This is a genomic window from Streptomyces sp. NPDC097129 (assembly GCF_055668065.1).
This window is the reverse complement of record NZ_JBVOQE010000008.1, coordinates 1-223,353: the sequence shown is the minus strand read 5'-3', so window position 1 is coordinate 223,353 and position 223,353 is coordinate 1. Positions and strand designations below refer to the sequence as shown.

Below are 223,353 nucleotides of genomic sequence, written 5' to 3'. Positions count from 1 at the left end.
GCCGGTCCCGCCCGGAGCACCGCGCCGGCCCCACGTCCGGAGCACCGCGCCGGGCCCACGCCCGGAGCACCGCGCCGGCCCCACGTCCGGGGCCCACGCCCGGAGCACCGCGCCGGCCCCACGTCCGGGGCCCACGCCCGGCGCCCGCGTCCGGGGCTCACGTCCGCGGGCCGGCCCCGTGGACAAGCCCTAAGCTGGAAGCCGCCCCGCGGGCACAGGTCCAGGGAGGCTGTGATGGCCCAGGCAGCGGACGAGGGTGTGAGCCGGTGCGCCGGCTGTCTGCCGGTCGCCGACCACGGACTGATCGGTGATCTGCGCACCGTCGCGCTGGTCGGGACGAACGGCACCATCGACTGGTACTGCTGCCCGTCGTTCGACGCGCCGAGCGTCTTCGCCGCGATCCTGGACGCCGAGCGCGGCGGCTGTTTCGAGCTGGCGGCGAGCGGGGCGGCCCGTACCAAACAGTTCTACTTCCCCGACACCAACGTACTGATCACCCGCTTCTTCACCGAGGACGGCGTGGGTGAGGTGCAGGACTTCATGCCGCTCGGCGGCGGCCCGGCGGAACGGGCGCGGCACCGGCTGATCCGCAGAGTGCTGTGCGTACGCGGCACCGTCCCGTTCCGGGCCCGTATCGCCCCGCGCTTCGACTACGCCTCCCGCGCCCACACCCTGCGCCTGGTCGGCGACACCGCGGTGTTCACCACCGGCCAGCTGTCCCTGGGCCTGACCTCGACCGTCCCGCTGGAGCCCGACGGGCAGGACGTGCGGGCGGAGTTCAAGCTCGCCGAGGGCGAGTCGGCTGTGTTCGCGCTGGACGAGGTCGGCGGCGAGGTGGCGCCCCGCCGGTGCGCGAGCCGGGAGGCCGAGGAACAGTTCGCGGCCACCGTGGCGTACTGGCGCCGCTGGCTGTCCGCCTCCCGCTACCGGGGCCGCTGGCGGGAGATGGTGCACCGCTCGGCCCTCACCCTGAAGCTGCTCACCTACGCGCCGACCGGCGCGATCGTCGCCGCGCCGACCACCAGCCTGCCCGAGCAGCTCGGCGGCGAACGCAACTGGGACTACCGGTACCTGTGGGTGCGCGACGCCGCGTTCTGCGTGTACGCGCTGCTGCGCCTCGGCTTCAGCGAGGAGGCCGGGGCGTTCATGGACTTCGTCACCCGGCACATAAGCCCCGGCGACCACGGCGGGGCCGGGCCGCTGCAGATCATGTACGGCATCGACGGCCGCACCGATCTGACGGAACGCGAACTGCCCCATCTGTCGGGCCACTTCGGTTCGGCTCCGGTACGCGTCGGCAACGCCGCCGCCGACCAGCTCCAGCTCGACATCTACGGCGCGCTCGTCGACTCGATCTACCTCTACGACAAGTGGGCGAAGCCGATCTCCAGCGACCAGTGGGACGACGTGTGCGCGCTCGTCGACTGGGTGTGCGCGCACTGGGACCAGCCCGACGAGGGCATCTGGGAGACGCGGGGCGGCCGCAAGAACTTCCTGTACTCACGGCTGATGTGCTGGGTGGCGATCGAGCGGGCCATCCGCATGGCCAACCGGCGCGGGCTGCCCGCCGACCTCAACCGCTGGCGGGTGTGCCGGGACACGATCTACCGCCGGATCATGGACCACGGCTGGTCGGCGGCGCGCGAGGCGTTCGTCCAGTACGAGGACGGCGACGTGCTGGACGCGGCGGTGCTGATGATGCCGTTGAGCAAGTTCATCGCACCGACCGACCCCAAGTGGCTGTCCACCCTGGACGCCCTCACCCGGGACCTGGTCTCCGACTCCCTGGTCTACCGCTACGACCCGCTGAGCAGCCCCGACGGCGTGCGCGGCGACGAGGGAACCTTCTCGATCTGCTCCTTCTGGTACGTCGAGGCCCTGGTCCACGCCGGCCGGCTGGACGAGGCCCGCCTGGCCTTCGAGAAGATGCTGACCTACGCCAACCATCTGGGGCTGTACGCGGAGGAGATCGGCCACACGGGCGAGCAGCAGGGCAACTTCCCGCAGGCGTTCACGCATCTCGCCCTGATCAGCGCGGCGTTCAACCTGGACCGGGCACTCGGCTAGCGGAAGGGACCCACCACATGACCGACGGGAGCGTGTCGACGGCGGCGGAGTACTGGGAGCCCGTGTGGCGGTCGGGCCGCCGCTACCGCACCATCGACGACCGGGAGGCGGAGGTGCTGCGCCGGCAGGTCGGGCCGGGTGCGGGACGGCCCGCGCTGGACATCGGCTGCGGCCTGGGCGAGCTGGCGGCCCGCGTGCACCGGCTGGGCTACCGGGTCACCGCCGTCGACTGCGCGCCGACCGCGGTCGCCGGGGCCCGCCGGCGCCACCCCGAACTGGACGTGCGGGAGGTGGACTTCACCGCCGGCGACCCGGCCGGGCTGCTGCCCCACCCCGCCTACGCGCTGATCACCTGCCGGCTGGTCTTCCGCTGGATTCCCGACAAGGCGGCCTTCCTCTCCCGTGTCCGCGGCCTCCTCGCCCCGGGCGGCGTCTTCTGGGTCGGCGCGTCGCTCCACGACCCCTCACGCGGCGAGTCCCACCCGTGGGAGCTCACCCCCGCCGACGCCGAACTCCTGACCGCCGGCTGGTCCCGCGTCGACAGCGAGGACCTGGACGGCTACCACTGCCTCGCCCTGCACCCCTGAGCGGCGGTGCCGCATGCGCGCGCCATGCCGCGGGTAGGGTGCGTCGCACACGGGGACGTCCCCTCGGCCGGCCCGCCCGCGACAGGAAGGAACGCCATGAGCGCCCACCCGAGCAGCGACGGCGGACTGCCGCCCTCCTTCCTGGCCGCCGAGACGTCGTCCTTCGTCGACTTCCTCGCCGCGCAGGCGCCCGACCTGCTGCCCGGCAGCCGCGAACTGCCCTCCCCCGCCCCGGGGTTCGAGGCGCCGCACGGAACGACGATCGTCGCGGCGACCTACGCCGACGGTGTGCTCGTCGCGGGCGACCGGCGGGTGACGATGGGCAACGTCATCGCCCACCGCGAGTACGAGAAGGTGTTCCCGGCGGACGAGCACTCCGCCGTCGCCATCGCCGGTACGGTCGGCATCGCCGTGGAGCTGGTCCGGCTGTTCCAGCTGGAGCTGGAGCACCACGAGAAGATCGAGGGCACCGCGCTCTCCCTCGACGGCAAGGCCAACCGGCTGACCACGATGGTGCGCGGCAACCTCCAGATGGCCATGCAGGGCCTGGCCGTGGTGCCGCTCTTCGCGGGTTACGACCTGGACCGGGGCGTGGGCCGGATCTTCGGCTACGACGTCACCGGCGGCCGCACCGAGGAGCCGGGCTTCACCGCGACCGGCTCCGGCTCGGTGTACGCGCGGGGCGCGCTGAAGAAGCTGTACCGCGCGGGGCTGCCGGAGACGGAGATCGTCACGGCGGCCGTACAGGCGCTGTACGACGCCGCCGACGACGACTCGGCGACCGGCGGCCCGGATCTGACCCGGCGCCTGTTCCCGCTGGTCGCGCTGGTCACGCGGGAGGGCTTCAGGTGGCTGCCGCAAGAGGAGGTCGCCGCGATCGCGAGGGAGGTCGTCGAGCGCCGCGGCGAGAGCCCCGACGGCCCCCGGGCGCCCGTCCTCTGACGCGCGGCCGACCGGAGCGCGGAACGCGGCGGACCGGGCGGGCCCCGGCCCGTCCGTGTGCCCTGCGGGCGAGCGGGCACACGGGGGACATGGTCAACGGCGACACGGGTGACGACAGTCTGGAACGCGGACGGGGCGAGAGCGGTCACCGGGCGGTGCCGCACACCGGCGACGTCCGGATCGACGCGTGGGGTGCGAGCCGGGAGGACTGTCTGGCGGAGGCGGTCCTCGGGATGGTGGAGTGCTTCGCGGACGTGTCCCGGGTGCGGCCCACGGCGGTGGAGCGGCTGCGGGTGGCCGGGACGGGCGACGACGACCTGCTGGCGGCGCTGCTGGAGGAGGTCGTCTACCGGCTGGAGGTGTACGGCCGGGTGCCGGTGGACGTGGAGGCGGACGCGGAGGACGACGAGCTGGACGTGCGCCTCGCGGTGGCCGAGCTGGCGAACGTGGAGATCACCGGCAGGATGCCCACGGAGGAGTCCTGCCACGAGCTGCACCTGGGCCGGGGACCGTACGGCTGGTCCTGCTCCCTGACCATCCACCCGTGACGCACCGCTCTGGGGCCGCGCGGCGGCTCGGCGTGCCGTCAGCCGGTGGCGCGCCATCCGGTCCAGCGGGTGACGGTGACCACGACGACCGGGCCGTCGGGCGGGTGGGTGGCGTACTGCGGGTACTTGCGGCGCAGCAGGGTGATCGCCCCGGCGTGCTCCTCGCGTGCCGCGGGGTCGGCGGCGTCCGGTGGCACGCTGCGGGCGCCGCCGTCGGCGCGCACCCACCACAGGCGGTCCCAGTCCTCGTCGTAGGCATCGGCGAGCAGGCTCACCGCCGGGTGGACGGCGATGTTGCGCAGCCGCTGGAGCCGCTGGGTGGCCTTGGGTTTGCGGTCGACGGCCGTGACGATCCGGTCGCCGTCGGCGGCGAACACGACGGGCACCAGATGCGGGTGGCCGTCGGCGCCGACGGTGGCGAGGCGGGCGACGCGGGCGCCGGTGAACCGCCGGCGGGCCTCGTCGTCGTCCATCGCGGGCACGTCAGGTCTCCTGCTCCGTCCGCGCGGTGGGGACGACGGCGACGGGGCACTCGGCGTGGTGCAGCACCGCGTGGACCACGCTGCCCAGCCGCAACCCGAACCGGCCGGCGGGCGGATGCCGGGAGACGACGACCAGACCGGCTCGCGCGGAGGCGTCCACCAGGGCGGCCGCCGGGGTGCCCATGACGAGGTCGGTGTCGGCGCGGACCTGCGGGAACTCCGCGATCGGCCGGGCCGCGTGTTCCAGCACGCGCGTGTGGAGATGCTGTTCGTCGTCCACCTGGCTCTCCTGGGGCACCACCCGCCCCACCCGCGCGAGCGGCGTCCAGGCGTGCAGCACCCGCACCCCGACCCCGCGCAGCCGCGCCTCGTAGAGCGCGAACCGTACGGCGTCCGCGTCCCGTTCGTCGCGTACGCCGACGACCACGCTGCCGTGTGCGGCCCTGTCCGTGTGCCCGCGTGCGACGACGACCGGCCGGTCCGCGTGCGCGGCGGTGCGCAGGCTCACCGAGCCCAGCAGCAGTCCGCTGAAGCCGCCGCGGCCGCGGGTGCCGACGACGATCAGGTCGGCGTCCTGGGCCGCGTCGATGAGGGCCTCGGCGGGCTGGTCGTGGGCGAGGGCGGTGTCCAGGAGCAGCCCGGGGTGCCCGGCGGAGATCCGGGCCACGGCGTCGTCGAGGACGGAGGCGGCCGCGTCCAGGACGCGTGCGTCGGCGCCCTCGCCGGCCGGGCTGCCCGGGCCGACGGCGTGCAGCACGCGCAGGGCGGTGCCGCGCAGGCCTGCTTCGGTGGCGGCCCAGTCGGCGGCGAGCCAGGAGTCGGAGGTGTCGTCGACGCCCACGAGCACGGCACGGTGTGCCGGTTCGGTGGCCATGCTCATCCCTCCCGCAGCGCGTCGAGCACATCGGCGTCGCTGAGCTGCTCGAAGTCGTCGTACCACTGGCCGACGGCGCGGAAGTCGGCCGGCCGGTACGGGCACACCACCTCGTCGGCCTCGCGGGAGAGCAGTTCGGCGGACTCGGGGGCGGCGACGGGCACCGCCAGGACGACGCGTTCGGGTCGCTGGCGGCGGGCCCAGCGGACGGCGGCGCGCGCGGTCGCCCCGGTGGCGAGCCCGTCGTCGACGACGATCACGGTGCGTCCGGCGAGGTCCAGCGGCGGGCGGTCGCCGCGGTAGAGGCGTTCGCGGCGGCGCAGTTCGGCGCGCTCGCGCTCCACCGTGCCCGCCAGCGCCTCGTGGGTGAGGCCGAGCCGGCTCAGCGCCCACTCGTCGAACAGGGGCGGGTCGTCACCGGCGAGCGCTCCGACGCCCAGCTCCTGCTGGAAGGGCGCGCCGATCTTGCGGGCGACGAGCACGTCGAGCGGGGCGTCCAGGGCGCGGGCGACCTCGCGGGCCACCGGCACGCCGCCGCGGGGCAGCGCGAGGACCAAGGGGTGCGGGAGGGCGCCCTTGTCGTGCCGGATGCGCAGCTGCTCGGCCAGTTCCCGACCGGCCTGGGTGCGGTCACGAAACTCCATGCGCCTCGCGTCTCCTTCCGGCGCCGGCCGCCGTACGGCTCCCGCCCGGGTACCCGGCGCCCCGCCCGGGCACACGCCGAGCCGCCTGCCGGGCCGCCTGCCGGGCCGCCCGCCGGGCTAGCGTGCCGGGCGGCCCTGGCGCAGGAAGCGGCGCAGCCGGGTGAGCGGCCAGGTGTTGATCACGTCGTCCGCGGTGAGCCAGCCGCGCTGGGCCGTGCCGATGCCGTAGCGCATGTTGGCCAGGTGCAGGGTGGAGTGGGCGTCGCTGTTCACGGCGAACTTCACGCCGTGCCGCTTGGCCCGCAGGATGTCCTCGTCGCGCAGGTCCAGCCGGTCGGGGTGGGCGTTGATCTCCAGTGCGGTGCCGGTGCGGGCGCAGGCGGCGAACACCGCGTCGAGATCGGCGTCGATGCCGGGCCGCTTGCCGATGAGGCGGGTGGTGGGGTGGCCGATGATGTCGACGTGAGGGTTCTCGCAGGCCCGCACGAGCCGCCGGGTCATCGTGGCGCGGTCCTGGCCGAAGTGGGAGTGCACGGAGGCCACGCACAGGTCGAAACCGGCCAGGAACGGCGCCGGCCAGTCCACCTCCCCGTCGGGGCCGATGTTCAGCTCCGCGCCGTGCAGCAGCCGCATGCCCCGCCCCTTGCCGAGCGTGCCGTCCAGTGCGCGCACGCGTTCGCGCTGGGCGAGCATCCGCTCGTCGGTCATGCGCTGCATGGCCATGTCCGGCCCGTGGTCGGTGATCGCGTAGTAGGCGTAGCCGCGTTCGGCGGCCGCGGCGACCATGTCCTGCAGCGGGGCGAGCCCGTCGGTGAGATCGGTGTGGGTGTGCAGGTCTCCGCGCAGATCGGCCTCGGTGACCAGGTGGGGCAGTTCGCCGCGCAGGCCCGCCTCGATCTCGCCGCGGTCCTCGCGCAGGGTCGGCGGGATCCACGGCAGGCCGAGCCGGGCGTACACGTCCTCCTCGGTCTCGGAGACGATCTTCTCGCCGCTCTCGGCGTCGAACAGCCCGTATTCGGACAGCTTCAGCTTGTGGTGCACCGCGCGTTCACGGGTGCGGATGTTGTGGGCCTTGGAGCCGGTGAAGTACTGCAGGGCCGCGCCCCAGGAGTCGGGGGGTACGACGCGCAGGTCCACGGCGAGGCCTTTGCTGGTGCGCACCGAGGTCTTGGTGGTGCCGTGCGCGATGACCTCGCTGACGTACGGCAGCTCGGTGAACGCCGTCATCAGCGGGCCGGAGTCGTCGGCGGCGGCGAGGATGTCGAGGTCGCCGACGGTCTCCCTGACACGGCGCAGGGAGCCGGCGTAGGCGCAGCGGCGGCAGCCGGTCACGCCGGACAGGGCGGCGACCAGGTCGTCGGCGAGGTCGAGGGCGGCGTCGAGCAGGACGCGGTCGCCGGCGGAGCGCAGCAGTTCGATGCCGTGCAGGATGTTCTGCTCGGTCTTCGGGCCGAAGCCCTTCAGGTCGCGCAGCCGTTCGCCGTGGATCGCGTCGGTCAGCTCCTCGACGGAGGAGACGCCGAGCTCCTCGTACAGCACCAGGGCCTTCTTGGGGCCGAGGGTGGGGATGGCGGTCAGCCGCCGGACGCCGGCGGGGATGCGGGCGCGCAGTTCCTCGACGGCACGGACGGACCCGGAGCGCAGGTACTCGGTGATCTTCTCGGCGATCGACCTGCCGACGCCAGGGATCTCCTGGAGTCCCTTGACGTCGAGGCGGGCCACGTCCGCGTGGTGGCCGCCGATCGCGCGGGCAGCCTTCTCGTAGACACGTGCCCGGAACGCGTCTCCCCCGGTGATCGAGATCAGGTCCGCGTACTCCTGGAACAGCGCGGCCACCTCGTCGTTGGAACGAGCCACACCTCCAGGGTAGGTGCGGTACGCGGCGGCGGCAGGGGGTACCCGCGAGGGTGGCACACCCCTGTTCACCCCTCTTCCGGGCCCTTCGGGGCTCTTCGGGGAGATGACTCGCATGCTGTTGCTCGGACTCCTCCTCCTCGCGGCCACGGTGGCCTTCACCGTCCTCGCGATCGCCGGCAACCTGGGCGGCGGCCCCCACTACTCCGTGTCCGTGCTCGGCCACCACATCGCCACGCTGAACGGGCTGGCGCTGTTCTGCTCGGGCCTGGCGCTGGCGCTGATCTTCTCACTGGCGCTGGCGATGATGCGGGGCGGTGCGGGGCATCGACGCCGCCGGGAGCCGGGCGTCGTCGAGACCGACGACCGGACGACGCTGCACGACATGATGCGCAGGCCGCACCGGCACGCCTGATCCCCGGCGACGGCCCCCTCGACGAAGGGGGAGGCCCCGCCGCACGGCCCCCTCGAAGGGAGGCCCCGCCGCACGTCGACGGGGAAGTGCCGCGCGCCCGGGCAGGCCGGCCCCCCGGTGTCCGGCAGCCACTGAGCTGCCGGCCGGCCTGCGCCCGGGCTGGGCGGCGGCGCGGTTACCAGGTGACCGGCAGCCGCTCCGGGATGCGCTTCATGAACCCGGTGCGCCACACCAGTTGTCCCGCGGGCACGGCGAGGGCGAGTTCCGGCAGCCGCTCGGTGAGCACCTCCAGGGCGACCTCGGCGTGGCGGCGGCCGAGCCCGGTCGCCGGGCAGTAGTGCGAGCCGCCGCCGAAGGAGAGATGGTCGGCGGCGTTGGGACGCTCGGCGTCGAAGCGATGCGGGTCGGGGAAGCGCTCCTCGTCGAAGTTGGCTCCCTCGACGAGCACCAGCACCAGTTCGCCCGCGCGCACCCGCACGTCGCCCAGGGTGACGTCCTCCAGGGCGATGCGGGGCAGTGCGTCACCGATGGACAGGTTGACCCGCAGCAGCTCCTCCACGGCCCCACTGGTCACCTCGGGCCGCTCCCGCACCAAGTCCCACACCTCGGGGTGGGTGAGCAGATGGACGAGGGCCATGGTGAGGAAACCGGAGGTGGAGATCACGCCGGCGCCGAACAGGGTGACGCCGACGGTGGCGAGCATCTCGTCGCTGAGGTGGGCGTAGTCCGGGTCGTCCCGCAGGGCGGCCAGCTCCCCCATCAGCCCACCGGTCGCGGGGTCGTTCAGCAGACCGGTCATCCGGGCCATGTCCCGGTCCCAGTTGACCTTGGCGCCGGTGATCGGGCACGGGGAGTTCATGAAGGCGATGTCGAGGCTGCGCAGGAACGCGGGGGCCTCGCTCGTGGGGATGCCGAGGATGCGGCAATGCATCCCGGCGGAGTAGGGGTCGCAGAACGCGCCGCGCAGGTCGGCGGTCGGCCCCTCGGCGACGAGCACGTCGACGAGGCGGTGCGCCTCGTTGCGCATCCACTCCTCCAGCCCCTCGGCCTTCGGGTTGAGCGCCCTCATCACCGCCCGGCGCAGGCCCGCGCCGGTGATGTTGCCCATGTTGTTCACGACCTCGGGCGGGATCGTCAGGGCGTACTGGCGGGGCATGCCCGGGGCGGAGGTGTCCTTCAGGGAGAACCGGCCGTCGGTGAGGACCTGCCGGCACAGCCGGTACGACGACACCAGCCACGCCTCGTCACCGGCGATGGTCCGCACCCGGGTCACCGGAGCCGCCTCCCGCAGCGCGGCCACCTCGTCGGGCACCTGGGTGCCGTCCCAGGAGAAGGGGAAGTCGAGCAGGGGCGGGGTCTGGACGGTGCTGACGGTCATGCGGCGGCTCCTTCGACGACGGCGGGGGCGGGGACGGGGACGGAACCGGCCGGGTCGGCGTCGGCCGGGGTCACGATGGCGTGCCCCTGGTTGCGGGAGGCGCGCAGTCCGGCGCCGCGCGCGTACAGCAGCTCCGCCATCGGCAGCAGCTGGTGGTAGCAGTTGAGTGAGGACGGCACACCGAGGATGGCCGGGGTGTCGAGGAAGAGCGGGGCCTCCGCACAGACATACTCCAGGCAGACGGCGCGCTGCCGCTCGTTCGCCGGCTCTCCCCGTGAGGTGAGGAAGCGGCTGACGAGCGCGGTGCACACGGCGCGGAAGTCGTCGTCGGTGGAGAGCCGGTGGGTGAGGTGCTGGTGCAGGTCGCGGTAGGCGTCGTTGGCCTGGAAGGCCGACATCGGCTGCCAGCGCAGCCGCTTGCCGTCGGGGTCGGCCGCCGTCACCGCGTCCCGTACCTTGGCACGGACTCCCCTGAGGTTCTTGACGGCCTTGCGTCGGGCGTCGTCGGGGGTGTAGCCGGACGCCTCGTACATCTCGGCGACGTAGAGGTCGGTGTAGACGAAGTCGACGCGTTCGAATCGGTTCAGCCCCCAGCGGGCGAGATCGTGCAGCCGCCCGGCGGAGAAGTAGCTGTTGCCGGGGGACACACCGATGACGGCGTGTGCGCCCTCGTCGTGGATGACCCGGCAGTGCGAGGTGTAGGGCTGGACCTGGAAGACGTCGGCCATCAGCACGGATGCTGTGGTCAAGGAGTGATCCTCCGCCGCGTGCAAGTCCCGGCAGGGCCCTGTGCCCTGGGTGTGGCGACGCGGCGCCCACACACTATGTGCGTCGGCGTGAACACGGGGCGTCACAGATCACTTTGGCCGAAAACGCTTGTAGCAAGACCTCAAATGCCCAGTGAGTGCGTCGAGTTCAAGCCATCCGAGCAGGGATGACAGGGGCATCACCGTCCCGGCGACGGCGGAAACGCGCCCCTCGGGAAGTCCGGTCCGAGCCACGTCGGGGGCCGTTCAACGAAAGGTCATGCACCGTTCCCCTTGAGCCGGTGCACCGTTCACCCGCCGTTGGCGAGGTGTTCACCTTGCCGCCCGGGGGCGTCACCACGGCAGGCCCTCCAGACGCGCGGCGACCCGCTCGCGGTCCCAGGCGCCGTCGGCGATCACCACGCGGTAGCGGTAGCCGAAGCTCTCCCCCGGTGCGAGCGTGAACTCCTCGAAGAACGCCCAGGAGACCGCGACAGCCGGGACGGGCTCGCTGCGCACGAACCAGTGGGAGGCGTGGATCGCGGACGTCTCGTCGAGGTTCTCCGGGGCGTGCGCGAAGAGGAGCATGGAGTGAGCGTCCACCTCGTCGCGCTCGGAGGCGAAGGCCGGCCACGACCCCTGACGGCCCATCACCTCGACGGCGTCCTCCCGGTCCGGGGTGAAGACACGGCCGCCGGTGAAGTCGCGCGGTCCGCGCCAGGGTCGTCTGCTCCCGGTGCAGCGCGGGCGGCGTCCCGATGAGCACCAGGTCGGCGCGTACGGCGTCCAGCATGGCGCCGGTCGAGGTGTACCCGGCGACCCGCCCGCCCGCGAGCTCCCGGAAGGCGTCCAGCCGGCCTTGGGGCCACGTCGACGGCGGCGACCAGTTCGACCCGGTCGGCATGGGCCCGCAGCGCGGGCAGATGACCGCCGACGACGATGGCGCCGGCGCCGATCACGGCGACGCGGCGCCGGGAGGGGGCGGCGGGGCGGGGGCATGCGGCGCGTCCTCAAGGGCTCGGCGACCGGGTCCGGGCAGGGTCCGGGTCAGGGTCCGGGTCAGGGTCCGGGAGAGTGTCCGACACGCTTCGGAACGGCTCAGAAAGCGCTTACTCCCGAGGGGAGACCCTAGGCCCCCCGTCCGGGGACGACAACCCCGCAGCGGGAGATTCCCGCACGCGACACCCCCCGCGGGGCAGCTCCCTCTGCGCCGTCGGACCCACGCCGGGCGGGCCTGGGGACAAGCCGGCGGTCACCTCGGCCGCGCTGGGTGCGGCAGGACTCGGCAGGACGACGCCGACAGACGTGCCGCCCGCCCGGGCGGGCCGGCTCAGTCCTCCGCGACCAGTTCGGCGGGCGTCGCGATCACGTCGACCAGGGCGTCGCCACGCAGCGCGGTCAGCGCGAGGGGGCGGCCGATGGCGTCCTCCAGCATGCGGCGCTGCAGGGCCTGCGCGCTGTCCACCGGATCGCCGTCGGCGGTGAGCAGCAGGTCTCCGGCGCGCAGGCCGGCGCGGGCGGCCGGGGAGGCGGGGACGACCTCGGCGATGCGCAGTCCGGTGCGCCGTCCGGTCCGCTCGCGCAGCGGCGGGGGCAGCGGGGCCGGTGTGCCGGCGATGCCGAGGTAGGCGCGGCGCACCCGGCCCGCCGAGAGCAGGGCGGCGATGATCTGCCGGCTGGTGCCGTTGACCGGGATCGCGAGGCCGAGTCCGATGTCGGCGATGGCGGTGCTGATGCCGACGACCGCCCCGTCCGCGGTGGCCAGCGCGCCGCCGGAGCTGCCGGGGTGCAGGGCGGCGTCGGTCTGCACGACGTCGTCGACGACCCGGGTGGCGACGCCCGCGCTGGTCGGCAGTGACCGGCCGAGGCCGCTGACCACGCCCGCGGTGACGCTGCCGGCCAGCCCGAGCGGGTTGCCGACGGCGACGACGAGCTGCCCGACCCGCAACGTGTCCGCCTCGCCGAGCCGCACCGGCGGCGGGGTCGGCCCGTCGGCCCGGACCACGGCGAGGTCGGACAGCGGGTCGGCGCCGATGACGTGGAACGGCACGGTGGTGCCGTCGGCGAAGGAGGCCGTACCGGCGTCGGAGCGGCCCACGACGTGCGCGTTGGTCAGCAGGAACCCGTCGTCGGTGAAGACCACGGCGGAGCCGGTGCCCCGCACGAACCGGTCATGGGTCCACCGGTGCGCGACGGTCACCGCCGCCACCTTCGGCGTCAGCTCGGCGGCCACCGAGGTGACGATGCGTGAGTACGTGTCGAGCGCGGCCCGCTCCTCGCCGGAGCGGTCGGGCTCGAAGAGAGTCCCGGCCACGGGGCGCCCCTTCCGCTCGCCCGGCGTTGATTACATGATTACACCGGGCGGGCGGAAGGGGAACGGCTGCGGGCGGGCCCGGCGGGCCTACAGCGACCGCTCCAGCCGCTCCGCGACCAGCTTCACGAAACGGGCCGGGTCCTTCGGCTGCCCGCCCTCGGCCAGGACCGCCAGGCTGTGCAGCAGCTCGGTGGTCTCGGTGAGGGGGGTGCGGTCCTGCGGCTCCTGCTGGAAGGCCCGGTTGAGGCCCTGGACCAGCGGGTGTCCGGGGTTGAGTTCCAGGATCCGCTTGGCGCGGGGCACCTCCTGGCCCATCGCCCGGTACATGTTCTCCAGCGCCGGCGTCAGGTCGTCGGCGTCGGAGACCACACAGGCCGGGGAGACGGTGAGCCGGGAGGACAGACGGACGTCCTTGATGTCGTCCGCCAGCTGCTCCTTCATCCAGCCGAGCAGACCGGCGTAGCTCTCGGCCTGCTTCTCCTTCTCGCCGTCGGTCTGCTCCTCGTCCTGACCGTCGAGGTCGATCTCGCCCTTGGCGACCGAGCGCAGCCGCCTGCCCTCGAAGGCGCCCACGGCGTCGGCCCACACCTCGTCGACGGGGTCGGTGAGCAGCAGCACCTCGATGCCCTTGGCGCGGAAGGCCTCCATGTGCGGGGAGTTCTCCACGGCCTGCCGGGACTCGCCGGTGAGGTACCAGATGTCCTCCTGGCCGTCCTTCATCCGCTCCACGTAAGCCGCGAGTGTCGTCGGCTCCTCGGCGCTGTGCGTGGAGGCGAACGAGGCGACGGCGAGGATCGCGTCGCGGTTCTCGGCGTCGGTGACCAGACCCTCCTTCAGCACGGCGCCGAACTCCCGCCAGAAGGTGGCGTAGCGCTCGGTGTTCTTCTCGCGCATCTCCTTGACGGTGGCGAGGACCTTCTTCGTCAGCCGGTTGCGCATCGCGCGGATGTGCCGGTCCTGCTGGAGGATCTCGCGGGAGACGTTGAGGGAGAGGTCCTGCGCGTCGACGACGCCCTTGACGAAGCGCAGGTAGGGCGGCAGCAGCTCCTCGCAGTCGTCCATGATGAACACCCGCTTGACGTACAGCTGCAGGCCGCGCCGGTGGTTCTGGGTGAACAGGTCGTGCGGGGCGTGCGCCGGGACGAACAGCAGGGCCTGGTACTCGAAGGTGCCCTCGGCCTGGAGCCGGATCGTCTCCAGCGGGTCGCGCCAGTCGTGGCTGATGTGCTTGTACAGCTCGTGGTACTCGTCGTCGGACACCTCCTCGCGCGAACGCGCCCACAGCGCCTTCATCGAGTTCAGCGTCTCCGGCTCGGGCGCCTCGGCGCTCTCGCCCGGGGGCTGGACGAGCTTGACGGGCCAGGTGATGAAGTCCGAGTACCGCTTGACGATCTCCCGGATCTTCCATTCGGAGGTGTAGTCGTGCAGCTGGTTGTCGGGGTCGGCGGGCTTCAGGTGCAGCGTGACGGCGGTGCCCTGCGGGGCGTCGTCGACGCGTTCCAGGGTGTACGTGCCCTCGCCGCGGGACGACCAGCGGGTGCCCTGGCTCTCGCCGGCCCGCCGGGTGAGCAGGGTCATCTCGTCGGCCACCATGAAGCCGGAGTAGAAACCGACGCCGAACTGGCCGATGAGGCCCTCCGCGCCGCCCTCCTCCTCGGCTTCCTTCAGCTCCTTGAGGAACTGGGCGGTGCCGGAGTTGGCGATCGTGCCGATGAGCCGCCCGACCTCGTCGTAGGACATGCCGATGCCGTTGTCCCGCACGGTGAGTGTGCGGGCGTCCTTGTCGGCCTCGATCTCGATGTGCGGGTCGGACACGTCCGCGTCGAGCGTGTCGTCCCGCAGCTTGGCGAGGCGCAGCTTGTCCAGCGCGTCGGAGGCGTTGGAGACGAGCTCCCGCAGGAAGACGTCCTTGTTCGAGTAGACCGAGTGGATCATCAACTGGAGGAGCTGACGGGCCTCGACTTGGAACTCAAACGTTTCGGTCGCCATGGTTCGCGATTACCTCACTGATGGCTTTGGCTTCGGTCACCTTCGGTGGCCGTGACTGGTGCTGCTACTTTAAAACACCTGGTCAGGCCGGGAGGGTGACTTTGGGACGCGGGCGGCTCATCCGCCGCCGTCCCGGGGTGCGCGGGAGGCGGGCCGATCGTCTACTGAAGCCCACCCACGCGTCGCAGCCCGGCCCACCCGACGGAGGCACCCGCGTGCCCACCCGATGGACTCCCCGCAACCGGCCACTCCAGGACGGCACCGGACCTCCGGCGCCGGACGAAGGCGCGCCGCCGCGCCCCGTGCTGCTCAGCCGTGCCTATCTGCGGCTCCTGCTGCTGTCGGTGCTGCTCGGCGTGCCGATCTCCCTGGCCGCGTTCTTCTTCGTCGGCCTCCAGCACTGGCTGCAGCACGAGGTGTGGGAGGGGCTCCCCCGCGCCCTCGGCCACGGCCGCGCCCCCTGGTGGTGGCCGCTGCCGGCGCTCGCGCTCGCCGGGCTGATCCTGGCGCCGATCGTGACCCGGCTGCCCGGGCGCGGCGGCCATCTGCCCGTGCGGGGTCTGAGCGCTACGCCGACGCACCCCCGCGAACTGCCGGGCGTGGCGCTCGCCGCGCTGCTCACCCTCCCGCTCGGCGTGGTCCTCGGGCCCGAGGCGCCGCTCATGGCGGTCGGTTCCGCGCTCGCGCTGCTCGCCCTGCGCGCCGTACGGCCGGGTGCGGACGAGCGGGTGACGGCGGTGGTGGCCACCACGGGTTCCACGGCGGCCATCTCGACCATCCTCGGCGGGCCGCTGGCCGCCGCCGTGATGGTCGTCGAGGCCGCCGGGCCGGCCGCGCCGCAACTGGCGATCCTGCTGCTGCCCTGTCTGGCCGCGAGTGCGGCCGGCGCCCTGGTGTTCACCGGTTTCGGGCAGTGGACGGGCCTGTCCATCGGCGCGCTGTCGCTGCCCACGGTGCCGCCGGACGTCCGCCCGGACGCCGGCGACTTCCTGTGGGGTGTCCCGGCGGCGGTGCTCATGGCCGTGATCGTCGCCGGCGCGCGCGGGCTGGGCGAGCGCACCCGGCGGTGGACCACGGGGCGTGGCACGGCCTGGCGGACGGTGGCCTGTGCCGTGACCGGCGGAGCGGCCCTCTCGGCGTACGCCCTCCTCACGGGCCGTTCGCCCGCCGAGGCGGCGCTCTCCGGACAGGCCACCCTGGGTCACCTCGCCGCCCAGCCGCACGCCTGGCCCGTCGGCGCCCTGGTCGCCCTCGTCCTGTGCAAGGGCCTCGCCTACGGCCTCGCGCTGGGCAGCATGAGGGGCGGTCCGATCTTCCCCGCCGTGCTGCTCGGCGCCGCGACGGGCGTGGCCTGCTCGGGGCTGCCCGGCCTGGGTGTGACCCCCGCCCTGGCGCTGGGTGTCGCCGCCGCCTCGACCGCGGTCACCGGGCTGCCCCTGACCAGCTCCGTGCTGGCCGTGCTGCTGCTCGGCAAGGACGCCCACGACCAGATGCCGCTGATCGTCATCTGTGCCGTCGTCGCCTTCCTCACCAGCCGTTTCCTCGAGCGGCGCGGGGCCGGGCGGGCCGCGGGCGGCGACCGGTGAGCGGGGGGCCGCCCCGGTACAAGTCGCCGTCGCCGCGCCTGTGGCTCGGCGCGGGGGCCGGTGCGATCGCCATGCTGCTGGGCTACTTCCTGCTGCCGCTGCACCGTCTGGGCCCCGGGCGCGCCGCCCTCGCCCTGGTGCTGCTGATCGTCGCCCTGAGCGTGCTCGCCGTGCTGCTGCTCCGGCAGATCCACGCCGTGCACCTGGAGCGGCCCGGGGCGCATCCCGGTGTCATCATCCCGCTGCTGATGTGCTCGTCGGTCCTGGTCTTCTCCGCGTCCTACTTCGTCCTGGCGCACTACCCGGGCGAGTTCACCGGCCTGGCCACACGGGTCGACGCCCTGTACTTCACGCTGGTCACGCTGGCGACGGTCGGCTACGGGGACATCACCCCGACCGGGCAGGAGGCACGGGTGGTGACCATGCTGCAGATCCTGTACAACTTCGTGTTCCTCACGGCGGCGGCGACCGCTCTGACGCGCCGCATCCGCAGCGCGGTCGGCACCCGCGGCCGCCGGAACAGCTGAGCCCTCATGCGAACGGCCGGCCCCGCCGAAGCGGGACCGGCCGGGTCGTACCCCTGGTCAGGAGCGGACGGGCTCGGTGACGTCGATGCCGCGCGAGGCGACGATCCGGGCGCTGCCGTCGACCAGCCGGTAGCACAGGCCGACCACGGCGGCCTTGCCCGCCTCGACGCGCTCGGCGAGGTCGCGGGAGCGCTCCAGCAGCAGGTCCACGGTGCGCTTTATGTGCTCGTCCAGAGCCGCCTCCACGCTGGTGTCCCCGGCCGCACGGGCGGCGAACACGCTGGGCGTGACACGCTCGACGATGTCACGGACGTAACCGCCGGGCGTCTGGCCGTTCTCCAGGGCGGAGCAGGCCGCGCTGACGGCGCCGCACGAGTCGTGGCCGAGGACGACGACCAGCGGGGCGTCGAGGACGCTCACGCCGAACTCGATGGAGCCGAGCACCTCCGGACCCACCACGTGGCCCGCGGTGCGGACCACGAAGAGGTCACCGAGGCCGCGGTCGAAGATGATCTCGGCGGCCAGCCGGGAGTCCGAGCAGCCGAAGAGGACGGCGAACGGCTTCTGGGACGGCGCGATCTCGGCGCGGCGGGCGGCGTCCTGGTTGGGGTGCCGGGGAGCACCCGAGACGAATCGCTGGTTGCCGTCGAGGAGCAGATCGAACGCCTCGCGGGCGGAGAGGGTCGGCGCATCAGTCATGGCCACAGGTTACTGGGTGGTCGTGAGCCACGCCGGGTCAGGCCAGGTGGCCGAAAACGACGAGGTTCTGGGTGTAGTCCTTTGCGGATCGGTCGTAGCTGCCGGCGCAGGTGATCAGACGGACCTCCGGCTGCGGGGTGTCGGCGTAGACGCGGTCGCTCGGGAAGTCGTCCTTGTCGAAGGTCTCCGCGCTGTCGACGACGAAGGCCGCCCGGCGTCCGTCGGCCCGGTCGACATAGATGAGGTCGCCCTTCTGCAGTTCGTACAGCCGGGCGAAGACGGCCGCGGAGGTCTTGGTGTCGACGTGCCCGGCGATGACCGACGTGCCCGCCTCACCGGGTGAGGGCCCCTTGGCGTACCACCCGACGAGGTTGGTGTCGTCGGCCGGGGGCGGCTGGAGCCGGCCGGACGCGTCGATGACGAGGTCGGTGAAGGGCGCGTCGACCGCGATCGCGGGGATCAGCAGACGGGTCGGCCGGGCGCGCGGCAGATGGCGTCCGGCCTCGGCCGGGGCGGACGACGGCGTGGCGGCGACGGCCGGCGCGGCGTGCGGCCGGGGTCCGGCGCCGGGAGCGGAGTTGTCGTGGTGGCCGGCGAGACCGACGCCGACGACGAGCGCCACGGCGGCCCAGAAGAGGGTCGCGAGGGTGCGCGGTCCGCGTTTGGGCGGCTGCGGATCTGTCTCGGGGGAGGACGGGGGGTTTGCTGCCATCGGAACACCACCTCATTCGGGCACGGCAGCGGCGAGGACCGGGGGATCGAGCGGCGGGGCCGCCGCCGGCTGGATGCGCGTGCGGCGGCCCGTGGGGCTATGTCGGCTATGTCGTCGGGCATGGTCAGGCCACGCTTCCGGCGACCTTCTTACGGCGCAGTACGTACAGGCCGGTGCCGGCCACCGCGACCGCGGCGAGCCCGCCGGCCGTCACGCCCGACGTGGCGAGCGCGCCGCCACCGGTGTGCATGCCGCCGTGCGGCTTCTCGTGGTCACCGCCGCTCCAGGAACCGCTGTCCTGGCCGCCGCCGCCCCACGTGTCGTTGCCGGCGGTCTTGCCGCCCCAGTCGGAGCCGCCGCTGTCCTTCTTGTACGTCTCCGGGTCCTGCTTGGGGTCCCGGGGGCTGCTGCCCCAGTCGTCGTTGGAGGTCAGGGTCAGTGCTCCGCCACCCGTGTGCATTCCGCCCTGCGGCTTGCCGTGGCTGCTGTCCTTGTCGTGCTCCTTGCCGTAGGAATTGTCGTGCTCCTTGCTGTAGGAGGAGTCGTCGTGGTCCCAGCCACCGGACCCCTCTGCGTAGGCGGGTGCGGCGATGGCGAGAGCCGCGGTGGCCGTCGCGGTGGCGAGCAGGATGCGGGCAGAACGCATTCGACAGTCCTTCCGTCACGGCCGGGCAGCCGACGCCTTGTCAGCTGGAGAGACCCGGCCCTGGCGTGATCCACCGTCAGTCAAGACCGGCCCGGGCACCATTCAGGGCGCTCACACGGGTTACGACCCCACCCCTACGGCGGCATCCGGCCGCCTCCGGACGGCCCGTCCGCGCCGCTCCGGGCGCGTGGGCAGGGCGGGGGCCCGGGCGGGGCGGGTGTCAAGGAGGCTGCCGGGCAGGTGGCGGCGCGGGCGGCGCGGGACGGGAGCAGTACCGCCGGGTGTGCGCCCTGGCAGGCGGCTCGGCGGGGCACCTACAGTGTGACGCTCCTGGTCACCGGCTCCGGCCCCGGTCGCCGCCCGCATCCGCCCTCGCCATGGGGACGGGCGTGGCGCGAGGGGCACCGGCGATCGCCCCTGTGAACGGCACACCGTCCCGTAGCCCGCCCCCGGGCCGCGCCGCCGTGCGGCACGGCTCCCCCGGGCGCGTCGAATGCCGCTGGAGGCCACCGTGTCCCGACCCTGTGTCGCTCTGATCGCCGACCCCACGTCGCCCGAGGGCTGCCGGGAGTACCTCGCCCGGGCCGTCGAGCTGCTCACCGGCGCTCCCCCGCTGCGGCTGGACTCCCGGTACTTCGCGGCCGGCGGCGCCGGGCGGGCCGTACCGGAGGGCGGGCGGGTGCGGCTGCGGGTCGCGGACGAGGGCGTGGACGTGGTGCCGGACGTGGTCGTGCTGTACGAGATCCGGCCCGAGCGGCGGCATGAACTGGCCGCTTTCCAGCGGGTGTTGGGGCGGTCCGCGGTGGCGCCGCTGGCGGGCACCCCGGAGGGGTGGCGGGCGGCGACGCACAAGGACCGCACGATCGCGCATTTCGCGCGGGACGGGGTGGCCCACATGGAGACCGTGGTGCTGTCCCGGCCGTCGCGGCAGGAGGCCGCGGCCGCTTTCGGCAAGCTGGGGCGGGACGCGTGGGCCCGTCCGGTGGTCGGCACGGGCGGCAACGACACCTTTCACGTCACCGGCTCCGGGCAACTGGAGCGGGCGGCGGATTTCTACGCCGAGCGGGGCACGGACTGGCTGCTGTCGCGGGACGCGGGGAACTTCACGGCCGACGGGCGGCGCCACCAGTTCCGCGTCTTCGTGCTGCACGGCCGTGTCGTGCACGCCCGGGAGCATCTGCAGCGGGCGCTGGACACGCCGTGCAACACCTGTCAGGGCGCGACAGCGGTGCCGATCGCGCCGGCCGACCTGCCGCCGCGACTGGCCGAGCTGGCCGTCGCGGCGACCGCGTCGGTCGGGCTGCCGTTCGCCGGGGTGGACCTGGCCGTGGAGCAGGGCGGGGTCGTCTTCGAGGTCAACGTCCAGCCGGCCTTCGTCGACGGCGAACTGCCGACGGTGGCGGTGCCGTACGTGCGGGCGCATCTGGACGCCGCCCTCGCACAGCGTCCGGGCGGCCGCGCTCCGGCGGGGGCGGCGTCGGAGGGGTGAGGGAGCACGGCGGGGCGGACGGTGACGCGGGCGCCGGGCAGTGGACGGCGCGGGCGGCGGCGGCACCGGGGCGGTGGGCAGCGCGGGCAGCAGGCGGCACGGGCGGCGGGCGGCACCGCGGCGACGGGCTGGCGGGCTGGCGGGCTGGGGGCGGGTCATCCGATCGGCCTTCCGTCGGCGACTGGCTCGGGCGGGCTGGGCAAGTAGGCTGAGGTGAGCGCTGTGTGTGCGTCGCGAGCCGACGGAAGAGCACCCCGTGAACAGAGGTCTGCGCGTGCTCCACCAGGGAGTGAACTGGGTCAGGGATCACCATCTCCTGCGGCGCGGCAGGGAACTGGAGCTGATGCACCGGGCCATGGGGTTCGCCACCCTGGCCCTGGTGACTCTGGCCCCGCTGCTGATCGTGGTGGCCGCGGCGGATCCGCTGGCGCGCGGGGGCTTCTCGGCGTGGCTCGCCGACGGCATGGGGCTGTCCGGCCGCTCCGCGAAGATCCTCACCGACATCAGCAGCCCGCCGAGCCACGTGGTCAGCACCACCAGCGTGTGGGGCGGTATCGCGCTGGCCGTGTTCGGTGTGTCCTTCGCGGGCAGCGTGCAGAACGGCTACGAGCGGATCTGGCACCTGCCCCCGGGGCCGTGGCACAGGGTCTGGCGGCAGGCGGCCTGGCTCGCGGCGCTCACCGTGTACCTGTACCAGGAGGCGCAGACCCGTGCGGCCCTGACCGGGCCGGAGCGGATCGCCCTGTCGTCCGCGACGGGCATCGTGTTCTTCTGGTGGGGCCAGTACTTCCTGCTCGGGGGGCAGGTGCGCTGGCTGCACCTGCTGCCGGGTTCGGTCGCCACGATGGTGGGCCTGGTCGGCCTCCGGGGGTTCTCCTACCTCGTCTTCACGCCCCTGATCGTCGACAACACGATCAGTTACGGCACGGTCGGCATCGTCCTGGTCGTCGAGTCGTGGCTGATCGGGGTGGGCTTCGTCGTCTACGGCGGCTCGATGTTCGGCCACTGGCTGTACGCCCACCACCTGTGGGGCCACACCCGGGGCGGCGGCCCCCCGACCACACCGGCCGCGACCCGCCCCCCGGCCCCCCAGCCCCCGGGCCCGGACCCCGGCCCGCCGCGGCGGCGCTGAGACCAGCCACGCGACGACCCCGCCTCGAAGAGGTGATCGTGCCCCGGATCCGGGCCGCAGTGGACATTGGATAGAGTCGGCCCATGTCACACCCTGACAAGCTGCTGGTCGAGATCGCCGCGCACGTGGAGGCCGGGCACAGCAACCAGATGTCGCTGACCGTGGTCGTGGACGGAGCCGTGCTCACCGGGCGGCTCGCGCCGGAGACGGTCTGGCGCCAGCGGGTCGCCGAAGTGCTGCGGGACTCCGCTCGGCTCAGCCGGTTCGCCGGCATTTTCACCGCGGGGCACGAGGAGACGGACACCCCCGACCACTCGGGGTCCCCCACGCACCTGCATTTCCACCTGGCGCGGATCATCCAGGGCACCACCGGCATCCCCGAGAGCGGCGGCATGTACCGCGTCGCGATCGAGGAGGTGACCGCCTGGACCATCGGCGACGTCCGTTACTCCGACGGCTGATCCACCCCTTACGAAGTCGTGACGTGCCGGGCCGCAACCCACCGGCGCACCCGTCGCGGGCCTAGCCTGCGCCCATGCGTGTACTGGTCACCGGCAGCGCCGGCTTCATCGGGTCCCATGTCGTCGAGGCACTGACCGAGCGCGGACACGACGCGGTGGCGTTCGACGTGCGAACCGACCCCGCCGCGGACGTGCGCGACGCGACGGCGGTGGGGCGGGCGCTGTCGGGCGTCGACGCGGTGTGCCATCAGGCCGCGATGGTCGGTCTCGGCACCGGGTTCGCCGACGCCCCGGACTACGTCTCGCACAACGACCTGGGCACCGCCGTCCTGCTCGCGGCGATGGCCCGGGCGAAGGTGCGGCGCCTGGTGCTGGCCGGGTCGATGGTGGTCTACGGGGAGGGGCGGTACACCTGTTCCGCGCACGGGGCGGTCCGACCGGGGCCGCGAGCCGTGGCGGACCTGGCGGCGGGGCGGTTCGAGCCGCGGTGCCAGGGATGCGGCGGCGACCTGGAGCCCGGCCTGGTCGGCGAGGGCGCCCCGGTCGATCCGCGCAACGTCTACGCGACGACGAAGCTCGCCCAGGAACATCTGGCGGCCGCCTGGGCGCGCTCCACGGGCGGTGCGGCGGTGTCGCTGCGCTACCACAACGTCTACGGCCCGCGGATGCCTCGGGACACCCCGTACGCGGGGGTGGCCTCGTTCTTCCGCTCCTCGCTCGCGCGGGGCGAGGCGCCCCGGGTGTTCGAGGACGGGTGCCAGCGACGTGACTTCGTGCACGTGCGGGACGTGGCCGCGGCCAATGTGGCGGCTGTGGAGGCCGGTTCGGCCGAGGGCACGCTGACCGCGTACAACACCGGCAGCGGCGAGCCGCGCACCGTGGGCGAGCTGGCGCGTGCGCTCGCGGCGGCGCACGGCGGCCCGCAGCCCGTGGTGACGGGCGAGTACCGGCTGGGCGACGTCCGGCACATCACGGCGGACTCCTCGCGACTGCGGGCCGAGCTGGGCTGGCGGCCGAGGGTGGGGTTCGAGGAGGGTATGCGGGAGTTCGCGGCCGGGGCGTGAACCCCCGCCCGGGGCATACCCCTCCGGTCGGCGGCGAGCCGACCGGAGGGGTATGCCCCGGGCCGAGAGCGCGAGCCGTCAGGCCTCGGCGGCCGGCAGGACGACCTCGAAGCGGCAGCCGCCCACGACGTTGCGGACGGCGGCCCGGCCCTGGTGGGCCTCGACGATGCCGCGGACGATCGCCAGGCCCAGGCCGGCGCCGGCGGGCGGGGTGCGCGCGTCGGAGCCGCGCCAGCCGGTGTCGAACACCCTCGGCAGGTCCTCCTCGGGGATGCCGCCGCAGCCGTCGGTCACCGACAGCACCACGCCGTGCGGGGCGCGTTCGGCGGCTACCGCGACCGTGCCGTCGGCCGGGGTGCGGCGGATGGCGTTGATCAGCAGGTTGCCCAGCACGCGGCTCATCTCCTTGCCGTCCACCTCCACCGGCACCGGTTCGACACGGTCGCCGACGAGCCGTACGCCGTGCTCGCGGGCCAGCGGGCCCGCCCCGGCGAGGGCGTCGCCGACCAGGTCGTACAGGGAGATCCGGGAGCGGGTCAGGGCGAGGGTGCCGGCGTGGATGCGGGACAGCTCGAACAGGTCGCCCACCATGTCGTTGAGGCGTTCCACCTCGGTGCGCATCTGCCGCAGATAGCGGTCGGGGTCGGCGGCCACCCCGTCCTCCAGCGCCTCCGCCATGGCCCGCAGGCCGGCCAGCGGGGTGCGCAGATCGTGCGAGATCCACGCGACGAGTTCGCGGCGGGAGGACTCCAGGGCGCGTTCGCGTTCCCGGGACTCGGCGAGCCGGGCGCTGGTGGCCGCCAGCTCCCGGCTCAGCTCGTCCAGTTCGGCCGTCGTCGGGCCGTCGGGCGCGGCGAAGGAGCCGGCGTCGCCGAAGGAGCGGGCGGCCAGGGCGAGTTCCCTGCTGCGGGCCACCACCCAGCGCCCGAGCAGCGACGCGGTCACCAGGGAGACGACGGCCGCCATCGCGACGACGGTGGTGACGACGCTCAGGTCGTGCGCGGACAGGAACATCGCCTGCGCCACCGCCAGGGTGCCGGCCAGCATCGCGCCCACGGCCACCGCCGCGACCACGGTCAGCGAGGCGGTCAGGGAACGCCGACGGATCAGCCGCAGGACGCCTGCGCCCACCAGACCGGTGGCGGCGGCGCCGCAGAAGGCGTACAGAGCGATCAGCGCGGTGTCGGACACGTCAGCCCTCCTCGCCACCGGCGGGGTCGAACCGGTAGCCGACCCCCCACACGGTCTGGATCAGACGCGGCCGGGCCGGATCGCCCTCGACCTTGGCGCGCAGCCGCCGCACATGGACGGTGACGGTGGACAGGTCGCCGAAGTCCCAGCCCCACACCTCACGCATGAGGTCCTCACGGCTGCAGGCGCGGCCGGGGTGCTGCAGGAAGAAGGCGAGCAGGTCGAACTCGCGCAGCGTCAGAGCGAGTTCGACTCCTCCGCGGGTGGCGCGGCGGGCGGCCGGGTCGACGGTGAGTCCGGCCGCGGCGAGCGGCGCCGCCGCCGGTCCCGGCCGGGTGCGGCGCAGCACCGACTGCACCCGCAGCACCAGTTCCCGGGGGCTGAAGGGCTTGGTGACGTAGTCGTCGGCGCCGACCTCCAGCCCGAGGACGCGGTCGTCCTCGTCGCCGCGGGCAGTGAGCATGATCACCGGGACGGGTCCGCGTTCCCGTATCCGGCGGCACACCTCCAGGCCGTCCATACCGGGCAGCATCAGGTCGAGGACGACCAGGTCGGGGCGGTTGCGGGCGGCCTGCTCCAGCGCGCTGGGGCCGTCCGCCGCGCGGTCCACCACGCAGCCGGCGCGGACCAGGTAGCCGGCGACGACCTCGGCGACGGTGGGGTCGTCGTCGACGACCAGGACCCGGCCGGAGGGTGCCGCGGGGCCGTCGGCCGCGGGCTGCGCGAAGGGGTGCGACTGCTGCATGGGTCCAGCCTCGCACCGCGGCCGTGCCGGTGCGGCTCACGGAGGGTCAGACCGGTCCGATGTCCGTGTTTCGTAAGGAGCCACAGCCCGGAATGACCGTTTTGCGTCCGTAGGGTGAGTGCCGTGACGACCTCTTCCGCCCGCTGCGGCGTCGACGTGATCCTGCCCTGCCTCGACGAGGCCGAGGCGCTCCCCTGGGTACTGGCCCGCATCCCGCCCGGCTGGCGGGCCCTCGTCGTGGACAACGGCTCCAGCGACGGCTCCGCGGAGCTGGCCCGCGACCTCGGCGCCACGGTCGTGCACGAGCCGCGGCGCGGGTTCGGCGCCGCCTGCCACGCGGGGCTGACCGCGGCGAGCGCCGGCATCGTCTGCTTCTGCGACTGCGACGGCTCGCTCGACCCGTCCCTGCTGGTGCCGTTCGTCGACGAGATCGGCTCCGGCGCGTCGGATCTGGTCCTCGGGCGGCGCCGGCCGCGGGGCCGCGGCGCCTGGCCGGCGCACGCCCGCGCCGGCAACCTCGCCCTGGCCCGGCTGGTGCGCCGCCGCACCGGACTGCGGCTGCGCGACCTCGGCCCGCTGCGGGCCGCCCGCCGCGAGCCGCTGCTCGCCCTCGGCCTGACGGACCGGCGCAGCGGTTATCCCCTGCAGATGGTCGTCCGGGCCGCCGACGCCGGCTGGCGTATCACCGAGCACGACGTGCCGTATCTGCCGCGCACCGGAGCCTCCAAGGTGACCGGCACCTGGCGCGGCACCTGGCAGGCGGTACGGGACATGAGCCGGACCCTGGCCGAGCCGGCCGCGGACGGGGGGACACGGTGACCACGCTGGTCGTCATCGCCAAGGAACCCCGCCCCGGCCGCGTCAAAACACGCCTCACCCCGCCGTTCACGCCACGGCAGGCGGCCGCGCTCGCCGAGGCCGCGCTCGCGGACACCCTGACCGCGGTCGCGGCGACGCCCGCGGCCCGGCGTCTGCTCGTCCTGGACGGCAGCCCGGGACCGTGGCTGCCGCCCGGCTTCGACGTCGTGGCGCAGTGCCGCGGCGGGCTGGACGAGCGGCTCGCCGGCGCCTTCGCCGGCTGCGACGGCCCGGCGCTGCTCATCGGCATGGACACCCCGCAGGTCACACCTCGCCTGCTCGACGTGGACTTCACCGACTGCGACGCGTGGTTCGGCCCCGCCGAGGACGGCGGCTTCTGGGCTCTCGGCCTGGCCGCGCCCGACCCCCGGTTGGTGCGGGGCGTGCCCATGTCGACCCGGGTGACGGGGGCCGTGCAACGGCAGCGGCTGCTCGCGGCGGGGCTGCGCGTGCGCGACCTGCCCCGGCTTCGTGACGTGGACACGGCCGACGACGCGGCGGCGGTCGCCGCGCAGTCCCCCCACGGCGGATTCGCCGCGCAACTGTCCCGGCTCCGCACGGCCTCGGCCCGGTGAGCGCCACGCACGAGGCTCCGCCGCCGGCAGCCCGGTACCGGAGCGCCGCGCGTGGGGGGCCCGCGTGGGCCGGGGACGAGCCGTACGTCGGGGCGCTGCGCGCCGGGCGCGGGCCGCTGTTCCTGCGGCGGGCCGACGGGTGGCTGCTGCCGCTGGAGGTGGAGCGCTGGTGCGCCGACGCCGACGCGGTGGACCTGGACGCACTGGACCGCTGCGAGGGCACCGTCCTCGACGTCGGCTGCGGTCCGGGCCGACTGGTCGCGGCGCTCGCGGCGCGGGGGCGGCCGGTGCTGGGCCTCGACGTCAGCGAGGCAGCCGTCGCACACACCCGCCGACGGCTTCGCCCAGCACCCACCGCCGGGGCGACCACACCACCACCGGGCGATCCCTGCGCACCCCCCGGGACCTGCGCGTCCCCGCACCCCGGGGTCGGCGCACCGCCGCACGGCGGGGACTGGGCGGTGACGTCATCGAAGGCCTCTGTCCTGTGCCGGTCCGTGTTCGCGTCGCTGCCCGGCGAGGGCCGCTGGGGTACCGCGCTGCTGCTGGACGGCAACATCGGCATCGGCGGTGATCCCTCCGCCCTGCTCGACCGGCTGGCCCGGGTGCTCGCGCCCGGTGGCCTGGCGCTCGTCGAGACGGCGCCGGCCGACGTCGACGAACGGGTCACGGTCCGCCTCACCGGCCTGGGCGGTGCGGCCGGCAGCCCGTTCCCGTGGGCGCGCATCGGCACGCCCGCGCTGGTGCGTCGCGCCCGGCACGCGGGCTGGCGTACCGGGGATCAGTGGACGGCGGGCGGCCGGTGCTTCGTCGCCCTGCGCAGCCGCCACACCAGCAGCACCGCGGAACCGCCGAACAGGGCTGCGCTGATCAGCAGCCAGCGGGCCAGGAAGCCGTCCGCCGACAGCCCGGCGACGCTCCGGTAGGAGCCGGCCACCTGGCCGCTGATCAGGGGGAACCACACGAGGAGCAGGAGGCCGGACAGCGCGGCCGGCACGCGCACATAAGGTGCCCACGCGCGGCCTCCGAACGCGCCGCACGCCCGCAGCAGGGCACGGTCCAGGGCGGCGTACAGCGGCAGCAGCACCAGGTCGTGCAGCAGCGCCGCGCCGGCGAACCACAGCGCGACGCCGAACCAGTCGCCCGCCAGCAGCCGCACTCCGGCATACCCGGCGAGGGCGAACGAGCAGGCCAGAAGCAGCAGTTGGAGCGGGCTGCCGAGGGTGATCCGGTGTCGCATCACAGGGCTCCGAAGGTCAGCCGGGCCACCCACTTGGTGTTCAGCACACCGGGTGCCGCAGGGACGATCACCCGGGCCGGAAAGCCGTGGTCCAGGGTGAGGGGCTCGCCGTTGACGGACAAAGCGAGCAGACTGCGGCCGTCGGCGACCTGGTCGGCGCTGAGCGCGGACCGCCGGAAGGCGCCGTGCCGCTGGAGCGACTCCGCGAGGACGTCGACCGGGTCGTCGTGGCCGACGAGCGCGGCGAGGTCGCGCAGCCGTACCCCGCGCCACCACTGGTCCGAGGTCGACCAGCCCTCCACGCACGCGATCGGCAGCGCGGCGCTGGTCTGGGGCAGCCGCAGCAGCTCGGCGCGGCTGAGGCGGACGGTGCCGGTGCGGCCGGTGACGGCCAGCCGCCACGCCTCGTCGCCGGTCTCCGCGGCGTGGATGCCGGCGTACGCGGCGGTCTTGTTGATCTGGAAGCCGTTCGGTCCGTCGCCCGGCTCCGCCCATCCGTGCGGGGTGAGCAGCGCGGTGCGCCGCAGCGGCCCGTCGAAGCTGCGGCCGGCGCTGGTGGCGAACAGCAGCAGTGAACCGCCGCCGACCAGCCACAGCGCCCCGCGGCGGGACACGCTCGGTGCATCCGGCCGCGGGGAGACGAGGTCCGCGCCCAGCGCGTCCGGGGGCGGGGGCTGCGCCCGCCGGCGTACGTTCCGTACGGCGGCCGGCACCCGCAGCACGGCGTGCACCACGAACGCGGCGAAGAAGACCCAGGCCCCGTAGAAGTGCAGCGGGTAGAAGGAGCCGGGGAAGAGGTAGTCGAGCTGGACGTTGAGCACGCCGGTGGTGAACTCGAACAGCGCTCCCCCGACGAGCAGGAGCAGCGAGATCCGCTCCAGGGCGTGTACGAGCGAGCGGGCCGGCGGCAGCGCGAACAGCTTGGGCACCACCGACCACAGTTTGGCCAGCAGCACCGGGATGAGGGTGATGCCGAGCGTGACGTGCACGCCCTGGGTGAGCCGGTACAGCCAGACCGGGCCGGTCGGCCAGGAGAAGAGGTAGAAGCCCAGGACGCCCTTGCCGGGGGTCTTGTCGTTCACCGGGGACAGCCCCGGGTTGTAGGCGGCGTAGGACACCAGTCCGGTCACGAACAGCACGGTGATGCCGACGAGCAGCACCAGTCCGAGCACCGAGGTGAACCACGGCCCGCGCAGCGGGCTGCGCCAGAAACCGGGCGAGGTGGGAAGCCGTAGGTCGCGCATGTGCCGACCGTAGGCCGCGATCGGCGCCACGGCGGCGCTGCGAACCATGACGAAACGCTGACGTCGTGCCGTCGGGGCATCTTCCGGAGGTCCGTTCGCCCTAGCGTGCCGGTGTGAACCGAGCCCTCCGCCGTGACCTGTACGCCGTCGCCGCCGCCGCCCTGCTCGTGGCGGCGGCGGTGTTCATCGGCCGCCACATCCGGGACTTCCCGCACCGGCTGTTCGTCGACTGGCCGCCGCTCGTGGGGACCTGGGGCCCGCACACCGGCCCCGGCACCCCGGCCACCCTGGTGGTGGCGGCCCTGGTCGTGGGCTACGGCCCGGTGGCGGCGGCCCGGCTGCCCTGGCGGGCGCTGCTCGCCGCGGCCTGGGGTTCGGCGCTGGCCTGGATCTGGTCGCTGGCCCTGGTCGACGGCTGGCGCCGCGGTGTCGTCGGCCGGCTCACCACGCGCCACGAGTACCTCCAGGTCGTCGGCCGTTTCCACGACATCCCGGCCGCCCTGCGGGACTTCACCCACCACATCCTGCTGCACTCCCCCGGCAACTGGCCCGCCCATGTGGCCGGTCATCCGCCGGCCGCGACGCTCACCTTCGTGCTGCTGGACCGGGCCGGTCTGCGCGGCGGCGGCTGGGCCGGGGCCTGGTGCATCACGGTCGGCGCGACGGCGTGCGTGGCGGTGCTGGTGGCGGTGCGCCTGCTGGCCGGGGAGGAGCCGGCCCGGCGTGCGGCGCCGTTCCTGGTCCTCGCCCCGGCAGCCGTGTGGATGGGGACGTCTCCCGACGCGTACTTCGCCGCCGTCGCCGCCTGGTCGGTGGCCCTGCTCGCGGTCGCGGTGACCCGGCGGTCCCCGGCGGCGGCGTTCGGGTCGGGGCTGCTGTTCGGGCTGACCTGCTACTTGTCGTACGGGCTCACGCTGATGGCGCTGGTCGGGGCGGCGGTGGTGCTGCTCACGCGGCCGCCGGCCCGCGTGCTGCTGCGCGGTTCCGGCTTCCTGCTCGCCGGTTCCGCGGTCGTGCCGGTGCTGTTCACGCTCGCCGGGTTCGACTGGTGGGAGGCGTACCGGCTGCTGGTCCAGCGCTACTACCAGGGCGCGGGGGGCGTGCGCCCGTACGGCTACTGGGTGTGGGCGAACCTGGCCTGCACCGTCCTGGTGGTCGGGGTGGCGACCGTGGCGGGGCTGCGGCGGGCGGGCGCGGTTCTGGCCGGCGAACGCGGGGCGCTGGTCGCCAAGCGCGGGGCGCTGCGTACCGCCCCGGCCGGCGCCGGCCCCTCTCCGCAGCTGCGCCTGACGGTGCTCGTGTACGCCGCCCTGCTCGCCCTCCTCGTCGCCGACCTGTCCGGCATGAGCAAGGCGGAGACGGAGCGCATCTGGCTGCCGTTCGCGGTGTGGCTGTTGCCGGCGGGCGCGCTCCTGCCCCGGCCGCGGGCCTGGCTCGCCGCGCAGGCGCTGCTCGCCCTCCTGCTCAACCACCTCCTGTGGACGGGCTGGTGACAGCCGGGCGGACGCGTCACCCACGCCACGTTCCCCCCGGTCGCACCGACGCCGCGGGGCCGCCGGATCCCTACGTCAGCGGTGGTTGACCGGTGTCGCCTCCGCGAGTGATCGTCCGGTGCGCTGCCGGAACAACGCGACCCCGCGCGATGATCATGGTGCGGTGACCTACACCTCCCCACTCCCCCGCCGTCGCGGCCTGCTGTTCACCGCCGCGCTCGGCGTGCTGAGTCTGCTGCCCGTGCCGCCCGCGCACGCCGCCGCGTCCGCGCCCCGGCCGGCCACGCCCTCCGAGCGGAGCACCGACGCCTACCTTTCCGTCGTACGCGACGACCCGCGGCTGCTGCGCCGCTTCTTCGAGGCCATGCCCAAGGGCGGCGAGCTGCACAACCACCTCTCCGGTGCGGTGACGACCGAGTACCTGATCGAGCTGGCCGCCGAGGACGGGCTGTGCGTCGACACGGCGACGATGACCGCGGTCGCCCCGCCGTGCGGGGCCGGCACCCGGCCGGCCGCCGACGCGCGCACCGACCGCGCCTTCCACGACGCGCTGGTGCGGGAGTGGTCCATGCAGGACTTCCCGCCCGACGGCAACGGCCACGACCACTTCTTCGACACCTTCGGCAAGTTCGGCGAGGTGACCTGGCGGCATCGCGGCAAACTGCTGTCCGAGGTCGCCGACGACGTCGTACGCGACAACCAGTTCTATCTGGAGACCATGGTCTCGCCGGCCTCCGACGGCGCGAAGAAGCTCGCGAACGAGGTCGGGTGGGACGCCGATCTGGCCCGGCTGCACGGCAGGCTGACGGCCGGCGGGAAGCTCGACGCGCTGGTGACCGAGGCCCGCAAGGAGGCCGACGCCTCCGACGCCGAGTTCCGTGCGACGTCGCACTGCGGCACGCGGCAGGCCCGGCCGGGATGCGGGCTTCAGGTCCGGTGGATCTCGCAGGCGTCGCGCGGCAGCGCCCCGGAGCGGGTGTTCACGCAGCTGGCCCTCGGCATGCGGCTGGCCGAGCGCGACCCGCGGTTCGTCGCGGTCAACCTTGTGCAGCCGGAGGACTGGGACAGCTCGCTGCGCGACTACAGCCTGCAGATGCGGATGGTGCGGTACCTGCGGGGCGTCTACCCCAAGGCGCATGTCACCCTGCACGCCGGGGAGTTGTGGCCCGGTCTCGTCAAGCCGGCCGATCTGAAGTCCCACATCGCCGAGGCGGTGAACGTCGCGGGGGCCGAGCGGATCGGGCACGGGGTGGACCTGGTCCACGAGGACGACTGGCAGCGGACGGCGCGGACCATGGCGGACCGTGAGATCGCCGTCGAGGTGCCGTTCAGCAGCAACGCGCAGATCCTCGGGGTGCGGGGCGACGACCATCCGTTCGCCACGTACCGTGCCTTCGGCGTGCCGGTGGTGCTGGCCACCGATGATCCCGGGGTGAGCCGGATCGACGTCACGCACGAGTACCAGTACGCCGCGCAGACGTACGGGCTGTCGTATCCGGAGCTGAAGGATCTCGCCCGTGCCTCGCTGGAGTACGCGTTCCTGCCCGGAGAGAGTCTGTGGCGGGGCAATCCGACGCGGGACGGGTATGTGCCGGTCGCGGCCTGCCGCGGGGCGGAGCCCGGGCGGGAGATGCCCGGGAGCGCGTGCCGGCGGCTTCTCGCATCGAGCCCGAAGGCTGCCGTCGAGTGGCGGCAGGAAGGTGCGTTTCGGGAGTTTGAGCGGGCTGCGGCTCTGATGCGGTGACGCTCCGCTGGGGCCGTCGTGTGGGTGCGGGTGCGTTGTGGCTTCTTGCGCCGTTCCCCGCGCCCCCTGGTGCCTGCGGCGGCCCCTGCGGGTGCGTTGGGGTTGCTCGCGGTGCGGGTGCGGGTGCGTTGTTGCTCGCGGTGCGTGTGCGTTGTGGTTGCTCGCGGTGCGTGTGCGGGTGCGTGTGGTTGCTCGCGCCGTTCCCCGCGCCCCTTGGTGCCTGCGGCGGCCCCTGCGGGTTCGTTGTGGTGGGGGTCGCGCCTGGTGTCCGGTGTGCGTCGGGGCCGCGGCGGGGGGTGTCCGTCCTCGGTCCGGCGGTGCTGTTTCTCAGGGGGTGCCGTCTCCTGACGCCGGCCGCTGCGGGCGGACACCCCCCGCCGCGTCCCCTTCCCGCCGTGCGCGGCTGCGGGCCGTGCTCGCCCGGACCAGCAGGCGGGGTTCCACCAGCGCCGGTTCCGTGCGGGCGTCGGGGTCCTCGATGTGGCGTAGGAGGTGGGTCACCGCCAGGGCGCCCATCTGCGGGAACGGCTGCGCCACCGTGGTGAGGGAGGGCGAGCAGTACTCGGCGAGTTCGATGTCGTCGACGCCGACCACGGAGATGTCCTCGGGCACGCGGCGGCCCAGTTCGTGCAGGGCCCGGATCACGCCGAACGCCATCTCGTCGCTGGCGACGAACACGGCCGTGGCGTCGGGGATGCGGCCGAGGATCAGTCCGTTGCGGTAGCCGGACCCGGGTGACCAGTCGCCCTCCAGCGGGGGCGGGACCGGGCGGCCGGCCTCCTCCAGGGTCGCGCGCCAGCCGTCGCGGCGGGCTGCCGCTTCCAGCCACTCCTCGGGGCCCGCGATGTGCCAGACCGTGTCGTGGCCGAGGTCCAGCAGGTGACGGGTCGCGAGGCGCGCGGCCAGGGCCTGGTCGACGGCGACCACCTCGGTGGCGGCGGTGCGGGAGCCGTCGATGGTGATGGTGGGGACGGAGCGGGTGAGCTGTTCGATCCGCGGGCTGGTGTGGGTGAGCGGCACGGACAGGACCACGCCCTCGACGTCCTGGTCGGCCAGGCGGGACAGGGCGTCCTCGATGGCCGCGGTGTCGAGGGAGGCCGTCGTCGCGGTGCTGACCGTGTAGCCGGCCTCGCGGGCCGCGTTCTCGATGCCGGAGGTGACGGCGGCGCGCGAGTAGAACGTGGTCTGCAGCGTGACCACGCCGATCGTGCGGCTGCGTCCGGAGGACAGGGCGCGGGCGGCGTTGTTGCGGCGGTAGCCGAGCTGTTCGACGGCGGCGAGGACCTTGGTGCGGGTCTTCTCCTGCACGTTCGGGTGCCCGGAGAGCACGCGGGAGACGGTCTGTGCCGAGACCCCCGCGAGCCGTGCCACGTCCGCCATCGCGGGTGGTCTGTCCACGTCGGCAGTCCGATGCGCCATGTGCCCCTTCCCCGGGTCGGTGGGCTTGATGATATCGCCCACATGGCGCTGGGGGGCGGGGGCGCCGGGAGGGGTGGTCAGCGGTGTTAGCATCGATAACATCCTCTGTCATAGTGGCGGCCGTCGCCACGTTTGGGGAGAGGTATGAAGCGGTCCGTTGTGGGTCAAGAGGCCTCGCCCCCTGGGGGGATATCGATAACAAAGAGCGGTGACGGCGCTCCCCTGTTGCGGTACGCCGACGGCGGGCTGTCGCGCGGTGGGCGTCCGCATCGCGTGCTCGCGGGGTCGCTGCACTACTTCCGGGTCCATCCCGGGCAGTGGGCCGACCGGCTGGACCGGCTCGCCGCGCTCGGGCTGAACACCGTGGACACGTATGTGCCGTGGAACTTCCACGAGCGCACGCCGGGTGACGTGCGCTTCGACGGCCCGCGCGATGTGGGCCGCTTTCTGCGGCTGGCGCAGGAGCGGGGGCTGGACGCGATCGTGCGCCCCGGGCCGTACATCTGCGCCGAGTGGGACAACGGCGGGCTGCCCGCCTGGCTGACCGGCATGCCCGGCGTACGGCTGCGGACCTCCCAGGCGTCGTTCGTGGATGCGGTGGGGCGCTGGTTCGATCAGGTCGTGCCGCGTATCGCGGAGTTGCAGGCGAGTCGTGGCGGGCCCGTGGTCGCGGTGCAGATCGAGAACGAGTACGGCAGTTACGGCGATGACGCGGCCTATCTGCGCTGGGTGCGCGACGCCCTGGTCGAGCGGGGGATCACCGAGCTGCTCTACACCGCCGACGGGCCGACCGCGCTGATGCAGGACGGGGGCAGTGTGCCCGGGGAGCTGGCGGCGGCGACGTTCGGCTCGCGGCCCGAGCAGGCGGCGGCGCTGCTGCGGGCGCGCCGGCCGGGCGAGCCGTTCCTGTGCGCGGAGTTCTGGAACGGCTGGTTCGACCACTGGGGCGAGAAGCACCATGTGCGCTCGGCCCGCAGCGCCGCCGAGGACGTCGGCGGCATCCTCGACGCGGGCGGCTCGGTCAGCCTGTACATGGCGCACGGCGGCACCAACTTCGGTCTGTGGGCGGGCGCCAACCACGACGGCGAGCGGCTCCAGCCGACCGTCACCAGCTACGACTCGGACGCGCCGATCGCCGAACACGGGGCGCTCACCGAGAAGTTCTTCGCGCTGCGGGAGCGGCTGGCCGCCATGCGCGGCACTGCCTTGCCCGCGGTGCCCCCCGATCCGCCGGTGCTCCAGCCCCGCTCGCTTTCCGTGACCCACGGCGCCGCGCTGCTGGACGCGTTGCGTGCGACGGGTGAGCCGGTGCGGGGGCCGGGACCGCTCAGCTTCGAGGAGCTCGGTCAGTCGGCCGGTCTTGTGCTCTACGAGGCCGAACCACTGCTGCCCGAGGGCCGCCACGAGGTGACGGTGACCGGACTGCACGACCGGGCCCAGGTGTTCGTCGACGGCGCACCCGTGGCCGTACTCGAGACGGAGACCGCCTCGTTCATGGTGGACGGGGCCGGGAAGAGGGTCCGGCTGGCGCTGCTCGTGGAAAACCAGGGGCGGATCAACTACGGGCCGCTGCTCGGCCAGGGCAAGGGCATCCTCGGCGGGGTGCGCGTGGAGCGCCGGCTGGTGCACGGCTGGACCATGTACCGGCTGCCGCTGGACGAGTGGACGGCGCGGGACCTGGCGGCTGCCACGGTGGCGGCGCCGGCCGACGGCCGGGCCGGACTCGCCACCGCGACCCTCACCGTCGGCGTGCCCGCCGACGCCTTCCTGCGCCTGCCCGGCTTCGGCAAGGGTTTCGTATGGGTCAACGGCACGCTCCTCGGGCGCTATTGGGACATCGGTCCGCAGAGCACCTACTACGTTCCCGGGCCGATGCTGCGGGCCGGCGAGAACACCCTGACGGTCCTGGAGCTCGAGCATCTCGGTGAGCATCTCGCCCTGGAGGACCGGCCGGACCTCGGCCCCGCCGAGGAGTACATCGAGACCTTCGACTGAACAGCCGCTGTTTCCGCGTCCCCCGGAGGACCCCATGCCCCCGGGCAGCCGCCGGTGCGCTGCTGACCGAAGCCGCGGCCCGGCGCCGTGTCGTCGCCACGTTCCCGCACTTCCGAGACGTCGGACGCCGCCTCACCTTCTGCTTCCAGTAGGCGCTCGCCCGGGCAGGGAGCCGTTCGCTTCCCGCCCGGGTCCGGCCGGCTCAGGGGGCGATCGGCAGACGGCGCTTGTGCTCGGTGATCCGGTAGCGGTGGACGATGGCCGCGAAGGCTTCCTCGCCGACCGGCTTGCCCTCCAGGAAGTCGTCGATGTCGTCGTAGGTGACGCCGAGCGCGTCCTCGTCGGGCCGGCCCGGGTTCAGGGTCTCCAGATCCGCGGTCGGCGTCTTCCACACCAGCTCGGCGGGTGCGCCGAGGGCGTCCGCCAGTGCCCGCACGCGCCGCTTGGTGAGGCCGGTGAGCGGCACGACGTCGGCCGCGCCGTCGCCGTACTTGGTGAAGAAGCCGGAGACCGCCTCGGCGGCGTGGTCGGTGCCGACGACCAGGCCGTCGTGCGCGCCGGCCACCGCGTACTGGGCGATCATGCGCTGCCGGGCCTTGACGTTGCCGTGCACGAAGTCCTGGTGGTGGTCGTCGCGGAACACCGTGTCACCGGCCAGCAGCGCCGCCAGGGCCGCGTCGCTCGCGGGCCGGATGTCGACGGTCAGCACACGGTCGGGCCGGATGAACTCCAGCGCCCGCTGCGCGTCGTGCTCGTCGGCCTGCACGCCGTAAGGCAGCCGCATCGCGAAGAACGTCGCGTCGTGCCCGGCCGCCCGGGCCCGCTCCACGGCGAGCTGGCACAGCCGGCCCGCGGTGGAGGAGTCCACGCCGCCGCTGATGCCCAGCACCAGGGCGCGCAGGCCGGTGGAGGTCAGCCGGTCGGCGAGGAACGCCACCCGGCGCTCGATCTCCCGCTGTGCGTCGAAGTCGGCGCTCACCTCCAGCTCACGGGCGATCTCCTGCTGCACGGCCATGGACGCCGGGTCGGTCACGGTTGCTCCTTCGGTACGGGTCTGCGGATTCTTCAGGGACGGGTACCCGGCAACGGCGCGGTACCCGTGACGGACATGACAAGGGAGTACAGGGCGGTGTCGGCGGCGATGAACAAGCGGTTGCGCTTGGCGCCGCCGAAGCGGATGTTGGCGACGACGTCCGGGACCAGGATGCGGCCGAGGAGGGTGCCGTCGGGGTCGTAGCAGTGCACGCCGCCGTCCATGGCGGCGGCCCACAGCCGGCCGGCGTCGTCGAAGCGGATGTTGTCGAAGGTTCCGGTCCCGCATTCCGCGAAGACCTCGCCCTCGCCGAGGGTGCCGTCCTCGCGGACGTCGAAGACGCGGATGTGGTTGGCGCGGCTGTCGGACACGTACAGCCGCCGCTCGTCGCACGAGAAGACGAGCCCGTTGGGGCCGCCGAAGCCGTCGGCGACCAGCCGGACCTCCCCGGTGCCGGGGTCCACGCGGTACACGTTGCAGGCGCCGATCTCGCTGTCGGCGCGGTGGCCCTCGTAGTCGGTGGTGATCCCGAAGTCGGGGTCGGAGAACCAGATCGACCCGTCGGACTTCACGACGGCGTCGTTCGGGCTGTTGAGCCGCTTGCCCCCGAACCGCTCGGCGAGCACGGTGAGGGAACCGTCGTGTTCGGTGCGGGTGACACGGCGATTGCCCTGCTCGCAGGTGATCAGGCGGCCCTCGCGGTCCAGGGTGTTGCCGTTGGGGTGGCCGGCGGGCGTGCGGAAGACGCCGACCGCGCCGGTGGTCTCGTCCCAGCGCAGCAGGCGGTCGTTGGGGATGTCGCTCCACAGCACATACCGGCCGGCGGGCACGTAGAGCGGGCCCTCGGCCCAGCGGCAGCCGTCGTAGAGCTTCTCCAGCCGTGAGTCGCCCGCGTGGCACCGACCCGTGCGGAACCGCTCGTCGAGGATCTCGTACAGCTGCGGTCGCTCATCGGGCATGCCGTCACCTCCACCGTGCTTGCGCATACCGCTCCGACCATACGTCACGGCGAGCACCCGGCACGGACCTGGGCCGGGGCCCTTCCTGGCTGGTCAGACCGGCGGGGCGGGCGGGAGCAGGTGGCCTCTGGTGCGCCTGCGGACCATGTGCGGGCCGTGGGGACGCCCCGCCCCGCCACCCCTTGCCCCGCCCGGCGCGGGCTTCTAGCCTGACTTTGTGCCGCAAATAAACAAAACCCGTCCGCACAACGCCGTGCCGGGTCACCAGCTCCCTCTCACCCGACTCCGTATCGCCCTCACCGCCTTCTTCGCCCTCGACGGCTTCGTCTTCGCCGGCTGGGTCGTGCGCATCCCCGCCATCAAGCACCAGACCGGCGCCTCCGCGAGCGGTCTGGGCCTCGCACTCCTCGGCGTCTCCGCCGGCGCCGTGATCACGATGACGCTGACCGGCCGGCTGTGCCGCCGCTACGGCAGCCACCGCGTGACGCTCGTCTGCGCCGTCCTGCTCTCCCTCAGCGTGGCCCTGCCCCCGCTCACCCACTCGGCGCCGACGCTGGGAGCGGTCCTCCTGGTCTTCGGCGCGGCGTACGGCGGCATCAACGTCGCCTTCAACAGTGCGGCGGTCGACCTGATCGCGGTACTGCGACGGCCGGTCATGCCGAGCTTCCACGCGGCCTTCAGCCTGGGCGGCATGGTCGGCGCGGGGCTCGGCGGCCTGCTGGCGGGACGGTTCACCCCGACGCAGCACCTGCTCGGCCTCACGGTCGTCGGGCTGGTCATGACGGGCGTCGCGGGCCGGCCACTGCTGCGGTACGGCGGCCTGGTGCCGCAGGCCGCGGCGGACGGGGAGGCCGACGCGGGGCACGGCGAGGCGCCCGGTCGGCGGCGCACCGGTCGGCGCACCCGGGGGCTGGTCGTCGTCTTCGGGCTGATCGCGCTGTGCACCGCCTACGGCGAGGGCGCCATGGCCGACTGGGGAGCTCTCCACCTGGAGCAGGACCTCGGCGCCTCGGCCGGGGTGGCCGCGGCCGGCTACTCCTGCTTCGCGCTGGCGATGACACTCGGCCGGCTGAGCGGGACGACCCTGCTGGAACGGCTCGGCCGCACCCGCACCATCGTCGCGGGCGGCGCCACCGCGGCCGCCGGGATGTTCCTCGGCTCGCTCGCGCCGTCCACCTGGGCCGCCCTGCTGGGCTTCGCCGTGACCGGGCTCGGTCTCGCCAACCTCTTCCCGGTCGCGGTCGAACGGGCGGGCACGCTCGCGGGTCCCAGCGGTGTCGCCGTCGCCTCCACCCTCGGCTACGGCGGCATGCTCCTCGGGCCGCCGGCGATCGGTTTCATGGCCGACTGGTTCTCCCTGCCCACGGCCCTGACGAGCGTGGCGGTCCTGGCAGCGGTCGCGGCGGCGGTCGGCTTCGCGACGCGAGGGCCGGCGGTCCACTGACCCGGGCGGGTGTCGGAGGCGGCCCGTCGAGGGGCGCGCGGGCCCGCGGGGTGTGAGGGGCTGTCGAGTGTCCCCCGGCTCCCTCTCAGGGGCGCGGGGAACTGCGCGACCAGCCCCCCACGACCCGCACCCGGCAACGCACCCCACGTCCCGACGGCACCATGCCAGCGACCGACGCCTGCAACCCCCTCAGGGGCGCGGGGAACTGCGCGACCAGCCACCCACGACCCGTACCCGCACCCGTACCCGCACCCGCACCCGCACCCGGCGACATACACCAAGACACGGGGTCCCCGGGGCCGCCGGAGTCGCCGGGCCCGGCCCCGCGCCGCCTGGGCCTAGCCGCCCACCAACGCCGCCACCAGCCGTTCCATCGGCGCCCGTGGGTCCGGGGCGCCCGGCCAGCTGGTCATCAGCAGGTGGTGCGCGGTGCCGACGACGGCGAGGGCCGCCGTCTCCGGGTCGACGGTGTCCGGCACCCGGCCGAGCCGCCGCTCCGCCTCCAGGTAGCCGGTGATGCACTGCTGGATCGCGCTGAAGCCGGGCGCCCCGCCCTCCAGAGCCTGGCGGATGCGCAGCGCCGCGGCGGGGCGCGTCATGGCCAGCCCGGAGATGGCCGGGCCGCCGGAGTCGAAGAGGGCCAGGGCGACGGCGCTGAGGTTTCCCACCACGGTGTCATGGCCGACGCGTCCGGACAGCGCCCGCGCCCGCGCCGCCGTACGCGCGAACCGGTCGAGGCACAGCTCGGCCACGAACTCGTCCAGCCCCGCGAAGTGCGCGTGCAGCAGACCCTTGGCGCAGCCGGCCTCGGTGGTGACGGCCCGGCTGGTGAGCGCGCCCGGCCCGTCCCTCTCCACGACGCGCTCCGCCGCCGCGAACAGCCGCTCGCGCACGTCCGGCGTCGCCACTCCACGCGGTGACATGAACCCCTCTTCCTTCGCGCCGCCGCGCCCTCCCGCGGCGCAACCGCTCGGATCGTAACCGGCATTGCCAGTCTGGGCGTATGCCCATACTGTTTGGGCATACGCCCATTCTCCGTCCTCGAGCGCAGGAGGCACCGTGCCGCACATCGTCAACACCGAGCAGGCGCAGGCGTGGAACGGCCCGGAGGGCGCCCACTGGGCCCACCACCAGGACCGCTGGAACGCCGTGAACCAGGGCTTCAACGAGCCACTCCTCGACGCCGCCGGCATCTCCGCCGACCACCGGGTCCTCGACCTCGGCTGCGGCTCCGGGCAGAGCACACGACTCGCGGCGCTGCGAGTGACGCGCGGGCATGCGACGGGTCTCGACCTGTCCGGCCCGATGCTGGCCGCCGCGCGGGACCGCGCCCAGCGGGAGGGCGTCACCAACGTCTCCTTCGTCCAGGGCGACGCACAGGTCCACCCCTTCGAGGCGGGGAGCCACGACGCGGCGATCAGCCGCTACGGGGTGATGTTCTTCGCCGACCCGGCAGCCGCCTTCGGCAACGTCGGCCGGGCGCTGCGCCCCGGCGGACGGCTGGCGTTCGTCTGCCCGGCCGACGCCCCGCTCAACGACTGGGTGGCGGCGATCGCGTCACTGCGCGGCCTGCTGCCCGTCGGGGACTTCGGGGCGCCGGGGCTGCCCGGGATGTTCTCCCTGGCCGCACCGGACCGCATCCGCGCCGTCCTCAGCGCCGCCGGCTTCCTCGCTGTGGAGGTCCGGCAGGTGCAGGCCTACGGAACGTGGGGGACCGGCGCCGAGGACGCGGCGGAGTTCCTGCTGGGCACGGGCCCCGGCCGCCACCTGCTGGAGCAGGCCGACGCGACCGCCAGGGCCCGCGCCCACAGTGCGCTGACCGCCCATCTGCGCCAACACGAGACTGCGGACGGCACGGTGCGCCTGCGCAGCACGTGCTGGCTGGTCACGGCGGACCGCCCGGCCGCCTGAGCGGCGCCGCAGCACAGGGCCGGACCGACGATCAGGAGCTCGAGGATCAGTAGCTCATCGTGCGGGAGAGCACGAGCGGTCGTACGGATTCGGGTGCAACCCAACCCGGCCCATAGGTGTCTCAAGGAGTAGACAACCCATTTCCGGCTTCAGCGGCTGTAGAGGCACAGTGTTCTCGACGCCGCCGACACACATCATGGAGGTGTCGTGTCATGCCACTCTCTCTCCCCCTCCCCCGCAAGCTGGCCGCCGCCGGGCTCGCGGCCGCGGTCGTCGCGAGCGGTGCGGCCGCCGTTGCCATGGCCGCGCAGCCGGCCAGCGCCGCGGCGCCCACGTGCGCCGCGAGCAACCTGTACCTCTCCACCGGACGCCAGGACCACGGCGCCGGTCAGCTGTACTGGCCCATACGGTTCACCAACACCGGCACCGGCTCCTGCACCCTGCGCGGCTACCCCGGCGTGAGCGTGCTGGACGTCGCCCACCGGCAGATCGGACCGGCCGCGACCCGTACCGGGCAGTCGTTCACGACGGTGACGCTGCGTCCGGCGCAGACGGTCAGCGCCGTGCTGCACACGACCAACGGCCCGATCGGCGGCGCCTGCCGGCCCACCGGCTCGTATCTGCGGGTCTACCCGCCCGGCTCGCACCAGGCTCTCCTGGTCCCCGCGTCGCTCCGCGTCTGCTCGAACGTCTTCACGGTCACGCCCGCATCGCACTGACCGCGATCCACCATCCATCACCCATCACCCACCGCACTCCCTACTCAGACCCCGCAATCCGCAATCCGCAGGACAATGGCTCCATGGCGTCCGAGTCGACCGGCCCCGTGGACGAGGCCCTGCACACCGCCCCGGCAGCCCCGCTGCGCGGCCTGGTGGGCTGGTACTCGGGCTACCGTCAGCGCGGCGTCCCGCACGGCCGGCACCTCGGGCTGCCGTCGCCGTGGCTGACCCTGATCCTCACCCTCGACGAGCCGCTCAGCATCGCCGCGCATCCCGATCCGCGGTCGCCCGGAGGTGACTACGCGACGCTGCTGGGCGGACTGCACCTGGCGCCGGCGCACATCGCCGTGCCCGGCCGCCAGTCCGGCATTCAGGTGGCCCTCAGTCCCCTCGGCGCCCGGCTGCTGCTGGGGCTGCCGGCCGGTGAGCTGGCCGGTGCGGACGTGCACGCCGACGACGTGCTGGGCGCCGAAGTGACCGAGGTGCACGAGCGGCTGCGCTCGGCGGCCGACTGGCCGGCCCGCTTCGCCGTCGTCGACGACTGGCTGCTGCGCCGCCTGGCCCGGCACAGCGGGCAGGCGCCCGTGGTCGCGCCCGAGGTCGTCCGGGCGTGGCGGCGGCTGCTCGCGGACGGCGGCCGGGTGCGGATCGACGCGCTCGCCGCCGAGGTCGGCTGGAGCGACCGGCATCTGCGCACCCGTTTCCGCCAGGAGATCGGTCTCACGCCGAAGGCCGCGGCCCGGGTCGCCCGCTTCGACCGGGCCCGGCGCCGGCTCGCCGCCCGCCCGCACCGGCCCGACCTCGCCGGCCTGGCCGCCGACCTCGGGTACGCGGACCAGTCGCACCTGGACCGCGAGTTCACCGCCCTGGCGTCCTGCGCCCCGAGCGTGTGGCTCGCCCGGGAGTTCCGAAACATCCAAGCCGGGTACGGCCCGCCCGGCTGATCCTGAAGGTGCCGGCACCACGAGACGCACCGAAGGGAACCACCGCCATGAGCACGAACCCGCAGACCACGACCGCCCCGGCCGGTACCGCGCCGAGCCCGCCCGCGCCCCAGGTCTGGCCGACCCTGCGCGCCCGGGACGCGCGCGCCCTCATCCGTTTCCTGGTGGACGCCTTCGGTTTCCGGGAGACCGTCGTCCACGACAGTGACGACGGCGGCCTGGTGCAGCACGCGGAGCTGGCCTGGCCGGAGGGCGGCGGCGTGATGCTGGGCTCACTGCGCCCGGACGCGAAGCAGGACGCGTGGCACTTCCAGCCGGGCTCCTTCGGCGCGTACGTCGTCACGGCCGACCCGGACGCGGTGTACGCGCGTGCCGAGGCGGCCGGCGCCGAGATCGTCTCCGAGCTGCACGTCACCGACTACGGTTCCCGCGACTTCGCCGCCCGCGACCCCGAGGGCAACCTGTGGAACTTCGGCACTTATCCCGGCGAGCCGCGCTGACGCCGCCTCACCGCCTCCGGCCGGGCGTGCGGACGCACCACGGCGCACGGTCCACCACTCGGGCGGGCATGCCTCCGAGCCCGCCCTATCCGGCACACTCCCTGTCATGGAGACAGCCGAGTTCGTGGACATCCTGCGCCGCGAGGGCGCCCTGCTGGCCGCGGCCGCAGAGGAGGCGGGGCCGCAGGCGAAGGTGCCGGCCTGCCCCGGCTGGCAGGTGCGGGACCTGCTGCGGCACACGGGTGCCGTGCACCGCTGGGCGGCCCGGTTCGTCGCCGAGGGCATCACCGAGCCGCGGCCCATCGACGCCGAGCCGGAGCTGGACGGCGCGGAGCTGCTGCGCTGGTACCGGGACAGCCACCGCCACCTGGTCGACACCCTCGCGTCGGCCCCGGCGGACGCGCCGGCCTGGACCTTCCTGCCCACCCCGCTCACCTCCCCGCCGGCCTTCTGGGCCCGCCGGCAGGCGCACGAGACGGCGATCCACCGCTACGACGCCGAGTCCGCGCGCGGGGGCACGCCCACCCCGATCGGCGCCCGCTTCGCGGCGGACGGCATCGACGAGCTGCTGCGCGGCTTCCACGCCCGGCGCAAGAGCCGGGTGCGCACCGAGGAGCCGCGGGTCCTGCGCGTGCGCGCGACGGACACGGACGACGCGGTGTGGACCGTACGGCTGTCGCAGGAGCCGCCCGTCGCCGTGCCCGGGGCATCCGGCGAGGCGGAGACCGAACTGGCCGGTCCGGCCGAGCAGTTGTACCTGGCGCTGTGGAACCGTGTCCCGGTGCCGTCCGTGACGGGCGACCCCGCGCTGGCGGCCCTGTGGGAGGAGACGTCGGCGATCACCTGATCGCGGGGCCGCCGGCCGTCCGGGAACGTGCGAGCCCGGCGGTCAGTCGCCGGCGAGCATCCTCGTCAGCACCGCGCGCTGCACCGGCCGTACCTCGTCGTGCAGCGTGCGGCCCTTGTCGGTGAGGGCGACACGTACGCCCCGCCGGTCCTCCGCGCACAGCGCGCGGTCCACCAGGCCGTCCTTCTCCAGCCGCGCGACGAGCCGGGACAGCGCGCTCTGGCTGAGGTGGACACGGTCGGCGATCTCCTGGACGCGCCAGGCGCGGGAGCCGTCCGCCGTCGCGCCCTCTGCGAGGACGTCGAGCACCTCGAAGTCGCTGGCGCACAGGCCGTGCCCGCCGAGCGCACGGTCCAGTTCGCACTGGGTGCGGGCGTGCAGCGCGAGGATCTCCCGCCACTGTTCCACGAGCGCCTGTTCGGCCTTCTTCGCCGCCATGACCGCACCGTAACAGAGAAGAGATTTCATTGCACCGTAATTAAATGCGCTTGCATTGAATGCATGCGCATGGAAGAGTCCCGGTCATGACCTCTCCGCTCATCCCCTCCGCGTCCCCGTCTTCGACGGTGCGCTGGACGCCCCGGCTGTGGGGCACCCTGCTGGTGCTCTGCGCCGCGATGTTCCTCGACGCGCTCGACGTGTCGATGGTCGGTGTGGCCCTGCCCTCCATCGGCGCCGACCTGCATCTGTCCACCTCCACCCTGCAGTGGATCGTCAGCGGCTACATCCTCGGCTACGGCGGTCTGCTCCTGCTCGGCGGACGCACCGCCGACCTGCTGGGCCGGCGTCAGGTGTTCCTGGTCGCGCTCGGCGTGTTCGCGCTCGCCTCACTGCTGGGCGGTCTGGTCGACTCCGGTCCGCTGCTGATCGCGAGCCGCTTCATCAAGGGCCTGAGCGCCGCCTTCACCGCGCCGGCCGGCCTGTCGATCATCACGACGACGTTCCCCGAGGGCCCGCTGCGCAACCGCGCCCTGTCCATCTACACCACCTGCGCGGCCACCGGCTTCTCCATGGGCCTGGTCCTGTCCGGGCTGCTCACCGAGGCCAGCTGGCGCCTGACCATGCTGCTGCCCGCACCCATCGCCCTGATCGCGCTGGTCGCCGGCCTGAAGCTGCTGCCGCGCAGCGCCCGCGAGGAGAACCACCAGGGCTACGACATCCCCGGCGCCGTCCTCGGCACCGCCTCGATGCTGCTGCTGGTCTTCACCGTCGTCCAGGCCCCCGAGGCCGGCTGGGCGTCGGCGCGCACCCTGCTGTCGTTCCTCGCGGTGGTGGTGCTGCTGACCGCGTTCGTGGTGGTCGAGCGGCGCTCGGCCGGACCGCTGGTGCGGCTCGGGGTGCTGCGCTCCGGCAACCAGGTGCGCGCCCAGCTCGGCGCGGTGGCCTTCTTCGGCTCCTACGTCGGCTTCCAGTTCCTGACCACGCTGTACATGCAGTCCCTGCTGGGCTGGTCCGCGCTGCACACCGCGCTGGCCTTCCTGCCGGCCGGCGCGCTGGTGGCGGTGTCCTCCACCAAGGTGGGTTCGATCGTCGACCGGTTCGGCACCCGGCGGCTCATCCCGGCGGGCTTCGCGCTGATGGTCGTCGGCTACGGCCTGTTCCTGAACGTCGACCTGGACCCGGTGTACGCGGTGGCGATCCTGCCGTCGATGCTGCTCATCGGGGCCGCGTGCGCCCTGGTCTTCCCCTCGCTCAACATCCAGGCCACCAACGGGGTCGAGGACCACGAGCAGGGCATGGTCTCCGGTCTGCTGAACACGTCGGTGCAGGTGGGCGGCGCGATCTTCCTCGCCGTGGTGACGGCCGTGGTCACCGCGCACACCCCGGCCCACGCCACCGGGCAGGCCATCCTGGACAGCTACCGGCCCGGGTTCATGGTGGCGACGGGCGTCGCCCTCGTCGGACTCCTGATCAGCCTGACCGGCCTGGGGAAGCGCCGCCCGCAGCACTCGGTCGTGGTCGCCCGGTCCACCGTGGCGGAGGCGAAGACGGACCGCGTCCCGGTCCGCGACTAGGGAGAACATCTCGGAACCCGGATGCCCGGTGGGTTGCTTGCCCGCCGGGCGCCCGGCTGTTTGACTCGCCGTATGGAGCACTACGGGGGACGGCGTACCAAGGCCGAGCAGGACGCGGCGACGGTGGAGATCGGGTACGCGCTGTGCAGCGCGGCGTTCGCGGCGGCCGTCGTGTTCGGGGCGGTCGCCGGCCCGGCGCTGCTGTTCGACCTGCCGAGGACGGCCGAAGTGCTGCTGGTCCGGGCCGGGGAGATCACCGCACCCGTACTGTTCTTCGCCCGCGTCGTCAGCGTGCTGCTGCGGTTCCGGCAGCCGTAGGGCCGGGCTCAGCCCAGCCAGCCCGGCCGGACCAGCCCCGACTCGTAGGCCTGCACGACCAGTTGGGCCCTGTCGCGGGCGCCCAGCTTCACCATGGTGCGGCTGACGTGGGTCTTCGCGGTGAGCGGGCTGACCACCAGGCGCCGGGCGATCTCGTCGTTGGACAGGCCGAGGCCGACCAGGGCGAGCACCTCCCGCTCCCGCTCGGTGAGCCGGGACAGCGTCTTCGCGGTCGCGGGTTCCTTGGACCGGGCGGCGAACTCGGCGATCAGCCGCCGCGTCACCCCCGGCGACAGCAGCGCGTCGCCGGCGACCACCGCCCGTACCGCGCGCAGGAGTTCGGCCGGTTCGGTGTCCTTGACCAGGAAGCCGGAAGCGCCCGCGCGCAGCGCCTCGAAGACGTACTCGTCGAGCTCGAAGGTGGTCAGCATGACCACTCTCACCTCCACCAGCCGCTCGTCGTCCGTGATGCGGCGGGTGGCGGCGAGACCGTCCAGCAGCGGCATGCGGATGTCCATCAGGACCACGTCGGGCCGCAGTTCGGCGACCGCGCGCACCGCCTGCTCCCCGTCGGCGGCCTCCCCGGCCACCTCGATGTCCGGCTGGGCGTCGAGCAGCGCCCGGAAGCCCGCGCGGACCAGCGACTGGTCGTCGGCGAGCAGTACGCGGATCACCGGTCCTCCTTGACGTTCAGGGGCAGTTCGGCCAGCACCCGCCAGCCGCCGTCGGGGCGCGGCCCCGCGTCGATCGTGCCACCCAGCGCGGCGGCCCGCTCCCGCATGCCGGCCAGCCCGTTGCCGCCGCCGCCCGCGTCCGCGCCGGACGCCGGTCCGTCGTCGTCGATCCGCAGCCGCAGCGCGCGCCCGTCGTGGTCGAGCCGCACGCGCGCGTGCCGCGACCGGGAGTGCCGTACGACGTTGGTGAGGGCCTCCTGGACGATGCGGAACGCGGCGAGGTCGGCGCCCGGGGCGAGCGGCGGGGCGGCGCCGGCGACGTCGACGGTGAGGCCGGCGCTCGCGGCCTGTTCCACCAGTTCCGGCAGCCGGTCCAGGCCCGGCGCGGGCGCCCGCGGCGCGGCTCCGGGGGTGCGCAGGGTGCCGAGGACCTGGCGCACCTCGCCGAGGGCCTCCTTGCTCTGCGCCTTGATGGTGGTGAGGGCCTGACGGGCCTGTTCGGGGTCGGAGTCCAGCAGGGCCAGACCGACACCGGCCTGCACGTTGATCACGGAGATGCTGTGGGCGAGGACGTCGTGCAGTTCGCGGGCGATGCGCAGCCGCTCCTCGTCGGCGCGCCGCTTCGCGGCCTGCGCCCGCTCGGCGCGCTCGCGCGCCCACTGCTCGCGCCGGGCGCGGGCGAGTTCGGCGACGGCGGCGATCGCCACCACCCAGGCGGCGACGACGAGTTCCTGGCCCCAGGGGGCGGCCGCGTCCCCGGAGGGCGGCAGCCACCGGTAGAGCCAGTGCGCGATGACCACATGACCGGCCCACAGCATCCCGACGGCCGACCATGCGGCCCACCGGCGCCCGGCCAGGATCGCGTTGAAGCAGGCCACGGCGACGGTGAGGAACACCGGGCCGTACGGATACCCGGCGCCCAGGTAGACCATGGTGGCGGCGGACGTGCCGAAGACGACCGCCACCGGGTACCGCTTGCGCCACAGCAGCAGCCCCGCCGCGACGACGAGCAGCACGCGGGCGAACGTGTCGAGCGGGGCCCGTCCGCCGTGCTGCTGGTGCGCGGCGAAGTGCGAGCCGGCCAGCACGACGGCGGTGACGATCAGGGTGGACGGCCAGGGCCAGTGAGTGCGGTGGTCCGCGTCGTCCCGCCGGCCCGCCCACGGCGGCCCGTGCCGCCACCACTGCGGCGGGCCGCCGCGCACGCGCTCTCGCTCCATGCCGTCACGCTAGACGCCTCGCGCGCCCGCGGGCGTCAGCCGGGCGAGGTGATCACACGTACTCCCCGGGAAGTACGCCGCCGGCACAGCGGACGGGGTGCGGTGCGGCCATCCTGGAAGCAGGCTCCCGGCGCGGTGAGGTGGTGCCACGATGACGATCGACGTGACGGTGCGGCGCACGATGCCGCTGCCGCCCGAGCAGGTGGCCGCCTATGCGATGGACTGGCGCAACGACAGCCGCTGGACCCAGGGCATCCGCCGGGCCGAGCTCACCAGGCCGGCCGGGGTGGGCGGCTTCGGCGCGGGTGCCGAGGTGACCCGCACGGCGTACTTCTTGCGGCGGCGCATCGACTACGCGCTGCGCGTCGCCGCGTACGAGCCGCCACGGACGCTGGACATGGTCTCCGTGGCCGGGCCCATGCCGATGCACGTCACGTACTCCTTCGCGCCCGACCCGCGCGGCACGCTGGCCGCCATCCGGGTCCGCGGCGGTCCCGGCGGCCTGCTCCGGCTCGCCGCACCCCTGCTGGCCCGGCAGGTCCGCTCCTCCCTCGCCAAGGACCTGCGCGACCTCGAACGCCGGGTGACCGACGAACACCGTCTGACCGGCGCGGACGGAGGCGCCTGATGGCGTACGACGAAGAACTGGCCGAGCGGGTCCGGGGGCTGCTGGGCGGTGAGCCGGAACTCGCCGAGAAACGCATGTTCGGCGGACTGGCCTTCCTGCTGAGCGGCAACATGGCCGTGGCGGTGACCGGCGACGACCTGCTGGTACGGGTCGGCCCGGACGCCACCGACGCCGCACTGGCCCGGCCGGGGGCACGGCTCTTCGACATGTCCGGCCGGCCGATGCGGGGCTGGGTGGTGGTGGCCGGCCCGTCCGTGGCCGGGGACGACGCGCTCGCGCGGTGGGTCGGCGAGGGGCGGGCCTTCGCGGCGGGCCTGCCGCCCAAGTGAGGGCTCACCGGCCAGGTGCCGGGGAGGTGCGCCCGGCCTGCCGCGCCGCCATCCCCTCCCGCATCGCCCGGGCCGTCGCCGTCGGGTCGTAGGTCTCGGGGACGCCCGGGACGAAGATGATGTCGCCCTCGATGTGCCGGGAGCGCAAGGGGGCGATCTCCCGGTAGGCGGGCGAGTCCCACCAGGCGCGGGCCTCCGCCATGCCGGGGAAGCCGATCACCACGACGTGGCCCGGCCAGCTGCCCTCCTTCACCTCGTGCTGCGCGGCATGCACCAGGAAACGCCCCCCGTACGGCGCGAACGTGGCGCCGATGCGCTCGATGTACTCGGCGATCTCCGGGCGCGGCGCGGCCTCCTGCAGATGGCCGATCACGTAGGCGGTCATGACGTCCTCCGGTCTCCTCGGGCTGCCGACACGCACGATCGTGGCAGGGGGCCGCCCCGGGGTCGATGACCTCTCAGGTAAGCGGCAGGCCCACTCCCTCCGCCAGCCGGAGCGATGCCTGCCGGAAGAACTCCTCACGCTCCTCCACGACCCGGTTGAACTGGCCGAACAGCTCGAAGTTCACCAGTCCGAACAGCTGCGCCCAGGCCGCGACCAGGGCAGCCACCGTCTCGGGGGGAAGGTCGGGGGCGAGGTCGGCGGCCATGCGGGCGGCCTCGCCGCGCAGCGCGGCCGGCAGGGGCGGCTCGGTCAGGCCGCCCGCGCGGTGGGCGTCACCGGTGATCGCGAAGAACAGGCGGCCGACCCGCGCGGCCGGCGGCACGGTCGTCATCGGCGCGCTGTAGCCGGGCACGGGCGAGCCGTAGATCAAGGCGTACTCGTGCGGGTGCGCCAGCGCCCAGTGGCGTACGGCCTCGCAGACCGCCGTCCAGCGGCGGCCGGGCGGGGCGTCGGCGACCGACGCGGCGGCGGACTCGGCCGCCTCGCCGAGGGAGTCGTAGGCGTCGATGATGAGCGCGGTCAGCAGGTCGTCGCGGCTGGGGAAGTAGCGGTAGAGGGCGGAGGAGACCATACCGAGGGCGCGGGCGACCGCCCGCAGCGAGAGATTGGCGGCCCCTCCCTCGGCCAGCTGTCTGCGCGCCTCGTCCTTGATGGCGGCGGTGATCTCGATCCTGGCCCGGGCCCGGGCGCCGCGTGCGATGTCGCTGCTCATACCGACCAGTCTGCCACGGAGAGAGAGCGGTGCCCATAATTGTGAGCACCGCTCTTGCTTTGGATCGCCGATCGCGCAAGACTGATGCCGAGCGAGAGCACCGCTCACGGATTTGGTTCCTGGAGGCTGTCATGTCCGCACACGTCCGCAAGCCCGGCTGGTTCACCGTCAACGTCCTCAACCGCGCGGTCGCCTGGCTGACCGGCCGAGGGCTCAGCGTGTGGGGTTCACGGGTGCTCGCCGTCCGCGGCCGCAAGAGCGGCGAGTGGCGCACCACCCCGGTCAATCTGCTCACGGTGGACGGCGCCCACTACCTCGTCGCCCCGCGCGGGCATGTGCAGTGGACGCGCAACATGCGCACGGCGGGCGGCGGTGAGCTGCGACTCGGCAAGCAGGTCGACGAGTTCACCGCGGCGGAGGTCGCCGACGACGACAAGGCGCCGATCCTGCGCGCCTACCTCAAGCGCTGGAAGGCCGAGGTCGGCGTCTTCTTCAACGGGGTCGGCCCGGACTCCCCCGAGTCCGAGCTGCGCCGGATCGCCCCCGACCACCCCGTCTTCCGCGTCACGCTCACGAGCTGACCCGACCGGCCGCCGGGCCGCCCGCGAACCCGGCGGCCGCCGGGGCCCTCCGGGCCGCCCGGGCCATCAGGGCCCGGCGTCGCCCCAGCGGAGACATCGCCGCCACTCCCGTGGCTGCCGTGGACTCCCGGGCCCCTGAGCCCCGGCGTCATCGGCGGGTCGGCCGGCCCCCGGCCCTCGGCCGCCCGGCCCGGCATCAGCCCAGCGGCGACACCGCCGCCACTTCCGTGGCTGCCGTGGACTCCTGGGCTCCTGGGCCCCGGCGTCATCGACAGGTCGACCGGCCCCCGGCCCTCGGCCGCCCGGCCCGGCATCAGCCCAGCGGCGACACCGCCGCCACTTCCGTGGCTCCCGTGGCTGCCGTGGGCCCCCTGGCCCCGGCGTCATCGGCAGGCCTTACCGTCCCCCGGCTGCCCGGCCCGGCAACTGCGGCGGTTCCGGCGGCTCCGGCGGCTCCGGCAGCTCCGGCAGCTCCGGCAGCTCCGGCAGCTCCGGCAGCTCCGGCAGCTCCGGCAGCAGCCGACCACTCCTCGGTCACCCAAGGTCGCGTCGACTCAGCCCTGAGACACCCTCCGCCCGCCGAACCCGACCTCGGAGCAACCCTGACCTCCCCGGGCCCGGCCCCAAGCCACACGCATCCGGCGGCAGCCGACCCGCTCCCGGCCTCCCGGCCACCCAAGGTCGCGTCGACCCAACGCTGAGACACCCTCCGCCGGCCGAACCCGACCTCGGAGCAAGCCATGACCTCCCCGGGCCCCGGCCCCAAGCCACACGCATCCGGCGGCAGCCGACCCGCTCCCGGCCTCCCGGCCACCCAGGGCCACGTCACCTCAGCGCTGACGCCACCCTGCCTTGGCGCTCTCACGCGTCACCGCCAGAGCCGACACCACGCCCGCCCCGCGGTCCCACCGCGCTCGGCCCCGCGCCCCGCGGAACCCCTCAAGAGTCCGCGGACTCCGCGGGTTCCGCGGAATCGGCGGGCTCCGCGGAGTCCGTCTCCGCCGAGGCCGTCTGCCGGCGGTCCAGGGCGTTCAGGGTGCGTTGGGCGATCGGGCGGGTGCGGACCATCTCGCCGAGGGTCGTGGAGCCGCGGGTGATGTCCGCGAACGCCCGCCAGGCCGGGCGCAGGCCGGTCAGGGCGGCGTGGAAGAGGCCGGGGCGCCGCTCGAAGGCGGCCAGCAGCCGCTTGCCGACGGCCATCTCGACGCCGAGTCCGGCCTTGACGGCGAACGCGTAGTTCAGGGCCTGGCGCCGGGTGTCCACCGCGTCGTGCGCCTCGGCGATCCGTACCGCCCACTCCCCCGCCAGCCGGCCCGAGCGGAGCGCGAAGGAGATGCCCTCGCGGGTCCACGGCTCCAGCAGCCCGGCCGCGTCCCCGCACACCAGCACCCGCCCGCGCGAGAGCGGCGAGTCGTCGGCGCGGCAGCGGGTCAGATGCCCGGAGGAGATGCCCGGCTCGAAACCGGCGAGGCCGAGCCGGCCGATGAAGTCCTCCAGATAGCGCTTGGTCGCGGCGCCCTCGCCGCGCGCCGAGATCACACCGACCGTCAGCGTGTCCCCCTTCGGGAACACCCAGCCGTAACTGCCGGGCAGCGGGCCCCAGTCGATCAGCACCCGCCCCTTCCAGTCCTCGGCGACGGTCTCCGGCACGGGGATCTCCGCCTCCAGGCCGAGGTCGACCTGGTCGACCTTGACCCCCACGTGCGCCCCTATCCGGCTGGCGCTGCCGTCGGCGCCGACCACCGCGCGGGCGAGGAGCGTCTCGCCACTCTGGAGTACGACGGCGACCGTGCGCCGGTCCGGGACGGCCGCGCCGTGCTGCTCGACCCGCTGCACGGTGACGCCGGTGCGCAGCTCGGCGCCCGCCTTTAGCGCGTGCTCGACGAGCTGCTGGTCGAACTCGGGCCGGTTGATCAGCCCGAACAGCATCTGCCGGGAACGCCGGGTGCGCGTGAAACGGCCGTCCAGGGAGAACGTCACCGCGTGCACGCGGTCCTTCAGTGGCAGCTCGAACCCAGGCGGGAGCGCGTCGCGCGAGGGGCCGATGATGCCGCCGCCACAGGTCTTGTAGCGCGGCAGCTCCGCCTTCTCCAGCAGGAGCACGCGCCGCCCCGCGACCGCGGCCGCGTAGGCGGCCGAGGCCCCCGCGGGTCCCGCGCCCACCACGACGACGTCCCACACCTGCCGCCCGTCGTCCGCCGAAGAGTTCTCGCTGCTCACGATGGTTTACCGCTCCCGATCACGCCGCTGCCGCTGCTGCCACAGGCATCCTACGGCGGAGATCGTCACGGCCCGCTGTGGGAGGATCGGCAGCACTCACCTGTAGAACGTCGCACCCACGAGGAGCGTGCCCATGTCGTCGCATCCGGTCGCCGGGACCGTCGCCGCGCTGATGCCCCGGGCCAAGGCGGAACTCGCCGAGCTGGTGGCCTTCAAGTCCGTGGCGGACTTCGCGCAGTTCCCGAAGAGCGAGAGCGAGCAAGCCGCCCGCTGGGTCGCGGACGCGCTCGGCGCCGAGGGCTTCACGGACGTGGCGCTGCTGGACACCCCGGACGGCACACAGTCGGTGTACGGCTACCTGCCCGGCCCCGAGGGCGCGAAGACAGTACTGCTGTACGCCCACTACGACGTGCAGCCCCCGCTGGACGAGGCCGGCTGGGCCACCCCGCCCTTCGAGCTGACCGAGCGCGACGGCCGCTGGTACGGCCGCGGCACCGCCGACTGCAAGGGCGGCGTGATCATGCACCTGCTGGCGCTGCGCGCCCTGAAGGCGAACGGCGGCATACCCGTCCACGTCAAGGTCATCGCCGAGGGCTCGGAGGAGCAGGGCACGGGCGGCCTGGAGCGTTACGCCGAACAGCACCCGGAGCTGCTGCGGGCGGACACGATCGTCATCGGCGACGCCGGCAACTTCCGCGTCGGCCTGCCGACGGTGACCACCACCCTGCGCGGCATGACCCTGGTCCGCGTGCAGGTCGACACGCTGGCGGGCAATCTGCACTCCGGCCAGTTCGGCGGCGCCGCCCCGGACGCGCTGGCCGCGCTGATCCGCGTCCTGGACTCGCTGCGCGCCGAGGACGGCTCCACCACGGTCGACGGGCTGTCCGGCGACGCCGCCTGGGAGGGCCTCCAGTACGACGAGGAGCAGTTCCGCAAGGACGCCAAGGTGCTCGACGGCGTGGAGCTGATCGGGTCGGGCACGGTCGCCGACCGCATCTGGGCCCGCCCGGCCGTCACCGTGCTCGGCATCGACTGCCCGCCGGTGGTCGGCGCCACGCCGTCCGTGCAGGCGAGCGCCCGCGCCCTGGTCAGCCTGCGGGTGCCGCCGGGCGTGGACGCCGCCGAGGCGACCAAGCTGCTCCAGGCGCACGTGGAATCACACACCCCGTGGGGCGCCCGGGTCGCGGTCGAGCAGGTCGGCCAAGGCCAGGCCTTCCGCGCCGACGCCGCCAGCCCCGCCTACCAGGCGATGGCCGACGCGATGGCGGTGGCCTACCCGGGTCAGGAGATGAGCTACGCCGGTCAGGGCGGCTCCATCCCGCTGTGCAACACCCTCGCCGCGCTCTACCCGCAGGCGGAGATCCTGCTGATCGGCCTGAGCGAGCCCGAGGCGCAGATCCACGCCGTCAACGAGAGCGTGTCACCCGAGGAACTGGAGCGGCTGTCCGTCGCCGAGGCGCTGTTCCTGCGCAACTACGCGGCCGGCTGACCGGAGGAGCCCACAGCGGAGGGCCCCGAGCGGGGCCCTCACGTCCACCCCGGGGACGTCACCGAGTTCGTCCCCCGGTCTCCCTCCTGCCGAGCTTCCGGGCCGACGGTCCTGCCTCGGCGGGAGGGCGACGGCGACCTGCCACACCGGGGCCCCGGTATGGCGCCGCATCCGTCCGCCCGCCCGCCTGGTGCTGTCACCGGGGACACGACCCGGCCGGCTCACCCGACAGGGCGGCCCGCCTCCAGGTAGAGCGCGGCGCCACGTTCGCGGGCGCGCAGAGCCCAGCGCAGACGCTCGTAGCGCACCGGCGGGAGCAGCCCGGCGGCCTCCTCCTCGGTGACGAAGCGCCATCCGCGCAGCTCGGGCCCCGGAAGCAGCACCTGGCGGGCCGCGGCGGCGTCGAGCCGGCCGCCGTCGAAGAGCAGGCGCAGACCGCCGTAGCCGGGGGGCGCGGGCCGTTCCCAGTCGACGACGAGGAGCCGGGGCGCCTCGTCGAGCCGTATCCCGGTCTCCTCCGCGACCTCGCGCATGCCCGCGCGGGCCGGTGCCTCGCCGGGCTCGACGACACCGCCGGGGAACTCCCAGCCGGCCTTGTAGGTGGGGTCGACCAGCAGCACCCGGTCGTGTTCGTCGAAGAGGAGCACACCGGCGGCGACGGTCTCGGCGGTGGGTTCGGGTGTCTGCACGATGTCGCAGACGGGCGCGGTACCGCTGCCGACCGCTTCGGCGATCCGGACGGCGGTCTCGTACGGGGTGAGGGCGCCGGTGTCGACGAGGTGCGCGTCGGCGGTGAGCCAGGAGCCGAGGGCCGCACGGTAGGGCTCGATGTGGTCGTAGGCCCACTGCCGGACGCGTATCTCGCCGTCCGGGAGGTCCGGCGGCACCGGGCGGTGGGCTATCCGCTCACGCAGGATCGTTTCAGCCGGGGCGAGGAGAATGTGCCGGACCTCGATCCGGCGGGCGGCGAGGCCGCCGAAGATCTCGTCCCGGTACTCCTGGCGCAGCAGGGTCATGGGGACCACGAGGGTGCCGCCCAGTTCGGCGAGCATCGCGGCGGCGGTGTCGATGACCAGGCGGCGCCAGATCGGCAGGTCCTGGAAGTCGCCGGCCTCGGCGAGACGTTTGGGTGGCAGCAGGTGCTGGAGTGCTCCGCCGATGAACTCGGGGTCGAAGAGCGTGCTGTTCGGGATCACGTCGATCAGTTCGCGCGCGGTGGTGGACTTCCCCGCTCCGAACGCACCGTTGATCCAGACGACGGTCACGGTTCCCCCTCTTCTGTTGGCCCCCTGTGGCTTGCCCGCTCCACCCTGCCACGGAAACCAGCGCCAGTTGAGGGCGCACGAAACGACGGTGCCGCCCCTCGCGCATCCAGCACGCGGGAAGGGCGGCACCAGCGGCGGTCGCCTGCTTCTCGTCGGTCGAGTCCGCCAGCTCGTCGCTCGAGTCCGCAGGGCTCGTCAGTCGAGTGCGGGGAGCGAGCCGTCGTCGACCTGGAAGCTGTCCTGGGCGACGGTGTGGTCCAGGGTGCTGAGGGTGTCGCCGACGTTGAGGTTCGTCAGGTCCTCGGTGTCCAGACCGTGCGAGGGGGTGATCGCCGCGACGACGAAGCCGGTGGCGAGGGAGGCGATGGCGAGCATGCTGCGCTTCTTCATGCCCGGCTCAACTGTGCGAACGGGCGGAGGTCACGCCCCAGCTGATTTCACCTCACCTTCACGAGTGCCTTACCGTGTTCCGGTTCCACGCTTACCGTTTTCACACCGTGCCTCACCGGCGCCGTCTGCTTCCTTCGGGGGGAACCATGCGCACCCGCGTCCTCAGTGCCGTCCTGCTGTGCTGCGCCACCGGCGGGCTGCTCGGCTGTCAGCCGAACGACACCGCCAAGCCGGCCGCGCCGAGCTCCACGGCCTCGTCGTTCCCGAGCGCGCCGGCGGTCACGCACACGCCGGACGACAAGCCGTCCACCTCCGAGCGCAAGCAGGTGCCGGCGTTCGCCGGCATGGGGCTCCAGTCCGCCCAGGACACCGCCCAGGCGCAGGGCTTCTACGCGCTCACCTCGCACGACGCGCTGGGCCGCGACCGGATGCAGGTGCTCGACCGCAACTGGAAGGTGTGCAGTCAGAACATCGCCGCCGGCACGACGGTGTCGACGGACACCACCCTCGACTTCGGCGCGGTGAAACTCGAGGAGACCTGCCCGGCCAAGGAGGAGACGGCCCCCTCGGCGGCGGCCGGCAAGATGCCGGACTTCACGGGCAAGTCGGTGAAGGCGGCCCGGGACGCCCTCGACTCGGGCACGTCGATCACCGTCAAGGACGCCTCCTCGCAGGACCGTTGGGTGCTCGTGGAGAGCAACTGGCAGGTGTGCACCCAGTCCCCCGCCCCCGGAAGCGCCCTGAACGGCCGCCCGGTCGCCTTCACCGCGGTGAAGTTCGGCGAGAGCTGCCCCTGACGGCTCGAGCCCGCACCTCACATCACGACCCGCCATCTTCCAACAGAGTCCGACACGTTCTAACGTGAGCGCCCACCGATGACGAGCACATGACGTCATGTCCCCTCTTGCTGGTCGGAGGCACGTCACCATGCGTCACACCCGCACACCGCGTCACAGAATCGTCGGAGCCCTCGCCGCGGGGCTCCTGTGTACGGCCGGACTCACTGTCCCGGCCGTCGCCGTGTCCGGCGCACCCGCCGCGCCGGACACGCCCACACTGGCCGACGGGCTCGCGCTCACCCCGCCGATGGGCTTCAACAACTGGAACTCCACCCACTGCCGGGCCGAGTTCGACGAGGCGATGGTCAAGGGCATCGCCGACCTCTTCGTCGCCAAGGGCCTCAAGGCCGCCGGGTACCAGTACGTCAACCTCGACGACTGCTGGGCGCTCCCGCAGCGGGACGCCGACGGCAAACTGGTGCCCGACCCGGCCCGCTTCCCTGGCGGCATCAAGGCGGTCGCCGACTACGTCCACGCCAAGGGCCTCAAGCTCGGCATCTACACCAGCGCCGGCACCAAGACCTGCAGCGACATCGGCTTCCCCGGCGGCCTGGGGCACGAGTACAGCGACGCCCGGCAGTTCGCCGACTGGGGCGTCGACTACCTCAAGTACGACAACTGCAACAACCAGGGCGTCGACGCCAGGCAGCGCTATACCACCATGCGCGACGCGCTCAAGGCCACCGGGCGGCCCATCGTCTTCAGCATCTGCGAATGGGGCCAGAACAAGCCCTGGGAGTGGGCCGCCGACGTCGGGCACCTGTGGCGCACCACTGGCGACATCTCCGACAGCTGGGGTTCGATGCTGGCGATCGCCAAGCAGAACCTGCCGCTCGCCCCGTACGCCGGTCCCGGCCATTGGAACGACCCCGACATGCTGGAGGTCGGCAACGGCGGCATGACCGACACCGAGTACCGCTCGCACTTCTCCCTGTGGTCGGTCATGGCCGCCCCGCTGCTCATCGGCACCGACCTGCGCAAGGCCTCCGACGCGACGTACGAGATCCTCGCCAACAAGGAGGTCATCGCCGTCGATCAGGACCCGCTCGGCAAACAGGGCACTGTGCTCTCCTCGGCCGGCGGGCGCTGGGTGATCGCCAAGCAGATGCGGGACGGCAGCCGGGCCGTCGCCCTGTTCAACGAGTCGTCCACCGCGCAGCGCATCGCCACCACCGCGCAGGCCGTGGGGCTGCCGGCCGCAGACGGCTACACCCTGCGCGACCTGTGGCGGCACACGACGTACAACACCGCCGGGACCATCGCGGCCACGGTCCCCGCGCACGGCACGGTACTGGTCCGTGTCGCGGCCGACGGCGGCTGGGCCGCGCAGCCACCGGCGGTGGAGAGCGGCCTGGACGGCGGCGCGTACGTCGAGGCGGGCAAGCCGGTCACGGTGACGTCCACCGCCACCGACCTCGGCCGCACCCCGGCCCGTGATATCTCGGTCGCCCTGACCGGCCCCGCCGGCTGGACCGTGCGGGCCGCCTCGCCCACAACGGCGGCCTCGCTGCCGACGGGACGCTCCCTGCGCACCGGCTGGACGGTCACCGCTCCCTCGGGGACGCCGACCGGGGCGTACGGCCTGACCCTGACCACGGGCTACCGCTCGCCGACCGGTGTGCGGGCCGCGAACACACTGACCGTGACGGCGTCCGTGGTGGTGCCGCCGCCTGCCGGGGCGTCCCTGCTCGGCGACCTTCCGTGGCTGTCGGCCGACAGCGGCTGGGGGCCCGTGGAGCGCAACACCAGCAACGGCGAGAGCGCGGCCGGCGACGGGCATCCGATCACCATCGGCGGCGTCGTGTACGGCAAGGGGCTCGGCGTGCACGCGCCCAGCACCGTCGCCTACTACACGGGGCGCTCCTGCGAGACGGTCAGCGCGTCCGTCGGCGTCGACGACGAGAAGGGCGCGAAGGGCACGGTCGCCTTCGAGGTGCGTGCGGACGGCAGGACGGTCGCCTCGACCGGGGTGCTGAGCAACGCCATGCCCGCGCAGTCCCTCACCGCGGACGTCTCCGGCGCCCAGGTGGTGGAGCTGGTGGTCACCGACGGCGGGGACGGCGTCGACTCCGACCACGCCGACTGGGCGGACGCCCGGCTGACCTGCTGACCGCATGCCCCGAGATGCCCGCCCCGAGCCGGCCGGCCGGGGTGGGCGGCCGGCAGCCGGACGTCCTGCCGGTCCGCGGCGGCGGATGCGCTCAGACCCCCGCCGCCGCGGCCCCCGCCACTTCCGTGAGCGCGGCGGCTGCCGCTCCCACCAGGCCCGCGTCGGTGCCCATCTGGGCCGGGGCCACCGTCAGCCGCCGTACGAAGGACAGGGTGGCGTAGTCGGCGAGCGAGCGGCGCAGGGGGGCGAAGAGGACCTCGCCGGCCTTGCCGACGCCCCCGCCGATCACCGCGATGTCGATCTCGACGAGGGTGGCGGTGGCGGCGATACCGGCGGCCAGCGCCTGCGCGGCCCGCTCGAAGGAGGCGACGGCCACCGGGTTCCCGGCGCGCGCGGCCGCGGCCACCGCGGCGGCGGACGTGTCGCCGTCGGGGCCGGGCCGCCAGCCGTCGTCCAGGGCGCGGCGGGCGATGTTCGGGCCGCTGGCGATGCGCTCGACGCAGCCGCGTGAGCCGCACGGACACAGGTCGCCGTCCAGGTCCACGCTGATGTGGCCGATGTGACCGGCGTTGCCGGTGGGGCCGGGATGCAGCCGGCCGTTGAGGACCAGGCCGCCGCCCACCCCGGTGGACACCACCATGCACAGGGCGTTGGCGTGCCCGCGGGCCGCGCCCTGCCAGTGCTCGGCGGCCGTGATCGCCACGCCGTCGCCGATCAGTTCCACGGGAAGGCCGCCGGTCACCGCCCGGGCCCGCTCCACCAGGGGAAAGTCCCGCCAGCCGGGGATGTTCACCGGGCTGACCGTGCCCGCCGAGGCGTCCACCGGGCCGGCGCTGCCGATGCCGAGTGCCCGCGCGCGCCCCCACAGCGGCGACGCCGTCAGCCGGCCGAGCACCTCCTCGACGGCCCGCATCACGGTGTCGGCGTCCTCCCGGGCGGGTGTCGGGTGCTGGGCCCTCGCCAGGATCGTGCCGCGGTCGTCGACCAGCGCGCCGGCGATCTTGGTGCCGCCTATGTCGAGCGCGGCCACGAGGTCGGTGGTCATCAGTGTCGGATCTCCCGTTCGGCGGTGGGAATCGAGCGAAGTCGGAAAACTGCGGAAGACTACCGGCGGTGGGGGCGCGGGCCGGAGGGTGCGGTGGACAGTCTCTCCCGCCCGTGACAACGTTGTCCAGGCTCTATGCTCGACGCCACATCCTCATACAAGCCCACCGACCGCCGCATCCGCCCGGCGGTTGGATGGGGCCGACGGACCCGTCGCCCCCCGTGGACCACAGGACAGGACAGCGCACCGTGCCCGAGACCGCCCGCAGCACCGCCCGCCTCACCGACCGCCTGCCCGGCAGCCGGTACGGCAACCGTCCCACCATGAAGGACGTCGCGGCCCGCGCCGGAGTCGGCCTGAAGACCGTCTCCCGGGTCGTCAACGGCGAGCCCGGCGTGACCCCGGACACCGAGCGGCGTGTGCAGGAGGCCATCGAGGCGCTGGGCTTCCGCCGCAACGACAGCGCGCGCGTGCTGCGCAAGGGCCGTACCGCGAGCATCGGGCTGGTCCTGGAGGACCTCGCCGACCCGTTCTACGGCCCGCTCAGCCGCGCGGTGGAGGAGGTGGCCCGCGCGCACGGCGCGCTGCTGATCAACGGCTCCAGCGCCGAGGACCCGGAGCGCGAGCAGGAGCTGGCCCTGGCGCTGTGCGCGCGGCGGGTGGACGGCCTGGTGGTGATCCCCGCCGGGGACGACCACCGCTATCTGGAGCCGGAGATCCGGGCCGGGGTGGCGACCGTGTTCGTGGACCGCCCGGCGGGCCGGATCGACGCCGACTGCGTGCTGTCGGACAACTACGGCGGCGCCCGCGACGGCGTGGCCCACCTGATCGCGCACGGGCACCGCAGGATCGGCTTCATCGGCGACATGCCCCGCATCCACACCGCCGCCGAACGGCTGCGCGGCTACCGGGCCGCGATGGAGGACGCGGGCATACCCGTGGCGGACTCCTGGATGTCGCTCGGCGCGACCAACCCGGAGCGGGTGCGCCGGGCCGCCGAGGAGATGCTCTCGGGGGCCGAGCCGGTCACCGCGATCTTCACCGGCAACAACCGGGTCTCGGTGACCGTGATCCGCGTCCTCGCCGCCCAGGACCGCCCCGTCGCCCTCGTCGGCTTCGACGACGTGGAACTGGCCGACCTGCTCCAGCCGGGGCTCACGGTGGTCGCCCAGGACGCGGCGGCCCTCGGCCGGACCGCCGCCGAGCGGCTGTTCCGCCAGCTGGACGGCGACCTCGTAGCCCCCGAACGCGTCGAGCTGCCGACCCGGCTGATCACCCGCGGCTCGGGCGAGCTGCTTCCGGCAGACCGGGCGCTCTGACACGGCGGGCCCCCGCGCCGTCGCCCGGCATGCCCCGGAGCCGACCGCCTAGTCTGGATACCGATGGTGGACCTCACCCTGGCGGCGCTCGGCCTGGCCGAGGTGCCGCGCGAGAACCCGCTGCTGTACCCCGGGGCGTGGCCGCGCGATTCGGGGTTGCTCGACGGGGACCGGCTGCTGCCGCTGGACCGGCTGGTGTACGACGACCGCGCCCCGGTCCTGTCCGTCGGCTCCAACGCCTGCCCCGGCCAGCTGCGGCACAAGATGGACGAGTTCGGGATCTCCTCGCCGGTGCCGATGGTGCGGGCCCGGGTGACCGGTGTCGACATCGGGGTCTCCGCGCACGTCAGCCGCGTGGGCTATGTGTCGGCCTCGCCGGTCCGCTCCCCTTCCTGCGTACGGGACCTGTTCGTCGTCTGGTTCGACGCCGAGCAGCTCACCGTCATCGACGCGAGCGAAGGCGTGCCACTGCCGGACGGCAACTTCCGCCGGTCGTGGCTGCCCGCGCCGGACGTACGCGTCGAACTCGCGGACGGCCGGCTGCTGCCGGGCGTGTACTCCTACGTCAACCGCCACGGTGTCCTGCACAACGGCAACCGGGCACCCCGCCGCCACCCCGGGCAGCGCGCCCTGCTGACCGAGCTGCTCGCCTCCCAGCGGTGGCGGGAGCTGTTCGGGGTGACTCCGGAGGAGTTCTGCGCCCGGGCCGGAGCCGACGCGGGACTGTGCGCGCGGGGGACGCGGTTGCTGGCCGAGGCCCAGCTGGTCATCGCCTCCGGCCTGGAGCAGTACGCCGACGGTCATCCGACCGCGGGCTCGTCGCTGTTCCCGCCGCTCGGGTAGCCGCGGACGGCGGGAAGGGGACGGGGTGGGGGGTGTCCGCCCGCAGCGGCCGGCACCGGGCAACGGCGCCCCTCGTCGGAAACGGGCGGCCGGACCGAGGACGGACACCCCCCACCCCGGCCCCGACCCACAACGCACCGAAGGCGCTACGCACGCCACGACGCAACCGCAACGGGCCGCCGCAGGCACCAAAGGGGCGCGGGGAACTGCGCGACCAGCCACAACGAACCCGCAGACAACAACGCACCCGGCGCCGCAGGCACCCCGCAGGCACCCCGCAACCTACTGCGCGGACGCCGTCAGATCCCCCCGCCGCGGCGCCGCGAAGCCCTCCAGGTCGGCCCGCGTCAGCCCGGTCGCCCGCGCGACCTCGGCGACGTCGAGGGCGCCGCAGTCCAGCCCCCGCAGCAGATACCCGCTGAGCGCCTTCGCCGTGGCCGGTTCGTCCATGACGTCACCGTCGACGTGGCCGGCGTAGCGGGCGAGGCGGGCGGCGGCCTGCTCGAAGCCCTCGCGGTAGAAGGCGAAAACGGCGGCGTAGCGGGTGGGGATGTGGCCGGGGTGCATGTCCCAGCCCTGGTAGTAGGCGCGGGAGAGGGCGCGGCGGGTCAGGCCGTAGTGCAGCCGCCAGGCGTCGTGGACCTTCTCGGTCGGGCCGACCGGCAGGACGTTGGTGGAGCCGTCCGAGACGCGTACGCCGGTGCCGGCGGCCGCGACCTGCATGATCGCCTTGGCGTGGTCGGCGGCCGGGTGGTCGCTGGCCTGGTAGGCGGCGGAGACGCCGAGGCAGGCGCTGTAGTCGAAGGTGCCGTAGTGCAGTCCGGTGGCGCGGCCCTCGGCGGCCTGGATCATGCGGGCGACGGTGGCGGTGCCGTCGGTGGCGAGGATGGACTGGCTGGTCTCGATCTGGATCTCGAAGCCGATGCGGCCGGGCTCGAGGCCGCGGGCCTTCTCGAACGCCTCCAGGAGGCGGACCATCGCGGTGACCTGCTCGGGGTAGGTCACCTTCGGCAGGGTGAGCACCAGGCCGTCCGGCAGCCCGCCGTGCTCCAGCAGGCCGGTGAGGAAGATGTCCAGGGTGCGGATGCCCCGGTCGCGGACGGCGGCCTCCATGCACTTCATCCGGATGCCCATGTACGGGGCGGCCGTGCCGTCGGCGTAGGCCTCGGCGATGAGACGGGCGGCGCGGGCGGCGTCCTCGTCCTCGTCCTGGCCGTGGTAGCCGTCCTCGAAGTCGACGCGCAGGTCCTCGATGGGCTCGCGCTCCAGCTTGGCGCGTACGCGCGTGTGGACGGGCTCGGCGAGGTCGTCGGCGAGGCCGAGGACGCGGGCGAAGGAGGCGGCGTCCGGGGCGTGCTCGTCGAGCGCGGCGAGGGCCTTCTCGCCCCAGGAGCGGATGGTGTCGGCGGCGAAGACGTCACCGGGGACGTAGACGGTGTGCACGGGCTGACGGGTGCCGGGGTCGCCCGGGTAGCGGCGCTCCAGTTCGGCGTCGACCGGCGCGAGGGAGGCGCTGATCTCCTCGCTGACGGCGCCCGCGAGGCTCGTCGCCACCTTCTCCTGCTGGCCCTGACCCATCCCGCACCCTCCTGTTTTCCGCTCTATGGAATCAATAATCCGTAGAGTGAAGTTATCCGTGGATCTTCCTCGCGGTCAACACCCTGTCCACAGCATGAGCCGTGGGCCGCGACACGGCGAGGCCCCCGCGACCACGCAGGTCACGGGGGCCTCGGCGAGCCGGGCGGGGATCAGCCCTTGCGGGTCTTGACCTCGTCGGTCAGCTGCGGGACGACGTCGAAGAGGTCGCCGACGATGCCGTAGTCGACCAGCTCGAAGATCGGGGCCTCGGGGTCCTTGTTGATGGCCACGATGGTCTTCGAGGTCTGCATGCCGGCGCGGTGCTGGATCGCGCCGGAGATGCCGCAGGCCACGTACAGCTGCGGGGAGACGGACTTGCCGGTCTGGCCGACCTGGTTGGTGTGCGGGTACCAGCCCGCGTCCACGGCGGCACGCGAGGCGCCGACGGCCGCACCGAGCTGGTCGGCGAGACCCTCGATGAGGGAGAAGTTCTCCGCGCCGTTCACACCGCGGCCACCGGAGACCACGATCGCGGCCTCGGTCAGCTCCGGGCGGCCCGTCGACTCACGGGCGGTGCGGCCGGTGACCTTGGTGCCGGTCGCCTTGTCGGAGAACGTCACGGACAGGGCCTCGACGCTGCCTGCGGCCGGGGCGGCCTCCACGGCGGCCGAGTTCGGCTTGACCGTGATGACCGGGGTGCCTTCGACGACACGGGACTTGGTGGTGAAGGACGCGGCGAACACCGACTGCGTGGCCACCGGGCCCTCGTCGCCGGCCTCCAGGTCGACGGCGTCGGTGATGATGCCGGAGCCGATGCGCAGCGCCAGACGCGCGGCGACCTCCTTGCCCTCCGCGGAGGACGGCACCAGGACGGCGGCCGGGGAGACGGCCTCGACGGCGGCCTGCAGGGCGTCCACCTTCGGCACGACCAGGTACTCGGCGTACTCGGAGGCGTCGTGGGTGAGGACCTTCACCGCGCCGTGCTCGGCGAGCGCGGCGGCGGTGTCGGCGGCGCCGTTGCCCAGCGCGACGGCGACCGGCTCGCCGATACGGCGGGCCAGGGTCAGCAGCTCCAGGGTGGGCTTGCGGACGGCGCCGTCCACGTGGTCGACGTAGACGAGAACTTCAGCCATGGGAATGCATCTCCTGCGGGGATTGCGAAGTCTGAGGGGCGGTCAGGGAGGCGACTCCCTGCTCCAGGGACGAAACGGGTCCCTTAGATGAACTTCTGGCTCGCGAGGTACTCAGCGAGCTGCTTGCCGCCCTCGCCCTCGTCCTTGACGATCGTGCCCGCGGTGCGCGCGGGGCGCTCGTTCGCGGCCTCGACCTTGGTGAACGCGCCCTCCAGGCCGACCTCTTCGGCCTCGATGTCGAGGTCGGACAGGTCCCAGGACTCCACCGGCTTCTTCTTGGCCGCCATGATGCCCTTGAAGGACGGGTAACGGGCCTCGCCCGACTGGTCGGTGACCGACACGACGGCCGGCAGGGAGGCCTCGAGGTTCTCGGAGGCGGCGTCGCCGTCGCGGCGGCCCTTGACCGTGCCGTCCTCGACCGAGACCTCGGACAGCAGGGTGACCTGCGGGACGCCCAGACGCTCGGCGACCAGCGCCGGGACGACGCCCATGGTGCCGTCGGTGGAGGCCATGCCGGAGATCACCAGGTCGTAGCCGGCCTTCTCGATCGCCTTGGCCAGCACCAGGGAGGTGCCGATGGCGTCCGTGCCGTGCAGGTCGTCGTCCTCGACGTGGACGGCCTTGTCGGCGCCCATGGACAGCGCCTTGCGCAGCGCGTCCTTGGCGTCCTCGGGGCCGATGGTGAGGACGGTGACCTCGACGTCGTCGTCGGAGTTCTCGGCGATCTGCAGCGCCTGCTCGACGGCGTACTCGTCCAGCTCGGAGAGCAGACCGTCCACATCGTCCCGGTCGACGGTCAGGTCATCGGCGAAGTGCCGGTCGCCAGTGGCGTCGGGCACGTACTTCACAGTGACAACGATCCTCAAGCTCACGCCGGCTCTCCTACTGCCTCGTCATTTCTCGGCTGCCTACTTGCAGGCAGCATAGGCGCCCCAAGCGGCCGATTCCGGTACGGGGCGGTCCCCGCTCCGACCGAAATATTACTCGTCAGTACATCCAGTTCCTGCCCGCTAAGCAAGCGCTTTGAACTGTGACCTTTGCAACGCAGCGTAACCGGAACCCGACCGCTTCGCAGGGGAGCCGGAAGGTGACTAATCGCGCAGAGCAGTGAAGCGCCCCTGGTGGTAAAGGAGCGGCCGGCCGGCCCCGTCGGGGTCGCCGAGGACCACCTCGGCGAGCACGATGCGGTGGTCGCCCGCGGGCACCCGGGCGACCACCCGGCACACCAGCCAGGCCAGGACGTCATCCAGCACGGGGACGCCCTGCGGACCCTCCCGCCAGACGGTGGGGGCGCCGAAGCGGTCGGCGCCGCTGCGGGCGAAGGTGGCGGCCAGATCCTGCTGGTGCTCGCCGAGGACGTGCACGCCGACGTGGCCGGCCTCCGCGATCGCCGGCCAGCTGGAGGCGCCGGTGCCGATCCCGAAGGACAGCAGCGGGGGGTCGGCGGAGACGGAGGTGAGGGAGGTGGCGGTGAAACCGACCGGCCCCGACGCGCCGCGTGCGGTGATCACGGCGACCCCCGCCGCGTGCCGCCGGAAGACGGAACGGAGGAGGTCGGGAGAGGCGAGCCGGGGAGTGCGCAGGTCGGGCGAGGCCGTCATGGAGTTGTCCTTCAGGGCTGAGGGGCGAGCGGGCGCGGGGCGGCTAGTGGCCCGGACAGCGCTGGCTCGCGGTGCGGACGAGGTCGACGTGCGCCCGTCCATGGAGAAGGAGTTCCGAAGGCATGAGGTCAGGCTGACGATAGGTGGCGAGCACAGTCAAGTACGTCCCGTGGAGTGCGAGGCAGCTCACCGTGACCGCCGGCGGCGCACCCGGGGCCGCCGCGGCCGGCGTCACACCGCCTCACCGAGGGCCGCGATGACGTCGGCCTTGCGGGGCTGGCCGGTGGCCCGGCGCACGACACGGCCGTCGGCGTCGAGGACCAGCACCGTCGGGGTCTTCAGGATGTCGAGGGCGCGCACCAGTTCAAGGCGGGCCTCGGCGTCGATCTCCAGGTGCGTGACCCCCGGGACCAGGCCGGCGACCTCGCCGAGGACGCGCCGGGTGGCCCGGCAGGGGGCGCAGAAGGCGCTGGAGAACTGCACCAGGGTGGCCCGCTCCCCCAGCTCGCCGCCGAGTTCCGCCGCCGTGAGCCGCTTGTCCTGATCGCGCACCCGCACCCGCACTCTCCCGCCCCGCCGTCGCTGCACCAGCCCGTAGGCGCTCGCCAGCGCGAGCACCACGACGCACACCACCAGTCCGGTCATCCTCCGCACCAGCGTTCACCGGACTGCAAAGATTCCCCGTTCCCGGAAGTCCACCGGTTGCGGAATCCTAGGCTCCATGGACATCGACGTGAGGGGGCCGCGGTTCGGGGCGGCCGTGACGGCCGTGGTGCTGGCCGTCGTGCTGATCACCGGCAACCCCTGGCTGCTGGCCTGGCAGACGCTGGCGTTCGCGCTGGGCGCGGCGGGCGGGGTGGCGCGCTCGCCGTACGGCTGGGCGTTCCGGACGGCGGTGCGGCCGCGGCTCGGGCCGCCGAAGGCGTTCGAGGCGCCTGAGCCGCCGCGGTTCGCGCAGGCGGTGGGGCTGGTGTTCGCCGGTGTGGGCCTGGCCGGCTACACGCTGGGACCGCAGTGGCTGGGGATGGCCGCGACCTCGGCGGCTCTGGCGGCGGCCTTCCTGAACGCGGTGTTCGCATACTGCCTGGGGTGCGAGATGTACCTGCTGGTGCGGCGTGCGGCGGTTCGCGCAGAGTAAAGGCAGCATAAAGACGCAGGTGGATCATGGGATGGACGTGACGAGGATCTCGCGGCGGACGGGCACCAGGACTGGCTCCCCGCCCGTTGTTTGGGGCACGATCTGCGACAAGCAGTGAACCTACGGCTGCGTAACTTGGCTTCCGCCGGGAATCTCCTTCTCTGGCAGTCCCTGGCAGCGGATGAAGAAGGAAGGGTCCCTCCCGCCCATGGCAGAACTCGTCTACCGCCCCGTCATCGGTCTCGCCCAAACCCTGTTCAAGGCGTGGGACCTCAAGATCGACTGTCGGGGGTCGGAGAACATTCCGCGTACGGGCGGCGCGGTGCTGGTGAGCAACCACATCAGCTACCTCGACTTCATCTTCAACGGCCTCGCCGCGCTGCCCCAGAAGCGGCTGGTGCGGTTCATGGCTAAGGAGTCGGTGTTCCGGCACCGGATCTCCGGGCCGCTGATGCGCGGGATGAAGCACATCCCGGTGGACCGCGAGCAGGGCGAGACCGCCTACACGCACGCGCTGGACGCGCTGCGCTCCGGCGAGGTGATCGGGGTGTTCCCGGAGGCCACCATCTCGCCGTCGTTCACCCTGAAGAGCTTCAAGTCGGGCGCCGCCCGGCTCGCCCAGGAGGCCGGTGTCCCGCTGATCCCGATGGCGGTGTGGGGCACTCAGCGGCTGTGGACCAAGGGCCACCCGCGCAACTTCAAGCGCAGCCACATCCCCGTCACCATCCGGGTGGGCGAGGCCGTCGAGGCGCCGCGCGACCAGTACGCGGGCGCGATCACCCGCCGGCTGCGCGAGCGCGTCCAGGAGCTGCTGGAGGCCGCCCAGCGCGCCTACCCGGTCCGTCCGAAGGACGCCGGCGACACCTGGTGGATGCCGGCCCACCTGGGCGGTACGGCGCCGACGCCGGAGCAGGTCCGGGCGGCGGAGGCGCACTGACCGCCCGTCCGCGAGCCGTCGCTCACAGAGCGGCCGGATAGATCCGCCACAGCGACGGGACGTCCGGCGCGGCCCGCAGCGCCTCGACGATCGCCGGGTGCGGGGCGGCGTACAGCTCCGGGTAGTCCCTCTCGCCCGCCCCGGGGTCGGGTACGAAGGCCAGTTGCTCCCCGTCCAGGCGGAACCGCGCGTCCACGCCGGGCGGAATGTTGCCGCGCGGGTCCTGGCGGTGCCAGGCGCCGTTGAAGCGGACCGCGACCAGGCCGTGCACCACCTCGAACTTCTGGTAGCACAGCGCCGTCGGGATGTCCTCGGCGCGCAGCAGCGCGGCCAGGGCGTGGGACTTGGCACAGCAGATGCCGGTGCGCCGCCCGATCACGTCGGAGGCCCGCCAGGTCAGGCGCGGGTCCCCGCTGTCCTGCGAGTGCGGGATCTCGTCGCGCACGAACTCATAGGCGGCGCGCGCATAGTCATACGAGTCTGTGGCTCCGTCGGCCAGTCTCGCAGCCGTCTGCCGTACCACCGGGTGGTGGTGATCGATGACCTCGTCGGCCGCCAAGTAGGCGGAAAGGTCGGGCGTGTTCTGGATCAGCTCCATGGCCGCAGAGCATAGGAAAGCGATCACCCGATCGTCAATGATTTTTCGGGTGACCGCATACCTATGCAATGCAGTGGGCTACCGCGCCATCTCTTCCTTCAGTGCGGCAAGGAACGCGTCCACGTCGTCCTCCGTGGTGTCGAAGGAGCACATCCAGCGCACCACGCCGTCGGCCTCGTCCCAGAAGTAGAAGCGGAAGCGCTTCTGCAGCCGCTCGCTCACGTCGTGCGGCAGCCGGGCGAAGACGCCGTTGGCCTGGACGGGGTAGAGGATCTCCACACCGTGCACGGACCGCACACCCTCGGCCAGGCGCTGGGCCATCTCGTTGGCGTGCCGGGCGTTGCGCAGCCACAGGTCCTTGGCGAACAGCGCCTCCAGCTGCACCGACACGAAACGCATCTTGGAGGCCAGCTGCATCGACATCTTCCGCAGGTGCTTCATCTGCCGCACCGCGTCCTGGTTGAGGACGACGACCGCCTCGCCGAACAGCGCGCCGTTCTTCGTCCCGCCCAGGGAGAGGATGTCCACGCCGACCGCGTCGGTGAAGGTGCGCAGGGGCACGTCCAGCGAGGCCGCCGCGTTCGATATGCGGGAGCCGTCCAGGTGCACGCGCATGCCGTGGGCGTGGGCGTGCTCGCAGATCGCGCGGATCTCGCCGGGCGTGTAGAGGGTGCCCAGCTCGGTGGACTGGGTGATCGAGACGACCTGCGGCATCGCGCGGTGCTCGTCCTCGAAGCCCCACGCCTGCCGGTCGATCAGCTCGGGCGTGAGCTTGCCGTCCGGCGTCGGCACGGTGAGCAGCTTCAGGCCGCCCATCCGCTCCGGCGCGCCGCCCTCGTCGACGTGGATGTGCGCGCTCTCCGCACAGATCACCGCACCCCAGCGGTCGGTGACCGCCTGGAGCGCGACGACGTTGGCGCCGGTGCCGTTGAACACCGGGAACGCCTCGGCGGTGGCGCCGAAGTGGCTGCGCACGATCCGCTGGAGGTTGCCGGTGTAGTCGTCCTCGCCGTACGCCACCTGGTGCCCGCCGTTGGCCAGGGCCAGGGCGGCGAGCACCTCGGGGTGGGCGCCTGCGTAGTTGTCACTGGCGAAACCGCGGACCCCGGGGTCGTGATGGCGACGCGCGTCGGTCTTGGGTGGGTTCACGGCTTCTCGGTCAGCCACAGACGGTTTCCGTTCACTTCCGCGGCGGGCTTGTCCCAGACGCCCACGATGGCCTCGGCGAGGTCCTTGACGTCCGTGAAGCCCGCGAACTTCGCATTGGGGCGGTCGGCGCGCATCGCGTCGTGCACCAACGCCTTCACCACCAGGATCGCAGCCGCCGAGGTGGGCCCGTCGGCGCCCTCTGCGATCCCTGCCTTGCGGAAGTAGTCGGCCATGGCCAGCGTCCACGCCTCGGACGCGGCCTTGGCGGCGGCGTACGCGGCGTTGCCGGCGGTGGGCTTGGTGGCGCCGGAGGCGCTGATCAGGACGTACCGGCCGCGGTCGCTGCGCTGCAGCGCCTCGGAGAAGGCCAGGGAGGTGTGCTGGACCGTGCGGATGAGCAGCAGCTCCAGGAAGTCCCAGTCGTCCAGGCTGGTCTTGATGAAGGTCTCGCTGCCGCGCCAGCCGCCGACCAGGTGCACCAGGCCGTCGACGCGGCCGAACTCCGACTCGGTGCGCTTGGCCCAGTCCCGGGTGGCCTCCAGGTTCAGCAGATCGACCGTCTCGCCGGTGACGGTCGCGCCGCCCTGGGCGTAGCGGGCCGCGTCCACGGCCTCGGACAGCCGCTCCGGGTCGTTGTCGGCGCCGACGACCGTCGCACCGGCCTCGGCGAGCCGCAGCAGCGCCGCCCGGCCCGCCGGTCCGCCCGCGCCGGCGACCGCGATCACCGCACCGCTGAGAGCCCCGTTCGCCATCTTCTTCGCCTCCGTAGCAGTGTTCTGGACGCGGTCGCTCACGCGGCGATCCGCTCGGTGCCGTCCGCCGTGATGCCCTTGGTCGAGGCAATCACGTTCTTGAGTTTCTTGGACAGCGCCTCATAGAACATGCTCAGCGGAAACTCGTCCGGAAGCACATCGTCGACGAGCTTGCGCGGCGGCTGGGTCAGGTCCAGGGCGTCGGGGCCCTTGGCCCACGTGGAGCCGGGGTGCGGGGCGAGGTAGGTGGCGACCAGCTCGTAGCCGGCGAACCAGTGCACCAGCTTCGGGCGGTCGATGCCGTCGCGGTACAACTTCTCTATCTCGGCGCACAGCTGGTTGGTGACCTGCGGGGCGCGCTCCCAGTCGATGGAGAGCTTGTTGTCCGTCCACCGCACGACGTCGTGCTTGTGCAGGTAGGCGAAGAGCAGCTGGCCGCCGAGGCCGTCGTAGTTGCGGTTGCGGTCGCCGGTGACCGGGAAGCGGAACATCCGGTCGAAGAGCACGGCGTACTGCACGTCACGGGCCTGCGGGACGCCGTCCGCCTGGAGCTTCACGGCCTCCTTGAAGGCGGTGAGGTCGCAGCGCAGCTCCTCCAGGCCGTACATCCAGAACGGCTGTCGCTGCTTGATCATGAACGGGTCGAAGGGCAGGTCGCCGTGGCTGTGGGTGCGGTCGTGGACCATGTCCCACAGCACGAAGGCGTCCTCGCAGCGCTTCTGGTCGTGGACCATCGCGGCGATGTCCTCGGGCAGCTCGAGACCGAGGAGGTCTACGGCGGCCTCGGTCACCCGGCGGAAGCGGGCGGCCTCGCGGTCGCAGAAGATGCCGCCCCAGGAGAATCGTTCCGGCGCCTGGCGTACGGCGATGGTCTCCGGGAAGAGCACCGCGGAGTTGGTGTCGTAACCGGAGGTGAAGTCCTCGAAGGTGATGCCGCAGAACAGCGGGTTGTCGTAGCGGGTGCGCTCCAGCTCGGCCAGCCAGTCGGGCCACACCATGCGCAGCACGACCGCCTCGAGGTTGCGGTCGGGGTTGCCGTTCTGCGTGTACATCGGGAAGACGACCAGGTGCTGCAGGCCGTCCCGGCGGTCGGCGGCGGGCTGGAAGGCCAGCAGCGCGTCCAGGAAGTCCGGCACCTCGAAGCCGCCCTCGGCCCACCGCTGGAGGTCCTTGACCAGTGCCTCGTGGTAGGCGGCGTCGTGCGGCAGCAGCGGGGACAGCTCGCGCACGGCCTCGATGACCTCGTGGACCGCGCCCTCGGCCTCGGCGCGCTGAGGGGCGCCCTCGGACGCGAGGTCGATGGAGCCGTCCTGGGACTGCCAGCGCCGGATGCGCTCCACGGCATCCTTGAGCCGGGGCCAGGCCGGGTGCTCCACCACCCTGCTCGCCGGAGGAATCTTCTCCTCCGTACCCGCCTGCACAAGAATTTCCGTCATGTCCCATCCTCCACTGGAAGACCTCGCGTTAGAAGACCGTATACATACACGGTTCCTCTCAGCAAGGGGAAGCTCGGGAAATTATCCTGCGCGACCCCCATGTTCACCGAAGTTTTTCCCGTCCCGTCGCGGAGGAGGGGTTTCTCCCCTTGCTGCGGGGTACGGATGGCTCCGTCGGCGACGGAAGTGAGCGGACCTTGAACTTCATCACCATTGGACACCGCGGCGTTATGGGCGTCGAGCCGGAGAACACGCTGCGCTCCTTCACGGCCGCGGAGCGTGCCGGTCTCGACGCGATCGAGCTCGACCTGCATCTGAGCAAGGACGGCGCGCTCGTCGTCATGCACGACGAGCGGGTGGACCGGACGACCGACGGCAGCGGGCCGATCGCCGACAAGACGCTGGAGGAGCTGCGCATCCTGGACGCCGGTCTCGGCGAGCGGGTGCCGGTCTTCGAGGAGGTCCTGGACGCGGTGAAGGCGCCGGTTCAGGCCGAGATCAAGGACGTGCGCGCGGCACGGGTGCTGGCGGAGGTGCTGCGGGCGCGGGACCTGGTGGAACGGGTCGAGGTGATCTCGTTCCACGACGACGCGATCACGGAGGTGGCCCGGCTGGTCCCCGGCGTGCGGACCGCGCTCGTCGCCGAGCACTACGGCCCGGAGGTCGTCGAGCGGGCGGTCGCGGCCGGCGCGGCGACGCTCTGCCTCGACATCCAGCGCCTCACCCTGGAAGTCGTCGAGCGGGCCCGCACGGCGGGCCTCAGGGTCTTCAGCTGGGTGGTGAACACACCGCAGCACCTGCGGCTGGCCCGCGCCCTGGAACTGGACGGCGTCACCACCGACCAGCCAGAAATCAAACGAGCCGGCCGCTTCACGGCGTAGCCCGAGGCGAGGGGGGCGGCCGGGGGCGGGAGCGACCGGGGGGCGGGGCGGCGGAGCCCGCCCGACCGGGGCCCGGTGGCGACCAGGGGGCGGCGGAGCCCGCCCGACCGGGGCCGGTGGCGACCAGGGGGCGGCGGAGCCCGCCCGACCGAGAAGCTGGACGGCGGGGCCCGCCCGACCGGGAGGCTGGACGGCGGGGCACGCTGGAGGCCGCGGCTGCGCCGGTGGAGGCCGGGGCGCCTAGCCCGCCCGGGACCGCGGCGACATAGCCCGCCCGGGGACGGGGCGACATAGCCGGTGGGCACCGGGCCGGCTCAACCACTGTGCAGGGGTGAGGTGAGCGGGCTGCCGGTCAGGCGAGGTCGCTGGGCAGGGGGTTGCCGAGTGGTCGGGCCTCAGGGCTGACTCGGCCGCTGGATGCCGGGGCCGTCCAGCACCCGGTGCTGGCCAGGCGAGCCGCTCGATGCCGGGCGGCCGAGCAGCGCTGGTGCCGGCGGACGAGCCCGCCGACACGGCCTCCGCTGAGCCCGCCGAGCGCCAAGGCGGCACAGCCGACGCGCACCGGATCGGATCCGTCAGCGGAGACCGGGGTGATCGAACGACCGCCACCGGCCGGACCAGCCCGCGGGCACAGCCTCGACCGCCGGAGGCCCAGGGCCAGCCGCCGGCCGCCGGGCCGGCCGGGCCGGCCGAGCCGGCCGCGCCCGCCGAGTACCGGGGCGGCACAGCCACGGGGCGCAGGGCACGGCCGCTGTCGGTCCGGCGAGCCCGGTGGGCGGGGACGGGCGAGCGGTTGGGGCCCGCGGTGGTCGGGCGAGGGGGCTCGTCAGGTGAGCGGCTTCACGAGGAGTTCGAACTGGAGGTCGTCGCGCTGCGGGACGCCGAAGCGCTCGTCGCCGTACGGGAAGGGCGTCATCCGGCCGGTGCGGTGGTAGCCGCGGCGCTCGTACCAGGCGATCAGGTCGTGACGTACGGAGATGACGGTCATGTGCATCTCGGTCGCCCCCCAGGTCGCGACGGCCTGGCGCTCCGCCTCGGCGATGACGGCCTTGCCGAGGCCCCCGCCCTGGCGGGTCGGCCGGACCGCGAACATGCCGAAGTAGGCGTGGGTCCCGCGGTGTTCGAGCTGGCAGCAGGCGACGATCACGCCGTCCTGTTCCACGATGAGCAGCCGGCTGTCGGGCGACTTGACGACCTCCCGCACGCCCTCGGGGTCGGTGCGCTGCCCTTCGAGGATGTCCGCCTCCGTGGTCCACCCGGCCCGGCTGGCGTCTCCGCGGTAGGCCGACTCGATCAGCTCGACCAGGGCGTCGACGTCGGCGTCGGCGGCGTCGCGGAACGTCAGGGCGGTGGTGGGGGGCTCCATGGAACGCTTCTCCCTCTGTCTCGGGGCCGGGGCGGGGCCGTCCCGGACGGTGGGCCGCACGGGCGGGTCGGCCGGGTCGAGGGTAACCCTGCCACTAGGCTCCGGATGTATGGTGCACGTTCTCAGCAGCCGGACACTCCTGCGCCCCACGGACCCCGAACGCTCCCGCGTCTTCTACGGCGAACAGCTCGGCCTCGCCGTCTACCGCGAGTTCGGCACGGGCCCGGAGCGCGGCACCGTCTACTTCCTCGGCGGCGGGTTCCTCGAAGTCTCGGGCCGCTCCGACGCCCCGCCCTCCCCCGCCGTACGCCTGTGGCTCCAGGTCGCCGACGCGGAGGCCGCGCACGAGGAGCTGCGGGGCAACGGCGTACCGATCGTGCGGCCCCCTCTGCGCGAGCCGTGGGGGCTGATCGAGATGTGGGTCGAGGACCCCGACGGCGTCCCGATCGTGCTGGTCGAGATCCCGGCGGACCATCCGCTGCGCTACCGGCCGGGGATCTGAGCCCCCGGGCGCGGAGGCCGCCCGGCGGTAGCGCTCGATGCGGCAGGTCGCCCTCCCCGTGGGATCAGCAGGTCACCGGCCACCGTGGAACCTGGAGCGCGCTTGCGATCAAGCGACCGGTGGCCGCCGCACCCGGGCCGGGCTAGCGTGCTGCGGGGGGCTCATGCTGGGAAGGAACGCCATGAAGCTCGACCGACCGGTGACCGGCGGGCCCTGCTGGACGGAGCTCGGAACCCCTGACATCGAGGCGGCGAAGCGCTTCTACGCGGCCGTCTTCGACTGGCGGCCCGAGACCGATCCGCGCTCCGAGGCCGGCGGCTACACGGTCGCGCACCTCGGCGACGCGGCCGTGGCCGCCCTGACGCCGCTGTACCAGGAGTCGCAGCCGGTGGCCTGGAACGTGTCGTTCGCGGTGGAGGACGCCGACGCGGCGGCACGGCTGGTCCGGGCGGCCGGCGGCACGGTGCTCCTCGGGCCGATGGACGTGCTCGACGTCGGCCGTTTCACCGTGGCCACCGATCCGACGGGCGCGCTCTTCCAGCTGTGGCAGGCGCGCGCCTTCCCCGGCGCCGGGCTGTTCAACGCGCCGGGGTCGCTCGGCTGGGTGGAGCTGATGACCCGTGAGCCGAAGCAGGCCGAGGCCTTCTACACGACCGTGTTCGGCTGGACGGTCAACGCCTCGGAGCGCTACACCCAGTGGGGCATCGCCGGGGACGACTTCGGCGGCATGACGGTGATGGACGACAAGTTCCCGCCCGAGGTGCCGCCGCACTGGCTGCCCTACTTCGCGGTGACGGACGTCGACATCACGGCGGCCGACGCGGCCGGGGCGGGCGGCACCGTCCTGATGGAACCCACCTCCGTTCCCGACGGCCCGCGCATCGCGGTGCTGCGCGATCCCCAGGGGGCCATGTTCGGGGTGTATCTGACCGGCCAGGAGGGCTGACCCACAGTCACCTCACGGTCCTTTCGCCGTTTCTTCCCCACCGCACGCCCTCTGTTCAAGGGGGCGTGCGGTGCGCTATACCTGCTGCGCTTGATTGATTCTGCTCGATGCGGCCCGGCATCAAGCAGTTTCCGTCATCTGACCGTCGATGCCGGGTAGCGCAGGATGCGAAGGGACCGATATGACCGCTCCATCCAGCAGATCCCGCTCGCGCAGCCGAAGGCGCGGCGCCGCCGGCCTGGCCGCGGCGGCCCTGTGCGCGGCGCTCGCCGTCGCGGGCGCGCCCGCCCCGCCCGCGCGGGCCGCCGTCCCGGCCGCGGACGCAGCCGCGGAGGCGGCCCCAGCGGCAGCGGCTTCCACCGTCATCGGAGACGTCACCGGCTTCTCGGCATCGGGGGCCGTGTACACGTTCACCGCGGGCGCGGCCAAGGCCCGCGTGAGTTTCGTGTCGGGTGACACCTTCCGTATCGAGGCCGCGCCCGACGGCACGTTCACCGATCCGGTCGGATCCGACATCGTGCTGCCGCAGGGGGCCGCGCCGGCCACGCGGTGGTCCGATCGCGGGGACCGCTACGAACTCTCCACCGACCAGGTCACGTTGCGCGTGTACAAGGAGCCCCTGCGGTTCGCCCTCTACCGCGCCGACGGCACCCGCCTGTGGGAGGAGGCCCGCGGCCTCAGCTGGGACGGCACCTCCACCACGCAGACGCTGGCGCGCGGCGCCGGCGAGCAGTTCTACGGCGCCGGCGAGCAGAACGGCAGCGGGAACACCTCGCAGCGCGGCAAGACCCTGAAGGTCGGCGTCGACTACAACTGGAACGAGGGCGGACACCCCAACTCGGTGCCGTTCTACCTGTCGTCGGCGGGCTACGGCGTCTACCGCAACACCTACGCGCCGGGGACCTACGCCTTCACCGACCCCGTGACCACCACCGAGCAGGAGAAACGGTTCGACGCCTACTACGTCGCCGGGGCGAGCGCCAAGGACGTCATCGGCAAGTACACCCAGCTCACCGGGCGCCCCATGCTCCCGCCGATCTACGGCCTGGAGATAGGCGACTCCGACTGCTACCTGCACAACGCCAACCGCGGTGAGCGGCACACCCTGGACGCGCTCAAGGTCGCCGACGACTACGTCAAGAACGACATGCCGCTGGGCTGGATGCTGGTCAACGACGGCTACGGCTGCGGGTACGAGAACCTCGCCGAGACGGCGAAGGGGCTCGGCGACCGCGAGATGCAGATGGGGCTGTGGACCGAGGACGGGCTGGACAAGCTCGCCGACCAGGTCAAGGCGGGCCAGCGGGTCGCCAAACTGGACGTGGCCTGGGTCGGCGACGGCTACAAGTTCGCGCTGGACGGATGCAAGGCCGCCTATCGCGGGATCGAGGACAACAGCGACGCCCGCGGGTTCACCTGGGCGCCGGAGAGCTGGTCCGGCGCGCAGCGGTGCGGGGTGCAGTGGAGCGGTGACCAGTCCGGCAGCTGGGACTACATCCGCTGGCAGATCCCCACGTACGCGGGCGCCACGATGTCCGGGCTCGCGTACACCACGGGTGACGTGGACGGGATCTTCGGGGGCAGCGCGAAGACGTATGCGCGCGATCTGCAGTGGAAGGCGTTCCTGCCGGCCGTGATGACGATGGACGGGTGGGCGTCGTCGGACAAGCAGCCGTTCCGCTACGGGGAGCCGTACACGAGCATCAACCGGAAGTACCTGAAGCTGAAGGAGTCGCTGCTGCCGTACATGTACACCTACGCGGCGCAGGCGAACCGGACCGGGGTCGGGGCGGTGCGGCCGCTGGCCCTGGAGTACCCGGACGATCCGGTGGCCGCGTCGGACGCGGCGAAGTACGAGTTCCTCAGCGGTGAGGACTTCCTCGTCGCGCCCGTGTACCGGGACGAGAGCGTGCGGGACGGGATCTATCTGCCGAAGGGCACGTGGGTCGACTACTGGTCGGGGCGGGTGTACCAGGGGCCGACGACGGTGAACGGGTATCAGGCGCCGCTGGACACGCTGCCGTTGTTCGTGAAGGCGGGGGCCGCGGTGCCGATGTGGCCCGGGATCCGCTCGTACCGGGACCGGACGGCGTCGTCGCCGCTGGCCTGGGACGTGTATCCGCAGGGCCGGTCCTCGTTCACGCTGTACGAGGACGACGGGGTGACCCGGCAGCACCGGGCGGGGCGGTACGCCGAGCAGAAGGTGGTCGTGACCGCTCCCGGCAGCGGCGGCGGTGCGGTGCGCATCGACGTCGGCGCGAGCGCGGGCTCGTTCGCGGGCAAGCAGAGCGCGCGGCCGTACCGGTTCACCGTGCACACCGGGTCCGCGCCGGCGCAGGTGCGGCTGGACGGGCGTGCGCTGCCCCGGCAGACGTCCGAGGCCGCGTTCGAGGCGGCCGCTGAGGGCTGGTGGTACGACGCCGGGGACCGCGCCGGGGTCGTGCAGGTGAAGACCCGGGCGCTCAGCACGGCGCGGGCGTTCCGGGTGGACCTGGACGCGGCGAGCGCGGTGGGCGGGCGCGTGCCCGGTGCCGTGGGCACGCTGGACGTGTCGGCCGACGCGGAGATGAGCGCGGGGGTGCCCGGGAAGGTCACGGTGGACTTCACCGCCGGGCGGGCGGGCGCGGAGGACACCGCGGTGTCGCTTGCCGCGCCGGAGGGCTGGACCGTGTCGCCCGCGCGGGTGCCGGGCAGCCTCGACGCCGGTGAGCGGGCGCGCGCCGAGTTCACGGTGACGCCGCCGGCCAGCGCCGCGGTGGGTGAGGCGGTGCTCGGCGCCACCGCGCGGTACCGGGCCGCCGGGGAGCAGAGGGTGACCGTGCAGCGGGCCGCGGTGCGCACCATGCCGAAACCGCCGGCCGGGGACGCGTGGGCGAGCGATCTGCCCTGGCTGAACGCCTCCAACGGCTGGGGGCCGGCCGAACGCGACCGGAGCAACGGCGAGTCCGGGGCGGCCGACGGACACGCGCTCACCCTGAACGGCACCGCCTACGCCAAGGGCATCGGCGCCCATGCCAACTCCGACATCGAGTTCTGGCTGGGCGGGGCGTGCTCGGCGTTCACGGCGACCGTGGGGATCGACGACGAGATCAACGGGTACGGCGGGGTGTCGTTCTCGGTCGTCGCCGACGGCAGGACGCTGTGGTCGTCGCCGACGGTGTCCGGGAAGTCCGATCCGGTGGACGTGAACGTGCCGGTGGGCGGGGCGCGGCATGTGCATCTGGTCGTGACGGATACGGATGGGTCCAAGTCCGGGGATCATGGGGACTGGGCGGGGGCGGCGTTTCACTGCGCGTGAGGCGTCAGCGGGGGGCGGTTGTTCGTGTGCGGGTGAGTGGGGGTTGCTCGCGCCCACGCGGCGGAGCCGCATATCGACACCGCCCCGCGCCCCTTGGATGCCTGCGGCGGCCCGTTGCGGTCGCGTTGTGGCGTGCGTCGCGCCTGCGGCCGGCTTTTGAGTCGGGGACGGGGTGGGGGGTGCGGCAACGTCGTGGCGGGCATATCGGTTCGCTCAGCTGTCGGGAGCAGGCCGGGTCACGTTCGGAGGGACTCCAGGCGGCCCTCCAGGCGGCCCAGCAGGTTGCTCAGGAGGGACGCCAGTTCGTTCTGGTCGGGGTCGTCGAGGGCGGACAGCACCGCCGTCTCGTACGCCAGTTGCTCCGGCAGGATCGCGTCGACCAGGTCGCGGCCGGCGGCTGTGAGGCTGACATGGGAGACGCGGCGGTCGCGGGTGTCGGCGCGGCGGTCGACCAGGCCGCGCTCGGTGAGCTGCTTCAGCCGCTTGGTGACGGCCGCGCCGGAGGAGAACGTCTCGCGGGCCACTTCGCCCGGCGTCAGCTCGTGTCCGGTGCGGCGCAGCGCGCCGAGCAGGTCGAACTCGGCGCGGCTCAGGCCCGCCCGGCGCAGCGGCGCGTCCTCCGCCTGCTGGAGGAGCGCGGCGCAGCGGTTGACCCGGCCGATGATCTCCATCGGGCCGGTGTCGAGGTCGGGGTGGACCGCCCGCCACTGCCGGACGACGGTGGCTACGGTGTCGCCCCTGTCGCCGGCTGCGCCCTGTGCCTCGGTCGCCGTCATGGCCGTACGTCCTCCGCTTCGGTGCGTTTGTTCTGGTCCACGGTCAGGCCCTGGGCTCGTACCGTCGCCGCGAGCGTACGGTGTCCCGCCTGTTCGGTGAGCACCACCCGGTCGTGCGGCAGGGCGCGCTGCCACCACTCGCCGGACGCGGCCTCGGCAGTGGCGCGCAGGTCGACCAGCGCGCCGGCGAGCGCGCGGCGGGCTGCTTCCAGGGCGGCGGGCGAGGTCTGGGGTTCGGTGAGGAGGCGGGCTGCGCGTTCGCGGGCCCGCTCGGCGGTGGTCAGGGCGTGTTCCAGCCGGGCGCCGGAGCGGCGGTTGGTGACGGCCACGGCCGCCACGAAACCGACCAGGGCGCCGACCAGCGTGTCGACCGTGCGCTCGGTGATCAGTTCGGTGGAGTCCTGGAAGCGGGCGAACTCGGTGATCAGCAGTGCCATGGGGGTCACGCAGAGGGTGCCGAGCCAGTAGTTGCGGCCCATCAGCGCCTCCGCGCCGAAGTTGAAGGCCAGGCAGATCAGGACGAGCGCCGCCGGGTGAAGGTGGGCCAGCGGGACCACCGCCGCGAAGACGAGGACGCCGATGACGTTGCCGACCACGCGCTGCACGGCCCGGCTCCAGGTGAGCGTGAGATTGGCCTGGTAGAGGCTGGCCGCGGTGACCAGGGCCCAGTAGGGGCGGCCGACGCCGAGCGCGAGAGAGGCGTAACCGGCCAGGGCGCAGCCGACGAAGGTGCGCACGGCGAGGGGGGTGACGTGGTGGTGGCGGGGGGTGGGGGTGGTGCGCTCCGCTTCCACGCCGAGGAGTTCCTCCGCCTCGCCCGGCAGGTCGTCCACGCGCGGCAGGGGGCCGTTGCCGCGCAGGTCGCGGGCCCAGGCACGCAGGCGTACGGGGTCGCTGTCGGCGGGTGCGGCCAGGGCAACCTCGGCGCGGACGAGGAGGCGTTCCAGGCCGCGCCGGGTGCGGTCGGAGCGCAGGCCCGCGGTGAGCAGGGTCTGCCAGGCGGTCTGGACGGCGGCGGCCGCGGCGCCGCGGGTGTGGGCGTCCCGGGTGGTGGCGTGGGCGGCAGCCGCGGTCAGGGCCTGCGCGGTGGCGCGCCGCTCCGGGCCGTGCGGGCGTACCAGGCCAGGCGCCATGCCGACCAGCCACGCCCAGGCGCCCGCCGCGAGGGCCAGCCCGAGGTGCCCGGGGATCTGGGCGAGCGTCTGGGGGACGAAGAGGGACGCGGAGCTGATGAAGGTGAGGACCACGTTGCCGGGCGGGCCGACGCGGGTGGCGTCGCACACGGCCTTCTGTACGGCGGCCAGCAGTGCGCCGACGGTCACCAGGACGAGCGCGCCGGTGGTCAGCGACGCCGCGACCAGGGCGACGGCGAGGCCGCCGGTCATGCCGAGGACCACCCAGGCCAGCGTCCGGGCCCGGGCGGCGTAGGGACGGTTGTGGGCGTACAGGGCGCACAGGGATCCGGCCATCGTGTACATCGCCAGGTCGAGACGGCCGAGCGCCAGCAGGATCAGGTTCGGCGCCGCCACCGAGACGACGCCGCTCAGGGCGGGCTTGAACCAGATCGGGGAGGGACGGCCGAGCCTGAGGGCTCCGGCGAGGGGGAGAGGACGGAAGTGCATGACATTGAGTTTAACAGGTGTTTTACTCGTGAAATATTTGCCTGCGCGCTCCCTGCGCGCCCCTCGTACCTCTCTGCGCTTGCGTGCGCTCCGGGTGGTCCGGGCATCGCTCCTTCTGGACCGACGGTCGAGCGGGGAGGCGCGCGTGCACGGACCGGCTTCGTCCGGCTTGCTCCTGGTCGCGCTGTGCGCGGCGGCCGGCGCCTACTGCCTGCTGCGCATGCGCGGCGGGACACGGGAGCAGCGCCGGGTCGCGGGCAGTGAGGCGCTGATGGGTTTCGGGATGGCCGCGATGGCGGTCCCGGCGGCGGTGTTCACGCCGCCGGCCTGGGCCTGGCCGGGCTACGCGGTGGTGTTCGGGCTCGCGGCGGTGCGTGCCCTGTGGGCGGCGCGCCGCAGCGCCCACCATCTGCACCATCTGGTGGGGGCGGCGGCCATGGTCTACATGTCCCTGGTGATGGCGGCCGCGCCGGCCCACCATCACACGGGCGGTGGTCTGCCGCTGGTGACGGGGGCGCTGCTGCTCTACTTCGCCGGGTATGTGCTGCTGTCCGGGGCGCGGCTGGTGCCGGTCGCCGCGATGGCCGGCGCTCCGCCCGTGGCGGGCTGGGGCGAACGGCCGGAGGTGACGCGGGCGTGCCGGCTGTCGATGGGCATCGCGATGGTGGCGATGCTGCTGACGTTGTGACGCGTGGGGTGTGTCACTTTGCCCGCACCGCGTGTACCGCCGAGTAGCCCCGGCCTCATAGGCTGCTGCCCATGGTGGTGCCCGCGATGTTGCTGCTGCTCGGCGCCCTGACCGCGGTCGTCGCGCCGCGGCTGCTGGCCAGGGCCGACTGGCCGGACCGTGAACCGGTGGTCGCCCTGTGGGTGTGGCAGTGCGTCGTGGCGGGCGTACTGCTGTGCTGCGCGCTGTCGATGACGCTCAGCGCGGCGGTGGCCTGGCAGGCGGTACGCGGCCATGTGTTCGCCTCGGCGCCGCGGGCCGTGGTGCAGGCTTACGAGCTGGGGGTCGGCGTTCCCTGGGCGGCGACCACCGCCGTCGCGCTGGCGCTGGGCGGGGTGTGGAGCGCGGCGATGCTGGTCCGCGAGGTGGCCCGGGCACGGACACGGCACCGGCTGCGCCGCACCGACCTCCTCGTCCACGCCCCGCGGTTGCCCGGTGAGGCAGGGCAGCGCGGGCGGCTGGTCATCCTGGAGAAGGAGCGCCCGGACGCCTGGTGGCTGCCCGGCGCACCGCCCCGGCTGGTGGTCACCACCGCCGCACTGCGCCGGCTCAAGGGGCGCCAGCTGGACGCGGTCCTCGCGCACGAGCAGGGGCACGCGCGCGCCCGGCACGACTGGCTGCTGCACTGCTCCTCCGCGCTGGCCGGCGGCTTCCCGCAGGTCCCGGTGTTCGCCGCGTTCCGCGACCAGATGCACCGGCTGGTCGAGCTGGCCGCCGACGACACCGCCTCGCGCCGCTTCGGCCGGCTCACCACCGCGCTCGCACTCGTCGAACTCAACGAGGACCGTGGCGTGTTCGGCCCCTGCCCCGGCGGGCACGGGCAGGTGTCGCAGCGCGTGGCCCGGCTGCTCACCGCGCCGGCCCGGCTCACCGCGGCCCGCCGGCTGCGGCTGACGGCCGCGGCCGCGCTGGTGCCGGTGATCCCGCTGCTGGTGGCGTTCGGCCCGGGGCTGCGGGCGATGGGCTGACGCGGGACCGGAGTTGGCCTCGCGGACCGCGTGTCGGCGAGGATCGCGCCATGCACCTTCCGCCCGTCGACGCGCCGCCCCGCTCCCCCGCCCACCGCTTCGCGCTGCGCTGCGCCCTCGTGCTCACGCTGTGCGCGGGACTGCTGACCGCGCTGGTCGCGATCAGATGGCGGCCGCTGACCGGCGCCGACGGCGACATCGCCCGGACCACCCACCGCTGGGCGGTCGGCGGCCCGGGCGTGACGCACGCCTTCCGGGTGCTGACCGACTGGGTGTGGGACCCCACGACGATGCGCCTCCTGTGCGCGGCGGTCGCCGGGTGGCTGCTGTGGCGGCGTGCCGCGTGGTGGACGGCCGTCTGGCTGGTGACGGTGACGGCGCTGGCCGCGGTGGTGCAGCAGGTACTCAAGGCCGCGGTCGACCGGCCCCGCCCGGTGTGGCCCGATCCGGTCGACTCCGCGCACTACGCGGCCTTTCCGTCCGGCCACGCCATGACCGCCACGGTGGTGTGCGGCCTGCTGGTGTGGCTGGTACACGTGTACGGCGCCGGGCCGGCTCTGCGGCGTACGGCATGCGGCGTCGCCGTGATCTCCGTCGCCGGGGCCGGCGTGACCCGGGTGTGGCTCGGCGTGCACTGGGCCTCGGATGTGCTCGGCGGCTGGCTGCTGGGCGCGGCCGTGGTGGCGGGCGCGGTGGCGGCGCATCTGCGGTGGCGGCCGTGAACCGGCGGGTGGGCGGTCACTAGGATCGCCGGCATGACCGCCGTTCTCTTCGACCTCTCCGGCACGCTGTTCCGGATCGAGTCCGTCGACTCGTGGGTGCGCACCGTGCTCGCGCAGGCGGGCGTCACGCTCCCCGAGAGTGAACTGGCCGCCACGGTGCGGGCCTTGGAGGCGGCGGGCGCACTGCCCGGCGGTCCGGAGCCGCAGCGGATCCCCGGCCCTCTCGCCGAGCTGTGGGAGACCCGCGACGAGAGCGGCGCCGGGCACCGGGCCGCCTACACCGGTCTCGCCCGCCAGGTCCCGCTGCCCGACCCGGCCCTGTACGACGCGCTGTACGAGCGGCATCGCACGCCGGGCGCCTGGACGCCGTACCCGGACGCGGCCGAGGTGCTGGGCGCGCTGCGGGAGCGGGGGGTGCGGATCGGCGTGGTGAGCAACATCGGCTGGGACCTGCGGCCCGTCTTCCGCGCGCACGGCCTGGATCCATTTGTCGATACTTATGCGCTGTCGTACGAGCACGGCGTCCGTAAGCCGGACCCGCGGCTGTTCGAGGTCGCCTGTGCCGCGCTGGACGCCGAGCCGGACGAGGTGCTCATGGTCGGCGACTGCCGGCGCGCGGACGGCGGCGCGGCGGCCCTGGGCTGCCGGGTGCACTTCGTGGACCATCTGCCGGCCCATGAACGCCCCGGCGCACTGCGACCCGTCCTGGCCCTGGTGAGCTGAACGCCGCAGCTCACGGGCCGGGCGGTCACTCCAGATAGCCCTCGACCTGCGAGGACGAACGGGCCGCGGCCTCGTCCGGGTTCTCCCCGAACTCCGTCTTCGCGCGCCGCTGCCGCAGCAGGTCCCAGCACCGGTCCAGCTCGTGCTCCAGTTCGGTGAGGCGCTGCCGCTCGGTGACGCCGTCGATCCGGCCGGACGCCAGGTCCTCGCGCAGCCGGTGCTCGTGCTCGACCATCTCCGTGATCCTGCCCAGGATCTTCTGGTCCTGTTCCATCCGCCCACGCCTCCTCGGCCGGCTCTCTCCGCTTCACTCCAGGGAGCCCAGATCTCTCCGCTTCACTCTAGGGAGCCCGAAGCACGCCTGCGACCGAGTCGCCTCACGCGACCCACCCGACGGCGACCCACCCGATTGCCTGAGGCGACCATCCGGGGAAGAGGCGGTCCGCTCTGGACGATCCCCCGCGTCGCCCAGAGCGGACGGCAACGCCGACCGGGGCCCGCACCGGGGCTGGTCGACACGCGTTGAGTATAGTTGGCTGGCAGCCAGTCAACGCAGGAGTTACAGCATGTCCCCGCGCAGCGCCTCGGTCAATGAGGAATTGCGGCGGCGCTCCCGGGAGCGGCTGCTGCAGGCGGCACTCGAGCTGGTCAGGGAGCGCGGCTACGAGGCGACGACGCTCGGCGACATCGCCGACCGCGCGGGCTCGGCCCGCGGACTGGTGTCGTACTACTTCCCCGGCAAGCGCCGGCTGGTGCAGTCCGCCGTGCACCGGCTGATGCACCGCACGCTGGAGGAGGCCCTGGAGCGCGAGCCGCGCACGGACGACGGCCGTGAGCGCATGGCGCGGGCGATCGACGCGATCCTCGGGCTGGCCCGGGACGAACCGGTGCTGATGCGCCAGCACATGGCGGGCCTGCTGCAGGCGGAGGGCTTCGTGCGGTGCCCGGAGCAGCAGCGGCTCGCGGAGCTGCTGCGCGCCACCGTGGACGGGTACGGCTCCCACGACGTCGACCGCGACTACCCGATGCTGCGCTCGGTGCTCATGGGCGCCGTGTACGCGATGGTGCTGCCGAACGTGGCCATGCCGATCTCGGCCATGCGCGCCGAGCTGTTCCAGCGCTACGGGCTGGACCAGGACGCGGGGAACCCGCCGGACGCCGAGGCGACCGGCGGGTGCTGCGAGCAGGATCTGTCCCGCTTCTTCGCGACCGGCGCGCGGCCGGAGGGTCAGCCGAAGTAGTCCGGCTGGGTCTGGACGTTGAGCTCCCGCAGGTGGACCCGGCGGGCCTGGTCGGTGCGGCGGTCGGTGAGCTTCAGGACGTCGAAGCCCTTGGCGATGTCGTTGGAGTAGATGTAGCCGTTGTAGTAGTACGCCGACCACGCACCGCCGACGGTGAGCGTGTCGGTGGTCAGCGGGCCGCGCTCGAAGTAGGCGATCTCCTTCGGGTGCGCGGAGTCGGTGAACTCCCAGACGGAGACGCCGCCCTGGTACCAGGCCTGGACCATGATGTCGCGTCCCTTGACCGGGATCAGCGAGCCGTTGTGGGCCACGCAGTTCTCGGTGTCGGCCTGGTGGCGCGGGATCTTGTAGTAGCCGCGGAAGACGAGCTTTCGCTTCTCGCCCTTGCCGGTGATGTCGTAGATGCCGTCGGCGCCACGGTTCGGACCGGTGGCCGCGTTGCAGGTGGCCGCGCCGCCGCCGCCGAGCTCGTCGGTGAAGACGACCTTGTTCGCCTTCTGGTTGAAGGTCGCCGAGTGCCAGAAGGCGAAGTTGACGTTGTCCTGGACCCGGTCGATGACCTTCGGGTGCTCGGGGTCCTTGACGGAGAACAGGATGCCGTCACCCATGCAGGCGCCGGCCGCGAGGTCCTCGGAGGGCAGGACGGTGAGGTCGTGGCAGCCGGTGGTCTTGGAGACGCCGGGGTTGGTGGGGGCGCCGGGGTTGCCGCCGCCGTCCGGGCCGTCGCCGGGGAAGAGCACCGGGAAGTTCACCACGGCCGCCTTCTCGGGGGCGTCGCGCGGCACCTTGATGACCGAGATCCCGTCGTGCGGCGGCTGACAGTCCGGGTAACTCGCGCTCGGCGAGTAGGAGGAGACGTAGACGTAGACGTTGTCCCGCTTCGGCACCAGCGTGTGGGTGTGCGAGCCGCAGGCGGTCTCGACGGCGGCGACATAGCGGGGGTTGCGCTTGTCGCTGATGTCGAAGACCTTCATGCCCTCCCAGGAGGACTTCTCGGTCGCCGGCTGGGTGGTGCTGTGGCAACTGCTGTCGCTGCGCGAGGAGTCGGTGGACAGGAAGAGAAGGTTGCCGGAGACGGAGATGTCGTTCTGCGAGCCCGGGCAGAGCACCTGGGCAACGGTCTTCGGTGACGCGGGGTTGCCGATGTCGAAGATGCGGAAGCCGTCGTAGTTGCCCGCGAAGGCGTACCGGCCCTGGAAGGCGAGGTCCGAATTGGTGCCGGGCAGCGCGTCCTTGGGGATGTTGGCGAGGTGCTGGACGTTGGCGGAGTGGACGATCTGGTCCTGGCCGGGTATCTCCCCGGCCGCGATCGCCTCGGCCGCCTGCGCCCGGGCGCTGCTGGAGAGTTCCCTCGGTGCGGCCGGGTGGTCGCCCGGGTCGGGGGTGGCGCCGGCCGGCGCGGCAGTGATCAGCGCGGCCAGCAGTCCGGCCGCGGCTGCCACAACACCCAGGCGTCTGCGTCGTGTTCGGGGATCGTGCAGGGTCACTGTGTCCTCCCTCGGTACCGTTCCGGGTCGGAACGGTTCACGCTTCCCCGCAGTATCGTCTTCATCATGCCCAGATCAACAGATGGCAATGGGATCGTCATGAAGAACCCGGGAGGTCGCCTTGCTCCTGCGCCGTGGATCGCGTCCGGTGCTCGCCACGGTCTCGCTGACCGCCCTCGCCCTGCTCACCCTCGGGGGCTGTGACTCCGGTACGGACGCCGGGTCGCCCGCGCCGAGCGGACGGCCCTCGGTGCTGGTGCCGGGCAAGCCGGGCGAGGCGAACCACACGCTCTCAGCCGAGGAGGCGGCACGGCAGCGGGCGGACGACGACACGCCCAACGCGGCGGACGTGTCGTACGCGCGGATGATGATCGCCCATCACGAACAGGCGCTGCGGATGACCGAACTGGCCGCGGATCACGGCCGGTCGGAGGACGTCAAGCGCCTCGCGGCCCGGATCTCGGCCGCTCAGGGCCCGGAGATCGCGACCATGCGGGCCTGGCTGAAGGAGTACGGCAAGGACGAGTCCGGTGGCGGACATGTACACGGCGGCATGCCCGGCATGGCGACCGAGGCGCAGCTGAAACAGCTGGGGGCGGCGCGCGGCTCGGCGTTCGACGCGCTCTTCCTCACCCTGATGATCACCCATCACCAGGGAGCGATCACGATGGCGACGGACGTCAAGGCGCAGGGGAACAACATCCGCATCGAGGAGATGGCCGACGACGTGGTGGCGCAGCAGACGAGCGAGATCACGCGGATGCGGCAGATGCGGTGACGGAAGCGCCGGATGGGGTGTCGGGGGCGCCGCGCCGAATGGGCTGCCGGGCGGGCCGGACGGGGTGATGGGAGGCCGGATGCGGTGACGGGAGGCCGCCGGATGTGGCGACAGGGTGCGCAGGATGCGGTGAGGGGAGACCGCCGGATGTGGCGACAGGGTGCGCAGGATGCGGTGAGGGGAGACCGCTGGAGTGGTGACAGGGTGCGCCGGGCGCGGTGACGGCTAGTCCGCCTTGCGGCGGGCGTGGCGTGGCGTGAGGAATCCGGCGTCGCGGGCCTGGGCGATCAGGCGCAGGGACTTGCGGCGGCTGTGGCCGGTCGCGCACATCACCGCGAGGACCGGGTCGACGCCCTCCTCCTGCGCCGCCCGGTACTCCTGGGCGATCTGCCATCGCCCCTCGATGCCGCGCGGCCAGGCGGGGCGGCCCCGGCGTCCTCCGGGCGGCTCGTCCTCGCCGGCCTCCCCGCGCTCCTCGTCGACGTCGGCGTCCACCCCGCAGGCCTCGAACAGCGGGCTCTCGATCCAGTCCGCGAGCACCGACAGGTCGTCCAGGGACAGCGCGGGCTCCGCCCTGACGTCCTCGATGGACACGCACCCCTCACACACCACGGCGAGCGCCTCGACGCCGGCGCCGTCGGGGAACGCGAGGCGGACGTGGAACCACCTCGTCGCGCCGGCGTCCTCCTGCACTTCCCATGCGGGCGACACGGTGACCGCGCCGTCCGCCTCCGATCGATCGGAAAGATTAAGAAAGGATGCTTCAAGCACACACGCAACGTAACCTCATGATCACATTCCATACGAACGGACACGCATCCGTCCGCCCGGACAGCACCCTGTCAGCGCAGCCCACCCTGCGACGACGGGCCCGGGAAGCCCTCCCTCTGACAGAGGAGTTCCGCCGTGCTCCGTGTCGCCGTCGTCGGTTCCGGCCCGAGCGGGGTCTACACCGCGCAGAGCCTTCTGCAGCTCCACCCCGAGGTGCGCGTCGACGTGCTGGACCGCCTGCCGTGCCCGTTCGGCCTGGTCCGCTACGGCGTCGCCCCCGACCACGAGAAGATCAAGACGCTGCAGCACACCCTCCGCGCGGTCCTGGAGGAGCCCCGGGTCCGCTTTCTGGGCGGGGTCCGGATCGGCGGACCGGGCGGCGTGCCGGGAGCGCGGCTGCGGGAGCTGTACCACGCGGTGGTGTACTGCGTGGGCGCCGCCGCCGACCGGCGCCTGGGCATCCCCGGCGAGGACCTGCCGGGCAGCTGGTCGGCGACGCAGTTCGTGGCCTGGTACAGCGCCCACCCGGACGCCGCCGCCGACGGATGTCTCGGCGGCGCGCGGTCGGCCGTGGTCATCGGCGCGGGGAACGTGGCGGTGGACGTCACCCGGATGCTCGCGCGCGGCCGGGCGGAGCTGAGTCCGACCGACGTACCGCAGGCGGCGCTGACCGCGCTGGCCGCCAGCCGGGTCACCCGGATCCACATGGCGGCCCGGCGCGGCCCGTCCCAGGCCCGCTTCACCACCAAGGAGCTGCGCGAGCTGGGCGCGCTCCCGGACACCGATGTGAGCGTGGACCCGGCGGAGCTGGCCCTGGACCCGGGGTACGCCGATCCCTCGCTGCTGCCGGCGGCGCAGCGTCGCAATGTGGAGGTGCTGGGTGAGTGGGCGGGGCGTGCGGACACCGGCGCCCGGCGCCGGATCGCGCTGCGGTTCTTCCTGCGGCCGGTCGAACTGCTCGCCGACGGGGGCCGGGTGGGCGCGGTGCGCTTCGAGCGGACGGTGCCGGACGGGCGCGGCGGGGTGACGGGAACCGGCCGGTTCGAGGAGGTCCAGGCGCAGCTGGTGCTGCGGTCGGTGGGCTACCGGGGGGTGCCGCTGGAGGGGCTGCCGTTCGACGCGGAGCACGGCACGGTGCCGAATATGGCCGGGCGCGTGCTGCGCGAGGGGGCCGTCGTACCGGGCGTGTACGTGGCGGGCTGGATCAAGCGGGGCCCGACGGGTGTCATCGGCACCAACCGTCCGTGCGCCGGGGAGACGGCGGCCTCGCTGCTGGCGGACGCTCCCGCGCTCGTGGCCGCCGAGCTGCCCGGCGATCCGCTGGACGCGCTGCGGGCGGCGCGGGCCGAGCCGGTCGAGTGGGCGGGCTGGCTGGAGATCGAGCGGGCGGAGGCGCGGCTCGGAGCGTCGCTCGGGCGCTCGGTGGTCAAGCTGCCCGACTGGCGCTCCCTCATGGCCGCGGCACGCACCGCGACCCGGTGAGGGGCGTCGCGTCACGGGCGAGCGGGCGGGGTCAGTCGAGCGGGACGGCTTGAGCCGGCGAGGGCGGCGTGAGCCAGGGCGGGCGGGGTCCGTCGAAGACCGGTCGGGTTGAGCGGGAGGCCGACGGGGTCAGGCGAGCCGGGTGACCTCACGGGCGGCGGCGTCCAGGAGGGCGTCGAGCAGGCCGGGGAAGAGGCCTTCCAGGTCGTCGCGGCGCAGGCCGTTCAACTTGGCGGTGCCCTGGTAGGCCTGGCGGATCACCCCGGCCTCGCGCAGCACCCGGAAGTGGTGCGTGGTGGTCGACTTGGTGACCGGCAGATCGAACTGCGAGCAGGACAACTCTTCGGTCGCGACGGCCAGTTCGCGCACGATGCTCAGTCGCATGGGGTCGGACAGAGCGTGCAGCACAGCCTCCAGCCGGATCTCCTCCCGCGCCGGGTGCGGGAGCTCACGGCCGCTGACGGCGGGGGTGGCGGGGGCGGGGGTCACGGCGGGCTCCAGTTCGTCGGATGCCCCTCATTGTACGAAGGCTTTCGTAGTTTGACATCCACCGTACTACGACGGCTATCGTACGAGTCGACCACCGGTCCCGTGACGAATGGAGTCCGCCGTGAGTGCGCTCTTCGAGCCCTACACCCTGCGCGAAGTGACCATCCCCAACCGGGTGTGGATGCCGCCGATGTGCCAGTACTCGGCCGCGCCCGAGGGGCCCGAGGCCGGGATGCCGCACGACTGGCACTTCGCGCACTACGCGGCCCGCGCGGCCGGCGGCACGGGCCTGATCATCGTCGAGGCCACGGCCGTCTCGCCCGAGGGCCGGATCTCGCCGTACGACCTCGGCCTCTGGAACGACACCCAGGTCGAAGCGTTCCGCCGCATCACCGGCTTCCTCGTCGGCCAGGGCACGGTGCCGGGGATCCAGCTCGGGCACGGCGGCCGCAAGGCCTCCACCGACCGGCCCTGGAAGGGCGGGGCGCCGGTCGGGCCCGACGCGCACGGCTGGCAGCCGGTCGGGCCGAGCGCCCTCGCCTTCGACGAGCGGCACCCGGTGCCCACCGAGCTGACGGCCGAGCAGATCAGGGAGATCGTCGGCCAGTTCGCGGACGCCGCCCGGCGCGCCCTGGCCGCGGGCTTCGAGATCGTCGAGATCCACGGCGCCCACGGCTACCTGATCAGCGAGTTCCTCTCCCCGCACTCCAACCGCCGCACCGACGCCTACGGCGGGTCCTTCGAGAACCGCACGCGTTTCCCGCTCGAGGTCGTCGACGCCGTACGCGAGGTGTGGCCGGACGACAAGCCGCTGTTCTTCCGTATCTCGGCGACCGACTGGCTGGAGGAGGGCGGCTGGACCGCCGACGACACCGTGCGCTTCGCGCGGGAGCTGCACGCCCACGGTGTCGACCTGCTCGACGTCTCCACCGGCGGCAACGCCTCCGGTGTGCGCATCCCGGCCGAGCCCGGCTACCAGGTGCCGTTCGCGGCGCGGGTCAAGGCGGAGACACCGCTGCCGGTGGCCGCCGTCGGCCTGATCACCGAGCCGGAGCAGGCGGCGAAGATCCTGGCCAACGGCGAGGCGGACGCGGTCCTCCTCGGCCGCGAACTGCTCCGCAACCCGTCCTGGGCCCGGCACGCGGCGCGCCGCCTGGGCGGCGAGGTCCACGTACCGGACCAGTACCACCGGTCGGTCTGAGCGGGGGACGAGGGACCTGGCCGGTCGTCCCGCCTGGCAGAGTGAGCGGGGGCGGTGGGGGGCGCCGGTCGTCCCGCCGGGCAGAGTGAGCGAGGGCGCGAGGCCGGCCGGCCGTTCCGCCGGGCGGAGGGAGCGGGGGCAAGAGGCCTGGCCGGCCGTCCCGCCGGGCGGAATGAGCGGGGGCGGTGGGGGCGGCGGGTAGCACCGATCCGGGCGGCCTTGGACGGTCGGCCGAGAGGGGCGGCCTGCCGTGCCTGCGGCCGGGCGGGGGCCCACCGCAGCGGCGCTTCGGTGCATGCGGCGCGGGCACGCGGGCGTCCCGGCGGCGGCTTCCGATCCCTACGGCGCGACGTGGAGCCGACACCCCGTCCGTGCGGCCGGAACGACGCCAGCGGCTCGCGTTCGACGGCTCCCTACGGCGCGGGGCCATAGCCGCGTGGTCGACCTGCGTCAGGCGCGGCGGCGCCCCGCGCGCGGTCGGCCTGAGCCAGATATCAAGGCACTCCGTCCGCGCCAGGGCGTCCCCGTCCGCTCGCACGGGACGGTCGCGCACCGGCGACCTGGGGCAGACGGCGGCGCCGCGTACGCGGTCAGCCCGAGCCAGGCGCCCCGGCACTCCATCCGCACGACGGCGTCCCTCCACACGCGCGGCACGGTCGCGCCCCAGCGACCAGGCGCAGACGGCGACGCCCCGCACGCGGTCAACCCGAGCCAGGCGCCCCGGCACTCCATCCGCACGACGGCGTCCCCGGCCGGTCGCGTGGTCGGGCGCGCATCGGTGTGGTGGGCCGCACGGGTGCGTCCGCGCGGTCGGCCGGCCCGCGGGCGCCGTGGCGGTCAGCGGGCGGCCGATGTCGTCGCTCCGATGGCCCCGGCCCTCACCGTGTCAGCTTCAGGACCGTCTGTTCCAGGCGCGGCAGTGCTCGCTGGCCGGCGAGGGCCAGGGCGATCGCCATGGCCACGCCGGCCCAGGCCAGCGGGCCGAGCGGGGTGCAGCCGAAGACCTGGCTGGCGCCCGGTGTCTGGACCAGCAGGACCAGCGCCGCAGCCGATCCGAGGACGGTGGCGCGCACGAGCGGGCTGCCCCGGCGGTCGGCCAGCGTCTGCGCGAGTTGCGTGCCGACCACCGCGCACAGCGCCATCGTCGTGGAGCGGCGGGTCGTACCCGGGGTGAACCGGCCGAACAGCCAGGCGACCACCGCGCCCAGGCACGTCGTCAGGGCGCGGTGCCGGATCTGCTCGATCAGCGGCTCGCCCAGCATCGACGAGCCCAGCGGCCCGCTCGCCTCGTCGGTCGGGTCCTTCTCCGGGGTCACCGCGACGGCCATCGCCGGGAACAGGTCCGTGAACAGGTTCACCAGCAGCATCTGCCGCGTGGACAGCGGCGCCCGGCCTCCGAGCAGGGTGCCGACGATGCCGAAGCCGACCTCGCCCGCGTTGCCGCCGATCAGGATGGCGATGGCGTCGGCGACGCTGTGCCACAGGGCGCGGCCCTCGCCGACCGCCTCGACGAGGACACCGAGGTCGTCGTCGGTCAGCACCAGGTCGGCGGCGTTGCGGGCGGCCGCCGAGCCGCGTGCGTTGATGCCGACCCCGATGTCGGCGGCGCGGATCGCGGCGGCGTCGTTGGCGCCGTCGCCGACCATCGCGACCACCCGGCCCGCGTCCCGCAGCGCCTCGACGACCTGGAGTTTCTGCTCCGGCGCGACCCGGGCCACGACACCGCAGTCACCCAGCATGCGGGCGCGTTCGGCCCGGTCGGCGGCGGCCAGTTCGTCGCCGGTGACCACACCGGTGTCCTCCGGCCAGCCCAGCTCGACGGCGATCGCCCGGGCGGTCTGCGGGTGGTCGCCGGTCAGCATGACGGGTCGTACCCCCGCCTCGCGCAGCCCGTGCACGAGCGCGTTGGAGGTGTCGCGGGCCACGTCCGCGAGCGCGACCAGACCGGTGAACTCCAGCTCGCGCAACGGCATTTCGAGGGCGTCCGCGCCGGACTCCGCGTCGTTCAGGCGGCGTTCGGCGACGGCCAGCACGCGCAGTCCGTCGGCGGCCAGCGCGTGCGCGGTGTCGGACGCCTCACCGGCCCGGTCACCGCAGGCGGGCAGGACGTTCTCCGGGGCGCCCTTGACCACCAGGACGCGTCCGCCGTCCGCGGCATGCCCCACGGCGGCGGCGTACCCGCGGGCGGCCTCGAACGGCAGCGCTTCCTCCTGCGTCCACTCCGGATCGTCCGCGGCGGCCTCCAGTACGGCCTCGTCGGTGGCGTGCACCGGGCGGTCGGAACCGCCGTTCATCTGCGGGCAGGCGCGCGCCGCCTGCACCAGGGTGCGGCTGCCGGGGGCCTCGTCGCGCTTGCGGACCGTGCCGTCGGCGTCGGTGACCCGCACCAGGCGCAGCCGGTTCTCGGTGAGGGTGCCCGTCTTGTCGAAGCAGATCGTGTCCATCCGGCCGAGGGCCTCCAGCGTGCGCGGCGCCCGCACCAGCACCCCGCGCCGGCTGAGCCGGCGGGCCGCCGCGAGCTGCGCCACCGTCGCCACCAGCGGCAGCCCCTCGGGTACGGCGGCCACGGCGACCGCCACTCCCCCACTGACCGCCTCACGGATCGGCGTGCCGCGCAGCAGCGAAATACCGGTCACGGCGGCGCCACCGGCCAGGGTCAGCGGCAGGGCCTTGCGGGTGAGTTCCTGCAGCCGGGCCTGCACGCCCGCCGAGGGCGGCTTCCGGGCGGCCAGGTGGACCGCGCGGGACGCCTCCGTGCGTTCACCGGTCTCGACGACGACCGCGCGGGCGTTTCCGGCCACCACGGTCGTTCCCTCGAAGACCATGCAGCGCCGCTCGGCCACCGCGGCGGCCGGGCAGGCGTCGGTGGCCTTGTCCACCGGCAGCGACTCGCCGGTCAGCGCGGACTCGTCGACCTCCAGCCCGTCCGCCCACAGCAGCCGGGCGTCGGCCGGGACGACGTCGTCCGCCTTGAGGTCGATGACGTCGCCGGGGTGCAGCTTGGCGGCGTCGACCGTGCGCGATGCGTGCCACTCGTCCGACGTGAGGCGGGCCTTGCGCTTGTGCTCGGCGAGCAGCCCGGACAGCGCCCGCTCGGCGCGCAGCCGCTGGATGCCGCCGACCAGCGCGTTCAGGTCGAGCGCGCCAACCACCAGCAGCGCGTCCGCCGCCGAGCCGAGGATCGCCTCGGCGGCCGAGCCGACGGTCAGGACCGGCGTGAGCGGGTCCTGGAGCTCGCCCCGTACCGCCCGGGCCAGCTGGAAGGTCCAGCGCACCGGCGCGAGTGCGGGAACCTTCCCGGCGCGCTTGGCCACCTGGCGCACCCGGCCCGACGTCTGCTCCCGCAGGGACGGCCGTTCCTCACCGCGCCTCGCCAGCCGCTCCCGTACGGCGTCGGTCTCCAGGGCGTGCCAGGCGACGCGTTCGCGGGGGCGCGGGGCGCGGGCGACCGACACGCCGAGTGCCGCCCGGGCACCGCTCAGCAGCGCGGCGGCCGCGCTCACGTCCACCGGGGCGTGCCGCAGTCCGGGGATCATCGGGGAGCGCCGGCCACGGCGGGCCTCGCCGACCGCCACCAGCAGGCCGGACAGGGCGGCACCGGAGCGGGCCAGCGTCTGTGACCTGTGGCCCACGTCCCGCGCCACCGGCACCGCCCGCAGCAGCCGCCACACGTCGGGCAGGCCGCCCGGGGCCACCAGGTCCGCGCCCCAGACCACGGCGGCGTCACCGTCGGCGAGCGCCACGGCGACGTCACCGGCGAGCAGCCCGGTCAGCACGTCGTGGTCCTCGGCCGCGGCCGCTCGGGCGACGGTGAGCACCGCGCCGCGTTCCCGCAGCCGTTCCACGGCCTCCCCCAGCGGCCGGTCGGCGGGCACCAGATGGTCGGCGAGTCCGGTGAAGTCCGCGAGCGCGGGGTCGTCGACCATCACCACGCGCAGTCCGGCGGCGCGCGCGGCGTCCAGCACGGCCTCGGCCCACGGGTCGGGCCCCGCGCCGGGGGTGCGCAGCGCGCTCGGGTGCAGCAGCACCGACTGGACCGTCTCCAGCTGCCGCAGCCGCTCGCTGTCCCGGACGAGGACACCGGTGCGGGCGAGGGCCAGGCCCAGGAAGGCGTTGAAGGCGGCGGGGCCGTAGCGAGCCGCCTTGGGCGAGCCGGCGAGGACCGCCTCGGCCGCCTCGTTCACATCGTGTTTGACGAGCAGCGCCGCGACGGCGCCCAGCACGCTGCCGGCGCCCGCGTGTGCCGCGTACTCCTGGGCCGGGGTGCCGCGCAGCGGCGGGCGCGGACGGGCACTCGCGTGCACGCCGGGGCGCTCCGGCGCGCACAGCTGGTCGTGGCCCGCGTCGAACGCCGCCGAGCGCGCCACCGTCTCCGCCAGCTGACAGGCGCGCAGCGTGCCGTCCAGCACGAGTCCGGTCGGCGTCTGCCCGGCGCCGTGGGCGGCCGCGTTGGCGGCGGCCAGCAGCAGGTCCATGCGGGAGCGGCCGAAGCGGCGACGCAGCCAGGAGCGGACGCGCGGGTTCTCGCGCAGCAGGGTCACGCCTGCCGTCACGAGGCGTGGCGAGGGCGGAAGGCGCAGAGCGTACGCGGTCAGCGCGGCCCCGGTTCCGGCCACGTCGGTCAGCAGCGCCAGCGTGGCGGTGCGCACACCGGCCGGGTCACCCGGGTGCGGGAACTCCTCGATGTCCACGTCGGAGGGATCCGCCGTGCTCAGGCCGTGGCGTTCGGCCAGGGCGGTGGCGTGGTCGACGACCCGGTCGGTCAGGGCGTCCTCGGTCGCCGACACCACCAGCCGGGCCAGTCCGCCGTCCCAGTACGCGAAGGCGACGTCGGGCCGTTCGGCCAGGATGCGCGCCACCCGCCGCGCCGCCTCCTCCAGCCCGCCCGCCCGCCGTACGTGTTCCTCCCCGGCCGGTCGCAGCGCGAGATGCGCCCGTCGGCCGGACCGCCAGTGGCTGCCCGCGCCCGGCAGCGCGCCGCGGGTGACACGGCCGACCCTGACCGCCGTGTCCGCGCCGCGCACCCCGGCCCGGGCCGCGCCGGCGGCCGCGCCCGCGGCCAGGCCGACGGCACCGGCGGCCAGGTCGGCGGCGGGCGCGAGACCGCGCGCCAGCAGCCCGGGCCCGGCCGGCAGGACGGCGGCGGCCGCCGCGGGAAGCTTCAGCAAGCCCAACGCCATGGAATCCTCACTCTTCGCCGTGTCGCTCTTCGCCGTGTCGCGGCCGGATGTCCGGGGTGGACGCTCCCGCCCTGGTCCTCGTCGGGGACGCGGTGGTCCGCCGCGTCCGGGTGCCGGAGTGGTACATGCCCGACGCCCGGGACGCGCTGAGCGCCGCGCTCTTCGCCACCTGCTTGGCGGCGCTCTTCGCCACGGCGGCGTCATGCCGCGAGGCGGAGACGCGAGCGCGGTCGGAGGCGTCGGCCGCCGCGTGGGCGGGGGTGTCGGCGGCTGGGTATGCGGGGATGTCGGTAGTCGCGTACGCGGGGCTGTCCGTAGTCGCGTGCGCGCGGCTGTCGGCGGCCGGGTGCGTCGGGCTGTCGGCCGGGGCGTGGCCGGCCATGGTGCCCGGGGCCTGCTCCGCTGCCCCGGCGCCCTCCCCCGCCCCGGACCGTGGCTGGGTCAGCCAGGCCACCGCCGCGCCGGTGACGGCGACGGGCCACTCCACCACGCCCGCGACGCCGAGCACCCCGGCGCCGGTGTACACCGCCAGTCGCCGGCCGCGCGGGGACACGGCCCCGATTCTGTTCAGCGCCCCGCCGGCCGCCCGGCCGACGAGCCCCGCGCCGGGCAACCGCCGCAGCGCCGAGGCGGCGGTGCGCAGCGGCTGCGGGAGCGTCGCCGTGGGCGACTGCTGCGTTGCCATGGCTGTCCTCACCTCGCGTGACATCGCTCTCTCCAGCAGCCGGGTTCCCGCAAAGCGCCTCGTCATCACGCGGTTGCGCCGACGAGTCGGGGCGGTGCGTCCGGGGGCGGCCCAGGCCCGCGCGCCGGACGGCCCGGAGGGGCCGAGACGCCCTCACGAGGGGTTGACCAGAAAGCGCTTTCCCTCTACGGTCCGTTCAGATGTGTGACCGGCCAGCACCCCCAGAAGGGACGTTCGCGTCTCCTCGTGGGGCCGCGGCCTCGTCGTAGGGCCGCGGGCCCGGTCAGCCGGTGCGGTCGCCGGCCACCGAGGCGGCCAGCTCCTCCTGGTACGCGGCGTAGGCGGTGCGCAGGGCAGGGCCGGGCCAGTCGGTGGGGAGCAGTTCGGACGGCAGTACCGGGTCGGCGAGCAGGTGCCGTACGAGCGCGGCGAAGGCGGTGAGCCGGTCGGCCGGGCGCGCGACCGCGTCCGTGTGGGCGAGCAGGGCCCGTGCGGTGGCGGACCAGGTGTCCAACGGCCAGAGGTCCGCGGCCAGTTGATGTGCGGGACGGTCGGGGCGGGTGGTCCAGGTCTGGGCGATCTCGGTGAGGCCGGCGGGCAGTGGGCGGTCGAGGTTGGCGGGGCGCAGCCAGACGCCCTCGCGCAGTTCGGCCAGGCGCGACGCGGCCAGTCGCGCGCGCAGGTCGGCGCGTTCGGCGGGGCCACGACCGGTCGCCGTGATCACGACCATCTCCCAGTCGCCGTGCCACGCGCGCGTGCGGGGCCGGACCGCCTCGTCCTGGCGGCGCTGGCGTTCCAGCAGGCGGTCGCCGATGCGGTAGCCGGTGCCGGTGCGCCGCAGATCGCCGGCGGCCGTCATCCGGCTGAGCGCGGCCCGCAGCGTGGACCCGCCGACGCCGAAGGGTTCGACCGCGCGGGTCAGCTCCCTGACCGGCAGCTCCGGCGGATGCGCGCCGAGGAGCAGGCTGAGGACGACCGAACGGGCGGACAGCGGACGCAGGGCGAGACCGCCGCCGGGCGGATCTTCCGAGACGTGCGTGCTGCGCATGGAGACGTACTGTAATCGCGTCGGCAATGTTGCACTATTGCTGCGACCGCAGCACACGTGCAACATGAGGGTATGACTTCGATCCCGGGCACCGCGTGGCCGCAGCCGTACCGCACGCACGACGTCACCAACCAGCCGCCGCCGCTCGCGCCGTACGACGCCTCGGACGACGTGGCGCTGCTGGAGGGTCTGCGCCGGGAGGGCGCCGGCTGGGCCGAGGCGGACATCCGGCGGCTCGGCGAGCGGGCGGGCGGCGCGCAGGCGCAGGAGTGGGGCGAGCTGGCCAACCGGCACGAGCCCGAACTGCGCACCCATGACCGCTACGGCGACCGGATCGACGAGGTCGAGTTCCATCCCTCGTGGCACGAGCTGATGCGGGTCGCGGTGCAGGAGGGCCTGGCCGGCGCGCCCTGGGCGGACGACCGGCCCGGCGCGCACGTCGCCCGGAGCGCGGGCGGACTGGTGTGGGGGCACAGCGAGGCCGGACACGGCTGCCCCACGTCGATGACGTACGCCGCCGTGCCCGCGCTGCGCCGCGAGCCGGAGCTCGCCAAGGTGTACGAGCCGCTGCTGACCAGCCGGGTGTACGACCCCGGGCTGCGGGTGCCGGCCGAGAAGCGCGGGCTGCTCGCGGGCATGGGGATGACGGAGAAGCAGGGCGGCTCCGACGTCCGGACGAACACGACGACGGCCACGCCGACCGCCGAGCCGGGCGTGTACGCGCTGCGTGGGCACAAGTGGTTCACGTCGGCGCCGATGTGCGACGTGTTCCTGGTCCTGGCCCAGGCTCCGGAGGGTCTGTCGTGCTTCCTGGTCCCCCGGATCCTGCCCGACGGCAGCCGCAACGCCTTCCGTGTGCAGCGGCTGAAGGACAAGCTCGGGAACCGGTCCAACGCTTCCTCGGAACCGGAGTTCGACGGGACCGTGGCCTGGCTGGTCGGCCCGGAGGGCCAGGGGGTGAAGACGATCATCGAGATGGTCAACTGCACCCGGCTCGACTGTGTGATGGCCTCCGCGACGCTGATGCGCAAGACGCTGGTGGAGGCCGGGCACCACGTCCGGCACCGCAGCGCCTTCGGGGCCCGGCTGCTGGACCAGCCGCTCATGCGCAACGTGCTGGCCGATCTCGCGCTGGAGTCCGAGGCCGCGACGACGCTCACGCTGCGGCTGGCCGGGGCGGCGGACCGGGCGGTGCGCGGCGACGAGGGCGAGCGGGCGTTCCGCCGTATCGCCACGGCCGTCGGCAAGTACTGGGTGACCAAGCGAGGCCCGGCCTTCACTGCGGAGGCGCTGGAGTGCCTCGGCGGCAACGGCTACGTCGAGGACTCGGGCATGCCCCGGCACTACCGCGAGGCCCCGCTGCTGTCGATCTGGGAGGGGTCCGGGAACGTCAACGCGCTCGACGTGCTGCGCGCGCTGGTGCGTGAACCGGCGACGGCCGAGGCGCTGTTCGCCGAGTTCGCCCTGGCGCGGGGCGCGGACGCGCGGCTGGACACGGCCGTGACGCGGCTGCGGGACGGCCTGCGGGACGCCTCACCGGTCGGCGCCCGCCGGCTGGTGGAGCGGATGGCGCTCGCCCTGCAGGCGTCCCTCCTGCTCCGCCACGCCCCGTCCGCCGTCGCCGACGCCTTCTGCGCCACGCGCCTGGGCGGCGACTGGGGGCACGCCTTCGGAACACTGCCGGACACGGCGGACCTCGACGGCATCCTGCAGAGGGGGCTGCCAGGAGGGGCGTGAGGGGGGCCGGGGGGGTTCCCTCGCAGCACTCGGCCCCGCCGAGCCGAAGCTCGGCGGGGCCGAGAAGAGCCTGCCCCCGAATCGACCGGCGTCAATGGAGGGTTCTCCGGGGGCCGCCCGTCACCGTGCGCGCTGTGCCGCTATCCGGCTATCGCGTTCTCCGCGGTTTGCGTATCGCGATCGCGATGGCCGTGCCGACGATGATGCCGGGGACCACCAGGAAGCCGAGTGAGAGTTTCGGCATCGCGAGGTGAGCCAGATAGATGCTGCTCACGCTGGCGATGGCAGCAATGATGGACCCGACACGGTCGGGTTTACGATCTGCTGAGCGCATTTGTGCCACCGTTTTCAGCCCCATCGGTAACTGCCCATTCCGGCTACGCAGCCGAAGCCGCCGGTGACCCCGGCCAGGCCCCAGTCGATCGGCCCGGACCAGAAGCCATACGTGATGACCGGCCCGGCTCCGGCTCCGCCCCACCACGCGCACTGTCTGACGTAGTGATTGCGCGACACGCGGCCGCCCCAGCTCCGGAAAGCGTAATAGGTGACACGCACCCAGCGGTGACGTCTCCCCCAGTTACTGATCCGTCGGTGCACCTGCCGAAAGTAGCGGTGCCAGTGCCACCACTTGCCGTCGAGGTCGTAGCGGTTGAGCGGGTCGCCGTTGCAGTAGTCGTAGGCGTTGGCGCTGCCGCCGGGCACCGGGTCGATGGACAGGAAGCGTCCGGTGGCGGGGTTGTACAGGCGCACGCCCATGAGGGTGAGGCCCGTGGGTGTCTCGCTGGAGCGCTGCTTCCCGCCGAGCCAGCCGTAACGGGCGGCGGGCTGACCGGTGCGCGGGTTGCCGTACTCGTCGTAGTCGAGGACGGTCGGCGCGACGCTGCTGTCGGCGGGCAGTTGCAGGGCGAGGTCGCCGTGCAGGTTCGCCAGCTCCAGGACCGTGTCACCGGTCTTGCTGGTGGTGGCGGCGAGGTTGCCGTCGAGGCCGTCGACACTGCGGGTCAGTGCCCCGGTGGCGATGTCCTCGACGGTCCAGCGGGGGTTGTCGCTGTCGGAGTCGTAGTGGTTGAGCTTGGAAGAGGTCTGCGTCCAGCTGCCGGAGGCGTTGCTCTCGGTGGTGAAACCGCGACGGCGCAGGGCCGAGTCCAGGGTCCAGGTCTGGCGCTGGTTGCCGGCGGTCTGCTGCTGGACGAGGTCGTTGGCGAAGTAGCTGATGGTGTTGCCGGGCAGGGCGGTGGTGCGGCCGAAGGCGTCGTAGCTGTAGCCGCTGTTCACCAGCCGGTCGGCGGTGTCGTAGGTGTTCGACGTGGTGGTGGCCCCGCTGGTGGTGCAGTCCAGACCGACACCCGCGGCGGCGGTGGCCAGGGACTTGCGGTTGCTGTTCTGGTCGAAGGCGTAGGTGCGGGTGGTGCAGACCGCGTCGGGGGTGGTGTCCCGGACCTGGGTCAGGCGTCCGGCCTTGTCGTAGGCGAAGGCCTGGGAGGCGGTGACCCCGGAGGTGCCGGCGTGGGTGGCCCACTGCCCTTGGGCGGTCTCGGTGATGCTGTCGGAGAGCAGGACCGTGCCGTCGCTGTCGCGGGTGTAGGTGCGGCTGGTGGCGGTACCGTCCGGGTCCTGGTCCTCGGCCATGGTGTAACCGCCGGGCAGGGTCTGCTGGTTCAGATTGCCGTCGGCGTCGTAACGGGCGGTGAAGGTGCCGGCGACCGAGTCGGTCATCGACGTGGTCAGCCCGCGCGGGTCGACGGTGGTGTCGTAGGTGTACGTGGTGGTCGACGGGACGCTGTCCGTGACCTTGAGGGGCCGGTCCAGGGCGTCGTACTGGGTGCTGGTGACCCCGCCGTCCGCGTCCGTGTAGGACATCAGGCGGCCGAGCTGGTCGTACGCCTTGCTGATGGTGCCGCCGGCGGTGGAGGTCTGCTGGACGGCCTGACCGGTGGCGCTGTCGTAGGTGGTGGTCACCGCGGGGACCGCCGTGCCGAGGCCTCCGGTGACGGTGACGGTCGTCGGCCGGCCCGCGGTGTCGTAGGCGGTGGTGGTGGTGCGGGTGGTGCTGCCCGAGGTTTCCGTGACGGTGGTGGGGTTGCCCCACCGGTCGTACTGGGTGGTCTTGGTGGGCAGCGTGGTCGGGTTGGAGCCACCGCCGGCGATGGCCGCGGCCGGGCCGGTCTGGCAGACCGCGTCCGCCCACTCCGGACGCCCGCCACAGGTGCCGGTTCCGTCACCGGTGTAGTACGTGGTGACCGTGGTGCCGGCGTCCGTTCCGCTGGAGGCGGGCAGGCTCTTCTTGATCACACGGCCCTGGTCGTCGTACCCGGTGGTCGTGGTGATCGCCAGGCCGCCCGGGTCCTGGGTGGTGGAGGTGGGCAGCCCCTTGGCCCAGTCGTAGGCGGTGGCGGTCACCCGCGCGTCGGCCGTCAGGTCCGGCCACGAACGCGGCTGTGCGCCGACGGTCTCCTTGGTGACCTGGTTCTTGACGGTGGCGGTGCCGTCGGTCGGCCGGCCGGTGTCGTACTCCTTCAATGTGTGCCGGCGGCCCGTGATCTGGCTGCCGGCCGCGGCCACGGTGGTGGTGCCGCTGGTGAGGTCGGCGGCCAGGGTGATCTGGTGCAGGGGGCCGTAGGTGTCGGTCTCCCGCTGGCCGTCGGCGCTGTAGACCGAGGTGCTGGAGAGCAGCTGGGCGCGCTCCGCGGAGGACAGGGCGTTGATGCCCAGGTCGGTGAGCTCGTTCTGCTGTGCCTGGGTGGTGCCCAGGGCCAGCTCGCGGTTGCCCGCGGTCAGGGTGCGGACCGTGTTGCCGAACTGGTCGTACTCGGTCACCGAGATGTGGTGTCCGGGGTTGGCGGTGTCGACCTCGCGCCCGGAGGCGTTCAGGTAGTGGATGGTGGCGCGGCTGTAGTCTCCGGCCGCCAGGGTGGTCCCGTCGTGGGAGACCGGTGTCTGGTCGGCGGGGAAGACGGCGGTGGAGTCGGTGGGCAGATCGCTCTGTCCCCAGCCGGCGACCGCGCTCGCGCTCAGATCCTCGGGTGCGCTGCTGCCGCTGACCGGCACACCGTAGACGACGCTGGTGGTGGCGGTGCCGTTGGTCTGGTTCGCGCTGCCCGGGGTGAGCGTGGGACGGGACGCCTGCAGCAGCATGCCGTCACCGGCCGCCGGGTTGGAACCGGCCTTGCCGTAGGCGAAGGTCCACGGCAGCTGACCGGCCGACGTCAGTGTGGCGACGCGTCCGGCGCTGTCGTAGGTGTAGGCGGTCTTCAGCGCGGGGCTGATCCGCGGGTCCCATTCCTCGCGCAGCCGTCCGGCGTCGTCGTAGGCGTACTGGGCCACGGCGACGGCGGTGGCGGTGGAGGCGCCGGGGGCGGTGGACCACAGCTTGATCTGGGAGACCTGCCCGGCGAAGTCGCCGAGGGCAGTGGAGGTGGCGGTCGTGGTCGTCGGGTAGACGAACTCCAGTACCCGGCAGCCCTTGGTCGACGGGTCGGACTCGCACGCGGCCAGAGTGGTGGCTGTGGTCGCGGCGATGACCCGCTTCGGGCGGGCCAGGGTCTTCCCGCCGACGGTGACGGCCTCGGAGACCACCTTGGTGGTGGAGTTGGCCAGGCCGTCGGCCAGCGAGCTGGTCACCGTCCACGTCGTCGCAGCCGAGCTGACCTTGGAGAAGGTGGTCACCGTGCCGTCGGTGTCGGACAGGGTGAAGTCGCCGGAGGAGAAGGAGCCCTTGAGGGTCAGGTCCTCCGAGCCGGTCTCGGGCACCCAGCCGGTGCCGGCGGCGTTGGCGGTGAACTTGATCGTGTCCCCGTCCGCCGTGACCACGTTCAGCGAGGTGGCGGAGGTCTTCACGATCTGCGTGTAGTCGGAGGCGACCGTCTCGGCGGTGGTGCCGGACAGCCACTCCTTGCCGAAGATCGGCGCCTGTCCCTCCTGCGCCGCCCCGGCCTGCGGGGTACGGGAGGAGGCGGTGCGGGTCACCGACATGCCGTAGAAGGAGGCGTCGTTGCCGGAGAGGGTGTAGTCGCCGGTGAGCAGGTTCACCGAACCCGGCCCGACCTCCTGCGACGCGGCACCGTCGGCGGCGCGGTCCACGATCACGCTGATCGGGTCCGACGAGGTGGCCGCGTTGTTCGGGCCGGTGAAGTCGGCCCGCACCTGCACGCTGCCGTCCGGATCGACGGTCGAGGTGGCGTTCCAGGTGAGCTTCGGGCTCTTGCCGCTGCTCAGGGCCAGCGGCCACGAGGTGAGCGGCTGTCCGGCGTTGGTGACGTCACCGACCGGGATCGGCGTCCACGTGTCGGCGTCGCCGCGCCGCCAGGAGAAGGTGACCTTGTCGTACTTGGCGCCGTCGGCTTCGGCGGCCAGCGGGACGCGGGCCGCGGTGCGGGTGCCGTCGTCGGGGGCGGTGACACCGCCGGGGCCCACGTGGAAGGTGTAGGAGAGCGCCTCGGACTTGTTCTCCGCCTTGTCCGTCGCCCGCACCTGGAGGACGTTGGTGCCCGCCTTGGCGGGGGTGACGGAGAAGGTGACCGGGGTGGTGGTGCCGCCGGTGGCGACCTTGGTCCAGGTGACGCCGTCCAGCGACCACTCGATGCCGTTCTGGTCGCCGGCGGGAGGCGTGACGGTGAAGTTGCCCGGCTGGCCGGCGCCCTTGACCCAGGCGTTGCTCGGGTAGTCCGTCGACGTCACTGACGTCGGCGCGGACGGGGCGGAGGTGTCGACGGTGAAGACCGCGTAGTTGGACCAGCCGAGGTTGTAGCTGGTGCCGTCATAGGGGGTGGTGCGGAACTTGTACGTCTTGCCGTTGGCCAGCAGGCCCGCGGGCACCGTCACCGAGGCCGGCTGCCCGGCCGGGACGAACGCCGAGGTCAGGTTCGAGCCGACCTGGGTACCGGTGGTGTTGTCGGCGATCTGGAAGAAACCCTGGACCTTGTCGTTGTTGGGGTCCGCGAAGGTGTCCCGCAGCGTCGGCGTGAGGGTGTTGACGTACCAGGTGCCGCTGGTGTCCTTGAAGAACGGCGGGCCGGCCTGCTGGTCGGTGCCCGTGCGCGGCCGGTAGTTGTAGGTGACGACCAGCTTGGGCGGGTTGGACGCCGCGTTCGCGGAGTTGACCCGCTTCCACGGCAGGCTCGTGGTCTCGTCGGATGCGCGCAGACCCATGTTCGACGTGGCGTTCTTCGCGGACGCCCAGGTCTGGGCCAGGTTCGTCACATCCGCGGTGATCCAGCCGTCCGGCTGCGTCGAGCAGCCCGGGTTGCCGGTGGTCGCCGTGGACGTGGCGAACTTCTGGTTCCAGGCGGGCTGGGCGGTCCAGCGCGAGGAGGTGGTGGGCTTGGCGGTGTCCCACACCTCCCACGGGTAGGCCTTGCAGTCGGTGTTGCCCGAGTGGAAGTTCCACAGCGACAGCGTCGCCTTGGACACCAGCGCGTCAGCGAACGGCGCCGTGTTCCAGGTGACGAACGAGCGGGCCGTGCGCGGCGTCCCGTCGGCGTTCTTCGTCCCCGGGTTGCCCAGGTCCAGCTCGGTGTCGGCCGACCAGTCGACCGTCTCGCCCTGCTGCACATAGGTGTCGAAGACGTTGGACAGCGCGGCCGTGGACGGGTCGACGGTGACCGGGAAGGTCGTCTTCGGATCGGCCAGGAAACCGGCGTCGGGAGTGAAGACCAGGTCGATGTTCGAACCGTGCTGGACGAGCTTCAGGCCGACCTTCGCACGGCGGGTGTGCTCACCGGAAACCGGGTCCACGGACGCGTCCCACATCACCGGAGCGGGCATCACGGCACGCTTCTTGCCCGTCTTGGCGTCGGTGAAGACGACGCTGCCGTCGGCCTGCTGCTGCGCTTTGAGGCCCTTGGCCTTGAGCGGCATGGTGTAGGCGTAGCCGCCGGCAGCGGGGCGCTGCTTGATCGTGACGTACTGCTCGAAGCCGGTACGCGTGGCCTCCACGACGACGTCCGCACCGGGCACGGCGTCAGGGTAGGTGGCCTTCGGACCGTCCAGGACCGGGGCGGGCAGACCACCCTTCCACTGCAGCGCCACCTGCTCCTGGCCCTGGCCGAGCGTGACCAGGGTGCGCGCGGCGGCCTTGCCCGCCTCCTTCAGCGACGCGGGCCGGCTGCCGCCCTTGCCGCCCAGGACCAGACCCTCCGGGTGAGCCTGCGGCACGACCGAGCCGTCCGCGCGAGCCGCCAGGTCCAGGTCGACGTCGACCCACTTCCCGCCCCGCTTGAACCGCACGGGACCCGCGGCCACTTCCGTGGTCAGCGACCCGTTGGGGTTCACCCACGTCGTGGACGTCTCCGTGCGCTCCGACAGCGCCTCGACCCGCTTGCCCGACAGCCGGGCCGCCACCCGGGCCGACGGCAGGTCGGCCGCCTGGGTCGCCCACTTCTTGCCGGCCTTGGCAGCCGCGGCCGGGGTCTCGGTCCGGGACGCGGCAAGAGCCGTCTCCGCGCCATCGAGGAGCGAGATGGATACCGCAAGGGCGAGAGAGGCGGCTATGGGCGCGGCCGCTCTCCGAAAAAGCCCCCGTCGCCACTTGCGCGACGGGGGGATGTGCTGATGCACACTCAACCTCCGTGTAGGGGCCCCCTGATAGGCCGAGGGGGAGCATAGGTGTGGGCATGACACGGAAGGGAGTCGCAAAAGATCAGTGAGCAGCCAAACAGACCGCTTTCACACCGTTGATACTCGACCCCTTGATCCAACTTTTACTGCGCGCCGGGAGTTCCTTGATCTCCGTGAATGACTGACCGGTCGGGCCGTCGAGCCCGCAGGTCATGCGGCCCTGCGGGTCGGTTCACACCGTCACCGGACCGGGCGCGGCGCTGTCCGCCGCGGGCGGTCCGGCCCGGGGCGGTCGGGCGGCACGGGCGGTCGGATGGCCCGGGCGGTCGGGTGGCCGGGCGGCTGGGTGGCCCGGGCGGTCGGGTGAGCGGGGACGGGGCGCCCCTCGGCGCGCTCGCGGGCCACCCGGGGCCGGCCTGCGTCTGCCGCAAACGCCGCCCTGACCTGCACCGACGCCGTCCGGAGAGGCCGCTGTCAGTGGTGGGGTGCAGACTGGCCGATGTCTGGGACAAAGACGTCGCGGAGGTGTTCGGCATGACCGAGGTACTACTGGCCGTGGGCACCCGCAAGGGCCTGTTCATCGGGCGCGGGCGGGACGGCGGCTGGGAATTCGACGAGAGCCCTTACTTCAACGCACAGGCGGTGTACTCGGTCGCCATCGACACCCGCGGCTCCACACCGCGCCTGCTCGCCGGCGGCGACAGCGCGCACTGGGGGCCGTCGGTGTTCCACTCCGACGACCTGGGCCGCACCTGGACAGAGCCGGCCGCACCGGCGGTGAAGTTCCCCAAGGACACGGGCGCTTCCCTGGAGCGCGTGTGGCAACTGCACCCGGCGACGGCCGAGGACGACGTGGTGTACGCCGGCACCGAACCGGCCGCGCTGTACCGCTCGGAGGACCGCGGGGAGACCTTCGAACTGGTCCGCCCGCTGTGGGAGCACCCCACCCGGTCGAAGTGGGTGCCGGGCGGCGGCGGGGAGGGCCTGCACACGGTGCTCACCGACCGGCGTGACCCGCGGGCGGTGACAGTGGCCGTGTCGACGGCCGGCGTCTTCCGCACCACCGACGGCGGCGCCAGCTGGGCCCCGTCCAACTCCGGTGTCTCCGCGGTGTTCCTGCCGGACCCGAACCCCGAGTTCGGCCAGTGCGTGCACAAGGTCGCCCGGGACGCGGGGAACCCGGACCGGCTGTATCTGCAGAACCACTGGGGTGTGTACCGCAGCGACGACGTGGGCGCCCACTGGACGGACATCGGTGAAGGGCTGCCGTCGACGTTCGGTTTCGCCGTGGCCGCCCATCCGCACCGCGCTGACACCGCCTACGTGTTCCCGATCACCGCCGACTCCGACCGGGTGCCGGCCGACCGTCGCTGCCGGGTCTACCGGACGGCCGACGCGGGCAAGAGCTGGGAGCCGCTCACGGCCGGGCTGCCGCAGGAGAACCACTACGGCACGGTGCTGCGGGACGCGCTTTTCACCGACGACGCCGACCCGGCGGGCGTCTACTTCGGCAACCGCAACGGCGAGGTGTTCGCCTCGGCCGACGACGGCGACAGCTGGCAGCAGCTGGCGTCGCATCTGCCGGACGTGCTGTGCGTGCGGGCGGCCGTGATCGGATGAGCGCTCGGGGGGGGAACGGGGGATCGGAGGAACGGGTGAGCAGGGGAACAGGGGAACAAGGGGAACAAGGGGACTGGGGGGGGAACACAGTGAACTCGATGTGGCAAGCGGGAGTTGGCCACCGGTTGATCGTCACCTCGTGTACGGCAGTAGGGTGACGCCCGTGGCACCACGACCGTTGCATGAAATCGTCGAAGCAGGCTGGGCGAAGGCCCTGGAACCCGTGGCGGGGCGCATCGCCGCGATGGGTGACTTCCTCCGCGCGGAGATCGCCGCGGGACGCACCTACCTGCCGGCGGGGGCGAACGTCCTACGGGCCTTCCAGCAGCCGTTCGACGAGGTCCGCGTCCTGATCGTCGGGCAGGACCCCTATCCGACCCCGGGGCATGCGGTGGGGCTGTCGTTCTCGGTCGCGCCGGACGTGCGGCCGCTGCCCGGCAGCCTGATCAACATCTACCGCGAGCTGCAGGCCGACCTGGGTCTGCCGGCGCCGTCCAACGGCGATCTGACGCCGTGGACACAGCAGGGGGTGCTGCTGCTGAACAGGGCGCTGACCACGGCCCCGCGCAAGCCCGCCGCGCACCGCGGCAAGGGCTGGGAGGAGGTCACCGAGCAGGCGATCCGGGCGCTGGCGTCCCGGGGCAAACCGCTGGTGTCCATCCTGTGGGGCCGGGACGCGCGCAACCTGCGTCCGCTGCTCGGTGACCTGCCGAGCCTGGAGTCGGCGCACCCCTCCCCCATGTCCGCGGACCGCGGCTTCTTCGGCTCCCGCCCGTTCAGCCGGGCCAACGACCTGCTGATCCGCCAGGGCGGCCAGCCGGTGGACTGGCGCCTGCCATGACCACCGCCGACGCGGCGCCCGGCGCCTCCGGCACGGCGGTGCCAGGGGGCCCCGGCGGGAACCGGCAGCGCGCCGGGATCGCGGCGGGACCGGAGGAGTTCTCGGAGGGGGCCCCACGGCCGGCCGGGGCCGCAGACCCCACGGGCCGTGCCTCGCAGCCCACCCGAACCGCAGCCGCGCCGCAGCCGACCGGAACTGCCAGGCCCACGGGACACGACCCGCAGTCGGCCGGGGCCGCCAGGCCCACGGAACACGGCCCACAGTCGGCCGGGGCCGCCAGGCCCACGGAACACGGCCCACAGCCAACCCGAACAGCCGGGCCCACGGGACACGGCCCGCAGCCGACCGGGACCGCCGGGCCCACGGAACACGCCCCACACCCGACCGGGACCGCCAAGCCCGCGAAACGCGCGGCACACCCAACCGGAACAGCCGGGCCCACGGAACACGGCCCACGGCCGGCCGGGACCGCCAAGCCCACGGAACACGCCCCACAGCCGACCCGAACAGCCAGGTCCACGGAACACACCCCGCAGTCGGCCGGGGTCGAGGAGCCCCTCGGCGGGAGCGGTCCGCGTCGTGCCGCCGACGTGGCGGTGCCGCAGGGCGCGCCCGGTGCCGGGGTGCACGACGGCGTTGCGGGGCCCGATCCCGTCGTCCTCGCCGTCGACTCCGGTGGCTCCGGGCTGCGTGTGGCCGTCGGTACGGTGGCGCGCGGGGTGCTGGGGCAGCGGGCCTCGCGGGAGCCGGTGCGCACCGGTGACCGGGGGATCGACGCCGGCCATCTGCTGGCGCAAGTGCTGCCGCTGACCCGGGCGTTGCTCGTCGAGACCGGGCTGACGGCGCCGGTCGCGGTGGCCGTCGGCGCTGCGGGGCTCGCCACCCTCGGTGACGCATTGCGCGCCGAACTGCCCGGCGCGCTGCGGCGGGAGCTGGGAGTGCGGTGGTTGGCGCTGGCCGCGGACGCCGTCACGGCGTACACCGGCGCACTGGGCCAGCGCCCCGGCGCGGTGATCGCGGCCGGTACCGGGCTGATCGCCGTGGGCACGGACCTGACGGGCTGGCGGCGGGCCGACGGCTGGGGCCATCTGCTCGGCGACTGTGGTTCGGGCGCGTGGATCGGGCGGGCCGGCCTGGAAGCCGCACTGCGCGCCCACGACGGCCGGCCCGGCGGGTCGGCGGCGCTGCTGGCCTGCGCCGAGAAGACGTTCGGCCCCGTCACGGGGTTGCCCGGCGTGCTGTACCCGCGCCCCGACCGTCCGGCCGTCCTCGCCTCGTTCGCCCCGCAGGTGGCGGCGTGCGCAGCCGACGGCGAGCCGGTGGCCGTCGCCGTCCTGCGCGAGGCGGCCCGGCACATCGCCGACTCCGCGGCCGCTGTGTGCCCCCCTTCGGGGGAACCGTGCGTCGCCCTCACCGGTGGCCTGTTCAAGACCGGCGAGCCGCTGCTCGTCCCCCTGGAGGAGGAACTGGCCGCACGGCTGCCGCACGCGCGCCGGGTGCCCGCCGAGGGCGATCCCCTGCACGGCGGGGTCCGCATCGCCACCGCCCTCGCCACACGGTGCCTGCCCTTGCCCGTCGACGGCACGATGCTGCACGTGGTGGACACGGCGGGGAGATGACCCGGCCATCCGCCCCCGACAATGCACTGACACCGGACAAGTCGCCCGGAACAGACACCGATCGCTTCTAAACCGTACGTAACTCATCAGACAAAACCGGACGGATACCGCTCACCTGCACCCTCCCCGAACAGGGGAACCCAGGAAGCCAGTAACATGCGGCGCCATGAGCTCCCCCACTGGGCCCGCGTCCGGCCTGCCTGTACGAATGCCGCGCCCCCGCCAGCCCGGGCGGCACCGCCGACCCGAGCCCCTGGCGGCTCCCGAGGGCGCGCCCGCGCTCGTCCTCGCGGTGCCGGGCACGACCGGCGCCGCCACGCGCAGCCTCGCCGAGGAGGTCGTGAGCATCGCCCGCTCCGAGCTGCCCGGCCTGGACGCGCGGATCGGGTACGTGGACGGCGACGACGCGGAGTTCCCGACGCTGCAGTCGGTGCTCGTGTACGCCGCGGAGGAGCGCACCGCCCGCTACGAGCAGGCGCTCGCAGCGGGGCTCGAGGTCAAGGAGCCCGAGGGCCCCGTCGCGGTCGTCGTGCCGCTGCTGGCCGGCCCGGACAACGCGCTGCTGCGCCGCATCCGGCAGGCCCTGATGGACAGCCGGGTCGCCGCCGAGCTGACCGACGTGCTCGGCCCGCACCCGCTGCTCGCCGAGGCGCTGCACGTGCGCCTGTCGGAGGCCGGTCTGGCCCGCGCCGACCGTGCCCGGCTGTTCACCGTGGCGACGGCCGCGGACGGCATCATCCTCGCGGCCGTGGGCGGCGAGGAGGCCGTGCAGGCGGCCGGGATCACGGGCATGCTGCTCGCCGCGCGCCTCGCCGTGCCGGTGATGGCGGCCGCGCTCGACCAGGAGGACTCGATCGCGAACGTCGCCGAGCAGCTGCGGTCCTCCGGGTCCCAGCAGCTGGCCCTCGCGCCGTACCTGATCGGCCCGGAGATCGACGCGTCGCTGGTCGAGGACGCGGCCAAGGAGGCGGGCTGCCCGGCGGCCGAGGCGCTCGGCGCCTATCCGGCGATCGGCAAGCTCGCCCTGGCCAAGTACACGACGGCGCTGGGCATCGCCCCGCAGCCCCAGGGCGCGCCGGTCCTCTGACGCGTACGGCGCCACCACCCGGAGACACCCGGATCGAAGCGAAGGGCCCGTTCCCCACAAGGGAGCGGGCCCTTCGGCGTGCGGTGTCCGACGGCGGTTCCGGACGGTCAGGCGAGGACCACGCAGGACGCCGCCGGGACCGCGATCGAGCCGCCGCGCCGGGGCAGGCCGGTGACCGGATCCACCGGGAACCAGGTCACGTCACCGGAGCGCTCGTTGGCGACGTACAGGACGCCGTCGGCCTCGGTGAGCGCGCGCGGCCAGTGGCCGCCGCAGGGCACCGTGGCGGCGAGCCGCAGCGCCCCGCCGCCGGCCTCCACCGCGAAGACGGACAGCACGTCCTCGCCACGGGTCGCGATCCACAGGAAGCGGCCGTCGGGCGAGGCGACGATCCCGGACGGGTAGGCGTCGCCGGCCGGGGCGAACGGCAGCACGGGCGTCTCGGCCAGCGGGGTGAGGGAGCCGCCCTCGGCGTTCCAGCGGCAGACGGTGACCGTGGGTGTCAGTTCGTTGGCGACGTAGGCGTATCCGCCGGACGGGTGGAATGCCAGGTGGCGCGGGCCGGAGCCGGGCCGCAGCGCGACCTCCCGGTGCAGTGAGGGGCTGCCGTCCACGAGGGTGCAGATCCGCACCGAGTCCGTGCCGAGGTCGACGCTGACCGCCCAGCGGCCGCTCGGGTCGGGCTGCACCTGGTGGGCGTGCGGGCCCTGCTGGCGCTTGCTGTGCGGTCCGGAGCCGGTGTGCCGCAGCACACCGGAGGCGCGGGGCGCGAGGGTGCCGTCGGCGCGCACGGGGACGGCGGTGACGCTGCCGGAGCCGTAGTCGGCGGTCAGGACGTGGCCGTCGTACAGGCTGAGAAACGTGGGGCCGCCGCCGACCGGGACGCGGGGGCCGGCCTGCTCGGGTTTGCCGCCGTCCACCCGGAACGCGGCGACCCCGCCCTCGGAGGTCTCGCTGACCGCGTAGAGCGTGCGGCCGTCGGGCGACAGGGCCAGGTAGGAGGGGTCGGGCAGGCCGTCGACGCTGCTCAGGACCGTGAGGGCGCCGCCGTCGGCCGCGACGGCCGCCGTGAGGATGCCGGGGCCGACGGCCGCCGTGAACGACCCGATGAACGCCCGCCGCGCGCTGTCCGCCACCGCTGTCCCCTCTCGTCACCCAGTGCCGGGTGCGACGCTAGCAGCCGACCGGCCGGTCTAGACCAAGGCAGCTCAGGTGCGGCGGACGAAAAGCAGCGGGGTGTACAGGAGTGGGAAGACCACCGCACGCATCCGATGTGACGGCCCCAGGGCCGCCGCGAGTGGCCGTGGGCCGGGGCGGCACCGCTGCGGAGCCCGGTTGCCGGGTCGGCCGCGGCGGGCTTCGGTTCAGCGCTGGAGCGGCCCCGCGGCCCGGGCGACCGCGCTCACGCGCCCACCAGCGGTGAGCCCGACGGGGCCCGCAACGGGGTGGCCAGTTCGGCGAGGGCGCGCTCCAGGCCGTGGAGGTGGGCGAGGGCGGCCGGTCCGGTGGCCGGGGGGTGGGCGGAGACGGCCAGTTCGCGGGCCTCGCCCTCGGTCAGCGCCTCCACCGCGGCCTGCACCCGCCAGCACGCGGCGGCCAGCCGGGCGTCGTGGGAGGCCTCGGGGTCGGCGGCCACGGCGACCAGTCCGCGGATCTCGCGGGCGCAGTCGTCGAGCAGGGCGAGCACGGCGCCGGCCCGCCGCTTGCGGCCGCGCATCGGGTTCAGCGGGTGCACCAGCGGCGCGACGGACAGCCGGACCCGGCCCAGCAGCTGCTCCAGCTCGGCCACCCGCGGCGCCGGGTCGGCGTCGGGCGTGCCGGCGAGTCGCGCCGCGGCCTCGGCGGTGCAGGTGTGGACACAGCGCAGGGCACGCTGGATCCAGGCGTCGGTGACGGCGTGCGTGGTCACCGGCAGCACGAACAGCACCGCGAGTACGGCGCCGAGCGCCCCCACGGCGGTCTCCGTCAGCCGCAGCGCCAGCAGCCCGGGGGTGAGGACGCCGAGGAGGCCGTAGAGCAGCTCGGCGAGCAGCGTCACGCAGAGCATCATCCAGGTGTAGGAGACGGCCGCCGTGTAGAAGATGCCGAAGACGCAGGCGGCGACGAGGACGGCCGTGAGGACGGGCGCCCCGTGCACGGGGACGGCGACGAGCAGGCCGAGTCCGATGCCGATGACGGTGCCCAGCACGCGGCGGAAGCCGCGCACCAGGGTCTCGCCGCGCGAGGTGGTGTTGACGAAGACCCACCAGGTGGCGCCGACGGCCCAGTACCAGCGTTGTCCGCTGACCAGCTGGCCGACGACCAGGGCGAAGCCGGAACCGGCGAACGCCTGGACGGCCTGCCGGGTGCTCACCCGGGCCAGTACCCCGCCGCCCGGCGGGGCGGGCACCGCGGCCGGGGGCAGACGGCGCTCGTAGCACCACAGCCCGAAGCGCACCGCCGCCGCGGACGCCACGGAGAGCAGCAGCGACGCGTACAGCTCGGGCAGCTGTCCCGGCCCGGCGTGCAGGAACTGCGCGATGAAGAACATCATGAACGCGAACACGCCGAGGCTGTGGCCGCGCGGCCCCCACCGGCGCGCGTACACGCCGGCGCCGACCACGGCGAGGAACGTGACGTCGCGCAGGACGGGCAGGTCGTGCAGTACGGCGGCCGCCGTGAGCACCGGCAGTCCGGCGACCGGCAGCAGGGCGGTGGTGACCGCCTGCCGGCGCACGGTGGGGTCGGCGACCGTGAACAGGGCGAGCAGAGCGGCGAGCCCGCCGGTGACGGCGCCGGGGAGGGAGTGTCCGGCCACTCCGCACACGACGACGGCCAACGTGACGCCGAGCACGGCCCGGGTCGCGAAGCGCAGCCGCGTCCGCCCCGGGTCCGGAGCCATGAACACCCTCTTCAGCACTGTCTACCGCCCCCTTGGCACACTCGCACGAAAAAGGCGCCGCGGAGGTCCGCAGCGCCATCGACCTCACTATGAGAGCATCAATTCCGCCGCTGGCTCAAGTCTCCTCATCCAAGCTGGGCCAATGGCTCAGGAAACTCGGCGGCCTTTCGGCCGTTTCCGGGCCAACGGACCAGCTCCCGCGGACGGCTCGGCCGCCGCCCCGCTGAGCCATTGGTACAGTCGGCGGTGATCAATGCGCGACCTGGAAGACCGGTGGGACCATGACCGTGGACGAGCTCGACACCCGCATCCTGCGGCTGCTGCTCGAGCAGCCCCGCACCAGCGTGCGCGAGTACGCCCGCATCCTCGGTGTGGCCCGTGGCACGCTCCAGGCCCGGCTGGACCGGCTGGAACGGGACGGCGTGATCACCGGCACTGGACCGGCCCTCTCCCCCGCCGCGCTGGGTCACCCGGTGCTGGCGTTCGTGCACATCGAGGTCACGCAGGGGCATCTCGACGACGTGGGTGACGCCCTGGCGGCCGTACCGGAGATCGTCGAGGCGTTCTCGATCACCGGCGGCGGGGACATGCTCACCCGGGTGGTGGCGCGCGACAACGCGCACCTGGAGGACGTGATCCAGAAGGTGATCAGTCTGCCCGGCGTGGTCCGCACCCGCACCGAGGTGGCGCTGCGCGAACGCGTCCCGCACCGCCTGCTGCCCCTGGTGGAGTCGATCGGGCGCCAGACGGCGCAGTGAGAACGCCGGACGACCCAGCTGCACAGTGGTGACGTAGGTCGGCGCCTGGTACGGCGTCGGGTGTCCGTCGGCGTCTGGTGAACCAGCAGGTGTGCCTTCGCAGTTGCGGAAAAGGCGGCGGCGCAACTCGTCAGTACCGTTGACGCCTCCCTCCCCCACCTCTACCGTCTGGTCGACCTTCCGTACGACGTTCGTGATGTCGAACACTCGCACACTCGGAGGAGCACATGGCCCCGCCCCTCACCCGACGGACCCTGCTGCGCACCGCCGTACTCGCCGCGACCGCGTCCGGGCTGACGGAGGTGACGACCGGCGGGGCGGACGCGGCGCCGTTGGCCGCCCCCGGCGCCCGGGCGCTGCACCCCTTCGCGCTCGACGAGGTCGCCCTCGGGCCCGGACTCTTCGCCGGCAAACGGGAGTTGATGCTGCAACACGCCCGCGGCTACGACGTGAACCGGCTGCTGCAGGTCTTCCGCGCCAACGCCGGACTGTCCACGCGCGGCGCGGTCGCCCCCGGCGGGTGGGAGGGCCTGGACGGGGAGGCGAACGGCAATCTGCGCGGGCACTACACCGGGCACTTCCTGACCATGCTGGCGCAGGCCTGCGCGAGCACGGGCGAGCCGCTGTTCGCGGACCGGATCCGCACCATGATCGGCGCGTTGAGCGAGGTGCGTGAGGCGCTGCGGCACGACCCCGCGGTGCTGAGCGTGGAGGGCCGGTTCGGGCCCGCCGCGGAGAACGTCCGCGGGTCCTGCCAGTACATCGAGCTGCCGCAGCGGCTCCTCGGCGGCGCCGGCGAACTCACCCTCGCCGCCTGGGTGAAGCCCACCCACGACGCCGCCTGGGCCCGCGTCCTCGACTGCGGCGACGACACCACCCGCTATCTGTACCTGGCCGCCCGCACCGCCGAGGGGGTGCCCCGGTTCGCGATCACCACCAGCGGACCGGGCGGCGAGCAGGGGCTCACCGGCACGGCGGCGCTCCCGCTGAACCGGTGGAGCCATGTGGCGGTCACCCTCGGCGGCGGCACGGGCACGCTCTATGTGGACGGGACCGCGGTGGCCCGGAACACGGCCATGACCCTCACGCCCGCCGCCCTCGGCGCGCTCGCCCATCACTGGCTCGGGCGTTCCGCCTTCGCCGCCGACCCCGTCTTCGCCGGTGCGTTCGGCGGCCTCGACGTGTGGTCACGGGCGCTCGGCGCGGACGAGATCGCCGCCTTCCAGCACCGCCGCGGCTCCGGTGACCTCGCCTCGTACGCCTTCGACGAGCAGACGGGCGGGACCTTCGCCGACGCCTCCGGGCGCGGACTCACCGCCACCCTGCGCCGCACCTGGGGCGGGCCCAGCCACCCCGGGTTCCTCGCGGCGTACCCCGAGACCCAGTTCATCCTGCTGGAGTCGATGACCCGCAGCGACTACACGAGGGTGTGGGCGCCCTACTACACCGCGCACAAGATCCTGCGCGGGCTGCTCGACGCGCACCTCGCCACCGGCGACGCCCGCGCGCTCGACCTCGCCGCCGGGATGGGCGACTGGATGCACAGCCGCCTGTCGAAGCTGCCCGCCGCCACGCTCCAGCGCATGTGGGGGATCTTCTCCAGCGGCGAGTTCGGCGGCGTCGTGGAGGCGGTCTGCGATCTGCACGCCCTCACCGGCCGCCCCGAACACCTCGCGCTGGCCCGGCTGTTCGACCTGGACCGGCTCATCGACGCGTGCGCGGCGGACACCGACGTCCTCGACGGACTGCACGCCAACCAGCACATCCCGATCTTCACCGGGTATCTCAAGCTGTACGAGGCGACGGGTGAGGAGCGCTATCTGAAGGCCGCGCGCACCTTCTGGCGCATGGTCGTACCGCACCGCATGTACGCGATCGGCGGCACCAGCACGGGCGAGTTCTTCAGGGCCCGGGACGTCATCGCGGGCACGCTCGCCGCCACCACCGCCGAGACGTGCTGCGCGTACAACATGCTGAAACTGAGCCGGGCGCTGTTCCTGCACGAGCAGGACCCGGACCATATGGACTACTACGAGCGCGCCCTGTACAACCAGGTGCTCGGCTCCAAGCAGGACCGGCCCGACGCCGAGAAGCCGCTCGTCACCTACTTCATCGGGCTGACACCCGGCCATGTCCGCGACTACACCCCGAAGCAGGGCACCACCTGCTGCGAGGGCACGGGCATGGAGAGCGCCACCAAGTACCAGGACTCGGTGTACTTCGCGCAGGACGACGACAGCGCCCTCTACGTGAACCTCTACAGCCCGTCCACGCTGACCTGGGCGGCGCGCGGCGTGACCGTCACGCAGGTCACCGGCTTCCCGGTCGAGCAGGGCAGCACGCTGACCGTGCGCGGCCGCACCGCCGCCTTCGCGCTGCGGCTGCGGGTGCCGGGGTGGGCGACGGCCGGCTTCCGGGTGACGGTCAACGGCCGCCCGGTGAACGGCACTCCGATGCCGGGCAGCTACTTCACGGTGGCGCGGACCTGGCGGGACGGGGACGTGGTCCGGGTGGCGATGCCGTTCCGGCTGCGGGTGGAGCGGGCCCTCGACGACCCGGCCCTGCAAGCGCTGTTCTACGGCCCGGTCAACCTCGTCGGACGCGACCCGGCCACCTCCTACCTGGAGCTCGGGCTGTACGGCAACGCGGCGCTGTCCGGCGACCTGCTGCCGACGTTCACGCCCGTGCCCGGGAAGCCGCTGCACTTCACGCTGGGCGACACGGAGTTCGCGCCCTTCCACGAGGGCACCGAGGACCCGACGCACGTCTACATCCGGCGGGTCGAGCCCCGGGTGGTGTTCGGCGGAACCGACTCGGGCGTGGCCAACCCCGCGCGGGCGGACGGCGGCACGCTGCTCGACGAGGTGTGGGCCGGGGCGCCCTTCGCCGGGAAGGGCGCGCTGGTGGCTCGGGTGCGGTCCGTGGTGGACGCCTGGGTCGCCGACGGGCTGCTCGGGCGGGCCGACGGCGAGGCGGTGGTGCGCACGGCGCGGTCGGCGTCGTACGCACGCTGAGCGGGGCGTGTTCCTAGGAGCGGCGGCGGGGCTTGCCTGCGCTGCCGCGCCGGCCGGCGGTCCTGGCGCCGCCGCTGCGGGAGCCGCCGCTTCGCGCACCCCCGCTCTTGGCGCCGCCGGCGGTGGCTTTGCGGTCACCGCCCCCGGCGGCCTTCCGTCGCTCGCCCTTGGCCGCCGGCTGAGAGGGCTGCTGCGCGGCCTGCTGGGTGCGGCCGCGGCCCCGGGTGCTGTTGACCGTGCGGCCGCGCACGATGCCGATGAACTCCTCGACCAGGTCGGTCGTGGCCTCCTCCGGCCAGGACAGGACGACGCTCGACTGCGGCGCGTCGGTGACCGGACGGTAGGTGAGGTCCCGGCGGTGGTGCAGCCGGGCCAGCGACTGCGGCACGAGCAGCACCCCGATCCCGGCCGCCACCAGCTCGATCGCGTCCTCGGTGGTCTCCGGGCGCTGGAAGGCGGGCTCCCCGGGCGGCGCCTCCTCCCAGCCGAGGACGTCGTCGAGGGGGTGCAGTACGACCTCGTCGGCGAGATCACCGAGGGTGACCTCGTCGGCGGCGGTCACCACGTGGTCCTTGGGGACCACGACGACCGTCGTCTCGGTGTAGAGGGGGATCGCGCTGAGGAACGTCCGGTCCACCGGCAGCCGCAGCAGGCCGATGTCGGCGCCCTGCTCGCGCAGCACATCCGAGGCTTCGGCGGCCGGGACCTGCGACAGGACGAGGGGGACGTCGGGCAGGCGCTCGTTCCAGACCCGCGCCCACTTCGCGGGCGTCACCCCCGGGACGTAGGCGAGCCGGAACGATGGGGAGTCTTCGGAGCCTGTCACGCCCGCAAGGCTACCGGCTGTGGTCGGAGCTCTCCGCCCGGGCGGATAGTCTGGACTGCATGAAGTCGCAGCAGAACACCCAGACGATGAAGCCGGCCACGGCGGCGAAGAAGCTGGGTGTGTACCTCCCCGCCACCCCCCAGGAGTTCCAGGAGGGTGTCGTCTCACGCGCCGAGTTCGACGAGCTCCAGGCCAACCCGCCGGAGTGGCTGCGCGAGCTGCGACGCAACGGCCCGCACCCGCGTCCCGTGGTCGCGGCGAGGCTCGGCGTGTCCAACGCCGGTCTCGTGCGCGCGGGGATCACCGGCGCCCTCACCACCGAGCAGATCGAGGAGCTCCGGCAGGAGATGCCCGAGTGGCTGGTGAAGGAGCGCGCCACCCAGGCCGAGGTGCGCAAGGAGGCGGCCCGGCTGAAGGAGCGCGACGCGGAGCGGGCGCAGCAGGGGAAGTGAGCCCCGGGGCGGCAGCCCCACAACCCGGTGCGGCGGCTCGCGGAACTCTGCGATCATGCCGCGACGCGTGACACCCTCGACGTCGGCCCCGTGACACCGGAAGGTGTCACGGGGCCTTGTCGGTCCGGCGGCGTTGCGGGTGCCCCCGGCCTCAGCCGATCACCACGAGCAGGTCGCCGCCCTCCACCTGCTGCACCCGGTTGATCGCCAGCCGGGACACGGTGCCCGCCTTGGCGGCGGTGATCGAGGCCTCCATCTTCATCGCCTCGATGGTGGCGACCGTGGCGCCCGCCTCCACCTGATCGCCCTCGGCGACGGAGAGGGTGACGACGCCCGCGAAGGGCGCCGCGACATGCCCGGCGTTGGCGCGGTCGGCCTTCTCGGTGACCGGGATGTCGGCGGACGCGGCGACGTCGCGGACCTGGATCGGCCGCAGCTGGCCGTTGAGCGTGGACATCACCGTGCGCAGGCCCCGCTCGTCGGCCTCGCCGATCGCCTCCAGACCGATGAGCAGCCGCACACCGGGCTCCAGGTCGACGGCGTACTCCTTGCCCGGGCGCAGGCCGTAGAAGAAGGCCTTGCTGTCGAGGATGCTGGTGTCGCCGTAGGAGTGGCGGTGTGTTTCGAACTCGCGGGTCGGAGCGGGGAAGAGGAGCCGGTTCAGGGTGGCACGGCGGTCCTTGGCCAGGCCCTCGCGGTCCTCGGCGGACAGCTGCGGCGCCGGCTTGGCCTCGGCACGGCCCTTGAGGGCCTTGGTGCGGAAGGGCTCCGGCCAGCCGCCGGGCGGGGTGCCCAGCTCGCCGCGCAGGAAGCCGATCACCGAGTCCGGGATGTCGAAGCGGTCCGGGGACTCCTCGAACTCCTTGGGGTTCACGCCGGCGCCGACCAGGTGCAGGGCGAGGTCGCCGACCACCTTGGAGGACGGGGTGACCTTGACCAGGCGGCCCAGGATGCGGTCGGCGGCCGCGTACATCGCCTCGATGTCCTCGAACCGGTCGCCGAGGCCGAGCGCGACGGCCTGGGTGCGCAGGTTGGACAGCTGGCCGCCGGGGATCTCGTGGTCGTAGACGCGCCCGGTCGGGGAAGCGAGGCCCGCCTCGAAGGGGGCGTAGATCTTGCGGACGCTCTCCCAGTACGGCTCCAGGTCGCCGACCGCCTTCAGGTCGAGGCCGGTGGGCCGCTCGGAGTGGTCGGTGGCGGCGACGATCGCCGACAGCGACGGCTGCGAGGTGGTGCCCGCCATGGAGGCCACCGCCCCGTCGACGGCGTCCGCGCCGGCCTGGATCGCGGCGAGGTAGGTGGCGAGCTGGCCGCCGGCGGTGTCGTGCGTGTGCAGGTGGACCGGCAGGTCGAACTCGCGGCGCAGCGCGGAGACGAGCTGCGCGGCGGCCGGGGCGCGCAGCAGGCCCGCCATGTCCTTGACGGCCAGGATGTGGGCGCCGGCGTCGACGATCTGCTCGGCGAGGCGCAGGTAGTAGTCGAGGGTGTAGAGGCGCTCGCCGGGGTCGCTGAGGTCGCCGGTGTAGCACAGGGCGACCTCGGCGATCGCGGTGCCGGTCTCGCGGACGGCCTGGATGGCGGGGCGCATCTGGCCGACGTCGTTGAGGGCGTCGAAGATGCGGAAGATGTCGATGCCGGTGGCCGCGGCCTCCTGCACGAACGCGTCGGTGACCTCGGTCGGGTACGGGGTGTAGCCGACGGTGTTGCGGCCGCGCAGCAGCATCTGCAGACAGAGGTTGGGCACGGCCTCGCGCAGGGCGGCCAGCCGCTCCCACGGGTCCTCGGCGAGGAAGCGCAGCGCGACGTCGTAGGTGGCGCCGCCCCAGCACTCCAGGGACAGCAGCTCGGGCAGGGTGCGGGCGACGACCGGGGCGACGGCGAGGAGGTCCTTGGTGCGCACCCGGGTGGCGAGCAGGGACTGGTGGGCGTCGCGGAAGGTGGTGTCGGTGACGCCGAGGGCCGGGGAGGCGCGCAGCCAGCGGGCGAAGCCCTCCGGGCCCAGCTCGGTGAGCTTCTGCTTGGAGCCGGCGGGCGGCTCCGCCGCGGGCAGCGCGGGCAGCTTGGTCACCGGGTCGATCAGCTCGGGCCGTTCGCCGTGCGGCTTGTTGACGGTGACGTCGGCGAGGAAGGTGAGCAGCTTGGTGCCGCGGTCGGCGGAGTGGCGGGAGGTGAGCAGGTGCGGGCGCTGCTCGATGAACGACGTGGTGACGTTGCCGTTCTGGAAGTCCGGGTCGTCGAGGACGGCCTGCAGGAAGGGGATGTTGGTGGCCACACCGCGGATGCGGAACTCGGCGACCGCGCGCCGGGCCCGGTTGACGGCGGTGGTGAAGTCGCGGCCCCGGCAGGTCAGCTTGACCAGCATGGAGTCGAAGTGGGCGCTGATGTCCGTGCCGGCGTGGGTGGTGCCGCCGTCGAGACGGATGCCGGAGCCGCCGGGCGAGCGGTAGGCGCTGATCCGGCCGGTGTCGGGGCGGAAGCCGTTGGCGGGGTCCTCGGTGGTGATGCGGCACTGCAGGGCGGCCCCGCGCAGGGTGACCGTGTCCTGGGACAGGCCGAGGTCGGCGAGGGTCTCGCCGGCGGCGATGCGCAGCTGGGACTGGACGAGGTCGACGTCGGTGACCTCCTCGGTGACCGTGTGCTCGACCTGGATGCGCGGGTTCATCTCGATGAAGACGTGCCTGCCCTGGCGGTCGAGGAGGAATTCCACGGTGCCGGCGTTGCGGTAGCCGATGTGCCGGGCGAACGTCACGGCGTCGGCGCAGATCCGCTCGCGCAGCTCAGGGTCGAGGTTGGGCGCGGGCGCCAGCTCGATGACCTTCTGGTGGCGGCGCTGCACCGAGCAGTCGCGTTCGAAGAGGTGGATGACGTTGCCGGCGCCGTCGGCGAGGATCTGCACCTCGATGTGGCGGGGCTCGACTACGGCCTGCTCCAGGAAGACCGTCGGGTCGCCGAACGCGGACGCGGCCTCCCGGGAGGCGGCCTCGATGGACTCGCGGAGGTGGGCGGGGTCCTCGACGCGGCGCATGCCGCGCCCGCCGCCGCCGGCGACGGCCTTGACGAAGACGGGGAAGCCGATGTCCTCGGCGGCGCGGACGAGTTCGTCGATGTCGTTGGAGGGCTGCGAGGAGCCCAGGACGGGCACGCCGGCCTCGCGGGCGGCGGCCACGGCGCGCGCCTTGTTGCCGGTCAGTTCGAGGATCTGGGCGCTCGGGCCGACGAAGGTGATGCTCGCTTCCTCGCAGGCGCGCGCCAGCTCGGGGTTCTCGGACAGGAAGCCGTAGCCGGGGTAGACGGCGTCGGCGCCGGCCAGCCGGGCGGCGCGGATGATCTCGTCGACGGAGAGATAGGCCCGCACCGGATGCCCGGGTTCACCGATCTCGTAGGCCTCGTCGGCCTTGAGCCGGTGCAGCGAGTTGCGGTCCTCGTGCGGGAAGACGGCCACGGTGCGCGCGCCGAGTTCGTATCCGGCCCGGAAGGCGCGAATCGCGATCTCGCCACGGTTGGCGACCAGTACCTTGCGGAGCATCCCCGATCCCTTCGGCCTGCGGGTGAGTCACACCATGGTCGCGGCAACCGCCCCGGCTGGCCATGAGACGCGGGTCACTCACCCCGGCGGCAGGCCCGTCTGGCCCTGCAGTCGTTCCAGGTCGGCGGGGCGGACCTGGATCGCGATGAGGGCGATCAGCGCGGCGAGCACGGCGAAGATCGCGGCGACGACGAACGCGGCCGACGCGCCGGAGGTGAGGATCTCGTCGGACCAGGGCTTGGGCAGCAGTCCGGTGCGCTGGAAGCGCAGCCGTTCCAGGGGGGTGGCCTGGGACAGGAAGCGCGGGATCTGTTTGTGCGCCTCGTCGGTGCTGGCCGTGCCGAACAGGGTGACCAGGATGGACAGGCCGAGGGAGCCGCCGACCTGCTGGGTGGCGTTGAGCAGCCCGGAGGCCGCGCCGGTCTCCCGGGGGGACACGTTGGACAGGGCCATCAGGGTCAGCGACACGAATTCCATGCCCATGCCCAGGCTGAAGACGAGCATCGGGCCGAGGATGCTGCCCGCGTACGTGGAGTGCACGTCGGTCAGCGTCAGCCAGGCGAGGCCCGCCGCCGCGAGGATCGCCCCGGTCACCATGAACGGCTTCGGCCCGAACCGGGGCAGGAATCGTGAGGCGAGTCCCGCGCCGACCGCGATGACCGCGCTGACCGGCAGGAACGCGAGTCCGGCCTGCAGCGGGCTGAAGTTCAGCACGTCCTGCACGAACAGCGTGAGGAAGAAGAACATCCCGAAGATCGCCGCGGCCAGGCACAGCATGATGCCGTAGGTGCCCGCCCGGTTGCGGTCGGCGAACATGTGCAGCGGGGTGATCGGTTGCCTGGACCGCCGTTCGATCAGCACGAACCCCACGAGGACGACGACCGCGGCGGCGAACGAGGCCAGCGTGAAGGGGTCCCGCCAGCCCTCCTGGGCAGCCCGGATGAAGCCGTACACCAGCAGGACCATGCCGGCGGTGGAGGTCAGCGCGCCGGCGACGTCGAAGTGCCCGGGGTGGCGTTCGGACTCCCGGATGAAGCGGGGGGTGGCGAGGATGATGAGCACGCCGATGGGCACGTTGACGAACAGCACCCAGCGCCAGTTCAGCCACTCCACGAGGATGCCGCCCATGAGCAGGCCGATGGCGCCGCCGCCCGCGGAGACCGCGGCGAACACGCCGAAGGCCCGGTTGCGGTCCGGTCCCTCCTTGAAGGTGGTGCTGACCAGGGACAGCGCGGTCGGGGAGGCGATGGCCCCGCCGACGCCCTGCAGGGCGCGGGCGGCGAGCAACTCGCCGGGGTTCTGGGCGAGGCCGCCGAGGAGGGAGGCGACCGCGAACAGGCCGACGCCGAACATGAAGACGCGCCGTCTGCCGAGGATGTCGCCGGTGCGGCCGCCGAGCAGCAGCAGACCGCCGAAGGTGAGGGTGTAGGCGTTGACCACCCAGGCCAGGCTGGTGGTGGAGAAGTTCAGCGCGCTCTGGATGTGCGGCAGGGCGATGTTCACGATGGTGATGTCGAGGACCACCATCAGCTGGCAGGAGGCGATGACCAGCAGGGCCATCGCGTTGCCGCCGCCGCCCCGCCGGTCGGTGGCGGGCTGCGTCGCGGAGATCGGTTGCGGGCTGGTGCTCATAGTTGCCCCAGGGTGCCGGGTCCGTGGTCGACGCTACGCCCGGGTCAGCGGGGCCACCACTCGACCGGGCGTGCCACGTCAGCCGGTGACAGCGGCCGTACGCAGGGTGCCGGATCCCGGACCGGGCACCGGCACGGTGAGCACATGGGTCTGCCATGCGGGCAGGTCGATGTGGAGGCCGGCGTCGGCCAGTTCGTCGCCGTCGCGGTCGTAGGACCGGCCGGTGAGCAGGTCCGTCAGGCGGTGACCGGTGCCGCGCAGGTCGTCCCAGGGGAGGCGGACGCGGCCCTGTGCGGGGTGGTCGGAGTGGTTGACGACGACGAGGTGGCGGGCGTTCGGGGCGGTCCAGCTCCAGGGGAGCAGGGCGCGGTGGTTGTCGTTGTCCGGCCGGCCGGTGGTCTCCAGCAGGCGCCAGTCGCCGCGGCGTACCGCGGCCGCGGCCGCAAGGAGCCGGTCGTAGAAGGCGCGCAGGTCGTCGTCGGGTGGTTCGGCGGGGCGGCGGGTGAGGAACACGGGAAGCCGCGTGCGGCGGCCCTCGAACTGGCCCTCGTGCCACAGGGTCGCGCCGGGCAGGGTGGCGACGGTGACGGCCGCCGCGCGGGCGCGGGCGCCGGGCAGGGCCGCGGCGGCGCGGGGTTCGTCGTGGTTCTCCAGGAAGCGGACGAGGCCGCGCTGGTAGCCGAGCCCGGCGCGCAGATGGGCGCGGACGGCGTCGGCGTCCTCGTGGACGAGGCGGTCGTAGAGCCGTTTGTCGTAGGCGTGGTCGAAGCCCTGCTGCTGGAGGAGGTACTCCATGTCCCAGTAGGCCTCGGCTACGAAGAGCATCCGCGGGTGGCGGGCGCGTACCCGTGGGATCACGTACGGCCAGAAGTCCTCGGCCGGCACGGGGCCCGCGCGCTCGCCCCAGGTGCGGGCGAACACCTCGTTGGTCATGAGCATCGCCATGTCGCAGCGCACGCCGTCCGCCTGGTCTCCGATCGCGATCAGCGTCTCGACGGCGGCGTCCCGCAGCCCGGCGCTGAACGCGTTGAGCTGGACGACGTCGGGCCAGGGCGGGAAGTAGGGGTCACGGCCACGGGCGTAGACGCGTCCGGCGGCCCGGACGTAGGCGTCGGGCGCGTGGGCGAGGTCGTCGGCGGTGCCCTGGATCAGGCAGCCGGGGCGGGTGGCGGTCCAGGGGTGGTCGGGGGCGACGTGGTTGGGGACGTGGTCGAGGAGCAGCTTCAGGCCCCGCGCGGCGAGCTGGGCGCGGGCCTCGGCCAGTGCGCCGGGGCCGCCGAGTCGGGCGTCGGCGGTGTAGTCGCGTACGCAGTAGGGGGAGCCGGCGATGTCCGCCTCGGTGAGGCCGGGCAGGGCCGCGCGGAAGGAGGCGCGCAGGCCGGGGTCGCGCAGGGCGAGGGCGAGACCGGCCGGGCTGCGCAGCCACACGCCCATCAGCCACACCGTGTCGACGCCGGGCCGGGCGAGGGCGTCCCAGTCCTCGCCGGGCACATCGCCGAGGGTGACGGGGCGGCCGTACCGCTCGCTCAACTCGTCCAGCCACACCAGGGTGTTGATCTCGTACACGACCGTCATGCGAGCGGCTCCTCGGGCTTGAGCGAGTCCCGGCCGCCAGGGTGCCACGCGTCGGCGCCGATGGGTACGGCGATGGGTACGGCCCCCAGTGCCGCCGGGGCGCCTGGCGCCAAGCCGGCCTCGGCGAACCGCCGGTGTCCGGGTCCGGCGCTTCGATGGTCGTCGCGCCGCACTTCCCCAGCCTCGGGCATGCCGGCCGGCCCCGCCATCACGGCGGAGCCGGCCGGTCACCCTCCGAAAAAAAGGGGGGCGGCGCCGGACGTCAGACGTCGTTCGGCGTGCGGTGGCCCTTGACCGCGGCGCGGCTGGTGGCGAGGTGGTTCAGGACCAGGGACTCGACGCGGGTGACGTCGCGGTCGGCGATGGCCTGATAGAGGGTCTCGTGTTCCTCGGCGATGCCGAGGAGGTCGTCGTGCTGGCCGAGCAGCCAGCGCACCCGGCTGCGCATGACGCGTTCCAGCTCGCTCAGCAGCTCGTTGGCGGCCAGCCAGATCACCGTCTGGTGGAAGTCGGCCGCGGCCCGGCGCGCGCTGACGGCGTCGCCGGCCCGGGCCGCCGCCAGTTCGCGGTCGAGGTCGGTGCGCAGCCGCTGCAGCCCCTCGCGGGTGTGGCGCTGCGCGGCGAGCCGGAAGGCCAGGGTCTCCAGGACGCCGCGCACCTCGTCGAGGTCGGCCAGGTCGGACGGGGTGAACTCGCGGACCACCGCCCAGCTGCGCGGCCGCGGGGTGACCAGGCCCTCGGCGACGAGCGTCTTGAGGGCGTCGCGGATGGGCAGCCGGCTCACGCCCAGGGACTCGGCGAGCTCCCGCTCGACCAGCCGGCTGCCCGGCTTCCGCACCCCGTCGAGGATCTCGTCCCGCAGCTGCCCGGTCACGCGCTCCGACTCGGGCGTGAACCCCTCTGACCCCGTCATGGTCGTCCTTCTCTCGTCACGTCCCCGGCGGCCCGCCGGCGCTGTGCGGGTGCCAGTGGGCCGGGGGACCAAGCCACAGTGACCTTAGCCGGTGGCGAGGAAGGGGCGAGCGGAGGAAGGGTCGAGCGGGGGTCAGCAGGCCTTCGGCGGCCAGTTGGCGATGAGCTTGGGGCGCGGGCGGGCGTAGGTGCGCACCTTCGACGTCCTCAGGCCCAGGCGGACCAGTGACTCGGCGACGGTGACGGCCGCCGCCACGCCGTCCACGACGGGGACCCCGGCGCGTTCCACGACGCGCTCGGCGAGGCCCGCCATACCGCCGCAGCCGAGGCAGATCACCTCCGCCCGATCGTGCTCGACGGCGTGCACGGCCTGCTCGGCGATGGCGTCCACGGCCACCTTCTCGTCCTCCTCCAGGTCCAGCACGGCGAGCCCGCTGGCCCGCACGGAGGCGCAGCGCGCGTTCAGCCCGGCCGCGTGGAGACGCTCCTCGATGAGCGGGACCGTGCGGTCGAGGGTGGTGACCACGGAGTAGCTGCGGCCGAGGAACTGGGCGGTGCTCGCGGCCGCCTCCGTGATGTCGACGACCGGCACGTCGAGCAGCTCCTGCAGCCCCTCGCGGCCGTGCTCGCCGTATCCGGCCTGGATGACGGCGTCGTAGTGGCCCTCGTAGGCGCGCACGGTCTCCATCACGGCGATGGCGGCGAGGTAGCTCTCGTAGTTGCCCTCGACCGACTCCGCGCCGAACGCCGGGGTCAGCGGGACGATCTCGGTGCCGGGCGAGGCCGCGGCGGCCGCCGTCCGGCCGATGGCGTCGGTGATGGACTGCGTGGTGTTGACGTTGACGACGAGGATGCGCATGGGTCGGCTTTCTGCGTGGCGTGGCTGACTCGGCCCGGGCCGGCTCACTCGGCGGCGACGGCGATGGCCTCGCCGTCGACGTCCCGGGCGGCCGCGGACCGGTCCGCGATGACGGCGTACAGGGCGGCGGCGAGGAGTGCGCCGATGAACCACGAGAACCCGGCCGCGGAGTGGAAGAAGGGCACCAGGGCCACGGTGACGGCGATGGCCGCGCTGGGCAGGAAGGCGGCGACGGCGCGCGGGTTGTAGCCGCGCCGGTAGTGGTAGTCGCCGCCGGCGTCCTCGGTGTACAGGTGGGGCACGTTGACCCGGGAGCGACGCAGCAGCCAGTAGTCGGCCATGACGACGCCGAACAGCGGGCCGAGGAGCGCGCCGAGGCCGCCGAGGAAGTAGTTGACGACGACGGGGCTGTTGTAGAGGTTCCAGGGGGTGATGATCAGGCCGAGGACCGCGCTGACCAGGCCGGCCTTGCGGAAGTCGAGGCTGCGCGGGAAGAGGCTGACCAGGGCGTAGATCGGGGCGACGAAGTTGGCCAGCAGGTTGACGGCCACGGTCAGGGCGATCAGCGCGAGGGAGGCGACGGCCAGCAGGGCCATGTTCGGGATGGTCCGCACGATGTCCGTCGGGCTGGTGATGATGTGCCCGTCGAGCTTGAACTGGGCGCCGCTGAGGACCGAGACGATCACGGCGAAGAAGAGCATGTTCACCGGGATGCCGATGACGTTGCCGCGCACGATGGCCCCGCGGGTGCGGGCGGAGCGGGTGAAGTCGCAGAAGTTCAGGACGAACGTGCCGTAGATGACGACCCACAGCGCGGCGGCCTGGAAGACCTGGAGCCACATCGCGCCGCCGGTGAGCGGGTCGCCGTCGGACAGGGAGATCGATCCGCCGGCGCGGAAGAACATCCAGGCGGCGAGGGCGCACATGGTGATCAGGGTGGTGGGGGCCGCGAACGCCATGTAGCGGCGGATCATCTGCATGCCGTAGCTGACGATGAGGACCTGCAGGCCCCACAGCGCCAGGAAGGTGATCCAGCCGAGGGTGGACTGGCCGAGCAGGGAGTCGTCGTCGAGCCGGCCGAGGCCGGGGAACATCGCGACGAGCAGGGTGCTCAGCACGGAGGAGGCGAGATAGGTCTGGATGCCGAACCAGGCGATGGCGACCAGACCGCGCACACCGGCCGGGATCTTCGCGCCGTGGATGCCGAAGGCGATGCGGCTCATGACCGGGAAGGGCACGCCGGTCTTGTGTCCCATGAAGCCGGACAGGGTGAGCAGCAGGAACAGCAGCAGGGAGGCGAGCGCGAAGGCGGCCAGGATGCCCCACACGTTCAGGCCGAGCGCGAACAGCCCGATGGCGAAGGCGTAGTTGCCGAGGCTGTGCACGTCGTTGGCCCACAGGGTGAAGACGTTGTAGGCGCCCCAGCGGCGCCCTTCCTTCTTCGTGGGGGCGAGATCGTACGTGTAGAGACCAGGGCTGGGAGTGCTGCTGGTCTCCACGGACGACCGGTTGTCCAGCGCGGTCATACGGGACTCCGGGAGGGGGAGGGCGGGAACTGTCAGAGGTTTCCACAAAGTGGAAGTTAACTTCCGCGCCAATGAACGTAGTTTTCGCCGAAGACCACCGTCAAGAGGTGGGGCGGAACTTGACGAACTGGTTCTTACCGGATGAAAAAGGGCAGCGCGAAGGGGCCTGCACGGGAGGGCTCGTGCAGGTCGATTCGCGCTGCCGCGGAAGGTGACTCACGCTGCGGCTGACGTAGTTGACGTGGCGTCAGGTCAGGCGGCCGGCTCGGGCCACCACCCGGCCGCCGTGCACCACGGCCTCCCTGGGCGGCAGATCGACCAGGACCTGTGGCCCCCAGTTCCTCGTCGAGGCGGACCCGGTGCCGCGTCGGTGGCGGGGTCAGACGGGTCGGCCCGCGTGGACGACCCGTGTGGGACGGGTGAGGAGCGTCAGGTCGGCCAGCGGGTCACCGGCCAGCAGGACGGCGTCGCCCGCGAAGCCGGGGGCCAGCCGGCCGACGGCGCCCTCCAGCCCGAGCAGCCGGGCCGCGTTCGTCGTCGCCGTGCGGATCGCGTCCAGCGGCGTGAGGCCCGCGCTGTGCATCAGGACGACCTCGCCGCCGACGGGGTCGACCACGCCGCCGGAGGAGTCGGTGCCGGCGGCCAGCGGTACGCCGAGCGCGTGCGCGGTCCGCACCGCCTCCTTCAGCACCGGCAGGAACGTGCGGCCCCGCTCGTCGAGCACCGGGTTCGGGTCGCCCACCATGCCGGCGATGGCGGTGAGGGTGGGCGTGAAGTACGTCCCGCGGCGCGCCATGTCGTACAGCGTGCGTTCGGCGACGAACACCCCGTGCTCCAGTGAGCGGATGCCGGCGCGCACCGCGTCGTCGCAGCCCTTGGCGCTGTAGCTGTGGCACAGCACTCCCCTGCCGCCGCGCCGTGCGGCCGCGACGACCTCGGCGAGCTGCTCGTAGGAGTAGACCTGGGTGAGCGGGTCCTGTTCCGCCAGCCCGGCGCGCTCATTGACGCGGGTCTTGATCACGTCGGCGCCGCGGGCGAGGTTGACCTCGACGACGCGCCGCAGCGCCTCGGCGGAGCGCACGCCGTCCGAGAGCGCGGTCAGGGGCGCCAGTTCGGGGTCGGCGAGCACCGACTCGCCGAGGTCGGGAGTGACGAAGACGCCCGCGGCGGTGAGCCGCGGCGCCCGGGTGGGCAGCCGGCGGGCGAGTTCGCGGACGGCGATGTCCTGGAAGAAGGTGGCGGAGCCACTGCGGGCGCTGGTGGCGCCGTGCGTCAGCGCGGCGCGCGCCTCGGTCACGGTCTGGAGGTGGATATGGGCGTCGACCAGGCCCGGCAGCACCCAGTGGCCGTGCGCGTCGAGCCGTGGCAGCCCGGCGGGGACCGACGTCTTGCCGCGCCGCCCGGCCCACCGCACCCTGCCGCCGCGGATCACGACGACGGCGTCCTCGGTGACTTCGCCGGTGGCCGGGTCCAGCAGCGTGCCGCCCTCGATCACCAGGTCACCGGCGGTGCCCGGCTCCGGCCGGTCCGCCGGGCGGGCAGCCGCCTCGGGTGCCGCGCCGGCGAGGACGGTGGCCGTCCCGGCGAGTGCCGCGGCACCCGCGAGCACACCGCGTCGGGTGAGCCGGCTGGGGGGCGGGGGGACGGACTCCAGACACATGAGACGCTCCTGAGACCTGGGCGGGCGTTCAACAGGTCTCCGTTTTGTATACCAAAATTCGACTGCACCACAAGGGTTCTTGTCCGACAGGACAGGTGCAGCCGAGATTTGGTATCCAATTTTCTACGCCGCGACCAGGACCTCCGTTCAGCGCGCGGGACGTGTCAGCGTGGCGGTGAACTTGTAGCGCGAGCCGCGGTAGACCGAGCGGACCCACTCCACCGGCCTGCCCTCCGCGTCACGGGAGTGACGGGACAGCAGCAGCATCGGCAGGCCGACGTCCGTGGCGAGCAGCCCGGCCTCGCGCGGGGTGGCGAGCGAGGTCTCGATCGTCTCGTCGGCCTCCGCGAGCCGCACGCCGTACTGCTCGGCGAGGGCCGTGTAGAGGGAGGTGTACTTCGCCAGGTTGCGGCGCAGTCCGGGGAAGCGGCGGTCCGGCAGATGGGTCGCCTCGATCGCCATCGGCTCATCGCTCGCGAGCCGTAGCCGCTCCACCCGCAGAACGCGTTCGCCGGCCGTCACATCGAGCAGTCCGGCCAGCGTGGCGTCGGCGCTGACGTAACCGATGTCCAGCACCCGGGAGGCGGGGCGCATGCCCTGGGCCTCCATGTCCTCGGTGTAGGAGGTCAGGTCGAGCGTGCGGTACACCTTGGGGCGCGCGACGAACGTGCCCTTGCCCTGGACGCGGTCCAGCCTGCCCTCGCCGACCAGCTCCTGCAGCGCCTTGCGGACGGTGGTGCGGGAGGTGCGGAAGTCCAGGGCGAGCAGCCGTTCCGCCGGCAACGGCGCGCCGGGCTGCCGCGCCTCGGTCATCTCCAGCAGCCTTTTTTTGATCCGGTAGTACTTCGGCACCCGCGCGGTGCGGTCCGGCCCTCGCCGCTCCCCCTGGGCACTGCTGACGTCGGTGCTCATGACCCGCCTTCCCGGCTCCGGTGCCCGATACGGCCGACGGCAGCGGGCCGCTCGGCGGTTCTCCGTTATAGCGACGTATCGACACTTGGTCTAGTCCAAGCCGGGTTGCGGCGGTGCGGTGCGGCGGCCGGTGACGTTCCGGTCACGACGGACATCGCCTCCCTGAACACCCCTTGACAGCCCCATAGGTCTAGGCCAAGCTCGCGGTGCTGGTCTACACCATTGGGGCCAGGTTCCCCAGCCCGCCGTGCAGGAGTGCCGGTTTCCGCAGGTCACCGCCGAGGGCGTGGGTGAGAGGTATTCCTTAGGAGGGGTGGCGTGAAGCTCAAGCTGGTTGCCGCGATCGGTATCGCGGGCATGATGATGTCCATCGCGGCGTGCGGGGGCGACAGCGGCGACAACGGCAAGGACGCCGGGCAGGACAGCTCCAAGGGCCAGACCCTGGTCGTGTGGACGATGGACGGCTCGGCCCCGGCCCAGTGGACCAAGGACGTGCAGGCGGCCTTCGAGGCGAAGACCGGCGCCAAGGTCAAGTTCGAGACCCAGAAGTGGGACGGGATCCAGCAGAAGATCACCACCGCGCTGTCGGAGTCCACCCCGCCGGACGTCATCGAGGTCGGCAACACCCAGACCCCGGCCTACGCCGCCACCGGTGGTCTCGCCGAACTCGGCGACGTGAAGCAGGCGATCGGCGCCGACTGGACCCCGGCCGTCTCCGCCTCCTCCGTCTACGAGGGCAAGCAGTACGCCGCCCCCTGGTACTTCGCCAACCGCATCGTCATCTACAACAAGAAGATCTGGGCCCAGGCCGGCATCAAGGACACGCCCAAGACGCGGGACGAGTTCTTCAAGGACCTGGAGACCATCGGCAAGAAGACCGACGCCGAGCCGATCTACATGCCCGGCCAGAACTGGTACTTCCTCGACGGCCTGATCATCGGTCAGGGCGCCGACCTGGTGAAGAAGGACGGCGACAAGTACGTCTCCAACCTCGGCGACCCGAAGGTCGGTGCGGCCATGGAGATCTACAAGAAGTACGCCTCCTACTCCAAGGCCCCCAAGGACAAGGACGAGGCCACCCCGCAGCAGGCCGAGGTGTTCGCCAAGGGCAAGACCGGCGCGTTCATCGGCATGGGCTGGGAGGCGGGGACCGCGGTCACGGCCAACAAGGCCATCGAGAAGGACCTCGGCTACTTCACCATCCCGGGCGCCACCGCCGGGAAGCCCGAGAGCGTCTTCCTCGGCGGGTCCAACCTCGCCGTCGCCGCCGGCAGCAAGAAGCAGACGCTGGCCAAGGAGTTCCTGAAGCTCGCCCTGTCGGACAAGTTCGAGGGCGAGCTGACCAAGCTCAACGGCATCGTGCCGAACAAGCAGTCCCTGCAGAGCAACCTGCAGGGCAACGCCGTCGCCGAGGCCGCCGCGCCGGCCGCGGCCGTCGGCGGCACCACGCCGCTGATCCCGGAGTGGGCTGCGGTGGAGAACACCCCGAACCCGATCAAGAGCTACATGACGGCGGTCCTCAACGGCAAGGCCCCTGCGGACGCGGCCAAGGACGTGGAGTCCGAGATCAACAAGCGCCTGTCCCAGAAGAACTGACGGGCGGTCGAGGGGGCGGGGGCGGACGCCCCGCCCCCGTACCCACTTGTGTTGTTCGTACGGCCACGGAAGAGACGGCAAGTCATGCCAGTGCAGACCGAAGGCACGGACACGGCCGGGGGGCCCGGCGTCCGTAAGGCCCAGGCTCCCTCGCCCCCGCGTGACGGGACAGGCACCACCGGGCCCGCACGCGGCCGGCGGAACGCCGCCCCCTACCTGCTCCTGCTGCCCGCGCTGCTCGCCACCCTGATCCTGCTCGGCGTGCCCCTGGTGAAGAACGGCATGCTGTCGTTCCAGAACCTCAACCCGCGCCAGCTGATCCTCCACCTGACCGAGTGGAACGGCTTCGACAACTACCGTGACGTCCTGACCGGTTCGGACTTCTGGCGGGTCGTCAAGCGCTCGGTGCTCTTCACGCTCGCCAATGTCGTGCTGATCATGCTGCTGGGCACCCTGACCGGCCTTCTGCTGGCCCGGCTCGGCAAGAAGATGCGGCTGCTGCTCCTGCTCGGCCTGGTCCTCGCCTGGGCGATGCCCGTCATCGCCGCCACCACCGTCTACCAGTGGCTGTTCGCCCAGCGCTTCGGCGTCGTCAACTGGGTGCTGGACAAGCTCGGCTGGCACTCGATGGCCGACTACAACTGGCTCGGCACACAGTTCTCGACGTTCTCCGTGATCACACTGCTGATCGTGTGGCAGTCCATCCCGTTCGTGGCGATCAACCTCTACGCCGCCACGACCACCATCCCGCGCGAGCTGTACGAGGCGGCCTCCCTGGACGGCGCCGGCAGCTGGAAGAGCTTCACCTCGGTGACGTTCCCCTTCCTGCGGCCCTTCCTGTACTCGACCACGTTCCTCGAGGTCATCTGGGTCTTCAAGGCGTTCCCGCAGGTCTTCGCGATGAACGAGGGCGGCCCGGACCGGCTGACGGAGACCCTGCCGGTGTACGCGTTCGTCGAGGGCGTCGGCAACCAGCACTTCGGCATGGGCGCCGCCATCTCTTTCCTCACCGTGCTGGTCCTGCTCGCCCTCACCTCGTACTACCTGCGCATGGTGCTCAAGCAAGAGGAGGGCGACCTGTGAAGCGCTCGATCTTCGGCCGCATCTGGCCCAACGCGACCGCCGTCATCCTCTTCGTGGGTTTCGCGTTCCCCGTCTACTGGATGTTCGCCACGGCCCTGAAACCGACCGGCGACATCATCGCCGAGGACCCGGTGTGGTTCCCGACGGACATCACGTTCGCGCACTTCGGCAAGGCCGTGCACGCGGACCACTTCTGGACGCTGGTGCGCAACTCCGTCACCGTCACGGTGCTCGCGGTGGTGCTGTCGCTGGTCATCGCCCTGTTCGCGTCCTTCGCCCTCGCGCGGATGCGGTTCAAGGGGCGCGGCGTGTTCGTCGTGACCTTCATGCTGGCGCAGATGGCGCCCTGGGAAGTCATGATCATCGCCAACTACATGCTGGTGCGGGACAGCGACATGCTCGACAGCCTGGTGCCGCTGACCGTCTTCTACATGATGATGGTGCTGCCGTTCACGATCCTGACGCTGCGCGGCTATGTGGCCGCCGTGCCGAGGGAGCTGGAGGAGTCCGCGATGGTCGACGGCTGCACCCGCGCCCAGGCCTTCGTCAAGGTGATCTTCCCGCTGCTCGCGCCCGGCCTGATGGCCACCTCGCTGTTCGGCTTCATCACCGCCTGGAACGAGTTCCCGCTGGTCCTGATCCTCAACAAGAGCATCGAGAAGCAGACGCTCCCGCTGTGGATCTCCCAGTTCCGTACCGCCTTCGGTGACGACTGGGGCGCCACGATGGCCGCCTCCACGCTGTTCGCCCTCCCGATCCTGGTCCTCTTCGTCTTCCTGCAGCGCAAGGCCGTCAGCGGCCTCACCGACGGCGCCGTGAAGGGATAACGCCCGATGACGACATTCACCAGCACCGCGTCCGGCAGCGGCTCCGCCGCGGGCGACACCGTCACCCGCGACGCGCTCGCCGTGCTGCAGCCCGGCTTCGCCGGCACGAGCGCGCCGGACTGGGTGCGCCGCCGGCTCGGCGAAGGCCTGGTCTCCGTAGGCCTGTTCGGCCGCAACGTCACCACCGCCGCGCAGGTCGCCGAGCTGACCACGCAGCTGCGGGCCGAGCGCGACGACGTGCTGGTCGCGATCGACGAGGAGAGCGGCGACGTCACGCGCCTGGAGGTGCACACCGGCTCCTCGTTCCCCGGCAACAACGCCCTCGGCGCGGTCGACGACACCGAGCTGACCCGGGGCGTGGCCCGCGAGCTGGGCCGCCGGCTCGCCGCGTGCGGCGTCACCTTCAACTGGGCGCCGTCCGCCGACGTCAACGCCAACCCCGACAACCCGGTGATCGGCGTGCGTTCCTTCGGCGCCGATCCCGACCTGGTGGCCCGGCACACGGCCGCGTACGTCGAGGGCCTGCAGTCGGCGGGCATCGCCGCCTGCACCAAGCACTTCCCCGGCCACGGCGACACCGGCGTCGACTCACACCTCGCCCTGCCGCGCATCGACGTCGACGCGGCCACCCTGCACGCACGGGAACTGGCGCCCTTCCGCGCGGCGATCGCGGCCGGCACGCGCGCCGTGATGAGCGCCCACATCCTGGTTCCGGCCCTCGACCCGGAGCACCCGGCCACCCTGTCCCGCCCCATCCTGACCGATCTGCTGCGCGGCGAACTCGGCTACCAGGGCCTGATCGTCACGGACGGCATGGAGATGCGCGCCATCTCCGGCACGTACGGCATCGAGCGGGGTACCGTCCTCGCCCTCGCGGCGGGCGCGGACGCGATCTGCGTCGGCGGCGGGCTGTGCGACGAGGACATCGTGCTGCGGCTGCGGGACGCGCTCGTGGCCGCCGTACGCTCCGGGGAACTGCCCGAGGAACGGCTGGCCGACGCGGCCGCCCGGGTGCGGGAGCTGGCCCGGTGGACCACGGAGGCGGCCCGCGAGGCGCACCCCGGGACGGAATCCGACGCGGAGATCGGCCTCACGGCGGCCCGCCGCGCGATCACCGTGACGCGGGGCACGGCCGACGCGGGTCCGGTGTCCGAGCCGGTGTACGTGGCCACGTTCAGCCCGGCGCCCAACATCGCCGTCGGCGACGAGACGCCGTGGGGCGTCGGCGCCGAGCTGGCGCGTCTGCTGCCCGGCACCGCGACGGGTGTGTTCACCGGTGACGGCGCGGGCGAGGCGGCGCTCGCCGCGGCGCGGGGCCGGCGGCTGGTCGCCGTGGTGCGCGACGAGCACCGGCACGCGTGGATGGGGTCGGCCCTGGACGCCCTGCTCGCCGAGCGTCCCGACACGATCGTGGTGGAGATGGGCGTCGCCCAGGCCACCGCGCGCGGCGCCCTGCACCTCGCCACCCACGGCGCCGCCCGGGTGTGCGCGATCGCGGCGGCGGAACGCATCACCGGGGTCTGACCGTCCGCGCCTGGATTACCGGCCGGCGCCGTCCGCCCGTGGAAGCACCGGCCGGGGGCCGCGACGGGCCGCCTCTGGAGCACCGGCCGGCGGCCTGCGACGGGCCGCCCGCACAGCAAGGCCGTACGGCGGCGGGGCGCTCAGGCCGCCGCCGTACGGCCGTCCCGTGCGCTCTCGCGATGGATCGGCGTGCCGGTCCCGGTCAGCGGAACGCCCGTGCCGCCGCGGCGCTCGGCGACGATCTCCGCCGCGATGGACAGCGCGGTCTCCTCGGGCGTACGGGCGCCGAGGTCGAGGCCGATCGGGGAGCGCAGCCGGGCCAGTTCCCGCTCGCTCAGCCCGGCCTCGCGCAGCCGCTTCTCGCGGTCGTCGTGGGTGCGGCGCGAGCCCATCGCCCCGACGAAGGCGACCGGCATCCGCAGCGCGACGGTCAGCAGCGGTACGTCGAAACGGGCGTCGTGGGTGAGCACGCACAGCACCGTGCGCGCATCGGTGCGGGTGGACTGCAGATAGCGGTGCGGCCAGTCGACGACGATGTCGTCGGCGTCGGGGAAACGGGCCGCGGTGGCGAAGACGGGGCGGGCGTCGCACACGGTGACGTGGTAGCCGAGGAACTTCCCGACCCGGACCAGGGCGGCGGCGAAGTCGACCGCGCCGAAGACGATCATCCGGGGCGGCGGCACGGTCGACTCGACGAGCAGGGTGAGTCCGCCCGGGCAGTGCGTGCCGTCCTCGGCGAGCTCGACGGTGCCGGTCCGGCCGGCCTCCAGCAGGGCGCTGGCCTGTGCGGCCGCCGTACGGTCCAGTTCCGGGTGGCCGCCGAGGGTGCCGTCGGCCGTGCCGTCGGCGCGGACCAGCAGGGCGCGGCCGAGCAGCGCCGCCGGACCGCGGGCGACCCGGGCCAGGGCGACCGGCTCGCCACGGCCGGCGGCGGCGAGCACCGGCCCCAGCACCGTTTCGTGCGCCTGCTGCGCCCGGACCGGGGTGACCAGGATGTCGATGACCCCGCCGCAGGTCAGCCCGACCGCGAAGGCGTCCTCGTCGCTGTAGCCGAAGCGCTCGACGACGCTGACTCCGTCCGCGAGCGCCTGCACGCACAGCTCGTACACCGCGCCCTCGACGCAGCCGCCGGACACCGAACCGATCACGGTGCCGTCGCCGTCGACCGCGAGCGCGGCGCCGGGGCCGCGTGGGGCGCTGCCGCCGACGGCGACGACCGTGGCGACGGCGAAGTCGCGGCCCTCCTCGGCCCAGCGGTGCAGTTCGGCGGCGATGTCAAGCACGCGGGCGCTCTCCCCGCAGGACGCGGTCGGGCCGGATCGGCAGATGGCGTTGGCGCACCCCGGTGGCGTGCCAGACCGCGTTGGCGACCGCCGCCGCGGCTCCGACGATGCCGATCTCGCCGACGCCCCGGATGCCGATCGGGTCGTCCGGGTCGACGTCCTCGATCCAGTCGGCCTCCACGAGGGGGATGTCGGCGTGGGTGGCGACGTGGTAGCCGGCGAGGTCCGCGCCGACGACCCCGCCGGAGGCACGGTCGCGGGCGGCCTCCTCGTGCAGGGCCATGGACAGGCCCCAGATCATGCCGCCGACGAGCTGGTTGCGCGCGGTGAGCGGGTTGACGATCCGGCCCGCGGAGAAGATCCCGAGCATGCGCCGCACGCGCACCTCGCCGGTGGTGACGTCCACGGCGACCTCCGCGAACTGGGCGCCGAAGGAGTGCCGTTCGCGTGGCGGCAGGGCGCCGACGGCTTCGGTGGTGTCGGAGCGCACGGTGATGCCCTCCGGCGGGACGCCGGTGCCGAGGGCGAGCCGTTCGCGCAGTTCGGCGGCAGCGGCGGTGACCGCCCACGACCAGGAGCGGGTGCCCATGGACCCGCCGGCGATCCAGGCCTGCCCGAAGTCGCTGTCGGCGATGAGCACCCGGACGCGCTCCGGCGCCACCTGGAGCGCGTCGGCGGCGACCAGGGTCAGCGCGGTCCGGGCGCCGGTGCCGATGTCGGCGGCGTTGACCCGTACGGTGAAGGTGCCGTCGGCCTCGGCGGTCACGGCGGCCGTGGAGGGGGCGGACCCGGCCGGGAAGGAGGCCGCCGCCGTGCCCGTGCCGAGCAGCCAGAGTCCCTCGCGGCGCAGCCCGGGACGCGGGTCGCGGCCCGCCCAGCCGAACCGGCGGGCGCCCTCCCGGAAGCAGTCGGCCAGATGGCGGCTCGCGAACGGCAGCCCGGACACCGGCCCGGCCTCGGGTTCGTTGCGCAACCGCAACTCGATGGGGTCCAGGCCCAGTTGCTCGGCGAGTTCGTCGAACGCCGACTCCAGCGCGAACGAGCCCGGCGCCTCGCCGGGTGCGCGCATCCAGGTCGGGGTCGGCACGTCGAGCCGTACCACCCGGTTGGCCGTGTGGTGGGCGTCGGCGTCGTACATCACCCGGGACGGCGTGGCGCCCGGCTCGACGAACTCGTGCACCGTCGAGGTGAGGCTGAGGCAGGTGTGTTCCAGGGCGCGCAGCCGCCCGCCGGCGTCGGCGCCGAGCCGGAGCCGCTGCCGGGTGGGGCTGCGGTAGCCGGCCAGCGAGAACATCTGACGCCTGGTCAGGACGACGCGCACGGGCCGGTGCAGCACGGTGGCGGCGAGCGCGGCGGCCACCTGGTGGGCGCGCGGCCCCTTGCTGCCGAAGCCGCCGCCGACATGCTCGGAACGGACGTGCACGGAGGCCGGGTCGAGGGAGAACAGGTGCGCGAGCTCCCGCGCGACCCACATGGTGCTCTGGTTGGAGTCGACGATCTCCAGCCGGCCATCGTCCCAGCGCGCGGTGGCCGCGTGCGGCTCCATCATGGCGTGGTGTTCCTCGGGCGTGGTGTACTCGGCGTCCACGACCGTGGCGGAGGCGGCGAGTTCGGCCGGCAGGTCGCCCTTCTCGGCGGGCTCCTGCCGTTCCGCGGTGTAGGCGGTGTCCTCGCCCGTGTTCGCGAAGTCGACGTCGTGCGGCTGCTGTTCGTAGTGGACGACGAGCGCCTCGGCACCTTCCCTGGCCTGCTCGGAGGTCTCGGCGACGACGAGCGCGACCGGCCAGCCGAGGTGCGGCACCCGGTCGTGCTGGAACAGGGCGACGGTCCGGTCCGGCGCGCCGAGCAGACCGGGGTAGTCGGTCTCCAGGCGGGGGGCGTTGCCGTGGTGCAGGACGGTGAGCACGCCGGGCATCGCGAGGACGGGGTCGGTGTCGACGCCGGTGATGCGGCCGCGTGCGACGGCCGACGTGACCAGCCAGCCGTGGGCGAGGCCGGCGAAGGGGATCTCGCCGGCGTAGCGGGCGGCGCCGGTGACCTTGGCGCGGCCTTCGACGCGGGTGCGGGCGGTGCCGACGGACCGCGGGGTGGTGGCGGGGGTGGTCGTGGTCATCGGGTGGTCTCCTCGGCGAGTTCGGTGAGCACGGCCACGACGAGGTTGCGCATGAGGGTCACCTTGTATCCGTTGTCGGGCAGCGGGACGGCCGCGGCCAGTTCGGCGTCGGCGGCCGCGGCGAAGGCGTCCGGCCCGGCCGGTGCGCCGGCCAGCGCGTTTTCGGCGGCGCGGGCCCGCCAGGGCCGGGAGGCGACGGCCCCGAGGGCGAGCCGTACGTCGTGCACGACACCGTCGCGGACGTCGAGCGCGGCGGCGATCGAGCCGATCGCGAAGGCGTACGAGGCCCGTTCGCGCACCTTGCGGTAGCGGGAGCGGGCGGCGACCGGCGCGGGCGGCAGGGTGACTCCGGTGATCAGCGCGCCGGGCGGCAGCGCGGTCTCGCGGTGCGGGGTGTCGCCGACGGGCAGGTAGAAGTCGGCGAGCGGCGCCTCGCCCGGACCGTCGGCGCTCTCGTAGGACACCACGGCGTCGAACGCGGTCAGGGCCACGGCCATGTCCGAGGGGTGGACGGCGACGCAGTGCTCGGAGGCGCCGAGGACGGCGTGGTTGCGGTGCTCGCCGGTGCGGGCGGGGCAGCCACTGCCGGGGAGGCGCTTGTTGCAGGGCTGGGTGACGTCGGTGAAATAGGCGCAGCGGGTGCGCTGGAGCAGGTTCCCGCCGACCGTCGCCATGTTGCGCAGCTGTCCGGAGGCGCCGGCCAGCACGGCCTGGGCGAGTGCCGGGTAGCGGCGGCGTACGTCGGGGTGGGCGGCGAGGTCGCTGTTGGTGACCGTGGCGCCGATGCGCAGGCCGCCGTCGGGCGTCGACTCCACGCGGTCCAGGGGGAGTTCGCGGAGGTCGACGAGGCGGGCGGGCCGTTCGACGCCGGCCTTCATCAGGTCGACGAGGTTGGTGCCGCCTCCGAGGTAGCGGGCGTCCGGGTCGTCGCCGAGCAGGGCGACGGCGCCGGCGACGTCCGCGGCGCGCTGGTAGCCGAACTCCTTCATGCGGCCGCCTCCTCGTCGCCGGCCGGATGCTGCCCGGCGGCGCGGGTGATCGCGTCGACGATCGAGACGTAGGCGGCGCAGCGGCACAGGTTGCCGCTCATCCGCTCGCGGATCTCCTCGGGCGTGAGCGGTGGCGGTCCCGCCTCGGGCCGTATGTCGTCGGTGGCGGCGCTGGGCCAGCCGCGGGCGTGTTCGTCGATCATCGCGACGGCGGAGCAGATCTGGCCGGGGGTGCAGTAGCCGCACTGGTAGCCGTCGAGGTCGAGGAAGGCCTGCTGGACCGGGTGCAGTTGCTCGCCGTCGGCCAGCCCCTCGATCGTGGTGATCTCCCGGCCCTCGGCCGCCACCGCGAGCTGCAGGCAGGCCACGGTGCGCCGCCCGTCGACGAGGACGGTGCAGGCGCCGCACTGCCCCTGGTCGCAGCCCTTCTTCGTGCCGGTGAGATCGAGACGCTCGCGCAGGGCGTCGAGCAGGGTGGTGCGGTGGTCGACGGTCAGCGTGTGCTTCTCGCCGTTGATGTGCAGCGTGACGGCGGTGTGAGTGGGCGACGGCGCTGTGGCCATGGGTCAGCCTTCTTTCACGAAGAGCAGGCGGAGGCTTGTCCGGGGAGGGGGGCGGAGTCCTTCCCGGAGAGCGTTTTCCGTCGGAACGGAAGGGGTCGTGTTCCGTCGGGGCGGAAGGTCGTTTCCGTCGGAACGGAAGGTGTGTTCCGTCGGAGTGGAAGGTCGTGGCGAGCGGAGAACGGCGGCGAGGGGGCGATCGACGGGAGCGGGCTGAGGAGACGTCGGTGCAGGCAGGCGCTATGGTGACGGTGGCGCTAACCGGACAGCTGTCCACTAGACCATCCGAACCTAACGGACAGCTGTCCGCTTAGCAAGGCCGGGTGCGCGCCACGCACCCGCGAGGAGGACCAGTGCAGCCGAAGAAGGAGGCGCCCGGCGCGCCCCGTCGCTCCGACGCCCAGCGCAACCGCGAGCGCATCCTGGAGGTCGCCCTGGCCGAGCTCACCCGCGACGCCGACGCCCCGCTGAGCCGGATCGCCAAGAAGGCGGGCGTCGGGCAGGGCACCTTCTACCGCAACTTCCCGAGCCGCGAGGCGCTCGTGCTGGAGGTCTACCGGCACGAGATGCGGCAGGTCGCCGACAGCGCGGACGAGCTGCTGCGCGACCACGACCCGGAGCGGGCCCTGCGCGCCTGGATGGACCACCTGGCCCGGTTCGCGATGACCAAGGCGGGCCTGTCCGACGCGCTGCGCCAGGCCACCAGCACACCGGGCGGCCCGCAGAAGCCGTCGCCCACCCCCCTGGCCGAGGCCGCCGAGCGTCTGCTCGGGGCCAACGAGAGGGCCGGCACCATCCGGCCCGGCGTGAGCGCGGACGACTTCCTGCTCGCCATCGCCGGCCTGTGGCAGGTCGGTCCGCAGGAGGACGGCCACGCACGCGCCACCCGCCTGCTCGACCTGGTCATGGACGGGCTGCGCTCCGGGGCCCCCGGACGCCTGTGCTAGGCTGATCGTGTTGCAGTTTTGGTACCCATGACTTTGTGCGCGCCTGACGGTTTGTAACCTTCAGGCGCGTTGTGTTTACCGGGGGTTTTCCGGGTCCGGATTTCTCCGGATGGGGTCCTTTCGGCGACCGGGCGCTCCGCACGGGGCGGGCCGCCCGTCACTACCCCATATAAAGGAGAAAAACATGGCCAGCGGCGTCGTGAAGTGGTTCAACTCGGAAAAGGGCTTCGGCTTCATTCAGCAGGACGGCGGCGGTCCGGACGTGTTCGCGCACTACTCGAACATCGCCACCCAGGGCTTCCGTGAGCTCCAGGAGGGCCAGCACGTGACCTTCGACGTCACGCAGGGCCAGAAGGGCCCGCAGGCCGAGAACATCGTTCCGTCTGCCTGACGCCCACGCTCTGAAGGGCCCGCACCCCGTGGGGTGCGGGCCCTTCGGCATGCCGGCGCGAAACCTGGTGCGCACACCTTGACCCAGGCCAGTTACCAACCAGTACGCTCACGCCGCCACCCCCTCACACCGGTACCCCTCTCCCCCTACCCCCCGTCCTCTTCGTGCACGGCTACAGCGGGGACGGCAGCAACTGGAACACCATGGCCGGCCGCTTCCGCACCGACGGCTGGCCGTCCTCCTACCTCGACCAGTGGACCTACGACCGGCGCCAGTCGAACACGACGACCGCGCAACAGCTCTCCGCCGAGGTCGACCGCCTGCTCGCGGCCACCGGCGCCACCAAGGTGGACATCGTCAGCCACTCCATGGGCGGACTGTCCTCGCGCTCCTACCTGAAGAATTTCGGCGGGACGGCCAAGGTGGACGCATGGGTGTCCCTGGGCGGACCCAACCACGGGACCGACACCGCGAACAGCTGCTTCGACCCGTCCTGCACCGAGATGCGCAGCGGCTCGGACTTCCTCACCGCCCTGAACTCCGGCGACGAGACCCCGGGCTCGCCCCGGTACGCGACCTGGTGGTCGCCCTGCGACGCGGTGATCAACCCTGACAGCTCCGTCGCCCTCACCGGAGCGGCCAACACCAAGACGGCCTGCCTGAGCCACACGGGCCTCCTCTCGGACGCGACCGTCTACGCCCAGACCCGGGACCTGATCAACTCCTGACGGCGAGAGGGACACGGCGGGCAGGAAGACGGCGGGCAGGAGGACGGCGATCCGCCCGACGCCCACGCCGTTACGGGCCCGCACTCGCCTGGGGTGCGGGCCCGTCGGCGTGCGCGCCGCCTCTCGCTCACAGGGGCCGCGCGAGATGCGGGCGCAGCAGCGCCTGCCAGCCCCGCCGGGCCTGCTCCCACTCGCCGGAACAGGTCTCGGCCCGCTCCTCGCTCAGCCGCTCACCGTCCACCAGGTCGCGGTGCGGGCCCGGGTGGGCGCCGTAGACGTAGCAGACGTAGGCGGCGGCCCGCTGTCCGTCCAGGCTGTGCGCGTCGAGCAGGTCCTCGGACGTCGGCGGCGCTTCCTCGGCGCTGAGCCGGTAGTCGGCGGCGGCCGTGAGAAGCGTGGCCTCCCCCGGCCCGCCCTGCCCGATCAGCAGGACCGCGGCGAACTGGTCGGCCACGTCCTCCTCCCGCCCGGTGATCGGCAGCGCCAGCACATCGATCAGGGCGTGCGCGCTCTCGTGGTAGAGCGTCTCCTCCAGTACGGCGGTCACGGCGGCGTCCGCGTCGCCCGTCCCCGCGCGGGCGAACCGGTCGCGCACGTCGCGGACCTGTTCGACGCACACGTCGATCCGCCGCGCGTCCGGGTCGTAGGCGGGATCGGCGTCGCCGCAGGCACGGGCGACCAGCGGCACGGTCACCGGCATCCGCACGCGTGCGTCGAGCCGGCTCGCCACCGCCTCCAGCACCCGGCCCGAGCGCAGGAGCGCCAGGTCCTGCGCATGCGCCCGGTCGACGGCCGCGTAACGGACCTCGAAGCCGCCGTGCCCGCGCGCGGAAACGCCGGCCGAGGGCCGGGCTCCGCCGGGGTCACCGGCGGTACACCCGGCCAGCAGCGAGGCCGAGAGCGTCCAGCAGGCGGCCGTACGGCGGCTCATCGCGTCCCTCTTCCCTGTCTCCTGGCCGTCTTTCGGCTCTCGGGAAGAGGGAGGGGCGATGCGGGCGGTTCCGCACGCACCCCGGGTGCAGGGAAGAAGCGCGGCGTCACCGGAAGGGAGCGCGGATTCAGCCGAGGAAACTCAGCCGCACCTGCCGATGCGGGTTGTCCTTGTTGGTGTCCACCAGGCACACGGACTGCCAAGTGCCCAGTTCCAGGCGGCCGGCGATGACGGGGAGCGTGGCGTGGGGCGGGACGAGGGCCGGCAGGACGTGGTCGCGGCCGTGGCCGGGGCTGCCGTGGCGGTGCTGCCAGCGGTCGTCGGCGGGCAGGAGCGTGTGCAGCGCGGCGAGGAGGTCGTCGTCGCTGCCGGCGCCCGTCTCGATCACGGCGATCCCGGCCGTCGCGTGCGGCACGAAGACGTTGAGCAGGCCGTCGCGACCGGCGGCGGCCTCGCGCAGGAAGGCCTCGCAGTCGCCGGTGAGGTCCACGACGGCCTCCCGGGAGCCGGAGGACACGTTCAGCACTCGGGTGGTGAAGGCATCGGACATGGGGCCATCCTCACCCATCGGTCCGCTTTCATGCCGAATGAACCGCCCGCGTGCTGAAACCACCGTCCAGCCGGCGAGACGCCCGTTGACCTGGGCCGTGCCCGCTGGCTACGTTCGTCCGCATGTTGCGTACAGCCCTGCTCACCACGCGCGGTCACATCGACCTGCTGCGGGTGGCCTCCGCCGCGTGTCACCGCGGCTGCTGACGCCTTCTCACTTCCTCACCCACGCCTGACGCTCCGCTGAAGCGGTTCGCCTGGTCGGGCGCGCCTGCGCATCCCTCCCGCCGGTCTCACCGGTCTGCGGTCCCACCGGTTTCCGGCCTCCCCGGGTTCCGGTCCCACCGGTTTCACGGCTCTTCTCCCCTGGAGCACCCATGAGCATCAGCCATGCCCCACCCAGCTCTTCACCGACGGATATTTCCGGTATATCCGTCACCAAGGCCCCGCCCGACCTCGTACCGCTCGTCCCCGCCTCATCCCGCCGCACCCGCGTCCCGCGATGGCTGCGACGCACCGCCGGACCGCTCCTGCTGCTGGCGCTCTGGCAACTCCTCAGCGTCACCGGCGCGTTGCCGCCGGACGTGCTGGCCTCGCCGGGGCGCATCGCGCAGGTCGGCCGGGAAGTGATCGCCGACGGTTCACTGCCCTCGGCGATGGCCACGTCCCTGCAGCGCGTCGCCGCCGGGCTGCTGCTGGGCGCGGTGGTCGGCACCGGACTCGCCCTGCTGTCCGGGTTGTTCCGGATCGGCGAGGACCTGGTGGACGCGCCGGTGCAGATGCTGCGGACGGTGCCGTTCGTCGGCCTGATCCCGCTGTTCATCATCTGGTTCGGCATCGGCGAGGCCCCGAAGATCGCCATCATCACGCTCGGCGTGACCTTCCCGCTCTACCTCAACGTGTACGCCGGAATCCGGGGCGTGGACGCCCAGTTGATCGAGGCGGGCGAGTCCCTCGGCCTGTCGCGGTGGGGGCTCGTGCGGCATGTGGTGCTGCCGGGCGCGCTGCCCGGGGCCATGACCGGCCTGCGCTACTCCCTCGGCATCGCCTGGCTCGCCCTGGTCTTCGCCGAGCAGGTCAACGCGGACTCCGGCATCGGGTTCCTGATGGTGCAGGCGCGTGACTTCCTGCGCACCGACGTGATCGTGGTCTGCCTCATCGTCTACGCCTTCCTCGGCCTGCTCGCCGACTTCGTCGTCCGTACCCTCGAAAGGCTGCTGCTGCAATGGCGACCGACGTTCACGGGCCGCTGACCGCGCGCTCGGCGGTCCGCGTCGAGGGGCTCACCCGCTCCTTCGACGGCCGCAAGGTCATCGACGACCTCCATCTCGACGTGGCGCCGGGCGAGTTCGTCGCCCTGCTCGGGCGCAGCGGCTGCGGCAAGTCGACCCTGCTGCGCATCCTGGCCGGCCTCGACCGCGACATCGAGGGCACGGTACTGGTGCCGCGCCGCAGGGCGGTTGCCTTCCAGGCGCCCCGGCTGATGCCGTGGAAGAAGGTGTGGCGCAACATCCTGCTCGGGCTGCCCGGCAAGCCCGAACGAGCCGCCGCACACCGTGCGTTGGAGGAGGTGGGGCTCGGTCACCGCTCCGACGCCTGGCCCAAGACCCTCTCCGGCGGCGAGGCTCAGCGCGCCTCGCTCGCCCGCGCCCTGGTGCGCGAGCCCGATCTGCTTCTGCTGGACGAGCCGTTCGGCGCGCTCGACGCGCTCACCCGGATCAAGGCTCAGCGCCTGGTCGGCGAGTTGTGGCAGCGGCGCGGCTGCGCGGTGCTGCTCGTCACGCACGACGTCGAGGAGGCCGTCCTGCTCGCCGACCGCGTCCTTGTCATGGACGACGGTGTCATCGCGCACGAGCACCGCGTCGACCTGGACCGCCCGCGTGACATCGCCGACCCGCGTTTCGCCGGGCTGCGCGCCGCGCTCCTGGAGCGCCTCGGCGTCGACACCGCCGCCGAAGCCGCCTGAACCACCGCCCGCCCTTTTTCGAAGAACGGAACCCTGATGCGACGACGTCTCGCCCCCGCCGCGCTGCTCCTCCCCCTCGCGCTCCTGCTCTCCGCCTGCGGCGGCACCTCCGCCGCGCAGACGGGTGGCGGCGGCACCGACGGCAAGGGCTCCCTGACCCTGAACGTCGGTAACCAGAAGGGCGGTTCCGAGTCCGTCCTGCGCGCGGCCGGCGAACTCAAGGACCTCGACTACAAGATCAAGTGGTCCACCTTCACCTCCGGCCCGCCGCTGCTGGAGGCCGTCAACGCCCGCGCCGTCGACATCGGCGGCGTCGGCAACACCCCGCCGGTCTTCGCCGCCGGCGCCGGCTCGAAGATCACGGTGGTGGCGGCCTGGCACGGCACGTCCAAGGGCGACACCATCCTCGTACCGAACGACTCGAAGCTCAGCAGTCCGCGGCAGCTCAAGGGGCACTCGGTCGCCGTGGCGCAGGGGTCGTCCGCGCACTACCAGCTGGTCGCCTCGCTGAAGAAGGCCGGGCTCACGCTGGGCGACGTGCACGTCAAGTACCTCCAGCCCGCCGACGCGCTGGCCGCGTTCACCTCCGGCAAGGTCGACGCGTGGGCGGTGTGGGACCCGTACTCCTCGCAGGTGCTGCAGGGCAGGCAGGGGCGCGTGCTGACCACCGGGGACGGCATCACCAACGGGCTGACCTTCCAGGTGGCCGCGCCCGGCGCGCTGAAGGACGCGAAGAAGTCCGCCGCGATCAAGGACTATCTCGAGCGGCTGCGGCGCGCCCAGAACTGGGTGTACGCGCGTCCCGGGGCGTGGGCCAAGGTGTGGGCGAAGGACACTGGGCTGCCCTACGAGGTGGCGCTGGCCGCCGTGAAGCGCACCAACGGCACCCGGGTCGCGGTCGCCGTCGACCAGCCGCTGATCGCCTCCGAGCAGCAGATCGTGGACACCTTCGCCGCCCTGAAGCTGATCCCGCGCACGGTGGACTTCGGCGACTTCACCGACACCCGGTTCAACGGCACCCTGCCGGCGTCGACGTCGGCGCCCCGCCCCTCGAAGGAGTCCTGACATGACGGTCCGACTGCACTGGTTCCTGCCCACGGGCGGGGACGGCCGGACCCTGGTGGACCGGCACGCCTACGGCCCGAACCCGACCGGCGGGATCAGCGGGGTGCGCGCGCCCGACCTGGACTACCTCGCGCAGATCGCCAAGGCGGCCGAAGGCCTCGGCTTCGAGGCGGTGCTGACCCCGACCGGCACCTGGTGCGAGGACGCCTGGCTGACCACCGTGGCGCTCGCCCAGCACACCGAGCGGCTGAAGTTCCTGGTGGCGTTCCGGCCGGGGCTGCTGTCGCCGACGCTGGCCGCGCAGATGGCGTCGACCTACCAGCGCCTGACGGGCGGGCGGCTGCTGCTCAACGTGGTCACCGGCGGCGACTCGGCCGAGCAGCGGCGCTTCGGCGACCGGCTCGACCACGACCGGCGCTACGCGCGCACCGACGAGTTCCTGTCCGTGGTGCGCGGGGTGTGGGACGGCGCGCCGTTCGACTTCCACGGCGAGCACTACCGGGTCGACGGCGCGCTGACCGCGCGGGCGCCGGACCCGGTGCCGCAGCTCTTCTTCGGCGGGTCCTCACCGGCTGCCGGACCGGTCGCGGCCCGGCACGCGGACGTGTACCTGACATGGGGCGAGCCACCGGCCCAGGTGAAGGCGAAGATCGACTGGATCCGCGATCTCGCCGAGCGGGAGGGCCGCACCGTCCGCTTCGGCGTCCGGCTGCACACCATCTCCCGGGACTCGGCCGCCGAGGCGTGGGCGACGGCGAACCGGCTGCTCGACGACCTCGACGCGGACACGATCGCGGCCGCGCAGACGGCGCTCGGGCGCAGCGAGTCGGTCGGGCAGCAGCGGATGCTGGCTCTGCACGGCGGCTCGCGGGACGAGCTGGAGATCCACCCCAACCTGTGGGCGGGCGTCGGACTGGTCCGCGGCGGTGCGGGGACCGCGCTGGTCGGCAGCCATGCCGAGGTCGCGGACCTGATCGAGGAGTACCACGCGCTGGGCGTGGAGCACTTCGTGCTCTCCGGCTATCCGCATCTGGAGGAGGCGTACTGGTTCGGGGAGGGAGTGATTCCCGAACTGGCGGCGCGGGGCCTGCTGGCGGCCGGCCCGGCGGCTGACGCCCGGGTGCCGCCGGCCCTCGCGAGCGGACGGTAGCGCGCACCGGGCGCCCAGGAGATCAACGCACCCGGTGCGGGGAAGATCCACGACCACGCGGACGTTAGTGGAATCGTGAACGAAGTGCGCGAGGTCGAGGTCGTCGTCGTGGGCGCCGGACAGGCGGGTCTGTCCAGCGCCTACCACCTGCGCCGCACCGGCTACGTGCCGGAGCGGGACTTCGTGGTGCTGGACCACTCCCCCGCCCCGGGCGGCGCCTGGCAGTTCCGGTGGCCGTCGCTGACGTACGGCAAGGTGCACGGGATGCACGCGCTGCCGGGGATGGAACTGACCGGTGCGGACCCGGCGCGCCCGTCCTCGCAGGTGATCGCCGAGTACTTCACGGCGTACGAGCACGCCTTCGACCTGCGGGTGCGGCGTCCGGTGGAGGTCACGGCCGTGCGGGAGGGGACCGCCGGGCGGCTGCTCGTCGAGACGTCCGGCGGCGAGTGGGCGACGCGCGCGCTGATCAACGCCACCGGCACCTGGGACCGGCCGTTCTGGCCGCGCTACCCCGGTCAGGAGACCTTCCGCGGCCGGCAGCTGCACACCGCGCACTACCCGGGGCCCCAGTGGTTCGCGGGGCGACGGGTCGTCGTGGTGGGCGGCGGCGCCTCCGGCACCCAGCACCTGCTGGAGCTGGCCCCCTACGCGGCGTCCACCACCTGGGTCACCCGGCGGCCGCCGGTCTTCCGTGAGGGCCCCTTCGACCAGGAAGCGGGCCGTGCGGCGGTCGCGCTGGTGGAGGAACGGGTGCGGCAAGGGCTGCCGCCGCGCAGCGTCGTGTCCGTCACGGGCCTGCCGCTGAACGACGCGATACGGCAGGGCCTCGCGGACGGCGTCCTGGACCGGCAGCCGATGTTCGACCGCATCGCCCCGGAAGGGGTCGAGTGGGAGGACGGACGGCGGGTGGAGGCGGACGTCATCCTGTGGGCGACCGGGTTCCGGCCGGCGATCGACCACCTGAGGCCGCTGCGGCTGCGTGAGCCGGGCGGTGGGATCCGCGTCGAGGGCACGCGTGCCGTCGCCGATCCGCGGGTCCACCTCGTCGGGTACGGCCCGTCGGCCAGCACGATCGGCGCGAACCGGGCCGGCCGCGCGGCCGTACGGGACATCCGGCGGCTGCTCACGCAGCGGGACGCGGAGCGGGTGGCGGCCTGAGGTTCCGGTCGTTCAGTGACCGCTCGGCCGCTGACCGCGGTTGAACTCGGCGACGTTGCGCTGGTGTTCGGCGTAGTCGGCGGTGAAACGGGTGTCGCCTGGCTTGACCGTGACGAAGTACAGCCAGTCGCCCGCCGGCGGGTTGATCGCCGCCTGCATCGCGTCCGCGCCGGGGTTGTCGATCGGTGTGGGCGGCAGTCCCATGCGCTGGTAGGAGTTGTAGGGGCTGTCCAGGCGCGTGTCGGCGGTCGTCGTACGCAGGGTGGAGCGGCCCAGCGCGTAGTTGAGGGTGGAGTCCATCTGCAACGGCATGCCCCGCTCCAGCCGGTTGAAGACGACCCTGGCCACCTTGCCCATGTCCTCCTTGGTGGCGGCCTCGGCCTGCACGATGCTGGCGATGGTGACGGCCTGGTAGGCGTTCATCGCGTTGCGCTGGGCGCCGGCGGCGACGGGGGCGCCGTTGAACTTGCGGTTCGCGGTGTCGACCATCGTCGCGAGCACCTGCTCCGGCGTCGTCGTCCCCTTGCCGCCCAGCGGGTACGTCGCCGGGTAGAGGTAGCCCTCAGGGTTCCCCCCGGCGTCGCTCGGCAGCTTCAGATGGGCCTTGGCGAGGGACTTCCTGGTGCTTCCCGGCGGCAGGGCCAGCGCCTTGTCGACGGCGTCGTAGACCTGGGCGGCGCGCCAGCCCTCGGGGACGACCAGGGTCGGGGTGCGGCCCCCCGGCCCGCCGCCCAGGATCAGCAGCGGTACCGCCACGACCGTGCCGGCGAGGACGGCTCCGGCCGCGATGAGGACGAGACGACCGCGGCGGGTCAGCCGGACCGCGCCGCCGGTGCCTGCCCTGCTCGTCCCGGCCGTGCCCTCTGTGCTGCCGGCGGTCCTCGTGCTCGTCGTGCGCCCGGTGCTCCTCGTCCTGCGTCGTGGGGTGTTCATCTGCATGCGGGCACGGTAACCCGCATACCGCCGCAAATCCGGCAAACCCTCCCGGCGGTCTTCCCCAGCGTCAGCTCGTCGGCTCCAGCCGGGCGTCCCGGCGGACCAGGGCCGCGTACCGCCCGTCCAGCGCCAGCAGTTCGTCGTGACTGCCGCGCTCGGCGACGCGGCCGCGGTCCAGGACCACGATCTGGTCGGCGCCGCGAATCGTGGAGAGCCGGTGGGCGATGGTGAGCGTGGTGCGGTCGGCGGACAGGGCGTCGATCGCCTGCTGCACGGCGGCCTCGGTGCGGGTGTCCAGGGCGCTGGTGGCCTCGTCGAGGATGAGCACCGGAGGGTCGCGCAGGATGGTGCGGGCGATGGCCAGGCGCTGCTTCTCGCCGCCGGAGAAGCGGTGGCCGCGCTCGCCGACGACCGTGTCGTAACCGTCGGGCAGGGACATGATGTGGTCGTGGATCTGCGCGGCGCGCGCGGCGGCGTGCAGTTCGTCGTCGGTGGCGTCCGGCTTGGCGAAGCGCAGGTTGTCGGCGACCGAGGCGTGGAAGAGGTACGTCTCCTGGGAGACGACGCCGACCGCGCGGGCGAGGGTGTCGAAGTCGAGGTCGCGCACGTCCACGCCGTCGACGGTCACGCGGCCGCCCGTCACGTCGTACAGCCGGGGCACCAGGTAGCCGAGGGTCGACTTGCCGGCGCCGGTCGGTCCGACGACGGCGAGGCTGCCGCCGGCCGGGACGGTGAGGTCGACGCCGTCGAGGACGGGCCGCATCGCCTCGCCCTTGCCGTCGTAGCGGAAGGTGACGTCCTCGAAGCGGACCTCGCCCTTGATCTGGTCGAGGTGGACAGGGTTGTCGCGTTCGGTGATGTCGATGGGCAGGTCCAGGTACTCGAAGATGCGCTGGAAGAGCGCGAGGGAGGTCTGGATCTGCACACCCGTCGACAGCAGGCTGACGGTGGGCCGGAACAGCCCCTGCTGCAGGGAGACGAAGGCGACGATCGTGCCGATGGAGACCTCGGCGCCGCCCGTCCGGAGGGCGAGACCGGCGGTCCAGTAGATGACGGCGGGCATCGCGGCCATGACGATCGTGATGACGGCCATCCGCCAGCGGCCGGCCATGTTGGAGCGCACCTCCAGCCCGACCAGAGCCTCGGACTCCTCGGCGAAGGACGCGGTCAGCGAGTCGGAGCGGCCCATGGTGCGGCCGAGCAGGATGCCGCTGACGGAGAGGGACTCGGTGACGGTGGCGGCCATGGCGGCCATCTGTTTCTGGCGCTGCGTGGTGATCTTGCGGCGTTCCCGGCCGACGCGGCGGCTGATCCACACGAACACCGGCAGCAGGAGCAGGGAGACGACGGTGAGCCGCCAGTCCAGGGCGACCATCGCGACGACGGTGGCGACGACGCTGGTGAAGTTGGAGACCAGGGAGGTGGCCGTGGAGGTGACGGTGGCCTGCATGCCGCCGATGTCGTTGGCGATGCGGGACTGCACCTCGCCGGTGCGGGTGCGGGTGAAGAAGGCGAGCGACATGCGCTGCAGGCGGCCGTAGACGGCGGTGCGCAGGTCGTGCATGACGCGCTGGCCGACGGTGGTGGAGATCAGGGTCTGCAGTACGCCGAAGACGCTGGTGAGGACGGCGCTGAGGATCATGCCGAGGGCGAGCAGGCTGAGCAGCCCGGTGCGTCCCCGCGGGATCGCGACGTCCAGGGTCTCCTTCAGCAGGAAGGGCGTGGCCACCGAGACGAGCGAGGAGGCGCCGACGAGGAGGCCGACGACGGCGAGCCGGCCACGGTAGGGGCGGAAGAGACGCAGGATCCGCCGGACCTGCCGGGGCTGCGCCGCGGCGTCGGCGGGCGGGGTCCAGGAGGGGGCGTGGTCGGGGTGCATGGGCTCCTACGGAGGGTGGGGTGGGCGGGGCCGGCGCGGCGTGCGGCGTCGACCGAAAGGGACCATAGCTCATTGTTACCTAGACTCACAATGAACTACGTCCTGATATTGTTCCCGCATGACCACCCCCGACCCCGATGGCCTGCTCGCCGAGCAGTTGCTGCGGCTCACCCGCCGGGTGCACCGCATCCAGAAGAGCCATCTGCACTCGCGCGATCTGGGGATCACCCCGGCCCAGTCCCGCCTGCTGCGCACCCTCGCGCACTACAGCACGCCGCCGCGCATGGCCGACCTCGCCGAACGGCTCGAGGTCGTGCCACGCGCGGTGACGACTCTGGTGGACGGTCTGGAGGGAAGCGGCAAGGTGCGCCGGGCCCCGGACCCGGCCAATCGCCGGGTGACCCGCATCGAACTGACGGACGCGGGCCGCGCGACACTCCGCGAACTCCACACGGCCCGCCGCTCGGCGGCCGAGGAGATCCTGGCCCCCCTGACGAAGGAGCAGCGGGAGGTGTTCGGGGAACTTCTCGACACGCTGGTCGACGGCGGGCCGGCCGGGAGCTGCTGAGCGCACCCGCCGCCGAGACTTAAGGACGCCGTCGATGGTGACGGTCTGCGTCTCGACGGCGGGGAAGCCGGCCTCAGCCGGTGCGATCGTCTCCAGGGCCGGCTGGCCGGGCCTCAGCAGCCGGTGCGGTCGTCTCGACGGCGGCTGGCCGGGCCTCAGCAGCCGGTGCGGTCCTCCACCAGCGCCCCCTGACGGGTCGCGAGCGTCCGGTCGTAGCAGCCGTCGGAGCCGTACAGCCGGTAGCGTTCACGGCTCGTGCCGACCGCGTGGCGCTGGTCGCGCGGCACGTTCATCGTGTAGGCGGCGTCACCGGTCCAGGTGTCGTCGAACCGCGACCACGCCGTCCGCCGCCCGCCGCGCGCCTCGTCCACCGCGGCCCGGTCGCCCATCGTGAGCACGGTGCGCAGCCGGTCGTCCGCGCCGATCGTGATGGTGCCGTCCATCGTGTACGTCCGGTGGGTGTGCGTGGCGCGGGCCGGCCCGCGTCCGTCCAGGGTCACCGTCTCGTCGTCCGTCCAGGTCGCGTCCAGGGGGTCCACGGTCTCGCCGTCGTTCCAGCGGTGCGCGGAGGTGTTCGCGAGGACGCGGTCCACCGTGGTCGTCACCCGGCCGTGCGAGGTGTCCAGGTATCCGGCGACGGTGAGACGGTGACCGCCCCGGGTGTCCACGCGGTGCTCGGAACCGGGCGTGTAGACCGAGGAGTTGGCGAGCTCGCCCGCCCGGTGCACGGTGAGCTTCCCGCCGACCTGCGCCTTCCCGGCGTCCTGCCAGACGAGGACGTTCACCGGCGCGCTCCAGCCGGCCTGCCCCGCGGGCACCCCGGCGACGGACACCTCCACGCGGTGCGGACGCCCGTCGTTCAGCAGACCGGCGAACGGGGTGAGGTCGTAGGTGATCGGCTTGACGTCGAAGGCGCGCGGGCCGGGCACGACGTACCAGAGGAAGGGGTTGGACCAGCCGCCGGTCCACACCGTCGGGAACGGCGCGGCGATTCCGGCCAGTTGCCCGTCGACGGAGATCTGGACCTCGCGGTACGGACCCCCGCCCGCCTTGCACGAGTACGGCGCCGCGTCCGGCACCGTCAGATACCAGAACTCCTCGCAGCCGCCGCCCGAGCCGGTGGCATACACCTCGGCGAGGACGCGCTCGCTGTTGCGCGGGGTGGTGAGCGTGGTGCCGTCGGTGAGGGTCAGGACGCGGTCGGGGGCGCGCTCGGCGGGAGCGCCGGTGTAGAAGGTGAGGGTCGCCCTGACGTCGATGACGCCGGTGTAGGTGCCGTCGACGACGTTCCCGATGAGCATCTCGACGTCCTGCGCGCTGCGGAAGGTGTCGCTGTAGCGGGTGACGTCCTTCTCCACCGACCAGGTGATGCCGTCGGGTGACGGCTCCGGTGTCGAGGTGCGCAGGATCTCCACTCCGCCGACGTGCAGATAGCCCAGCCGGTCGAACTGGCGCCCCGCAACCTTGCCGTCGAGGCGCAGCACGACCTTGCTCCAGCGTTGCCCGCACCCGGCGGGCGGGGCGTAACTGCCCCGGTACGGCGTGAAGTCGCGGAACTGCGTCTCGGCAAGGGTGACCTGGCAGGACCGGGAGTGCGGCCGGGCGACGGGCGGGGCGGCGGTCACCGGGTCGTGCCAGTCGGTGCCGAACTCGGCAGGCACGTCGGCGCTGCGCACGGCTCCGGGGGGCTGCGCGGCGTCGGCGGGGGCGGCCGCTCCGAGGAGGGTGCTCGCCAGGAGGGTCGCTCCGGCGAGCATGGACATGATGATCCGGCTTCTCATGGCCGGTCTTTCTACGGGGTGTCGGGGCCAGGCCGCAATGGGGCCGCGGCGCCCATGGCGGGTCCACGGCGCTTCACGGACCCGGAATATGCGTGGACTGGACGTGGACTAGGCGAGCAGGTCCGCCTTGTCCCCCATCACCACCACGGGATGCCGGGCCGGGTCGATCGTGCGCAGCAGGTACTCCATGGCCGCCTGGGACAGGGTGACGCAGGCCGACGTACCGCTGCCGTGGTCCATGTGCAGCCAGATGCTGCCGCCCTTCTTCTCCCCCAGCGGCCGGGTCGGGTCGTTCGGCGAGGTGCCCTTGACACGGTTGTAGTCGATGGCGATGACGTAGTCGAAGTCGTGCCAGGCGCTCTTGCCCCAGGTGTGCGGCGCGGCGAACGAGGCCGAGCGGGTGTACGGCAGCTTCGCGCCGGGGTCGGAGAGCACCCCGCCGGCGTCGCTCAGCGTGAACACACCCACCGGGGTGCGGTTGTCGCCCTCGTGGTGGTCCGACGTCCATCCGCTCTTGCCGTTGTGCGCCGGCCAGCTGCGCACCCGCTCCCAGACGGAACCGCGCCGGTCGTACAGGACGACCGTGGCGCCGGGCGCGTCCTTCCCGTCGCCGTAGACCGCGACCACCTGGCGGGAATCCGCCGGAATGCGGCGCTGCAGGCGGTCGCCGACTCCGGGGATGCGGGTCGGGTCCGCGCTGGGCCGGGCCGGTGTGCCTGACTTCGCGTCACGGCCGTCTCCCGTTCCCGAACCGCCGCACGCGGTCAGCGTTCCGAGGGCCAGGGCGCACACCGCGGCGGTCGCCGCCGTCGCACGCCGTATCGCTCCATTACCGCTGTCTCGCATCGGTCCATGATGGCACCGCCGTTCCGCGACCCCACCGGCCGGGGGTGGTAGCCCGCGGGGAAAACCGGTTGATTCCGACCACGGTGTGGGGTCAACCTGTCACGGTTTGCTGCGCCGCCCGGGGACATCCCGCGCGGCCCGCCGCGCCGGCGCACCGCCGGACCGCCGCCTCGCCGTCGATCCACGACCATCGCCGACCATCCGCCTCCTGACACCAGCCACTGGGACGTCATGCAGATTCACGACCTTCCGTACTCCGATCCGGGCGTACCCGACGTACGCTCGGGGCCCCGATTTTTGTGGTGGCTCGGCCGGAACCAGCTGGGCGGCCAGCTGAAGTCACTGGCCTGGGGACTGCTGCACTTCGTGGCCGTCTCCGCGCTGCCCTTCTGCGTCGGGTTCGCCGTCCAGGCCGTCGTCGACCGCTCCGGCGCGCGGCTGGCGCTGGCCGGCGGGGTGCTCGCCCTGTGCGGTGCGGCCACCGCGCTCGGCGACACCTTCCTGCACCGGACCGCCGTCACCAACTGGATCACGGCAGCCGCCCGCGTCCAGCAGCTGCTCGCCCGCAAGGCCGCCGAGCTGGGCGCGGCCCTGACCCGGCGGGTCGCCGCCGGTGAAGTCGTCACCGTGTCCACGGGGGACGTGGAGAAGATCGGCTGGTTCGTGGAGGCGGTGTCCCGGTTCACCGCGGCGGCGCTCACCGTCGTTGCGGTCTGCGTCGGCCTGGCCGTCTACCAGCCCGCGCTGGGCGTGGTCGTCGCGGTCGGCCTGCCGGTGCTCGCGCTGGCCGTGCTTCCCCTGCTGCCCGCCGCCACCCGGCGCGCCGACGAGCAGCGCGAGAAGGCGGGACGTGCCACCGAACTGGCCTCCGACACGGTGGCCGGACTGCGCGTCCTGCGCGGCATCGGCGGCGAGGAGCTGTTCCTGCGCCGCTACCGCAGCGCCTCACAGCAGGTGCGCCGCGCCGCCGTGCGCAGCGCCCGCATGTGGTCGCTGATCGCGGCCCTGCAGGTGCTGCTGCCCGGCCTGCTGCTCATCGGCGTCGTCGCCTACGGCGTCCACCTCGCCCGCCAGGGCCGGATCACCGTCGGCGAACTCGTCACCGTCTACAGCTCGGTGATGGTCCTCGCCTACCCGCTGCGGCACTTCGAGGAGATCGCCATGGCGTACTCCTTCTCCAAGCCGTCGGCGAAACGCGCCGCCCGCGTGCTGTCCCTGGAGCGGGCCGTCGGCGCGGGCGGATCGCGCACGCCGGACCTGCCCGCCGGTGATCTGCACGACCCGGCGACCGGGCTCACCGCTCCGGCCGGCCGGCTCACCGCCGTGGTGTGCGGCGACCCGGACGCGGCGGGCCGGCTCGCCGAACGCCTCGGCGCGCACGCCACCGAAGAGGGCCCGTCGGTACGGCTGGGCGGTGTCCCGCTGGACGAACTCCCGCTCGCCGTGGCCCGTACGGCCGTCCTCGTGCAGGACAAGGACCCGGTGCTGCTGTCCGGCACCCTGCGCGAGCTGCTGGACGTGCCGTCCTCCGGTGCCGTCGCGGCGCGGGCGGCTCTGGCGGCCGCGCAGTGCGACGACGTGCTGCGGGCGCTGGTGCAGGGGTCGTTCGACGCGGCGGACCCGATGGACGCCCGTCTCACCGAACGCGGCCGGTCCCTGTCCGGCGGCCAGCGCCAGCGCCTCGCCCTCGCCCGCTCGCTGGTGACCGATCCGGACGTGCTCGTCCTGGACGAGCCGACCTCGGCCGTCGACTCGCACACCGAGGCGCGGATCGCCGAGGGCGTGCGCCGGCTGCGCGCCGGCCGCACCACGGTCGTGTTCACCTCCTCGCCACTGCTGCTGGACCGTGCCGACCAGGTCGTCCTGGTGCACGAGGGCCGGGTCGCGGCGATCGGCGCGCACCGGGAACTGGTGCACTCCGAACCGCGGTACCGCGCCGTGGTGACACGGGAGACCGACGACGAGACCGAGACGCTCGGCACCCTCGGCACGCCGCTCGAGGGCACGGAAAGCCAGGGCCCGGCGCTCGACGGTGCGGCGCGCCCGCGCCTGGCGATCGAAGGCGACCTGGACGTGCTGGAAGAACTGCGAGAGATCGAGGAGACCGCATGATCGGCGTGGCACGACCGGCCTACGACCCGGCGGCCCCGACGACGGCGACCACCTTGCCCGTCGGCGCCCCCTCCACCGTCCGCGCCTACGTGGCCGAACTGTTCCGCCGGCACCGCCGCGCCTTCCTGCTGCTCGTCGGCGTCAACACCGTCGCCGTCGTCGCCTCCATGGTGGGCCCGTGGCTGCTGGGCGACCTCGTCGAAGGCGTCTCGCAGCAGACGGCGGACCTCCATCTCACCCGATTCGTGGCCCTGTTCGTGCTGGCCCTCGCCGTGCAGGCGCTCTTCGTGCGGCAGGTCCGGCTGCGGGGCGCGATGCTGGGCGAGCGGATGCTGGCCGACCTGCGCGAGGACTTCCTCGTCCGCTCGGTCGCCCTGCCGCCCGGCGTGCTGGAACGCGCCGGCACCGGCGACCTGCTCTCCCGGATCACCACCGACATCGACCGGCTGGCCAACGCCATGCGCGAGGCCGTGCCCCAGCTGGCGATCGGCGTGATGTGGACGGTGCTGCTGCTCGGCGGCCTCGTCGTCACCGCGCCGCCGCTGGCGCCGGCCGTGCTGCTGGCCCTGCCGCTGCTGATCGTCGGCTGCCGCTGGTACTTCCGCCGGGCACCGTCCGCCTACCGCTCGGAGGCCGCCGGGTACGCCGCCGTCGCCGCCGCCCTGGCGGAGACGGTGGACGCCGGACACACCGTCGAGGCGCACCGGCTCGGCGAGCGCCGCATCGCGCTGTCGGAGCGGCGGGTCTCCGAATGGACCGCGTGGGAACGGTACACACTCTGGCTCCGCTCGATCCTCTTCCCGGTGATCAACGCGGTGCACGTCACCGTGCTGGGCTCGGTGCTGATGATCGGCGGCGTGTTCGTGCTGCGCGGCTGGATCGGGGTGGGTCAGCTGACCACCGCCGCGCTGCTCGCCCAGATGCTCGTCGACCCGGTGAACCTCATCCTGCGCTGGTACGACGAGCTGCAGATCGCCCAGGTGTCGCTGGCCCGGCTGGTCGGCGTCCGCGACATCGAACCGGACGCCGGCGACCCGTCGCTCACCCCGGACGGCCGCGCTGTGCACGCCGACCAGGTGCATTTCGGCTACCTGGAGGGCGTGGACGTGCTGCGCGAGGTGTCGCTTCGGGTGGCGCCCGGCACCCGGCTGGCCCTGGTCGGGCCCTCGGGCGCGGGCAAGTCCACCCTGGGCCGGCTGCTGGCCGGCATCTACGGACCCCGCTCGGGCCGGATCACCCTCGGCGGCGCGGAACTCTCCCGGATGCCCGCCGAGCAGGTCCGCTCCCACGTGGCCCTGGTCAACCAGGAGCACCACGTCTTCGTCGGCTCCCTGCGCGACAACCTGCTGCTGGCACGCACCGACGCCGAGGACGCCGAGCTGTGGGCCGCCCTGGCGGCGGTCGACGCCGACGACTGGGCGCGCGCCCTGGCCGACGGCCTGGACACCGATGTCGGCTCCGGCGGGCTGGCGCTCACCCCGGCGCAGGCCCAGCAGATCGCGCTCGCCCGGCTGGTGCTGGCCGACCCGCACACGCTGGTCCTGGACGAGGCGACGTCCCTGCTCGACCCGCGTGCGGCCCGCCATCTGGAGCGGTCCCTGGCCCGGGTACTGGACGGCCGCACCGTCGTCGCCATCGCGCACCGCCTGCACACCGCGCACGACGCCGACGTCATCGCCGTCGTCGAGAACGGCCGGATCAGCGAGCTGGGCACCCACGACGCCCTCGTCACCGCCGACGGCGCATACGCGGCACTGTGGCAGTCCTGGCACGGCTGAACGGCAGGGGCGCGGCAGGGCTGAGCGACACGGACGTGACACGGCTGAGCGACAGGGGCGGGGCACGGCTGCTCGAAGGGGGCGGGCACGGCTGAGGCGCGCGGGCGCGGCACGGCTGAGGCGCGCGGGCGCGGCACGGCTGAGGCGCGCGGGCGCGGCACAGCTGAGCCGCGCGGGCGTGGCACGACTGAACGCCACAGGCGCGGCACCACTGATCGGCAGGAGCGTGGCACGGCCGACTGGCTTAGGTATGGCACGGCTGACCGATACGGGTGTGGCACGGTTGATTGGCGCGGGCGCGCCCCGAGTGACGGGCCCGCGGGTGGTGCTGCCGTGCGAGCCGTGCCGAGCGCCTGGAAGAGCCCGGTCGCCTCGGCGACGATCTGCGTGAGGGCGCTCCCGGCCTGGGCCAGCCCCGGTCCGCGCACGGACGTCGTGGCTCCGCAGCACGGGGACACCGCCGACCGGTCCCCGGGGGGCGACCCACAGGTGGCCCTGCCATCCGCCGGCGCCCGGGGCCGGGCGGCCCCGGGCCGCGCGCGGTCGGGGTTGCCCAGCAGTCCTGAGCCACCGCGGACAGGTCCCGGGTGTTTGGGGCCGACCCGCGGATGGCCCCGACGCCCGAGGGGCCCCCGGCCGGGCAGGCCCGGTCCCCGCCCGGCCGGGGTTGCCCGTGCGGCCCGGCGTGAGGGCGTCTGCCGTTGCGCGGTGGCAAGTAAGGGTGGAACGCTGGATAACGGCACCGGCTCGGGAAAGGCCCGGGGACCGTCCTGCTCGTGCCGTGCGCGGCCTGTGCCCCGCACCCCGGCGGCCCACGACCGGCCGCCGTGGCAACGGGCCCGTCCCCACCCCCAGGAGGTACCCGTGAACAGCGCCGATGGATGGGGAGACGACGTCTACCAGCCCGATGCGTCCGACCAGCGGGAGGACACGGGCGTGCTCGACTCCGAGGACACCCTGGAGTACGACGGCGTCGATGATCCGCTGGACCGCGGCTGGTCCCCGCCGGAGCGGCCCTGGGCAGTGGAACACACCGGCGTGACGGCCGCCGAGCGCCATGCGGGCGAGACCCTCGACCAGCGGCTGGCGGAGGAGCTGCCGGATCCGCCCGTCCCCGACGGCGACGGCATCGGCGACACCGACGGCACCGACGGCGAGCCGCTGGACAACGAGGTCGGCGCCCTCCGCTCCGGTCGGCTCGTCGCCCCGGACGAGGGCACGCACGAGGACGAGGAGGCCGCCCTGGTCGCCTCGGACGTCGGCATCGACGGCGCCGCCGCCTCCGCCGAGGAGGCCGCGATGCACATCGTCGACGAGGACGCCCTCTCCGGCTGACCCCCGCGCCGCCGAGCCCCGCCTCCCCCGACCTCCGCGCGTCCATCCCGAGGAGCCGCCATGCAGCAGGACCAGCACCCCGACTACCACCCGGTCGTCTTCCGCGACCGTGCCGCCGGCTACGCCTTCCTGACCCGCTCCACCGCGTCCAGCGACGAGACCATCGACTGGGACGATGGGCAGAGCTACCCGGTGGTGGACGTCGAGATCTCCTCCGAGAGCCACCCCTTCTATACCGGCAAGGCCCGCACCGTGGACACCGAGGGCCGCATCGCCCGCTTCGAGCGGCGCTACGGCGCCGGGGACGCGACGCAGCGCGACGGCGGCGCGGCGCCGTAGCAGGCGGCGCGGCGTCGTAGCAGGCGGCGGCGCGGCGTCGTAGCAGGCGGCGCGGCGTCGTAGCAGGCGGCGGCGCGGCGTCGTAGCAGGCGGCGGCGCGGCGTCGTAGCACGCGGTGGCGAGGCGTCGCAGCACGACGGCGATGCGGCGGCGCAGCACGGCGGCGGCGCGGTATCACAGCACGGCAGCGGCCGGGTGCCGCAACGCGAAGGCGGCGAGGCGTCGCAGAGCCGTGGCGGCGAGGCGAAGTAACGCGGCGCCGCTTCGGCGCAGAGCCGGGTCGCTCGGTCGAGGGCGGGAGCCCCAGCCGCTCGGACCGCTCAGATGAAGTTGAGGGCCGCCGCCCCGCCCACTCCCCCGAGCAGCATGAACGCTGGCATCAGCACCTTCAGCTCGACCCAGCTGCCGGCCCTGAACCGCATCATCTTGGGCGGCCCGACCGGGTACCAGCGCTTGCGGCCCAGCGGGATCGGCCACAGGATCGGGCAGCCGGAGACGGTCAGCGCGTCCCCGATGTCGTGCACCAGCGCCCCGAGCACGATCGGCAGCCCCAGCCACAGGTACTCCTGGCCCGGCGCAGTGAACAGCCAGTCGGAGCCGTTGCCCGGCTTGTCCAGCCACCCGGCGATGATCCAGGCGCTGGCCGCGGCCAGCAGCCACACCAGCACGTCGCTGCTGGACCCGCGGGCCGCCCGCCACAGCAGCCCCTCGATCGCCAGCACCATGTGGATGAAGAGGATCGCCAGCACCGCCCAGCGACCGCCGGTGATCGCCAGCGCCGAGGTGCCCGCGCCGATCAGTACCGCCCACAGCCAGGTGTGGGTGAGGGTGCGGTGGCCGCCGGAGCGGCGCGCGTCGCCCTGCTTGCGGGTGCCCTTGTAGACCGCGTAGGACAGCTTGTCGACGATCTCGCACAGGCCGCGCGAGATGGGGCCGAAGGCCCGGGAGATCGTGGCGGCCTTGTGGTCCAGGTCCGGGGCGAGCGCCGCACCGGCACAGATCAGCGCCCCCGAGAGCACCACCGGCAACGGCATCGGATGCCCGGCCCCGGCCGCCGCCGCACCGACGCCGAGCCAGGCCGCGGCGCCCGACAGTGAGTGTGCTGGTCCCATCATGGCCCTTGCCCGCCCCATCCCTCGTGTCGCGCTGTCCAGTTGACCGGGCGCGATGACCTTCCGTCGGCGACACAGCGTAGCGGTCGTGATCTTGGCGGGGACATCCGATTCCCGCATCGAGGCCCGGGCCAGGCAAGATGGGGGCGTGACCCTCATCGATCAGCTGCCGCAGACCGCCGACCCCGACGCCCTGTACGACGCCTTCGAGTCCTGGGCCCAGGAGCGCGGTCTCACGCTCTATCCTCACCAGGAGGAAGCGCTGATCGAGGCGGTCTCCGGTGCGAACGTGATCGTGTCGACGCCCACCGGCTCCGGCAAGAGCATGATCGCCGCCGGCGCGCACTTCGCGGCGCTGGCCCGCGACGAGGTCACCTTCTACACCGCTCCGATCAAGGCGCTGGTGTCGGAGAAGTTCTTCGAGCTGTGCAAGCTCTTCGGCACGGAGAACGTCGGCATGCTGACCGGCGACGCCTCCGTCAACGCGGACGCCCCCGTCATCTGCTGCACGGCCGAGGTGCTCGCCTCCATCGCGCTGCGCGACGGCAGGAACGCGGACATCGGCCAGGTCGTCATGGACGAGTTCCACTTCTACGCGGAAGGGGACCGCGGCTGGGCCTGGCAGATCCCGCTGCTGGAGCTGCCGCAGGCACAGTTCATCCTGATGTCGGCCACGCTGGGCGACGTGTCCTTCTTCGAGAAGGACCTCACGCGCCGCACCGGCCGCCCCACAGCGGTGGTCCGCTCGGCGACCCGGCCCGTGCCGCTCTCCTACGAGTACCGCTACACCCCGATGACCGAGACGCTCACGGACCTGCTGGAGACCAGGCAGGCGCCGGTGTACATCGTGCACTTCACGCAGGCGCAGGCGGTGGAGCGGGCGCAGGCCCTGATGAGCATCAACATGTGCACGCGCGAGGAGAAGGACCGGATCGCCGACCTGATCGGCAACTTCCGTTTCACCACCAAGTTCGGCCGCAACCTCTCGCGGTACGTGCGGCACGGCATCGGCGTGCACCACGCCGGCATGCTGCCCAAGTACCGGCGGCTGGTGGAGAAGCTCGCGCAGGCCGGGCTGCTGAAGGTCATCTGCGGCACCGACACCCTCGGCGTCGGCGTCAACGTGCCCATTCGCACGGTGCTGTTCACCGCCCTGACCAAGTACGACGGCAACCGGGTGCGCACGCTGCGCGCGCGTGAGTTCCACCAGATCGCCGGCCGTGCGGGGCGGGCCGGGTTCGACACGGCGGGCTTGGTCGTCGCGCAGGCGCCGGAGCACGTCATCGAGAACGAGAAGGCGCTCGCCAAGGCGGGCGACGACCCGAAGAAGCGCCGCAAGGTCGTGCGGAAGAAGGCTCCGGAGGGCTTCGTCGGGTGGACGGAGAACACCTTCGAGAAGCTCATCGCCTCCGAGCCCGAGCCGCTGACCTCCCGCTTCCGGGTCACGCACACCATGCTGCTGTCGGTGATCGCCCGGCCCGGCAACGCCTTCGAGGCGATGCGCCGGCTGCTGGAGGACAACCACGAGCCCCGCAAGCAGCAGCTGCGGCACATCCGCCGCGCGATCGCGATCTACCGCTCGCTGCTGGACGGCGGCATCGTCGAGAAGCTGGACACGCCGGACGCCGAGGGCCGCATCGTCCGCCTCACCGTGGACCTCCAGCAGGACTTCGCGCTGAATCAGCCGCTGTCCACCTTCGCGCTGGCCGCGTTCGAACTCCTCGACCCCGAATCGCCGTCGTACGCGCTGGACATGGTGTCGGTCGTGGAGTCCACGCTGGACGATCCGCGCCAGATCCTCGCCGCCCAGCAGAACAAGGTCCGCGGCGAGGCCGTGGCCGCCATGAAGGCGGACGGCGTGGAGTACGAGGAGCGCATGGAGCGCCTCCAGGACCTCAGCTACCCCAAGCCGCTGGAGGAGCTGCTCTTCCACGCCTACGACACCTACCGCAAGAGCCACCCCTGGGTCGGTGACCACCCGCTGTCGCCGAAGTCCGTCGTGCGCGACATGTACGAACGGGCGATGTCCTTCACGGAGCTGGTGTCCCACTACGAGCTGGCCCGCACCGAGGGCATCGTGCTGCGCTACCTGGCAAGCGCCTACAAGGCCCTGGACCACAACATCCCGGACGACCTGAAGTCCGAGGACCTCGAGGACCTGATCGAGTGGCTCGGCGAGATGGTGCGCCAGGTCGACTCCAGCCTGCTGGACGAGTGGGAGCAGCTCGCCAATCCGGCGGAGATGACCGCCGAGGAGGCCCAGGAGAAGGCCGACGAGGTCAAGCCGGTCACCACCAACGCGCGTGCTTTCCGCGTGCTGGTGCGCAACGCCATGTTCCGCCGCGTCGAGCTGGCCGCGCTGGACCATGTGGAGGAACTCGGCGAGATGGACGCGGAGTCCGGCTGGGACGCCGACGCCTGGGGTGAGGCGATGGACAAGTACTGGGACGAGTACGACGATCTCGGCACCGGGCCCGACGCCCGCGGACCCAAGCTGCTCGTCATCAACCAGGAGCCGGAGAACGGGCTGTGGCGCGTCCGGCAGATCTTCGCCGACCCGAACGGCGACCACGACTGGGGCATCAGTGCGGAGGTCGACCTGACCGCCTCCGACGCCGAGGGCCGTGCCGTGGTCCGCGTCACCGACGTCGGCCAGCTGTGACCACAGGAGAGTCCCACCGATGACGAACCCGGCCGAGAGACTGGTCGACCTGCTCGACCTGGAGCAGATCGAGGTCAACATCTTCCGTGGCCGCAGCCCGCAGGAGTCCCTGCAGCGGGTCTTCGGCGGCCAGGTGGCCGGCCAGGCGCTGGTCGCCGCGGGCCGCACCACGGAAGGCGACCGCCCGGTGCACTCGCTGCACGCGTACTTCCTGCGCCCGGGCCGGCCGGGGGTGCCGATCGTGTACCAGGTCGAGCGGGTCCGGGACGGGCGGTCTTTCACGACCCGCCGGGTCACCGCCGTGCAGCAGGGCCGCACGATCTTCAATCTCACCGCCTCCTTTCACAAGCCTGAGGAAGGGCCCTTCGAGCACCAGCTGCCGCCGGCCCGCGAGGTGCCCGCTCCGGAGTCCCTGCCGACCGTGGCGCAGGAGATCCAGGAGCATCTGGGCGAGCTGCCCGAGCAGTGGGAGCGCTTCGCGCGCCGGCAGCCCTTCGACATCCGCTATGTCGACCGCCTGCGCTGGAGCGATCAGGAGGTCAAGGGCGCCGAGCCGCGCAGCGCGGTGTGGATGCGCGCGGTGGGCCCGCTGGGCGACGACCCGCTGGTGCACACCTGCGCGCTGACGTACGCCAGTGACATGACCCTCCTGGACGCCGTGCGCCTGCCGGTCGAACCGCTGTGGGGTCCGCGGAACTTCGACATGGCGTCACTGGACCACGCCATGTGGTTCCACCGGCCCTTCCGGGCGGACGAGTGGTTCCTGTACGACCAGGAGTCGCCGATCGCGACGGGCGGGCGGGGCCTTGCCCGCGGGCGGATCTACGACGTGCGGGGCCGTCTGCTGGTGTCGGTCGTGCAGGAGGGTCTGTTCCGGCCGCTGTAGCTCACTGTCCTCTGCGAAGCAGCCGACCCCACAGGCCCCGGTCCCGCGGCGGTTGCGGCGCGGCGGGCGGCGCGGGAGCGGGACGCGGTGCCGGCCGGAGGTCGCGGGCCTCGTCCATGGCCACGATGAGCTCGTAGCGAAGCCAGTCGATCTCGTGCGGGTCGTCCGCGGTCATGAGGCACTCCGCCAGCAGCACGGCGGGCGAGCCCGGCGCTCCGTGCACGGGCGGCCCCGGGCGGAAGCGGTAGAGGTGGGCGCGGTCGTAGGGGTCCGGCACGATCTCCGCGATCCGCACCGGATCGAGCAGGGCGGCCACCGCGCCGGCCCGCGCCCAGGAGTGGTCGCCGGCCTGGCGCCGCAGGAAGCCCAGATGGCGGCCCCGCCAGTTGCGGGCACGCAGGTCGACGCCCTCCTGGAGGCGGGTGAGCAGGTCCGGCGGAAGCGTGCGTCCCTTCAGCAGTGGGGCGTTCCCCTCCTCCGCGGCGAACTGCCGGAGTTCGTCGGCGAGATAGTGCCACACGACGGCCCGGTAGCGGTTCAGGTAAAAGCGCACGGGTACGAGCAGGCCGGCCCGTGCCAGGCGGGTGAACCGGGTGGGCGCGATGCCCATGAGGGCCGCGCCCTCCGTGGTGCCGACGGTGCGGACCGCCGCGGTGAGGGCGTCGGGAAAGCCCTCCTCACCGCGCAGCCGTTCGAGCTCCTCGGCAGGCACCCGGCGGCCCCCGCCGCCTTCGTCGGGCACGGTGCGGATCCGGCCGAGGTGCACCGCCAGGTCGAAGTCGCTGCGTTTGAGGCCCAGTTCCCGCGCGGCCCGGCTGATGGTCAGGGCCGGCCGGTCCGCTGCGGTGAGGGTGGTGCCGGTCATGGTCGTCTCCCCCGTGGAGTCGGTGGCTCACGCCCGGTGCGTTCGCCGTGAAAAAACCGTAGCCGCCGGGACCGACTTTCCGGCGAGCCTGTGGATAACTCCACGGGGCCTGAGAGAGCAGCAGGTCAGAGCCCTGTTTCGGGCTTGCGTTCCGGTTGCCTGGCGTCGACGTCGAGATGTTCGCCGACCCGGTTGACGAGCAGGGTCATCTCGTAGGCGATCTGACCGAAGTCGGCTTCGGCGCCGCTGAGGACGCACAGGCAGCTGCCGCTGCCGGCGGCGGTGACGAACAGCACCGCGTCGTCGAACTCGACCATCGTCTGACGCACCCCGCCCGCGCCGAAGTGGCGTCCCGAGCCCTTGGCCAGGCTGTGCAGTGCCGACGAGACGGCCGCCAGATGCTCCGCGTCCTCCCGCCGCAGTCCCGTGCTGGCCCCCGTGACCAGTCCGTCGTTGGACAGCACCAGCACGTGGCGCACATCGTCCACGCGCTCGGTCAGGTCGTCCAGCAGCCAGCCAAGTCCCTGGTTCTGCGCCATGTTCACTTCTCCCCGTGTGATGTCTCCCCCTGGCTGGGGGATCTGTCCGCCAGCCTTCCCCAGGACCGGCCGCCCGGCAAGCAGGATGGAGGCATGGCACAGAAGATGACCGACGAGGAGTGGCGGGCGTTCGTCTCCCACGGCACCCGCACCGGAAAACTGGCCACCGTCCGGGCCGACGGCAGCCCGCACATGACACCGGTCTGGTTTCTGCTGGACGGCGACGAGGTGGTGTTCACCACGCACCGGGACAGTGTGAAGGGACGCAATCTGGTCCGGGACGGCCGGGTCGCGCTGTGTGTCGACGACGACCGGCCGCCGTACGACTTCGTGGTGCTGCAGGGCCGGGCCCGGCTGTCGGACGACCTTGACGAGGTGCGCGCCTGGGCGACCAGGCTCGCGGCCCGTTACATGGGCGAGGACCGTGCCGAGGAGTTCGGGGCGCGCAACGGCGTGCCGGGGGAACTCCTCGTGCGGGTCGGTATCGACAAGGTGCTGGCGCAGCGGGCCGTGGCGGGCTGAGCCGAGCCCGGCGCCGAGCCGCCGCGCACCGGTCCCCGGTCAGCCCACGGAATCGAGGAGCCGGGCTGTGTGCATCCGCCCGGCGTACTCGACGAGCCGGATCAGCACCTCCTTGCCCGAGTCCCGCTCCCGGGCGTCACAGAGCACCACCGGGACGCCCCGGTCCAGGTCGAGGGCGCGTGAGACGTCGTCGCAGCCGTAGCTCCGCGCGCCGGTGAAGCAGTTGACGGCCACCACGAACGGGATGCCGCGGTGCTCGAAGTAGTCCACGGCCGGAAAGCAGTCCTCGAGCCGCCGGGTGTCCGCGAGGACCACGGCGCCGAGAGCGCCCTGGGACAGTTCGTCCCACAGGAACCAGAACCGGTTCTGGCCCGGGGTGCCGAAGAGGTACAGCGACAGTCCCGAGCGGATGGTGATGCGTCCGAAGTCCATGGCGACGGTCGTGGTCACCTTGCGGTCCACTCCGTCGGTGTCGTCGACCGACTGTCCTGCTTCGCTGAGCAGTTCCTCGGTGCGCAGCGGCCTGATCTCGCTGACGGCGCCGACCAGGGTGGTCTTGCCCACGCCGAATCCGCCGGCGACCAGGATCTTCAACGCCAGGGCGGGCTCGTCGGCGAGGTCGTGGTGTTCGGTGACCATCGATCACTTCTCTCGGGAGGACCGGCAACGGTCGGCGTGCGGAGTGGGTGGTGCGGGGACGGCTACAGCGCGCGCAGCCCCGCGATGACCTCGCGCAGAATCCGTTCGTCGGGCAGCTGCGCGGGCGGCACGGGCCGGTGGACCGTGACGCAGCCGAGTTCCAGCAGGTCGCCGAGCAGCACCCGGACCACGCCGACGGGCAGGTCGGCACCGGCGGCGAGTTCGGCGACGGACTGGGTCTCGATGCGGCACAGGTCGATCAGGGCGCGGTGCTCGGGGCCGAGCGGGGCGTCGTCCGGGTCGGGGGCCGCGGGGTCCAGGGTGACGAGGGCGATCAGGTCGAACCGCACTCCGCTGGGGCCGGGCCGGGTGCGGCCGCCGGTCATCGCGTACGGCCGTACGAGGGGCCCGGCCTCGTTGTCGTACCACTGGCTGCCCGGTTCGGCCGGGGTGCCGTGCCTGTCCTCGCTCATGGGCGGTGGCCGCTTTCCGGTCTCATCCGGCGGCCGACGGGCGTGCGGTGACGCGCGGGGCCGTGTAGAGGTGCTCGCCGACGCGTTTGACCAGCCGCGCCATCTCATAGGCGATCAGGCCGATGTCGGCGGTCACGGCGGTGAGGACGGCGAGGCAGGAGCCGTCGCCGGCGGCGGCCACGAACAGGAAGCCGTCGTCCATCTCCACCATCGTCTGGCGCACGCCGCCCGCGCCGAAGTGCCGGCCCGTGCCCTTGGCGAGGCTGTGGAACCCGGACGACACGGCGGCCAGGTGCTCGGCGTCCTCCCGGCTGAGGCCGCTGGAGGCACCGACGGCCAGGCCGTCATTGGACAGCACCACGGCGTGCCGTACGTCGCCGGCGCGCATCACGAGATCGTCCAGCAGCCAGTCGAGTTCGCCGGAGTGCCGGCCGCTCGCCGTGGTCGGGTCCTGGATCATGCGCGGTCTCCTTCGTTGCTGTCGGCGCCCGGTGCGCGGCCGGCCGGGCGGCCGGGTGGTCTGCCGCCGCCGCGCGCCCATCCGGCGCGGTAGGCGGCCATGCGGTCCCGGACGATTTCGGGGGTGCGCGAGTCGTCCTGGGACGGGTCGTCCGGCTGCGGGTCCTGCCGTGGCCGTTCGCGCAGTTGGGGCGCGAGGCTCGCCTGCCGTACCCGGCGCGGCAGGTCGTCACTCGCGCCGGACTGCTCGGAGGTGTCCCGTGAGCGGTGCAGGCGCAAGGTGGTCACTCCCAGGGGCGGGGTTTCGCCGGCGGTCTCGGTCGCGAGCGGTTCGGGCGCGGTCAGAGCGGGCCGGCCGGGCGGGACGACCGCCTCCTGGTGCGCCTGTGCGTGCGGGGCGACGGCGCTCACGCGCGCGTGGTCGCGTGCGGTGGGCTGCTCGGTGTGCGTGGCCTGCCGGGGGGAGTGTGCCGCCGTGCCGTCGTGCAGGAGGGCCGTGGGCAGCAGGACCACCGCGGTGGTGCCGCCGTAGGGGGAGGTCTGCAGGTGCACCTTGATGTCGTGCCGGGCGGCGAGGCGGCTGACGACGAACAGGCCCAGCTGGTCGCTGTCGAACAGGTCGAGGGCCTCGGACTGCGCGATGCGCCGGTTGGCCTCCGCGAGCGTCTCCTTGCCCATGCCCAGGCCGCGGTCCTCCACCTCGACGGCGTAGCCGTTGCCGACGGGTTCGCCGGTGACGCGCACGCGCGTGTGCGGCGGGGAGAACTGGGTGGCGTTCTCGATGAGTTCGGCGAGCAGGTGGGTGAGGTCGGCTACCGCGGCACCGGCGACGGATGCCTCGGGGAGCCGGCGTACCTCCACGCGTGCGTAGTCCTCGACTTCGGAGACGGCGGCGCGGACCACGTTGGTCAGCGAGACGGGCGTCCGCCAGGCCCGGCCCGGGGCGGCGCCGGAGAGGATGATCAGGCTCTCCGCGTGGCGTCGCATCCGGGTGGTGAGGTGGTCGAGCCGGAACAGGTCGCCCAGTTCGGTCGGGTCCTCGGCACGCCGTTCCATGCTGTCGAGGAGGGCGAGCTGACGGTGGACCAGGATCTGGCTGCGGCGGGCGAGGTTGACGAAGACGCCGGAGATGCCGCTGGCGAGTTCGGCGCGTTCGACGGCGGCCCGCAGGGCGGCGCGGTGCACGGTGCCGAGCGCCTCGGCGACCTGCCCGACCTCGTCGTCGGCAGCGGGTCCGGGCGGGGCCTCGGCGCGGACGTCGATCTCCTCGCCGGCCCGCAGCCGGCGCATGGCTTCGGGGAGTTCGCGCCGGGCGATCCGCAGTGCGCCGTTGCGCAGGCTGACCAGTTCGACGACGAGGCCGCGGCCGATGCGTACGGAGATGACCAGGGAGGCGACCACGGCGAGCAGGCCGAGCAGGACGGCGGCCCCGGCCGGGGTGAGCAGTCCCCGGGTGAACGGGTCGGCCCGTTCGGCGACGTCGCGTCCTGCCCGGGTCCCGAGATCGCGCATGTCGTCCTGCACGCGCGCGTGGGCGCTGCGCCAGGTGGCGGCGGACGGCAGGGTGTCGGCCCGGGCGCCCGGTTTCGCGGAGAGGACGCCGTCCTCGGCGTCGTTCAGGGCGGCGTAGGCGTTTCCTGCGGCGAGGGCCCGCCAGGCGGTGGCCTCGGGGCCGCGAAGGTCGCCCGCCGCGGCCTCGGTGAGGGTACGGCGGGTGGCGGCGGCGCCGGTGAACAGTCGCAGCCGCTGCGCGTCGAGGCGGCCCGTGGTCCGGGCGCCGGAGAGGACGGCGTCCTCCTGGGCCAGCGCCTCGCCCGCGCGGGCGAACTCCAGCAGCACGCGCGCGTCGGAGCCGAGATCGGCGTCCTGGAAGCCGGTGAGGGCGCCGTCCACGCCGAAGGCCGCGGTGATGGCGTCGGTGTACTGCTGGAAGGCGTCGGTCCAGCCGGCCCGCCCGTCGAGCACCTCGGAGCGCAGTCCGCGCAGCCCTTCCGTGCTGCGGACGAAGGCGTCGAGGCGGCGGGAGACGCCCGCGGGGAGTTCCTGGCCGTCGGCGACGGTGTGGTGGTCGCCGAGCTTGAGCTGCGCCACGGCCAGGTCGGTGCGGGCGGCGAGGTCCTTGAACGCCGAGGCGTCGCCGGCGGCGGGATCGGTCGCGTAGCGGACGGCGGCGGTGCGCTCGGTCTGGAGGGCGGTGACCGCGGCGGTGACGGGGGCGCGGACCTGTGCGTCGACGCGTTGCAGCTGGCGGAGCCGGGAGACGTCCTGGGCGGTGCTGACGGTGGCGTACGCCCACAGGGCGAGCAGGGAGACGACCGGCACCATCAGCAGGCAGACGATCTTGGCGCGTACGGTGCGCGGCCGGATCAGCCGGCGCCCGCCCCGCGCGGGTGGGTTGGGCGTCGTGGCGGCGGGTGCCCCGGGCGCCGTGGTGCCCGCGCGTGCGCCGGGGCTCTCGTCGGCGGGTGGCCCGGCGTGCGCGCGGCGTCCGCGCGCGCGGGGCGGCGCGCCGGCGCCGGCCGTGAGGGTCCTACGGGGTGTACGCATGGCCTCCTCGTTCGGGAGTGGGTCGGGCCGGCGGTGCGGGGCGGTGGCTAGGGAGCGACGCTCTCGACGGGCCGCTGGGCGGAGGCGGAGGCCTCCCGTTCCCCGGCCGTCGGGGACAGTGCGACGAAGGCGGAGGTGATGAAGAGGTAGGACCCGAGGCCGACGGCGAGGGGGAAGATGAACTGCATCGCCGTGGCCCCGGGCAGCACCGTGTCGGAGGGTGTGACGTGCACGCTGACCGCGAACATCGCGGTGTAGTGCATGCTGGTGACGGCCGCGCCCATGACCAGGGAGGCGACGGAGACCGCGAGGGGTGACTTGATGTTGAGCCCCGCCCACAGGGCCGCGGTCGCCGCGACGACGGCGATCAGCACGGACAGGGCGACGCGCGGCGGGTCGTAGTGCACCTGGCCGTGCAGCCGTACGGCGGCCATGCCCAGGTAGTGCATGCTCGCGACGCCCACTCCGGTGGTGAGCCCGCCGATCAGCAGGGCGCGGGTGCGGTCGCGGCTGTAGCCGACGGCGAACACTCCGCCGCAGACGACGAGCATGGCGACGAGCAGGCTGAGCACGGTCAGCGGCACGTCGTAGCGGATGTCGGTGCCGCTGACGGCGAAGCCGAGCATGGCCACGAAGTGCATGGTCCAGATGCCGGTGCCGATCGCCGAGGCGGCGGTGACGAGCCAGTTGCGCCGTGCGCGCCCGGTGGCGCCGAGCGCGCGGACGGTGCAGCGCAGCCCCAGGGCGGCGCCGAGGCAGGCCATCACGTACGACAGCACGGGGGTAAGCCAGCCGAAGGCGGCGTGGTCCAGGTGTCCCATGGCCCAGGGACGCTAGGGGGCACGGGCGCATAAAGGGGGCGCGTTTCGAAAGCTGCTGGAATATGACGCAGAGGTGTGCCGGAACGATCGCATCAGGCTCGAACATGCGCACAGCTGCGTCATCCGTGTCGGTGAGGGGCGATGAGGAATCATGCGGTGCATGAGCGATGACCACACGCATGTTCAGGATTTCTTCACCGCGCGTGCGGCCCACTGGGACAGCCGCTTCCCCGACGACGGCCCGGCCTACGCCGCCGCGGTCGCCGATCTCGGTCTGCGTCCGGGTGATCGGGTGCTGGACGCGGGGTGCGGCACCGGGCGTGCGCTGGCCCCGCTGCGGGCTGCCGTGGGCCCCACGGGCGTCGTCGTCGGCGCCGATCTCACACCGGCCATGCTGCGGGCCGCGGCACGGGCCGGGCGGGACCGGGACGGGGCGCTGCTGCTGGCCGACGTGTCCGCGCTGCCGCTGCGCTCGGCGGCCTTCGACGCGGTGTTCGCGGCGGGGCTCATCGCGCACCTGCCGCGACCGGCCGAGAACCTGCGGGAGGTGGCCCGCGTGGTGCGGCCCGGCGGGGTGCTGGCGTTGTTCCACCCCATCGGCCGGGCCGCACTGGCGGCCCGCCAGGGCCGGCAGATCACCCCGGACGACCTGCGCGCGGAACCCAGTCTCGGTCCGCTGCTCGCAGCTTCGGGATGGCGCATGACGTCGTACACCGACCGGGACGACCGCTTCCTGGCCCTGGCCGTCCGGGAAGGCTGAGCGGCGGTCACAGCCGTCCGGCGACCGCGGCGGCGAAAGCGTCCGGGTTGTCGAACATGACGTTGTGGCCGGCGCCCGGCACGCTCACCACGCGAACGCCCGCGGCCTCCAGCCCGGCGGCGCCGGCCACTTCTCCGCTGAGCTCGCCCTGGAGATAGACCCGCTCCATCGGCAGCTCCTCCAGGAGCGTGCGCATCACCGGGTCGGAGCCGCGCCGCAGACCGACCGCGCTGCGATGCAGGGCGCGCGGGTCGGCCAGCCGCATGGTGGCGGCCCACACGGGCCCCACCGTCTCCAGCACACGCGCGTGGCCGCCGACGGCGAACTCCTCCTCCTCGTAGGCGGCGATGCCGCTGCTGCCCGCGCTGGACGGCGGGTGGCGGTCGAGGTTGGCCTCGGTGAGGACCAGCCGGGAGACCAGGTCGGGTCGCCGGTGGGCGAGCACGAGGGCGACCGAGCCGCCCATGCTGTGCGCGATCAGCTCCGCACCGGTGACGTCCGCCGCGTCCAGGGCGGCGGCGAGCGCGTCGGCGTGCTCTTCGAGGGTGTAGCCGAAGTGTGCGGGCCGGTCGCTGATGCCGTGTCCGGGCAGGTCGACGAACAGGCTGCGCCGGCCCGCTAGTTCGGGTCGGGCCGCGATGTGCGCGTGATAGACGGACGACGCGGCGCCCAGCCCGTGCACGTACACGCGCGCGGGTTCCGCGCCCCGCGTCTCCGTCCAGCGTATCTGGCTGCCTCTGCCGTCGAATTCGGCCTGCCTCATCAAGTCCTCCCGTGTACGCCGGTGTCGGCACGACGCCGCGACAATACATCGTCACCGAGGTATAGAGAAGTCGCAGTATCGCGCTGCCGATGTACCACCTGAATGAGGCAGAATGCGGGCATGCTGGAGCTCGCCATCCTCGGTTTCCTCTACGACGCCCCACTGCACGGCTACGAACTGCGCAAACGCATCACGGCCCTGACCGGGCACGTCCGTCCCGTGGCGGAGAGCACGCTGTATCCGGCGATCAAGCGCCTGGAGAAGGCGGGGCTGCTGGCGCGCGCCACGCAGCCCGGTGCGGTCGCCGCGCCCAGGCACGTCCTGACCCTGACCGACCAGGGCAGGCGGGAACTGCGCCACCGTCTGGCCGAGCCCGGGCCGCAGGACATCACCGACGAGAACCGCTGGTTCACGCTGCTCGCCTTCCTGCGGCACCTCGACGACCCCACCGCCCAGGCGGCCGTACTGCGGCGCAGGCTGGCGTTCCTCGAGGAACCGGCCAGCTTCTTCTACGACGGTGACCGGCCGGTACGGGCGGAGGAACTGCCGGACCCCTTCCGGCGGGGCGTCCTGACCATCGCCCGCGCCACGTCCGAGGCCGAACTCACCTGGCTGCGCGAGACGCTGGCGTCACTGGGAGGCTGAGCCGTCCGTGTGCCGCACGGGGCAGCCGCGCAGGCCGGGAACCGGGTGAGTGCCCAGATCGTTCAACCGGTAGCCGCCGGGATAGCTCTTGATCTCCCAGTTCTGGCGCGCGAAGTGCGGGGCGCGTCGCGGCGGCAGCAGTCGGACCAGGCGTCCCCGGGTCCGTACCGCGCGGCGCACCAGCGTCTGGGCGGCGGGGCCGGGCGGCGGGTAACGGAAGGCGCGCAGCAGCGGCTCGTCGAGCAGGGCGAGCGTGCCGGTGCGCAGGAGGGGGGCGAGCGGGCGTGGATACCAGGAGGCCATCAGGTCGAGTGTGGCGTCGGATACCCGGCGCGCGGACTCGTCCCAGGCGAAATGGGCTTCTTCGTAGGCGTCGAGGCAGGCTTCGAATTCCTCGAAGTCGGCGGGGATGTCCTTGATGCCCATGTGCCGGCCGAGCGTGCGGAAGTGCTCGCTGAAGGCGACGGTCTCGTGGCGGGACAGTTTGCGCCAGCCGTAGGCGTCGATCCAGCGTCGCGGCATCACGACGAACGTGCACAGCACATAGCGCATGTCGTCGTTGCTGATGTCGTAGCTGCGGTGCATCTGGTTGACGCGGCGGATCGCCGTGCGGCCCGGCGTGCCGGCGAAGCCGTGCTCGACGATCGCGTCGAGCAGGAGCGCGGTGTCGTCGTAGCGCTTCTGCGTGCGGTCCGTGAGTTCGGCGGTCTGCGCGAGGAGCCGGCCGATGCTCGGCACGGCGTAGGTGCGGTAGAGGGCCAGTTCGAGGGAGCGGGTGTAGTCCCAGGGGAACTCGTAGGCCGAGACCAGCCGGAGGATCTCCGTCGCGTCGCGGTACGGGTCCATCTCCCGGATCTGCCGGAGTCGTTCGTAGCGCTTCACCGCACCGTCCCTCTTCTGCCGCCAGGGCTCCAACTCTACGTTGAACAGGAGCAGATGAACGGCACGAGCGGAGCGGTCGGTCGGTCGGTCGGTCGGTCGGTCGGTCGGGACACTCTCCGGGAGAAGGGACGGTCACCATGTTCGGCAGGGTGCGCAAGGCCAGTGCCACATTCCTCGGTTCGGTGCGGACACGGACGCACAGCGGGCGCGACGCCCGCCCGCACAACCTGTTCGAGGCAGCCGCCGTATACGTCTCGGCCAGGGCGGAGGACGACCAGGAGCGGGTGGACGAGGCGGTCGGCTGGGTGTCCCCGGAGGCGCTGTCGTTCGGGGTGAGCGAGCTGGCGTGCCGCGCGGTCGTCGCGCTGGCCCGGGAGCGCGGTGAGTCACCGCGGGAGGTGGCGCGGGCGCTGCTCGGGTTGCCGGCGTCCTGACCTGCCCGCGGACGCTTGTCCGGGGCGGTCGATTCGCCCCCGTCCAGGCGGAAAACTGCAGCTCCGGGTGCCCTTGGGAGTCGTGACAAGCGGCTCGGGGGCGCACTAAGGTGCGCGCCGTTGGACGAAATGGATGGGGAGGCTGGGATGGCAGGGACGGACGAGGACGCCGTCGCCGCCGCGGACGACGCGCTCTATGTGCTCACTGCGGTGCTGCTGACGCCGGCGCAGTTCCCGAGCGTGCTCGGCGACGACTATCCGGAGGCGTGTGCCGCGCTCGGCCTCGCGCCGCTCGCCGACGGCTACGGCCTGGTGCTCGGCCAGGACGGCACGGGCGCGCGCTGGACGGTCGTCACGGACGATGTGTCGCTGGTCGCCGTCGCCATCGCCTCGTGGGACTGCGGGATGGAGTACGAGCTGTCGCCGGACGAGCGGTCGGTCGTCACCGCGCTGCCCGGCTGGCCGCTGTACGTCGCCGTCGCCGCGCCCGGCCTTCCCGAGCCGCACGATCCCGGGCAGGAGGACGCCGACGGGCCGGTGCTGACGCCGCCGGACACATCCTTCTGGGGCCCTGCGCAGCGCCGCCTCGGTGCGGACGAGGTGGCCCTGCAGTGGTCGGCATGGCGGGACCAGGTCGACGACAGCAGCTTCGCGCGACCCGCCGCCGACGGGGAGGCACCTACGGCGCGGGACGTCGCGGCGCAGGACCCCGCGGCACACGACCCCGTGGTTCCGGGCGGCACGGACGACGAGTCGATGAAGGACACGGGACCGGTCGGCGTCGGGGCCGGCCGAGAAGGACGGCCGGACGCGCAGCCCGTGGCGGAGGCGTCCGGGGAGGGGTCCTCGCCGAGCGGCGTCCGCCGGGTGCTGGACGAGGTCCGTTCCTACGTGGACGCGCCGCCGCCGCTGGGCAGGGTGCGGTCGTCGTTCGCCCCGGGTGACGCGCGGACGCTGCGCGCCGACGGGCCGGGATGGTCACTGGTGGCCCGGACCGACGACATCGCGTTCGTGCTGTTGGACGAGCGGCCGGGCGAGGTCGTGCCGGTGGGCCGGGGGCCGGAGCTGCCGGGGCTGCTGGAGGCCCTGGACAAGGTGGCCGTGCGCCCCAGCTGACCGCGTGCGCACGGCGCGACCGGTGACCTCGGGCGCGCTGAGACCCCGCTCGAGGCCCCGCTCCCAGACCCCGCTCTGACGCCCGTCAGTACATCGCCGTGTGAGAGCGACCGCAGAGCATGGTGGTTCGCCCCATGAAAGGGGAGCTTTCCCTGGGGTGCCACACCATGGCCGCTGGGCCACGGGACCGCCACGATGGGGCGGCCGCGGGCCGGCTCGACAGCCGCTGCCCGCACTGTCCCCGCCGTTCCCGCTGTCCCGGAGGCCGCGATGCGCTTGTCCCGAGGAATCCCACTCGCCGCCGCCCTGCTGGCCGCCACCGTCACCGGTCCCCTACCCGCCGCCCATGCCCAGCCGCCCGGGCACTGCGCGGGGCTGGAGACGGTCCGGGTCCCCGGCGCCGAACTCCAGCGCAGCGCCTGCCTGCCCGACCTGACCACCACGGCGCTCGCCGGCACCCCCTACACCGACACCGCCGACCAGGCCGGGCTCACGGCCGCGGCCACCCGCACGCCGTCCGGGGTGCCGGGGGCACAGATCGACGGCTACTTCCCGGACTCCTCCCACTTCAACACCACGCACGGCTGGCGGCACGACGCACAGTTCGTGATCCGGCTGCCGGACCACTGGAACGGCGGCCTGGTGGTCACCGGCGCACCGGGCACGCGCAAGCAGTACGCCACCGACAAGGCGATCTCCGACCAGGTCCTCGCTCTCGGGTACGCCTACGCCGCCACCGACAAGGGCAACAACGGGGCCGACTTCTACCGTGACGGCACCCGGCCCGGTGATGCGGTCGCCGAGTGGAACACCCGGACCACCCAGCTCACCCGCGCCGCCCGCCGGGTGGTCGCGCAGCGGTACGGCCACCCGCCCCGGCGCACCTATGTCACCGGTATCTCCAACGGCGGCTATCTCACCCGGTGGCAGCTGGAGAACCATCCCGAGCTGTACGACGGCGGCGTGGACTGGGAGGGCGCGCTGTGGACCACGCGCGGCCCCAGTCTGCTCACCTCCCTGCCGACGGCCGTGGCCCGGACGCTCGGCGCGGCACGGGACGAGGATCTGTACGCGGCGGGCTTCGCGCGGGGCTCCGAGTTCCTGTGGCCGTACCACGAGAAGGCGTACTGGGGCGTGACGCAGAAGATCTACCGTGCTGAGTTCGACCCCACCTACGATCCCGGCTGCCCCGGTCCGTCGGCCGGGACCACCGCTGAGCAGATCCTCGCACCGTGCGCCTCGGACGCCACGTACGACTACGCCTCGCGTCCCGCCGCCGTGCACCGGGCCGTGGCCCGAGTTGCACTGACCGGCCGCATCGGCAGGCCGCTGATCACGCTGCACGGCGACCTGGACGCACTGTTGCCGAAGGCCGCCGACTCGGACGTGTACGCGCGAATGGTGGACGACAGCGGGCGCGGCGCGCTGCACCGGTACTACACGATCGCGGGCAGAACACACGTCGACGGGCTCTACGACGCCTACCCGGACCGACTGCGGCCGATCCTGCCCTGCTACCGCTCGGCCTTCGACGCGCTCGTCTCCTGGGTGGAGCGCGGCACCGCGCCGCCCACGGACCACACGGTGGCGAGGCCCGCGAGCGGCGATGTGGTCGACGCGTGTGCGCTGGCTGCGCACACAGCGGGCCGGTAGGACCTCAGTGGCCCAGCTCCTTGCGCGTGACGCGGCGCAGCCTGCGCCGCTGTGCGGGGTCGAGGGTCAGGTACGCGGCGGTCGGGACGCCGACGACTATCAGGAGCGCCGCCCACCAGGGCAGCCAGATCAACAAGAGCAACCCGACCGCCACACCCCCTACGGCGATCTTCGCGTTCTTCGACATGTGCGTCGCCTCCTTCGCGGCAGCTGCCGCTGTCTGTGGTGGAAACGCCTCCGCGACCCCCACAGTTCCGGCCGCCGACCCTGACAGAGCCCTGAGACGCGTCCCCTACGGGTCGCCGTCCGGCAGCCACCCCACCCATAGTGACCCGCCTCACACGGCGGTGGCACCGGTCCGGCGTGGCTGTGCTGTACTCTCGGCGGCTCCCGCCTCAGTAGTCAAATTTGAGGAGTGCGCTTCCGTCGTGCTGCGTCTTCCCTCGGCCGCCCCGCCCGCGTCCTCGCCCGACCAAACCGAACTGGCCGTCTGCAGCGCCGTGTTCGTGCCCGGCGACCCGCCCCGTACCGGCGCCGTCGCCTTCTGGCGGCCGGACGGCGATGCACCCCTGCCCCCGGCGTCGGGCACCGTCTCGGACCTGACCGTCTCGGACCTGACCGTCGCGCTGCCCGGCGAGCGCGGCGTGGAGCCGGTGACCGTGCCCGCGCTGCTGCTGCCGGTGCGCACCGCGCTGCCGGTCCTCATCCACGCGCGTGCCGCCGGGTACGGACATCACGCGGCCGCCTTCTGGGGCTCGGCCGCCGTCCTTGCCCTGCACTTCGCGGCTCGCGGACTGCTGCTGCCCGGCCTGTCCACAACCGGCCACGACGCCTGGCGCTCGGGTCCGCACACCGCCCAGGACCTCGAGCACGTCCGCCGGCTCGCCGCCTCCATGCCCCCTCAGGCCCACGCCGTCCCCCTCGGCTCCTCGCGGCCCCTGCGGCTGCCCGATCCCGAAGGGCTCGTGCGGGCCTTCCTGGACGCGGTCGCCGACACGCTGCCCCGCTCGCCGGCCGCTGCCGCGGTGACCGGCGGTCCGGCCTTCGCCGCGCGGGAGCCGCAGCGGGTGCCCGAACTGCGCGCCTGGGCGGCCGACATCGCCGCCGGCCACGACGCGGGACTGCGGCTGTCCCTGCGCGTCGAGGTGCCGGGGCTCACCGAGACGACACAGGACGACGTCACGGCGGCGGAGCAGGACGACAAGGGGCTGGACGACAGGGGGCTGGACGAGGGGGCGCCGCGCTTCCGGGCCGTGCCGCAGCTGCACAGTGTGCGTGATCCCGCGCGCGTGGTCGCCGCCGCCGACCTGTGGGCGGCTCCGGAGGCCGCGGGCGACGCGTTCGGGCCACGCGCGCGTATGGACGCGCTGGTCGCGCTGCGCCGCGCGACGCGGGCCTGGCCGCCGCTGGCCCCGCTGCTGTCGACGGCCGTACCCGACGCCCTGGAGCTGGCCGACGAGGAGGTGACCGATCTGCTCGGCGCCGGTGCGCGCGCCCTCGCCCAGGCCGGCGTGGAGGTGCACTGGCCCCGGCCCCTGGCCCGCACGCTGACCACCCGGGCCGTCGTGGGGCCACCCGACGACCCCGACGACGCGGAGGCGTCCGGCAACGGCTCCACGCGCGTGCCGTCGCTGCTGTCCGCCGACGCGGCGCTGTCGTTCTCCTGGTGGTTCGGTCTGGGCGGGCAGCAGCTCACGCGGGACGAACTGGACCGGCTCGCCGAGGCCGGGCGGCCTCTGGTGCGGCTGCGCGACCGGTGGGTCCTGATCGACCCTCAGGAGGTGCGCCGGGCCCGCGCACGGCGGACGCACGACATCACGCCCATCGACGCGCTCGGTGCCGCGCTGACCGGCGCGACGGAGGTCGACGGCCGCCGTGTCGAGGTCCGGGCCACCGGCTGGCTCGCCGGGCTGCGCGACCGGCTCACCGATCCGGACGCCGCCCAGGAGATCGCCCAGCCCGCCGCGCTGGCCGCCACTCTGCGCGGCTACCAGCGGCGCGGGCTGACGTGGCTGGCCCGGACCACATCCCTGGGCCTCGGCTGCTGTCTGGCCGACGACATGGGGCTCGGCAAGACGATCACCCTGATCGCGCTGCACCTGCACCGGCAGACCGACCCGGCGAGCGCGGGACCACCCTGGTCGTGTGTCCGACGTCCCTGCTGGGCAACTGGCAGCGCGAGATCGAGCGGTTCGCGCCGGGCACCGCCGTACGCCGCTTCCACGGTCCGCGACGCGATCTGGAGGCCGTGGGCGACGGCGAGTTCGTGCTCACCACCTACGGCACCCTGCGGCAGGACGCCGGGCCGCTGGCCGCGGTGTCCTGGGGCCTGGTCGTCGCGGACGAGGCCCAGCACGTGAAGAACCCCCACTCCGCGACGGCACGCGCCCTGCGCACCCTGGGCGGGCACGCACGCGTGGCGCTCACCGGCACCCCGGTGGAGAACAACCTCTCGGAGCTGTGGGCGATCCTCGACTGGACCACCCCCGGTCTGCTCGGCCGCCTCGGCGCCTTCCGTACCCACTACGCGCGGGTCGTCGAGAGCGGCGAGGACCCTGCCGCCGCCCAGCGGCTGGCCCGGCTGGTGGGCCCGTTCCTGTTGCGCCGGCGCAAGTCCGACCCGGGGATCGCGCCCGAGCTGCCGCCCAAGACGGAGACCGACCGCGCGGTCGCCCTCACCGCGGAGCAGGCGGGCCTGTACGAGGCCGTGGTGCGCGAGACGCTCGCGCGGATCTCCGAGGCGGACGACATGGCCCGACGGGGGCTCATCGTGAAGCTGATGACGGCCCTGAAGCAGATCTGCAACCACCCGGCGCAGTTCCTGAAGGAGGAGGACCCGCGGATCGCCGGGCGTTCGGGGAAGCTCGAGCTGCTCAACGAGCTGCTGGACACCATCCTGGCGGAAGGGGCGAGCGTCCTGGTCTTCACCCAGTACGTGGGCATGGCCCGGCTCGTCGAACGCCATTTGGCCGACCGCGGGGTGGCGACGCTGTTCCTGCACGGCGGGACCCCGGTCGCCCAGCGGGAGACGATGGTACGGCGCTTCCAGGAGGGAGAGGTGCCGGTGTTCCTGCTGTCGTTGAAGGCGGCCGGCACCGGGCTGAACCTGACCCGGGCCGAGCACGTCGTCCACGTCGACCGGTGGTGGAACCCGGCCGTCGAGGCACAGGCCACCGACCGGGCACACCGCATCGGCCAGACCCGGCCGGTGCAGGTGCACCGGCTGATCGCCGAGGGGACCATCGAGGACCGGATCGGGCAGATGCTCGTCCGCAAGCGGGAGCTGGCCGAGGCGGTCCTCGGCGCGGGGCCGGCGGCGGCCTTGACGGAGCTGACGGACGCGGAGCTGGCCGAACTGGTCGAGCTGCGGGGAGGAGAGCGGTGAACCGGCGGGACGAGGCGACCGAGCGGGTCTTCGAGGCTCTGCCGCCGGTGCGGGGGCGGGGTTTCGCGGTCACCTGGTGGGGACTGGCGTGGCTGAAGGCGCTGGAGGACACCGCCCTTGACAGCGGGCAGGTGAAGACGGGGCGCAGGCTCGCGCGGGCGGGCGCCGTGGGCGCGGTGTCGGTACAGCCGGGCCGGCTCACGGCCGTCGTACGGGGCCGGGACGGCACCGGGTGCCGGGCCGATGTGCTGCTGGCGCAGCTGTCGGAGGACGCGTGGGACCGGCTGCTCGGGATGGCGGTCAAACGGGCGGGGCACGTGGCGGCGCTGCTGGAGCGGGAGATGCCGCCGCATCTGGTCGAGGACGCGGCACACGCGGGTGTCGACCTGTTGCCGGGGATCGGCGACCTCGAGCCGCAGTGCGAGTGCGGCGCCTGGGATCACTGCGGGCACACGGCGGCCCTGTGCCATCAGGTGGCGCGGCTGCTCGACGAGGACCCGTTCGTGTTGCTGCTGATGCGCGGCAGGTCCGAGGGGGCCGTGCTTCAGGCGCTCCAGTCCCGTGACGCGGCGCCCGCGCGGGAGCCGGAGGGCGTGGACGCGGCGGAGGCGTTCGCCGCCGGGGCCGTTCTGCCGCCGTTGCCCGCCCTGCCCGAGCTTCCCGAGGAGCCGGGGCTGCCGCTCTCCCTGGACAGCGATACGCCGGGTCCCGACCCGGCCGCGCTGGAGTTCCTCGCCGCCAGGGCCGCCGACGCCGCCCGTCGATTGCTGGGACAGGTGCTGAGCTCTTCGTCGACGCCGGCGGATGCCGAGCTGACGGCCGCGGAGGACGCCGTACGGATGGCGGCCGGTGAGCCGGGGCCGGAGGTGGCCCGGCGGCTCGCGGTCGCCTCGGGGAGATCGCCCGAGGCGCTGGACCGGGCCGCTCTCGCCTGGCGGCTGGGCGGGGCGGCCGGGCTGTCCGCGCTGGAGGAGGAGTGGGTGGTGCGGTGTGAGGCGCTGGCACGCGCGCGTGCCGCGCTGGACGCGGCGTGGGACGAGGACGAACGCCCACCGCTGCGGGCCGAGGCCAACCGCTGGACGGTGTCCGACGCGCAGGTGCGTCTGGGACGGGACGGCCGCTGGTGGCCGTTCCACCGGGCGCACGGGCACTGGGCGCCGGCCGGCCCGCCCGCCACGGACCCGGCCACCGCCCTCACGGTGGCCCGATCCGCCGACCCGGCGTAGCCCCCGCCCTCACCCCGAATCCGCCGGCCCGGCGCGCCCAGCCCTCACCCCGGATCCGCGGCCCGTCGCAGGCCCAACCCTCACCCCGAATCCGCCAACCCCACGCAGGCCCAACCCTCACCCCGAACCCTCCAACCCGACACAGACCCAGCCCTCACCCCGAATTCGCCGACCCGGCGCAGGGCCCAACCCTCACCCCGAACCCTCCAACCCGACGCAGGCCCAGCCCTCGGCACGGCGACCCACCGGCCCCGCGAGCGCTCACCCCGTCACCACGCACCCGGCGCTCGGCACGAGCGCCCCCGCGCGGAGAACGCCCCTGGGCGGGTCCGACGAGTGGCCGACGCCCGGCGTTCACCTCAGGGTCGTGCGGCGTTCGGGACCGGGGCCAACTCTGGCGGCAGTCAGTGCATTTGTCTCCAGGAGGCCCGATGTCCCCGTACGCCGCCGGCCGGCGCCGTGTCCGCCGCTCCCTCGCGGTGGGCGTTCCGCTCGCCGTGGTGGCCGCCCTCACCGCGGCCGGTCCGGCCGTGTCCGCTCCCGGCGGTGACGCCCAGGTCACCCGCACCGCGACGCTCGGCGACCTGCCGCTCGGCGAGTTCAGCAACGCGCTGCTGCCGGGCACGGTGGACGACGACCGGGGCGTGGCCCTCGGCGGCATCGGCAGCGACATCTACCCGGCGGGCCGCGAGGGCGAGTTCTGGACGGTGACCGACCGTGGGCCCAACGGGCAGATCAAGGTGAACGGCACCAAGCGCCGCACGTTCCCGGTGCCGGGCTTCGACCCGGCGATCGTGAGGATCCGCGTGCAGGGCGACACCGTGCGGGTGCTCAAGGCCATCGCGATCACCACGGCGTCGGGCCGTCCCGTCACCGGTCTGCCGAACCAGCAGGGCCGCGACGAGGCGCCGTACTCCTACGACGCGAAGACGCCGCTGCCGTACAACCCCAACGGGCTGGACACCGAAGGGATCGTGCGGGCGGCGGACGGGAGTTTCTGGCTCGTCGACGAGTACGGGCCGTCGCTGGTCCACGTCTCCGCGGGCGGCGAGGTCCTCACCCGGTTCGTGCCGAAGGGCCTGAAGCTGACCGGCACCGACTACCCGGTGGTCGAGGCCCTGCCGTCCGTGCTGCTGCACCGGAAGATCAACCGCGGGTTCGAGGGGCTCGCCCAACTGCCGGGCGGCGACCTGGTGATGGCGCTGCAGAGCCCGCTGTCCCTGCCGGACACGGCCTCGGGTGAGGCCTCGCGGACCACGCGCCTGCTGCGCTTCTCGCCGCGCAAGAAGGCGGTGACGGCCGAATACGCCTATCGTTTCGACCCGGTGGGCGTGGTGGACCCGGGCGAGGACGACACCTCCGAGCTGAAGATCTCCTCCGTGGTCGCCGTGGGCGGTGACCGGCTGCTGGTCGAGGAGCGCACCGACCGGACGGCACGGCTGCAGCTGGTGCGCCTGGAGCGCTCGGCGGACATCCTCGGCGGCCGCTGGGAGGACGACAGCACGTCGCCGTCGCTGGAGCAGCTCGACGACCCGGCGTCCTCGGGTGTGCCGGTGCTGCGCAAGCGTCTCGTGGTCGACCTGGGCACGGTGGCCGGCGTTCCCGGGAAGGTCGAGGGCGTCGCGCGCGTGGATCACGACACACTCGCCCTGATCAACGACAACGACTTCGGGATGACCGACGGCGCGGGCGCCTTCGACGCGCAGGGCCGGCTGGTGGACAGCGGCGTCAGGACGACCGTCGTCTACGTCCGGCTGCCGCACGGCCTCTAGCCGGCCGGGGACAAGGACGGCACACGCGCGTGCCGCCGGTGGGGCGGCACGCGCGTGCGCCCGTGGGGCAGCACACGCGCGTGCCGCCCCACCGCGTGCTCGGTCAGCCGCGGGCCCCCAGCAGGTGGTCCATGGCGAGCTGGTCGAGGTGTTCGAAGGCCATGCCGCGGGAGGCCGCCGCCTCGACGTCGAAGTCCTCGAAGGCGGTGCGGTCGGCGAGCAGGGCCTGCAGGCCGTCGCCGGCGGTGGGCCGGGCGAGCTGGTCCAGGCGGGCGTCGCGCAGCGCCTGCCGCACCTCCGGGTCGGCGCGGAACGCGGCGGCGCGCTCCTTGAGGATCAGGTAGTTGCGCATGCAGCCCGCCGCGGAGGCCCACACGCCGTCGAGGTCCTCGGTGCGCGGCGGCTTGAAGTCGAAGTGCCGCGGACCGGAGTACCCGGCGCTCTCCAGCAGGTCGACCAGCCAGAACGCGGCACGCAGATCACCGGCGCCGAAGCGCAGGTCCTGGTCGTACTTGATGCCGGACTGGCCGTTGAGGTCGATGTGGAAGAGCTTGCCCGCCCACAGGGCCTGCGCGATGCCGTGCGGGAAGTTCAGTCCGGCCATCTGCTCGTGCCCGACCTCGGGGTTCACGCCGTACAGCTCGGGGCGCTCCAGGCGCTCGATGAACGCGAGGGCGTGGCCGACGGTGGGCAGCAGGATGTCGCCGCGCGGCTCGTTGGGCTTGGGCTCGATGGCGAAGCGCAGGTCGTAGCCCTGATCGGTGACGTACTCGCCCAGGAGGTCGAACGCCTCCTTCATCCGCTCCAGCGCCACCCGGACGTCCTTGGCCGCGCCGGACTCGGCGCCCTCGCGCCCGCCCCAGGCGACGTAGACCTGGGCGCCCAGCTCGACGGCGAGGTCGATGTTGCGGATGGTCTTGCGCAGCGCGTAGCGGCGCACGTCGCGGTCGTTGGCGGTGAACGCGCCGTCCTTGAACACCGGGTGGGTGAACAGGTTCGTGGTGGCCATCGGCACCTTCATGCCGGTGGCGTCCAGCGCCTGCCGGAAGCGCTTGACGACCGCCTCGCGCTCGGTGTCGCTGGAGCCGAACGGGATCAGGTCGTCGTCGTGGAAGGTCACCCCGTGGGCGCCCAGCTCGGCAAGGCGCTGCACCGTCTCGACCGGGTCGAGGGCGGCGCGGGTGGCGTCCCCGAAGGGGTCCCTGCCCTGCCAGCCGACGGTCCACAGACCGAACGTGAACCTGTCCTCGGGGGTGGGCTGGTAGCTCATGCCACGGCTCCTTGCTCTTGCTCGCGACTATTTCGTCATGGCGCTTTACAAATTAGTATGCCCACACACCTGGGGGAAGAGACAAGGGGCACGCCGTCCCGAGCCGCACCGAGAGGGAGAGCACGATGTCAGCAGCCGAGGGTCCGCTCGTCGTCGGCGTGGACACGTCCACACAGTCCACCAAGGCGCTGGTCGTGGACGCCTCCACCGGCCGGGTCGTCGCGAGCGGCCAGGCCCCGCACGCGGTCTCCTCCGGCGCGGGCCGGGAGAGCGACCCACGGCAGTGGTGGGACGCGCTGTGCGAGGCACTGCGCCAGTGCGGCGAGCCCGCGCACGAGGCCGCCGCCGTCTCGATCGGCGGGCAGCAGCACGGCCTGGTCACCCTGGACGAGCACGGCGAACCGGTACGGCCGGCACTGCTGTGGAACGACGTGCGCTCGGCGCCGCAGGCCCGCCGGCTCACCGACGAGCTGGGCGGCCGGACGTTCTGGGCCGAGCGCACCGGCAGCGTGCCCACCGCGTCCTTCACGGTGACGAAGTGGGCCTGGCTCGCCGAGCACGAACCGGAGGCCGTGCGCGCGACCAGGGCGGTGCGCCTGCCCCACGACTACCTGACCGAGCGGCTCACCGGCCAGGGCACGACCGACCGCGGCGACGCCTCCGGGACCGGCTGGTGGTCCTCGACGAGCGAGTCGTACGACGAGGAGATCCTCGCGCGCGTGGGCCTGGACCCGGCACTGTTGCCGCGGGTGGTGCGCCCCGGAGAGATCGCCGGCACGGTCCGCGAACACCACGACCTGCCGTTCTCCAAGGGCACCCTCGTCGCGGCGGGCACCGGCGACAACGCGGCCGCCGCGCTGGGCCTCGGTCTGCGCCCCGGCACCCCGGTGACGAGCCTCGGCACCTCCGGCACGGTCTACGCGGTGTCCCGGCGCCGCCCCGCCGACCCGACCGGCACGGTGGCGGGCTTCGCCGACGCCCGCGGCGACTGGCTGCCGCTGGCCTGCACCCTGAACTGCACGCTCGCCGTCGATCGCGTCGCCGCCCTGCTCGGCCTGGACCGCGAGGCCGTCGAGCCCGCCGCCGGCGTGACCCTGCTGCCCTACCTGGACGGCGAGCGCACACCGAACCTCCCGGACGCCTCGGGCCTGCTGCTCGGCCTGCGCCACGACACCACCGCCGGGCAGCTGCTGCAGGCCGCCTACGACGGCGCGGTGCACGCCCTGCTCGGCGCGCTCGACCTGGTTCTCGACGAGGACGCGGACCCGACGGCTCCGCTGCTGCTGATCGGCGGCGGCGCCCGCGGCACGGCCTGGCAGCAGACGGTACGCCGGCTGTCGGGACGCCCGGTGCAGGTGCCCGAGGCCCGGGAACTGGTGGCACTCGGCGCGGCGGCCCAGGCGGCCGGGCTGCTCACCGGCGAGGACCCGGCCGCGGTCGCCCGGCGCTGGGACACCGCGCGCGGGCCGGTGCTGGAGGCCGTGGAGCGGGACCAGGAGACGCTGAGCAGGATCTCCGGGGTACTCTCCGACGCGTCCCCGCTGCTCGGGCGGGAGGATCGCTGACGACATCGACCGAGGACCGGTTTCCGGCATGAGCGCACCGCTGCACGAGACCCACCCGGCGTCCCCGGGGCGCGCGTTGCCCGACACCCAGCAAGGCATGCGCCGTCGCAACCTGGCCCGGGTGATGCACACGGTCAGCGCCCAGGGCCCGCTCTCGCGCGCCGCGGTCGCCTCCCGCATCGGTCTGACGCGGGCGGCGGTGTCCACGCTCGTCGACGAACTGATACGCACCGGACTGCTGCAGGAGCTGGGCCCCGAACGGCCCGGGCGGGTGGGCCGGCCGGGCTCGGCGCTCGCCGTCAGCGATCGCGGTCCCGCCGGGATCGGCGCGGAGGTCGGCGTCGACCATCTGGCCGCGTGCGCGGTGGATCTGCGCGGCCAGGTGCGGGCCCGCGCCGAGCGGCACGGCACCAACCGGGGCCGCTCCCCCGAGCCCGTCCTCGCCGAGCTCGCCGAGCTGGTCCGGCGGGTCGTCGCCGAGGCCGAGGGCGAGGGCCTGTGGCCCGCGGGACTCGCCGTGGCGGTGCCCGGCCTCGTCGCGCCGGACGGGCGCACGGTGGTCCGCGCCCCGAACCTGGGCTGGCGCGACGCGGATCTCGGCGCGCTGCTGCCGGCCGGCGTCCCGCTGGTCGTGGACAACGAGGCCAACTTCGGCGGCCTGGCCGAGCTGTGGCTCGGCGAGGGAACGCCGCACGACTTCCTGCACGTCTCGGCCGAGATCGGCATCGGTGCGGCGGTGGTCGTGGACGGGCGGCTGCTGCGCGGGACGCGCGGTTTCGCGGGCGAGCTGGGCCATGTGCCGGTCCACCCGGACGGTCCGGCCTGCGGTTGCGGCGGACACGGGTGCCTGGAGCAGTACGCCGGTGAGGAGGCGGTGCTGCGGGCGGCCGGCGTGGAGCCGGGCGAGGACAGGGTGGGGCTGCTCGCCCAGCGGGCCGAATCCGGCGACGAGGCGGTACGACGGGCCCTGCGGGAGGCCGGGGTGGCGCTCGGCATCGCCCTGACGGGTGCGGTCAATCTGCTCGATCCCGAAGCCGTCGTGCTAGGCGGCGCGCTGGCCGGACTCGCGCCGTGGCTGCTGCCCGCCCTGCGTGAGGAACTCGACCGGCGCACGGCCGGACGCGCCTGCCCGGTCTCGGTGTCCCGGCTGGGACCGGAGGGGCCGCTGCTGGGTGCCGCGCACTCGGTGGTGCGGACGGTACTGGACGACCCGGCGCGGGTGGCGGAACGGGCCTGACCCGCCCGGCGGCCGGCACCCGGCAACATCCCTTCACCCCACGGCAGTTCGCCCGAACGGGTGATCGGGTTGCCCACAACGCGTGCGTTGTCCACCGACCCGGCGCCGCCCTCTTCTGCCCGCCACGGGACGGCCGTACCGTGAAGTCGGCCCTCGCCCCGCCTTCACTTCCCGCACTGCGCCGGCCGCGTGTCAGTTCGCAACCCGGCCCGTCGGGTCGCCGTTGGCGAAGGCGCTGAACCCGGTCTGCCGTACGCCGACCGGAGACCCGCCCACGTCGAAAGGCATCCGCCCATGGAACGGTCACGACCGCTTCCCAGCAGGCGACGGCTCCTCACCGGCGCCGCCCTCGCCGCCGCATCCTCCGCACTGCTCCCGCCGGCGCGGGCCGGCGCCCAGGCGCAGGCTGTCGACTACCCGCCCGCCGAGTGGCAGCCGGCGAGCAGTTCCAACTACACGGCGTCCAGCCGGCCGTCCGCCTATCCGCTGGACTACGTGATCATCCATGTCACCCAGGAGACGTACGCCACGACCCTGTCCATCTTCCAGAACCCCCAGAAGAAGGTCTCCGCGCATTACGTCGTGCGCTCCTCCGACGGGCACGTGGCCCAGTGCGTCCGTGAGAAGGACATCGCCTGGCACGCCGGGAACTGGGACTACAACACGCGCAGCATCGGCATCGAGCACGAGGGGTGGGTGGACCAGCCGGCCTACTTCACCGACGCCCTGTACGTGCAGTCGGCGAGACTCACGGCGGCCGTCTGCGACCGGTACGGCATCCCGAAGGACCGCACGCGCATCCTCGGCCACTACGAGGTGCCGGGCACCGACCACACGGACCCGGGTCCGAACTGGGACTGGGTGCGCTACATCCGGCTGGTCAACTTCGCCTGACGGGGCGGCACCAGGGCGACGACCCCACGCCACGGCCCCACCCCGGGCCACGGCCGCGTCCGGACCCAGCCCGGCCCCGCGTGGCCCGGCCGGCGGCACAGCCCAGCCCGGCGACGGCGCCGCTCATCGCACACCGCTCACCGCTCACCGCCCCCACTCCATCAGCCGCGCCAGCGCCACCGCAGTCCCCGTGAAGCCCTCCTCGCCGAGCAGTTCCCGCAGCTCGGCGTTGGTGCGATCGATCTCCGGCCGGGCGGCCCGCAGGGCGTCGCGTCCGGTGTCCGTCAGTTCCAGGACCACTGCGCGGTGTTCGCCGGGATGCGCCCGGCGCTCGACGAGACCGGCCGTGGTGAGCCGCCCCACCAGGCCGGTCACGGCGGACTCGCGCAGACCGAGGGCGCTCGCCAGCTCCCGCTGGGTCAGGCCCGGCCGGTCGTGGACGGCGAAGAGGGCCCCGAGCTGTGCGGTCGTGATGCCGGCGGCCTCCAGCAGGCGCCGGTCGGCGCTGGTGCGCAGCTGGTGGGCCGCCCGCTGGAGCAGGAAGAACAGGCGGGGGTCGGGCTCGGACATGGGCCGATCTTGACAGAGGGGCAGGGCCGCCGCCAGGCTCACTTCACTAACGAAGTGAGGAGCTGCGGCGTGCACGATCTGCTCGGTCTGGAAGAGGCGCGGAAGGTGCTGGCGGCGCAGCCGTTCAGTGCGCTGCTCGGCGCCCGGCTGGTCGCCTTCGGTGACGGCGAGGCGACGCTGGAGCTGGACATCCGCGAGGAACTGCACCAGCAGCACGGCTTCGTGCACGGGGGCGTGCTGAGCTACGCCGCGGACAACGCCCTGACCTTCGCCGCCGGCAGCGTGGTGGGCACCGGGCTGATCACCGCCGGGTTCACCATCGACTATCTGCGCCCTGCTCAGGGCACGGTGCTGCGGGCGCACGCCCGCGTGGTGCGGGCCGGACGCTCGCGGGTGGTGTGCCGGTGCGATGTCACCACGACCGGCGCGGGCGGCGCCGAGGCGCTGTGCGCGGTGGCCCAGGGCACGATCTCGGTGACCGGCGGGTCGTAGATACCGATCGCGCGGCCCGATCGCGCGGCCTCCCCTCCCCTCCCCTCTCTCCCCTGAGGCCACTCCGACAGGTCCTGTTTTCTCACCCGATCTCGTGCAGTCGCCCCGTCCATGCCGCGCGGTGCGGTGTCATCTGGTGCACTTCCCTGGTGTGCTGGGACAGTTGACGCGACCTCAGGGGGCCTGGTGACGACACGTCAAAATCGCCGCGCGCGGGGCCGATCGGTATTGACGCTCCTCGCCGCGCTGGGAACACTGACCGGAGCCGCGCTTACGGGCGCGGCGGCGGCCGGTGCCAGCGAGCACGGCACGCCGGTCGCGCCGGGCGTGGTGTACGAGGAGTTCGACATCCAGGGCGCCAAGGGCCCGGCGCATGCCCACGTGCTGAGCGTGGACCTGCGCAACGCCAAGGTGCACCTCGGGCTGCTGTACCCGGGCGCGGTGGCCGCGCGGGCGCCCGTCTCGCAGCTGGCCGACGCCGAGGGCGCCGTCGCGGGTGTCAACGGTGACTTCTTCAACATCACCGAGACGCAGCACCCGGGGGTGGAGGCGACCGGGGCGAGTGTGGGCCCGGCGATCGCGGCCGGGCGCGTGCTGAAGGCGGCGGTGCCGGACGGGCAGCGCTTCGGGCCCGCACTGCCGCCCGGCACCACCACGAGGGACGTCCTCGGTGTGGGTACGGACGGACGGGCCCGGATGGGGCGGTTGAGCCTGCGCGGCTCGGTGCGCACCCCGGACGGCACCCTGCCGCTGGGCGGGCTGAACCAGTACGCCTTGCCCGTGGGTTCGGTCGGGGCGTTCACCGCCGAGTGGGGCAGCGCCTCACGCAAGCGGGCGACCTGCGGCACGGACACCGAGCGGGCCGCGCGGTGCAGCACCGACACCTACGAGGTGACCGTCCGTCAGGGCCGGGTGGTCACCGCGTCCGGCACACCGGGCGAGGGTGCCATCGCCCGCGGGACGACCGTGCTGGTCGGCCGGGAGGCCGGCGCGCGGTGGCTGCGGAAGCTGGCCGAGGGCGAGCGGGTGAGCGTGACGCACCGGCTGGTGGCCGCGGGGAGCGGGACGCCGTACCGCTTCGCGCTCGGCGGCTATCCGCTGCTCACCGGCGGGCGGCCGCTGCCGGGTCTGGACGGCACCACGGCCGCCGTGCGCACCGCCGTGGGGCTCGCCGACGGCGGGCGGCGGGTGCTGCTGTTCGCCCTGGACGGCTCCACCGAGTACCGGAGCGGGCTGACCGTCGCCGAAGTGGCCGAGGCGCTGCGCGGGCTGGGTGCGCGCGACGGGTTCAGCCTGGACGGCGGCGGGTCCACCACGCTGGTGGCCCGGGCGCCGGGAGAGACGGCCGTGTCCGTGCGCAACCACCCCACCGGCGGCGGCGAACGGCCCGTCCCGAACGGCATCGGCGTGTTCGCCGGCCGCTGAGGTGCGCGGGGCTCACGGCCGGAGGCTGCCCACGATGTCGGCGGTGGCCGAGAGCCCGCTCTGGATGGTGGGCGCCATGCTGGTCCCGGCCAGGAAGAAGCCCAGCAGCAGGCAGATCAGGGCATGGGAGATCTTCAGTCCGCCGTTGCGGATGAAGATCACCGCCAGGACCAGGAGCAGCAGCACCACTGAGATGGAAATCGCCATCGTCGGCCTCCTCCGCCACGACGCCGCGTGACGCGACGCCACGCCTTTGCACGCACGTCCGTTTCACGGCGTTCGGCCGCAAGTGTGGCGTAGGCGAGGGTTGACCCGGGTGGCTGACGTGTCCCCCGAACGGGTGGTGTCACCGAGTCCGGCGGGTCTCCAGGAAGGCTTCGGCTCCGGCGAGGTCGTCGGTGTTGAGGTAGTCGACGCCGGCGGCGAGCAGTTCCGCCCACAGCGCGTCGCGGGCGGGGCCGGGCGTGTCGGGGGCGGCTCAGAAGCGCACCTGTTGCCCGCGCGCGTGCGCCTGCGCGACGTTGCCGGGCAGCGTGGCGCGCTCGGCTTGGGGGAAGGCGCCGGTTCCCTGCCAGGTGAAGTTCAGCGTCCAAGTTGCCGCTGATCAGCGGGACGAAGGAGGCGGGTGCGGCGCTGCCGAGGTCGGTGAGCCGGCCGTCGTAGAAGGCGTGGCGGACGGTCTGCGCCTCCATGGGGGTGCGCGCCGCCCGGTCGCCGGAGACGACCGCGGTGACCGCGCCGGGGTGGACACAGCCGTGGGCGCAGGTGGTGAACAGGTGGGCAGTGGATGAGTTGGCCGAATCGCCACCCCTCGTTCACCGCGTTCCCGCAGGGGGCGTACGGGAAAGCCCGCCCCTGGTGGGGCGGGCTTCACTCGGAGTGGTGCGTCAGGGCGCCTGGAGGCCGACGAGGGCGGCCAGCGTCTCGCGGTGCGCCCCGGCCGTGCCGTAGGCGATCGAGTCGGCCTTGGCCCGCTTGAGGTACAGGTGGACGGGGTGCTCCCAGGTCATGCCGATGCCGCCGTGCAGTTGCAGTGCCTCCTCGGCGGCGTGCACGGCGACGGGTGCGGCGTACGCCTGGGCGACGGCGACCGCCACCTTGGTGTCCGTGCCCGTCGCGAGGGCGTCGGCGGCGCCCCGGGCCGCCGCGCGCAGGTTGACGACTTCCAGCCACAGCTGGGCGAGCCGGTGCTTGAGCGCCTGGAAGCCGCCGACGGGCCGGTTGAACTGCTTGCGCTCCTTCAGGTAGCGCACGGTCTCGGTCAGCGTCCAGTCGGCGAGGCCCAGTTGCTCGGAGGCGAGGAGTCCGGCCGCGGCGCGCAGGGCCCGGCGTACGGCGGGTTCGGCGTCCCCGATGCGGCGGCCCGGGGCGCCGTCGAGGCGTACCGTCGCCACCGGGCGGGTCAGGTCCAGCGAGACCTGGGCGGTGACCGTGGCGGCGTCCGCGTCCACGGCGTACAGTCCGCCGTCCTCGCCCGGCACGAGCAGGACGCCGGCGGCGGACGCGTCGGCGACGCCCTTCAACTCGCCGTGCAGCAGGCCGTCTTCCACGCGTACGGCGGGGAAGGCGGCGCCGGGCGCGAGGTGCAGTCCGACGGCGAGGGCGCCGATGGTGCGGCCGGAGGCCAGGGCGGCGAGCAGTTCGGCGTCGCCGCATTCCAGCAGTGCCTCGGTGGCGACGACCGCGCTGGTCAGGTACGGCACCGGCGCGACCGCGCGGCCCAGCTCCTCCAGGACGACGGCGGCCTCGCGGTGCGAGGCGCCCTGGCCGCCCTGCTCCTCGGGCACCAGCAGCCCGGCCAGGCCCATGCCCTCGGCGAGGGACTTCCACAGGGAGAGGTCGTGCGGGGTGCCGCTCTCCACGCGCGTGATCACGTCGGCCGGGGCGCAGTGGTCGGTGAGCAGGTCACGGACGGCGGCCCGCAGCGCCTCTTCCTCCTCGGAGTAGAGCAGATTCGTCATCGGGACAGGTCCTTCCAGGCGACGTCCTTGTCGGTGCGCGGCTCGGAGGGCAGCCCGAGGACGCGCTCGGCGACGATGTTCAGCAGGATCTCGCTGGTCCCGCCCTCGATGCTGTTGCCCTTGGCGCGCAGATAGCGGTAGCCGGCGTCACGGCCGGTGAAGTCGACCAGTTCGGGCCGGCGCAGGGTCCAGTCCTCGTACAACAGTCCTTCTTCGCCGCGCAGTTCCACCTCCAGGCCGCTGATCTCCTGGTTGAGGCGGGCGAAGGCGAGCTTCATGCCGGCGCCCTCGGGGCCGGGCTGGCCGGCGACGAGTTGCTGGCGCAGGCGTTCGGCGGTGAGGCGGGAGACCTCGGCCTCGACCCACAGGGTCAGCAGCCGCTGGTGCAGGTCGTGGGTGCGCAGTTCGGGGCGTTCGCGCCAGGTCGTGGAGACCTTGCCGATCATGCCGCCCTCGCGGGGCAGCGCCATGCCGCCGATCGCTACGCGCTCGTTGTTGAGCGTGGTCTGCGCGACCCGCCAGCCGTCGCCGACCTCGCCGAGGCGGTGGGCGTCGGGGATGCGGACGTCGGTGAGGAAGACCTCGTTGAACTCGGCCTCACCGGTGATCTGGCGCAGCGGCCGGACGTCGACGCCGGGGTCGGTCATGTCGCAGGCGAAGTAGGTGATGCCGGCATGCTTGGGCACGCTCGGGTCGGTGCGGGCGATCAGGATGGCCCAGCGGGCGTTGTGCGCGCCGGACGTCCACACCTTCTGCCCGTTGACGATCCAGTCGTCGCCCTCCCGTACGGCGCGGGTGCCGAGCGCGGCCAGGTCGGAGCCGGCGCCGGGCTCACTGAAGAGCTGGCACCAGACCTCCTCCCCGGTCCACAGGGGCCTCAGGAACCGCTGCTTCTGCTCGTCGGTGCCGTACTTGAGGATCGTCGGCGCGGCCATGCCGAGGCCGATGCCGTTGCGGCGCGGCTCGTTGTCGGGGGCGCCCGCGGCTTCGAGCTCGGCGTCGACCACCGGCTGAAGGGAGCGCGGCGCGCCGAGGCCGCCGAGGCCCTCCGGGTAGTGGACCCAGGCGAGGCCCGCGTCGAAGCGGGCGCGCAGGAAGTCCAGACGGTCGGTCTGCGCAGGGGGATGCGCGGCCAGGAACTCCCAGGTCCGGCGGCGCAGTTCCTCGGCGTCGGTCATGCGGCTCCCTCCATCACCACGGCGATCCGGCCGGTGCTCCGGCCGTCCGCCACCTTCTGCACCCCGGCAGCGGCCTCGCCCAGGGGCACCCGCTCGCTCACCAGCGGCTTGATCGCCTCCCGGCCGGCCAGCTCGGTGAGCTGCTCGTGGCACTGCTGGACCAGCTTGGGGTTCTTGGTGTTGTACAGACCCCAGTGCAGGCCCAGGATCGAGTAGTTCTTCACCAGGGCGTGGTTGAGGCCGGGGCTGGGGATCGTGCCGCTCGCGAAACCGACGACGACGATCCGGCCCTCGAAGGCGACGACCTTGGTGGACTGGGTGTACGCCTCCCCGCCGACGGGGTCGTAGATCACGTCGGCGCCACGGCCGCCGGTGGCCTCCTTGACGGCGCCGACGACGTCCTCGGCGCGGCGGTCGATCACCACGTCGCAGCCCAGCTCGCGGGCGACGGCGGCCTTCTCGGCGCCGCCCACGACACCGATGACGGTGGCGCCGGCGGCCTTGCCGAGCTGCACGGCCGCGCTGCCGACCCCTCCCGCGGCGGCGTGGACGAGCAGGGTCTCGCCGGCCTGGAGCGCGGCCCTGCGGTGCAGGCCGAACCAGCCGGTCTGGTAGCCGATGTGCAGGGCGGCCGCCTCCGCGTCGTCCAGCGCGTCCGGCGCGGGCAGCAGGGCGGCGGCGTCCGCCACCGCGTACTCGGCGAAACCGCCGTACGGCAGGGCCGGGTTGGCGATGACGCGGCGGCCGTCCTCGGTCTCGCCGCAGATCTCCACGCCGGGCGTGAACGGCAGCGGCGGCCGGATCTGGTACTGGCCCCGGCACAGCAGGGCGTCCGGGAAGTTGATGTTCGCGGCGCGCACCCTGAGCAGGACCTGGCCGTCGCCGGGCGTGGGACGCTCGACGTCCGCCAGGCGCATCACCTCGCTCGGCTCACCGTTCTCGTGCACCTGCCATGCCTGCATGCGGGGCCTCCACAAGACTGCGTCGTCCGTCGGGTTCACCGCATACTAAGCGGTCGCTTGCCATTCAGGGAACAGTCTCGTGCGTCACCCCCGCTTCGGCCGCGCCCGGACGTGCATCCGCTCGCCCTGCGGGCCGAAGAGGCTGAGGAACTCCACCGGCCCCTCCCCCGTCGAGCCGAACCAGTGCGGCACCCGGGTGTCGAACTCGGCGGCCTCCCCCGGCGTGAGCACGACGTCGTGCTCGCCCAGCACCAGACGCAGCTTCCCGGAGAGCACGAACAGCCACTCATAACCGTCGTGCGAGCGCGGATCGGGCCGCTCCGCGCGCTGCGGCTCGACCATCTTGTAGGCCTGGAGCCCGCCCGGCTGCCGGCTCAGCGGGTACAGGGTCCGCCCGCCGCGGGTGATCGGTTTGGCCCGCACCCGGGGGTCGCCGACCGGGGGCGCGCCGACCAGTTCGTCCAGCGGGACCTGGTGGGCCTGCGCGATCGGCAGCAGCAGCTCCAGGCTGGGTTTGCGCAGCCCGGACTCCAGCCGGGACAGGGTGGAGACGGAGATGCCGGTCGCCTCGGACAGCGCCGCCAGCGTCACCTCCCGCTCCTTGCGGATCCTGCGCAGTCTCGGGCCGACGCCCGCGAGTACCTCGTCCGTCGTCATGCGCCCATTGTGTCTTGCCGAACCGGCAAAGACGTTTGTCGTTTCCGCACCGGCGGGGGCACTGTCGGGGGCGGAGGTGGTCACCATGACCGACACGTACGAAGTGGTCGTCGTCGGGGGCGGCGCGGCCGGGCTGTCCGCCGCACTGGTGCTGGGGCGGGCCCGGCGCCGCACGCTCGTCGTCGACGCGGGCGAGCCGCGCAACGCGCCCGCCGCGCACATGCAGGGCTTCCTGTCCCGGGACGGGATGCCGCCCGCCGAGTTCCTCGCCGTGGGCCGCGAGGAGATCGCCCGGTACGGCGTGGAGCTGGTCCGGGACCGGGCGGTGGACGCGACGCGCGAGGACGGCGGATTCGCCGTACGGCTGGCCGGCGGGCGCAGCGTGCGCGCCCGGCACCTGGTGGTGGCCACCGGCCTGAAGGACGAGCTGCCGGACGTCCCCGGTGTCGCCGAGCGGTGGGGGCGGGACGTGCTGCACTGCCCGTACTGCCACGGCTGGGAGGTGCGCGATCAGGCGTTCGGCGTGCTGGCCACGAGTGCGCTGAGCGCACACCAGGCGCTGATGGTCTCCCAGTGGTCCAAGGACGTGACGTTCTTCCTGCACCGGGTGGCCGAGGAGGAACTGTCCGGCGACGACCTGCGCCGGCTGGCGGCGGCGGGGGTGCGGGTGGTGCCGGGAGAGGTCGCGGGCCTGGTGGTCGAGGACGATCGGCTGACCGGCGTACGGCTCGGCGACGGCGCGGTGCACGAACGCGAGGTGGTCTTCGTCGCGCCGCGCGCGGTGCCGGGCACCGGCCTGCTCCAGCGGCTCGGCGCCGAACTGCGCGAGACGCCGTTCGGCTCCTACCCGGTGACCGACGAACGCGGCCTGACGACCGTCCCCGGCCTGTGGGCGGCCGGCAACGCCTCCGGCTTCGCCGAGCAGGTCGTCAACGCGGCCAGCGGCGGCCACCGCGCAGGCGCGGCGATCAACGGGGAGATCCTCTTCGCGGACCTGGACGCGATGGCGGTAGCGGGGTAGGAGCACGTCTGCGCATGCCTGCGGCGGGCCGGGCGGGCTCCTCGCGCCGTTCGCCTGCGGCGGGCTGGGCGCGGTGCCTGCGGCGGCCCGTGCGAGTGCGTCGTGGTTGCTCGCGCAGTTCCCCGCGCCCCCTTTTACGCCTGCGGCGGCCCGTGCGGGTGCGTCGTGGCTGGTCGCGCAGTTCCCCGCGCCCCTTTATTGCCTGCGGCGGCCCGTGCGGCTGCGTTGTGGTTGCTCGCGCAGTTCCCCGCGCCCCTTTCATGCCTGCGGCCGCCCGTGCGGGTGCGTCGTGGCGTGCTCAGCGCCCATCGTCGCTGGGTGAGTCGGGGGCGCGGTCCAGGTGTGACCCGGCCTCCTCCGGTGCACCATGACTGCATGCTGTTGCACCGGCTCGCCCGTGTGTCCCAGGAGGTCGCCGCCACCTCCGCGCGGTCCCGGAAGACGGCCCTGCTGGCCGGGCTGTTCCGGGACGCGGAGGCGGAGGACGTGCCGGTCGTCATCCCGTATCTCGCCGGGCGGCTGCCGCAGGGCCGGCTCGGGATCGGCTGGAAGGTGCTGAGCCGGGCCGTGGAGCCGGCCGCCGAGCCCAGCCTGACCGTCCGCGAGGTGGACTCGCGGCTCACCGAGCTGGGCACGGTGTCCGGGGCCGGGTCGCAGGCCGAGCGGGCCCGGCTGGTCGGGGAGCTGATGGGCGCGGCCACCGAGGCCGAGCAGCGGTTCCTCATCGGCCTGCTCACCGGCGAGGTCCGCCAGGGCGCCCTGGACGCGCTCGCCGTGGAGGGGCTGGCACAGGCGACGGGGGCGCCGGCGGCGGACGTACGGCGGGCGGTGATGCTGGCCGGTTCGCTGCAGACGGTCGCCGAGGCGCTGCTGGCCGAGGGGCCGGGCGCGCTGGAGCGGTTCCGGCTGACCGTCGGCCGGCCGGTACTGCCGATGCTCGCGCACACCGCGTCCTCGGTCGCCGAGGCGGTCGGCAAGCTGGGCGCCTGCGCGGTCGAGGAGAAACTGGACGGCATCCGGGTGCAGGTGCACCGCGACGGCAACGAGGTACGGGTGTACACGCGCACCCTCGACGACATCACCGGCCGGCTGCCGGAGCTGACGCTCGCCGCGCGGCAGCTGCGCGGCGAGCGGTTCGTGCTCGACGGGGAGGTCATCGCGTTCGACGCGGAGGGCCGTCCGCGTTCCTTCCAGGAGATCGCCGGGCGCGTCGGCTCCCGGGTGGACGTGGCGACGGCCGCCCGCGAGGTCCCCGTCTCCCCCGTCTTCTTCGACGTGCTGGCGGTCGACGGCCGCGACCTGCTCGACCTGCCGTTCACCGAGCGGCACGAGGAGCTGGCCCGGCTGGTGCCCGAGCCGATGCGGGTGCGGCGGACCGTGGCACGGGGACCCGACGACCTGCCGGAGGCGGAACGCTTCCTCGCCGAGACGTTGGAGCGCGGTCACGAGGGCGTGGTGGTCAAAGGCCTCGACGCGCCCTACAGCGCGGGCCGGCGCGGCGCCGCCTGGCTGAAGGTCAAGCCCGTGCACACCCTGGACCTGGTGGTGCTGGCCGCCGAGTGGGGCCACGGCCGCCGCACCGGCAAACTGTCCAACCTGCACCTCGGCGCCCGTACCGCCGACGGCGGCTTCGCCATGCTCGGCAAGACCTTCAAGGGCATGACCGACGCCATGCTCGCCTGGCAGACCGAGCGCCTTCAGGAGCTGGCCGTGGAACACAAGGGCTGGGGCGTGACCGTACGCCCCGAACTCGTCGTCGAGATCGCCTACGACGGCCTGCAGCGCTCCACCCGCTACCCGGCCGGCGTCACGCTCCGCTTCGCCCGCGTGATCCGCTACCGCGAGGACAAGCGGCCCGAGGACGCGGACACCGTCGGCACCCTGCTCGCCGCCCACCCGCAGGTGCACCCGTGACGGCGAGGCACAGCGCGGGACTGCTGCTGTTCCGCCGCACACGGAACGGCCCCGAAGTGCTCCTCGGCCACATGGGCGGCCCGTACTTCGCGAAGAAGGACGCCGGCGCGTGGACCGTCGTCAAGGGCGAGTACGACCCCGGCGAGCCCGCCTGGGAGGCCGCACGCCGCGAGTTCCAGGAGGAGCTGGGCCTCGCCCCGCCCGACGGCGAGGCCGTACCGCTCGGTGAGGTGCGGCAGACCGGCGGGAAGGTGGTCACGGCGTGGGCGGTCGAGGCGGACCTCGACCCGGCCGGCATCACCCCCGGCACGTTCGTCATGGAGTGGCCGCCGCGCTCCGGGCGGATGCGGGAGTTCCCGGAGCTGGACCGGGTGGCGTGGTTCGCCCTGGACGCGGCGCGCGAGGTGATCGTCCGCGCCCAGGCCGCGTTTCTCGACCGCTTGGCGGAGCACTCGACCTGAGCAGATGCGTACGCGTTGCGGTCGCCCCGGCCGCGCGCGAAGGTCTAAGCACACCCGCTCCGAGGGAGGTCGGTCATGCCCATCGCAACGGTGAATCCTGCGAACGGTGAGACGCTCAAGACGTACCAGGCCATGGACGAGGAGGAGATCGAGCGCCGGCTCCAGCTCGCCGAGGCCACCTTCCGCACCTATCGCACCACCGGTTTCGCCGACCGCGCCCGGATGCTGACCCAGGCCGCCAACCTCCTGGACGCCGACCAGCAGGACGCCGGCCGCATGCTGACCACGGAGATGGGCAAGCCGGTCAAGCAGGCGCGCGCGGAGGTCGCCAAGTGCGCCAAGGCGATGCGCTGGTACGCCGAGCACGCGGAGGCCCTCCTCGCCGACGAGGAGCCCGCCGACACGGACGTGAAGGACTCCGGGGCGACGCGGGTGCGGGTGCGCTACCGGCCGCTGGGGCCGGTGCTGGCGGTGATGCCGTGGAACTTCCCGCTGTGGCAGGTGGTGCGGTTCGCCGCGCCCGCGCTGATGGCCGGCAACGTCGGGCTGCTCAAGCACGCCTCGAACGTGCCCCAGACGGCCCTGTACCTGGAGGATCTCTTCCACCGGGCGGGCTTCCCGGAGGGCTGCTTCCAGACGCTGCTGATCGGTTCCGCGCAGGTCGACGACGTCCTGCGGGACGAGCGGGTCAGGGCGGCGACACTGACCGGCAGTGAGCCGGCGGGCCGGGCGGTCGCCTCCACCGCCGGGGAGATGATCAAGAAGACGGTGCTGGAGCTGGGCGGCAGCGACCCGTACGTCGTGATGCCGTCCGCCGACCTGGACCGGGCGGCCAAGGTCGCCGTCACCGCGCGCGTGCAGAACAACGGCCAGTCCTGCATCGCCGCGAAGCGTTTCATCGTGCACACGGACGTCTACGACGCGTTCGCCGAGAAGTTCGTCGCCGGGATGCGGGCGCTGAAGGTCGGCGACCCGATGGACGAGGACACCGACATCGGGCCGCTGGCCAGCGAGCGGGGCCGGGACGACCTGGAGGAGCTGGTCGACGACGCCACCCGCGGCGGGGCGAGCGCCCTGTGCGGCGGTCATCGGCTGCGCCGGCCCGAACTGCCCGGCTGGTACTACCCGCCGACCGTGCTCGCCGGGGTGACGCGGGAGATGCGCATCCACCGGGAGGAGGCGTTCGGGCCGGTCGCCACGCTGTACCGGGCGAGCGACCTGGACGAGGCGGTGCTGATCGCCAACGACTCGCCGTTCGGGCTGAGTTCGAACGTGTGGACGCGCGACGAGTCCGACGTGGACCGGTTCGTCCGGGATCTGGAGGCGGGCAGCGTGTTCGTCAACGGCATGACGGCCTCGCACCCGGCGTTCCCGTTCGGCGGGGTCAAACGATCGGGGTACGGGCGTGAGCTGTCCGGGCACGGAATCCGCGAGTTCTGCAACATCACCACCGTGTGGCAGGGTGCGTGAGGCTACGATCCCATTTGTGAACCGCGAAGTGACACTGCCCCTGATCGTCGACGACCGCGGGAACCTCCAGGTGACCGCCGCCGACGTGAGCAAACTGCTCCGCACGGTGGGCACGCGGTGGGTGCGGCTCGTGGAGGCCGGGGAGAGCGGGCTCGACGAGGACACGGTGGCCGCGCTGACCATCGAGCTCGCCAAGCTCGCCGATCGCATCGACGTGGCGTGCATCGCGCACAGCAGCGGCGCGCCGTAAATCCTTCAGGCCGGTGGGCCGAGCGCCGTCCAGAACATCGCCTCGTACGCCTGGAGCAGCCTGCCGTGGCGGTGCGCCCGGTCGGGGTCCAGGCGGCCCGTCTCCAGCCCCGCGCGCACGGCGGCCTCCGCCTGCCGGTCCAGATCGGGAGCCGGTGCGGCGAAGAAGTCGAAGAAACCGCACGCCTCCTCTGCGAAGCCGTAGTGCCGCCGCAGCGCGCCGGCGATGGCCGCGCAGTAGCCGCCCCACGCCGAGAAGTTGGCGCTCAGCGCCAGCACCGCGTCGGCCGGTACGGCGTTGACGGCGAGCCAGGCGACGTAGGCGGGGTAGGCCTGGCAGCCGGGCCGCGGCCGGTACGCGGCCGTCCGTGCCGCGTCCACGCCGCACGCCTCGGTGAACGCCGCGAGCCGCTTCTCCGCCAGGGCCTCGCCGTCGGCGAGCAGGCGGAAGAAGGCCGCGGACTCGGGGTCGTCCGCCGCGCGTCCGGCCAGGTGGCCGAAGGCGCGGCGGTCGGCGGGGATCACCAGTCCCTGTTCCAGGGCGAGCGCGGCCAGGGTGTCCCGGCTCGCCTCGCCGCGGGCGATCAGCGGCACCAGCTCGTTGGCCACCGGGTCGGGGGCGAGCGCGCGCGTGGTCGTCTCCAGCAGGTCCCGGGCGGTGCCGGTCATGACGTCCTTCCCCGAGGGCTCCTGCGGGAGCCGCTCAGCTGCACGAGTAGCCGACGGGCGGGATCCAGCGCTTGCCGTCGCCGGGGGTGCCCTGGGTGGGGTGGTAGGAGAGCGGGGCCAGCAGCGTTCCGGCCTGGCTCTCGTTGCGGGTGCCGCGCCACAGGTCGACGATCTGCCAGGGCTGTCCGTCGAGCACCGTGACGGTACGGGGCTGGCCGCCGCAGGAGGTGCCGTTGATGACGCGCCGTCCGTAGACGGGGGCGCCCCAGCCGACGTTGCCGGGCGCGGTCCATCCGGAGTACAGGGAGGGCGCGGTGGCGTAGCTGGTGGGGGTTCCGGCGCAGTAGCCGCAGCCCTGGTCGGAGTAGGTGAGCACGTAGGTGCGGTGTTCGGCGTTCCAGAAGCCGCCGGGGCCCTCGATGTGGGTGAGGCCGGCGACGCCCTGGACGCCGACGCCGGTGCCGCTGTCGCCGCGGGTGTTGAGTTCCTCGATGTTGAGGGCGGTCTCCCCCGGCATGGTGCACACGATCGCCGGACGGGTGCCGGACCGTTCGATGATGCCGAAGTCCCCGTTGCCGGCGCAGACGTCGAGGGTCGGCTTGGTGTAGGTGCCGTTCGCGGCGCTCGGTCCGCAGGGGCCGGCCGGGCCGGCGCAGGTCATGACGTTGTAGGCGTTGACCTTGAATTCGGTGTGATGGCGCGGCGCGTTGAACCACAGCAGGAAGGCGCCGTCGTCCAGCCCCCAGCCGGTGCGCTGGATCATGCGCGGGTTGAAGCAGCCCTGCCCGGTGCCCCCGCAGGTCGCCTGCCAGCTCCGCTTCGCGTAGGGGTCCTCGGAGTCGGGGGCGAACAGGGGTCTGGGCGTGCTCCAGGGGCCCTGCGGGCGGCTCGCGGTGGAGACGCCGAACCCGCACCAGGGGGTGCCGTTCACATACCACTCGAAGCCGCAGGCGTACATCGAGCCGTACATGTAGTACGTGTTGCCGAAGCGTTTGACGGTGGCGTCGTGCAGGTCGAGCCCCTCGATCACGAAGGGGCGGGGGGCGGCTGCACCGGCGAGCGCCGGGGAACCGGCGCCGAGGAGCGCGGCGGCGGCGAGGATGACCGTGGCCAGGATGGCGCGGACACGAGCGGGCACGCCTTACCTCCTTTCGGGAGGCCCGACCCTACCGGCGCGCATGGCTGACTGATCGTCATGAACCGGCAACTGCACCCGTTCCAGCGACGCGCCAGGGCGCCGGGAACCGGAAGGCCCCCCGGCGGCGCGCCGAGGGGCTTTCGAGGGGGCGTGCGCTGACGGGCGGTCAGCGGATCGGCATCCCTGCGAGGGTGCGGGCGATGACCAGGCGCTGGATCTCGCTCGTGCCCTCGAAGATGGTGTAGATCGCGCTGTCACGGTGCATGCGCTCCACCGGGTACTCGCGGGTGTAGCCGTTGCCGCCGAGGATCTGGATGGCCTGGGCGGTGACCTTCTTGGCGGTCTCGCTGGCGAACAGCTTGGACATCGAGCCCTCCGCCGCGGTGAACTGCTTGCCGTTGACCGCCATCCAGGAGGCGCGCCACACCAGCAGGCGGGCGGCGTCGATCTGGGTGCGCATGTCGGCGAGCTGGAAGGCGACGCCCTGGTTGTCGATGATCGGGCGGCCGAACTGCTCACGGGTCCTGGCGTAGTCGAGGGCGACCTCGTACGCGGCACGCGCGGTTCCCACCGCCATGGCGCCTACGGCCGGACGGGACGCCTCGAAGGTGGCCATCGCGGCGTTCTTCACCCGCTCTCCACCCGCCTTGGCCTTCTCGCGGGCCCGGGCCAGGCGCTCGTCCAGCTTCTCCTTGCCGCCGAGGAGGCAGGAGCCGGGCACGCGCACGTTGTCGAGGATGACCTCGGCGGTGTGCGAGGCGCGGATGCCGTGCTTCTTGAACTTCTGACCCTGGGCGAGGCCCGGCGTGCCCGCCGGGACGATGAAGGACGCGTGACCCTTGGAACCCAGCTCCGGGTCGACGACGGCGACGACCACGTGGACGTTGGCGATGCCGCCGTTGGTCGCCCAGGTCTTCGTGCCGTTGATCACCCACTCGTCCTTGGCCTCGTCGTAGACGGCCCGGGTGCGCAGGGAGGCGACGTCGGAGCCGGCGTCGGGCTCGGAGGAGCAGAACGCGGCGACCTTGACGTCGTTCGCGTCGCCGTACATCTGCGGGATCCAGGTGCCGATCTGCTCCTCGGTGCCGTTGGCGAGGACGCCCACGGCGGCGAGGCCGGTGCCGACGATCGACAGGGCGATGCCCGCGTCGCCCCAGAACAGCTCCTCCATGGCCATGGGGATGCCGAGGCCGGTGGGGTCGAAGTACTGCTGGGCGTAGAAGTCGAGGGAGTAGATGCCGACCTTGGCGGCCTCCTGGATGACCGGCCAGGGAGTCTCCTCACGCTCGTCCCATTCGGCGGCCGCGGGGCGGATCACATCGGCGGCGAAGCCGTGGAGCCAGTCGCGGACCTCCTTCTGTTCGTCGTTGAGCTCCATGGTGAACTCGGCCATGTCCCCTCCAGCGGCAGCGCACGTGCGTGTTACTTGCGGTAACGCGAGTCTGTTACCGGCGGGTAGGAAAAGTCAACTCCCGACGCCCCCTCGGCAGCCCGTTCGAGGCGAAGGGCGCGGACAGTGTTAGTTTGCGCAGGCGTCACCGATTTAAGGACGGGTGGGGAGAGCACATGGACACCACGCAGCGGACCGAGCAGCAGCGGTCCGCCGACCGCCGGCGGCGGGAGCTGCTGGAGGCAGCCGACCGGGTGGTGCTGCGCGACGGCCCCCAGGCCTCGATGAACGCCATCGCCGCCGAGGCCGGGATCACCAAGCCGATCCTCTACCGGCACTTCGGCGACAAGGGCGGGCTGTACGCGGCGCTGGCCAAGCGGCACACGGACGCGCTCCTCGACTCGCTGCGCGCGGCCCTGGACGCCCCGGCCGAGCGCCGGGAGCGCGTGGAGTCCACGCTCGACACCTATCTCGCGGCGATCGAGGCACGCCCGCAGGTGTACCGGTTCCTGATGCATCCGGCCGAGGGCGGCGGCGCCCAGGGCGACCAGGGATTCGACGTCGGCAAGCACTCGGCGCCGCTGCTGCGCCGGATGGGCGAGGAGCTGGCCCAGGTCATCGAGGAGCGCGTCGACCTCGGCCCGGACAGCCGGCAGCTCGCCCGGGTCTGGGGCCACGGCATCGTCGGCATGATGCACGCGGCCGGCGACTGGTGGCTCGGCGAACGCCCGTGTGACCGACGGCAGTTGGTCCGCTCCCTGGCCGACCTCCTGTGGGGGCGGCTGGCCGCGGCCGGGGACAAGGCGGGCGGCCCCGGCTTCTGACGGTGCCTCGAGGGCCGGGCGTCAGCGGTGCCAGGAGGCACGGGCCACCTGGCGCATCAGCTTGCGGTGGCGCCACCCGGTCAGACGGTCGGCGTACAGCGTCCCCTCCAGGTGGTCGGCCTCATGCTGCAGACACCGGGCGAAGAACCCCGTCCCGTGCACGGTGACCGGCTCTCCGGTCACCGTGAACCCCTCGACCACCGCGTGGTCGTAGCGTTCGGTGCCCGCTTCCAGCCCGGGCAGGGACAGACACCCCTCCGGCCCGCGCAGCGACACCCCGTCGGCCTCGACCAGCCGCGGGTTCACCACATGTCCCAGATGCCGGACATCGTCGTCGTCCGGGCAGTCGTACACGAAGACCCTCAGGTCCGCCCCGACCTGGTTCGCGGCCAGCCCCACCCCCCGCGCCGCGTACATCGTGGCGAACAAGTCCTCCACCAGGGCGGCCAGTTCCGGGCCGAAGTCGACGACCTCCCGGCACGGCCGGCGCAGCACCGGGTCGCCGAGCAGGGTGAGGGGCCGGACGCGCCCGCGGGCGCCCGGGATCGAGCCGTGTCGCATGACGGAAAGGGTACGGTCACCGGTAGCCCCCGCCCGCCGCGCAGAGGTGGGCCGTGGTTCGGGAGTGCGAATGGATCTCGATAGGCTGAGGCACACACCACGTGGCCGTCAGGCTTCAAAGGCTTCGAGGCGCGGCGCGTACGCAAGGAGGATCGAGAACTGATGGCAGGCAACTCGGACCCGCTCACGCCGCGGGCCAAGCTGGCCGTGACCGCGGGCAAGGCGGTCGCGGCGGCATCGCGCGCAGCGGGGCGCGGCAGCGGTTCGGTGATCGGCGGCCGGGTCGCCCTCAGGCTCGACCCCGACCTGCTCGCCAAGCTCGCCCAGAACCTGGACGTGATCCTCGTCTCGGCGACGAACGGCAAGACCACCACCACCCGGCTCATCGCCGAGGCGCTGCGCGCGGCCGGTCCGGTGGTGTCCAACGCGCTCGGCGCGAACATGCCGGCCGGCATCACCTCCGCCCTCGCGGGCGGCTCGGAAGCCCGCTACGCCGTGATCGAGGTCGACGAGAAGTACCTCGCGGGCGTCGCCCGGGACACCGAGCCCAAGTGCATCGCGCTGCTCAACCTCTCCCGCGACCAGCTGGACCGCGCCGCCGAGACCCGGATGCTCGCCGAGAACTGGCGCGAGGGCCTGGCCGGCACCAAGGCCGTCGTCGTCGCGAACTGCGACGACCCGCTGGTGGTGTGGGCCGCGTCCTCCTCCCCCAATGTGATCTGGGTAGCGGCGGGACAGATGTGGAAGGACGACGCCTGGTCCTGCCCGTCCTGCGGCGGTGTGATGCAGCGTCCCGGCGACGACTGGTTCTGCGGCGAGTGCGGCTTCCGCCGCCCCGCGCCCAGCTGGGCCCTGCACGGCGAGCACGTGCTGGACCCGCACGGCTCCGCCTGGCCGATCCACCTCCAGCTGCCGGGCCGCGCCAACAAGGCCAACGCCGCCTCCTCCGCGGCCGTCGCCGCCGTCTTCGGGGTGCCGCCGCAGGTCGCGCTGGAGCGCATGTACCAGGTGCAGGCGGTCGCCGGACGCTACGACGTGGTCCAGTTCGAGGGCCGTGACCTGCGGCTGCTGCTGGCGAAGAACCCGGCCGGCTGGCTGGAGACCTTCTCGCTGATCGACCCGCCGCCGACCCCGGTGATCCTGTCCGTGAACGCGCGCGGCGCCGACGGCACCGACACCTCCTGGCTGTGGGACGTCGACTACACGCGGCTGACCGGGCACCCGATCGTCGTGATCGGCGACCGGCGACTGGACCTCGCGGTGCGACTGGAGGTTGCCAACCAGCAGTTCCAGGTCTGCGACACCCTCGATCAGGCCGTGCAGCTGTGCCCGCCGGGCCGTATCGAGGTCATCGCCAACTACACCGCCTTCCAGGACCTGCGCCGCCGCGTCGGCAACTGACACTTCAGGGGACTTTTGTGAGCGACAACAGCCTGCGGGTCGTGTGGGTCTACCCCGACCTGCTCTCCACCTACGGCGACCAGGGCAACGTCCTCGTCGTGGAGCGCCGGGCGCGCCAGCGGGGCCTGGACGTGGCCCGGCTCGACGTGCGCAGCGACCAGCCGATCCCGACCTCCGGCGACATCTACCTGGTCGGCGGCGGCGAGGACCGCCCGCAGCGGCTCGCGGCCGAGCGGCTGCGCCGCGACGGCGGGCTGACCCGCGCGGTGGACAACGGCGCGATCGTGTTCTCGGTGTGCGCCGGCTACCAGATCCTCGGCCACGAGTTCATCAACGACCTCGGTCAGCGCGAGCCCGGCCTCGGCCTGCTCGACGTGGTCTCGGTGCGCGGCGAGGGCGCGCGGTGCGTCGGCGACGTGCTCGGCGACATCGACCCGCAGCTCGGCCTGCCGCAGCTGACCGGTTTCGAGAACCACCAGGGCGTCACCCACCTCGGCCCGTCGGCCCGCGCGCTGGCCCAGGTGCGCTTCGGCAACGGCAACGGCACGGGCGACGGCACCGAGGGCGCGTACAACGGCACCGTCTTCGGTACGTACATGCACGGCCCGGTGCTGGCCCGCAACCCGCTGATCGCCGATCTGCTGCTGAAGCTGGCGCTCGACGTCAACGCGCTGCCCCCGGTCGACGACCGCTGGTACGAGGCGCTGCGCGGCGAGCGCATCGCGGCGGCACAGCAGCCCGCGTAAGCCGCCGTGCACCCCGGTTCCGGCCGGGGTTCACCAGCCCGTCTGACGCCTCGTCCGCACAGGTGAGCGGGGTGTTCCAGCAGGCGGACGCGTGGTGCTCTCCGGCCCCCCTGAGCCGCTAGGGTGGCGGGGATTCGAGCCGGACAGCGCGGTCCGGTCCCAGCCCTGTGGAGAAGGTTGTTTCGGGCTATGCGCATTGGTGTCCTCACGTCCGGCGGTGACTGCCCCGGTCTGAACGCCGTCATCCGGTCCGTTGTGCACCGCGCCGTCGCCGACCACGGCGACGAGGTCATCGGTTTCCGGGACGGCTGGAAGGGCCTCCTGGACTGCGACTACCTCAAGCTGGACCTTGACGCGGTGGGCGGCATCCTCGCCCGCGGCGGCACCATCCTCGGCTCCTCCCGGGTCCAGCCCTCGCATCTGCGCGACGGTGTGGAGCGGGCGAAGGGGCATGTCGCGGAGCTGGGTCTCGACGCGATCATCCCGATCGGCGGAGAGGGCACGCTCAAGGCGGCCCGGCTGATGTCCGACAGCGGACTGCCGATCGTCGGCGTGCCGAAGACCATCGACAACGACATCGCTGTCACCGACGTCACGTTCGGCTTCGACACGGCGGTCGGGGTGGCGACGGAGGCCCTGGACCGGCTGAAGACCACCGCCGAGTCCCACCAGCGTGTGCTGGTCGTGGAGGTCATGGGCCGTCACACCGGGTGGATCGCCCTGCACTCCGGCATGGCGGCCGGCGCCCACGCGATCGTCGTCCCGGAGCGCCCCTTCGACATCGAGGAGCTGGCGGCGCGGGTCGGCGAGCGGTTCGACGCGGGCAAGCGGTTCGCGATCGTCGTCGCGGCGGAGGGCGCCAAGCCCAAGGCCGGTTCGATGGACTTCGACGAGGGCGGCAAGGACATCTACGGGCACGAGCGGTTCGCCGGCATCGCCCGGCAGCTGTCGGTCGAGCTGGAGCGACGGCTCGGCAAGGAGGCCCGGCCGGTGATCCTCGGGCACGTGCAGCGGGGCGGCACGCCGACCGCGTACGACCGGGTGCTGGCGACGCGGTTCGGGTGGCATGCGGTGGAGGCGGTGCACGCGGGGCGCTTCGGGCAGATGACGGCGCTGCGGGGCACGGACATCGTGATGGTGCCGTTGGCGGAGGCCGTGGAGACGCTGAAGACGGTTCCGGACGAGCGGTACGCCGAGGCGGAGTGCGTTCTGTAGGACGGTGGCTTGCCCGGACCCCGGTCACTGGCGTGGCCGGGGTTCGCCGTACCCTGAGTGCCGACAGAAAACGCACAACCCCCCACGAATCAGGAGCCGGCGGATGGAGCACAGCGGGCACGGCATGGTCATGGATCTGCCGCCGTTCACGCTGGGACGTGGTCTTCAGTGGTCGGCGGACCCCTTCTTCCTCGTGGCCTGCCTGCTCGGGCTGGCGCTGTACGGCTGGGGGGTGCTGCGGCTGAAGCGGCGCGGCGACGCCTGGCCGGTGAGCCGGACCGTGTCGTACGCCGTCGGTGTGCTGACGGTCGCGCTGATGATGTGCACCAGGCTGAACGACTACGGCATGGTCATGTTCTCCGTGCACATGGTGCAGCACATGGTGATCAGCATGCTGTCGCCGATCCTGATCCTGCTCGGCGCGCCGATCACCCTGGCCCTGCGGGCGCTGCCGACGGCCGGCCGGGGCCGCAAGGGGCCCCGTGAGCTGCTGCTGATGCTGCTGCACAGCCGGTACATGCGGATCATCACGCACCCGGCGTTCACGATCCCGCTGTTCATCGCCAGCCTGTACGCGCTGTACTTCTCTCCCCTGTTCGACTTCCTGATGGGCTCCAGGACCGGGCACGTCGCGATGATGGTGCACTTCCTCGCCGTCGGCGTGGTGTTCTTCTGGCCGATCATCGGCGTGGACCCGGGCCCGCACCGGCCGGGGCACCTGATGCGGATGCTGGAGCTGTTCGCGGGTATGCCGTTCCACGCGTTCTTCGGCATCGCGCTGATGATGGCGTCGGAGCCGATGGTGGGCACCTTCAAGAACCCGCCGGCCTCGCTCGGCATCGAGGCGCTGTCGGACCAGAACGCGGCGGGCGGTATCGCCTGGGCGTTCAGCGAGATCCCGTCGGTGCTGGTGCTGATCGCGCTGCTGTTCCAGTGGTACGGCTCCGAGCAGCGGCAGGCCCGCCGCACGGACCGCGCCGCCGACCGGGACGGCGACAAGGAGCTGGAGGCGTACAACGCCTACCTGGCGTCGCTCGGCACCCGCAGCGACTGACGCGGCTGCCCGCCCGCACGCACGCGGCGGCAGAACCCGCCCCAGCGGGAGGGCCCCGCGGTCACGGCCACGGCCCGGCCGGGCTCGGACGCCTGAGGGCGTACGGCCGCTGGGATCCGGGCGGGTGCCGCGCGCTGGAGGCGGGCGCGGGGCGCGCTTCGGCGCGCTCGGCCGGGACCGCGCCCCGGCGGCCACCGCCCCGCCGCACGCGGCCGCACGCACGCACCGACTCGTGCGGCTGCCCGCCCGCACCGACTGATCGGTGCAGCGCCGGGCGCCCTTGCGGCGATCGGGGGCACCATGGAGGGGAGCCGACCATGAGGAGGGTGTCGCGATGCCCGGTTCCGTTCCCGGTTCCACGCCTGGTTCCACCAAGGCCATGGGTGCCGTCACCCTCGGCGGACTGGTCGTCGTGACGGCGTACACGGTGGCCCTCGGCAGCAACGGCTGGCTGTGGTTCGGCTGGGTCGTGCTGGGCCTGATCACCCTCGGGATGGCCGCCACCCGCACCACCTGATCCTCCCGGACGGCGAACGCCCGGCGGCCCCGCGCGCCCTGGATACAGTGCGGACATGAACAGCAGGCCCACCCCGTTCGACGAGCTCGACCGGAAGATCGTCACCGCGCTCATGGACAACGCCCGCACGAGCTTCGCCGAGATCGGTGCGGCCGTCGGGCTGTCGGCGACGGCGGTGAAACGGCGCGTGGACCGGCTGCGTGAGACCGGGGTGATCACCGGGTTCACGGCGACGGTGAAGCCGTCGGCGCTGGGCTGGCGCACGGAGGCGTACGTCGAGGTGTACTGCGAGGGCGCGGCCCCGCCGCGGCGGCTCGCGGAGGTGGTGCGCAACCACCCGGAGATCACGGCGGCCATGACGGTGACCGGCGGGGCGGACGCCCTGCTGCACGTGCGGGCCCGCGACGTGGAGCACTTCGAGGAGGTGCTGGAGCGCATCCGTACCGAGCCGTTCATCCGGAAGACGATCAGCGTGATGGTGCTGTCCCATCTCATCCCGGAGTCTCCCGAAGCGGGCGCCAGCCAGGTCGCCCCGGACGGCGCAGCAGACGTGCGTTGAGCGGCTTCACAACGCAGTGATCCTGCGTGAACACGCAGCTGTCGTTGCTTGTCGGTCGTCCACGTCAGTTTCTACCTTGGTGTCAACCCTCAGTCGACACCCAGGAAACGGAGGTACCCCTCTGTGACCGACAGCCGTGTGCCGCGCCGGCGGCGCTTCCTCGTCTGCGAACCCAGACACTTCGCCGTGCAGTACGCGATCAACCCCTGGATGCATCCCGACAGGCCCGTCGACGTCGACCTCGCCCAGCGGCAGTGGCAGGACCTGATCGGCGCCTACCTCGCCCACGGGCACACCGTCGAGGCGGTCGCCCCCGTCCCGGGCCTGCCGGACATGGTCTTCGCCGCGAACTCCGCGGTCGTCGTCGGCGGCCGCGTGTTCGGCTCGCTCTTCCACGCGGCCGAGCGCCGCCCGGAGTCCACCCACTACGACACATGGTTCAAGACGGCCGGCTACGACGTCTACCGGCCCGAGAACGTCTGCGAGGGCGAGGGCGACCTCGTCTGGACCGGCCGCTACGTGCTGGCCGGCACCGGGTTCCGCACGACCCGGGAGGCGCACCGCGAGGTGCAGGAGTTCTTCGGGCACCCGGTGATCAGCCTGACGCTCGTGGACCCGCGCTTCTACCATCTGGACACGGCGCTGTTCGTGCTGGACGACGGGCCGAAGGAGAACATCGCGTACTACCCGGAGGCGTTCTCGCCGGGCAGCCGTGAGGTGCTGCAGCGGCTGTACCCGGACGCGGTGCTCGCCACCGAGCAGGACGCCCTCGCCTTCGGTCTGAACTCCGTCTCCGACGGCCGCCACGTCTTCATCGCCCCGCAGGCCGAGACGCTCGCCGCCCGGCTGGACGAGCACGGCTATGTCCCCGTTCCCGTCGACCTGTCGGAGTTCCGCAAGGCAGGCGGCGGCATCAAGTGCTGCACCCAGGAGATCCGCTGATGAGCGCACCCGCCCGCGTCCGTACCTCCGCCGAGCTGATCGGCGCCGAGGAGCCCGTCCTCGCGCAGAACTACCACCCGCTGCCCGTGGTCGTCGCCCGCGCCGAGGGCGCCTGGGTGGAGGACGTCGAGGGGCGCCGCTATCTGGACATGCTGGCCGGTTACTCGGCGCTCAACTTCGGCCACCGCCATCCGGCGCTGATCGAGGCGGCGCACCGGCAGCTCGACCGGCTGACGCTCACCTCCCGGGCGTTCCACAACGACCAGCTGGCGGAGTTCGCCGAGCGGCTCACCGCGCTGACCGGCCTGGACATGGTCCTGCCCATGAACACCGGCGCCGAGGCCGTGGAGAGCGGCATCAAGGTGGCCCGCAAGTGGGCGTACGACGTCAAGGGCGTACCGGCGGACCAGGCCACGATCGTGGTCGCCGCGGAGAACTTCCACGGCCGCACGACGACGGTCGTCGGGTTCTCCACGGACGAGACCGCCCGCGACGGCTTCGGGCCCTTCGCGCCCGGCTTCCGGATCGTGCCGTACAACGACCTCGCCGCGATCGAGGCGGCCGTCGACGAGACGACGGCGGCGGTGCTGATCGAGCCGATCCAGGGCGAGGCCGGGGTGATCATCCCGGACGACGGCTACCTGGCGGGCGTGCGCGAGCTGACCCGGCGGACCAACACGCTGTTCGTCGCGGACGAGATCCAGTCGGGCCTGGGCCGCACCGGCCGCACGCTGGCCGTGGAGCACGAGAACGTCATGCCCGACGTGCTGCTGCTCGGCAAGGCGCTCGGCGGCGGGATCGTCCCGGTGTCGGCGGTGGTGGCGACCCGTGAGGTCCTCGGGGTGCTGCACCCGGGTGAGCACGGTTCGACCTTCGGCGGCAACCCGCTCGCGGCGGCGGTCGGCACGGCCGTGATCGGGCTGCTGGAGTCCGGCGAGTTCCAGCGCCGGGCCGCCGAGCTGGGCGAGGTGCTGCGCACGGGGCTGTCCGCGCTGACCGGCCGCGGGGTGGTCGGCTTCCGCGCACGCGGCCTGTGGGCGGGCGTCGACGTGGACCCGGCGATCGGCACCGGACGGGAGATCAGCGAGCGGCTGATGCGGGAGGGCTTCCTGGTCAAGGACACCCACGGCTCCACCATCCGGCTGGCCCCGCCGCTGACGGTCACCCGCGAGGAGCTGGAGTCGGCGCTGGGCGCGCTGGAGAAGGTCCTCGCACAGTGACCTGACCCGGCGCCCACCGTGGTCGGGGTCTTGCGGTGACCCGAGGGGCCGCTCGCTTCGGCGGGCGGCCCTTCGGACACACGGGGGCCAGGGTCGGTCCCCGGGGCCCCGTGCGGGCGCGCTCAGGCGCGGGCAGCCGCCCCGTCCCTCCCGCGGTGGCCCCCGCACCCCCTTTCAGGCAGGGTGAAGGGGGACGGGGGCGAGAGGTGGTGGACCACTGTCAGCGACAGAGAGGCCGCCCGTGGGTGCTCACGAGGAGCCGGACGTGACCGGCCGGCGGTTCGACGTGGCGGACGCCGCGCCGGTGCTGCTCGACGCCCAGGGCCTCGTCACGGGGTGGACCAGCGCCGCCGAGCGGCTGCTCGGATACCCGGCCCCGGAAGTGGTCGGCAAACAGCTCGCGGACGTGCTGACCGGCGCGGACGCCGAGCGCGCACCCGAGGTGCTGGAGCGCTGCCGGGTGGACGGTGGCTGGGCCGGGCTGCTCACTGCCCGCTGCAAGGGCGGCCCCGCGACCCGGCTCATGGTGCGCGTCACCGCCGCCGAGGAGTCCCGCGGCCCCTCCCGCTGGCTGGCCCTGCTGTCGAAGGTGACCGGTGGCCCCGGCTGGGACATGAGCCGCACCGTGCTGGAACAGATGGTGGCGGGTTCCCCCATCGGCATCGCCGTGCTGGACACCGATCTGAGGTTCGTGTGGTCGAACGAGGCGCTGGCCCGGTACGGCGGCGCCCCCGCCGGGAAGCGGCTCGGGCTGCGCCTGGCCGATGTGCAGCCGGGGCTGGACGCGGAGGCGATCGAGGAGCAGATGCGGCGGGTGCTCGCCACCGGCGAACCGGTGACCGGATACGAGCACGTGGGCCACGTCCGCGCGACCCCGCTGCGCGAGACCGCGCACATGATGTCGTTCACCCGGCTCGAGGACGAAGACGGCCGTCCGACGGGCGTGTACTACACGGTCGTCGACATCAGTGAGCGGCGCCGCGCCCAGCAGCGGCTCGCGCTGCTGGACCGGGCGGGCGAGCAGATCGGCCGCAGCCTGGACCTGATGCGCACCGCGCAGGAGCTGGCCGACGTGGCGGTGCCGGCGCTGGCCGACTTCGTCGCCGTCGACCTGCTCGAGGACGTGCTGCACGGCGGTGAACCGGCGGGCGCGCCGGCGCCCGGACAGGAGGCGGTGACGCTGCGCCGGGCCGCCCACCGTTCGGTCTCCCCCGGCGTGCCCGAAGCCGTGGTGGAGATCGGGCACGTCGCCACCTACCGGCCCGGTTCCGCCCCGGTGCGGTGTCTGGCCACGGGCCGCTCCTGGCGGGAGGAACGGCTCGACCCGGCCGACCGCCCGTGGGCCGCGGACGCGCCCGGCAGCCGGGAGGCCACCTTCGGCGAACTGACCCTGCACAGCGGGATGGTGGTGCCGCTGCGGGCCCGGGGCGTCACCCTCGGCATCACGACGTTCTACCGGCGCCACCGTCCCGACTCCTTCGACGCCGCCGACCTCAGTCTCGCCGAGGACTTCGTCTCCCGGGCCGCGGTCTGTCTGGACAACGCCCGCCGCTACACCCGCGAACGCGAGGCGGCCCTCGTCCTGCAGCGCAGCCTGCTCCCGCACCGGCTGCCCGAGCAGGACGCGGTGGAGGTGGCCGCCTGCTACCGCCCGGCCGACGAGCTGACCGGGCTCGGCGGCGACTGGTACGACCTGATCCCGCTGTCCGGGGCCCGGGTGGCCCTGGTGGTGGGCGAGGCACCCGGGCACGGCATCGACGCGGCCGCCGCGATGGGACGGCTGCGCACCGCCGTACGGACCCTGGCCGCGCTCGATCTGCCGCCCGAGGAGGTGCTGGCCCACCTCGACGACCTGGTGGCGCCGCGCCCGGCCCTCGAGGAGGGCGGCGAGGCGGGCATCGAGGGCGGGGAGAGCGCGCACTCCGTGGGCTCCGGCTGCGTCTACGTCGTGTACGACCCGGTCGACGGGCGGTGCAGGATGGCGGCCGCGGGGCATCCCGCGCCGGCCGTGGTGCTGCCCGACGGCACGGTGCGCTTCGTCGAACTGCCGCAGGGTCCGCCGCTCGGGGTGGGCGGGCCGCCGTTCGAGTCGGTGGAACTGGTGCTTCCCGAGGGCAGCACGCTGGCGTTGCACACGGACGGGCTGCTGACCGACGGCCGGCACGGGACGGGCGACGCCGACCGGTCCCGGCTGCGGCGTGCCCTGCGCGAGGCGGCGCCCTCCCTCGACGTGCGCTGCCGGGCCCTGGTCGAGGCGCTGGTGCCGAGCCGCCCGCACGACGACGTGGCGCTGCTGCTGGCCCGCACCAAGCGGCTGAGCGGCCGGCAGGTCGCCGGCTGGGAGCTGCCCCGCGATCCCGCGGCGGTCGCCGACGCGCGCCGCACGGCGTGCCGGCAGCTGTCCGACTGGGGCCTGGACGAGCTGGCGTTCACCACCGAGCTGGTGGTCAGCGAGCTGGTCACGAACGCCATCCGGTACGCCGGGGGTCCGATCCGGCTGCGGCTGATCCGGGAGCGGACCCTGGTCTGCGAGGTTTTCGACGGGGGTGCCACCGCGCCGCATGTGCGCCATCCGCGCACCACGGACGAGGGCGGCCGGGGGCTGCTGCTGGTCTCGCAGCTCGCCCAGCGCTGGGGCACCCGGTTCGTGCCCGACGGGAAGATCATCTGGGCCGAGCAGCCCCTTGCGGGTGCGGAGGCGTGACGTGCGGGACGCTATCGACTACACAGCTGTCTTCCAGTCCCTGCCGGGCGCGGTGTCGATCCTGACGCCCGAGCTGGTGTTCGCCGACGCCAACCGGGAGTTCCTGCGCGGCGCCGGGCGTACCCGTGAGCAGGTCGTCGGCCGTCATCTGTTCGACGTCTTCCCGGACAACCCCAACGATCCGTCGGCGTCCGGGCAGCGCAATCTGGCCGCGTCGCTGCACCGGGTGCTCGCGACCGGGGAGCGCGACGCGATGGCTCTGCAGCGCTACGACGTGGAGAGCGCCGAACGGCCGGGCGAGTGGGACGAGCGCTACTGGAGCCCCGTCAACGCGCCGGTGTTCGGCCCGGACGGCGAGGTGGCGTTGCTCGTGCACCGGGTGGAGGAGGTCACCGAGCTGATCCGGGCGCGTGGCGGTCACTCGGGCAGCCGGGCCCGGGTGCTGGAGGCCGAGCTGTACAGCCGGGCCCGGGAGCTTCAGGCGCTGAACGAGCGGCTGAGGGACGCGCACGCCCGGGAGCGCGAGGTGGCGCTGGCGCTCCAGGAGGCGATGCTGCCGGCGCCGCGGCAGATCCGGCACCGGGGCGCGGCGGTGCGCTACCGCCCGGCGGTCGGCGCGCTGAACGTGTGCGGGGACTGGTACGACCTGGTGGACCTGGTCGGCGGTCATCGTCTCGGTGTCTCGGTGGGCGACGTGGTCGGCCACGGGCTGGAGGCCGCCGGGGTGATGGGCCAGTTGCGCAGCGCGCTGAGCGCCGCCTCCCGGGTCGCCGCCGGGCCCGGGCAGGCACTGGACGTGCTCGGCCGGTACGCGGGCGTGGTGAACGGGGCGGAGTCGGCCACGGCGGTCACCGCGTTCGTCGACTTCGACGCCCGCACCATCACCTACAGCAGCGCCGGCCATCCCCCGCCGGTGCTCGTGCACGCCGACGGGCGGGTGGAGTTCCTCGACCAGGCCACCGACCCGCCGCTGGACGCCCCTCCCGACCCGCTGCCGCGCGTCCAGGCGGCGACGGCGTACACGGCCGGCGCCACCCTCGTGCTGTACACCGACGGGCTGGTCGAGCGCCGCCGGGAGGACATCGACACCGGCCTGGCCCGCCTCGCCGACGCCGTCCTGCTGGAGCTCCTGCCCCCGGGTGGCGCGACCGACGACACGGCCCTGGTCATCGTCCGGCTGTGATGCCCCAGAGCCTGTACACGAAGCGCGTCTGCTTGCGGCGGCCTTCCGCCCTCCGCTCAGACGGATTCGCCGAGCGGCGAGGCGTTGTGCCCTCGCCCCCGCGGGACATCGGTGCGGGCCGCGCCGGCCGACTTCTCCAGCTCGACGTTGAACTGAGCACCGAACAGCAGGGCCAGATTCGACAGCCACAGCCAGACGAGGAAGACCACGACGCCCGCCAACGGGCCGTAGAGCCGGTGATAGGTGCTCATGTGGTCGGCGTACAGGGTGAAGCCGAGCGAGACGGCCAGCAGGAGCACGACCGCCAGGGCCCCGCCCGGTGCCATCTTCCGCAGCGGCCTCGCCGAAGCGGGTCCCGAACGGTACAGCACGAGCACCAGGGCGACCGCGACGACGGCCAGCACCGGCCACCGCAGTACGGCCCAGGCCGCCTGCGGCACGCCGCCCCAGGCCATCGCGCGGCTCAGCCGCCCCGCCAGGCTTCCGGTCACCAGCAGCGCGAGTGTGGTGGCCAGGAGCAGCAGGATCAGCACGACGGTGGTCAGCACGACGCGCGGAGCGGTGCGCCACACCGGCCGGTGGGCGCTGACCTGGTGCATGGCGTGCAGGCCCCTGCGGAAGACGCTCAAGTAGCTGCAACCCGACCAGAGGGCGCCGGTCGCGCCGAAGGACAGCAGCGCCCACGTCGCCGACGACTGCCCGGCCATCTGACGCAGGGCGTCGCGCAGCAGGCCGCGTGAGGCCAGAGGGACCGCCTGCGTCAGCCGGTCGATCACACCGGGCTTCGCTGCGGGAACGGTCAGACCCAGCACGGAAAGGATCACCAGCAGCACGGGGAACAGCGCCAGAACCGCGTAATAGGTGAGGGCGGCCGCCCAGTCGGTGATGTCGTCGTTCCACACCGCCACCGGCGTCCGGCGCAGCGCCGCCCACCACCGGCTCGCCCGGCCACCTGCCTCGTGCATGGTCAGATGCTCCCACACCGCGCCGGGACGCCGGGGCCGGCTCTTTGCGCCGGGACGCCGGGGCCGGCTCTTTCGGTGTGCTCCGGCCCGGTCAGCGCTTGGCGAGCCGCTCGAGCAGGGCGGCGCTCCGTGCCGGCAGCGCCCGCTCCTCGTCCGTGAGCTCGGCCTCGATGGCCTGCGCCAGCCAACGGGCCCTGCGGCCGCGCTCCGCTTCGAGCGCTACGCGGGCCGCTCCGCACTGCGCGGTGTCCGACCGCCGGGTGGCCGGCGGTCGGTCCCGCAGCCGGTCCCGCAGCCGGTCCGGCGGTCGGTCCAGCGGTCTGGCCCCGCGGGCCGGTCCGGCAGACGTTCCGGCGGTCAGTCCGTGGTGAGCATGCCCTCGCGCAGGCGGGCCAGGAGCCGGGTGATCAGCCGGGAGACGTGCATCTGGGAGACTCCGAGGCGTTCGCCGATCTGGGCCTGGGTGAGTTCCTCGATGAAGCGCCAGTGGATGATCTGACGGTCACGCTCGCCGAGTGCGGCGATCATCGGGGCCAGAGTGCGGAAGTCCTCGACCAGGGCGAGGGCGGCGTCCTCACTGCCGATGAAGTCCGCCAGCGCGGCCTCACCGTCCTCACTGCTGTTGATCGCCGCGTCCAGGGAGGACGAGTTGTAGCCGTTGGAGGCCAGCTG

At 73.3% G+C, this 223,353-nt stretch carries 197 protein-coding genes and 6 pseudogenes; 106 read left to right on the top strand and 97 right to left on the bottom strand.

The features are described from left to right. Window positions 1–234: 234 nt before the first annotated feature. The 4 genes from AC0B9F_RS23650 (at window position 235) to AC0B9F_RS23635 (ending at window position 4,144) form a co-directional block, all read left to right on the top strand. Entirely contained in the window at window positions 235–2,067 is a 1,833-nt protein-coding gene (locus AC0B9F_RS23650; RefSeq protein WP_472005735.1) for a glycoside hydrolase family 15 protein, read from the top strand. A gap of 17 nt (window positions 2,068–2,084) precedes the next feature. Then, entirely contained in the window at window positions 2,085–2,654 is a 570-nt protein-coding gene (locus tag AC0B9F_RS23645) for a class I SAM-dependent methyltransferase (RefSeq protein ID WP_472005733.1), read from the top strand. A gap of 96 nt (window positions 2,655–2,750) precedes the next feature. Next, the gene (prcB, locus tag AC0B9F_RS23640) at window positions 2,751–3,596 is read left to right on the top strand and encodes a proteasome subunit beta (RefSeq protein WP_472005731.1); all 846 of its coding nucleotides are present in this window, start codon (window positions 2,751–2,753) and stop codon (window positions 3,594–3,596) included. Between the two features lie 89 nt (window positions 3,597–3,685). Further along, window positions 3,686–4,144, top strand: coding sequence for an archease (locus tag AC0B9F_RS23635; RefSeq protein WP_472005729.1), 459 nt, complete (start codon window positions 3,686–3,688; stop codon window positions 4,142–4,144). Window positions 4,145–4,182: 38 nt separating this feature from the next. Here AC0B9F_RS23635 and AC0B9F_RS23630 read toward each other — a convergent pair whose 3' ends face one another. From AC0B9F_RS23630 to polX, 4 genes are all read right to left on the bottom strand, one after another. Then, complete coding sequence (locus tag AC0B9F_RS23630; RefSeq protein WP_472005727.1) at window positions 4,183–4,626, bottom strand: TIGR03668 family PPOX class F420-dependent oxidoreductase; 444 nt, start codon at window positions 4,624–4,626, stop codon at window positions 4,183–4,185. Window position 4,627: 1 nt separating this feature from the next. Beyond that, window positions 4,628–5,500, bottom strand: coding sequence for a universal stress protein (locus AC0B9F_RS23625; protein WP_472005725.1), 873 nt, complete (start codon window positions 5,498–5,500; stop codon window positions 4,628–4,630). 2 nt (window positions 5,501–5,502) lie between these two features. Beyond that, window positions 5,503–6,144 carry a phosphoribosyltransferase gene (locus AC0B9F_RS23620; protein ID WP_472005723.1) on the bottom strand — a complete coding sequence of 214 codons (642 nt, stop codon included), beginning with the start codon at window positions 6,142–6,144 and terminating at the stop codon, window positions 5,503–5,505. Window positions 6,145–6,261: 117 nt separating this feature from the next. Then, window positions 6,262–8,001, bottom strand: coding sequence for a DNA polymerase/3'-5' exonuclease PolX (gene polX / locus AC0B9F_RS23615; RefSeq protein ID WP_472005721.1), 1,740 nt, complete (start codon window positions 7,999–8,001; stop codon window positions 6,262–6,264). Window positions 8,002–8,113: 112 nt separating this feature from the next. On the opposite strand from polX, the gene AC0B9F_RS23610 reads away from it, so the two are divergent. Further along, a complete protein-coding gene (locus AC0B9F_RS23610) occupies window positions 8,114–8,413 on the top strand; it encodes a hypothetical protein (RefSeq protein ID WP_472005719.1) in 300 nt (99 codons plus the stop codon). Window positions 8,414–8,588: 175 nt separating this feature from the next. Here AC0B9F_RS23610 and AC0B9F_RS23605 read toward each other — a convergent pair whose 3' ends face one another. From AC0B9F_RS23605 to htpG, 6 genes and pseudogenes are all read right to left on the bottom strand, one after another. Next, window positions 8,589–9,791 (bottom strand): cytochrome P450, encoded by a 1,203-nt coding sequence (locus tag AC0B9F_RS23605; RefSeq protein WP_472005717.1) that lies wholly within the window; start codon window positions 9,789–9,791, stop codon window positions 8,589–8,591. Continuing rightward, window positions 9,788–10,540 carry a cyclodityrosine synthase gene (locus AC0B9F_RS23600; RefSeq protein WP_472005715.1) on the bottom strand — a complete coding sequence of 251 codons (753 nt, stop codon included), beginning with the start codon at window positions 10,538–10,540 and terminating at the stop codon, window positions 9,788–9,790. Before AC0B9F_RS23600 ends, AC0B9F_RS23605 begins: the two co-directional genes overlap by 4 nt. 351 nt (window positions 10,541–10,891) lie before the next feature. Further along, a pseudogene (locus AC0B9F_RS23595) lies at window positions 10,892–11,257 on the bottom strand (DUF6807 family protein); the annotation flags it as partial. Then, a pseudogene (locus tag AC0B9F_RS23590) lies at window positions 11,244–11,496 on the bottom strand (Gfo/Idh/MocA family oxidoreductase); the annotation flags it as partial. The pseudogenes AC0B9F_RS23595 and AC0B9F_RS23590, both read right to left, overlap by 14 nt. Window positions 11,497–11,867: 371 nt before the next feature. Further along, on the bottom strand, window positions 11,868–12,851 hold the full coding sequence (locus AC0B9F_RS23585) for a S1C family serine protease (RefSeq protein ID WP_472005712.1): 984 nt from the start codon (window positions 12,849–12,851) through the stop codon (window positions 11,868–11,870). Between the two features lie 87 nt (window positions 12,852–12,938). Beyond that, window positions 12,939–14,840: a molecular chaperone HtpG gene (htpG, locus tag AC0B9F_RS23580; RefSeq protein WP_472005710.1), complete on the bottom strand. Its 1,902-nt coding sequence runs from the start codon at window positions 14,838–14,840 to the stop codon at window positions 12,939–12,941. 215 nt (window positions 14,841–15,055) lie between these two features. Here htpG and AC0B9F_RS23575 point away from each other — a divergent pair, with 215 nt between their 5' ends. Together AC0B9F_RS23575 and AC0B9F_RS23570 are read left to right on the top strand one after the other, a co-directional pair. Then, window positions 15,056–16,426 (top strand): chloride channel protein, encoded by a 1,371-nt coding sequence (locus tag AC0B9F_RS23575; RefSeq protein ID WP_472005708.1) that lies wholly within the window; start codon window positions 15,056–15,058, stop codon window positions 16,424–16,426. Next, entirely contained in the window at window positions 16,423–16,953 is a 531-nt protein-coding gene (locus AC0B9F_RS23570; protein WP_472005706.1) for a potassium channel family protein, read from the top strand. Before AC0B9F_RS23575 ends, AC0B9F_RS23570 begins: the two co-directional genes overlap by 4 nt. A 57-nt stretch (window positions 16,954–17,010) precedes the next feature. Here AC0B9F_RS23570 and AC0B9F_RS23565 read toward each other — a convergent pair whose 3' ends face one another. The 3 genes from AC0B9F_RS23565 to AC0B9F_RS23555 all read right to left on the bottom strand — a co-directional run bounded on the left by AC0B9F_RS23565 (window position 17,011) and on the right by AC0B9F_RS23555 (window position 19,010). Then, the gene (locus tag AC0B9F_RS23565) at window positions 17,011–17,652 is read right to left on the bottom strand and encodes a carbonic anhydrase (protein WP_472005704.1); all 642 of its coding nucleotides are present in this window, start codon (window positions 17,650–17,652) and stop codon (window positions 17,011–17,013) included. Between the two features lie 37 nt (window positions 17,653–17,689). Next, a complete protein-coding gene (locus AC0B9F_RS23560; RefSeq protein ID WP_472005702.1) occupies window positions 17,690–18,364 on the bottom strand; it encodes a class F sortase in 675 nt (224 codons plus the stop codon). Between the two features lie 124 nt (window positions 18,365–18,488). Next, window positions 18,489–19,010 carry a hypothetical protein gene (locus AC0B9F_RS23555; protein WP_472005700.1) on the bottom strand — a complete coding sequence of 174 codons (522 nt, stop codon included), beginning with the start codon at window positions 19,008–19,010 and terminating at the stop codon, window positions 18,489–18,491. Window positions 19,011–19,521: 511 nt separating this feature from the next. Between AC0B9F_RS23555 and AC0B9F_RS23550 the strand changes: the two genes are divergently transcribed. The 4 genes from AC0B9F_RS23550 to AC0B9F_RS23535 all read left to right on the top strand — a co-directional run bounded on the left by AC0B9F_RS23550 (window position 19,522) and on the right by AC0B9F_RS23535 (window position 23,156). Continuing rightward, window positions 19,522–20,499, top strand: coding sequence for an ATP-grasp domain-containing protein (locus AC0B9F_RS23550; RefSeq protein ID WP_472005698.1), 978 nt, complete (start codon window positions 19,522–19,524; stop codon window positions 20,497–20,499). Between the two features lie 256 nt (window positions 20,500–20,755). Continuing rightward, window positions 20,756–21,631 carry a ribonuclease BN gene (locus AC0B9F_RS23545; RefSeq protein ID WP_472005696.1) on the top strand — a complete coding sequence of 292 codons (876 nt, stop codon included), beginning with the start codon at window positions 20,756–20,758 and terminating at the stop codon, window positions 21,629–21,631. Between the two features lie 83 nt (window positions 21,632–21,714). Next, window positions 21,715–22,092, top strand: coding sequence for a hypothetical protein (locus AC0B9F_RS23540; RefSeq protein ID WP_472005694.1), 378 nt, complete (start codon window positions 21,715–21,717; stop codon window positions 22,090–22,092). A gap of 74 nt (window positions 22,093–22,166) precedes the next feature. After that, the gene (locus AC0B9F_RS23535; RefSeq protein WP_472005692.1) at window positions 22,167–23,156 is read left to right on the top strand and encodes an NAD-dependent epimerase/dehydratase family protein; all 990 of its coding nucleotides are present in this window, start codon (window positions 22,167–22,169) and stop codon (window positions 23,154–23,156) included. 78 nt (window positions 23,157–23,234) lie between these two features. On the opposite strand, the gene AC0B9F_RS23530 is transcribed toward AC0B9F_RS23535, so the two are convergent. Next, window positions 23,235–24,347: a sensor histidine kinase gene (locus AC0B9F_RS23530; RefSeq protein ID WP_472005690.1), complete on the bottom strand. Its 1,113-nt coding sequence runs from the start codon at window positions 24,345–24,347 to the stop codon at window positions 23,235–23,237. Between the two features lies 1 nt (window position 24,348). Next, on the bottom strand, window positions 24,349–25,092 hold the full coding sequence (locus AC0B9F_RS23525) for a response regulator transcription factor (RefSeq protein ID WP_472005688.1): 744 nt from the start codon (window positions 25,090–25,092) through the stop codon (window positions 24,349–24,351). Window positions 25,093–25,206: 114 nt separating this feature from the next. On the opposite strand from AC0B9F_RS23525, the gene AC0B9F_RS23520 reads away from it, so the two are divergent. The 3 genes from AC0B9F_RS23520 (at window position 25,207) to AC0B9F_RS23510 (ending at window position 27,451) form a co-directional block, all read left to right on the top strand. After that, on the top strand, window positions 25,207–25,911 hold the full coding sequence (locus AC0B9F_RS23520; RefSeq protein ID WP_472005685.1) for a glycosyltransferase family 2 protein: 705 nt from the start codon (window positions 25,207–25,209) through the stop codon (window positions 25,909–25,911). After that, complete coding sequence (locus tag AC0B9F_RS23515; RefSeq protein ID WP_472005683.1) at window positions 25,908–26,525, top strand: TIGR04282 family arsenosugar biosynthesis glycosyltransferase; 618 nt, start codon at window positions 25,908–25,910, stop codon at window positions 26,523–26,525. The genes AC0B9F_RS23520 and AC0B9F_RS23515 overlap by 4 nt, the downstream gene beginning before the upstream one ends. A gap of 95 nt (window positions 26,526–26,620) precedes the next feature. Beyond that, complete coding sequence (locus AC0B9F_RS23510) at window positions 26,621–27,451, top strand: class I SAM-dependent methyltransferase (RefSeq protein WP_472006109.1); 831 nt, start codon at window positions 26,621–26,623, stop codon at window positions 27,449–27,451. A 313-nt stretch (window positions 27,452–27,764) separates the two neighbouring features. Here AC0B9F_RS23510 and AC0B9F_RS23505 read toward each other — a convergent pair whose 3' ends face one another. After that, complete coding sequence (locus tag AC0B9F_RS23505; RefSeq protein ID WP_472005681.1) at window positions 27,765–29,009, bottom strand: molybdopterin-dependent oxidoreductase; 1,245 nt, start codon at window positions 29,007–29,009, stop codon at window positions 27,765–27,767. Between the two features lie 113 nt (window positions 29,010–29,122). Between AC0B9F_RS23505 and AC0B9F_RS23500 the strand changes: the two genes are divergently transcribed. Together AC0B9F_RS23500 and AC0B9F_RS23495 are read left to right on the top strand one after the other, a co-directional pair. Then, on the top strand, window positions 29,123–30,502 hold the full coding sequence (locus AC0B9F_RS23500) for a hypothetical protein (RefSeq protein WP_472005679.1): 1,380 nt from the start codon (window positions 29,123–29,125) through the stop codon (window positions 30,500–30,502). A gap of 163 nt (window positions 30,503–30,665) precedes the next feature. Next, window positions 30,666–32,246, top strand: a complete 1,581-nt coding sequence (locus AC0B9F_RS23495) for an adenosine deaminase family protein (RefSeq protein WP_472005677.1) — start codon at window positions 30,666–30,668, stop codon at window positions 32,244–32,246. 327 nt (window positions 32,247–32,573) lie between these two features. Here the strand turns inward: AC0B9F_RS23495 and AC0B9F_RS23490 are convergent, their stop codons facing one another. Continuing rightward, window positions 32,574–33,665, bottom strand: a complete 1,092-nt coding sequence (locus AC0B9F_RS23490; RefSeq protein WP_472005675.1) for a LacI family DNA-binding transcriptional regulator — start codon at window positions 33,663–33,665, stop codon at window positions 32,574–32,576. Window positions 33,666–33,809: 144 nt separating this feature from the next. On the opposite strand from AC0B9F_RS23490, the gene AC0B9F_RS23485 reads away from it, so the two are divergent. Beyond that, window positions 33,810–35,660, top strand: coding sequence for a glycoside hydrolase family 35 protein (locus tag AC0B9F_RS23485; protein WP_472005673.1), 1,851 nt, complete (start codon window positions 33,810–33,812; stop codon window positions 35,658–35,660). A 202-nt stretch (window positions 35,661–35,862) separates the two neighbouring features. On the opposite strand, the gene nadE is transcribed toward AC0B9F_RS23485, so the two are convergent. Together nadE and AC0B9F_RS23475 are read right to left on the bottom strand one after the other, a co-directional pair. Further along, entirely contained in the window at window positions 35,863–36,693 is an 831-nt protein-coding gene (gene nadE / locus AC0B9F_RS23480) for an ammonia-dependent NAD(+) synthetase (RefSeq protein WP_472005671.1), read from the bottom strand. Window positions 36,694–36,725: 32 nt separating this feature from the next. Then, complete coding sequence (locus AC0B9F_RS23475; RefSeq protein WP_472005669.1) at window positions 36,726–37,652, bottom strand: SMP-30/gluconolactonase/LRE family protein; 927 nt, start codon at window positions 37,650–37,652, stop codon at window positions 36,726–36,728. Between the two features lie 217 nt (window positions 37,653–37,869). Here AC0B9F_RS23475 and AC0B9F_RS23470 point away from each other — a divergent pair, with 217 nt between their 5' ends. Beyond that, a complete protein-coding gene (locus AC0B9F_RS23470) occupies window positions 37,870–39,096 on the top strand; it encodes an MFS transporter (RefSeq protein WP_472005667.1) in 1,227 nt (408 codons plus the stop codon). 338 nt (window positions 39,097–39,434) lie between these two features. Here the strand turns inward: AC0B9F_RS23470 and AC0B9F_RS23465 are convergent, their stop codons facing one another. After that, window positions 39,435–40,019, bottom strand: a complete 585-nt coding sequence (locus AC0B9F_RS23465) for a TetR/AcrR family transcriptional regulator (protein ID WP_472005665.1) — start codon at window positions 40,017–40,019, stop codon at window positions 39,435–39,437. A gap of 136 nt (window positions 40,020–40,155) precedes the next feature. Here AC0B9F_RS23465 and AC0B9F_RS23460 point away from each other — a divergent pair, with 136 nt between their 5' ends. From AC0B9F_RS23460 to AC0B9F_RS23440, 5 genes are all read left to right on the top strand, one after another. Further along, complete coding sequence (locus tag AC0B9F_RS23460; RefSeq protein WP_472005663.1) at window positions 40,156–41,007, top strand: class I SAM-dependent methyltransferase; 852 nt, start codon at window positions 40,156–40,158, stop codon at window positions 41,005–41,007. 212 nt (window positions 41,008–41,219) lie between these two features. Next, a complete protein-coding gene (locus AC0B9F_RS23455) occupies window positions 41,220–41,726 on the top strand; it encodes a DUF4232 domain-containing protein (RefSeq protein WP_472005661.1) in 507 nt (168 codons plus the stop codon). A gap of 83 nt (window positions 41,727–41,809) precedes the next feature. After that, window positions 41,810–42,673, top strand: a complete 864-nt coding sequence (locus AC0B9F_RS23450) for an AraC family transcriptional regulator (protein ID WP_472005659.1) — start codon at window positions 41,810–41,812, stop codon at window positions 42,671–42,673. 47 nt (window positions 42,674–42,720) lie between these two features. Continuing rightward, window positions 42,721–43,173 (top strand): VOC family protein, encoded by a 453-nt coding sequence (locus AC0B9F_RS23445; protein ID WP_472005657.1) that lies wholly within the window; start codon window positions 42,721–42,723, stop codon window positions 43,171–43,173. Window positions 43,174–43,279: 106 nt separating this feature from the next. Further along, entirely contained in the window at window positions 43,280–44,020 is a 741-nt protein-coding gene (locus AC0B9F_RS23440; RefSeq protein WP_472005655.1) for a maleylpyruvate isomerase family mycothiol-dependent enzyme, read from the top strand. A 42-nt stretch (window positions 44,021–44,062) separates the two neighbouring features. Here the strand turns inward: AC0B9F_RS23440 and AC0B9F_RS23435 are convergent, their stop codons facing one another. Then, window positions 44,063–44,458, bottom strand: a complete 396-nt coding sequence (locus AC0B9F_RS23435; protein WP_472005653.1) for a MarR family winged helix-turn-helix transcriptional regulator — start codon at window positions 44,456–44,458, stop codon at window positions 44,063–44,065. Between the two features lie 86 nt (window positions 44,459–44,544). Between AC0B9F_RS23435 and AC0B9F_RS23430 the strand changes: the two genes are divergently transcribed. Both AC0B9F_RS23430 and AC0B9F_RS23425 read left to right on the top strand, forming a co-directional pair. Then, complete coding sequence (locus tag AC0B9F_RS23430; RefSeq protein WP_472005651.1) at window positions 44,545–46,035, top strand: MFS transporter; 1,491 nt, start codon at window positions 44,545–44,547, stop codon at window positions 46,033–46,035. Between the two features lie 72 nt (window positions 46,036–46,107). Next, entirely contained in the window at window positions 46,108–46,353 is a 246-nt protein-coding gene (locus AC0B9F_RS23425) for a DUF6332 family protein (protein ID WP_472005649.1), read from the top strand. An 8-nt stretch (window positions 46,354–46,361) separates the two neighbouring features. Here AC0B9F_RS23425 and AC0B9F_RS23420 read toward each other — a convergent pair whose 3' ends face one another. Next, window positions 46,362–47,027 (bottom strand): response regulator, encoded by a 666-nt coding sequence (locus AC0B9F_RS23420; RefSeq protein WP_472005647.1) that lies wholly within the window; start codon window positions 47,025–47,027, stop codon window positions 46,362–46,364. Beyond that, window positions 47,024–48,247, bottom strand: coding sequence for a sensor histidine kinase (locus AC0B9F_RS23415; RefSeq protein WP_472005645.1), 1,224 nt, complete (start codon window positions 48,245–48,247; stop codon window positions 47,024–47,026). Before AC0B9F_RS23415 ends, AC0B9F_RS23420 begins: the two co-directional genes overlap by 4 nt. 151 nt (window positions 48,248–48,398) lie before the next feature. Between AC0B9F_RS23415 and AC0B9F_RS23410 the strand changes: the two genes are divergently transcribed. Next, window positions 48,399–48,875: an SRPBCC family protein gene (locus AC0B9F_RS23410; RefSeq protein WP_472005643.1), complete on the top strand. Its 477-nt coding sequence runs from the start codon at window positions 48,399–48,401 to the stop codon at window positions 48,873–48,875. Next, window positions 48,875–49,204: a TfoX/Sxy family protein gene (locus AC0B9F_RS23405; RefSeq protein WP_472005641.1), complete on the top strand. Its 330-nt coding sequence runs from the start codon at window positions 48,875–48,877 to the stop codon at window positions 49,202–49,204. Before AC0B9F_RS23410 ends, AC0B9F_RS23405 begins: the two co-directional genes overlap by 1 nt. Window positions 49,205–49,208: 4 nt before the next feature. On the opposite strand, the gene AC0B9F_RS23400 is transcribed toward AC0B9F_RS23405, so the two are convergent. Beyond that, a complete protein-coding gene (locus AC0B9F_RS23400; protein ID WP_472005639.1) occupies window positions 49,209–49,589 on the bottom strand; it encodes a DUF1330 domain-containing protein in 381 nt (126 codons plus the stop codon). 73 nt (window positions 49,590–49,662) lie between these two features. Beyond that, on the bottom strand, window positions 49,663–50,361 hold the full coding sequence (locus AC0B9F_RS23395) for a TetR/AcrR family transcriptional regulator (RefSeq protein WP_472005637.1): 699 nt from the start codon (window positions 50,359–50,361) through the stop codon (window positions 49,663–49,665). Window positions 50,362–50,492: 131 nt separating this feature from the next. Between AC0B9F_RS23395 and AC0B9F_RS23390 the strand changes: the two genes are divergently transcribed. Continuing rightward, complete coding sequence (locus AC0B9F_RS23390) at window positions 50,493–50,942, top strand: nitroreductase family deazaflavin-dependent oxidoreductase (protein WP_472005635.1); 450 nt, start codon at window positions 50,493–50,495, stop codon at window positions 50,940–50,942. Between the two features lie 939 nt (window positions 50,943–51,881). Here AC0B9F_RS23390 and AC0B9F_RS23385 read toward each other — a convergent pair. Further along, window positions 51,882–53,162 (bottom strand): geranylgeranyl reductase family protein, encoded by a 1,281-nt coding sequence (locus tag AC0B9F_RS23385; protein WP_472005633.1) that lies wholly within the window; start codon window positions 53,160–53,162, stop codon window positions 51,882–51,884. 133 nt (window positions 53,163–53,295) lie between these two features. On the opposite strand from AC0B9F_RS23385, the gene AC0B9F_RS23380 reads away from it, so the two are divergent. Further along, complete coding sequence (locus AC0B9F_RS23380) at window positions 53,296–54,651, top strand: M20/M25/M40 family metallo-hydrolase (protein WP_472005631.1); 1,356 nt, start codon at window positions 53,296–53,298, stop codon at window positions 54,649–54,651. A 221-nt stretch (window positions 54,652–54,872) separates the two neighbouring features. Here AC0B9F_RS23380 and AC0B9F_RS23375 read toward each other — a convergent pair whose 3' ends face one another. Both AC0B9F_RS23375 and AC0B9F_RS23370 read right to left on the bottom strand, forming a co-directional pair. Beyond that, a complete protein-coding gene (locus tag AC0B9F_RS23375) occupies window positions 54,873–55,916 on the bottom strand; it encodes an NUDIX hydrolase (RefSeq protein WP_472005629.1) in 1,044 nt (347 codons plus the stop codon). A 195-nt stretch (window positions 55,917–56,111) separates the two neighbouring features. Then, on the bottom strand, window positions 56,112–56,306 hold the full coding sequence (locus AC0B9F_RS23370) for a hypothetical protein (RefSeq protein ID WP_472005627.1): 195 nt from the start codon (window positions 56,304–56,306) through the stop codon (window positions 56,112–56,114). A 146-nt stretch (window positions 56,307–56,452) separates the two neighbouring features. On the opposite strand from AC0B9F_RS23370, the gene AC0B9F_RS23365 reads away from it, so the two are divergent. Both AC0B9F_RS23365 and AC0B9F_RS23360 read left to right on the top strand, forming a co-directional pair. Beyond that, window positions 56,453–57,103 (top strand): hypothetical protein, encoded by a 651-nt coding sequence (locus AC0B9F_RS23365; RefSeq protein ID WP_472005625.1) that lies wholly within the window; start codon window positions 56,453–56,455, stop codon window positions 57,101–57,103. 130 nt (window positions 57,104–57,233) lie between these two features. After that, complete coding sequence (locus tag AC0B9F_RS23360; RefSeq protein WP_472005624.1) at window positions 57,234–59,255, top strand: NPCBM/NEW2 domain-containing protein; 2,022 nt, start codon at window positions 57,234–57,236, stop codon at window positions 59,253–59,255. Between the two features lie 91 nt (window positions 59,256–59,346). On the opposite strand, the gene AC0B9F_RS23355 is transcribed toward AC0B9F_RS23360, so the two are convergent. After that, window positions 59,347–60,300 carry an ROK family protein gene (locus tag AC0B9F_RS23355; protein WP_472005622.1) on the bottom strand — a complete coding sequence of 318 codons (954 nt, stop codon included), beginning with the start codon at window positions 60,298–60,300 and terminating at the stop codon, window positions 59,347–59,349. Window positions 60,301–60,494: 194 nt separating this feature from the next. Between AC0B9F_RS23355 and AC0B9F_RS23350 the strand changes: the two genes are divergently transcribed. Both AC0B9F_RS23350 and AC0B9F_RS23345 read left to right on the top strand, forming a co-directional pair. Next, a complete protein-coding gene (locus AC0B9F_RS23350; RefSeq protein ID WP_472005620.1) occupies window positions 60,495–61,619 on the top strand; it encodes a LacI family DNA-binding transcriptional regulator in 1,125 nt (374 codons plus the stop codon). A gap of 63 nt (window positions 61,620–61,682) precedes the next feature. Beyond that, on the top strand, window positions 61,683–62,462 hold the full coding sequence (locus AC0B9F_RS23345) for a hypothetical protein (protein ID WP_472005618.1): 780 nt from the start codon (window positions 61,683–61,685) through the stop codon (window positions 62,460–62,462). A gap of 282 nt (window positions 62,463–62,744) precedes the next feature. On the opposite strand, the gene AC0B9F_RS23340 is transcribed toward AC0B9F_RS23345, so the two are convergent. From AC0B9F_RS23340 to AC0B9F_RS23320, 5 genes are all read right to left on the bottom strand, one after another. Beyond that, window positions 62,745–64,040 carry a DUF6986 family protein gene (locus AC0B9F_RS23340; RefSeq protein WP_472005616.1) on the bottom strand — a complete coding sequence of 432 codons (1,296 nt, stop codon included), beginning with the start codon at window positions 64,038–64,040 and terminating at the stop codon, window positions 62,745–62,747. Window positions 64,041–64,210: 170 nt separating this feature from the next. Further along, complete coding sequence (locus AC0B9F_RS23335; protein WP_472005614.1) at window positions 64,211–65,173, bottom strand: electron transfer flavoprotein subunit alpha/FixB family protein; 963 nt, start codon at window positions 65,171–65,173, stop codon at window positions 64,211–64,213. Between the two features lie 83 nt (window positions 65,174–65,256). Further along, window positions 65,257–66,045, bottom strand: a complete 789-nt coding sequence (locus AC0B9F_RS23330; protein ID WP_472005612.1) for an electron transfer flavoprotein subunit beta/FixA family protein — start codon at window positions 66,043–66,045, stop codon at window positions 65,257–65,259. A gap of 219 nt (window positions 66,046–66,264) precedes the next feature. Further along, complete coding sequence (locus tag AC0B9F_RS23325) at window positions 66,265–66,774, bottom strand: flavin reductase family protein (protein WP_472005609.1); 510 nt, start codon at window positions 66,772–66,774, stop codon at window positions 66,265–66,267. Window positions 66,775–67,005: 231 nt separating this feature from the next. After that, entirely contained in the window at window positions 67,006–67,419 is a 414-nt protein-coding gene (locus tag AC0B9F_RS23320; RefSeq protein ID WP_472005606.1) for a TlpA family protein disulfide reductase, read from the bottom strand. Between the two features lie 76 nt (window positions 67,420–67,495). Between AC0B9F_RS23320 and AC0B9F_RS23315 the strand changes: the two genes are divergently transcribed. Both AC0B9F_RS23315 and AC0B9F_RS23310 read left to right on the top strand, forming a co-directional pair. Beyond that, window positions 67,496–67,912 (top strand): DUF4395 domain-containing protein, encoded by a 417-nt coding sequence (locus AC0B9F_RS23315; protein ID WP_472005604.1) that lies wholly within the window; start codon window positions 67,496–67,498, stop codon window positions 67,910–67,912. 208 nt (window positions 67,913–68,120) lie between these two features. After that, complete coding sequence (locus AC0B9F_RS23310) at window positions 68,121–68,849, top strand: lysophospholipid acyltransferase family protein (RefSeq protein WP_472005602.1); 729 nt, start codon at window positions 68,121–68,123, stop codon at window positions 68,847–68,849. Between the two features lie 22 nt (window positions 68,850–68,871). Here the strand turns inward: AC0B9F_RS23310 and AC0B9F_RS23305 are convergent, their stop codons facing one another. The 4 genes from AC0B9F_RS23305 to AC0B9F_RS23290 form a co-directional block, all read right to left on the bottom strand. Next, window positions 68,872–69,447 carry a transglutaminase-like domain-containing protein gene (locus AC0B9F_RS23305; RefSeq protein ID WP_472005600.1) on the bottom strand — a complete coding sequence of 192 codons (576 nt, stop codon included), beginning with the start codon at window positions 69,445–69,447 and terminating at the stop codon, window positions 68,872–68,874. A gap of 78 nt (window positions 69,448–69,525) precedes the next feature. Further along, on the bottom strand, window positions 69,526–70,596 hold the full coding sequence (locus tag AC0B9F_RS23300) for a threonine aldolase family protein (RefSeq protein ID WP_472005598.1): 1,071 nt from the start codon (window positions 70,594–70,596) through the stop codon (window positions 69,526–69,528). Then, entirely contained in the window at window positions 70,593–71,348 is a 756-nt protein-coding gene (locus AC0B9F_RS23295) for an SDR family NAD(P)-dependent oxidoreductase (protein WP_472006107.1), read from the bottom strand. The genes AC0B9F_RS23300 and AC0B9F_RS23295 overlap by 4 nt, the downstream gene beginning before the upstream one ends. Window positions 71,349–71,386: 38 nt before the next feature. After that, a complete protein-coding gene (locus AC0B9F_RS23290; RefSeq protein WP_472005596.1) occupies window positions 71,387–72,784 on the bottom strand; it encodes a DUF6421 family protein in 1,398 nt (465 codons plus the stop codon). A gap of 197 nt (window positions 72,785–72,981) precedes the next feature. Between AC0B9F_RS23290 and AC0B9F_RS23285 the strand changes: the two genes are divergently transcribed. Next, window positions 72,982–73,665 carry a glycerophosphodiester phosphodiesterase gene (locus AC0B9F_RS23285; RefSeq protein WP_472005594.1) on the top strand — a complete coding sequence of 228 codons (684 nt, stop codon included), beginning with the start codon at window positions 72,982–72,984 and terminating at the stop codon, window positions 73,663–73,665. Window positions 73,666–74,491: 826 nt separating this feature from the next. Here the strand turns inward: AC0B9F_RS23285 and AC0B9F_RS23280 are convergent. Beyond that, complete coding sequence (locus AC0B9F_RS23280) at window positions 74,492–75,031, bottom strand: GNAT family N-acetyltransferase (RefSeq protein WP_472005592.1); 540 nt, start codon at window positions 75,029–75,031, stop codon at window positions 74,492–74,494. 109 nt (window positions 75,032–75,140) lie between these two features. On the opposite strand from AC0B9F_RS23280, the gene AC0B9F_RS23275 reads away from it, so the two are divergent. The 3 genes from AC0B9F_RS23275 to AC0B9F_RS23265 all read left to right on the top strand — a co-directional run bounded on the left by AC0B9F_RS23275 (window position 75,141) and on the right by AC0B9F_RS23265 (window position 79,777). Beyond that, a complete protein-coding gene (locus AC0B9F_RS23275; RefSeq protein ID WP_472005590.1) occupies window positions 75,141–75,533 on the top strand; it encodes a VOC family protein in 393 nt (130 codons plus the stop codon). A 181-nt stretch (window positions 75,534–75,714) separates the two neighbouring features. Continuing rightward, window positions 75,715–76,479 carry a VOC family protein gene (locus AC0B9F_RS23270; protein ID WP_472005588.1) on the top strand — a complete coding sequence of 255 codons (765 nt, stop codon included), beginning with the start codon at window positions 75,715–75,717 and terminating at the stop codon, window positions 76,477–76,479. A gap of 181 nt (window positions 76,480–76,660) precedes the next feature. Then, window positions 76,661–79,777, top strand: coding sequence for an NPCBM/NEW2 domain-containing protein (locus tag AC0B9F_RS23265; protein WP_472005586.1), 3,117 nt, complete (start codon window positions 76,661–76,663; stop codon window positions 79,775–79,777). Between the two features lie 236 nt (window positions 79,778–80,013). Here AC0B9F_RS23265 and AC0B9F_RS23260 read toward each other — a convergent pair whose 3' ends face one another. Both AC0B9F_RS23260 and AC0B9F_RS23255 read right to left on the bottom strand, forming a co-directional pair. After that, complete coding sequence (locus AC0B9F_RS23260; RefSeq protein ID WP_472005584.1) at window positions 80,014–80,553, bottom strand: MarR family winged helix-turn-helix transcriptional regulator; 540 nt, start codon at window positions 80,551–80,553, stop codon at window positions 80,014–80,016. Continuing rightward, window positions 80,550–82,175 carry an FUSC family protein gene (locus tag AC0B9F_RS23255; protein WP_472005582.1) on the bottom strand — a complete coding sequence of 542 codons (1,626 nt, stop codon included), beginning with the start codon at window positions 82,173–82,175 and terminating at the stop codon, window positions 80,550–80,552. Before AC0B9F_RS23255 ends, AC0B9F_RS23260 begins: the two co-directional genes overlap by 4 nt. A 145-nt stretch (window positions 82,176–82,320) precedes the next feature. On the opposite strand from AC0B9F_RS23255, the gene AC0B9F_RS23250 reads away from it, so the two are divergent. The 4 genes from AC0B9F_RS23250 (at window position 82,321) to AC0B9F_RS23235 (ending at window position 85,315) form a co-directional block, all read left to right on the top strand. Further along, window positions 82,321–82,863: a DUF5134 domain-containing protein gene (locus tag AC0B9F_RS23250; RefSeq protein WP_472005580.1), complete on the top strand. Its 543-nt coding sequence runs from the start codon at window positions 82,321–82,323 to the stop codon at window positions 82,861–82,863. Window positions 82,864–82,934: 71 nt separating this feature from the next. Then, window positions 82,935–83,870: a M56 family metallopeptidase gene (locus tag AC0B9F_RS23245; RefSeq protein ID WP_472005577.1), complete on the top strand. Its 936-nt coding sequence runs from the start codon at window positions 82,935–82,937 to the stop codon at window positions 83,868–83,870. Window positions 83,871–83,920: 50 nt separating this feature from the next. Beyond that, complete coding sequence (locus tag AC0B9F_RS23240; protein ID WP_472005574.1) at window positions 83,921–84,592, top strand: phosphatase PAP2 family protein; 672 nt, start codon at window positions 83,921–83,923, stop codon at window positions 84,590–84,592. A 33-nt stretch (window positions 84,593–84,625) separates the two neighbouring features. After that, window positions 84,626–85,315 (top strand): HAD family hydrolase, encoded by a 690-nt coding sequence (locus AC0B9F_RS23235; RefSeq protein WP_472005572.1) that lies wholly within the window; start codon window positions 84,626–84,628, stop codon window positions 85,313–85,315. Window positions 85,316–85,340: 25 nt separating this feature from the next. Here AC0B9F_RS23235 and AC0B9F_RS23230 read toward each other — a convergent pair whose 3' ends face one another. Further along, on the bottom strand, window positions 85,341–85,589 hold the full coding sequence (locus AC0B9F_RS23230; RefSeq protein ID WP_472005570.1) for a DUF2630 family protein: 249 nt from the start codon (window positions 85,587–85,589) through the stop codon (window positions 85,341–85,343). A 292-nt stretch (window positions 85,590–85,881) separates the two neighbouring features. Between AC0B9F_RS23230 and AC0B9F_RS23225 the strand changes: the two genes are divergently transcribed. Then, window positions 85,882–86,556 (top strand): TetR/AcrR family transcriptional regulator, encoded by a 675-nt coding sequence (locus tag AC0B9F_RS23225; protein WP_472005568.1) that lies wholly within the window; start codon window positions 85,882–85,884, stop codon window positions 86,554–86,556. Here AC0B9F_RS23225 and AC0B9F_RS23220 read toward each other — a convergent pair. Further along, a complete protein-coding gene (locus AC0B9F_RS23220; protein ID WP_472005566.1) occupies window positions 86,544–88,043 on the bottom strand; it encodes an LVIVD repeat-containing protein in 1,500 nt (499 codons plus the stop codon). The two genes, AC0B9F_RS23225 and AC0B9F_RS23220, sit on opposite strands and share 13 nt — an antisense overlap. 121 nt (window positions 88,044–88,164) lie before the next feature. Here AC0B9F_RS23220 and AC0B9F_RS23215 point away from each other — a divergent pair, with 121 nt between their 5' ends. Further along, window positions 88,165–88,821, top strand: a complete 657-nt coding sequence (locus AC0B9F_RS23215; RefSeq protein ID WP_472005564.1) for a DUF305 domain-containing protein — start codon at window positions 88,165–88,167, stop codon at window positions 88,819–88,821. A 225-nt stretch (window positions 88,822–89,046) separates the two neighbouring features. Here the strand turns inward: AC0B9F_RS23215 and AC0B9F_RS23210 are convergent, their stop codons facing one another. Next, window positions 89,047–89,532, bottom strand: a complete 486-nt coding sequence (locus AC0B9F_RS23210) for a DUF6214 family protein (RefSeq protein ID WP_472005562.1) — start codon at window positions 89,530–89,532, stop codon at window positions 89,047–89,049. 195 nt (window positions 89,533–89,727) lie between these two features. Here AC0B9F_RS23210 and AC0B9F_RS23205 point away from each other — a divergent pair, with 195 nt between their 5' ends. After that, window positions 89,728–91,074, top strand: coding sequence for an FAD-dependent oxidoreductase (locus AC0B9F_RS23205; protein ID WP_472005560.1), 1,347 nt, complete (start codon window positions 89,728–89,730; stop codon window positions 91,072–91,074). A gap of 129 nt (window positions 91,075–91,203) precedes the next feature. Here the strand turns inward: AC0B9F_RS23205 and AC0B9F_RS23200 are convergent, their stop codons facing one another. Further along, the gene (locus AC0B9F_RS23200) at window positions 91,204–91,563 is read right to left on the bottom strand and encodes an ArsR/SmtB family transcription factor (protein ID WP_472005558.1); all 360 of its coding nucleotides are present in this window, start codon (window positions 91,561–91,563) and stop codon (window positions 91,204–91,206) included. 121 nt (window positions 91,564–91,684) lie between these two features. Between AC0B9F_RS23200 and AC0B9F_RS23195 the strand changes: the two genes are divergently transcribed. After that, entirely contained in the window at window positions 91,685–92,764 is a 1,080-nt protein-coding gene (locus AC0B9F_RS23195; RefSeq protein WP_472005556.1) for an NADH:flavin oxidoreductase/NADH oxidase, read from the top strand. 878 nt (window positions 92,765–93,642) lie between these two features. Here AC0B9F_RS23195 and AC0B9F_RS23190 read toward each other — a convergent pair. The 3 genes from AC0B9F_RS23190 to AC0B9F_RS23180 all read right to left on the bottom strand — a co-directional run bounded on the left by AC0B9F_RS23190 (window position 93,643) and on the right by AC0B9F_RS23180 (window position 99,677). After that, window positions 93,643–97,944 (bottom strand): HAD-IC family P-type ATPase, encoded by a 4,302-nt coding sequence (locus tag AC0B9F_RS23190; RefSeq protein ID WP_472005554.1) that lies wholly within the window; start codon window positions 97,942–97,944, stop codon window positions 93,643–93,645. A 7-nt stretch (window positions 97,945–97,951) separates the two neighbouring features. Continuing rightward, a complete protein-coding gene (locus tag AC0B9F_RS23185) occupies window positions 97,952–98,629 on the bottom strand; it encodes a hypothetical protein (protein ID WP_472005552.1) in 678 nt (225 codons plus the stop codon). Window positions 98,630–98,912: 283 nt separating this feature from the next. Beyond that, window positions 98,913–99,677: a PaaX family transcriptional regulator C-terminal domain-containing protein gene (locus tag AC0B9F_RS23180; RefSeq protein WP_472005550.1), complete on the bottom strand. Its 765-nt coding sequence runs from the start codon at window positions 99,675–99,677 to the stop codon at window positions 98,913–98,915. Between the two features lie 72 nt (window positions 99,678–99,749). Here AC0B9F_RS23180 and AC0B9F_RS23175 point away from each other — a divergent pair, with 72 nt between their 5' ends. Next, entirely contained in the window at window positions 99,750–101,414 is a 1,665-nt protein-coding gene (locus AC0B9F_RS23175; protein WP_472005548.1) for an acyl-CoA dehydrogenase family protein, read from the top strand. A 148-nt stretch (window positions 101,415–101,562) separates the two neighbouring features. On the opposite strand, the gene AC0B9F_RS23170 is transcribed toward AC0B9F_RS23175, so the two are convergent. Then, complete coding sequence (locus tag AC0B9F_RS23170) at window positions 101,563–101,688, bottom strand: hypothetical protein (protein ID WP_472005537.1); 126 nt, start codon at window positions 101,686–101,688, stop codon at window positions 101,563–101,565. Window positions 101,689–101,762: 74 nt separating this feature from the next. After that, window positions 101,763–107,903, bottom strand: coding sequence for a DNRLRE domain-containing protein (locus AC0B9F_RS23165; protein ID WP_472006105.1), 6,141 nt, complete (start codon window positions 107,901–107,903; stop codon window positions 101,763–101,765). Between the two features lie 600 nt (window positions 107,904–108,503). Here AC0B9F_RS23165 and AC0B9F_RS23160 point away from each other — a divergent pair. The 4 genes from AC0B9F_RS23160 (at window position 108,504) to AC0B9F_RS23145 (ending at window position 113,136) form a co-directional block, all read left to right on the top strand. Continuing rightward, window positions 108,504–109,589 (top strand): WD40/YVTN/BNR-like repeat-containing protein, encoded by a 1,086-nt coding sequence (locus tag AC0B9F_RS23160; RefSeq protein WP_472005535.1) that lies wholly within the window; start codon window positions 108,504–108,506, stop codon window positions 109,587–109,589. A gap of 163 nt (window positions 109,590–109,752) precedes the next feature. Next, the gene (locus AC0B9F_RS23155; RefSeq protein WP_472005533.1) at window positions 109,753–110,430 is read left to right on the top strand and encodes a uracil-DNA glycosylase; all 678 of its coding nucleotides are present in this window, start codon (window positions 109,753–109,755) and stop codon (window positions 110,428–110,430) included. A 623-nt stretch (window positions 110,431–111,053) separates the two neighbouring features. Continuing rightward, window positions 111,054–112,049 carry an N-acetylglucosamine kinase gene (locus tag AC0B9F_RS23150; protein ID WP_472005531.1) on the top strand — a complete coding sequence of 332 codons (996 nt, stop codon included), beginning with the start codon at window positions 111,054–111,056 and terminating at the stop codon, window positions 112,047–112,049. 166 nt (window positions 112,050–112,215) lie between these two features. Then, the gene (locus tag AC0B9F_RS23145) at window positions 112,216–113,136 is read left to right on the top strand and encodes a sirohydrochlorin chelatase (RefSeq protein ID WP_472005529.1); all 921 of its coding nucleotides are present in this window, start codon (window positions 112,216–112,218) and stop codon (window positions 113,134–113,136) included. A gap of 107 nt (window positions 113,137–113,243) precedes the next feature. Here the strand turns inward: AC0B9F_RS23145 and AC0B9F_RS23140 are convergent, their stop codons facing one another. Further along, entirely contained in the window at window positions 113,244–114,272 is a 1,029-nt protein-coding gene (locus tag AC0B9F_RS23140; RefSeq protein ID WP_472005527.1) for a lactonase family protein, read from the bottom strand. A 266-nt stretch (window positions 114,273–114,538) separates the two neighbouring features. Next, on the bottom strand, window positions 114,539–116,035 hold the full coding sequence (locus AC0B9F_RS23135; protein WP_472005525.1) for an FUSC family protein: 1,497 nt from the start codon (window positions 116,033–116,035) through the stop codon (window positions 114,539–114,541). Window positions 116,036–116,298: 263 nt separating this feature from the next. Between AC0B9F_RS23135 and AC0B9F_RS23130 the strand changes: the two genes are divergently transcribed. After that, a complete protein-coding gene (locus AC0B9F_RS23130) occupies window positions 116,299–116,775 on the top strand; it encodes an Lrp/AsnC family transcriptional regulator (protein ID WP_472005523.1) in 477 nt (158 codons plus the stop codon). Window positions 116,776–117,002: 227 nt separating this feature from the next. Further along, window positions 117,003–119,789 carry a beta-L-arabinofuranosidase domain-containing protein gene (locus AC0B9F_RS23125; protein WP_472005521.1) on the top strand — a complete coding sequence of 929 codons (2,787 nt, stop codon included), beginning with the start codon at window positions 117,003–117,005 and terminating at the stop codon, window positions 119,787–119,789. A 13-nt stretch (window positions 119,790–119,802) separates the two neighbouring features. Here the strand turns inward: AC0B9F_RS23125 and AC0B9F_RS23120 are convergent, their stop codons facing one another. Next, a complete protein-coding gene (locus AC0B9F_RS23120; RefSeq protein WP_472005519.1) occupies window positions 119,803–120,615 on the bottom strand; it encodes a LysR substrate-binding domain-containing protein in 813 nt (270 codons plus the stop codon). 59 nt (window positions 120,616–120,674) lie between these two features. On the opposite strand from AC0B9F_RS23120, the gene AC0B9F_RS23115 reads away from it, so the two are divergent. Continuing rightward, entirely contained in the window at window positions 120,675–121,067 is a 393-nt protein-coding gene (locus tag AC0B9F_RS23115; RefSeq protein WP_472005517.1) for a DUF5997 family protein, read from the top strand. Between the two features lie 151 nt (window positions 121,068–121,218). Here AC0B9F_RS23115 and AC0B9F_RS23110 read toward each other — a convergent pair whose 3' ends face one another. From AC0B9F_RS23110 to AC0B9F_RS23075, 8 genes are all read right to left on the bottom strand, one after another. After that, on the bottom strand, window positions 121,219–124,593 hold the full coding sequence (locus tag AC0B9F_RS23110) for a pyruvate carboxylase (RefSeq protein ID WP_472005515.1): 3,375 nt from the start codon (window positions 124,591–124,593) through the stop codon (window positions 121,219–121,221). Window positions 124,594–124,671: 78 nt separating this feature from the next. Further along, entirely contained in the window at window positions 124,672–126,225 is a 1,554-nt protein-coding gene (locus AC0B9F_RS23105; protein ID WP_472005513.1) for an MFS transporter, read from the bottom strand. Window positions 126,226–126,303: 78 nt separating this feature from the next. After that, a complete protein-coding gene (locus AC0B9F_RS23100) occupies window positions 126,304–127,800 on the bottom strand; it encodes an alpha-amylase (RefSeq protein ID WP_472005511.1) in 1,497 nt (498 codons plus the stop codon). Window positions 127,801–128,062: 262 nt separating this feature from the next. Continuing rightward, a complete protein-coding gene (locus AC0B9F_RS23095) occupies window positions 128,063–128,713 on the bottom strand; it encodes a GntR family transcriptional regulator (RefSeq protein ID WP_472005509.1) in 651 nt (216 codons plus the stop codon). Window positions 128,714–128,845: 132 nt separating this feature from the next. Then, window positions 128,846–129,571: an aspartate/glutamate racemase family protein gene (locus tag AC0B9F_RS23090; protein ID WP_472005507.1), complete on the bottom strand. Its 726-nt coding sequence runs from the start codon at window positions 129,569–129,571 to the stop codon at window positions 128,846–128,848. Window positions 129,572–129,615: 44 nt separating this feature from the next. After that, window positions 129,616–131,097 (bottom strand): NCS1 family nucleobase:cation symporter-1, encoded by a 1,482-nt coding sequence (locus AC0B9F_RS23085; protein WP_472005505.1) that lies wholly within the window; start codon window positions 131,095–131,097, stop codon window positions 129,616–129,618. Window positions 131,098–131,476: 379 nt separating this feature from the next. Beyond that, entirely contained in the window at window positions 131,477–132,757 is a 1,281-nt protein-coding gene (locus AC0B9F_RS23080) for an amidohydrolase family protein (protein ID WP_472005503.1), read from the bottom strand. 147 nt (window positions 132,758–132,904) lie between these two features. Further along, the gene (locus AC0B9F_RS23075) at window positions 132,905–133,669 is read right to left on the bottom strand and encodes a GntR family transcriptional regulator (protein WP_472005501.1); all 765 of its coding nucleotides are present in this window, start codon (window positions 133,667–133,669) and stop codon (window positions 132,905–132,907) included. A gap of 318 nt (window positions 133,670–133,987) precedes the next feature. Between AC0B9F_RS23075 and AC0B9F_RS23070 the strand changes: the two genes are divergently transcribed. The 4 genes from AC0B9F_RS23070 (at window position 133,988) to AC0B9F_RS23055 (ending at window position 138,699) form a co-directional block, all read left to right on the top strand. Next, a complete protein-coding gene (locus AC0B9F_RS23070) occupies window positions 133,988–135,265 on the top strand; it encodes an extracellular solute-binding protein (RefSeq protein ID WP_472005499.1) in 1,278 nt (425 codons plus the stop codon). Between the two features lie 84 nt (window positions 135,266–135,349). Continuing rightward, on the top strand, window positions 135,350–136,348 hold the full coding sequence (locus tag AC0B9F_RS23065) for a carbohydrate ABC transporter permease (protein WP_472005497.1): 999 nt from the start codon (window positions 135,350–135,352) through the stop codon (window positions 136,346–136,348). Further along, window positions 136,345–137,175 carry a carbohydrate ABC transporter permease gene (locus AC0B9F_RS23060; RefSeq protein ID WP_472005495.1) on the top strand — a complete coding sequence of 277 codons (831 nt, stop codon included), beginning with the start codon at window positions 136,345–136,347 and terminating at the stop codon, window positions 137,173–137,175. The genes AC0B9F_RS23065 and AC0B9F_RS23060 overlap by 4 nt, the downstream gene beginning before the upstream one ends. 6 nt (window positions 137,176–137,181) lie before the next feature. Continuing rightward, window positions 137,182–138,699, top strand: a complete 1,518-nt coding sequence (locus AC0B9F_RS23055; RefSeq protein WP_472005493.1) for a glycoside hydrolase family 3 protein — start codon at window positions 137,182–137,184, stop codon at window positions 138,697–138,699. 140 nt (window positions 138,700–138,839) lie between these two features. On the opposite strand, the gene AC0B9F_RS23050 is transcribed toward AC0B9F_RS23055, so the two are convergent. Genes AC0B9F_RS23050 through AC0B9F_RS23035 form a run of 4 tightly spaced genes read right to left on the bottom strand, consistent with a single transcriptional unit; the run spans window position 138,840 to window position 143,647 of the window. Continuing rightward, window positions 138,840–139,982, bottom strand: a complete 1,143-nt coding sequence (locus AC0B9F_RS23050; RefSeq protein WP_472005491.1) for an XdhC family protein — start codon at window positions 139,980–139,982, stop codon at window positions 138,840–138,842. After that, a complete protein-coding gene (locus tag AC0B9F_RS23045) occupies window positions 139,975–142,095 on the bottom strand; it encodes a xanthine dehydrogenase family protein molybdopterin-binding subunit (RefSeq protein WP_472005489.1) in 2,121 nt (706 codons plus the stop codon). Before AC0B9F_RS23045 ends, AC0B9F_RS23050 begins: the two co-directional genes overlap by 8 nt. Then, window positions 142,092–143,084 carry an FAD binding domain-containing protein gene (locus AC0B9F_RS23040; RefSeq protein ID WP_472005487.1) on the bottom strand — a complete coding sequence of 331 codons (993 nt, stop codon included), beginning with the start codon at window positions 143,082–143,084 and terminating at the stop codon, window positions 142,092–142,094. The genes AC0B9F_RS23045 and AC0B9F_RS23040 overlap by 4 nt, the downstream gene beginning before the upstream one ends. Then, on the bottom strand, window positions 143,081–143,647 hold the full coding sequence (locus AC0B9F_RS23035; RefSeq protein WP_472005485.1) for a (2Fe-2S)-binding protein: 567 nt from the start codon (window positions 143,645–143,647) through the stop codon (window positions 143,081–143,083). The genes AC0B9F_RS23040 and AC0B9F_RS23035 overlap by 4 nt, the downstream gene beginning before the upstream one ends. Window positions 143,648–143,997: 350 nt before the next feature. Between AC0B9F_RS23035 and AC0B9F_RS23030 the strand changes: the two genes are divergently transcribed. From AC0B9F_RS23030 to AC0B9F_RS23020, 3 genes and pseudogenes are all read left to right on the top strand, one after another. After that, window positions 143,998–144,591 carry a TetR/AcrR family transcriptional regulator gene (locus AC0B9F_RS23030; protein WP_472005484.1) on the top strand — a complete coding sequence of 198 codons (594 nt, stop codon included), beginning with the start codon at window positions 143,998–144,000 and terminating at the stop codon, window positions 144,589–144,591. A 184-nt stretch (window positions 144,592–144,775) separates the two neighbouring features. After that, window positions 144,776–144,982 (top strand): cold-shock protein, encoded by a 207-nt coding sequence (locus AC0B9F_RS23025; RefSeq protein WP_472005482.1) that lies wholly within the window; start codon window positions 144,776–144,778, stop codon window positions 144,980–144,982. Between the two features lie 152 nt (window positions 144,983–145,134). After that, window positions 145,135–145,710, top strand: a pseudogene (locus AC0B9F_RS23020) (esterase/lipase family protein); the annotation flags it as partial. Between the two features lie 127 nt (window positions 145,711–145,837). Here AC0B9F_RS23020 and AC0B9F_RS23015 read toward each other — a convergent pair. Both AC0B9F_RS23015 and AC0B9F_RS23010 read right to left on the bottom strand, forming a co-directional pair. Then, window positions 145,838–146,641, bottom strand: a complete 804-nt coding sequence (locus AC0B9F_RS23015; RefSeq protein WP_472005480.1) for a DUF4344 domain-containing metallopeptidase — start codon at window positions 146,639–146,641, stop codon at window positions 145,838–145,840. Between the two features lie 127 nt (window positions 146,642–146,768). Continuing rightward, window positions 146,769–147,191 (bottom strand): secondary thiamine-phosphate synthase enzyme YjbQ, encoded by a 423-nt coding sequence (locus tag AC0B9F_RS23010; protein ID WP_472005478.1) that lies wholly within the window; start codon window positions 147,189–147,191, stop codon window positions 146,769–146,771. A gap of 122 nt (window positions 147,192–147,313) precedes the next feature. Between AC0B9F_RS23010 and AC0B9F_RS23005 the strand changes: the two genes are divergently transcribed. From AC0B9F_RS23005 to AC0B9F_RS22980, 6 genes are all read left to right on the top strand, one after another. Then, complete coding sequence (locus tag AC0B9F_RS23005; protein WP_363265707.1) at window positions 147,314–147,397, top strand: putative leader peptide; 84 nt, start codon at window positions 147,314–147,316, stop codon at window positions 147,395–147,397. A 170-nt stretch (window positions 147,398–147,567) separates the two neighbouring features. Further along, window positions 147,568–148,443 (top strand): ABC transporter permease, encoded by an 876-nt coding sequence (locus AC0B9F_RS23000; protein ID WP_472005476.1) that lies wholly within the window; start codon window positions 147,568–147,570, stop codon window positions 148,441–148,443. Beyond that, the gene (locus AC0B9F_RS22995; protein ID WP_472005475.1) at window positions 148,416–149,156 is read left to right on the top strand and encodes an ABC transporter ATP-binding protein; all 741 of its coding nucleotides are present in this window, start codon (window positions 148,416–148,418) and stop codon (window positions 149,154–149,156) included. The genes AC0B9F_RS23000 and AC0B9F_RS22995 overlap by 28 nt, the downstream gene beginning before the upstream one ends. Before the next feature lie 36 nt (window positions 149,157–149,192). Beyond that, a complete protein-coding gene (locus AC0B9F_RS22990; RefSeq protein ID WP_472005474.1) occupies window positions 149,193–150,221 on the top strand; it encodes an ABC transporter substrate-binding protein in 1,029 nt (342 codons plus the stop codon). 1 nt (window position 150,222) lies between these two features. Further along, a complete protein-coding gene (locus AC0B9F_RS22985) occupies window positions 150,223–151,371 on the top strand; it encodes an LLM class flavin-dependent oxidoreductase (protein ID WP_472005473.1) in 1,149 nt (382 codons plus the stop codon). Between the two features lie 75 nt (window positions 151,372–151,446). Continuing rightward, entirely contained in the window at window positions 151,447–152,532 is a 1,086-nt protein-coding gene (locus AC0B9F_RS22980) for an NAD(P)-binding domain-containing protein (RefSeq protein WP_472005472.1), read from the top strand. Window positions 152,533–152,544: 12 nt separating this feature from the next. Here AC0B9F_RS22980 and mltG read toward each other — a convergent pair whose 3' ends face one another. Next, window positions 152,545–153,471 (bottom strand): endolytic transglycosylase MltG, encoded by a 927-nt coding sequence (mltG, locus tag AC0B9F_RS22975; RefSeq protein WP_472005471.1) that lies wholly within the window; start codon window positions 153,469–153,471, stop codon window positions 152,545–152,547. A 64-nt stretch (window positions 153,472–153,535) separates the two neighbouring features. After that, a complete protein-coding gene (locus tag AC0B9F_RS22970) occupies window positions 153,536–155,347 on the bottom strand; it encodes an ABC transporter ATP-binding protein (RefSeq protein WP_472005469.1) in 1,812 nt (603 codons plus the stop codon). Between the two features lie 118 nt (window positions 155,348–155,465). Here AC0B9F_RS22970 and AC0B9F_RS22965 point away from each other — a divergent pair, with 118 nt between their 5' ends. Next, complete coding sequence (locus AC0B9F_RS22965) at window positions 155,466–155,915, top strand: MarR family winged helix-turn-helix transcriptional regulator (protein WP_472005467.1); 450 nt, start codon at window positions 155,466–155,468, stop codon at window positions 155,913–155,915. Window positions 155,916–156,070: 155 nt separating this feature from the next. On the opposite strand, the gene AC0B9F_RS22960 is transcribed toward AC0B9F_RS22965, so the two are convergent. Together AC0B9F_RS22960 and AC0B9F_RS22955 are read right to left on the bottom strand one after the other, a co-directional pair. After that, complete coding sequence (locus AC0B9F_RS22960; RefSeq protein ID WP_472005464.1) at window positions 156,071–157,696, bottom strand: peptide-N4-asparagine amidase; 1,626 nt, start codon at window positions 157,694–157,696, stop codon at window positions 156,071–156,073. Between the two features lie 108 nt (window positions 157,697–157,804). Then, on the bottom strand, window positions 157,805–158,542 hold the full coding sequence (locus tag AC0B9F_RS22955) for a L,D-transpeptidase family protein (RefSeq protein WP_472005462.1): 738 nt from the start codon (window positions 158,540–158,542) through the stop codon (window positions 157,805–157,807). Between the two features lie 231 nt (window positions 158,543–158,773). Here AC0B9F_RS22955 and AC0B9F_RS22950 point away from each other — a divergent pair, with 231 nt between their 5' ends. The 4 genes from AC0B9F_RS22950 to AC0B9F_RS22935 all read left to right on the top strand — a co-directional run bounded on the left by AC0B9F_RS22950 (window position 158,774) and on the right by AC0B9F_RS22935 (window position 164,106). Further along, the gene (locus AC0B9F_RS22950) at window positions 158,774–160,654 is read left to right on the top strand and encodes an ABC transporter transmembrane domain-containing protein (protein ID WP_472005459.1); all 1,881 of its coding nucleotides are present in this window, start codon (window positions 158,774–158,776) and stop codon (window positions 160,652–160,654) included. Next, entirely contained in the window at window positions 160,651–162,432 is a 1,782-nt protein-coding gene (locus AC0B9F_RS22945; protein ID WP_472005457.1) for an ABC transporter ATP-binding protein, read from the top strand. The genes AC0B9F_RS22950 and AC0B9F_RS22945 overlap by 4 nt, the downstream gene beginning before the upstream one ends. Before the next feature lie 864 nt (window positions 162,433–163,296). Then, window positions 163,297–163,767, top strand: a complete 471-nt coding sequence (locus AC0B9F_RS22940; RefSeq protein ID WP_472005456.1) for a DUF5709 domain-containing protein — start codon at window positions 163,297–163,299, stop codon at window positions 163,765–163,767. 60 nt (window positions 163,768–163,827) lie between these two features. Continuing rightward, window positions 163,828–164,106: a type B 50S ribosomal protein L31 gene (locus AC0B9F_RS22935; protein ID WP_472005453.1), complete on the top strand. Its 279-nt coding sequence runs from the start codon at window positions 163,828–163,830 to the stop codon at window positions 164,104–164,106. Window positions 164,107–164,426: 320 nt separating this feature from the next. Here the strand turns inward: AC0B9F_RS22935 and AC0B9F_RS22930 are convergent, their stop codons facing one another. After that, a complete protein-coding gene (locus AC0B9F_RS22930; RefSeq protein WP_472005451.1) occupies window positions 164,427–165,221 on the bottom strand; it encodes a metal-dependent hydrolase in 795 nt (264 codons plus the stop codon). A gap of 145 nt (window positions 165,222–165,366) precedes the next feature. Here AC0B9F_RS22930 and AC0B9F_RS22925 point away from each other — a divergent pair, with 145 nt between their 5' ends. After that, a complete protein-coding gene (locus AC0B9F_RS22925) occupies window positions 165,367–167,880 on the top strand; it encodes a DEAD/DEAH box helicase (protein ID WP_472005449.1) in 2,514 nt (837 codons plus the stop codon). 19 nt (window positions 167,881–167,899) lie between these two features. After that, window positions 167,900–168,766 carry an acyl-CoA thioesterase gene (locus tag AC0B9F_RS22920; RefSeq protein WP_472005447.1) on the top strand — a complete coding sequence of 289 codons (867 nt, stop codon included), beginning with the start codon at window positions 167,900–167,902 and terminating at the stop codon, window positions 168,764–168,766. Between the two features lies 1 nt (window position 168,767). On the opposite strand, the gene AC0B9F_RS22915 is transcribed toward AC0B9F_RS22920, so the two are convergent. Both AC0B9F_RS22915 and AC0B9F_RS22910 read right to left on the bottom strand, forming a co-directional pair. Next, window positions 168,768–169,631 (bottom strand): DUF6397 family protein, encoded by an 864-nt coding sequence (locus tag AC0B9F_RS22915; RefSeq protein WP_472005445.1) that lies wholly within the window; start codon window positions 169,629–169,631, stop codon window positions 168,768–168,770. Window positions 169,632–169,756: 125 nt separating this feature from the next. After that, window positions 169,757–170,170 carry a roadblock/LC7 domain-containing protein gene (locus AC0B9F_RS22910; RefSeq protein ID WP_472005443.1) on the bottom strand — a complete coding sequence of 138 codons (414 nt, stop codon included), beginning with the start codon at window positions 170,168–170,170 and terminating at the stop codon, window positions 169,757–169,759. Window positions 170,171–170,263: 93 nt separating this feature from the next. On the opposite strand from AC0B9F_RS22910, the gene AC0B9F_RS22905 reads away from it, so the two are divergent. Further along, on the top strand, window positions 170,264–170,692 hold the full coding sequence (locus AC0B9F_RS22905) for a PPOX class F420-dependent oxidoreductase (protein ID WP_472005441.1): 429 nt from the start codon (window positions 170,264–170,266) through the stop codon (window positions 170,690–170,692). A gap of 39 nt (window positions 170,693–170,731) precedes the next feature. Here AC0B9F_RS22905 and AC0B9F_RS22900 read toward each other — a convergent pair whose 3' ends face one another. The 5 genes from AC0B9F_RS22900 to AC0B9F_RS22880 form a co-directional block, all read right to left on the bottom strand. Continuing rightward, complete coding sequence (locus AC0B9F_RS22900; protein ID WP_472005438.1) at window positions 170,732–171,331, bottom strand: GTP-binding protein; 600 nt, start codon at window positions 171,329–171,331, stop codon at window positions 170,732–170,734. Window positions 171,332–171,393: 62 nt separating this feature from the next. Then, window positions 171,394–171,804, bottom strand: coding sequence for a DUF742 domain-containing protein (locus AC0B9F_RS22895; protein WP_472005437.1), 411 nt, complete (start codon window positions 171,802–171,804; stop codon window positions 171,394–171,396). Window positions 171,805–171,826: 22 nt separating this feature from the next. Further along, window positions 171,827–172,264: a roadblock/LC7 domain-containing protein gene (locus tag AC0B9F_RS22890; RefSeq protein ID WP_472005435.1), complete on the bottom strand. Its 438-nt coding sequence runs from the start codon at window positions 172,262–172,264 to the stop codon at window positions 171,827–171,829. After that, window positions 172,261–174,810, bottom strand: a complete 2,550-nt coding sequence (locus AC0B9F_RS22885; protein WP_472005433.1) for a sensor histidine kinase — start codon at window positions 174,808–174,810, stop codon at window positions 172,261–172,263. The genes AC0B9F_RS22890 and AC0B9F_RS22885 overlap by 4 nt, the downstream gene beginning before the upstream one ends. Window positions 174,811–174,857: 47 nt before the next feature. Next, complete coding sequence (locus tag AC0B9F_RS22880) at window positions 174,858–175,631, bottom strand: MHYT domain-containing protein (RefSeq protein ID WP_472005432.1); 774 nt, start codon at window positions 175,629–175,631, stop codon at window positions 174,858–174,860. Window positions 175,632–175,791: 160 nt separating this feature from the next. On the opposite strand from AC0B9F_RS22880, the gene AC0B9F_RS22875 reads away from it, so the two are divergent. Then, window positions 175,792–176,391: a class I SAM-dependent methyltransferase gene (locus AC0B9F_RS22875; RefSeq protein ID WP_472005430.1), complete on the top strand. Its 600-nt coding sequence runs from the start codon at window positions 175,792–175,794 to the stop codon at window positions 176,389–176,391. Between the two features lie 7 nt (window positions 176,392–176,398). On the opposite strand, the gene AC0B9F_RS22870 is transcribed toward AC0B9F_RS22875, so the two are convergent. After that, complete coding sequence (locus tag AC0B9F_RS22870; protein WP_472005428.1) at window positions 176,399–177,154, bottom strand: alpha/beta fold hydrolase; 756 nt, start codon at window positions 177,152–177,154, stop codon at window positions 176,399–176,401. A gap of 120 nt (window positions 177,155–177,274) precedes the next feature. Between AC0B9F_RS22870 and AC0B9F_RS22865 the strand changes: the two genes are divergently transcribed. Then, window positions 177,275–177,799, top strand: a complete 525-nt coding sequence (locus tag AC0B9F_RS22865) for a PadR family transcriptional regulator (RefSeq protein WP_472005427.1) — start codon at window positions 177,275–177,277, stop codon at window positions 177,797–177,799. On the opposite strand, the gene AC0B9F_RS22860 is transcribed toward AC0B9F_RS22865, so the two are convergent. Next, window positions 177,785–178,681 carry an oxygenase MpaB family protein gene (locus tag AC0B9F_RS22860; protein ID WP_472005425.1) on the bottom strand — a complete coding sequence of 299 codons (897 nt, stop codon included), beginning with the start codon at window positions 178,679–178,681 and terminating at the stop codon, window positions 177,785–177,787. The two genes, AC0B9F_RS22865 and AC0B9F_RS22860, sit on opposite strands and share 15 nt — an antisense overlap. Before the next feature lie 137 nt (window positions 178,682–178,818). On the opposite strand from AC0B9F_RS22860, the gene AC0B9F_RS22855 reads away from it, so the two are divergent. The 3 genes from AC0B9F_RS22855 (at window position 178,819) to AC0B9F_RS22845 (ending at window position 181,884) form a co-directional block, all read left to right on the top strand. Beyond that, window positions 178,819–179,115 carry a hypothetical protein gene (locus AC0B9F_RS22855; RefSeq protein ID WP_472005423.1) on the top strand — a complete coding sequence of 99 codons (297 nt, stop codon included), beginning with the start codon at window positions 178,819–178,821 and terminating at the stop codon, window positions 179,113–179,115. Between the two features lie 147 nt (window positions 179,116–179,262). Beyond that, window positions 179,263–180,231, top strand: a complete 969-nt coding sequence (locus AC0B9F_RS22850; RefSeq protein WP_472005422.1) for a hypothetical protein — start codon at window positions 179,263–179,265, stop codon at window positions 180,229–180,231. A 270-nt stretch (window positions 180,232–180,501) separates the two neighbouring features. Beyond that, window positions 180,502–181,884: a tannase/feruloyl esterase family alpha/beta hydrolase gene (locus tag AC0B9F_RS22845; protein WP_472005420.1), complete on the top strand. Its 1,383-nt coding sequence runs from the start codon at window positions 180,502–180,504 to the stop codon at window positions 181,882–181,884. A 4-nt stretch (window positions 181,885–181,888) separates the two neighbouring features. On the opposite strand, the gene AC0B9F_RS22840 is transcribed toward AC0B9F_RS22845, so the two are convergent. Continuing rightward, on the bottom strand, window positions 181,889–182,071 hold the full coding sequence (locus AC0B9F_RS22840) for a hypothetical protein (RefSeq protein WP_472005418.1): 183 nt from the start codon (window positions 182,069–182,071) through the stop codon (window positions 181,889–181,891). A 241-nt stretch (window positions 182,072–182,312) separates the two neighbouring features. Here AC0B9F_RS22840 and AC0B9F_RS22835 point away from each other — a divergent pair. The 3 genes and pseudogenes from AC0B9F_RS22835 to AC0B9F_RS22825 all read left to right on the top strand — a co-directional run bounded on the left by AC0B9F_RS22835 (window position 182,313) and on the right by AC0B9F_RS22825 (window position 188,267). Next, a pseudogene (locus AC0B9F_RS22835) lies at window positions 182,313–185,269 on the top strand (DEAD/DEAH box helicase). Beyond that, a complete protein-coding gene (locus AC0B9F_RS22830) occupies window positions 185,266–186,495 on the top strand; it encodes an SWIM zinc finger family protein (RefSeq protein ID WP_472005417.1) in 1,230 nt (409 codons plus the stop codon). The pseudogene AC0B9F_RS22835 and the gene AC0B9F_RS22830 overlap by 4 nt, the downstream one beginning before the upstream one ends. A gap of 431 nt (window positions 186,496–186,926) precedes the next feature. Continuing rightward, window positions 186,927–188,267 carry an esterase-like activity of phytase family protein gene (locus AC0B9F_RS22825; RefSeq protein WP_472005415.1) on the top strand — a complete coding sequence of 447 codons (1,341 nt, stop codon included), beginning with the start codon at window positions 186,927–186,929 and terminating at the stop codon, window positions 188,265–188,267. A 103-nt stretch (window positions 188,268–188,370) separates the two neighbouring features. On the opposite strand, the gene xylA is transcribed toward AC0B9F_RS22825, so the two are convergent. After that, window positions 188,371–189,537 carry a xylose isomerase gene (xylA, locus tag AC0B9F_RS22820; protein WP_472005413.1) on the bottom strand — a complete coding sequence of 389 codons (1,167 nt, stop codon included), beginning with the start codon at window positions 189,535–189,537 and terminating at the stop codon, window positions 188,371–188,373. Window positions 189,538–189,662: 125 nt separating this feature from the next. On the opposite strand from xylA, the gene xylB reads away from it, so the two are divergent. From xylB to AC0B9F_RS22805, 3 genes are all read left to right on the top strand, one after another. Beyond that, window positions 189,663–191,102 (top strand): xylulokinase, encoded by a 1,440-nt coding sequence (gene xylB, locus AC0B9F_RS22815; RefSeq protein ID WP_472005411.1) that lies wholly within the window; start codon window positions 189,663–189,665, stop codon window positions 191,100–191,102. Between the two features lie 28 nt (window positions 191,103–191,130). Continuing rightward, window positions 191,131–192,339: an ROK family protein gene (locus AC0B9F_RS22810; RefSeq protein ID WP_472005409.1), complete on the top strand. Its 1,209-nt coding sequence runs from the start codon at window positions 191,131–191,133 to the stop codon at window positions 192,337–192,339. Window positions 192,340–192,633: 294 nt separating this feature from the next. Continuing rightward, window positions 192,634–193,233, top strand: coding sequence for an N-acetylmuramoyl-L-alanine amidase (locus tag AC0B9F_RS22805; RefSeq protein WP_472005406.1), 600 nt, complete (start codon window positions 192,634–192,636; stop codon window positions 193,231–193,233). 144 nt (window positions 193,234–193,377) lie between these two features. Here the strand turns inward: AC0B9F_RS22805 and AC0B9F_RS22800 are convergent, their stop codons facing one another. After that, window positions 193,378–193,803: a MarR family winged helix-turn-helix transcriptional regulator gene (locus AC0B9F_RS22800; RefSeq protein WP_472005404.1), complete on the bottom strand. Its 426-nt coding sequence runs from the start codon at window positions 193,801–193,803 to the stop codon at window positions 193,378–193,380. Window positions 193,804–193,872: 69 nt separating this feature from the next. Here AC0B9F_RS22800 and AC0B9F_RS22795 point away from each other — a divergent pair, with 69 nt between their 5' ends. After that, entirely contained in the window at window positions 193,873–194,295 is a 423-nt protein-coding gene (locus AC0B9F_RS22795; protein WP_472005402.1) for a PaaI family thioesterase, read from the top strand. Window positions 194,296–194,481: 186 nt separating this feature from the next. After that, window positions 194,482–195,720 carry a phosphodiester glycosidase family protein gene (locus AC0B9F_RS22790; protein WP_472005400.1) on the top strand — a complete coding sequence of 413 codons (1,239 nt, stop codon included), beginning with the start codon at window positions 194,482–194,484 and terminating at the stop codon, window positions 195,718–195,720. 12 nt (window positions 195,721–195,732) lie between these two features. On the opposite strand, the gene AC0B9F_RS22785 is transcribed toward AC0B9F_RS22790, so the two are convergent. The 6 genes and pseudogenes from AC0B9F_RS22785 to AC0B9F_RS22760 all read right to left on the bottom strand — a co-directional run bounded on the left by AC0B9F_RS22785 (window position 195,733) and on the right by AC0B9F_RS22760 (window position 200,478). Next, the gene (locus tag AC0B9F_RS22785) at window positions 195,733–195,927 is read right to left on the bottom strand and encodes a hypothetical protein (protein WP_472005398.1); all 195 of its coding nucleotides are present in this window, start codon (window positions 195,925–195,927) and stop codon (window positions 195,733–195,735) included. 139 nt (window positions 195,928–196,066) lie between these two features. Then, window positions 196,067–196,499, bottom strand: a pseudogene (locus AC0B9F_RS22780) (PI-PLC domain-containing protein); the annotation flags it as partial. Between the two features lie 108 nt (window positions 196,500–196,607). After that, window positions 196,608–197,681 carry an acyl-CoA dehydrogenase family protein gene (locus AC0B9F_RS22775; RefSeq protein ID WP_472005396.1) on the bottom strand — a complete coding sequence of 358 codons (1,074 nt, stop codon included), beginning with the start codon at window positions 197,679–197,681 and terminating at the stop codon, window positions 196,608–196,610. Then, window positions 197,678–198,859, bottom strand: coding sequence for an acyl-CoA dehydrogenase family protein (locus AC0B9F_RS22770; protein WP_472005394.1), 1,182 nt, complete (start codon window positions 198,857–198,859; stop codon window positions 197,678–197,680). Before AC0B9F_RS22770 ends, AC0B9F_RS22775 begins: the two co-directional genes overlap by 4 nt. Further along, entirely contained in the window at window positions 198,856–199,821 is a 966-nt protein-coding gene (locus AC0B9F_RS22765; RefSeq protein WP_472005392.1) for an NADPH:quinone oxidoreductase family protein, read from the bottom strand. Before AC0B9F_RS22765 ends, AC0B9F_RS22770 begins: the two co-directional genes overlap by 4 nt. An 84-nt stretch (window positions 199,822–199,905) precedes the next feature. Next, window positions 199,906–200,478, bottom strand: a complete 573-nt coding sequence (locus AC0B9F_RS22760; protein WP_472005390.1) for a helix-turn-helix domain-containing protein — start codon at window positions 200,476–200,478, stop codon at window positions 199,906–199,908. Between the two features lie 85 nt (window positions 200,479–200,563). Here AC0B9F_RS22760 and AC0B9F_RS22755 point away from each other — a divergent pair, with 85 nt between their 5' ends. From AC0B9F_RS22755 to AC0B9F_RS22735, 5 genes are all read left to right on the top strand, one after another. Further along, a complete protein-coding gene (locus AC0B9F_RS22755; protein WP_472005386.1) occupies window positions 200,564–201,499 on the top strand; it encodes an NAD(P)/FAD-dependent oxidoreductase in 936 nt (311 codons plus the stop codon). A 375-nt stretch (window positions 201,500–201,874) separates the two neighbouring features. After that, window positions 201,875–203,413 (top strand): ATP-dependent DNA ligase, encoded by a 1,539-nt coding sequence (locus AC0B9F_RS22750; protein WP_472005383.1) that lies wholly within the window; start codon window positions 201,875–201,877, stop codon window positions 203,411–203,413. Further along, window positions 203,410–203,874, top strand: coding sequence for an NUDIX hydrolase (locus tag AC0B9F_RS22745; protein ID WP_472005381.1), 465 nt, complete (start codon window positions 203,410–203,412; stop codon window positions 203,872–203,874). Before AC0B9F_RS22750 ends, AC0B9F_RS22745 begins: the two co-directional genes overlap by 4 nt. A 75-nt stretch (window positions 203,875–203,949) precedes the next feature. Further along, window positions 203,950–205,344 carry an NADP-dependent succinic semialdehyde dehydrogenase gene (locus AC0B9F_RS22740; RefSeq protein WP_472005379.1) on the top strand — a complete coding sequence of 465 codons (1,395 nt, stop codon included), beginning with the start codon at window positions 203,950–203,952 and terminating at the stop codon, window positions 205,342–205,344. 16 nt (window positions 205,345–205,360) lie between these two features. Then, window positions 205,361–205,594 (top strand): DUF6213 family protein, encoded by a 234-nt coding sequence (locus AC0B9F_RS22735; RefSeq protein WP_361626307.1) that lies wholly within the window; start codon window positions 205,361–205,363, stop codon window positions 205,592–205,594. Between the two features lie 5 nt (window positions 205,595–205,599). Here AC0B9F_RS22735 and AC0B9F_RS22730 read toward each other — a convergent pair whose 3' ends face one another. The 3 genes from AC0B9F_RS22730 to AC0B9F_RS22720 form a co-directional block, all read right to left on the bottom strand. Then, a complete protein-coding gene (locus AC0B9F_RS22730; protein WP_472005376.1) occupies window positions 205,600–206,262 on the bottom strand; it encodes a thiaminase II/PqqC family protein in 663 nt (220 codons plus the stop codon). A 34-nt stretch (window positions 206,263–206,296) separates the two neighbouring features. Next, a complete protein-coding gene (locus tag AC0B9F_RS22725) occupies window positions 206,297–207,400 on the bottom strand; it encodes a glycoside hydrolase family protein (protein ID WP_472005375.1) in 1,104 nt (367 codons plus the stop codon). A 166-nt stretch (window positions 207,401–207,566) separates the two neighbouring features. Then, window positions 207,567–208,793 carry an acyl-CoA dehydrogenase family protein gene (locus AC0B9F_RS22720; protein WP_472005374.1) on the bottom strand — a complete coding sequence of 409 codons (1,227 nt, stop codon included), beginning with the start codon at window positions 208,791–208,793 and terminating at the stop codon, window positions 207,567–207,569. Between the two features lie 173 nt (window positions 208,794–208,966). Here AC0B9F_RS22720 and AC0B9F_RS22715 point away from each other — a divergent pair, with 173 nt between their 5' ends. Then, a complete protein-coding gene (locus AC0B9F_RS22715; protein ID WP_471187204.1) occupies window positions 208,967–209,614 on the top strand; it encodes a TetR/AcrR family transcriptional regulator in 648 nt (215 codons plus the stop codon). A 21-nt stretch (window positions 209,615–209,635) separates the two neighbouring features. On the opposite strand, the gene def is transcribed toward AC0B9F_RS22715, so the two are convergent. Continuing rightward, window positions 209,636–210,175: a peptide deformylase gene (def, locus tag AC0B9F_RS22710; RefSeq protein ID WP_472005372.1), complete on the bottom strand. Its 540-nt coding sequence runs from the start codon at window positions 210,173–210,175 to the stop codon at window positions 209,636–209,638. Between the two features lie 162 nt (window positions 210,176–210,337). Here def and AC0B9F_RS22705 point away from each other — a divergent pair, with 162 nt between their 5' ends. The 11 genes from AC0B9F_RS22705 to AC0B9F_RS22655 all read left to right on the top strand — a co-directional run bounded on the left by AC0B9F_RS22705 (window position 210,338) and on the right by AC0B9F_RS22655 (window position 221,716). Continuing rightward, window positions 210,338–211,576: a DUF1727 domain-containing protein gene (locus AC0B9F_RS22705; RefSeq protein WP_472005370.1), complete on the top strand. Its 1,239-nt coding sequence runs from the start codon at window positions 210,338–210,340 to the stop codon at window positions 211,574–211,576. A gap of 17 nt (window positions 211,577–211,593) precedes the next feature. Further along, the gene (locus AC0B9F_RS22700) at window positions 211,594–212,322 is read left to right on the top strand and encodes a type 1 glutamine amidotransferase (protein ID WP_472005368.1); all 729 of its coding nucleotides are present in this window, start codon (window positions 211,594–211,596) and stop codon (window positions 212,320–212,322) included. A 189-nt stretch (window positions 212,323–212,511) separates the two neighbouring features. After that, on the top strand, window positions 212,512–213,537 hold the full coding sequence (locus AC0B9F_RS22695; RefSeq protein WP_472005366.1) for a 6-phosphofructokinase: 1,026 nt from the start codon (window positions 212,512–212,514) through the stop codon (window positions 213,535–213,537). 103 nt (window positions 213,538–213,640) lie between these two features. Then, window positions 213,641–214,591, top strand: a complete 951-nt coding sequence (locus AC0B9F_RS22690) for a cytochrome c oxidase assembly protein (RefSeq protein WP_472005364.1) — start codon at window positions 213,641–213,643, stop codon at window positions 214,589–214,591. 124 nt (window positions 214,592–214,715) lie between these two features. Further along, complete coding sequence (locus AC0B9F_RS22685) at window positions 214,716–214,850, top strand: hypothetical protein (protein ID WP_472005362.1); 135 nt, start codon at window positions 214,716–214,718, stop codon at window positions 214,848–214,850. 75 nt (window positions 214,851–214,925) lie between these two features. Next, window positions 214,926–215,108, top strand: a complete 183-nt coding sequence (locus AC0B9F_RS22680) for a hypothetical protein (protein WP_361626337.1) — start codon at window positions 214,926–214,928, stop codon at window positions 215,106–215,108. A gap of 55 nt (window positions 215,109–215,163) precedes the next feature. Next, the gene (locus AC0B9F_RS22675) at window positions 215,164–215,667 is read left to right on the top strand and encodes an Lrp/AsnC family transcriptional regulator (protein ID WP_472005361.1); all 504 of its coding nucleotides are present in this window, start codon (window positions 215,164–215,166) and stop codon (window positions 215,665–215,667) included. Between the two features lie 123 nt (window positions 215,668–215,790). After that, window positions 215,791–216,609: a dimethylargininase gene (ddaH, locus tag AC0B9F_RS22670; RefSeq protein ID WP_472005359.1), complete on the top strand. Its 819-nt coding sequence runs from the start codon at window positions 215,791–215,793 to the stop codon at window positions 216,607–216,609. Continuing rightward, window positions 216,609–217,829, top strand: coding sequence for an ornithine--oxo-acid transaminase (gene rocD / locus AC0B9F_RS22665; RefSeq protein ID WP_472005357.1), 1,221 nt, complete (start codon window positions 216,609–216,611; stop codon window positions 217,827–217,829). Before ddaH ends, rocD begins: the two co-directional genes overlap by 1 nt. Before the next feature lie 241 nt (window positions 217,830–218,070). Then, window positions 218,071–220,533, top strand: coding sequence for a SpoIIE family protein phosphatase (locus AC0B9F_RS22660; protein ID WP_472005356.1), 2,463 nt, complete (start codon window positions 218,071–218,073; stop codon window positions 220,531–220,533). 1 nt (window position 220,534) lies between these two features. After that, on the top strand, window positions 220,535–221,716 hold the full coding sequence (locus tag AC0B9F_RS22655; RefSeq protein WP_472005354.1) for a PP2C family protein-serine/threonine phosphatase: 1,182 nt from the start codon (window positions 220,535–220,537) through the stop codon (window positions 221,714–221,716). A 56-nt stretch (window positions 221,717–221,772) separates the two neighbouring features. Here the strand turns inward: AC0B9F_RS22655 and AC0B9F_RS22650 are convergent, their stop codons facing one another. The 3 genes and pseudogenes from AC0B9F_RS22650 to AC0B9F_RS22640 form a co-directional block, all read right to left on the bottom strand. Next, a complete protein-coding gene (locus AC0B9F_RS22650; RefSeq protein ID WP_472005352.1) occupies window positions 221,773–222,681 on the bottom strand; it encodes a YihY/virulence factor BrkB family protein in 909 nt (302 codons plus the stop codon). Window positions 222,682–222,772: 91 nt separating this feature from the next. Then, window positions 222,773–222,913 (bottom strand): annotated as a pseudogene (locus AC0B9F_RS22645) (MarR family transcriptional regulator); the annotation flags it as partial. 125 nt (window positions 222,914–223,038) lie between these two features. Next, window positions 223,039–223,353 (bottom strand): sigma-70 family RNA polymerase sigma factor (locus AC0B9F_RS22640; RefSeq protein ID WP_472005351.1); only part of this gene is annotated, 315 nt, incomplete at its 5' end.

What these genes read in the sequence shown, in the direction of transcription:
- AC0B9F_RS23650 (WP_472005735.1), top strand. Translation starts at nt 235, where the DNA reads ATGGCCCAGGCAGCGGACGAGGGTGTGAGCCGGTGCGCCGGCTGTCTG.
- AC0B9F_RS23645 (WP_472005733.1), top strand. Translation starts at nt 2,085, where the DNA reads ATGACCGACGGGAGCGTGTCGACGGCGGCGGAGTACTGGGAGCCCGTG.
- prcB (WP_472005731.1), top strand. Translation starts at nt 2,751, where the DNA reads ATGAGCGCCCACCCGAGCAGCGACGGCGGACTGCCGCCCTCCTTCCTG.
- AC0B9F_RS23635 (WP_472005729.1), top strand. Translation starts at nt 3,686, where the DNA reads ATGGTCAACGGCGACACGGGTGACGACAGTCTGGAACGCGGACGGGGC.
- AC0B9F_RS23625 (WP_472005725.1), bottom strand. Translation starts at nt 5,500, where the DNA reads ATGGCCACCGAACCGGCACACCGTGCCGTGCTCGTGGGCGTCGACGAC.
- AC0B9F_RS23620 (WP_472005723.1), bottom strand. Translation starts at nt 6,144, where the DNA reads ATGGAGTTTCGTGACCGCACCCAGGCCGGTCGGGAACTGGCCGAGCAG.
- AC0B9F_RS23610 (WP_472005719.1), top strand. Translation starts at nt 8,114, where the DNA reads ATGCTGTTGCTCGGACTCCTCCTCCTCGCGGCCACGGTGGCCTTCACC.
- AC0B9F_RS23605 (WP_472005717.1), bottom strand. Translation starts at nt 9,791, where the DNA reads ATGACCGTCAGCACCGTCCAGACCCCGCCCCTGCTCGACTTCCCCTTC.
- htpG (WP_472005710.1), bottom strand. Translation starts at nt 14,840, where the DNA reads ATGGCGACCGAAACGTTTGAGTTCCAAGTCGAGGCCCGTCAGCTCCTC.
- AC0B9F_RS23565 (WP_472005704.1), bottom strand. Translation starts at nt 17,652, where the DNA reads ATGACTGATGCGCCGACCCTCTCCGCCCGCGAGGCGTTCGATCTGCTC.
- AC0B9F_RS23560 (WP_472005702.1), bottom strand. Translation starts at nt 18,364, where the DNA reads ATGGCAGCAAACCCCCCGTCCTCCCCCGAGACAGATCCGCAGCCGCCC.
- AC0B9F_RS23555 (WP_472005700.1), bottom strand. Translation starts at nt 19,010, where the DNA reads ATGCGTTCTGCCCGCATCCTGCTCGCCACCGCGACGGCCACCGCGGCT.
- AC0B9F_RS23540 (WP_472005694.1), top strand. Translation starts at nt 21,715, where the DNA reads ATGTCACACCCTGACAAGCTGCTGGTCGAGATCGCCGCGCACGTGGAG.
- AC0B9F_RS23535 (WP_472005692.1), top strand. Translation starts at nt 22,167, where the DNA reads ATGCGTGTACTGGTCACCGGCAGCGCCGGCTTCATCGGGTCCCATGTC.
- AC0B9F_RS23525 (WP_472005688.1), bottom strand. Translation starts at nt 25,092, where the DNA reads ATGCAGCAGTCGCACCCCTTCGCGCAGCCCGCGGCCGACGGCCCCGCG.
- AC0B9F_RS23505 (WP_472005681.1), bottom strand. Translation starts at nt 29,009, where the DNA reads ATGCGCGACCTACGGCTTCCCACCTCGCCCGGTTTCTGGCGCAGCCCG.
- AC0B9F_RS23490 (WP_472005675.1), bottom strand. Translation starts at nt 33,665, where the DNA reads ATGGCGCATCGGACTGCCGACGTGGACAGACCACCCGCGATGGCGGAC.
- AC0B9F_RS23485 (WP_472005673.1), top strand. Translation starts at nt 33,810, where the DNA reads ATGAAGCGGTCCGTTGTGGGTCAAGAGGCCTCGCCCCCTGGGGGGATA.
- AC0B9F_RS23475 (WP_472005669.1), bottom strand. Translation starts at nt 37,652, where the DNA reads ATGCCCGATGAGCGACCGCAGCTGTACGAGATCCTCGACGAGCGGTTC.
- AC0B9F_RS23465 (WP_472005665.1), bottom strand. Translation starts at nt 40,019, where the DNA reads ATGTCACCGCGTGGAGTGGCGACGCCGGACGTGCGCGAGCGGCTGTTC.
- AC0B9F_RS23455 (WP_472005661.1), top strand. Translation starts at nt 41,220, where the DNA reads ATGCCACTCTCTCTCCCCCTCCCCCGCAAGCTGGCCGCCGCCGGGCTC.
- AC0B9F_RS23450 (WP_472005659.1), top strand. Translation starts at nt 41,810, where the DNA reads ATGGCGTCCGAGTCGACCGGCCCCGTGGACGAGGCCCTGCACACCGCC.
- AC0B9F_RS23445 (WP_472005657.1), top strand. Translation starts at nt 42,721, where the DNA reads ATGAGCACGAACCCGCAGACCACGACCGCCCCGGCCGGTACCGCGCCG.
- AC0B9F_RS23440 (WP_472005655.1), top strand. Translation starts at nt 43,280, where the DNA reads ATGGAGACAGCCGAGTTCGTGGACATCCTGCGCCGCGAGGGCGCCCTG.
- AC0B9F_RS23435 (WP_472005653.1), bottom strand. Translation starts at nt 44,458, where the DNA reads ATGGCGGCGAAGAAGGCCGAACAGGCGCTCGTGGAACAGTGGCGGGAG.
- AC0B9F_RS23430 (WP_472005651.1), top strand. Translation starts at nt 44,545, where the DNA reads ATGACCTCTCCGCTCATCCCCTCCGCGTCCCCGTCTTCGACGGTGCGC.
- AC0B9F_RS23425 (WP_472005649.1), top strand. Translation starts at nt 46,108, where the DNA reads ATGGAGCACTACGGGGGACGGCGTACCAAGGCCGAGCAGGACGCGGCG.
- AC0B9F_RS23415 (WP_472005645.1), bottom strand. Translation starts at nt 48,247, where the DNA reads ATGGAGCGAGAGCGCGTGCGCGGCGGCCCGCCGCAGTGGTGGCGGCAC.
- AC0B9F_RS23410 (WP_472005643.1), top strand. Translation starts at nt 48,399, where the DNA reads ATGACGATCGACGTGACGGTGCGGCGCACGATGCCGCTGCCGCCCGAG.
- AC0B9F_RS23405 (WP_472005641.1), top strand. Translation starts at nt 48,875, where the DNA reads ATGGCGTACGACGAAGAACTGGCCGAGCGGGTCCGGGGGCTGCTGGGC.
- AC0B9F_RS23400 (WP_472005639.1), bottom strand. Translation starts at nt 49,589, where the DNA reads ATGACCGCCTACGTGATCGGCCATCTGCAGGAGGCCGCGCCGCGCCCG.
- AC0B9F_RS23395 (WP_472005637.1), bottom strand. Translation starts at nt 50,361, where the DNA reads ATGAGCAGCGACATCGCACGCGGCGCCCGGGCCCGGGCCAGGATCGAG.
- AC0B9F_RS23390 (WP_472005635.1), top strand. Translation starts at nt 50,493, where the DNA reads ATGTCCGCACACGTCCGCAAGCCCGGCTGGTTCACCGTCAACGTCCTC.
- AC0B9F_RS23380 (WP_472005631.1), top strand. Translation starts at nt 53,296, where the DNA reads ATGTCGTCGCATCCGGTCGCCGGGACCGTCGCCGCGCTGATGCCCCGG.
- AC0B9F_RS23370 (WP_472005627.1), bottom strand. Translation starts at nt 56,306, where the DNA reads ATGAAGAAGCGCAGCATGCTCGCCATCGCCTCCCTCGCCACCGGCTTC.
- AC0B9F_RS23365 (WP_472005625.1), top strand. Translation starts at nt 56,453, where the DNA reads ATGCGCACCCGCGTCCTCAGTGCCGTCCTGCTGTGCTGCGCCACCGGC.
- AC0B9F_RS23360 (WP_472005624.1), top strand. Translation starts at nt 57,234, where the DNA reads ATGCGTCACACCCGCACACCGCGTCACAGAATCGTCGGAGCCCTCGCC.
- AC0B9F_RS23355 (WP_472005622.1), bottom strand. Translation starts at nt 60,300, where the DNA reads ATGACCACCGACCTCGTGGCCGCGCTCGACATAGGCGGCACCAAGATC.
- AC0B9F_RS23350 (WP_472005620.1), top strand. Translation starts at nt 60,495, where the DNA reads ATGGGGCCGACGGACCCGTCGCCCCCCGTGGACCACAGGACAGGACAG.
- AC0B9F_RS23345 (WP_472005618.1), top strand. Translation starts at nt 61,683, where the DNA reads ATGGTGGACCTCACCCTGGCGGCGCTCGGCCTGGCCGAGGTGCCGCGC.
- AC0B9F_RS23340 (WP_472005616.1), bottom strand. Translation starts at nt 64,040, where the DNA reads ATGGGTCAGGGCCAGCAGGAGAAGGTGGCGACGAGCCTCGCGGGCGCC.
- AC0B9F_RS23335 (WP_472005614.1), bottom strand. Translation starts at nt 65,173, where the DNA reads ATGGCTGAAGTTCTCGTCTACGTCGACCACGTGGACGGCGCCGTCCGC.
- AC0B9F_RS23325 (WP_472005609.1), bottom strand. Translation starts at nt 66,774, where the DNA reads ATGACGGCCTCGCCCGACCTGCGCACTCCCCGGCTCGCCTCTCCCGAC.
- AC0B9F_RS23320 (WP_472005606.1), bottom strand. Translation starts at nt 67,419, where the DNA reads ATGACCGGACTGGTGGTGTGCGTCGTGGTGCTCGCGCTGGCGAGCGCC.
- AC0B9F_RS23315 (WP_472005604.1), top strand. Translation starts at nt 67,496, where the DNA reads ATGGACATCGACGTGAGGGGGCCGCGGTTCGGGGCGGCCGTGACGGCC.
- AC0B9F_RS23310 (WP_472005602.1), top strand. Translation starts at nt 68,121, where the DNA reads ATGGCAGAACTCGTCTACCGCCCCGTCATCGGTCTCGCCCAAACCCTG.
- AC0B9F_RS23305 (WP_472005600.1), bottom strand. Translation starts at nt 69,447, where the DNA reads ATGGAGCTGATCCAGAACACGCCCGACCTTTCCGCCTACTTGGCGGCC.
- AC0B9F_RS23295 (WP_472006107.1), bottom strand. Translation starts at nt 71,348, where the DNA reads ATGGCGAACGGGGCTCTCAGCGGTGCGGTGATCGCGGTCGCCGGCGCG.
- AC0B9F_RS23290 (WP_472005596.1), bottom strand. Translation starts at nt 72,784, where the DNA reads ATGACGGAAATTCTTGTGCAGGCGGGTACGGAGGAGAAGATTCCTCCG.
- AC0B9F_RS23280 (WP_472005592.1), bottom strand. Translation starts at nt 75,031, where the DNA reads ATGGAGCCCCCCACCACCGCCCTGACGTTCCGCGACGCCGCCGACGCC.
- AC0B9F_RS23275 (WP_472005590.1), top strand. Translation starts at nt 75,141, where the DNA reads ATGGTGCACGTTCTCAGCAGCCGGACACTCCTGCGCCCCACGGACCCC.
- AC0B9F_RS23270 (WP_472005588.1), top strand. Translation starts at nt 75,715, where the DNA reads ATGAAGCTCGACCGACCGGTGACCGGCGGGCCCTGCTGGACGGAGCTC.
- AC0B9F_RS23265 (WP_472005586.1), top strand. Translation starts at nt 76,661, where the DNA reads ATGACCGCTCCATCCAGCAGATCCCGCTCGCGCAGCCGAAGGCGCGGC.
- AC0B9F_RS23260 (WP_472005584.1), bottom strand. Translation starts at nt 80,553, where the DNA reads ATGACGGCGACCGAGGCACAGGGCGCAGCCGGCGACAGGGGCGACACC.
- AC0B9F_RS23255 (WP_472005582.1), bottom strand. Translation starts at nt 82,175, where the DNA reads ATGCACTTCCGTCCTCTCCCCCTCGCCGGAGCCCTCAGGCTCGGCCGT.
- AC0B9F_RS23245 (WP_472005577.1), top strand. Translation starts at nt 82,935, where the DNA reads ATGGTGGTGCCCGCGATGTTGCTGCTGCTCGGCGCCCTGACCGCGGTC.
- AC0B9F_RS23240 (WP_472005574.1), top strand. Translation starts at nt 83,921, where the DNA reads ATGCACCTTCCGCCCGTCGACGCGCCGCCCCGCTCCCCCGCCCACCGC.
- AC0B9F_RS23235 (WP_472005572.1), top strand. Translation starts at nt 84,626, where the DNA reads ATGACCGCCGTTCTCTTCGACCTCTCCGGCACGCTGTTCCGGATCGAG.
- AC0B9F_RS23230 (WP_472005570.1), bottom strand. Translation starts at nt 85,589, where the DNA reads ATGGAACAGGACCAGAAGATCCTGGGCAGGATCACGGAGATGGTCGAG.
- AC0B9F_RS23225 (WP_472005568.1), top strand. Translation starts at nt 85,882, where the DNA reads ATGTCCCCGCGCAGCGCCTCGGTCAATGAGGAATTGCGGCGGCGCTCC.
- AC0B9F_RS23190 (WP_472005554.1), bottom strand. Translation starts at nt 97,944, where the DNA reads ATGGCGTTGGGCTTGCTGAAGCTTCCCGCGGCGGCCGCCGCCGTCCTG.
- AC0B9F_RS23185 (WP_472005552.1), bottom strand. Translation starts at nt 98,629, where the DNA reads ATGGCAACGCAGCAGTCGCCCACGGCGACGCTCCCGCAGCCGCTGCGC.
- AC0B9F_RS23180 (WP_472005550.1), bottom strand. Translation starts at nt 99,677, where the DNA reads ATGCGCAGCACGCACGTCTCGGAAGATCCGCCCGGCGGCGGTCTCGCC.
- AC0B9F_RS23175 (WP_472005548.1), top strand. Translation starts at nt 99,750, where the DNA reads ATGACTTCGATCCCGGGCACCGCGTGGCCGCAGCCGTACCGCACGCAC.
- AC0B9F_RS23160 (WP_472005535.1), top strand. Translation starts at nt 108,504, where the DNA reads ATGACCGAGGTACTACTGGCCGTGGGCACCCGCAAGGGCCTGTTCATC.
- AC0B9F_RS23145 (WP_472005529.1), top strand. Translation starts at nt 112,216, where the DNA reads ATGAGCTCCCCCACTGGGCCCGCGTCCGGCCTGCCTGTACGAATGCCG.
- AC0B9F_RS23130 (WP_472005523.1), top strand. Translation starts at nt 116,299, where the DNA reads ATGACCGTGGACGAGCTCGACACCCGCATCCTGCGGCTGCTGCTCGAG.
- AC0B9F_RS23125 (WP_472005521.1), top strand. Translation starts at nt 117,003, where the DNA reads ATGGCCCCGCCCCTCACCCGACGGACCCTGCTGCGCACCGCCGTACTC.
- AC0B9F_RS23115 (WP_472005517.1), top strand. Translation starts at nt 120,675, where the DNA reads ATGAAGTCGCAGCAGAACACCCAGACGATGAAGCCGGCCACGGCGGCG.
- AC0B9F_RS23110 (WP_472005515.1), bottom strand. Translation starts at nt 124,593, where the DNA reads ATGCTCCGCAAGGTACTGGTCGCCAACCGTGGCGAGATCGCGATTCGC.
- AC0B9F_RS23105 (WP_472005513.1), bottom strand. Translation starts at nt 126,225, where the DNA reads ATGAGCACCAGCCCGCAACCGATCTCCGCGACGCAGCCCGCCACCGAC.
- AC0B9F_RS23100 (WP_472005511.1), bottom strand. Translation starts at nt 127,800, where the DNA reads ATGACGGTCGTGTACGAGATCAACACCCTGGTGTGGCTGGACGAGTTG.
- AC0B9F_RS23095 (WP_472005509.1), bottom strand. Translation starts at nt 128,713, where the DNA reads ATGACGGGGTCAGAGGGGTTCACGCCCGAGTCGGAGCGCGTGACCGGG.
- AC0B9F_RS23090 (WP_472005507.1), bottom strand. Translation starts at nt 129,571, where the DNA reads ATGCGCATCCTCGTCGTCAACGTCAACACCACGCAGTCCATCACCGAC.
- AC0B9F_RS23085 (WP_472005505.1), bottom strand. Translation starts at nt 131,097, where the DNA reads ATGACCGCGCTGGACAACCGGTCGTCCGTGGAGACCAGCAGCACTCCC.
- AC0B9F_RS23080 (WP_472005503.1), bottom strand. Translation starts at nt 132,757, where the DNA reads ATGTGTCTGGAGTCCGTCCCCCCGCCCCCCAGCCGGCTCACCCGACGC.
- AC0B9F_RS23075 (WP_472005501.1), bottom strand. Translation starts at nt 133,669, where the DNA reads ATGAGCACCGACGTCAGCAGTGCCCAGGGGGAGCGGCGAGGGCCGGAC.
- AC0B9F_RS23065 (WP_472005497.1), top strand. Translation starts at nt 135,350, where the DNA reads ATGCCAGTGCAGACCGAAGGCACGGACACGGCCGGGGGGCCCGGCGTC.
- AC0B9F_RS23055 (WP_472005493.1), top strand. Translation starts at nt 137,182, where the DNA reads ATGACGACATTCACCAGCACCGCGTCCGGCAGCGGCTCCGCCGCGGGC.
- AC0B9F_RS23045 (WP_472005489.1), bottom strand. Translation starts at nt 142,095, where the DNA reads ATGACCACGACCACCCCCGCCACCACCCCGCGGTCCGTCGGCACCGCC.
- AC0B9F_RS23040 (WP_472005487.1), bottom strand. Translation starts at nt 143,084, where the DNA reads ATGAAGGAGTTCGGCTACCAGCGCGCCGCGGACGTCGCCGGCGCCGTC.
- AC0B9F_RS23035 (WP_472005485.1), bottom strand. Translation starts at nt 143,647, where the DNA reads ATGGCCACAGCGCCGTCGCCCACTCACACCGCCGTCACGCTGCACATC.
- AC0B9F_RS23025 (WP_472005482.1), top strand. Translation starts at nt 144,776, where the DNA reads ATGGCCAGCGGCGTCGTGAAGTGGTTCAACTCGGAAAAGGGCTTCGGC.
- AC0B9F_RS23015 (WP_472005480.1), bottom strand. Translation starts at nt 146,641, where the DNA reads ATGAGCCGCCGTACGGCCGCCTGCTGGACGCTCTCGGCCTCGCTGCTG.
- AC0B9F_RS23010 (WP_472005478.1), bottom strand. Translation starts at nt 147,191, where the DNA reads ATGTCCGATGCCTTCACCACCCGAGTGCTGAACGTGTCCTCCGGCTCC.
- AC0B9F_RS23005 (WP_363265707.1), top strand. Translation starts at nt 147,314, where the DNA reads ATGTTGCGTACAGCCCTGCTCACCACGCGCGGTCACATCGACCTGCTG.
- AC0B9F_RS23000 (WP_472005476.1), top strand. Translation starts at nt 147,568, where the DNA reads ATGAGCATCAGCCATGCCCCACCCAGCTCTTCACCGACGGATATTTCC.
- AC0B9F_RS22995 (WP_472005475.1), top strand. Translation starts at nt 148,416, where the DNA reads ATGGCGACCGACGTTCACGGGCCGCTGACCGCGCGCTCGGCGGTCCGC.
- AC0B9F_RS22990 (WP_472005474.1), top strand. Translation starts at nt 149,193, where the DNA reads ATGCGACGACGTCTCGCCCCCGCCGCGCTGCTCCTCCCCCTCGCGCTC.
- AC0B9F_RS22985 (WP_472005473.1), top strand. Translation starts at nt 150,223, where the DNA reads ATGACGGTCCGACTGCACTGGTTCCTGCCCACGGGCGGGGACGGCCGG.
- mltG (WP_472005471.1), bottom strand. Translation starts at nt 153,471, where the DNA reads ATGCAGATGAACACCCCACGACGCAGGACGAGGAGCACCGGGCGCACG.
- AC0B9F_RS22970 (WP_472005469.1), bottom strand. Translation starts at nt 155,347, where the DNA reads ATGCACCCCGACCACGCCCCCTCCTGGACCCCGCCCGCCGACGCCGCG.
- AC0B9F_RS22965 (WP_472005467.1), top strand. Translation starts at nt 155,466, where the DNA reads ATGACCACCCCCGACCCCGATGGCCTGCTCGCCGAGCAGTTGCTGCGG.
- AC0B9F_RS22960 (WP_472005464.1), bottom strand. Translation starts at nt 157,696, where the DNA reads ATGAGAAGCCGGATCATCATGTCCATGCTCGCCGGAGCGACCCTCCTG.
- AC0B9F_RS22955 (WP_472005462.1), bottom strand. Translation starts at nt 158,542, where the DNA reads ATGCGAGACAGCGGTAATGGAGCGATACGGCGTGCGACGGCGGCGACC.
- AC0B9F_RS22950 (WP_472005459.1), top strand. Translation starts at nt 158,774, where the DNA reads ATGCAGATTCACGACCTTCCGTACTCCGATCCGGGCGTACCCGACGTA.
- AC0B9F_RS22945 (WP_472005457.1), top strand. Translation starts at nt 160,651, where the DNA reads ATGATCGGCGTGGCACGACCGGCCTACGACCCGGCGGCCCCGACGACG.
- AC0B9F_RS22935 (WP_472005453.1), top strand. Translation starts at nt 163,828, where the DNA reads ATGCAGCAGGACCAGCACCCCGACTACCACCCGGTCGTCTTCCGCGAC.
- AC0B9F_RS22930 (WP_472005451.1), bottom strand. Translation starts at nt 165,221, where the DNA reads ATGATGGGACCAGCACACTCACTGTCGGGCGCCGCGGCCTGGCTCGGC.
- AC0B9F_RS22920 (WP_472005447.1), top strand. Translation starts at nt 167,900, where the DNA reads ATGACGAACCCGGCCGAGAGACTGGTCGACCTGCTCGACCTGGAGCAG.
- AC0B9F_RS22915 (WP_472005445.1), bottom strand. Translation starts at nt 169,631, where the DNA reads ATGACCGGCACCACCCTCACCGCAGCGGACCGGCCGGCCCTGACCATC.
- AC0B9F_RS22910 (WP_472005443.1), bottom strand. Translation starts at nt 170,170, where the DNA reads ATGGCGCAGAACCAGGGACTTGGCTGGCTGCTGGACGACCTGACCGAG.
- AC0B9F_RS22905 (WP_472005441.1), top strand. Translation starts at nt 170,264, where the DNA reads ATGGCACAGAAGATGACCGACGAGGAGTGGCGGGCGTTCGTCTCCCAC.
- AC0B9F_RS22900 (WP_472005438.1), bottom strand. Translation starts at nt 171,331, where the DNA reads ATGGTCACCGAACACCACGACCTCGCCGACGAGCCCGCCCTGGCGTTG.
- AC0B9F_RS22895 (WP_472005437.1), bottom strand. Translation starts at nt 171,804, where the DNA reads ATGAGCGAGGACAGGCACGGCACCCCGGCCGAACCGGGCAGCCAGTGG.
- AC0B9F_RS22890 (WP_472005435.1), bottom strand. Translation starts at nt 172,264, where the DNA reads ATGATCCAGGACCCGACCACGGCGAGCGGCCGGCACTCCGGCGAACTC.
- AC0B9F_RS22885 (WP_472005433.1), bottom strand. Translation starts at nt 174,810, where the DNA reads ATGCGTACACCCCGTAGGACCCTCACGGCCGGCGCCGGCGCGCCGCCC.
- AC0B9F_RS22880 (WP_472005432.1), bottom strand. Translation starts at nt 175,631, where the DNA reads ATGGGACACCTGGACCACGCCGCCTTCGGCTGGCTTACCCCCGTGCTG.
- AC0B9F_RS22875 (WP_472005430.1), top strand. Translation starts at nt 175,792, where the DNA reads ATGAGCGATGACCACACGCATGTTCAGGATTTCTTCACCGCGCGTGCG.
- AC0B9F_RS22870 (WP_472005428.1), bottom strand. Translation starts at nt 177,154, where the DNA reads ATGAGGCAGGCCGAATTCGACGGCAGAGGCAGCCAGATACGCTGGACG.
- AC0B9F_RS22865 (WP_472005427.1), top strand. Translation starts at nt 177,275, where the DNA reads ATGCTGGAGCTCGCCATCCTCGGTTTCCTCTACGACGCCCCACTGCAC.
- AC0B9F_RS22855 (WP_472005423.1), top strand. Translation starts at nt 178,819, where the DNA reads ATGTTCGGCAGGGTGCGCAAGGCCAGTGCCACATTCCTCGGTTCGGTG.
- AC0B9F_RS22850 (WP_472005422.1), top strand. Translation starts at nt 179,263, where the DNA reads ATGGCAGGGACGGACGAGGACGCCGTCGCCGCCGCGGACGACGCGCTC.
- AC0B9F_RS22845 (WP_472005420.1), top strand. Translation starts at nt 180,502, where the DNA reads ATGCGCTTGTCCCGAGGAATCCCACTCGCCGCCGCCCTGCTGGCCGCC.
- AC0B9F_RS22840 (WP_472005418.1), bottom strand. Translation starts at nt 182,071, where the DNA reads ATGTCGAAGAACGCGAAGATCGCCGTAGGGGGTGTGGCGGTCGGGTTG.
- AC0B9F_RS22825 (WP_472005415.1), top strand. Translation starts at nt 186,927, where the DNA reads ATGTCCCCGTACGCCGCCGGCCGGCGCCGTGTCCGCCGCTCCCTCGCG.
- xylA (WP_472005413.1), bottom strand. Translation starts at nt 189,537, where the DNA reads ATGAGCTACCAGCCCACCCCCGAGGACAGGTTCACGTTCGGTCTGTGG.
- xylB (WP_472005411.1), top strand. Translation starts at nt 189,663, where the DNA reads ATGTCAGCAGCCGAGGGTCCGCTCGTCGTCGGCGTGGACACGTCCACA.
- AC0B9F_RS22810 (WP_472005409.1), top strand. Translation starts at nt 191,131, where the DNA reads ATGAGCGCACCGCTGCACGAGACCCACCCGGCGTCCCCGGGGCGCGCG.
- AC0B9F_RS22805 (WP_472005406.1), top strand. Translation starts at nt 192,634, where the DNA reads ATGGAACGGTCACGACCGCTTCCCAGCAGGCGACGGCTCCTCACCGGC.
- AC0B9F_RS22800 (WP_472005404.1), bottom strand. Translation starts at nt 193,803, where the DNA reads ATGTCCGAGCCCGACCCCCGCCTGTTCTTCCTGCTCCAGCGGGCGGCC.
- AC0B9F_RS22785 (WP_472005398.1), bottom strand. Translation starts at nt 195,927, where the DNA reads ATGGCGATTTCCATCTCAGTGGTGCTGCTGCTCCTGGTCCTGGCGGTG.
- AC0B9F_RS22775 (WP_472005396.1), bottom strand. Translation starts at nt 197,681, where the DNA reads ATGACGAATCTGCTCTACTCCGAGGAGGAAGAGGCGCTGCGGGCCGCC.
- AC0B9F_RS22770 (WP_472005394.1), bottom strand. Translation starts at nt 198,859, where the DNA reads ATGACCGACGCCGAGGAACTGCGCCGCCGGACCTGGGAGTTCCTGGCC.
- AC0B9F_RS22765 (WP_472005392.1), bottom strand. Translation starts at nt 199,821, where the DNA reads ATGCAGGCATGGCAGGTGCACGAGAACGGTGAGCCGAGCGAGGTGATG.
- AC0B9F_RS22760 (WP_472005390.1), bottom strand. Translation starts at nt 200,478, where the DNA reads ATGACGACGGACGAGGTACTCGCGGGCGTCGGCCCGAGACTGCGCAGG.
- AC0B9F_RS22755 (WP_472005386.1), top strand. Translation starts at nt 200,564, where the DNA reads ATGACCGACACGTACGAAGTGGTCGTCGTCGGGGGCGGCGCGGCCGGG.
- AC0B9F_RS22750 (WP_472005383.1), top strand. Translation starts at nt 201,875, where the DNA reads ATGCTGTTGCACCGGCTCGCCCGTGTGTCCCAGGAGGTCGCCGCCACC.
- AC0B9F_RS22740 (WP_472005379.1), top strand. Translation starts at nt 203,950, where the DNA reads ATGCCCATCGCAACGGTGAATCCTGCGAACGGTGAGACGCTCAAGACG.
- AC0B9F_RS22730 (WP_472005376.1), bottom strand. Translation starts at nt 206,262, where the DNA reads ATGACCGGCACCGCCCGGGACCTGCTGGAGACGACCACGCGCGCGCTC.
- AC0B9F_RS22720 (WP_472005374.1), bottom strand. Translation starts at nt 208,793, where the DNA reads ATGGCCGAGTTCACCATGGAGCTCAACGACGAACAGAAGGAGGTCCGC.
- AC0B9F_RS22715 (WP_471187204.1), top strand. Translation starts at nt 208,967, where the DNA reads ATGGACACCACGCAGCGGACCGAGCAGCAGCGGTCCGCCGACCGCCGG.
- def (WP_472005372.1), bottom strand. Translation starts at nt 210,175, where the DNA reads ATGCGACACGGCTCGATCCCGGGCGCCCGCGGGCGCGTCCGGCCCCTC.
- AC0B9F_RS22705 (WP_472005370.1), top strand. Translation starts at nt 210,338, where the DNA reads ATGGCAGGCAACTCGGACCCGCTCACGCCGCGGGCCAAGCTGGCCGTG.
- AC0B9F_RS22695 (WP_472005366.1), top strand. Translation starts at nt 212,512, where the DNA reads ATGCGCATTGGTGTCCTCACGTCCGGCGGTGACTGCCCCGGTCTGAAC.
- AC0B9F_RS22690 (WP_472005364.1), top strand. Translation starts at nt 213,641, where the DNA reads ATGGAGCACAGCGGGCACGGCATGGTCATGGATCTGCCGCCGTTCACG.
- AC0B9F_RS22680 (WP_361626337.1), top strand. Translation starts at nt 214,926, where the DNA reads ATGCCCGGTTCCGTTCCCGGTTCCACGCCTGGTTCCACCAAGGCCATG.
- AC0B9F_RS22675 (WP_472005361.1), top strand. Translation starts at nt 215,164, where the DNA reads ATGAACAGCAGGCCCACCCCGTTCGACGAGCTCGACCGGAAGATCGTC.
- rocD (WP_472005357.1), top strand. Translation starts at nt 216,609, where the DNA reads ATGAGCGCACCCGCCCGCGTCCGTACCTCCGCCGAGCTGATCGGCGCC.
- AC0B9F_RS22650 (WP_472005352.1), bottom strand. Translation starts at nt 222,681, where the DNA reads ATGCACGAGGCAGGTGGCCGGGCGAGCCGGTGGTGGGCGGCGCTGCGC.